Below are 229,416 nucleotides of genomic sequence, written 5' to 3'. Positions count from 1 at the left end.
AGGCCGCGCGCATGCGCACCCAGGACGTTCATGACGTCATCAAGACGGATGAATGCAAGGGCCTGCAGATCGTCGAAGAGCAGACCGCCAACTGGGATCGTACCCAGGGCGCCGACCTGATGACCAACTGGCTCTCCAGCGGCATCGAATTCGACGCCGTGATCTCCAACAATGACGAAATGGCGATCGGTGCCATCCAGGCACTGAAGGCTGCCGGCAAGGACATGACCAAGGTCGTCATTGGCGGCGTCGACGCAACGCAGGACGCGCTTGCCGCCATGCAGGCGGGTGACCTCGACGTCACCGTCTTCCAGGACGCCGCCGGCCAGGGCAAGGGCGCGCTCGACACGGCGCTGAAGATCGCCAAGGGCGAAAAGACCGAGAAGAAGGTCTATATTCCCTTCCAGCTCGTCACGCCTACCAACGTCAAGGACTTCGTCACGAAGAACTGAGGCGAAGCGCCAGGGATGCGGGCTTTGCCCGCATCCTTTTCGCCTGTCCGTATCCGGAGGAGATGATATGGCCGTCAGCCCGACAACCATGGCCGCCGTGCGCGCGAGCGGGGCAGTTCCGAATGCGGAATATCTGTTGAGCGCCGAAGGCGTTCGCAAGGAATTTCCAGGCGTCGTCGCGCTTGACGACGTGCAGTTCCGGCTGAAGCGCGCCTCCGTGCATGCGCTGATGGGCGAAAACGGCGCCGGCAAATCGACGCTGATGAAGATCCTCGCCGGCATCTACACACCCGACAAGGGCGATATCCGCCTGAAGGGTGTCGAGGTCCGGCTGAAATCTCCGCTCGATGCGCTGGAGAACGGCATTGCCATGATCCATCAGGAGCTGAACCTGATGCCGTTCATGACGGTCGCGGAAAATATATGGATTCGCCGCGAACCCAAGAACCGCTTCGGTTTCGTCGATCACGGCGTGATGCATCGCATGACCGAGGAACTGTTTGCCCGGCTCAATATCGCGATCGATCCCGATATCGAGGTTCGCCACCTCTCGGTCGCCAACCGGCAGATGGTCGAAATTGCCAAGGCGGTTTCCTACAATTCCGACGTCCTCATCATGGACGAGCCGACATCGGCGCTGACGGAGCGCGAGGTCGAACATCTTTTCCGCATCATCCGCGATCTCAGATCCCAGGGCATCGGCATCGTTTACATCACTCACAAGATGAACGAGCTCTTCGAGATCGCCGACGAGTTCTCCGTCTTCCGCGATGGCCGCTATATCGGCACGCATGCTTCGACCGAGGTCACCCGCGACGACATCATCCGCATGATGGTCGGGCGCGAGATCACCCAGATGTTTCCGAAAGAAGAGGTGCCGATCGGCGAGGTTGTCCTTTCGGTCAAGGATCTCTGCCTCAAAGGAGTCTTCCGCGACGTTTCCTTCGATGTGAGGGCCGGCGAGATTCTCGGCGTGGCCGGCCTCGTCGGCTCCGGGCGTTCGAATGTCGCCGAAACGCTTTTCGGGGTGACGCCGGCAAGCTCCGGCGCGGTCGAACTCTTTGGCAAGCCGGTGACGATCACCTCGCCGACCGAGGCCATCCGCCATCAGATGGCCTTCTTGACCGAGGACCGGAAAGACACAGGCTGCCTTCTGATCCTCGATATTCTCGAAAACATGCAGATCGCCGTGCTGCAGGACAGATATGTCAAGGGCGGCTTCGTTCAGCAGGGCGCGATCGAGGCGACCTGCGAAGACATGGCGAAGAGGCTACGCGTGAAAACGCCGAACCTTTACGAGCGCGTGGAAAATCTTTCGGGCGGCAATCAGCAGAAGGTCTTGATCGGGCGCTGGCTGCTCACCCATCCGAAGATCCTGATCCTCGACGAGCCGACACGCGGCATCGATGTCGGCGCGAAAGCGGAAATTCACCGGCTGGTCACCGAAATGGCGCGAAACGGCGTGGCGATCATCATGATCTCGTCCGAAATGCCAGAGGTGCTCGGCATGAGCGACCGCATCATGGTCATGCATGAGGGGCGTGTGACCGGTTTCCTCAATCGCGACGAAGCAACGCAGATCAAGGTGATGGAGCTGGCTGCGCAGTGATGCGCCGCCTGCGATCACCCAAGGGAGGTTTGACATGAGTACCAAGGCAGCAGAGGGCACGGCTCCGCTCGCAACCCGGCCGAGACGGCGGCGCATGCCGCCGGAGCTCAGCATCTTCCTCGTGCTGGTCGGGATCGCGCTCATCTATGAGGTGCTCGGCTGGCTGTTCATCGGCCAGAGCTTCCTTCTGAATTCGCAGCGCCTGACGATCATGATCCTGCAGGTCTCCGTCATCGGCATCATCGCCGTCGGCGTGACACAGGTCATCATAACAGGCGGCATCGATCTTTCGTCCGGCTCGGTCGTCGGCATGACGGCGATGATTGCGACGAGCTTTGCCCAGTCCTCTACCTGGGGCCGTGCCGTTTTTCCCTCGCTGACCGATCTGCCGGCCCTTGTGCCGATCATGATCGGCCTGCTGATCGGGTCGGTCGCCGGCCTCATAAACGGCTCGCTCATCGCCTATACGAAGATCCCGCCGTTCATCGCGACGCTCGGCATGTTCGTCTCCGCGAGAGGCATTGCAAAGTGGTATACAAAGGGTCAGCCGGTTTCGGGCATCACCGAACAGTTCCATTTCATCGGAACTAAGGCATGGCCTGTTGTGGTCTTCCTGGTTGTCGCGCTGATTTTCCATATCGCGCTGCGCTACACACGCTATGGCAAGTTCACCTATGCGATCGGCGCGAACCCTCAAGCCGCGCGCGTGTCCGGCATCAATATCGAGGCGCATCTCGTCAAGGTCTATGTAATAGCCGGATTGCTGGCCGGTCTTGCCGGCATCGTCACGGCGGCGCGCGCGGAAACCGCGCAAGCCAGCATGGGCGTCGGATATGAACTCGATGCGATCGCGGCGACGGTCATCGGCGGCACGTCGCTTACCGGCGGCGTCGGGCGCATCACCGGCACGGTCATCGGCACCATCATCCTCGGTGTCATGACGTCGGGCTTCACCTTCCTCAGAATCGACGCCTACTACCAGGAAATCGTGAAGGGCGTCATCATCGTCGCGGCCGTGGTCATCGACGTCTACAGGCAGAAGAAGCGCCGCAAGCACTGATCTCAGGCAGTGCGAGCCGATCATTTCGCGGGGGCTTCGGCCCCCGTTTCGATTTGCAGCGAAGCTCTTGAAGTCGACGATAAATTTTTAAAAAAGGTATGGCGAATCCCGTCAGCTTTTCTATTCTGCCACGTCATACGCCCGCCTCGGGCAGCGCAGGAAGACAGATGCAATTCGTATTCGACGGTCACAACGACGTTCTCCTTCGACTCTGGACACATGCAAGGGACGGCAGCGATCCGATCGCTGAATTCAAAGACGGCACGACGGTCGGCCATATCGATGCGCACCGGGCGAGGGAAGGCGGTCTCTCGGGCGGCCTCTGCGCCATCTACATTCCTTCCGGCGATCTCGTTTTCGCCGACCCGGATGCGGAAGGCCGCTACGTGACGCCGATGGCAGCACCACTCGATCCGCTGCCTTCACTTGCCGTCGCCAATGAAATGGCGGCGATCGCGCTGCGGCTCGACCAGGCGGGCGCCTGGCGGCTCTGCCGGACGGTCAAGGATATCCGCAGCGCCATGGCGGACGACATTTTCGCCGCCGTCATGCATATGGAAGGTTGCGAGGCGATCGGCGCCGACCTTTCGGCGCTCGAGGTGTTCTACGCGGCGGGGCTTCGCTCGCTCGGGCCGGTCTGGAGCCGGCACAATGTCTTCGGCTACGGCGTGCCCTTCGCCTTCCCGATGTCGCCGGATACCGCACCCGGTCTTACCGATGCCGGTTTCGCGCTGGTGAGGGAGTGCAATCGCCTCGGCATCCTGATCGATCTTGCCCATATCACCGAGAAGGGGTTCTGGGATGTGGCGAAGACGACGGACCAGCCGCTGGTCGCAAGCCACTCCAACGCCCATGCGCTGACCCCGGTCGCGCGCAACCTGACGGACAAGCAGCTCGATGCGATCCGCGAAAGCCGCGGGCTCGTCGGCATCAATTATGCAACCGCCATGCTGCGCGCCGACGGCCGCTCGGACAGCGACACGCCGCTTGCAGACATGATCCGCCATATCGACTATCTCGTGAACCGCATCGGAATCGACTGCGTCGCCCTCGGTTCGGACTTCGACGGCGCCACAATTCCTGAGGAAATCGGTGATGCGGCCGGCAATCAGAGGCTGATTGCCGCTCTCAGGGAGGCTGGTTATGGTGAAGCCGACCTCACGAAACTTGCCCGTGAAAATTGGCTTCGTATTCTGGCACAAGCCTGGCGGGAGGGGCGAGCCTAAAGCGCCGCGTCTCCCACTGGACACCCGAAGAATGCACAATAGTTATAAGGGCATGACCCGACCAAACGCTTTCGCAATCAAATCAAAAAAGGGAACAGACCATGATGATCGCCAAGCTCAGCCATAATTTCCGCCTGCTTTCCGCTGGAGCAGCACTTTCGCTCCTGATGATGGCGGCGCCCTGCGCCTTCGCCGAGACACCCAAGGATACGCTGGTCGAGGGCTTTGCCATCGACGATATCATCACGATGGACCCGGGCGAGGCTTTCGAGCTTTCGACCGCCGAGGTCACATCCAACAGCTACAGCCTTCTCGTTCGCCTCGACATCAACGATACATCAAAGGTGAAGGGCGATCTCGCCGACAGCTGGACCGTTTCCGATGACGGCCTGACCTATACGTTCAAGCTGAAATCAGGGATGAAATTCGCCTCCGGAAACCCGATCACCGCCGAAGACGTCGCCTGGTCGTTCGAGCGCGCTGTCAAGCTCGACAAGAGCCCGGCTTTCATCCTGACCCAGTTCGGCCTGACCGGCGACAATGTCACGGAAAAGGCCAAGGCGACCGATGCCAACACCTTTGTCTTCACTGTTGATAAGCCCTATGCGCCGAGCTTCGTGCTGAACTGCCTGACGGCGACGGTCGCTTCCGTCGTCGACAAGAAGCTGGTGCTGGACCACGTGAAGGCGGTGACGCCGGATGCTGAGCATAAATACGACAATGATTTCGGCAATGAATGGCTGAAGACCGGCTATGCCGGCTCCGGCGCCTTCAAGCTGCGCGAATGGCGGGCCAACGAAGTCGTCGTGCTGGAGCGCAACGACAATTATTACGGCGACAAGCCGAAGCTCAACCGCGTGATCTACCGCTACATGAAAGAAAGCTCGGCGCAGCGACTGGCGCTCGAAGCCGGCGATATCGACATCGCCCGCAACCTGGAGCCAGGCGACATCGACGCCATTTCCAAGAATGCCGATCTGGCGACGACAAGCGCGCCCAAGGGCACGATCTACTACGTCAGCTTGAACAACAAGAACGAGAACCTGAAGAAGCCCGAGGTCCAGGAAGCCTTCAAGTACCTGGTCGACTACGATGCGATCGGTGCGACCCTGATCAAGGGGATCGGCGAAATCCACCAGACCTTCCTGCCGAAGGGCCAGCTCGGCGCGCTCGACGAAAATCCCTATAAGCTCGACGTCGCCAAGGCCAAGGAACTGCTCGCCAAGGCGGGCGTGCCCAACGGTTTCTCGATCACGATGGATGTGCGCAACACGCAGCCGGTGACGGGTATCGCCGAATCCATGCAGCAGACGCTGGCGCAGGCCGGCGTGAAGATGGAAATCATTCCGGGCGACGGCAAGCAGACGCTGACCAAGTACCGCGCCCGCACCCATGACATGTATATCGGCCAGTGGGGCTCGGACTATTTCGACCCGAATTCCAACGCCGATACCTTCACCGGCAATCCGGACAATTCCGATGCAGGCACGGTGAAGACGCTCGCATGGCGCAATACGTGGGAGGCGCCTGATCTCGACAAGCAAGCCAAGGCCGCGCTTCTGGAACGTGACGCCGGCAAGCGCGCCGCCATGTATCAGGATATCCAGAAGAAATATCTGGCAAACAGCCCCTTCGTCTTCATCTTCCAGCAGACCGAGGTGGCCGGCTACCGCAAGAACGTAACGGACTTCAAGCTGGGTCCGAGCTTCGATACCAATTTCGTCGGTCCGATCGCCAAGTAATAATCCGGCAGGATCGAACGGCTTGAGTTCCCTGGAAACAACACAGGAGGCGCGGCCCCGAAAGGGCCGTGCCGGCGCCTTCGCAAAGGCGCTGGGGCGGTTCGTGTTTGCCGCCGTCACGACCTATTTCGGCCTGTTGGCCGTTACCTTCTTCATCGGCCGTGTCGTGCCGATCGATCCCGTGCTCGCCATTCTCGGCGATCGCGCGCCAGCGCATGTCGTCGAGCGCGTACGACGCGAGATGGGCTTCGACCTGCCGCTCTATCAGCAGTTTTATATCTATATCAAAGGCATCCTGTCGGGCGATTTCGGCAATTCGGTGCTGACGACCAATCCTGTCATGGTCGATATCCGCCGTGCATTCCCGGCAACCGTCGAGCTTGCGACACTCGGAACGCTGATTGGCGCTCTCGTCGGCGTGCCGCTCGGCGTTCTTGCCGCGGTGCGCCGCGGCAGCATCGCCGACCAAATCGTGCGCGTCGTCGGCCTCATCGGTTATTCGGTACCGATCTTCTGGCTGGCGTTGATCTCGCTCGTCATTTTCTATGCGCAACTGCGCTGGGTGGCCTTCCCGGGCCGCATCGACATCGTTTTCGAATATACGTTCACGCCGATAACAGGCTTCTATCTGCTCGACAGCGCCTGGCAGGGGCAATGGGATGTCTTTTACGACGTCTTCCGCCACATCATCCTGCCGGCATCCCTGCTCGGCTATTTCTCGCTTGCCTATATCAGCCGGATGACGCGCAGCTTCATGCTGAACGAGCTTTCGCAGGAATATATCGTCGCCGCTCGCGCCAAGGGGCTTTCGGAAACGCGGGTGATCTGGGGTCACGCGTTGCGCAATGCGGCCGTGCCGCTCGTCACCGTCATCGCGCTTTCCTATGCCGGCCTGCTCGAAGGCTCGGTCCTCACCGAGACCGTGTTTTCCTGGCCGGGCATCGGGCTCTACATCACCAATTCGCTGCAGAATGCCGATATGAACGCCGTGCTCGGCGGCACGATCGTCATCGGCACGGTTTTCATCGGCATCAACCTACTGTCCGATCTTCTTTACCGGACGCTCGACCCGAGGACGCGAAACCGATGACGGTCCCTGCCAGCCCATCTCCTGCGATGAGCCGCCGTGAATGGCTGCTTTCCGATCGGCCGCAATCGCGCATGCAGGCCCGCCTCGGCCGCGCCTACGTCACCTGGCGGCAGTTCACGGCAAACAGGCTCGCCGTCGTCGGCCTGCTGGTCATCGTAGCGCTGTTTCTGGTCGCGGCTTTCGCCGGTCTCATCGCCACGCACGATCCCGTCGTCGGCGATCTGCGCAATGCGCGCCTGCTGCCGCCCGGAACGGCGGGCTACCTGCTCGGGACGGATGACCAGGGCCGCGATATCTATTCGCGGCTGGTCTATGGGTCGCGGCTGACGCTGCTCGTCGTCGGGCTTGTCGCCATCATCTCTGCGCCGATCGGGCTGATCGTCGGCACGGTCTCGGGTTATGCCGGCGGCTGGGTGGATGCGACGCTGATGCGTATCACCGATATTTTCCTCGCTTTTCCGAAGCTGGTGCTGGCGCTTGCCTTCGTCGCCGCACTGGGACCGGGCATCCAGAACGCGATCATCGCCATCGCCATCACCTCCTGGCCGCCCTATGCGCGCATCGCGCGCGCCGAGACGCTGACGGTCCGGCGTTCCGACTACATCTCGGCGGTGAAGCTGATGGGCGCCTCGCCGCTGCGCATCATCGTGCGCCACGTCATGCCGCTCTGCATTTCCTCGCTGATCGTGCGCGTGACACTCGACATGGCGGGCATTATCCTGACGGCGGCCGGCCTCGGCTTCCTTGGCCTCGGCGCGCAGCCGCCGCTGCCGGAATGGGGCGCGATGATCGCGTCGGGCCGGCGTTTTATCCTCGATCAATGGTGGGTTGCGGCCATGCCCGGCATCGCCATCCTCATCGTCAGCCTCGGCTTCAATCTGCTCGGCGACGGCCTGCGCGACGCGCTCGACCCGAAAGAGAGCGGCCAATGACGACACTTCTGACGGTCGACAAACTCAAGGTCAGCTACCCCACGCGCACCGGCGTGATCGAGGCGGTGCGCGGCGTTTCCTTCACACTCGGCAAGGAAAGGCTCGGCATCGTCGGCGAATCCGGTTCCGGCAAGTCGCAGACCGGCCGGGCCATCATGGGGCTGACGCCGAAACACGGCATCGTCACGGCCGACAGGCTCGATTTCAGCGGTATCGATCTCCTCAAGGCTTCGGCCGGGCAAAGGCGCAGCCTGCGCGGCAAGCGCATCGCCATGATCCTGCAGGATCCGAAATATTCGCTCGACCCGGTCATGACGATCGGACGGCAGATCTGCGAAACGCTACGTACGCATGAGAAGATCGGCAAGGCGGAGGCGCGCGATCGGGCGCTCGCCATGCTCGAAGCCGTGCAGATCCGCGACCCGAAGCGAGTCTTCGACCTGCATCCGCATGAGGTCTCGGGCGGTATGGGGCAGCGCGCCATGATCGCCATGATGCTGGTTGCCGGACCCGAACTGCTGATTGCCGACGAGCCGACCTCGGCGCTCGACGTGACCGTGCAGCTTGATGTCCTGAGGATCATGGACAGGCTGGTCTCCGAGCGCGGCATGGGGCTGATCTTCGTCTCTCACGATCTGAGGCTGGTCTCCTCCTTCTGTGACCGTGTCATCGTCATGTATGCCGGAAAGATCGTCGAAGAGCTTGCGGCCGCCGATCTCAAACAGGCGCAGCATCCCTATACGAAAGGGTTGCTGAACTGCATGCCCGAGGTCGGCGTAAGCCGCCACCCGCTGCCGGTGCTCGACCGCAGGCCGGAGTGGGCGGCATGAACGCAGCTCTCGCAATCGATAGACTGAGTGTCGTCTACGATCAGTTTCACGCGCTGAAGGATGTCGACATTGCCGTCGAAAGCGGCGAATCCTTTGGTCTGGTCGGCGAGTCCGGCTCGGGCAAGTCGACCTTGCTGCGCGCCGTTGCCGGACTTGCGCCGGTGAGCGGCGGAACGATCCATATCGAGGGCGAAGCGCTGAAAGGTACGAAGCGCAGCAAAGCTTTCTATCGCTGCGTGCAAATGGTCTTCCAGGACCCCTATGGCTCCCTGCATCCGCGTCAGACAATCGACCGGCTTCTGCTCGAACCGCTTGCCATTCATGGCATTGGCGACGGCGAAAGGCGCATCGCGCGCGCCCTTGACGAAGTCGGCCTCGGCAATGGTTTCCGTTTTCGTTATCCGCACCAGCTGTCCGGCGGCCAGCGGCAGCGCGTGGCGATCGCAAGGGCGTTGATCGTCGAACCGTCGATCCTGCTGCTCGATGAGCCGACATCGGCGCTCGACGCCTCGGTGCAGGCGGAAGTGTTGAACCTGCTCGAACAGATCCGGCGCGACCGCAAACTCACCTTCGTGATGGTGAGTCACGATCTCGGCGTCATCACCCATATGTGCGAGCGGCTCGCGGTGATGCGCAACGGCGCCGTCGTCGAGCGGCTGAGCTCGGAAGAGCTGGCGAAAGGCGCGGTGCAGCAGGATTATACGAGAAATTTGATGATCGCCAGCAAGGGTTTCGTCAAAGCCTGAAAGGCAATCTTTTCAAGCCATTGAAAAGAAAAGGACGGCGCCAGAATTAAGGATAATGCTTCCCTAAAAGACGACCATTCAACTAGACTATTGACAGTTGCCCCGGTTCTGTCATGATCCTGTTAACGATTGTTAGCTTTCGTGATCGATGGAGGTTGAGGCATGTTCTTTCTCGGTGGGATGACCATGGGTTACCTCGATCCTCCTGTCAAAGCCGAGCGCAGGGAACAGGCTTCAGTATCCCTTCCCGCGGAAAAGGACCGCAGGCTGATCGACACCGCTGCTAATCCGCCCCAGAACGAGAGTGTCGTCGAACGCTCGTTGATCTGGGCATGGCGCACGCTCTGCTAAAAGGGCTGGTTGAATTTTCTCTTTCGTTCGCTCTGGACGGAAATTTATCTCTACCTACTTGATAGAGAAAATAATTATAACGTGAGCCGCACAACCGGCCGCAGGAAACAACGGAGGCAACATATGGCAGAACTGGGTATTTCGCATACTCACGTGAACCACTATGGTTCCGTATCGAACAAGAAGCCGCTCTCCTCACGGAACAGGCTTCAGACGGTGCTGCATGGAGCAATCTTCACGGCAGCATTCCTGTTCGTCGTCGCCATGGTTTGCGGCGTCGTCGGTTAATCCGGCGGGCGATAAAAGTCGGTAGGCGCCGGGCCTGTGGCGTTTTCCGCTTTTTGAATTCCGGAACATCTCATTTGTCTCTGCATTCTCCTGACATCAGTCAGCCAAAGGAGAATGGTCATGAGAGGCATTCTATTATGGTTGATCGGCATCCCGATCCCGGTCATCATTCTTCTTTATCTTTTTCACGCCATTTAAAGCGCGCCGTATCGACGTCTGCTCGTACGGCGTGCTTCCGCGTCGTTGCCTTCGCTATTTCTTCATCTCCGCGCTCCGGCCTGCCTGCCGGGCTACGGTTTCCTGCCTCTTGACTTGAATTGTCGCGATGGTGTCCAAGTTTCGACACGGCTTTCGCGGAGAGGATATCGATGATCTCCATCACCCGTCTGGCCGTGCCCTGAACCGGGGGCTTAACCCTTTTGCATTGCTTGCGGAGCTCCGTTCACTCCTGCTTCATCGATCTTTGAAGAATCAAGCCCCGTTCATGTAGCAGTCATGATAAGCAGTGCAAAAGGCTGAGCAAAACAGCCATAACTTTGTTTGGATCCAGAACCGAACCCATGTCCATTGCCAATCTTTCTCCGAGCCTTCCACGCGAACCCGAGATGAAGCAGATCGATCACAACGATTCGATCCGCTCGACATACCTTTCCATCGAGGACATCAAGGCGATGGGCGATGCGGTCGCCCGCAACGGCGTCGATAAGCTGCCGGCCTTCACCTCGTTCGACTTCTTCGCGCGTCACAAGGAAAACGAGAAGGAAATCCTGCGCGTCTACCGCACCACGGCGACGGACGTCGAAGCCGGCGAGACCATCACGCCGGCGGCGGAATGGCTGCTCGACAATCACTATATCGTCGAAGAGGCGATCCAGGAGGTGCGGCGCGACTTTCCCCGCCGCTTCTACCGCGAATTGCCGACCATGCCCGTCGGCGGCGTCGAGGTGCCGCGCACTCTCGTTCTTGCCTGGCTCTACGTCGCCCACACCCACAGCACGATCTCGCAGGAGAGCCTGACGGCGCTGGTCGACGGCTTTCAGGCCAACGAGACGCTCAGGATCGGCGAACTCTGGGCGTTGCCCTCGCTCGTGCGCTACGTGCTCGTGGAGAACCTTCGCCGCATTTCGAGCCGCGTCGAAGCCAGCCGCCGCCTGCGCCGCCGCGCCAACGAGGCGGCCGACGAGCTGGTGCGTCTGTCCGATCCGGCGAAAGCCGCCGCCTATCTGAAGACGCTGGAGCCGCTTGCCGAGGACAATACATTCTCGACGCAATTCCTCTATCGCCTGCGCGACGGCTCGCAGACCTCGAGCCTGGCGATCACTTGGCTCGACGAGCGGCTGGAGGAACTCGGCCGCAATACGGAAGAGGCGACGACGGCCGAACACAGCCGCCTCTCTTCCGGCAACGTGACGATGGGCAACATCATCCGCAGCCTTCGCGAGATCGACGATACCGAATGGTCGGTCTGGGTCGAGCAGGTGAGCCATGTCGACAAGCTGCTCTGGGAGCATTCGGACTACGGCATTCTCGATTCCGGCTCGCGCAACAAATACCGCAAGCAGATCGAAAAGCTCGCCAAGCGTTCGCCGCTGACGGAAATGGAAATTGCTCAGCTGGCGCTCGACATGACCGACGCCGCCAAGGCCTCGGGCGAGCCGCAGCCGCATGAACCGAACGTGGGCGGATTCCTGTCCGGCGCGCAACGGCCGAAGCTCGAGGCGCGGGCGAGCTATCGCCCGACGATCACCCAGCATTTCGTGCGCGCCGTGCGCCGGTTCAACTGGCTGTCGATCGCCGTGCCCGTCATGCTGCTGACGATCCTCGCCATGGCGATCGTCGGCAAGTTCATGGCGAATGCCGGCATGGGCCCGATCGAAATCGCCGTACTGCTGATCATGTTCTCGCTGCCGGCCTCGGAAGGCGCAACAGGTCTCTTCAACACCGTGCTGTCCTTCTTCGTGACGCCGGCCCGCCTCGTCGGTTACGAGTTCAAGGAAGGCATTCCGGAGGATGCGCGCACACTGCTCGTCGTGCCCTGCCTGATCTCGAACCGCGACAGCGTCGACGACCAGGTACGCAATCTCGAGGTTCACTATCTCGCCAATCCGCGCGGCGAAATCTACTTCGCATTGCTCAGCGATTGGCCGGACAGCGATGCCGAGGAAACGCCCGCCGACCTCGAAGTTCTCGACTATGCCCGGCGCGAAATCGCCAATCTTTCCGCCCGCTATGCCTATGACGGCAAGACGCGCTTCTACCTGCTGCATCGCCGCCGCCTCTACAATCCCTCTGAAGGCGTTTGGATGGGCTGGGAGCGCAAGCGCGGCAAGCTGCACGAGCTGAACATGCTGCTCCGCGGCGATCGCGACACGACCTATCTGCCGGGCGCCAACGCCGTGCCGGCCAACGTGCAATATGTCATGACGCTCGACGCCGATACGCGCCTGATGCGTGACGCCGTCACCAAGCTCGTCGGCAAGCTCTATCATCCTATCAATCGCCCGGTTATCAATCCGAAAACCGGCCGCGTCGAAAGCGGCTACGGCGTCTTGCAGCCGCGCGTCACCCCATCGCTGACGACGGGCAAGGATGCCTCGGTCTTCCAGCGCGTCTTTTCGATCAACCGCGGCCTCGATCCTTACGTCTTCACCGTGTCCGACGTCTATCAGGATCTCGCCGGCGAGGGCACCTTCACCGGCAAGGGCCTCTATCATGTCGATGCATTCGAAGCGTCGCTGAAGGGCCGGATTGAGGAGAACTCGGTTCTCAGCCACGATCTTCTCGAAGGCTCGATGGCGCGCTGCGCGCTCGTCACCGACCTCGAGCTGGTTGAGGATTTCCCGATCCGCTACGAGGTGGAAACCTCGCGCCAGCATCGCTGGGCGCGCGGCGACTGGCAGCTTCTGCCTTATATGTTCAATCCGAAATACGGCGTGACCGCGCTCGGCCGCTGGAAGATGTTCGACAATCTGCGCCGTTCGCTGACGCCGATCGCCTGGTTCTTCGCCTCGGTTCTCGGCTGGTATTTCATGGGTCCGCTCGGCGCGCTCATCTGGCAGATTCTCCTGATCTTCTGCCTTTTCGTCGCGCCGACGCTGTCGCTCATCAACGGCATCATCCCGCGCACCAGCGATATCGTCGCCCGTGCCCATCTCTATACGGTCTGGTCCGATATTACGGCTGCCAATGCGCAGGTCGCGCTACGCATCGTTTTCATCGCCGACTCTGCCTGCATGATGGCGGATGCGATCGGCCGTTCGCTCTACCGCCTGTTGGTCAGCCGCAAGCTGATGCTGCAATGGCGCACCGCCGCCAGCGTTCAAGCCGGCCGCCAGGGAACGCTGATCTCTTATTACAAGGCGATGTGGCATGCGCCGGTGCTGGCGCTGCTGGCGCTCGGTTTCGCAGCCCTTCCCGGCGGCAGCGCCTTCTTCGTCGGCATTCCCTTCGCGTTGCTGTGGATCCTGTCGCCTGTCGTCGCCTGGTATGTCAGCCAGTCGGCGGAGACCGAGGACCGGCTGGAAGTGGCCGATTCCGTGTCGAGCGAGCTGCGCAAGATCGCCCGGCGCACCTGGCGTTATTTCGAGACCTTCACGACGGCGGAGCAGAACTACCTGCCGCCGGACAATATCCAGGAAACGCCGCATGTCATCGTTGCGGCGCGCACTTCGCCGACCAATATCGGCGTCTATCTGCTTTCCGTCGTCTCCGGCCGGCATTTCGGCTGGTTCTCCTTCGAAGAGACGCTCGAGCGTCTGGAACAGACGATCGCGACGATCGACAGAATGGAGAAGTTCCGCGGCCATCTCTTTAACTGGTATCACACCGATACGCTGCAGACGCTTGGGCCGCGTTATGTCTCGGCCGTCGACAGCGGCAATCTCGCCGGTCACCTGATCGCCATTTCGTCGGCCTGCCGCAACTGGGCCGAGGCGCCGTCTGCCCATATGCAGGGCAATCTCGACGGCGTCGGCGACACGGCCGGCATTCTCGGTGAAGTGCTGGCGGACCTGCCTGACGACCGCAAGACCGTGCGTCCGCTGCGCCGCCGGCTTGAAGAGCGAATCGTCGGTTTCCAGAATGCGCTTGCCGCGGTCAAGCGCGAGCACGAATTCGCCTCGATCCGGATCATCAACCTCGCCGTTCTCGCGCGCGACATCGAGAAGCTCGCGGCCAATCTGGACCATGAGGTCAAGTCGAAGCAGAGCGAAGAGGTGACGCTGTGGGCGGCATCGCTGGTGAAGGTCTGCGAGGCGCATATATCAGACAGCACCTTCGACCTTTCCAACATCGACGCGCTTCGCCCGCGCCTGGTGGCATTGCGCGACAAGGCCCGCGATCTCGCCTTTTCGATGGATTTCGGCTTCCTGTTCCGGCCGGAGCGACGCCTGCTGTCGATCGGCTATCGCGTCGAAAGCGGCGAACTCGACCAAGCCTGCTACGATCTTCTCGCATCGGAATGCCGCCTGACCAGCCTCTTCGGCATCGCCAAGGGCGACTTGCCGACGGAGCACTGGTATCGCCTCGGCCGCCAGGTCGTGCCTGTGGGATCGCGCGGTGCGCTGGTTTCGTGGTCCGGCTCGATGTTCGAATATCTGATGCCGCCGCTCGTCATGCAGGAGCGCGGTGGGGGTATCCTCAACCAGACCAACAATCTGGTCGTCATCGAGCAGATGAACTACGCCCGCAAGCTCGGCATCCCGTGGGGCATTTCGGAAGCGGCCTTCAATGCCCGCGACCATAACCTCAACTATCAATACACGAATTTCGGCGTACCGACGCTGGGCCTGAAGCGTGGCCTCGGCCACAATGCCGTCATTGCACCCTATGCATCGCTGCTGGCCAGCCAGTACGACCCGCCGGGTGCGCTCGAAAACCTGCAGAGGCTGCGCAAGGTCGGCGCGCTCGGCAAATTCGGCTTCCACGACGCCGTCGACTTCACGCCGACGCGCGTGCCGGAAGGCAAGAAATGCGCGGTGGTCTACAATTATTATGCCCACCATCACGGCATGTCGATTGCAGCCGTCGCCAACGTCGCCTTCAACGGCCATCTGCGCGAGCTCTTCCACTCCGATCCGGTCATCGAGGCGGCCGAGCTGCTGCTGCAGGAAAAGGCGCCGCGCGACATTCCCGTCATGAGCGGCAAGCATGAATCAGATACGCCCGCCAGCATTCAGGACGATCTGCTGCGACCGGAGCTTCGCAAGATCAGCGATCCGGCGTCACGCGACCGCGAACTCGTATTCCTGTCGAACGGCCACTATTCGCTGATGTTGACGGCGACAGGCGCCGGCTATTCCCGCTGGAACGGCCTTTCCGTTTCCCGCTGGAAAGCCGATCCGACGGAAGACCGTTGGGGCAGCTTCATCTTCCTGCGCGATACCGCCACCAATGAATGGTGGTCGACGACTTATGAGCCGAAGGGTGTCGAAGGCGAAAAGATCAAGGTCGAATTCGCCGACGAGAAGGCGCAGTTCACCAAGACAGTCGGGGACCTCACGAGCGAGGTGGAGTGCATCATCGCGACCGAGCATGATGCCGAGGCCCGCCGCGTCACCCTGCTCAACATGGGCACGGAAGATCGCTTCATCGAAGTCACCTCCTACCTCGAACCTGTCATCACCTCTGATGACACCGACAACGCGCATCCGGCATTCGCCCGGATGTTCGTCAAGACCGAGATCGGCAAGCGTGGCGATGTGATCCGGGCGGAACGCAACAAGCGTGATCCGAACGAGCCGAATATCAGCATCGCGCATCTGATCGTCGACAATGCCGGCGACACCCGCCACACCGAATTCGAGACCGACCGTCGCAAGTTCATCGGCCGCGGCCGCAGCCTTGCCGATGCCGCCGCTTTCGATCCGGGCGCAACACTTTCCGGCAGCGACGGTTTCGTGCTCGATCCCGTCATGTCGCTGCGTCGCACCGTGCGTGTGCCGGCCGGCAAGAAGGTCAGCGTGTTCTTCTGGACGATCGCGGCGCCGACCCGCGACGAGGTCGACAAGGCGGTCAACCGCTATCGTCATCCCGACGCCTTCAACCACGAGCTCGTCCAGGCTTGGACGCGCACGCAGGTGCAGATGCGCCACGTCGGCGTCACCTCGCAGCAGGCGGCCGCCTTCCAGCATCTCGGTCGTTACCTCGTCTACCCCGACATGCAGCTGCGCAGCGATCAGGTGACCGTCGAGGCCGGGCTGCAGTCGCAATCGGCGCTATGGCCCCTGGCGATCTCCGGCGACTTCCCGATCTTCACGCTGCGCATCAACGACGACATGGATCTCGAGATCGCCCGCGAGGCACTGCTGGCGCAGGAATATCTGCGCTCACGCGGCGTCACCGCCGATCTCGTCATCATGAACGAACGCGCCTCTTCCTATGCGCAGGACATGCAGCACGCGCTCGACGCCATGTGCGAAAACGTGCGCCGCATGGGCCAGGCCGACGGCCTGCGCCAGCATATCTTCGCTGTCCGCAAGGACCTGATGGAGGAAGCCACCTATCACGCGCTGATCGCGGCTTCCCGCGTCACCCTGCATGCGAAGAACGGCAAGGTGGTGGACCAGATCAACCGCGCCGTTGCGCTCTTTGCACCCTCCAAGGAGGAGTTGCAGGAGATGGAACGGGCCGAGCGCAACAAGGTCCCCGTCAAGCGCGTCGCGCCGGTGCCGCCGCCCGTCGTGCCCGCCGTCGTCATCGAGGAGGAAGGCGATCTCGATTTCTGGAACGGCATCGGCGGCTTTGCCCGCGACGGGCGCGAATATGTCGTGCGCCTGCCCGGCGGCCATGCAACGCCGCAGCCCTGGATCAACGTCATCGCCAACGACAAGTTCGGCTTCCATGTGTCGGCGGAAGGTGCTGGCTTTACCTGGAGCGCCAACTCGCGCGACTACCAGCTGACCTCCTGGTCGAACGACGCAGTGGTCAACCGTTCGGGTGAAGCGTTCTATCTCGCCGATCTCGACAGCAGCGCCGCGATGACGCCGTTCGCGGCACTTTCCCGCCGGCCGGACATCCGTTTCGAAGCCCGCCACGGGCTCGGCTATTCCGTCTTCTCCAGTGTCCAGAACGATATCGCACTGGAACTGACGCAGACGATCGCCCGCGAGAAGCCGGTGAAGCTGCAGCGCCTGCGCCTGCGCAACACCGGCTCGACCGGCCGCAGGCTGCGCCTCTACGGTTATGTCGAATGGATCCTCGGCAACAATCCGGGACGCACGGCATCCTTCATCCTGTCGAAGCATGACGAGGAGACGGGGGCGCTGTTTGCCACTAATCCCTACAGCATCGACTATTCCAACCGCACCGCCTTCTTCGCGGCGAGCGAGACGCTTTCGAGCTTCTCGGCAAGCCGGCGCGAATTCATCGGCAAGGCGGGGACGATCCATGCGCCGCAGGCCGTTATCTCTTCGGCCGTCCTCTCGGGCTCGACGGAACTGGACGGCGATCCGGCCGCGGCTCTGGCGATCGACATCGAGCTCGCTGCCGGCGAGGAGCGCGACTTCACCTTCTTCCTTGGCGATACCCGAACGGAAGAGGAAGCGCGCGCCGTCATCGCCGATATACGCGGTGCTTCGTTCGACGATGCCGTCGAGGCGAACCGCGCCTTCTGGCAGGACTTCACCGGCAGGCTTCAGATTTCGACGCCGGACCGCGGGATGAACAATCTCGTCAACACCTGGCTGCCCTATCAGAGCCTTGGCTGCCGCATCATGGCCCGTACCGCATTCTATCAGGCAAGCGGTGCCTTCGGCTTCCGCGACCAGCTGCAGGATACGCTGGCCTTCGTGCTGCACGAGCCTTCGATCGCCCGCCGGCAGATTCTGAATGCCGCCTCGCGCCAATTCCGCGAGGGCGACGTGCAGCATTGGTGGCTGCCGGGAACGGGTGCGGGCGTCCGCACGATGATCTCGGACGACGTCGTCTGGCTGAGCTATGCAATTCATCACTATTGCAGCGTCACCGGCGACAAGAGCGTGCTCGACGAGGAGCTTGCCTTCCTGGAAGGCCCGGCCCTTCTCGAAGGCCAGCACGATTCTTTCTACAAGCCGGAGATTTCCGAGGATAAGGCGAGCGTCTACGAACACGCGGCGCTGGCACTCGATCTCGCCATTGCCCGCAAGGGGAAGAACGGCCTGCCGCTCTTCCTCGGAGGCGACTGGAACGACGGCATGAACCGTGTCGGCATCGGCGGGCGTGGCACCAGCGTCTGGCTCGGCTGGTTCCTGGCCGGCGCATTGCGCTCCTTCATTCCTTATGCCGAAGAGCGCGGCGACACGGCGCGCGCGGAGCGCTGGTCGGCGCATCTCGGCGAATTGAAAAAGGCGCTCGAAACTGCGGCCTGGGATGGCAGCTACTATCGCCGCGGCACGTTCGACGACGGGACGCTGCTCGGCTCCAAGGAAAGCCCGGAATGCCGGATCGATTCGATCGCGCAGTCCTGGAGCGTACTGTCCGGCGAAGGTGATCCCACCCGGGCGGTCAAGGCGATGGATGCCGTGCTCGATCAGCTGGTCGACGAGGATGCCCGCATCATCCGGCTGTTCACCCCGCCCTTCGTCAATTCCGCCAGGGACCCCGGCTATATCAAGGCCTATCCGCCGGGTGTGCGCGAGAACGGTGGGCAATATACCCATGCCTCGACCTGGGTGGTGATGGCGCTGGCGGAGCTGAAGCGCGGTGACGACGCCTTCCGCTGCTTCCAGATCCTCAACCCGATCACCCATGCGCTCGACAAGGTTTCGGCGGAGCAATACCGCGTCGAACCCTATGTCGTGGCGGCCGACGTCTACGGGCATGATCCCTATACGTCGCGCGGCGGCTGGACCTGGTACACCGGCTCCGCCGGTTGGCTTTACCGCGCCGCCGTCGAAGGCATTCTCGGTATCCGCCTGAAGGCAGGCCGGCTTTACGTGCAGCCGTCGCTTCCTTCCGAATGGGACGGATTTGCGGCAGAGGTGGAGCAGGGCGGCGGTAAATACCGCATTTCGGTCTCAAAAGCGTCCAATGCCAGCGGCTACACTTTGTCGATCAACGGCAGCGAAGTCACCGATCCCGAAGAGGGATATCCGCTCGGATAACAGCGTTCTCCACGCTGAAAAACACGGCGACTCGCGACGGCCAAAAGGGAACCCTTTTGGCCGTCGTCGCGTTTGCAAATCGGATGATAAGGAGAGACCCATGGCAAGCACGCCGACCGAAGCCGTCGTCACTGGGCGCAGTTCCCTATCCGCAGCTGCACCGGCACGTGACACAAGGCTAGATGTCTTGCGTGGCCTGGCTCTGATCATGATCTTCATCAATCATGTTCCCGGGCAGATCTTCGAATATGCGACGACGAAGAATTTCGGCTTTTCCGATGCGGCCGAGGCCTTCGTGCTGATATCGGGCATTGCCGTCGGTCTGGCTTACGGCTCGCGTTTCGAGACGGGTAATCGGCTCAGAATGGCGATCAAGGCGGCAAGGCGCGCCTTCACGCTTTATCTCGCCCATATGATCACGACCTTCATGACGTTGGCGCTTTTCATCTCTGGCGCCTGGCTGTTCCACCGGCCGGGGCTGCTCGTCGAAATCAATATCCTGGCGGTTCTGATGAACCTGAAGGAAGGCATCCCGGCGCTGCTGCTGCTCGGCCACCAGATCGGCTACAACAATATCCTGCCGATGTACGGCGCGCTGATGCTGATGGCACCGGTCATCCTGCTCCTGAACGAGCGAAGCCCGCTTCTGGCGCTCGCCGTGTCGGCCACGGTGTGGCTGCTTGCCGGCATCTATCAGGTGGCCCCGCACAACATGCTGATCGAAGGCTACTGGTTCCTCAACCCGCTCTCCTGGCAGTTCCTGTTTTCGATTGGCATCGTCTCGATCCTGCATATCAGGCGCGGTGGCACGATCCCGCGCCATCCTATGCTGTTTGCCGCCGCTGCCTGTTATGTCGCCCTGTCCTTCGTCTGGGTGACGGGCCAGCTCTGGATTTTCGGCAACTCGCTGGCGGCACTTGGCCTGCCGACTGTCGTTACCGGCTTCGACAAGACGTTCCTTTCGCTGCCGCGGCTGCTGCATGTGCTGGCGCTGACTTATCTCGTGATCAGCATTCCGGCGTTCTCGCGTTTCCTGCGCCGCCCGGCGAATAATCCGCTGACGATCCTCGGCCGCCATTCGCTGAACATCTTCGTCGCCGGCACGATCCTCGCCATGATCGGCCAAGTGGTGCTCTACATCACCAACAAGGATCCGCTGGTCGGCCCGCTCTTCGTCATCGTCGGGATCGCGACCCAATTCGCCTATGCCTATTATCTCGAGCGCAAGCGCCGGCAGGGCAAGGTCAAGGCAAGACTCGTCACCGAGGCCGCGACGATTGCCGTTCCCGTCCGCATCGGTGGATCGGCAAACTATCGCCGGAACGAGCGGAAATAGAGATTGGATTTATGTGAAATGACAGAGCCGGTGGCTGGTGCCCGCCGGCTCAATTTTTATGGGCAACAATGTTCACCAGCTTGCCGAACGGATCGCGCACGTAAAACCGCCTGACATCCCAGGGTTCGTCGGCCGGGCCATATACGATCGGAAAGCCGGCGGCCGACATTGCCTTGAAAGCGGAATCGAGATCGTCGACCTCGATAGAGAGGTCAGGCACCTCCGTTCCGGAGCCGCCTTCGCTGGCGATGCTCACCTGAACGTTCATGGGCCTGGCGGCGCCGAACGTCGCGATCCAGCCATGGTCCATCATGAGGTCGAGGCCGAGAATCTCCTGATAGAAGCGCCGGGCCGGCGTGATGTCGGGCGCCGCGATATTGGCGACGATGCGCAGGACCTTCATGGGGCTTCTCCCGGATGTGCAGTGGCAAGGGGAAAATAGGAAAGATCCGTGGGGTGATCAATCAGCGCGGCTTAGATCGCAGACGTTGCCGGGTGGAGCAGCGGGGGCGGCGCGGCAAGACGACTAAGGTTGGCAATGGCCAAGGAAAGGCCACGGGAGTACCACACGGTAAGGCGGCCTCGCGGCAAACAAAAAGGCCGGAAGGATTGCTCCTTCCGGCCTTTGTCGTAAAACTCGAACCGATCAGGCGGCTTCGGTCGCGTGAGCCTTGCGGACCTCTTCGTCCGTCAGGATGCCGCTGGCGCGCAGCAGGGCGGCGAAGCGGCCGTTGCTGTGGCTGAGATCGTCGAAGGTGCCTTGCTCGACGACACGGCCGTCATCCAGGAAGAGCACCATATCGGCTTCGCGGACCGTCGACAGGCGGTGGGCGATGATGAAGGTGGTGCGGTTCTGGCGCAGGTTGTCGATCGCGGCCTTGACGCGGGCCTCGGTCTCGACGTCAAGCGCCGACGTCGCCTCGTCGAGCACCAGGATCGGCGCGTCCTTGAGGATCGCGCGGGCGATCGCGATGCGCTGGCGCTCGCCGCCGGAGAGCTTGTTGCCACGCTCGCCGACATGCGTGTCGTAACGATCCTCGCGGGTCTCGATGAAGTCTGCGGCAGCGGCAGCTTCCGCCGCACGACGCATATCCTCTTCGCTTGCACCCTCGCGACCGAGGCGGATATTGTCGCTGATCGAACGGTTCAGCAGGCCCGCATCCTGGAAGACGGTGGCGATGTGGCGACGCAGCGACTTGCGTGTCACCTTGGTGATGTCGTTGCCGTCGACGAGGATCTGGCCGCTCTGAGGATCGTAGACCCGCTGCAGCAGGTTGACGAGCGTCGTCTTGCCGGCGCCGGTCGGGCCAACGATCGCAACCGTCTGGCCTGCCTTGACCGAGAAGGAGACGCCATGCAGGCCCTGCGCGCTGTTGCCGAAGCCGAAGGATACGTCGCGGAATTCGACCGCACCCTTGACGTCCTTGATCTCGCCATTGCCGGCCGGCTCTTCGCGTTCACGCACCGAGTCTTCCAGCGTGTAGAAGTCCTGGAGCTTGGAGCGGGCCTCGAACGTCTGCGTCGCGAATTGGCGCATCAGGTCGAGACGGGCGATCAGCAGGTTGGCGAAGCCGATGAAGGCGATGACGTCGCCGACGCGCAGCTGGCCGGACTGGACGAGCATAGTGCCGATAATCAGGACCACCATCATTGCGATGGTCGAGGCCATGCGGTTCAGCGCGCTGGCGATTGCCCACCAGTCGAGCACCGGATACTGCGCTTCGAGCAGGCGGTCGGCGAAAGATTTCAGTGCCTTGGTCTCAGCCTCGATACGGTTGTAGCTGTGCAGCACGGAAACGTTGCTGATCGAGTCGCTCACATGCGAGAAGACCGTATGGTAATGGTTCTCGACCGAAGCCTGGCCGTCCTTGGTCCGGCTCATGACGACGCGGCCGATCAGCCAGTAGGCGATGCCGAGAACAATCAGCACGGCCGAGAGGCGCAGGTCCATCGACATCGCGGTCGGGATCAGAAGGAGAAGCGCGATCACCGTCGACAGATGGTTGCGCATGAACTCGAGCCAGAGGCCGAAAAGCGTCTCGCAAGCACGTAGCAGCGTGTGCAGCGCGTTTGATGTGCCGCGCTGATGGTGCCAGGCGAGCGGCATGGAAATGATGCGGCCGAAGGCTTCCGTCAGCAGCGTCGCGCGCCTGCCATGGGCAAGCCTGTCGGCCTCGCGGGCCACCAGGACGAAGGCAACGGTGTTGAACACGGCAAAGCCTGCCCACATGAAGAGAATGGGCTTGACCTCACCCTTGCCCGAGATCGCATCGATGATGCGACCGAACAGGATCGGCTCCGCAATGGTGATCACCGCAAGGACGATGTTTGCGAGAACCACGAGGGATACGCGGAGCTTATAGGCGCCAAGATAGCGCAGAGCCCTTGCATAGACCTTTAAAAGCGACACGTCTAACCTCTTGTGCATCTGCGAATAACGGGATCGTGCGATGCTACAAAAGGTTACCTGAACCGGCGATTAACGGAGCATTCAGGGTTCCCCCGCGCGTGGATTAACACAAACGTACTATCGCAGGGTGCGACGAGATGACCATGGCGGGGAAATTGCCGCTTAGGTATATGTCGCGACAATTTGCACTTGCATTTTAATCAATGTTTAGCACAGCATTAAATTAGAGACTGCATTTTATTGAAGAAGACCGTTTCGCGACCAATATGGAAAGCCGCCGACGGCCTCGATGCGGACATCGGGTCCGGGCAAGGGGCAATTTTTGTGAATATTAATTCGTTAATTCAATTGCTTGTCATTCTGGAGGAGTGCTCGAAACCCGAGGCCCTCGTCGGCGAGCTGGAGCAGGTTATCGTTCGATGCGGCTTCGAATATTACAGTCTGTCTCGCCATTCGCAGCAGAATCTGGAACCCTGGGCCGGCGCGCTTGCCGGCCGCTGGCCGGAACAATGGCCGCAGATATATGCCGCGAAAAAATATCTCCTGGTCGATCCGATGGTCCGCTATCTCACCCATGCGCAGCGGCCGTTCCGCTGGCGGGAGAGCATGGCGGCGTTTCGCAAGGATGCGCATGAGCGACGCATGGAGCAAATGTTGGTCGATGCCTTCGGTCATGGGCTGGAGGACGGCTATATTTTTCCGATCCATGGGCGCAACGGCATTCTTGGCGGCCTCAGCATAAGCGGCAAACCGGTAGAGCTGTCGCCGGTGGAGATTGCGCTGTTCGAGGCTGTGGCGCGCAAGGCCTTCTGGCGGCTGCTCGATCTGAAGGGTGAGGCGCAGGCGCTGGAAACCGTACTGCCGGCCGAAACGCCACTGACGCGGCGCGAGATGGAAATCCTGCGTCATCTCGCCGAAGGCATGACCTCGATGGAGATCAGCAAGATGCTGAAGATCTCGAACCATACCGTCGATTGGTATATGAATGGACTGCAGGACAAGCTGAAAGCCAAAAACAGGCAGCAGGCGGTGGCGCTCGCCTTTCGCCACGGTTTGATAAGCTAGGTTTCCCTTTCACTCCTGTCGCCAAAGCCGGAGGAACCTTCCTGCCGGCATGTGTTGGCATGGCGAGAAAGTGCATTTCGCAGTCGCAAGAGAAATTGAACTTCTCGTGACAAGAAGTTAAGAATTTTCTTCGCGGGTGCAGCATGCCCGTGTCTGACCGACGGAGGAGACCGTTTTGCCCATATCCAAGATACTCGTTGCCAATCGCTCCGAAATAGCCATCCGCGTCTTCCGCGCGGCCAACGAGCTTGGAATAAAAACGGTGGCGATCTGGGCGGAGGAAGACAAGCTCGCGCTGCACCGCTTCAAGGCGGACGAGAGCTATCAGGTCGGCCGCGGCCCGCATCTGGCGCGTGATCTCGGGCCGATCGAAAGCTACCTGTCGATCGACGAGGTGATCCGTGTCGCCAAGCTTTCCGGCGCCGATGCCATTCATCCCGGCTACGGCCTGCTGTCGGAAAGCCCCGAATTCGTCGACGCCTGCGACAAGGCCGGCATCATCTTCATCGGCCCGAAGGGCGATACGATGCGTCAGCTCGGCAACAAGGTTGCGGCGCGCAATCTGGCGATCTCGGTCGGCGTGCCCGTCGTGCCGGCGACGGAGCCGCTGCCGGACGATATGGCCGAAGTGGCGAAGATGGCAGAAGAGATCGGTTATCCCGTCATGCTGAAGGCTTCCTGGGGCGGCGGCGGGCGCGGCATGCGCGCGATCCGCGATCCGAAGGATCTCGCCCGCGAGGTGACCGAGGCCAAGCGTGAGGCGATGGCCGCCTTCGGCAAGGACGAGGTTTATCTCGAAAAGCTCGTCGAGCGCGCTCGCCATGTCGAAAGCCAGATCCTTGGCGACACTCACGGCAATGTCGTGCATCTCTTCGAGCGCGACTGCTCCATCCAGCGTCGCAACCAGAAGGTCGTCGAGCGCGCGCCGGCACCGTATCTCTCGGAAGCGCAGCGCCAGGAGCTGGCCGCCTATTCGCTGAAGATCGCGGGGGCGACCAACTATATCGGCGCCGGAACCGTCGAATATCTGATGGATGCCGATACCGGCAAATTCTATTTCATCGAGGTCAATCCGCGCATCCAGGTCGAGCATACCGTGACCGAAGTCGTCACCGGCATCGACATCGTCAAGGCGCAGATCCACATTCTCGACGGCTACGCCATCGGCATGCCGGAATCGGGCGTCCCGAAGCAGGAAGACATCCGCCTCAACGGCCATGCCCTGCAGTGCCGCATCACCACCGAGGATCCGGAGCATAACTTCATTCCGGACTACGGCCGCATCACCGCCTATCGCTCGGCATCCGGCTTCGGCATCCGTCTCGACGGCGGGACCTCCTATTCCGGCGCCATCATCACCCGCTACTATGATCCGCTGCTCGTCAAGGTGACGGCCTGGGCGCCGAATCCGTCCGAAGCGATCAGCCGCATGGACCGGGCGCTGCGCGAATTCCGTATCCGTGGCGTCGCCACCAACCTGACCTTTCTGGAAGCGATCATCGGTCACGCCAAGTTCCGGGACAACAGCTATACGACCCGCTTCATCGACACGACGCCGGAGCTCTTCCAGCAGGTCAAGCGCCAGGACCGCGCCACCAAGCTGCTCACCTATCTCGCCGACGTCACCGTCAACGGCCATCCCGAAGCCAAGGATCGGCCGCGGCCGCTTGAGAATGCTGCCCAGCCGGTGGTGCCCTATACCAACGGCAACACCGTGAAGGACGGCACCAAGCAGCTTCTCGACTCGCTCGGCCCGAAGAAATTCGGCGAATGGATGCGCAACGAGAAGCGCGTGCTGCTGACCGACACGACGATGCGCGACGGCCACCAGTCGCTGCTCGCCACCCGCATGCGTACCTATGACATCGCCCGCATCGCCGGCACTTATGCGCATGCGCTGCCGAACCTGCTGTCGCTCGAATGCTGGGGGGGCGCCACCTTCGACGTCTCGATGCGCTTCCTGACGGAAGATCCGTGGGAGCGGCTGGCGCTGATCCGCGAGGGGGCGCCGAACCTTCTCTTACAGATGCTGCTGCGCGGCGCCAACGGCGTCGGCTACACCAACTATCCCGATAATGTCGTCAAATATTTCGTCCGCCAGGCCGCCAAGGGCGGTATCGATCTCTTCCGCGTCTTCGACTGCCTGAACTGGGTCGAGAACATGCGGGTGTCGATGGATGCGATTGCCGAGGAAAACAAGCTCTGCGAGGCGGCGATCTGCTATACCGGCGACATCCTGAACTCGGCGCGCCCGAAGTACGATCTCAAGTACTATACCGACCTCGCCGTCGAGCTGGAAAAGGCCGGTGCGCATATCATCGCGCTGAAAGACATGGCCGGCCTCCTGAAGCCGGCGGCGGCGAAGGTTCTGTTCAAGGCGCTGCGCGAGGCGACCGGCCTGCCGATCCATTTCCACACGCATGATACCTCGGGCATTGCAGCGGCGACCGTTCTTGCCGCGGTCGAAGCCGGTGTCGACGCCGTCGATGCGGCAATGGATGCGCTTTCCGGCAACACCTCGCAGCCCTGTCTCGGCTCGATCGTCGAGGCGCTTGCAGGGTCCGAGCGCGATCCCGGCCTCGATCCGGAATGGATCCGCCGCATCTCCTTTTACTGGGAAGCGGTGCGAAACCAGTATGCCGCCTTTGAAAGCGACCTCAAGGGTCCGGCATCGGAAGTCTATCTCCATGAAATGCCCGGCGGCCAGTTCACCAACCTGAAGGAACAGGCCCGTTCGCTCGGCCTCGAGACCCGCTGGCATCGGGTGGCGCAGGCCTACGCCGACGCCAACCAGATGTTCGGCGACATCGTCAAGGTGACGCCGTCCTCCAAGGTCGTCGGCGACATGGCGCTGATGATGGTCAGCCAGGACCTGACGGTCGCCGATGTCGTCAGCCCGGACCGCGAAGTCTCCTTCCCGGAATCGGTGGTCTCGATGCTGAAGGGCGACCTCGGCCAACCGCCGTCGGGATGGCCGGAAGCGCTGCAGAAGAAGGCGCTGAAGGGCGAGAAACCCTATACGGTGCGTCCCGGCTCGCTGCTCAAGGAAGCCGATCTCGATGCCGAGCGTAAAGTCATCGAGACCAAGCTCGAGCGCGGGGTCAGCGACTTCGAATTCGCTTCCTACCTCATGTATCCGAAGGTCTTCACCGACTTTGCGCTCGCCTCCGATACATACGGCCCGGTCTCGGTGCTGCCGACGCCGGCCTATTTCTACGGGCTTGGGGATGGCGAGGAACTGTTTGCCGATATCGAAAAGGGCAAGACACTCGTCATCGTCAACCAGGCGATGAGTGCCACCGACAGCCAGGGCATGGTGACCATCTTCTTCGAGCTCAACGGCCAGCCGCGCCGCATCAAGGTGCCGGATCGGGCCCATGGGGCGACCGGTGCTGCCGTCCGCCGCAAGGCTGAAGTCGGCAATGCCGCCCATGTCGGCGCGCCGATGCCCGGCGTCATCAGCCGTGTCTTCGTCTCGCCCGGTCAGGTCGTCAATGCCGGCGACGTGCTCGTCTCCATCGAGGCGATGAAAATGGAAACCGCGATCCATGCCGAAAAGGATGGGACGATCGCCGAAGTGCTGGTCAAAGCCGGCGACCAGATCGACGCCAAGGACCTGCTGGTGGTTTACGGCGGATGAGCGAAGGGCACGAAAGGTTTCGTCCGCCCGTCCTTGCTAGGTCGGGCTGATCACCCGATTGTGTAGAGCTGGGCTGTTAAAAGGCCGGTTTTTTCGAAGCTAGCGGCCTCCTCGCCTTGCCCGGTGGGGAGGCTTTTTCGTAGACTTGCGCGCCCGCCCTCCTAAGATCAATCAGGAAACGATTTCATGAGCAAATTGAAGATCGCCGTCATTGTCGGCAGCACTCGTATTGGCCGTTTCGCCGAACATCCGGCAAAATGGATTTCCGAGCTCGTCGGCCAACGCTCCGATCTCGAAGTCGAGGTTCTCGACCTTCTCGATTATCCCATGCATTTCTTTGGCGAAGCACGCGCCACCACGGCGGAAAGCGACACCGCCGAGCGCTGGAAGAAGAAGCTGCGCGAATTTGACGGCTTCATATTCACCGTCGCCGAGTACAATCATGCGCCGACGGCGGTTCTGAAGAACGCCATCGATCTCGGCGAATTCATCCAGAAGCCGGTCGCTTTCGTCGGCTATGGCGGCGTCGGCGGTGCACGTGCCGTCGAGCAGCTTCGCCTGATCTTCGTGGAAATGGGCGCCGCTTCGGTGAAGACGGGCGTGCACATCGCCTTCAGCGAATATCTGAGCGTGCTCAAGGAAGGCAAGAGCCTTGGCGATTACCCGCACCTCAACGAGGCGGCGAAGAATCAGCTCGATCAGCTCATCTGGTGGGGCAATGCGCTGAAGGCAGCGCGCTCGGTCGTCACTTCGGCCTGAACAGGCCGCGCAGAAGCGGCCAAATAACGCTTAAAGTGTCTCACGTGAATCGCGATTCACGTGAGACAATTCAGATATCGTAAGTATGGGCGGCGTTGATCGTCGAGATGAAACGCTTGGTGCGTTCACGCTCCGGCGCGCTGAAAATCGCTCTGGCGCTGCCTGTTTCCACCACGCTGCCGGCTTCCAGAAAAACGACGTCATTGGCGATCTTGGAGGCGAGGCGGAGATCGTGGGTCGCCATGACCATCGTCGTGCCCTCGCGGGCAAGCTGGCCCAGCACATCGACCACTTCCGCCGAAAGTTCCGGATCGAGCGCCGAGGTCGGTTCGTCGCAGAGCAGCACGCGCGGTGAAGGCGCAAGCGCCCGGGCGATCGCCACGCGCTGCTGCTGGCCTCCCGAAAGTGTCGCCGGCCAGGCATCGGTCTTGTGCGCCATGCCGACCTTGGTCAGCAGCTCGGTAGCGCGCTGGCGTGCCCTTTCCTGCGGCCACTTCAAGACCGTCACCAACCCTTCCATGACGTTCTCGATCGCCGTCTGATGCGGGAAGAGCTGGAAGTTCTGGAAGACCATGCCGGTCTGGCGGCGGATCTTCTGGATCGCTGGCCAACCCGTTCGTTTGCCTGGCGCGAAGGAGAGCGTCTCCTCTCCGAGACGGATCGTGCCTGATGTCGGAATTTCAAGCAGGTTGATGCAGCGCAGCAGCGTGCTCTTGCCGCCGCCGGACGGGCCAACCAGGGCGGTGACGCTGCCTTCCGGAATACGGATGCTGATATCCTTCAGGATAACGGCATCGCCGAAGCGCTTTTCGATGTTGGAAAGCTCGATCATGCATTTGCCTCCAGCATGCCGCCATAACGCGCGAAACGCCGTTCCAGCCGCACCTGCAACTGCGAGAGGACGGAGCTGAGGACGAGATAGATCAGCGCTGCCTCGATATAAAGGATGAGCGGCTCATAGGTGGTGGCGACGATGCGCTGTGCGGCCTGGAAAAGTTCCGGCACGGTGATGGCGGCTGCAAGCGACGTATCCTTCACAAGCGAGATGAAGGTGTTCGATAGAGGTGGCACCGCGACGCGGCCGGCCTGCGGCAGGATCGTCCGGCTCATCGCCTGGCGCCAGCTCATGCCGATCGAATAGGCGGCCTCCCATTGGCCCTTGGGCACCGAGGAGATAACGGCACGGATGATCTCGGAGCTATAGGCGCCGATATTCAATGTAAAGCCGATGAGAGCGGCCGGAAAAGCGTCGAGCAGGATGCCGATGCTCGGCAGGCCGTAGAAGATCACGAAGAGCTGGACGAGCAGCGGCGTGCCGCGGATGACCCAGACATAGAAGCGGGCGATGGCCGCAACGGGAGCCGGACCGAAAAGGCGGGCGATCGCGGTGATCAGGCCGAGAGCCAGGCCGAAGATGAAGGACAGCAGGGTGAGGGGGATCGTGAAGATCAGGCCCGCCCAGAGGAGCGAGGGAAGTGATTCCGCCATCAGTTGGAGCCAGTGCGCCACAGGTATTCTCTCTCGTGGGGTTGAGCAGGGATATCTCGAAATACCCCTCCCCAACCCCCTCCCCACAAGGGGGAGGGACTTAATCTAGTCGCTCGCTTGGCACGAAATAGCAACCGAGCTGCAGGCCGCGGCGATTTTTTTGAAATGAGGCGGTCCGCCGCCTAAGCCCCTCCCCCTTGTGGGGAGGGTTGGGGAGGGGCCTTTTCTCTTAGCGGGACTTACTTCGAAACGTCCTGACCGAAATACTTATCGGCGATCTTCTTGTAAGTGCCGTCGGCCTTGATGTCGGCGAGCGCCTTGTTGATTGCTTCAAGCAGCTCCGGCTCACTCTTGCGGATGATGACGCCGGAGTAATCGGCATTTTCCTGCTCGGCGGCGATCTTCACCGGTGCGTCCGGCTTGTGCTTCTTGAAATCGAGGAAGGAGAGGCTGTCGTTGATCGTCGCATCGGCGCGCTTGGTGAGCACGAGCTGGATCGACTGGTCGAAACCGTCAGTGCCGACGAGTTCGGCACCGGATTCGGTTGCGATCTTACCGAAGTTGCTGGTCAGCGACTGGGCAGCCTTCTTGCCCTTGAGGTCGGCGAAGGTCTTGATGCTGTCGTCGCCCTCGCGAATGATCAGCACGGCCTTGGAAGCGATATAGGGTTCGGAGAAATCATATTTCTGCTTGCGCGCTTCGGTGATGCCGACCTGGTTGATAACCGTGTCGTAGCGCTTGGCGTCGAGACCGGCGATCAGGCCGTCCCACTTGCCTTCGACGAATTCGGCCTTGACGCCGAGCTTGGCGGCGATCGCTTCGCCGATCTCGACGTCGAAGCCGACGAGCTTGCCGCTTTCGTCATGATAGGTGAAAGGCGCATAGGTGCCTTCGGTGCCGATCTTGAAGACACCGGCCGATTTGATGGCGGCGAGGTTTTCGCCGGCATGGGCGGGCAGGAGGGCGGCAGCCTGAATGAGAGCGGCGGCGGCGACGGTTTTCAACCAGTTCATTGTTCTGTCCATCCTTGGGAGGTTGTGATCGGATGAGCGATACTTTGCAGAAAACTAGGGCGCCGGAAGCGTAGAAAACTGCGAATAAAAGCAGCAACTGCAAATATTTTTCTCAAGCGTCCGCTTGAATCATCAATTCCACGGAAAACGGGTGTCAAGCCGCAGCGCGGCGGCGCAGCCTTTCGCTGACGATGATGATCAATCCGGCGCCGAGGATCAAGCACGCACCGGCGAAGACGTTCGAGCCGGGGATATCCGTCCAGATCAGATAGCCGAGGATGAAGGCCCAGCCCAAAGAGGTATATTCGAACGGCGCAAGCACGGAGACGGGCGCCCGGCGCATGCCCTCGAAGAGAGCGAACTGGGCCGAGCCGGCAACGACGCCGGTGGCAATGAGAAGCGCCAGTTGTGTCATGTCGGGCGTTTGCCAGGTGTAAAGAACGGCAACGCCAGTCATCACAAGGAAAAAGACGTTGGAAACGGTCAGCTGGACGATGGTCTTCTCGTGCAGCGAGGTCTTGCGCAGCAGCACCATGGCCGAGGCCCAGAGAACGGCTGCCTGCAGCGCGAGATAGACCGGCCAGGAAATGGTGAGACCGATCGGATTGCAGGCGATGAGTACGCCGACAAAACCGACGCCAACGGCCAGCCAGCGCGCCGGCGTGACCTCCTCCTTCAGGATGAACCACGCAAGCAGGGTGCCGACAACGGGTGCTGCGTAATAAAGCGTCGTCACCTCGGCAAGCTGCAGGTGGCTCGCGGCGGAATAATAGGAAAGCCAGGCGGAGAGTAGAAGGACGCTACGGGCAATCATCGGCTTAATGATCGGCGACGTCATCGTCTGACGGACGAGCTTGGCGCGACCATAGGCGAGACAACCGAGCAGGATTGTCAGGCTACGGAAAAACAAGATCTGCCAGACTGGGATGCTGACCACCAGGATCTTGATGATGGCGTCATGAAAGGTGAACGCCATATAGGCGAGGCTCGTGAGCAGGATGCCCAGGCTGACGGAGTTTTTCACGGGAAGCACCAGGTGGCGGGTATGCTGGCGGGAATCGGGAATGGCTGAATCGATATTCCTGCCCTTCGGGACGGTCAATAGGCGGTTTCGCCAAGTAGTGGAGCTTTGTTTCATTACGTCAGAAAACGTGTGACCGTGCATGTTGCCTGCACGGTCATAAGCGTTTATGCACGTTTCTAACGTTTCACATATTGATCCGGTAGGAACATGCAGGATTTTCTGTTGCGAGAGCGTCAAGGCGTCATTGCCGAGCGGTTACGGCTGAACGGCCGCGTGCTGGCTGCGGAACTTGCGCTCGAATTCGGCGTCTCTGAAGATACGGTGCGGCGCGATCTGCGCGAGATGGCGGCGGCGGGGCTGTGCGAACGGGTCTATGGCGGCGCCCTGCCGGTTTCTCCGGCGCATGGAAGTCTGACGCAGCGCGTGGGGTTTGCCGCCGACCGCAAGCAGGCCCTGGCGCGCGCTGCGGCAAAGCAGATCGCTGCCGGTTCGTGCGTGTTCTTCGATGCCGGCAGCACCAATCTGGCGATCGCCAATGCCTTGCCGGCCGAACTCGAACTGACGGCTGCGACCAATGCGCCGGTGATTGCCGCAGCACTCATCGACAAGCCTGCTGTCAACGTCATCCTGATCGGCGGCATGGTGGACCGGCAGACGGGCGGCTCGCTCGGCGCCAAGGCCTTGCGGGATATGGAGCAGATTTCGCCCGATCTCTGCATTCTCGGCGCCTGCGGCGTCGATCTCGAGGCCGGCATCACTGTGTTCGGCTTCGAGGATGCGGAACTCAAGCGGTTTGCCACATCAAGGAGCAAGAAGGTGTTGGTCGCCGCAACCTCGGAGAAATTCGGCACGGCTGCCCCCCATAGCATCCTGCCGGTTTCCCATTGCGAATGCCTGGTCGTCGAGCACGATGCCGATCCGGCCATTCTCGACCGTTACCGCGAGCGCGGATGCAGGACCGTTATCGCCGAGAAAATGAACTGAGGCGTCGTCATAGAGTTTAGGGAAACCGGGCGCGAGCAAGCCCGGCAATGAGGAAAGACCGGAAAATGGATAGTCATGTAAGTGCGCCGGGGGTCCGGAGCGGCTTCGTTACCAAGAGCAGGGCGGCGGTTTCCCTGCTCTTTCTGATGAACGGCTTTGTCGTTGGCTGCTGGGCCCCGAAGATCCCGGATTTTGCCGAGCGTCTGGCACTGAGCAAGTTCGAACTGGGGCTGATGATCCTCGTCTTCGGCGTCGGCTCGCTGGTCATGATGCCGATTGCCGGCGCGCAGATCGCCAAACATGGCTCGCGCGTCGTCGTTCAGGCCCTGGCTGTTTGCGTGCTGCCGCTGCTGCTGGCATTGACGCTCGCGCCAAATGTGATCACCGGGGCAATCTCGCTCTTCCTGTTTGGCGGCTTCATCGGCGCAATGGATGTGGCGATGAATGCCAATGCGGTGTCGGTCGAGAAATCCATGCGTCGTGCAATCATGTCGTCCTGCCACGCTTTCTGGAGCCTGGGCGGACTGATAGGTTCGGGTCTCGGCGGCATCGTGATTTCCAAGCTCGGCATTCTCGGCCATGCCGAACTGGCGACGATGCTGGCGGCGATCTTCCTGGCCGTTGCATGGCCGATGATCCTTGCCGATCCCCCGCATCCCGACACCAAGAAGGAAAAGACAAGATTGCCGATGGTGCCGCTGCCTTGGCTGCTCGGTTTGATGGCCCTGTTCTCCATGGTGCCTGAGGGTGCGGTTCTGGACTGGGGCGCTCTCTATCTCCGCCAGGAAATGGATGCGTCCGTGGCCCTTTCCGGTCTTGGCTTCGCAGCCTTTTCGGCGACGATGGCAATCATGCGCTTTGCCGGCGACCTGGTGCGCGACCGTCTAGGCGGCGTCAAAACGCTGCGGATCTGCACTTTGTTTGCCATCGTCGGCATGCTGCTTGCAGGCTTGGCGCCCGATGCCGAGATCGCCATTCTGGGCTTTGCCTTTTGCGGCATCGGCATTTCCAACATGGTGCCGATCGCCTTTTCGGCGGCGGGCAATATTCCCGGCCTCAAGCCCGGCATCGGTATCTCGGTCGTCACGACCATGGGTTATTCTGGCATGCTGGTCGCGCCGTCGGTGATCGGCTTCGTCGCCGAGCATGTCGGCTTTGCGGTCGTCTTCATGGCGCTGCCGGTGCTGCTGCTGGTCGTTCTGGCGTTTTCCAGGCTGGCCCATTATGCCGATGGGGTCTCCGGAGGCGGTCACTGAGCCGCCCCAAACAAAAGTGATATGGTGGGCGGTTGACAAGAAAGCGGTCATGATCCACCTGAAAGGCACTATTTTTAGGGGTGCAAGAACTGTTCATGTCTTCAGCCGCCGATTTTGATCCGAAACCGCGCCGCGCTTCTGTCGCCGTCGATGTCGGCGGCGTCATCGTCGGCGGGGGCGCGCCGATTGTCGTGCAATCCATGACGAATACGGACACCGCCGATATCGATTCGACCGTCGCGCAGGTCGCGGCTCTCCACCGGGCGGGCTCGGAGCTGGTGCGTATCACCGTCGATCGCGACGAGAGTGCCGCCGCCGTCCCGAAGATCCGCGAGCGGCTGCTGCGGCTCGGCATGGATGTGCCGCTGATCGGCGACTTCCACTATATCGGCCACAAGCTGCTGGCCGATCATCCGGCCTGCGCCGAGGCTCTGGCAAAATACCGGATCAATCCCGGTAATGTCGGCTTCAAGGACAAGAAGGACAAGCAGTTCGCCGAGATCATCGAAATGGCGATCCGCTACGACAAGCCGGTGCGCATCGGCGTCAACTGGGGCTCGCTCGACCAGGATCTCTTGACGGCGCTGATGGACCAGAATGCCGAAGCCGGTTCGCCGCTTTCGGCAAGGCAGGTGACGCGCGAGGCGATCGTGCAGTCGGCGCTGCTTTCGGCGGCCCTTGCAGAGGAGATCGGCCTGCCGCGCAACCGCATCATCCTGTCCACCAAGGTCAGCCAGGTGCAGGATCTGATCGCCGTCAACTCCATGCTCGCCGAGCGTTCGAACCATGCGCTGCATCTCGGCCTGACCGAGGCCGGCATGGGCACCAAGGGCATCGTCGCTTCGTCAGCTGCCATGGGCTTCGTGCTGCAGCACGGCATCGGCGATACGATCCGCGTGTCGCTGACGCCCGAGCCGAATGGCGACCGCACGCGCGAAGTCCAGGTAGCGCAGGAAATCCTGCAGGTCATGGGTTTCCGTCAGTTCGTGCCTGTTGTTGCCGCCTGTCCCGGCTGCGGGCGCACGACCTCGACGGTATTCCAGGAACTGGCCCAGAACATCCAGAACGATATTCGCAAGAACATGCCGGTCTGGCGCGAGAAATATCCCGGCGTCGAGGCGCTGAACGTCGCCGTGATGGGCTGCATCGTCAACGGGCCGGGCGAGAGCAAACATGCCGATATCGGCATTTCGCTTCCCGGCACCGGCGAGACGCCGGCCGCGCCGGTTTTCATCGACGGCAAGAAGGCGCTGACGCTGCGCGGTCCCAATATCGCTTCCGATTTCGAAGCGCTTGTGGTCGATTATATCGAGAAGCGCTTCGGCCGGAAGACGGCGGCGGAATGAAGGTTCGCGAATTCGGATGAGCCGCTACTGGTCTGATATCGTCAGCAAGCTTCGGCCCTATGTCGCGGGGGAGCAGCCGCGTATCACGGGCCTCGTCAAGCTCAATACCAACGAGAATCCCTACGGGCCGTCCCCAAGGGCGCTTGAGGCGATCAGGCAAGCGACGGACGACCGTCTGCGACTTTATCCCGATCCTGCCGGCACGGAGTTACGCGAAGCGATCGCGGCCCGTTTCAGCCTGACGACGGAAGAAGTGTTCGTCGGCAACGGTTCCGACGAGGTTCTCGCGCATACGTTTCAGGCGCTATTGAAACACGATCTTCCGCTTCTCTATCCCGACGTGACCTACAGCTTCTATCCGACATATAGCCTACTATATGGCGTCGAAGCGGTCGAGATACCGGTCGATGACAGCTTCCAGATCCGGCTCTCGGATTACGACAGACCGTGCGGCGCGATCATCATTCCCAATCCGAATGCGCCGACGGGTATCGGCCTGCCGCTCGCCGGGATCGAGGGGCTTCTTGCCGCTCATCCGGATGCGGTCGTGGTGGTAGACGAGGCCTATGTCGATTTCGGCGGCGAAAGCGCCGTGCGGCTCATTTCCAAGTATCCCAACCTGCTTGTCATCCAGACCTTGTCGAAGTCCCGCTCGTTTGCCGGTCTGCGCGTCGGCTTTGCAATGGGGCATCGGGATCTGATCGAGGCGTTGGTGCGCGTCAAGGACAGCTTCAATTCCTATCCGCTCGATCGCCTGGCGCAGGTCGCCGCGACGGCGGCGATCAAAGACGAGGCGTGGTTCGAGGCGTGCCGGGGGAAAATCATCGCCACCCGGGAAAATCTCGTTCGAGAGCTTCAGGCGCTGGGTTTCGAGGTGCTGCCGTCCCAGGCGAATTTTGTTTTCGCAAGGCACGAAAGCCGGCCTGGTGCTGCACTTCAAGCCGCTCTGCGGGAGCGTGGCGTGCTCGTCCGGCATTTCGCCAAGCCGCGTATTTCGGACTTCCTGCGTATCAGCATCGGCACGGACGAGGAATGCGCCCACCTGATTTCCGCTCTCAAGGAAATACTGTCAGCCTGACCGGTCGGCTCAGCTCTTCCGGTCGGCGATGAAATGCGCCGCAGCGGTAAGGATCGAGGCGCGGGCGCCGTAGGGGGCAAGCAGCGCTTCGGCATCACGGACATGCTGGCGAAGCTGGCTTTCCGCCCATTCCATGCCGTGGAGTGCTACGAGCGTTCCCTTGCCGCGGCCCGCATCCTTGCCGGTCGCCTTACCCATGGTCTCGGCATCCGAGGTCAGGTCGAGAATGTCGTCGGCGAGCTGGAAGGCAAGGCCGATCTTTTCGCCGAAAGCGCGCAAGCGGCGGCGATCGTCAGCCGGGCTTCCGGCGATGATGGCGCCGGCCTCACAGGCGAAGCGGATCAGCGCGCCGGTTTTCATCGCTTGCAGGCGGATGATGCCAGCCTCGTCGGGGGCCTCTCTTTCGGCCGCCAGATCGAGCGCCTGGCCGCCGGCCATGCCGCCGAGGCCGGCGGCGCGGGCGAGCGCTAATACCAGAGAGACCTTGCCCGTGTCGGGAAGGGACGTTTCCGGTGCGGCGATGATGTCGAAGGCATAGGTCAGCAGGCTGTCGCCTGCGAGGATCGCTGTAGCTTCGTCGAACTTGACGTGCACCGTCGGTTTGCCGCGGCGCAGGTCGTCATCGTCCATGGCCGGCAGATCGTCGTGCACGAGGGAATAGCAGTGGACGCATTCGAGCGCGGCGCCGACGCGAAGGGCCGCCTGCCGGTTGCCGCCAAGAAGGTCCGCACTTTCGGCGACCAGGAACGGGCGCAGCCGTTTGCCGCCGTTCAGCACGGCATAATGCATGGCGCTGCGCAGGGTCTCAGGTCTGGCGATTTCATCGGAAAGGGCGTCCGGTGAAAGCAATGCCTCGAGCAGCGCCTCGATCTCGCGGGCGTTGTTTTTCAGCCTCGTTTCGAAAGTATCCCGGTTCGCGTCCATGGCCGCTGTTTGGCATGAGGCACGGGGGCTTGCAACGGAATTGTCGATGACTGCCGCAAGATTTCCCATGTGCTCTGGCATAAGCGCTGCGCAGGCGTTATGAGAACGACAGGAGCGAAATCGGGCTGGGGACATTGGATATAGCGCCGGAGAGAGAGGAGAGCGTCGAGACGCCGGCCCGTCGGCAATGGTTCGGAGACCGCCGTGTATTGAAACGCATCGTTCTTGCCGTGCTGGCGCTATTGATCCTTCCCTACGCGCTGATCTTTTTCTACGTGCTACCCTTCATCCATCCTGTCTCGACGCTGATGCTGCGCGATCTCGTGCTACTGCGCGGTTATGACCGCCGATGGGTGTCGCTCGACGAGATTGCGCCGGTTCTGGTGCAATCGGTGATGATGTCAGAGGACGGGCAATATTGCTTCCACGGCGGCGTCGACTGGGGCGAGATGCGCATGCTGGTCGAGGACACGCTGAGGGGCAAGGCGACGCGTGGCGGCAGCACGATCCCGATGCAGACGGCGAAGAACCTCTTCCTCTGGAACAGCCGATCCTTCGTGCGCAAGGCGCTGGAGCTGCCGCTCGCGGTCAGTACGGATTTCGTGCTGTCAAAACAACGGCTGATGGAAATCTATCTCAACATCGCCGAATGGGGGCCCGGGATCTACGGCGTCGAGGCGGCGGCCCAGTATCATTTCAAGGTGCCGGCCTCGAAACTGACGCGGCGCCAGGCGTCGCTGCTTGCCGTCTCGCTTCCGAACCCCTTCGATCGAAATGCCGGCAAGCCCGGCCGCAGGCTCAGGACGCTCGCCTCCGTCATCGAACGTCGGGCGCAGGGTTCGGGCGAATACATCAAATGCATCTATAAGTGAGATCAGAACTTCTCGTTGGAAGGATCGACCGTCATCTGACATTCTTGGTTTTGCAATATGGGCCTGTGCAGTCCCACCACAACCTTTGAGTCGCCATGACCATCATCACTTTTTCCCCCGAACTTCTCCTTTATTCAAAAAGCCATAATCCCAATCCGCCCACGCATCTCGGCAGCCGCTATCGCGAGGTCGGCGGCTTTCTGCCGGAAGCCGGCAACACCATCGTCTGTCACCTTGTGAAGGGGTCGCCCACGCAGATGGCGCTGATCGAGGCGCGGGAGAAATATCTGGCGATGGCCGAGGCCCCGCAGTTCCTTTTCACGCCGGTCTCGAGCCTTCACATGACGCTTTTCGAAGGCATTATCGAGTCCCGGCGCCGGCGGGGTTACTGGCCGGACGATATTCCCCTCGATGCGCCGATCGACGACATGACCGAACTCCTGGCGGCACGGCTCGAAGGTTTCTCGACGGCCGAGTCCTTCAAGGTCACTGTCGTCGAAGCCCGTCCGTCAGGACTGGTCGTCGACGGAGCGACGGAGAAGGACCGCAAGATCATGCACGCGTGGCGCGACGCATTTGCCGATCTTCTCGGCTATCGCCAGCCGAATCATGCGGACTACCAGTTTCATGTCACCTTCGCATATCCGGTCGAGCGGCTGGAGGACGAAGCCTTGCCGCGCTGGCAGGCGATGCTCGACGAGGTGACGGCGGATATTCGCCGCAAGGCTCCGGTTTTCGAGCTTACGCCGCCGGCATTCTGCGCGTTCGAGGACATGAATCATTTCCGCGAACTGCTGATTTTCGATTTCGATGCCTGAACGGGAGATGCCCATGGATAAACCGACGCTCTACATCGGCAACAAGAACTATTCCTCCTGGTCGTTCCGGCCCTGGATGGCACTGACGGCCGCCAGCGTCGATTTCGGGGAGGTCGTGATCCCCTTCGATTATCCGGGCGGCAATCCTCATATCAAGGCCATATCGCCGCCCGGCCGTGTGCCGGTTCTGCAGCACGGCGCGTTGAAGATCTGGGAATCGCTGGCGATCATCGAATATGTTGCCGAGCTTTATCCGGAGGCTGGCCTTCTGCCAGCCGATCGCGGCGCGCGGGCGCTCGCCCGGTCCGTTTCGATGGAAATGCTGTCAAGCTTCCAGGCTTTGCGCGGCGCCTGCCCGATGAATATTCGCCGGCCGAAAGGCAAGATCGCGCTGCCGGATGGGGTCGAAGCCGATATCAGCCGCATCGAAATCATCTGGCGCGACCTTCTGCAGAAATCCGGCGGGCCGTTTCTCTTTGGGGGTTTCAGTGGCGCGGATGCGATGTTTGCGCCTGTCGTCAGTCGGTTCGATGTCTACGATCTCGTCAGCGGCAGCGATACGCTCGCCTATATGGCGACGATGAAGGCGCATGCGGCCTGGCGGAAATGGGAAGAGGCAGCGCGCGCGGAGCCCTGGATATTGGATGACTACGAGGTCTGAGGCTCGAATCGCCGGCTTCGCAAAAAATACGCATGGGGACTGGTCAAGCCCGCGCCTTGCATGTATAAGCGCGCAAAATTTCCGAAATCGCGACATGTCCGTTTCGGCCGCCAGTCTGGCCGTGGGAATGTTTTGCCCGCAAGTGGAGTAAGAAAAATGGCTGTACCGAAGAGAAAAACGAGCCCGTCCAAGCGCGGCATGCGCCGTTCGGCTGATGCGCTGAAGGCTCCGACCTATGTCGAAGACAAGAACTCCGGCGAACTGCGCCGCCCGCATCATATCGATCTGAAGACTGGCATGTATCGCGGCCGTCAGGTTCTGACGCCGAAGGAAAGCGCATAATTTTCTGATCCGGCTCGTCCGATCGAAAATTTCAAGGCCGGCGTCACGCCGGCCTTTTGCGTTTCGGCAATATAGTATTTGCAATGGCTTGATGTAGGGCGACGGTTTGCGGCAGTATTCTCTTCGCGCCAGGAGATTTGCCGATGATAGCCGCCATGCCGCTGATGATTATTCCATTTATTCTTTACAACCTGGCGATGTTTGGCCTGATGGGCGACGGCGGCATTGCTGCGCTGCATCATGATGTCATCGTACTGTCGATGCTCTCGGGTGCGATCTGGAGCATGGCGCTCGGCGATCTCTTCATCGTCATAGCGCTTGTGGTGCTGTTCTTCGAAATATTGAAGGCAACCAGGACCGGTCCCGGCAATCTGATCAATCACATCTTGTCGATGCTGGTGTTCATTGCCTTCCTGGTCGAGTTTCTGCTCGTCCAGGATGCGGCGACCCAGGTATTCTTCATTTTGCTGACGATCGCTCTAATCGATGTGATTGGCGGGTTTGCCGTTTCGATCCGAAGCGCCGGGCGGGATGTCTCGATCGGATTATAGGTTGTCGAGCTTGTTCTGAAGCGCGCGCAGCTGTTCCTTCAGCTCGTCGATATCCTTGGCCTCGGCCTTGCGGCTTTCCTTGGCGGGCGGCGTCATGAAGGGCGAAAACATCTGCATTGCCTGCTGAAACAGCTCGGTGTTTCGGCGAACCTGATCTTCCACCATCTGCATCGGCAATTGCAGGTTCTTGCCGAGCGGCGTTTCGCCGAAGGCACGGTTCACCTGTTCGCGCATCTGCGACTGCTGTTCAGTGAAGGCGCGCATCGAATGTTCGAGGAAGCTCGGCACGACCATCTGCATCTGGTCGCCGTAATAGGTGATGAGCTGGCGCAGGAAGGAGATCGGAAGCAGCGTGTTGCCGGTCTTCGATTCCTGTTCGAAGATGATCTGGGTCAGCACCGAATGGGTAATATCATCTCCGCTTTTTGCATCCTGGACGATAAAATCTTCGCCCTTCTTCACCATCTCCGCCAGATCTTCCAGCGTCACATAGGTGCTGGTGCCTGTGTTGTACAGGCGGCGATTGGCGTACTTCTTGATAACTATCTGACCCTCATTCTTCGCCATATCAGTCTCCTGGACCCCCGTCTGATTTATGGATGTTCCTCCACCTGAGACTGTAAACGCAAAAGAAGGCCGGTGACAATCTCTTTGTGCGATGCGGCAAACCTTTAGCAGAGCAGATGAATCGGCTTTGGCGGCCGCCGGCGAAAAATGACGGCCGCCGGTCTTCGCGTTTGACTTGTGGTGAAAGCTTTGCCAGTTTCCACTTATGTAAGTGAGACGAAAAACGAGGAGCGTCCCCATGAGCAATTCATCCATCGTCATCGCTAGCGCAGGGCGAACCGCCGTCGGTTCGTTCAACGGCGCATTCGGAACCGTACCCGCCCACGAACTCGGGGCGGCCGTCATCAAGGGGGTGCTTGCTCGCGCCGGCGTCGATGCCGGCGAGGTGGACGAGGTGATCCTCGGCCAGGTGCTTGCCGCAGGCGAAGGCCAGAACCCGGCTCGTCAGGCCGCGATCAAGGCCGGCATCCCTAAGGAAGCGACCGCCTGGGGTGTCAACCAGCTCTGCGGCTCTGGCCTGCGCGCCGTCGCACTCGGCATGCAGCAGATCGCCACCGGCGATGCCAACATCATCGTGGCCGGCGGCCAGGAATCCATGTCGATGGCGCCGCATGCCGCGCATTTGCGCGGCGGCACGAAGATGGGCGACATGAAGATGATCGACACGATGATCAAGGACGGCCTGACCGACGCCTTCCACGGCTACCATATGGGCATTACCGCCGAGAATGTCGCGCGTCAGTGGCAGCTTTCGCGCGACGACCAGGATCAGTTCGCCGTCGCCTCGCAGAACAAGGCGGAAGCCGCGCAGAAGGCAGGCCGCTTCGCTGACGAAATCATTCCTTACGTCATCCAGACTCGCAAGGGCGACGTGACCGTCGATGCAGACGAATATATCCGCCATGGCGCCACGCTGGAGGCGATGGGCAAGCTGCGCCCGGCCTTCGACAAGGAAGGCACGGTCACGGCCGCAAATGCGTCGGGCCTCAACGACGGCGCTGCCGCGGCGGTACTGATGAGCGAAGCGGAAGCGGCGCGCCGCGGCATCCAGCCGCTTGCCCGCATCGTGTCCTGGGCAACCGCCGGCGTCGACCCGTCGATCATGGGCACCGGCCCGATCCCGGCTTCGCGCAAGGCGCTCGAAAAGGCCGGCTGGTCGGTCGGCGATCTCGATCTCGTCGAAGCCAATGAAGCCTTCGCGGCGCAGGCCTGCGCCGTCACCAAGGATCTCGGATGGGATCCTTCGATCGTCAATGTCAACGGCGGGGCGATCGCGATCGGCCACCCGATCGGTGCCTCCGGCGCCCGCATTCTCAACACGCTGCTGTTCGAAATGAAGCGCCGCGGCGCCAAGAAGGGCCTTGCCACGCTTTGCATCGGCGGCGGCATGGGCGTCGCCATGTGCTTCGAAGCACTTTAAATAGCATACGATCCGAGTTTGATTAAAAGCCCTGCCAGGTGGCGGGGCGAAAAACAAAAGGGGAGCGGAACATGAGCAGAGTGGCTTTGGTCACCGGGGGTACACGCGGCATCGGCGCAGCCATATCCGTGGCGCTGAAAAACGCCGGATACAAGGTTGCGGCCAACTATGCCGGCAACGACGAGAAGGCCAAAGCCTTCCACGACGCCACCGGTGTTGCCGTGTTCAAATGGGATGTTTCAGACTACGCCGCCTGCGGCGAAGGGATTGCCAGGATCGAAAGCGAGATCGGGCCTGTCGAAATTCTCGTCAACAATGCCGGCATCACCCGCGATGCGATGTTCCACAAGATGTCGCCGCAGCAGTGGCACGAGGTGATCAACACCAACCTCACCGGCCTGTTCAACATGACGCATCAGGTCTGGACCGGCATGCGCGACCGCAGCTTCGGCCGTATCGTCAATATCTCGTCCATCAACGGCCAGAAGGGCCAGATGGGCCAGGTGAACTATTCCGCGGCCAAGGCTGGCGATCTCGGTTTCACCAAGGCGCTGGCCCAGGAAGGCGCGGCAAAAAATATCACCGTCAACGCCATCTGCCCCGGCTATATCGGAACGGAAATGGTTCTTGCCGTGCCGGAAAAAGTGCTGAACGAACGCATCATCCCGCAAATCCCGGTCGGCCGTCTTGGCGAGCCGGAAGAGATCGCGCGTTGCGTCGCCTTCCTCGTCTCCGACGATGCGGGCTTCATCACGGGTTCGACGCTGTCAGCCAATGGCGGGCAATTCTTCGCCTAGCGCGACGAAAATTCCATCAGCTTGAAAGCGTTAGCGTCTCCTGCCGGAGGCGCTATTGCCTGTTTATAGGCGCATCGGGTTTCGTCAGCAGCGAGACTCCTGAGTGGGATTGTGACGCCTGTTCTCCGGCAAATCAGTTGCGGCGCGCGGCGGAGCGATGCTGTCGTGCGGGAACCCTGACCGGCACTTTCTGCGGCGAACGATCTTTACCGCGAAGAGCCGAGATTGCCGTTGTCAGGAAAGCCGACGCGATGAGAACGGCGACGGCGGAATTCAGAAAAATCTGGACCATGGAAGCGTTCCTTTCAGTTGCGCGGGCGTGGCAGATGGCTGCCTTTGCGCTCGTGAAGGAATATGTGCCCGCAGGATGGCCGGCGGTAGATTTGACTTTCACGACCAATCGTCAACGCGACGTTGACAGCGGCGGCAAAGAAAAACGGGCGCCGAAGCGCCCGTTGGGAGTCCGATATGTGTCTTGCCGATCAGCAGCGAGCTTCGTAACGGCGGCCGTAGCGGTCACGATAGATGCAGTAGCCGCGGCGCTCGACCGAATGGCCGATGAGAGCGCCGGTCAGGCCGCCTGCAACGGCGCCGACGGCGGCACCACCCCAGCTGTTGGTGACAACGCCGCCGATGACCGCGCCGGTGCCGGCGCCGATCGCCGTGCCTTGCTCGGTCGCCGTGCAGGATGCCAGAGCGCCGACGAGTGCGCCAATCAGTATAATCTTCTTCATCATGTCGTAACTCCCCAGGTTTGGTGGCCTTTAAATGCGGCCCATAAGTACAAGGATAATGATAATGACGAGAACTAGCCCCAAACCGCCGGAAGGTCCATAGCCCCAGCCGCGGCTGTAGCCCCAATTCGGCAAGGCTCCGATGAGGAGCAGAATGAGAATAACCAGAAGTATCGTGCCAAGCATGGTATGTTCCCTTCATTTCATCCGCATTTTCGATGGACAAGAAACACGCATTGGCGATTTTTGTTCCCGGTTCAGCGCTCGAAATGTGGCGCGACTTTGGCTCGATCATTTCCTAAAATTGTTCGTATGGTTAAAAAGACGTTTAAATACAATATGTTGCGGTGAACAAAGCGGGAAAGTCACGATGTCGCCGATTCGTCAGCGATCCGTTCCGCTTTTGATCGATGCGCTCGCTATTGCCACTTCGACTTAACGCCTTCTGAATCCGGCTCTCCAAAGATTAATGCAGAGGCGGGGATGAGGAACCGGGAGATCCGCCGGCGATCCGCATCTAGCGCCTGCTACCAGCTCCGCTACCAGATGTGGTTGTGAACGAAAGGCGAAAACGGCGCGGTCAGCGATTCGTCTCCGATTCGTTCCGGCTTTGGTCGAGAGGTTAATTTCGGGCGCAATTCTCGATTGCCGGGGATCCGCCTGAGATCGTTGATCGCGACGGCGAAATCGTGAAGCAGCGAAAGTCCAGCGATTCAGCATCTAGTGGGAAAAAGTGATTCAAAATCAATACTTAGCCGTGAACAAAAGCTGAATCAGCTGGAGTCAGCGATTCGTCGCTGATTCGTTCTCACGCTGTTCCGAATCACCCAAGCTGATGTTCCTCAGGACTCGCAAAGGTCGTAATCCCGGTCGCATTTTTGAAATCTTCCCTTGCGTTTGCGGCGGCGGCTGTCCATGTGTTCTGTGCTTCAATCTGGGGGAGCGAGATTTTCCTGGGCCGTCGGCCCGTTTGCATGGATCCATGACTCTGACTTCGCAGCCGATGATTCTGAGCGGGCGTGGTGTGACCGCGGTGCTCGGACCGACCAATACCGGCAAGACCCATTATGCCATCGAGCGCATGGTCGCGCACGGGACCGGCGTGATCGGCCTGCCGCTCCGGCTCCTGGCGCGCGAGGTCTATACGCGGGTGGTCGAGAAGGTCGGTGCGCAGAACGTGGCCCTCGTCACCGGCGAGGAAAAAATCTCGCCGCCCAATGCGCGCTTTTCCGTCTGCACGGTCGAAGCGATGCCGCGTGAGACCAAGGCGGCGTTCGTCGCGATTGATGAGGTGCAGCTCGCCGGCGATCTCGAGCGAGGCCATATCTTCACCGACCGCATCCTGCATCTTCGCGGCCGTGATGAAACGCTGCTGCTCGGTGCTGCGACGATGCGGCCCATCCTACAGCAGCTCCTGCCCGGCATCACTGTCGTCGAGCGGCCGCGGCTTTCGCATCTTTTCTACGGCGGACAGAAGAAGATCACCCGGCTGCCGCAGCGCTCGGCCATCGTCGCCTTCTCGGCCGACGAGGTTTATGCCATCGCCGAACTCATCCGCCGTCAGCGCGGTGGCGCGGCGGTCGTGCTGGGCGCGCTCAGCCCTCGCACCCGCAATTCGCAGGTGGCGCTTTATCAGGCGGGCGACGTCGAATATCTGGTGGCGACCGATGCGATCGGCATGGGCCTCAACCTCGATGTCGATCACGTCGCCTTCGCCCAGGACCGGAAATTCGACGGCTACCAGTTCCGCAATCTCAATCCCGCCGAACTCGGCCAGATCGCCGGGCGCGCCGGTCGGCACGTGCGGGACGGGACGTTCGGGGTCACCGGCCAGGTCTCGCCTTTCGACGAGGAACTGGTGCAGCGCATCGAGGGGCACGAATTCGACAACGTCAAGGTTCTGCAGTGGCGCACGACCGAGATGGACTTTTCCTCGATCCAGTCGCTGCGCGCCAGCCTCGAAGCCGGGCCGCGCGTGCCGGGTCTGACGCGGGCGCTGCCGGCCGTCGACCAGCAGGCGCTGGAGCAGCTTTCTCGCTATCCCGAAATCATCGATCTTGCCGACAGGCCCGAACGCGTCGAAAAACTCTGGGAGGCTTGTGCGCTTCCCGACTACCGGCGTATTACCCCGGCACAACATGCCGATCTTATTTCGGCCCTCTTTTCCGATCTCGTGCGCTATGGCACGGTGAACGAACAGTTCCTCGCGGAGCAGGTTCATCGCTCCGATCGAACGGATGGGGAAATTGACACGCTTTCGGCGCGAATCGCGCAGATAAGGACCTGGACCTACGTTTCGAATCGACCCGGCTGGCTGGCCGATCCGACACATTGGCAGGAAAAGACGCGGGAAATCGAAGATCGATTGTCCGATGCGTTACATGAGAGGTTGACGAAACGCTTTGTTGATCGCAGGACATCTGTGCTCATGAAGCGCCTGAGAGAGAATGCGATGCTGGAAGCTGAAATCAGTGTGAATGGCGATGTCTTCGTTGAAGGACATCATGTAGGGCAGTTGAGCGGATTCCGTTTCACGCCGGTGGCGGGAACGGACGGACCGGATGCCAAGGCGGTTCAGGCTGCGTCGCAGAAGGCGCTCGCGCTCGAGTTCGAAGCCCGGGCGGCCCGGCTGCATGCCGCCGGCAATAGCGATCTGGCGATCGGTTCGGACGGGCTGATCCGCTGGCTCGGAGACCCGGTGGCGCGGCTGTCGGGCAGCGATCACATCATGCGCCCGCGCGTGATCCTTCTGGCCGACGAACAGTTGACGGGCAACGCCCGCGATCACGTCGCCGCCCGCATCGAGCGCTTCGTCAATCACCATATCAGCACGGTGCTGAAGCCGCTCGACGATCTGTCGCGCGCCGAAGATCTGCAGGGTCTTGCCAAGGGGCTGGCCTTCCAGCTCGTGGAAAATCTCGGCGTGCTCTTCCGCCGCGACGTGACCGAGGAAGTGAAGTCGCTGGATCAGGAGGCGCGCGCCTCCATGCGCCGTTACGGCGTGCGGTTCGGCGCCTACCATATCTTCGTTCCAGCGCTGCTGAAGCCGGCCCCCGCCGAGCTCATCACGCTGCTCTGGGCGCTGAAGAATGACGGCCTCGACAAGCCCGGCTACGGCGATCTCATTCCCGTGCTTGCCGCCGGTCGCACCTCCGTCGTCACCGATCCGAGCTTCGAGCGGATGTTCTACAAGCTTGCCGGCTTCCGCTTCCTCGGCAAGCGCGCCGTGCGCATCGACATTCTGGAACGGCTTGCCGACATCATCCGTCCGCTGCTGCAGTGGAAGCCCGGCCAGAACAACCGTCCGGAGGGCGCCTATGACGGCCGCCGCTTCACGACGACGACGGCAATGCTGTCGATCCTTGGCGCGACGCTCGAGGACATGGAAGAAATCCTCAAAGGCCTCGGCTATCGCGCCGATGCCGTGAAGGCGGAAGAGGCATCGGCCCATCTTGCGACGCAGGATGCGGCCTCCGCTCCTGCCGCCTCCCCGGATACGGCTGTGGAAGAAACGGCAGACACGGCCGATCACGACGATGCCGACGCAGCAGCCGAAGAGACCGCTGCCGAGGCGCCCGTTGCCGAAACGGCCCCGACAGAACCTCAGGCCGAGGTGGCGGAGACATCCGCTCCGGCGGAAGCTTCCGCTCCTGCAGAAGCGGTATCGGCTCCTGGGGAAACCGGCGAGCCGGTTGAGCCGAAGCCCGTTCTTCTCTGGCGTCTCGGTGGACGCAACGATAACCAGCGCCAGGCGCGTGGCGGTCATGGCGAGCGCCGTGGCGGCCAGGAGCGCGGTCAGAACCAGCAGGAACGCGGCGAGCGGAATCGCCGCCCGGGTGGTGGCGACAACAATCGCGGCGGTGACGGTCGTGATAACAATCGCAATAACCGCAAGGACGGCGACGGCCGCGACGGCGGCAGGCCGCAGCAGGCGAGGGGCGATCGCAACAACCAATCGCGTGGCGACCAGCCGCGCGGTGACCGGCAGGACCGTGGCGACCGCAAGGATCGCGGCGAGCGCAACGATCGTAACGACCGCAACAACAATCGCGGCTCGCAGCCGCTGCGCTTCGAGGCCAAGCCGCCGCGCAAGGAGAAGCCGATCGATCCGGATTCACCTTTCGCCAAGCTCGCGGCTCTCAAGGAGCAGATGAAGAAGTAATCATGAGCGGGGAGACACAGCCGACCAGCGGTTCGCGCCAGCGTATCGACAAATGGCTGTTCTTCACGCGCATGGTGAAATCGCGCTCGCTGGCGCAGAGCCATGTTCAGTCCGGCCATGTCCGCATCAACGGCGAGCGTTGCAGCCAGCCGAGCCAGATGGTCAAGCCGGGTGATCGCGTCGAGCTGACACTGGAGCGGCGCGACGTCGTGCTCGTCGTGCGTCTGACCGGCGAGCGGCGCGGGCCCTACGAGGAAGCGCGTCTGCTCTACGAGGACCTGTCCCCGCCGCCGGATGAGGCAAAACGTCTCACGCCCTACGAGCAGGCGATCCGGGCGGCCGGTTCGGGCCGTCCGACGAAAAAGGAACGGCGCGCAATCGACAAGCTGATGTCGGACGAGGATTAGAAAACTCTGCCCGCGGCAGCGGCTTTTGCAGATCGTTTATCCTTGAAATCCGGCGCCAAAGCCGATACGTCACTGACAACCTGCCGGAAGCGTGCTTGCCTCCTCAAGCCTGTCCACGCTTTTCCTCCGGCACGGGGATAGGCGCGACGTTCCAGGTTGCCCGGCCCCATCCGCATGGAATCCTGGAGTTCTTCATGACCTATGTCGTGACCGACAATTGCATTAAGTGCAAATACACCGATTGCGTGGAAGTCTGCCCCGTCGACTGCTTCTATGAAGGCGAGAATTTCCTCGTCATCCATCCCGACGAATGCATCGATTGCGGTGTGTGCGAGCCTGAATGTCCCGCCGAGGCCATCAAGCCCGATACCGAGCCGGGCCTCGATAAATGGCTGAAGATCAACACCGAATATGCCGCCATCTGGCCCAATATCACGGTCAAGAAAGATCCGTTGCCGGAGGCCAAGGAGATGGATGGCGAGACCGGAAAATTCGAGAAATATTTCTCGGAAAAGCCCGGCTCCGGCGATTGAGGCCGCCGCCGCATTCGTCGCCAGAATTTGGGCTGCAATGCGATGAAACGTTTTAAATCTGCGCGTGGCATATGGGTGACTTGTGTTGCCCGCATGACTCAAGCGAAGCAAATTATTGATTTCCTCATATTTTTATGGTAGGTTTCGTCCACTGTTCCATTTGTGGCATGACGCATGCCCAAAACCATCACGAAAGCAAAACCAATCCGCCCCACGGTTTCCGTGACATATCAACGCCTTGAGCGTCGCATCCCAAGATGGCGCGCAAGACATAGTTGCTTTTGCGTGATGGGACCAGAGTGAAGTCACCCGACGGATATACCCGTCTCACCCGGGCCTGACTGACCCGGCTCCGGCCGCCGCCGGAAGCGTAACAGGGAGTTTTTGAATAGAATGACGACTCAGCAGAAAAAGCCTTCTACAGCACGCCACGGCTTCAAGACCGGTGAATCGATCGTCTACCCCGCTCACGGCGTCGGTACCATCACCGCTATCGAAGAGCAAGAAGTCGCCGGCATGAAGCTCGAACTTTTCGTTATCGATTTCGAGAAGGACAAGATGCGCCTGAAGGTTCCGGTCGCCAAGGCCATGAGCATCGGCATGCGCAAGCTTTCGGAAACGGATTTCGTCGAGCGTGCTTTGAAGGTCGTGCAGGGCAAGGCACGCGTCAAGCGCACCATGTGGTCCCGTCGCGCCCAGGAATATGATGCCAAGATCAATTCCGGCGATCTGATTTCCATCGCTGAGGTCGTGCGCGATCTCTATCGTGCCGAAAACCAGCCCGAACAGTCCTATTCCGAGCGTCAGCTTTATGAAGCCGCGCTCGATCGCATGGCGCGCGAAATCGCCGCCGTCAACAAGATGTCGGAAACCGAAGCTGTCCGCCTCGTCGAGACCAATCTCAACAAGGGTCCGAAGCGCGGCAAGGCGATCGAAGAAGACGATTCGCAGGACGAAGCCGCATAAGGCGACCCCTGTTTTCCCGATCAAAAAACCCGGCCACTGTGCCGGGTTTTTTATTGGAACTTTTTCCCGGCTGCCGCGTTAACACACGTAATTGCGGACTGCGCGCCGGGCCATGACCTCGTCGGGCGAACCGCCATTCCTTCAATGTTCGATGAGGAGCGGATTATGCCTTTTCAGTCTCGCCTGTGCGGCAGCGTGAAAAAACAGATCCAGCTCAGCCGTCTTAACGGCACGTGATGAGAGATAGGGCCTCCCCCTGAAAAGTCCAGGGGCGGGGGCCTTTATGCATTCAGAACCCCATTCGGTCCGGACAGCGATGTTCCGGAATGCGCGTTTTATTGTCCATTTAGGGCGAGAGGCCTGTTTCAGGAGATCGAAATGAAGAACATGTCTGCAGATCGGCGCATGATCAAAATCGCGATGGCCGCCCCCTATCTCGCCCGTCAGGAAGAACACGATCTTGCCACCCGCTGGAAGGATCACGATGACCGCGGCGCACGCAACCAGATCGCCATGGCCCATATGCGCCTCGTCATCTCCATGGCCGGCAAGTTCCGCAATTTCGGACTGCCGATGAGCGATCTCGTGCAGGAGGGCTATGTCGGCCTGCTGGAGGCTGCCGCCCGTTTCGAGCCGGAACGCGACGTGCGCTTTTCGACCTATGCAAGCTGGTGGATCAGGGCCTCGATCCAGGATTATATCCTGCGCAACTGGTCGATCGTGCGCGGCGGGACGAGTTCGGCGCAGAAGGCGCTGTTCTTCAACCTGCGCCGCCTGCGCGCCAAGCTCGCCAAGGGCGATACGCAGCTGACGCTGCAATCCATCCATCAGGAGATCGCAGCCGCCTTGGGCGTCAGCCTCGCCGATGTCCAGACCATGGATGCGCGGCTTTCCGGCAACGATGCCTCGCTGCAGGCGCCCTCTGTCTCGGGTGACGCCGAGAGTGCGGAGAAGATGGATTTTCTCGTCAGCGACGATCCTCTGCCGGACGAGCAGGTTTCCAATATGATTGACGGCGAGCGCCGCCGGGTCTGGCTAGCCTCGGCGCTGAAACATCTCAACGAGCGCGAAATGAAGATCATCAGCGCCCGGCGGCTGGCGGAAGATGGCGCTACGCTCGAAGAGCTCGGCGCCGATCTTGGCATTTCCAAGGAGCGCGTGCGCCAGATCGAAAGCCGGGCGATGGAGAAGCTTCGCAGCGCGCTCGTCAGCGCCGATCCGCACATGGCGGCCTACGCCTGAACCGCATTCCCCTCCAGCAGCACAGACTAGGCCCGGCGCGAGCCGGGCATTTTTATTCGGCGATGATCTTGACGCGGTCGCCTGGCGAAACGGCCGCACCCGTCGGCAGGGCATTGATGAGCTTGAAGAGATCGAGCTTGCGGTCGGTGCCCATCATGCGGGCGGCGAGCGTCGAGATGTTCTCGCCCGGCCGGACGGTGACGACGCGAATGCGTAGCGGCTTCAGGGAGGCCGCTTCCGCGGGCGTCATGCGCCGGAAACTCGTGCGCAAGACTTCGGCTGTCGGCTCCAGCGCATCGCTGCCCTTCGGCACGGCGGTGAGGAACCTGAAGATCTGCGAATTGTTGCGGATGACGGTGACGTCGAAATCCCAGCGGTCGGCGCTGGCGCGCGCTGTGGCCGCTTCCATGCCGTTGATGGTGATCGGCTGGATGGTCGATGGGTCGAGGCCGGTCACCCAGCCGCTGGAGATGTAATTGGTGAGGCTCTGGTTCTGATTATCGGCGACACCGTCGAAGCGGACGGCGATGTCATTCGGGCCGGTCGCCATCACGGCTTCGACCTTATTGTCGATCTTGAAGTCGGGCGGGACGTCGAAGCGGATGCCAAGGCCACCATGCAGGAAGGTTTGGCCGCGCACATAGCCTTCCTCCGGGCTGTCGCCGTAAAGCAGGCCGTCTATGCCGTCGAGATAGTAATCGCGGCCCTTGTCGCCGACCGCCCCTTCCTGGCCGAAAGCGCGGGCATGGGCGCGGGCAAGGTCGATACGCTGGGCGGAATTTGGATGGCTCGACAGGAAGTCGAGGCTCTGGTCGGCTTCCGGGTCGACCGACATGAAGCGGCTGTAGGCAGCCATGGAGTCGAGGAAACGGGCTGCGGCATAAGGGTCGTAGCCGGCTTCGCCGAGCATGCGCACACCGATCACGTCGGCTTGCAGCTCCTGCTGGCGGGAGAAGGCGGCGAGCCGGAGTTTGCCGCGGGCAAGCGCCTGCTTGCCGGCGATGTCGCTGGAGAGGACCTCGGCGACGACGCGGCTGGCAATGACCTCAGCCTCCTCGCGCTTCTGCCGTTCGATGCCGTGGTTTGCGGTGACGTGGCCCATCTCGTGCGACAGCACGGCGGCAACTTCCGAAGCGTCGTTGGCAAGGGCGAGCAGGCCGCGGGTGACGTACAGATAGCCGCCCGGCAACGCGAAAGCGTTGATCGCCGGCGAGTTCAGAATGGTGATGCGATAGGACTGGCTCGGATTTTCCGACACCGCCGTCAGCGCGCCGGCGATGCGGGCGACGAGACGCTCGGTCTTGGCATCCTTGTATTCGCCGCCATAGCTTGCGACGATGCGCGGATGCTCGCGGGCGCCCATCGCCGCGCGGGGATCATTCTTTTGTACCTCGTCGACGATCTGCGGATTGGAGGAGGGCGAGACTGTCGGCTGATAGGATTGCTCGATCAGCGGCTGGCAGCCGTTCAACCCGACGGCAATGGCCGAAAGCAGCATCAGGCGCCGCATGAAGCGGAGCGGCGCGGAGATGGCATCACTGGAAAGCGCGGGCGATTTCCACGTCGTCAAGCTATCCAGTCTGGTTCTCCGCTTCATGTCGCTGCTTTGCCGGTTTGCTGCAGGTTCGGACCGGCCGTGGCAAGGGGGATTCAACAGGTGCGCACCCCTGATCTCGCACTGCACATACGACCGATACAAGTCTTTGCTGTAGCTGATTTCCGCATCGGTTGCATAGCGAGACTCTGCTTAAATGTGGCGCCGTTGCATTTTGGCAAGCCTCAGGGATTGAAGCTTCCTTTCGCTCGGATGAAATTATGGCGAAAATTCCGTCACAAAGCCTAGATTCGTCTGCAGTGCGGAAAAAGAACGGTTCGATTGAGACAACCGGGTCGGCGGCGGCAGTGTCGCGAGAAAATTGCAACTGCTGATAGTTAATCGACAAAATGGACGCTTACTGGAAGCGATCTGCGGGCGATCCGCGTTATTCCGCAGCCTCCGCCGCCGGCTTTTGCACCATCTTCGTCTCGCCGGCACGCGGCAGCTGCACAGGCTTCAGCATGAAGGCGGCCGTCAGTCCGATCAGCGCAATGGCGCAGGAGGTCATGAAAAGCGGCGAGAAGGCGGCGGTATAAATATCGGCGACGGCTTGGCGGCTCGCTTCGGGAAGGGCGGCCATCATCTTGGGCGTCAGCTGCTCGATATCGGCGACGCCGGGAATGGACACGCCGACCTTGCCGAGCCCGGAGGCGATGATGGCGCCATAGATGGATATGGCGATCGACGCGCCTCCCATGCGTGATAGGGTCACCGAGCCGGTGGCCGCGCCGACGTCGCGGGCGGGTGCGGCGTTCTGCACGCCGATGACGGGAACCTGCTGCGCAAGACCGATGCCGATGCCGTGCAGCATCATGATCGCGCCGATGAAGGCGATCGGCGTTCCCGCGTGGATCTGCGACATCAGCGCAAAGGCAACTGCGCTGCAGCTGAGGCTTGCGATGGCGAAGGGCTTGTAGCGCCCTGTCTTCGAGATGATGCGGCCTGCCGATAGCGACCCGCAGACGAGGCCGCCGGTGAGCAGGATGAAAAGAAGGCCGGCGGCGGATGGCGAAAGGCCGGTCGTGGTCTGCAGGAAGAGGGCGAGATAGTTGACCATGCCGATGGCGATGGCGCCGCCCATGATCGAGATCACAAGCAGCAGGCTGAAGGTCGAATTGCGGAAGAGCTGCAGGGGAACGATCGGCTCCGGTGCCCGGCGCTCTGTGAATACCCAGGCGATGGCGCAAACGACGCCGAAAGCGACGATGCCGATACTCTCAGGCGAGATCAACGAGCCGAACAATTCGCTGCTGTCGGTGGCAAGCACGATGCTGGTCGTCGTCAGCGCCAGCAGGAGCGCGCCGGCATAATCGATCTTGGGACGGCGATGCGGCTTGCGGTAAGGCAGCATGAAGGCAAGGCCAGTGAGCACGATGAAGCCGATCGGCACGTTGACCAGGAAGATCGAACGCCAACCGAAGAGATCGCTCATCGTGCCGCCGAGCACGGGGCCGATCGCGCCCGAGGCCATCAGCACGAGGCTGGAATAGCTTTGATAGCGCGCCCGCTCGCGTGGTTCGAACAGATCGGCGTTGACCGCGAAGATCGATACCATGATGCCGCCGCCGCCGAGGCCCTGGAGCACGCGGGCGGCGATCAGCGTGTTCATCGAGATCGCAAGGCCGCAGACCGTCGAGCCGACCGTGAAGATCGCAATCGCCGTCATCATCACATATTTGCGGCCGAAGAGGTCACCGAGCTTGCCGTAAACGGGCATGACGGCGCTGAGAGACAGGAGGTAAGCCGAGCCGATCCAACCGAAGCGCTCGAGATGGCCGAATTCGCCGACGATGGTCGGCAGCGCTGTGGAAACGATCTGATTGTCCAGCGTCGCCATGAACATGGCGGTCATCAGAAAGCAGAAGAGAATGAGCCGGCGACGAGGATCCGTCACGAGCGGCGCAGGCGCAAGTTGCATGTCCATGGAGCATCATTCCGGTTGGATGGGCTTTTATGTGCTGTCAGCATATAATTGTCAATGGCACATGAATGACACCAGCATATTCAATTTCCGATCCTGCTCTGTTATGGTTCCTTCATGAATGAAGCGATGACCAAAACCCTGTCGAACAACCCTGTCGATCCGGACGGCGAAAGCGTGCCGCGCATTGGCCGAAGCATGGGGCGCATGCGGCTGATGACCGGCCGGCGGCTGATTGGGCGGCTGGCGATCCAGAGTGCTGCCCCGGGCCTCGAGCTTTCGCATCTCGACGTGCTTGATGCCGTGCGCAGGGCCCAGCCGGCCGGTGAGGTTACGGTCGGCATGATTGCGGAGATGCTGCGCATCGATCCGTCGCGGGCAAGCCGGGTGGTGGCCGAGATGGTCGGGCGCAACGTGCTGCGCCGCGAGGCCTCGCAGGCCGATGCGCGGCGGATCGTCGTTGTCATAACCAAGGCCGGCCAGGCCCTGCTCGCCGACATCCTCGCGCAGAAACTGGCTATTATTTCGGAGATCGTCTCCGACTGGCCGGAGCAGGATGTCGAGCGTTTTGCAGCGCTTTTCGAGCGTTTCATCGGCGGCTACGAGGCGATCTTCCTGTCGCGCGACAAGGATACGCCGGGCTGAGGGGAGTCGGGCCATCCCTGGGCCCCTTCCCCTCGACCCCCCGTTTGCGCTAAGGGCAATGCCCATGAGCCAATCCACCTTCACCATCCTGCTCGGCGGCGAACTCAGCCTCACGGAACGGCTGCGCCGCGCCATCGGCGACAGCCGTTTCATTGCGGCCGACGGCGGCATGCGGCATGCGGCGGCACTCGGCGTTACGCCGGAGCTCTGGGTTGGCGATTTCGATTCGACGCCGGCCGATCTCGAAGGCGCATTTCCCCATGTGCAGAAACAGCCTTATCCCGCGGCGAAGGCAGCGACGGACGGTGAAATCGCCGTATCGGAAGCGATCGCCCGCGGGGCGCGGCGACTGATCCTGGCCGGCGCGCTTGGTGGCGAACGCTCCGACCACGCGCTTCAGCATCTGCTGTCGGCCGTCAATCTGGCCGAAGATGGCTTCGACGTGCTCCTGACCTCGGGCAAGGAAGAGGCCGTGCCGCTGATTGCCGGCACGATCGAACTGGACCTTCCCAAGGGCAGTTTGTTTTCCATACCGGGATTCAGCGAACTGACGGGGCTTTCCATCGAGAATGCGCGCTATCCCTTGGTGGATTTTCATCTGCCTTTCGGTTCGTCGCGCACCATTTCCAACGTCGCGGAAGGCAAGGTTCGCTTTTCGCTTGGCAGTGGCCGGGCGATCGTGCTTGCCCGGCCCTATGATCTTTCCGGAGTCTGATTTTTGGCCCCTCCCATTCTGAAACTCGATGATATTGTCCTGAGCTTCGGCGGCGCGCCGCTTCTGGCCGGCGCGGCCCTTCAGGTCGAACCCGGCGACAAGATCTGTCTCGTCGGGCGCAATGGCTCCGGAAAATCGACGCTTTTGAAGATCGCCGCCGGCCTGGTCGAGGCGCAGTCCGGCGAGGTCTTCCGCCATCCGTCCTCGACGGTGCGTTATCTCGAACAGGCGCCGGATTTTGCCGGTTTCAGCACGGTTCAGGCCTATGCCGAAGCCGGGCTTGGACCTGGTGACGACCCCTATCGGGTTACCTATCTTCTGTCCCATCTCGGCCTGACCGGCGAGGAAGATCCGAAGACCCTTTCCGGCGGTGAATCGCGTCGGGCCGCTCTTGCGCGCGTGCTGGCACCGGAACCCGACATTCTCCTGCTCGACGAACCGACCAACCATCTCGACCTTCCCACAATCGAATGGCTGGAAGGCGAGTTGCAGAAGACGCGCAGCGCGCTGGTGCTGATTTCGCACGACCGGCGTTTTCTCGAAAAGGTCTCGACGGCAACGGTCTGGCTCGATCGCGGCGCCTCGCGCCGGCTCGACAGGGGCTTTGGGCATTTCGAAGCCTGGCGTGACCAGGTGCTGGAGGCCGAGGAACTGGAGCAGCACAAGCTCGGCAAGGCGATCGAGCGCGAAGAACATTGGCTGCGCTACGGCGTCACCGCACGGCGCAAGCGAAACATGCGCCGCCTCGGCGAATTGCAGACGATGCGCTCACAATATCGCGGCCATAAAGGCCCGCAGGGTACGGTGCAAGCGACGGTTTCGGATGCGCAGGAATCCGGCAAGCTGGTGATCGAGGCTGAGAAGATCACCAAGAGTTTCGGCGACCGGCCGATCGTCACGCCCTTCTCGATCCGGGTGCATCGCGGCGATTGCATCGGTCTCGTCGGGCCGAACGGCGCCGGCAAGACGACGCTTCTGAAGATGCTGACCGGCCAGCTTTCCCCCGACAGCGGCACAGTGAAGCTCGGCACCAATCTGGAGATCGCCACGCTCGACCAGAAGCGCGAGGACCTCGACCCCGAGGATACGCTCGCCAACTATCTCACGGACGGCCGCGGCGAAAACCTGCTCGTCAACGGCGAGCAGCGCCATGTCACCGGCTACATGAAGGAATTCCTGTTCCAGCCGGAACAGGCGCGCACGCCGATCAGGAGCCTTTCGGGCGGCGAGCGCGCCCGGCTGATGCTGGCGCGCATCCTTTCGCGCCCGGCAAATCTCCTGATCCTCGATGAACCCACCAACGATCTCGATATCGAGACGCTCGACCTCCTGCAGGAAATCGTCGCCGGCTTTCCCGGCACGGTCATCCTGGTCAGCCATGATCGCGATTTCCTCGACCGCACCGTGACCTCGACGATCGCGCCCGCCGTGCCGGATGCGCCCGACGGCCGATGGATCGAATATGCCGGCGGCTACACGGATATGTTGGCGCAGCGCAAAGGCGCGCTCGAAGAGCGCAGGAAGGCCGAGAAGGCGGCGGAGAAGCCGAAGGCGCAGGAGGCAGCGCCTCAATCCGCAAACTCGAAGGGCAAGCTCTCCTTCAAGCAGAAATTCGCGCTTGATAATCTGCCGAAGGAGATGGCCAAGGCCGAAGCCGAGATCGCCAAGCGCGAGCAGGTGATGGCCGACCCCAATCTTTTCACGCGCGACGCTGCGGCCTTCAACCGGCTTGCCGCCGAGATGGAGAAGCTGCGCACTGGCCTGACAAAGATGGAAGAGGAGTGGCTGGAGCTCGAAATGCTACGGGAGGAGCTGGAAGGCTAAGCTTTCCCTGGCGACTCACTTTTCCTTGATTCGTCAGCCCGTCGTCGCCCCGGCATAAGGTTCCGTCCCGGGGCCGGGGGATATCGACGATCGCAATGGCGACAAGGAAACTCACATGTCTAGCAAGCTTCGTTCCGGAATTTTTGCAGCACTTGCCGCCGGCGGCCTTGTCGCACTTGCCTTGTCGCAGGTGGCGCTGGCACAGGATGCCCAACGCGTTCGTGTTCGCGGCACTGTCGAAAGCCTGAGTGGCGACAAGCTAGTGGTCAAGATGCGTGAAGGCGGCGACGCGGCGATCACGCTGAAAGCCGGCTGGAAAGTCGGCGGCATCACCAAGGCCTCGGTCGAAGATATCAAGCCCGGCGATTTCGTCGGAGTCGCCTCGCTCCCGAAAGGCAGCGGCCCGGACGGGGCGATCGAGGTGCTGATCTTCCCGGCGTCGATGAAAGGGACGGGCGAGGGCAATCGTCCCTGGGATGCGCAGCCGAACAGTCAGATGACCAACGCGACCGTCAGCAATGCTGTCAAATCGGTCGACGGCCACACGATCACGCTGACCTATCAGGGCAAGGAAAAGACCATTACGATTGCCGACGGCACGCCGATCGTGACCCTGGCGCCTGCGACCAAGGACGACCTGAAGACCGGTGCCGGCGTCATCGTCACCGGCGAGGAGGCGGCGGACGGCACCATCTCGGCGAGCCAGGTGGCAGTCGGCCTCAATGGCATCACGCCGCCGATGTGATGCAGGCTTAGAGCGCCGGCGCGGGCACGGTAGCTGCGCCCGCACTGGCGCTGGCGCCGGTTTGGACGACTGGCGGTTGTTCCTCGGGTTTTGACGGAAGCGCCTGCAGGTGCAGGACGCGCGGGTGCAGCACTTCGAGATAGGCTTCGGAACGGCCGATATAGATCATGCCGGCTTCAGGCATTGAGGTCAGCAGTTTGGCAAGCGTTTCCTGCCATTCCGGTTCCATGCCTTCAAGCACTTCGTCGAAGACGATCCAACGCGGGCGCGCCAGAAGCAGGCGGGCGAAGCCGATCGCCTTCTGTTGGTCGCCGTCGAGCAGCTTGTCCCAGCGGGCGCGGGTATCGAGCCTTGCAATCAGCGAATGCAGGCCGGCCTTTTCGAGCGCTGCCTCAACGGCCGCCTTCTCATAGGTATCAGCACTTTCGGGGAAGGCCAGCGCCTCGCGCAGCGTGCCGCCGGGAACATAGGCGATCTGGGGAACGAAGAGCATGTCGTCGATCGGCGGCAGGCCCATCGTACCGCTGCCGCACGGCCAGAGGCCAGCCATCGCCTGGAACAGCAGCTTGCGGTTGACGCTGTGATCGCCGTTGATCATGATTTTCTCGCCGGCCTTGATCACGACATCGGTTTCGCGCAGGCGGAACCCGCCGCATTCATCGATTTCTTCACCGATCTTGGCGTTGATCACCACATCCTTCAGCGTCAGCGTATCGGGTGCGGTGTTTTCATAGGCGATGCTATCCTTCAGGTCGTAGTCCTCGTCCATGTCGAGCAGCGCCTGGCGGAAATCGGTGACGCGCATCAGCGTGGCGCGCCATTCGGCGATCGGGCCGAAATTGGCGACGTACCAGCGCAGCGCCGTGTTGACCTGGTTGAAGGCGCCGACCGACATCATCAGCTGGCCGAGGGTAAGGCCGCCGGAGAAATAGGCGGGTGCGGCGACGATGATCGGGATGACGATCACCAGCCAGCCGTAGCCGGCCGAAACCCAGGTGAGATTGGTATTGGCCATGGCGAGGCGCTTGACGACCCTCAGCACCGAGCTGATGTCGGTATTGATGCGTCGGCGCTCGTTCTCCTCACCGCGGGCAACGGTGATCGCCGGCATGTTCTCGTTGGCGTGCATCAGCGTGAAGCGAAGCTCGGCCTCTTTCGAGAAGCGGTCGGCATTGAGCTTGACCAGCTTCCGGCCGACGACCTGGCTTAGCACCGAGGCTGAAGCGGCATAGAAAATCGCCGCCCAGACCATATAGCCCGGAATGGAGAAGCTATGGCCGCTGATGCGGAAGACGAAGCCGCTCGACAGTTCCCATAGCACGCCGATGAAGCTCACCAGAAGGATGGTCGACTGTAGGAGACCGAGGACGAGCCCCGTCGTGCTTTCGGCAAGGTTGCGGGAATCCTCATGCAGGCGCTGGTCAGGATTGACACCGATCAGGCCGCTGGAGGCAAGGCGCAGCGCACGCTTACGCTTCAGCCATTGGTCGACCAGATCGCGCGACAGGCCTTCGCGCATATAGAGCGCGGTCATTTGGTTCAGCCAGGCCTGCATCACGTTGAGCAGCAGCAGCGTGCCGGCAATCATCGCGAAGATTTCGAGCTGGTGGAAGAATTCACCGAGGTCGCGACGCTCCAGCGAATCGTAGAAGGGGGCGTTCCATTCGTTGAGGATGACCTGACCATAGGCCGTCGCCAGGATGACGAGGATCAGCACGGTCGCCAGGAACAGCACCTTGCCACGCACTGCTGAATTCCAGAATGCCGAGAACATCACCCCGAGGCGATATGTCAGGCTGAAATCATACCCTACCCTATCTTGCCTCCGGATTCCGGGCCTCCCCTCGATCTTATTTGCCATCATGCTTTTCCAACATCGCCCATACTGTCATTATTAACATGGTGGCGTTACCGGTCTATCAACAGATTCTATCAGTCATTAAACTGTGATGAGCCTTGCATGGGCGGCTCCTGCATGCTTTCGCAGTTGATTCGTGTTCGGACTGGGGCTAATTAATGCACTCCGTGGTGATTTGGCCGGCCGGCTTGCAGCCACGTTAAAGAAGTCGCTAAAGGGCCGCGTGCGGACCGGTAGCGATTTTTTGTCGCCGCCGGTTTTTTGTTTTTGATCGAGTGACCGCAATGCCCATCAAGATCCCCGATACGCTGCCCGCCTTCGAGACCCTGGTTCAGGAAGGCGTGCGGGTGATGACCGAGACGATGGCGATCCGTCAGGATATAAGACCGTTGCAGATCGGGCTGCTCAACCTGATGCCGAACAAGATCAAGACCGAAGTGCAGATGGCCCGCCTTGTCGGCGCCTCACCGCTGCAGGTGGAACTGTCGCTCATCCGCATCGGCGGCCACAAGGCGAAGAACACCTCCGAAGATCATCTGCTTGCCTTCTACCAGACCTGGGAAGAGGTCAAGCAACGCAAATTCGATGGATTCATCATCACAGGGGCGCCCATCGAACTTCTGCCCTATGAGGATGTCACCTATTGGGCGGAGATGCGGGAGATTCTCGACTGGACGGAGACGAACGTCCATTCGACGATGAACGTCTGCTGGGGTGCGATGGCGGCGATCTACCACTTCCATGGCGTTCCGAAATACGAGTTGAAGGAGAAGGCTTTCGGCGTTTATCGCCACCGGAACCTGAAGCCTTCCTCGATCTATCTCAACGGCTTTTCCGACAATTTCGAGGTGCCGGTGTCGCGCTGGACCGAGGTGCGCCGCGCCGATATCGAGAAGTCGGAAAGCCTTGAGATCCTGATGGAATCAAGCGAGATGGGCGTCTGCCTGGTACACGAGAAGAGGGGTCGGCGGCTCTACATGTTCAACCATGTGGAATATGACTCTACCTCGCTTTCCGACGAGTATTTCCGCGACGTCGATGCCGGCGTGCCGATCAAGATGCCACACAATTATTTCCCGCATAACGATCCGGCGATTGCGCCGCAGAACCGCTGGCGCAGCCACGCGCATCTGCTGTTCGGCAACTGGATCAACGAAATCTACCAGACGACGCCCTATGACGTCGAAGAGATCGGTATGGACCTCTGAGCCGCGTTTCTTTCTGCTTCGACCGGTTGCGGTTTGGAGCAAATGCGGGCAGGTTCCGGTCCGGAACCCTATAGCGCCGCGCGTCTTTATCGAACGCGCAAAGAATGGACGGTCGATCATGTCGGATAAGTTGGAGCGGGAAGTTTTCGGGCAGACGAAGGCAGGCGAGACCGTCTATCGCGCCGTCATCAAGGGTGGTGGGCTGACGGCCAAGATCATCAGCTGGGGCGCGGTGATCCAGGACCTGCGCCTCGAGGGACATGATGCGCCGCTGCAGCTCGGCTTCGAGGATTTCGACAGCTACCCCCTTTATTCGGCCTATTTCGGCGCGACGCCCGGCCGCTGCGCCAACCGCGTCGGCGGCGGCAGGTTTACGCTCGACGGCAAGGATTATCAGCTCGAGCCGAACGAAAACGGCGTCACGCACCTGCATGGCGGCAGCGACAATATCGCCAAGCGCAACTGGACGATCGTCGAACACGACGTCGACCGCCTGGTGATGAAAATCGTCGATCCCGACGGCCGCGCCGGCTATCCCGGCAATTGCACCATCCAGGCGACGTTCTGGGTGCACGGCAACGGCGAACTGTCGATCACCTATGAATCGACCAGCGACCAGCCGACGCTCGCCAATGTCTGCCAGCACGCCTATTTCAATCTCGATGGCCGCGAAGACGCGCTTGGCCACGACATCATGATTGCCGCGGATCACTATCTGCCGACCGACGAGAGGCAGGTGCCGACCGGCGAGATCCGTCCCGTCGACGGGACGGAATTCGATTTCCGCGAGATGGCGCCGATGAAGCGTTTTGCCGGCAGCGAACAGGTGTTCTACGACCATAATTTCTGCCTGTCCCGTGAACGCGCCGCCAAGCGCAGCGTCGCGCTCGCCCGCAGCCTGCATTCCGGCGTATCGCTCGAAGTGCGCAGCACGGAACCGGGCGTGCAGTTTTATGCCGGCTTCAAGCTCAATACAGGAGCTCCCGGTCTCGGCGGGCGCAAATACGGCCCGTTCGCCGGCTTCTGCCTGGAGACTCAGGTCTGGCCGGATGCCATCAATCATGAAGGCTTTCCGAATGCGGTCCTGCGCCCCGGCGAGGTGCTGCGCCAGGAGACGGATTATATCTTCACCAAGAGCTGAGCTTCTAAAGCGCGTCGCGATCTTTCAGATTCGCTCCTCGCGCTTTAGGTCTTTACGCATCTCGTGATCGCAAAACCACCGCACACTTTTGCGCGACCTGCTCTAGGACGCACGGCTGTCAAATTGGTTCGCTATGAACCTCCCTGGTTGCGACCCGGGAGGTTTTTTCTTGTCTCTTGTCGATTCTGGCTTGTCGATTGGTTCTAAATAGGTTCTATTGTATGCCCATGGATAGAACCAGTCTGATAGCGGAGTTGAACAGGCGCGGCCTGCGCGGCGAGGCGCTGGCCGGACCGCTCTACAAGCGGCTGGCGCAGGCGCTGACGAGCCTCATCCAGGAAGGTCTGTTGAAGCCCGGCACGGCCTTGCCGGGCGAGCGTGATCTTGCCGAGGCTCTGCAGCTCGGTCGCGTGACCGTGCGCACCGCCTATCGCGACTTAATGACATCCGGCGCGCTGGAATCTCGCCACGGAAGCGGTACTTTCGTATCGAGCAAGGTGGAGCGCATGGAACAACCGCTCTGGCGGCTTTCCTCCTTCTCTGCCGACATGCGTTCGCGCGGGCGTCTACCGGCCGCGCGGATATTGTCGCGGGAGGTCAACACTCCGTCGCCGGAGGAGTCCTTTCTGCTCGGCCTCGGCAGTGACGAGCCCGTGCTGAGGCTCGACCGGCTGCGTCTTGCCGACGGCTTGCCGCTGGCGATCGAGCGGGCCGTGGTGCCGGTCAAGTTCCTGGGCGACGATGCCGGCGGCGAGGGATCGCTCTACGATGCGCTGACGGCCAGCGGCCACAGGCCCGTGCGCGCATTGCAGCGGCTGACGGCGGTGACGCTCGATGCATCCTATGCCGCGATGCTGAACGTCAAATCGGGCGCGCCGGCGCTTTTGATCGAACGTGTCTCGCGCCTGGAAGACCAGCGCGTCGTCGAATACACCCGCTCGCACTATCGCGGCGATGCCTATGATTTCGTTGCCGAATTGAGAATCGGAGATGACCTATGAGTGAGAACCAGTCGCTGATGCTGCAGGAAGCAGGCCAGTCGCCGGAGGTGGTGGCCACGCTTCTTGAAAAGGAAAAACCGGTCTTTGCAGAGATCGCCCGGCTGTTTTCGTCCGCCCGCCCGAGCGTGGTGACGACGGCGGCGCGCGGCTCCTCGGACCACGCCGCAACCTTCTTCAAATATCTCTTCGAGATCACCTGCGGCGTTCCGGTCGCATCGGTCGGTCCGTCGATCGCTTCCGTTTACGGCGCTGCCCTACACCTCAAGGGCGGCGTGCATTTCACCGTTTCGCAGTCGGGTGCGAGCCCTGATATCGTGGCGCTGCAGGAGGCGGCGAAGAAGGGCGGGGCAACGACCATCGCCGTCGTCAACGTGACCGACAGCCCGCTAGCAAAACAGGCCGACATCGTTCTCGGCCTCAATGCCGGCGCGGAAAAGAGCGTCGCTGCGACGAAATCCTTCATCGCCTCCGTCGCCGCCCTTTCAGGCGTGACGGCCGCGGTCGGCGGCGCGTCTGACCTGCAGGCAGCGCTCGAAAAACTACCGGGGGCGCTTTCGGCGACCGCCGGGATCGATACGGCGGCGGCCGGAGAAGTGCTCTTCCATGCGACCTCGCTCTATACGGCCGGTCGCGGCCCGGCCTTTGCGATCGCGCTCGAAGCGGCGCTGAAGGCCAAGGAAACCTCTGGCCTACATGCGGAAGCCTTCTCGCTGGCGGAACTGATGCATGGCCCGATGCGCCTGGTGCAGCCGGGCTTTCCGATCGTCGCCTTCGCGCCTGACGATGCGGCTTTCGCCAATAACGGCCAGGCGCTGGAGCGTCTGCAGAAGCTCGGCGCCACGACCGTCGGCTTCTCGACACAGCCGCTCTCGGGCATCAATCTGCGCGTGCCGACAACGGGCAACGGCCTAATCGATCCGCTGGTGTCGCTGCTTGTCTACTACCGGCTGATCGAATCGGTGACGCGCCGCAAGGGCTTCGACCCCGATCGGCCTGCGAACCTGCTCAAGGTGACGGAGACGGTCTGATGGGGCGCAAGATCTTCGTCGGCGCCCGCATCTTTGACGGCGAGCGCTTCCATGACGACAAGGCACTCGTCGTTGCCGACGGCCGTGTCGAAGCGATTGTCGCGAGGAACGGCCTGCCGGACGGCGAGACGATAACGCTTGCAGGCGGGGTCTTGTCGGCCGGCTTCATCGATGCGCAGGTCAATGGCGGCGGCGGCCGGATGCTGAACGACGAGCCTTCCGTTGCGTCGATGGACATGATCGCCGGGGGGCATCGCCCCTATGGCACGACGTCGCTGCTGCCGACGCTGATTACCGATACCGCTGAGGCATCTGCCGCCGCCATCGAAGCGGCGAAGGAGGCTGTCAAAGGGAACCGCGGCGTCGCCGGCCTGCATCTCGAAGGCCCGCATCTGGCGCCTGCTCGCAAGGGCGCGCATCTGGCCGAGCTAATGCGGCCGGTGGAGGACCGTGACGTCAAGGCCTTCATCCGGGCGCGCGAGGCGATCGGAACGCTGCTTGTCACCATGGCTGCCGAGCAGGTGACGGTCGCCCAAGTGCGCGAGCTTGCGGAAGCCGGCGTCACTGTCAGCATCGGCCATTCCGATTGTTCGAGCGAGGCGGCCGAAGAACGTTTCGATGCCGGCGCGCGTGGCGTCACACATCTCTTCAACGCCATGAGCCAGATGGGGCATCGCGCGCCCGGCCTGGTCGGAGCGGCGATCGATCATCCCGCCACCTGGTGCGGCATCATAGCCGACGGCCATCACGTCGATCCGAAGGCCTTGCGCACGGCGCTGCGGGCAAAGCGCGGCGAAGGCAAGTTGTTCTTCGTCACGGATGCGATGTCGCTGGTCGGCTCTGAGAAGGATTCGTTCACGCTGAACGGACGCACGGTCCGGCGTGAACGGGGCGGCTTCTGCTCGAAGCTCGTGCTTTCCGACGGGACGCTCGCCGGCTCCGACGTCGACATGATCTCGACGATCCGTTACGGCGTCACCTATCTCGACCTGACGCTCGCAGAGGCTTTGCGCATGGCGACCCTTTATCCCGCGCGTTTCCTGAGGCTTGCCGATCGCGGCCATCTCTCGCCGGGCGCGCGCGCCGATCTCGTACATCTGACCGATGCGCTTACCGTCACCGCCACCTGGCTTGCCGGCGAGGCAGCCTGAACGCAAGGAGAAGCGGGATGACCGACATTACCGATGCCTATTTCTCCAACCTGATCGGACGGCTGGAAACACTGAAGCAGGCGCTTGCCGAGCCGATGGCAAAAGCGGCTGATGTCATCCTCGATGCCGCCCGCGACGACAAGCGCGTCTATGTGTTCGGCACCGGCCATTCGCACATGCTGGCGGAAGAGGTGCACTACCGCGCTGGCGGGCTCGCCTTCACCGTGCCGGTGCTCGTCGGCTCCGCCATGCTGCACGAGGGCGCCGTGATCAGCTCGGTCTATGAGCGCACGCAGGGCCTGGTGCGGCCGATGCTGGAGCGTTACGGCATGCAGCCGGGCGACGTCATCATCATCGCCTCCAATTCAGGCGTGAACGCCGCGCCGATCGAGGCCGCCGACTATGCCCGCGAAATCGGCGCAAAGGTGATCGCCATCACGTCGATCGCCTATTCCTCGGCGATCGCCAATGGCCGACGGCGCCTCGCCGACGTGGCCGATGTGGTGCTCGACAACGGGCTGCCGCCGGGAGATGCGGTCGTCGATCTCGAAGGCACGGGGCTTCGGGTCGGGCCGGTCTCGACAGCGGTCGGGGTGACGGTCATCAACGCGATCTTCGCCGAGGTCGCTTCGGAGCTTTCGAAATCCGGCGATGCGCCTGTTTATCTCAGCGCGAACATGCCGGGGGCTGCCGAGATCAATCAGAAGCTCGTCAGGAAATACCGGCCGCGCAACCCGCATCTCTGATGGTCGAAGCGGCGTCGCAAGCGCAGTTCCGAATGTCATGGCACGCTCCTGATGCGATCAACCGGCAAGAATGGAGCTGACCATGCGAGCCGTCCGTGGTGCCAGCGTCAAACCGATATGCCCGTGTCCAAAAGCAAACACGACATCCCTTCCTCCTCTTGAGGGCCGGATGACAGGAACGGAATCGGGCATGGAAGGGCGAAGGCCCATCCAGCTCCGGCTTGGTTCGCCAAGCGTCGGGAAAACCTTGCGGGCGTTTGCCAACAGCACTTCGAGGCGTCTCGGGTTCGACGGCGCGGTGATGCCTCCGAGTTCCACAGTACCGGCCACGCGCAAGCGGCCGCGCATCGGGCAAAAGTAAAATCCATGATGGGTCGGGCATACCGGTCGTTCCACCGGCAATGTCTCCATATCGAACTCGTGATGATAACCCCGCTCGGTATCTAGGGGGATCCGCTCTCCGAGCTGTAGAGCCAGGGCTCGGGAATGGGCGCCGGCAGCGATGACAACCGCTCGAGCATCAATGCTGTGGGCTGAAGCGATCATCCTCACTCCATTGCGCTCCCGCGAAATAGCCGTCACGGAGTCTTTGACGAACTCGACGCCCGCCTGTCTGGCGGCGGCTTCCATCACGCTCATCACCTGGCCGGGATCGGTGAAGTTTATCGCTTTCGGAAAGAAAAGCCCCCCGCCATCGACCCGCGGCAGCCGAGGCTCCAGGTTTTGCACCTCGTCGGGGGTGAGAAGCTGCTGCGCGATCCCGTAGTTTCGGCGAAGTTCGACATCCGAAGCCGCTGCCTTGAAGGCCTCGGGCGTCTTATAGAGGTAGAGGCATCCTTTTGCGCTTAAAAGATCGGACGCACCGATTTCCGCAGCGAGTTCGAGCCATTCCGATGACGCGTCAGACAGAAGGTCGGCGATGCGGCTCGCATTGTCTCTGTATCTGTGAGGAAGGGATTGGTAAGCAAAACGCATCAGCCACGGAAACAATGTCGGCAATGCCGCCTTGCGGATGGATAGCGGGCTGTCGGCATTGAGCAGCAGCGAGGCCAGGCTTTTAAGGACAGCGGGCGTGCCGACGGGAATGATTGCATAATCGGCGATCGTTCCGGCATTGCCGTAAGATGCGCCCGAACCGGGTTTGTTCGGTTCGATCAGTAAGACGTCGCGACCGTCGGCACGCAGCCGCAGAGCGGTTGCCACGCCGATCACGCCGCCGCCGATGACGGCGATATCTGTTGTGAGCTTGTCCATCAAATATGTATTTGCCTTAGAGAAATGAGGCCTGGATGCCCGATCGGACTCTACCTCGGCGTCCTGGCCAACATGGCGGCGCCACGCGCCACCGGCCGGTTCGGTTTAGTCGGGGTTAGCCTGGCGAAGCGTAGCGCGCGACGTAGGCAGCCGTGCGTGGTTCCGTTGGGCGGTCAAGCACATCTCCTGCAGTTCCCTGCTCGATGATAACTCCACCGTCGATGAAAACGACCCAGTCCGACACTTCCTTCGCAAAGGGCAGTTCATGGGTGACCAGGATCATCGTCATGCCGTCGGCGGCAAGCTCCCGCATGACGCGGAGGACCTCGCCGGTCGATTCAGGATCGAGCGCCGATGTCGGCTCGTCGAACAGCAACACCGTTGGTTCCAGCGCCAGGGCGCGTGCGATCGCCACACGCTGCTGCTCGCCGCCCGACATCTGTTCCGGATAAGCCGTCGCCCGTTTGGCAAGGCCCACTCTCGTCAGGAGTTTCACGGCCCGTTCCACGGCCTCTTTCTCGCCGATCCCGGCGGCGTGCATCTGAGCAAGAACGACGTTCTCGACAGCCGTCAGGTGCGGGAACAGATTGAAACGCTGAAACACCATGCCGACACGCTGCCGAAGCTTTGCGAGGTTGCGGCAGGTCACTTGGCCGTTGGCGAAGATCGTCTCATCGCCGACAGTGATCGTTCCCTCATCGGGACGTTCAAGCAGATTGACGCAGCGCATGAGGGTGGTCTTTCCTCCGCCGCTCTGGCCAATGATACTTACGATTTTGCCGGCGGGAACCTCGAGATCGACGCGGTCGAGCACCAGGCGCCCATCGAAAGACTTGCGCAATCCGCTAATTTGGACGGCGGGGCGACCAATCGGCTGATTTGACACCAAGGCGGTTTTGGCAGGAGTGGTCGTCATGGGTCAGACTCTCCCCTCGGCGAGATAGGTTCTGGCTAATTTGAGCCGTCGCCTTCTGGCCAATGACAATGGCACGCCGGCATGGATCTTGCGCTCCAGCAGAAGCAGGCATTGCGACACCGGATAGCAGATGGCGAAATAGACCGCGGAGATCACCAGATACACTTCAAGCGCCCGGAATGTTTCCGAGGCTATCAACTGTGCTTGCGTCATCAGCTCGGCAGCGGAGATCGTCACAAGCAGCGAGGTTGATTTGATCAAGTCGACGAACATCGTGTTCGTGCCGGGAAGCGCCAGCCGAACCGCCTGCGGCAGGACGACATGGCTGAACGTCTTGCCGCGCCCTAGCCCGAGAGCTTGAGACGCCTCTTGCTGGCCTTGGTGTACGCCGGCGATCGCTGCCCGAAAGATCTCGGACAGATAAGCGGCGTAGAAGAGCACCAAGCTCAACACTCCGGCCTCGAAGACCTCCAGCCTGATGCCTACGGAAGGCAGGCCGAAGTAGGTGAGGAAAATGATCGCCAGAAGCGGTACGTTTTTAAAGAGTTCGGTGTAGAAGGCCGCAGGGACACGGACCAGGCGCAGCCGGTTGAGCCTCATCAGCGCAAGGGCAAGACCAAGGATCGTCGCGCCGATGAAGCTGGCCACGGTGTAGCCGAGGGTCCTGAGCAGACCCACGGCAATGTTTCCGACGTAGTCATTCCAGGGAACCTGGAAAATATCGGTGAAGGATGACAACGCCGTCATGCTTCGATCTCACTTCTCGATGGAGGGCGGGTTCCAGTCGGCGGGACGGTCAACGCCGCGTCGCTGTGCCGCCATTTCGGGCGATGGAACCAGGAACTGCTTGGGATCACCGCCCCATTTCGTGATCAACGCTGCAAGGGATCCGTCCTTGTACATGGCGTCGATCTGATCGGACACAGCCTTGGCCAGCTTCGGCGACTGCTTGGGAAGGTAGAATCCGGTCATGTAGGCCTGAAAATACTTGTAATCGGGGTGCGCGGTCACCTGTTCGTTTGTCGGCGGCTTCAGATATTCGATGCGTACCTTCATGTCGGGGCGCTGCTGTTGTTGATAGGTGATCAGCAGCGGATCGAGGAAGCCGACGTCCAGACGCCCGGAAGAAATATCCTGGAACACACCCTCGGCGCTCGGGAAGGTATGGGGTGACGCGTTAGGGACCTGTGCGATCGATTTCGCCCAGACATACCCCGTCACAGTGCCGAGATTCTTGCCTTCCAAGCTCGCAACATCCGGAAAGCTCGTCGTGCCGCTCACCGCCATGGCCGGCGGCGAATAATACGGAGGATCCGTAAACAGGCCGACCTTCTGGCGTGCATCGGACCATGCAATTCCGCCAATGGTTATGTCAGCCCGCTGCGTCTGCACGGAAGCCAGCATGCCTGGAAAGTCGGTGACGTTGATTTCCATCTTGAGGCCGAGCTTATCAGCGACGGCTGTGAGGATATCGCTGTCGAGGCCGACGAGCTTTCCGTCCTTGACCGCGGTATAGGGCATGTAAGGCTCGACCGTAACGACGAGCGTGCCCGGCTTCATCAGCTCCAGATCGTCGGCATTGGCCGCGGACGGCACGGCCGTCGCCAATAACCCCAAACTCAGGATTGCCAAGGCAACGAACCCATTTGCCTGCGCTTTTTTCGTCAATTCAGCATGTTTCATTTGAACCCCTCTTTGTGGTTATATATTGCTGATATATTGAGAATATGCAGACATGATATGAAGTCAAGCAGATTCGTTGAGCGCCTTTTTTCTAGGCGGAATAGCGTTTAGCCATGCGGTAACGGACAGAGAGAGGAACGCGCTGAATATGTTCGAAGTGGATTACGAAGCGGTGGAGTCAACGCTGGCGGAGCGGACATACATTCGGCTGCGCGACGATATCATTACGACATTGCTTCCGCCGGGCACGCTTTTGCGGGAAGCCGAGATCATGAAACGCATGGAAGTCGGGCGTACGCCGGTCCGGGAGGCGATTCAGCGTCTGCAGTATGATGGTTTCGTTGTCGTCAGCGCGCGGCGCGGCACATTTGTCAGTAAGATCGATATCAATGATCTTACGGCGGTCTACGAAGCACGGGCACGGATCGAGTCTTGGGCAACCCGACTGGCTGCGGAAAGGCTGCGCGAGTTCGAGCGGCAAGAAGCACGGCAACTGATCGATGAACTCAAGCAAACAACCGGTCCGATGGCGCTGGATGATATCCTTGCTCTAGATCGCCGAGTTCACCGCTTCATTTACAGGGTGGCGAAAAACCCTTTCCTGTCTGCTACGCTGGATCACTACCACAATCTGTCGCTGAGAATTCTGTACGTCGCCATGAAACGGTTTCCGACCTTGGTGCCGCGCCTCGAGGACGTCTTGCATGACCAGGTCCTCATGCTTGAGGCGGTATGTAAAGGCGACGGAGATGAGGCTGAAAAGATCGCGATGGCTCACGTCATGAGCTTCGAGAGCGAAGTCCGAAAAGTTATCTGACTTCGGATCAAGGAATGGGGGCAGGCAAACTGCCGTAAGAAATCCGGACCAAGCGACAGTTTTGCGATCGGGCTGCAAGTAGATCCGGCATCAATACCCGGATTCTGCATTTCAGTTGGAGGCCGGCGCGAGCCGGCCTCATGAATGGATCGAGACCAGGATCAGTCCTTGGCGCGCTCGACGTAGGAATTGTCTTCGGTCGCGATAACGACGCGGGTGCCGGCATCGATATGCGGCGGAACCGAGGTGCGGATGCCGTTGGAGAGCATGGCCGGCTTGTAGGAAGAGGATGCCGTCTGGCCCTTGACGACCGGTTCGGTCTCGACGATCTCGAGGGTAACGTGGCGCGGCAGTTCGAGTGCCAGCGGAATGCCTTCATGAATCGACAGAATGCAGGTCATGCCTTCCTGGAGGTAGGCCTTCTGGTCGCCCATGGTTTCCTGGCTGACGACCACCTGATCGTAATTCGCAGGGTTCATGAAGTGGAAGCCTTCGCCGTCTTCATAGAGGTATTGGAAGTTGACGTCTTCGACGAAGGCGCGCTCGACCTGTTCGGTGGTGCGCCAGCGCTCGGATACCTTCACGCCGTCGACGATGCGACGCATGTCGACCTGGGTGACCGGCGTGCCCTTGCCCGGATGAAAGTTCTGGGCAGTGAGAACGACGTAGAGCTTGCCGTCCACGTCGAGAACGTTGCCCTTGCGGACCGAAGAGGCGATGACCTTGACCATAAGACTTCCTTGTAACTCGGCTTTCGGCGTCGTAGATGACTGTCGAGACGCCCCGAAGACGCAAATATTTTTCTTTGGGGGCGCAACTAACCTAAAATCCGGGAAATAGCCACCCCCATACCGGCTTCTCCGGTGAAGAAAGCTTGGAATGAATTCTTCGGCCAAAGCGTCCCCTTGGTGGACCCAGTCCGTGCATGCCGATCGCCGCCCGTTCCTGATCGGGCGTAATAGGATTCAGGCGGCGTTGCGCGGGTTTTTCGCGCGCGAGGATTTCATCGAGGTCGATACGGCGGTGCTGCAGATCTCCCCCGGCAACGAGGCGCATCTGCATGCGTTCGGAACGGAAGCGGTGACGACGGACGGGCAGACGGCGCCGTTCTACCTCCACACCTCGCCGGAATTCGCCTGCAAGAAGCTGCTGGCGGCGGGCGAGGAACGCATTTCCTGTTTTGCCCATGTCTATCGCAACCGGGAGCGCGGGCCGCTGCATCATCCCGAGTTCACCATGCTCGAATGGTATCGGGCCGGCGAAAGCTATGAGAGCCTGATGATGGATTGCGTGCGCATTCTGGCGCTGGCGGCCGAAACGGTGAAAACGCCGAAGCTCACCTATCGCGGCGCTGAAAGTGATCCTTTTGCCGGGCCGGAGCGGATCAGTGTTGCCGAAGCCTTCGAGCGGCATGCCGGCATCGATCTTCTCGCTTCGGTCGCCGCCGACGGTTCGACCGAGCGCGAGCAGCTGGCGGCCGAACTCCGGCGCGTCGGAATGCGGGTCGCCGAGGACGATGGCTGGGCCGATCTCTTCAGCCGGGTGCTGGTCGAAAAGGTCGAGCCGCATCTCGGCTTCGGCCGCATCACCATTCTCGACGAATATCCGGTTTCGGAGGCGGCCCTTGCGCGTCCGTCGGCGCGCGACCCCAGGGTTGCCGAGCGTTTCGAGCTTTATGCCTGCGGCGTCGAGCTTGCCAATGGTTTCGGCGAGCTCACCAACGCCGTTGAACAGCGCCGCCGCTTCGAGATCGAGATGGCCGAGAAGGCGCGTGTCTATGGCGAAACCTATCCGATCGACGAGGATTTCCTCGCCGCGCTGTCGCTGATGCCCGAGGCAAGTGGCATCGCGCTCGGCTTCGACCGGCTTGTGATGTTGGCGACAGGGGCATCGCGGATCGACCAGGTGCTGTGGGCGCCGGTTGCGGAGTACGGAAGATGAATGTCGTCAAACCGCTCAAGAGCGTCGACGATCTCGTGAAGGCGGGGCTTGCCGCGCCTGCCGACCGCGCGGGGCTCGAAGGGGTGGCGGCGCGTTACGCGATTGCGTTGACGCCTGCCGTTACCAGGCTGATCGATCGGGCCGATCCCAGCGACCCGATTGCACGGCAATTCGTGCCCGACGCCGCCGAACTCATCGTCGCGCCCGAAGAGCGTGCCGATCCGATTGGCGATCATGCGCATAGCCCTGTCGAGGGCATCGTGCACCGTTATCCCGACCGCGTGCTGCTCAAAGCCGTGCATGTCTGCCCGGTCTATTGCCGCTTCTGCTTCCGGCGCGAAATGGTCGGGCCGCAGGGCCTCGGCACGCTCGATGCGGCGGCGATGGAGGCAGCTTTCGATTATATCGGAAGCCACCGGGAGATCTGGGAGGTCATTCTGACCGGCGGCGATCCGCTGGTGCTTTCGCCGCGCCGGCTCCGCGAGATCATGGAAGCGCTCGCAGGGATTGCGCATGTGAAGATCGTGCGTTTCCATACGCGCGTTCCCGTCGTCGACCCCGAGAAGATCGATGACGCGCTGATCGCGGCACTGAAGGCGAGCGGCAAGACTGTCTATGTCGCCCTACACGCCAACCATGCCAGGGAACTGACGGCGGAAGCGCGGGCGGCCTGTGCTCGCCTCATCGATGCCGGCATTGCCATGGTCAGCCAGTCGGTGCTGCTCAAGGGCGTCAACGACGATCCCGATGTTCTTGCCGAGCTGATGAAAGCTTTTGTCGAGATCCGCGTCAAACCATATTACCTCCATCATCCCGATCTCGCGCCCGGCACCAGTCATTTCAGATTGACGATCGAGGAGGGGCAGAGGATCGTCGCGGCGCTGCGCGGGCGGATTTCCGGCCTCTGCCAGCCGACTTATATTCTCGACATCCCGGGCGGTCACGGCAAGGCCGTCGTCAGCGGAAGCACTGTTCGGACGACGGGCGACGGCTGTTATTCCGTCTCGGATTACCGCGGCGGCGAGCATTCCTATCCGCCGGCTGAATGACCCGAAGTGGCACTTTTGCGTATCATTTCTGTACTCGCCATGTCGCAAGCCGCGTCGGGCATTTCCACTGAATTGATCTTAGCTCATTGATGTAAAATGAATATTCGTTCCTTCGCCGGAAGGATCGCTAAAATCCTAACTATGAGGAACAATCATCTTTAACCCAATAAATTAGCGGAATGTTCTGTTTTCCGCACTAAAAGAACGCTCATGACAAGGCGATGAACGCCGGTTCGGGATCATGAGTATCTTGGAGTGATGGGATGAATACGACAATCCGCGACCTCGTAGCCAAATTCGGCAAGCTTCCTGTAGCAATCGACCAGGTCGCCGACGACGCCGATCTTTATGCGGCGGGTCTGACGTCCTTTGCCTCGGTGCAGCTGATGCTCGGCATCGAAGAGGCCTTCGACATCGAATTCCCCGACAATCTGCTGAATCGCAAGTCCTTCGCGAGCATCTCGGCCATCGCCAAGACGGTCGATATCATCCAGGACAGCCGGAAGGTCGCCTGATGAACTTCCCCGTCAAGATCATAGAGGACGGTCTTGTCGCAAGGGTCGCCCGCGTTGCCGAAGTCGCGGCTAAACACGCCGATGCCGTCGATATCGAAGGCCGCTTTCCCAGGGAAGCCGTGGATGCGATGAAGGCCGAAAGGCTGCTCGGCATCCAGGTGCCGCGCCATCTCGGCGGTGAATCGGCCTCGATCACCGAAATCGCCGAACTGTGCTCGATGCTCGGCCAGGCCTGTGCGGCCAGCGCCATGGTCTTCGCCATGCACCATATCAAGCTGTCGAGCCTCGTCGAACACGGCGCCGACAGCGAATGGCACTGCAGCTTCATGCATGCCATTGCCGCCGACCAGCTGTTGATCGCCTCTGCCACCACCGAAGGCGGCATCGGTGGCAACCTGCGCAACAGCATTTGTGCGATCGAGGTCGTCGGCGATAGCTGCCGCCTCGAAAAAGATGCGACCGTCATTTCCTACGGCTCGCATGCCGACGCCATCCTCATCACTTCGCGCAGCCACACGCAGGCAGCCTCGTCCGATCAGGTGCTGACGGCCTTCCTCAAGGACCAGTACACGCTCGAGAAGACGCATGCCTGGAACACGCTCGGTATGCGCGGGACCTGTTCCGACGGCTTCCTCTTCAAGGGCGAAGCGCCGGCGCAGCAGATCCTGCCGAAACCGTTCGCTGAGATCGCCGCGCAATCCATGCTCGCTTCCTCGCATCTGCTCTGGAGCGGCGTCTGGTACGGTATCGCGGTCGACGCCGTTGCACGCGCCCAGGCCTTCGTGCGCGCCGCTGCCCGCAAGGCGCCGGATGCCCAGCCGCCTGGCGCGTTGCGCCTCGCCGAGGTCTCGAACCTGCTGCAGATGGTGAAATCCAATGTCGTTGCTGGCCTCAAGGCCTATGAGCACGCCAAATCAGATCAGGACAGATTGTCCTCTATGGGCTTTGCGGTGGCGATGAACAACGTCAAGATCGCCTCTTCCGAGACGATCCTGGAGATCGTCAATCACGCGATGCTGATCTGCGGCATCATGGGCTACAAGAACGGCACGCCCTTCAGCCTCGGACGCCATCTGCGCGACGCCCATTCCGCACAGCTCATGATCTCGAATGACCGCATCCTCGGCAACACGTCGAGCATGCTTCTCGTCCACAAGCAGGACACTAGCCTACTGGGGTGACAGTCATGGATATGCAGACCTCGTTTCTGGACCGGCTCTTCGAGTCCGGCCTGCTGATCGATACCGGCGTTGATGGTCTCTATGGCCGCAGCGGCCAGTTTGAAGATGTCATCACCGCCTTCGAACGCCTGATCGATACATTCGGCGGCGCCGACGGCGCCGAGGCGATGCGTTTCCCGCCCGGCATGAACCGCGCACTCTTCGAAAAGAGCGGCTACATGAAGAGCTTCCCGCAGCTTGCCGGCACGGTGCACAGTTTCTGCGGCAGCGATCTCGACCATATGAGCCTGTTGCAATGCATGGAAGTCGGCGACGACTGGACCAAGGACCAGAAGGCCACCGACATCGTGCTGACGCCGGCTGCCTGCTATCCGCTCTATCCGACGGTCGCCAAGCGCGGCAACCTGCCGAAAACGGGCGGCCTCTTCGATCTGCAGTCCTATTGCTTCCGCCATGAGCCTTCGAAGGACCCTGCCCGTCAGCAGCTATTTCGCATGCGCGAATACGTCTGCATGGGAACGGAGCAGCACGTCACCGATTTTCGCCAGAAATGGATGGACCGCGGCGTCGAGATGATGAAGCAGGTCGGCCTCGATGTGACCATCGATGTTGCCAACGACCCGTTCTTCGGCCGTGCGGGGAAGATGATGGTCAACAATCAGCGTGACCAGAACCTGAAGTTCGAATTGCTGATCCCGATCACGTCGACCGCCAATCCGACGGCCTGCATGAGCTTCAATTACCATCAGGATTCTTTCGGCCTGAAGTGGGGTCTCAATCTCGAAGACGGCAGCGTCGCGCACACCGCCTGCGTCGGCTTCGGCCTGGAGCGCATCGCGCTCGCCCTCTTCCATCATCACGGCCTCGACGTAAAGCAATGGCCGGCCAGCGTCCGGAAAACGCTATGGGGCTGATGAGCTCGATGGCGTCGGTCTTCCCGGCGATCAGCCCGGAAACTTACCGGCAGCACGCGCTGCATGCCGGCGAGCGCGCTTGGCCTGAGACCAACTGTTATGTCGATCTTTGGATCGAGGTGTTGAACACATGGGGCGTCGCACCCGAGGCGATGCTGGGTTTTACCCTGGCGCAGGATTTTGAGGGTGATCAATTCACCTTCTTCAAGGTACCGCTCGAAGATCTCGAAGCGCTCTACGGCATCCGCGCGACCGAACTTGCGATCTATGACCGCGTCGAACGGCATGTCGAAGTGCAGATTGCGCGCGGGCGTCTCTGCCTGGTCGAGATGGATTCCTTCTACATGCCGGATACGCGTGGCACCGCCTATCGGCAGGAGCACGGCAAGACGACGGTTGCGATCAACCGGCTTGACGTTGTGGCAAAGCGCGTCGAATATTTTCACAATGCCGGCTATTTCCACCTCGAAGGGGAGGATTTCGACGGGCTGTTCCAGCAGCAGCTGACGGAGAACGACCCGCCGTTCCTGCCCTATGCGGAATTCGCACGATTTCCGGAAAAACCCGCCGCCGAAGCGCATCTGCGTGCAACCGCACGGCGGCTTGCGGGTTTTCACTTCACCAGGCGTCCCCGCGAAAACCCGATCCGTGCCTTTGCCGGCGTCTTTCCGCGGCAGGTGGAAGCCGTGGCCGATCGGCCGTTCGGTTTCTTCCACAAATATGCCTTCAACACGCTTCGGCAGGTCGGCGCCAATTTCGAGCTGGCGGCCGATCACCTGGTCTGGCTCTCGCCAGACTTCGCGGCGGCCGCCGAGCATGCCCGGCGCATTTCCGATGCGGCAAAGTCCGTGCAGTTCCAGCTTGCCCGCGCAGTTGCCCGCAGGAAGTTCGAGCCGTTGCAGGCGGCACTTGATCCGGCCGCCGATGCATGGGATTCCATGATGGCATCGCTTGCGGAGCGAATCTGAGGCCGGAGATCTGACCATGCGGGGGCGTTTGGCAAGCATCGGAGCCTGGGAAAGCGTGCTTTCCGAAGGTTGGAACTTGATCCTGACGGAGCCGGGTGCTTGCGCCGTGCCGCACGACATTCACCTTTCCGCGCAGTTCATACCCGCGCCCGTTCCCGGTACCGTGGCCGCCGCGCTCGAAAAGGCCGGGCTCTTCGACCGGGAAAATCCCGAACCGCTGAATACAAAGGACGCCTGGTATCTCTGCCGGCTTTTCGATGCGGAACCCGGCGACGCGATCCTGCGTTTCGGAGGGCTGGCCACGATTTGCCATGTCTTCCTCAACGGCCATGAAATCCTCTTTTCCGAAAGCATGTTCACGGCGCATGAAATCCCGGTCACGCTTTCAGGCGGCGACGAACTGGCGCTCTGCTTCCGGGCGCTCGGTCCCCGCCTGTCGGAACCTGGTCCGCGGGCGCGCTGGCGGCCGCAGATGATCACGCCGGCGGGCCTGAAGAATTTCCGCGCAACGCTGCTCGGCCATATGCCGGGCTGGTGCCCCGAGATCCATGCCGTCGGGCCATGGCGGCCGATTTCGCTGGTGCGGCGCGATCTCGTCTCGATCGACAATGTCTCCGTTCGCTCCGTGCTGGAGGAGAGCGGGGTCGGCCGTCTCAGCGTCTCCCTGCACAACAATGCCGCCGACCCGGCAATGCTGCTGCGCTGCGGCGGCATGGAACAGCCCTTCGAGAAGATTGGCGACGGCCATTACTCGGCTATCCTCAAGCTTTCCGACATCGAACCCTGGTGGCCGCATACGCATGGGGCTCCTCGTCTTTACGATCTGACGCTGGTTTCCGACGGGGTGGAATATCCGCTCGGCAGGACCGGCTTTCGGCGCATCGAAGTGGAGCGCGGCGCCGATGGCGATGATTTCGCGCTGCTCATCAACGGTGAGCGCATTTTCTGCCGTGGGGCGGTGTGGACGACGGCCGATATCGCGCGGCTTCCCGGCGCGCGTGCGGATTACGAGCCGTTCCTGCTGCTTGCCGCCCAGGCCGGCATGAACATGATCCGTATCGGCGGCACCATGGCCTATGAGACTCCGGATTTCTTCGCGCTCTGCGACGAACTCGGGCTGATGGTGTGGCAGGATTTCATGTTCGCCAATTTCGACTATCCGCGCAGCGACAAGGCTTTTCTCGGCCACGTTCATGCCGAGGTCGAGGAATTTCTGCACGGCGTCCAGGGATCCCCTTCTCTTGCCGTGCTCTGCGGCGGCAGCGAGATCCATCAGCAGGCGGCAATGCTCGGCCTGCCCACGGAATTCTGGAGCGGACCGGTCACCGACGAAATCATCCCGGCCATCGCAGCGCGCATGCGTCCCGACGTGCCTTACGTCCCAAACTCGCCCTATGGCGGGACGATCCCCTTTTCGCCGAATGCAGGCGTTGCCCATTACTACGGGGTGGGCGCCTATATGCGACCGATTGCCGATGCGCGCCGCGCCGATGTGCGTTTCGCCTCCGAAAGCCTCGCCTTCGCGCATGTGCCGCAGCAAAGGACGCTGCACCGCCATCTCGACGTGCCCGCCGTCCACAGTCCGCTCTGGAAGGTGCGCGTGCCTCGCGACCGCGGCGCGTCCTGGGATTTCGAGGACGTTCGCGATTTCTACCTGGAGCTTCTCTACGGTTTCGATCCGGCCCGGTTGCGCCGCGAAGATCCAGACCGCTATCTCGATCTTTCACGCGCCGTCACCGGCGAGGTGATCGAGGAAACTTTTGCGGAATGGCGGCGCAAGGGTTCCGCCTGTAACGGCGCCCTCGTCTGGACGCTGCAGGACCTGCTGCCCGGTCCAGGCTGGGGTGTGATCGATTCCACCGGCGAGCCGAAGCCCGTCTGGTATGCGATGCGCCGTGCATTCCGGCCGGTGCAGATGGTCCTCACCGACGAGGGAACCAACGGCCTCGACGTGCATGTCGTCAACGAGACGGATACCGCGCTCGACGTCGAACTCGAAGTAGCCTGCCTGCGTGACGGAAAGCAGCAGGTCGTCAGTGGCAGCACGGCCTTCAAGCTGGAGGCAAGGAGCGCGGAGCGTTTCGCCTCCACCGCGCTGTTCGGCGCCTTCTTCGATACGACCTATGCCTTCCGTTTCGGCCCGCCGTCGCATGATGCAAGTGTTGCGCGCTTGCGCTCGCTCACCGACGGCGCCGTTCTCGCCGAAAGTTTCCACTTTCCCTGCGGGCGAGGCAAAGCGCTCCATGACGCAAGCATCGAAGCATCGCTCGGCAAGGACGGCGACGATTGGGTCGTCGATCTCAGGACTGACCGCCTGGCGCAATCGGTGCATCTCGACGTTGAAGGTTACCGGGCCGACGACGACTGGTTCCATCTTGCCCCCGGCGCATTGCGGCGCGTGAAGCTCTCGGCGCGGTCCGGCACGCAAAGCGATGTTCTGCCTACGGGCGAAATTAGAAGTCTAGGCAGTTCGCGTCGCGTCGCGCTCCAGGGCTGACGTCTGGCGCGCCAGGAATACTACCGATCCATTGAGAAAGATCGTGATTTGAGAACGACATACCGCTTTTTGCGTGCCCATGTCCTGCAGCGGCTGATTCCGCGGTCGCGAATTGCCTTCAATCCGCGCAAGCCGGTGGAGATCGTCGGTTATCTCTCGATGGCCGCCGGCGTCGGCGAATCGGCCAGGCTCTGCGCCGACGCGCTCTCCGAGGCGGGGCGGGCGATTTCGCTCTCCGACGTCAGCACGCATCCGGATGAGAAATCCGTTGCCGGCTGGGCGCCGCCGCGTCTTTCCACCAAGCCGGCGGGGAGCCGGATCTGGCATCTCAATCCGCCGATGCTGCCGCGCGCCATTTCGAAAAAGGGTGTCGCGAATTTCACCCGCGCCTTCAACATCGGCTATTTCGCCTGGGAACTGGAACTCGTCCCGGCGGAATGGCGCAATGGGTTGCGTTACATGAATGCGATCCTCGTTCCGTCGGAATTCACCCGGCGGGCGATTGCGCCGCTGACCAACGCGCCTGTCATCGTGGTTCCGCATCCTGTCACCGAAAAGCCGGCGAGCGAAGGCATGCGCAAGAAGTTCGGCATCGAGAAGGACGCCTTTCTCGTCAGCTTCATCTTCAGCGCCGGCTCCTCGATCAACCGGAAGAATCCACAGGCCGTCATCGAGGCCTTCAGAATATTCAGCGCCGAATGTCCGAGCGCCTTCCTGTTGATGAAAGCCAACGGCAATGTGAGCAAGGATGGAGGCCTGCGCAAACTGGTCGCTTCGGTCGCGGGCGATAGCCGGATCAGGATCGTCACCGACTATCTGTCGAGTGCCGAGGTCAACGGCCTCATCCGCTCTTCCGATGCCTATCTTTCGCTGCATCGCTCGGAAGGTTTCGGACTGACGGTTGCCGAGGCGATCATGCAGCGCACACCCGTCATTTCCACGGGCTGGTCGGGCACAGTGGATTTCTGCGACCCCGAGAATAGCTGGCTCGTTGCTTCTCCTCTCATTCCCGTCGTCGATACCCATCCCGAATTTGCCGGGCTGCCGGGTGCGGTCTGGGCGAACCCGTCTCCAGAGGTCGCCGCCGCGCACCTCAGCGATATCTTCCGTGCACCCGAGCGTGCGCGAGAGAAGGCCGGGAGGGCGCGGGAGTTCCTGCTGCGCTACCTCGCCGAGCACAATTACGAAAAGGCGTTTCAGACGTTGGCGGCGATGCAGGCGAGCTAAGATGAGGTCGCCACTCCGCTTTATTTTAACATTTTCACATTAGAGATGGCGGGTAGCCGGCTGTAAGCCGATCCTGGCGGATGGACAGATGTCGAAGGGTATTATCGCAAATTCGGTGATGAACGCGGCAGCGGGAATGCTGCTCTTGCTGACGGGTTTCGTCTCGTCGATTGTAACTGCGCGTCTCCTCGGGCCGGAAGCCAACGGCATCGTCGCCTTTTCGCTGTGGCTGGTGGTCACGGGCGCGTCGATTGCCGAACTCGGCTCCAGCATCACGCTATTGAAGACCCTGCCGCAGCTTGCTGCGGAAGGCTACGACGCGCGCCGCCGGCGCGGTTTTGCCGCGATCCTCGTCAGCTTCATGATGTTTTCGACCGTCGTGCTGCTGGCGCTCTACGCGCTGTTTTTCCTGAGCTCGGAAGAGATGCACTGGGCGGAAACCGCGCCCTCCGTCGCCCTGGTCACGGGCGTTCTGTTTTTCATCCAGGCGATCGGATCCTTCGTCAAATTCTACCTGATCGGCGAAAAGAAGCTCGGCGCCTTCTTCAAGCTGACGCTCGCCGTCTCGGTCATACAGCTTGCCGGCGTCGCCGGCGGCGCCCTCCTTTATGGCGTCGAAGGCGTTCTCGTCGGTTATGCGCTGGGGCAACTCGTGCTGTTCGTCGCCACGCTGCCGATCCTTCTTGCCCGGCGCGACTGGTGCGGGGTCTCGCTGAAATATCTCGCCTCCTCCTCCGTCATCCTGTCTATCCAGTTCATCATCGATTCGATCTTTCTCAACCGCCTCGAGTTGCTCTTCCTGCAACAGTTCTGGTCGGTGGAAATGGTCGGCTACTATGCCGTCGGCCTGTCGATCGCCAATATCGCCCTTCAACTGCCTATCCAGATGACCGGCAGCCTGTTGCCCTATTATTCCGAGCGCCGGCACAGCAGCGATGATGCGACGTTGCCGGTCGAGGTCTTCGCCGCCGTCACCCGCAGCATGGCCTATATCGTGCTGCCGATGAGCCTCGGTCTAGCCGCGATCTCCAGCGAACTGGTGTACGTGGTGTTCGGTGAAGCCTTCCGCCGCAGCGGCACGGTGGTCGCATTGCTTGCGTTGGTCGCGCCCGCCTACACTTTCATGCAGATCCTCAGCCTCTATCTCCTGTCGATGGACAAGGCTCGCTCCCGCCTGAACATCAGTGTGATAGGTGGCCTCCTCATGGTAGTGGGTTGTTTACTGATCGTACCTAGGCTTGCAGCCGAGGGAGCCGCACTCGTGCGCATTCTCGTGTTCGTTGCAATGTCGGTGATGATGATCAGACAGACAGGATTCGGATCCCAGCTCTCAGGTCTCTACGCAAGTCTGACGAAGGTGACGCTCGCTTCCGTGCTGTGCGCCTGCGCGGCGATTTCCTCTCTGGAATTCGTCCATGGGCCGATCGGTCTCGTTTCGGCGATCATCGCCGGCACATTCGCCCATTTCGCCGCACTCCGGGTGCTGCGCGCAGTCCCCGCCGAGGATGTCGAGGTCATGCGCTCGATGGTCGAAAAGATGCCGTCGGCGCTGCAGCGACCGGCCAATCATGTTATCGGCTTCATCGCGCCACGGCGTCCCGGAGATCCCGATCGCGCCAAGGTCGCGCCAGGCGAGCTCTCGCTGGAACCGGCCGAAGGTGCGGGCCGGCGTGCTGCGCTGCCCGTCGTCTTCGACGGCACGATAGGGCTGTTCATGCCTGAAAAGCCGCAGGTGAAAAAGCGTTCGGCCGCCGTGCTTTTCGTCAGCCCCTGGGGTTTTGAAGAAATGTGCAGCCGCAAGTTTTTCCGCGTCGCGGCCGAGCATTTCTCGGATATCGGCGTGCCGACCCTGCGCTTCGACTATCGCGGCACTGGCGATGCGCTCGATTTCGGTGCGCTGCCGGCAAGGCTTGAAACCTGGGAAAATTCGATCCGTGCGGCTGCCGCCGAGCTGAAGTCTCTCTCCGGCTGCGACCGTATCATCCTCGTCGCCCAGGGCCTCGGCGCGACCCTTGCCCAGCGCATCGGCTCCTCGATCGATGGCATCGACAACCTCGTCATGCTGGCGCCGGTGCTGAGCGGCCGGGCCTATCTGCGTGAACTCAACATGTGGTCCAAGATCATCGATGCCGATCTCGGCCTCGGCAAGGAGCATGTGCAGACCGCAAAGGTGCAGATCGCCGGCCTCGTCATGCCCGACGAGATCGCCGCCGAACTCGGCAAGCTCAACATCGCCTCGCCGCAGGGGCTTGCAGCGTCCCGCTACCTCATTCTCGAACGTCCTGTCAGGGCCGAGGAAACCGGCTTTTCCGATGCGCTGAAGGCGCTCGGCGCCGAGGTCGAGCAGAAGGCCTTCGAAGGTTACGACGAACTCGTTACCAATCCGCTCTTTGCCAAGACGCCGATGGCCGTCGTGGAATTCTTGACGAAATGGCTGGAGACGGCGACGACGGAGACTTCCGCCGCTCATTCGCCGGCGACGATCGAGAGCTCGCCGCTTTCAGGCGATGGTTTTGCGGAAACGCCGGTTCGCTTCGGAAGCCATGACCACTTGGTCGGCGTCGTCAGCCGGCCGCTCGGGGAAGTCAAGGGCAATGCCGTGCTCTTCCTGTCGACGGCCTACGACCGCCATGCCGGGTGGGGACGGACGACGGTTGATATGGCGCGCGAGCTTGCGCGCCGGGGCGTCGTTTCTCTGCGCTTCGATTCAGCCAATGTCGGGGACAGTCCGCCGCGGCCGGATGCGCCGGAACAGGTGCTTTATTCCAGCACGCAGACCGCGGATGCGGTCGCCGCGCTCGATCTGCTCGAAAGCGTCGTCGCGGGTCCCGTCATGGTGGCCGGCCGATGCAGCGGCGGTTATCTCGCCTTCCGCGCCGGCGTCGCCGACGAGCGGCTGAAGGCCGTCGTCTCGATCAATCCCTTCGTCTACTACTGGGATCCGAAGATACCGGTGCGCAAGGAGCATGTCGTCGCGGTGCCCCGCAGCCTCGACGATTACGGGCAGCGCCTGGCGCGGCTCGATACGCTGAAAAGGCTCATCAGCGGCCAGGTGGATGTGGTGTCGGCGCTGCAGAATATCGTCATCGCCGGCGGCCGGCGACTATCGCCCTTCATCGCGCCGTTGCTCGAGCTGCTTCCGGACCGCCGTCAAATCGCCCGCGAGGTCCGGCATTCCTTCGCGCTGTTCGGCAAACGCAAGGTGCCGCTGACGCTGATCTACAGCGAGGGCGACGTCGGTCTCGATCATGTCTACTTCCACTTCGGCCCGCGCGGCGCCAAGCTTTCCCGCTATCCGAACGTGCGCCTCCTGATGCTGCCGGATGCCGACCACAATCTGACGCCGCCGCAATCGCGCAAATTCGTGCTCGACGAGATCATCCGTCTCGCGAGAGCGTGAGCAGCTTTTTCAGGCGGGTGGGATCAGAGACTTTCGGCGGCGGCGATATCAAGCGATCTGTAGAGATCGATATAGCGCCCTGCGACGATATCCCAGGAATAGCCGCGGGCGGCGTCGAGAAGCTCCGCACGAACGGCGTCCGGTTGACGTGCAAGGCCGTCATATGCTGATTCCGTTGCAGCGGCAGCGGCTTCGGGATTGTTGAAGTCGGCGAGCCCGATGACGGGATGGCGGCCGGCAAGCGTCTGAAATGCATCGTTGGCGTTCAGCACCGGCAAGAGGCCGGCGCTCATAGCCTCCAGCGCCACCAGCCCGAAACCTTCATATTCCGAGGCGGAGGCGAAGAGCGAGGCCTCGGCGATGATGCGGCGGATGGTATCGTTGTCAGGCGACACGTGCAGGGTAACGCGGCCGGTCAAGCTCCGGTTTTCGATCTCGCTTTCGACATCCGTCCGGTTGAGGTCTGATTCGGCGCCGACGATGTCGAGATGCCATTCCGGGTCGCGCGTCTTCAACACGGCCATCGCATCGAGCAGGTGGTCGAGCCGTTTGTTCACCGAGAAACGGCCGATCGTGACGACACGGCGTTTTGCGCGGCGCGAAGCGGTATTGGCGAACTTGCCGATATCGGCGCCGTTTTCGATCAGGACGCTTTCGGGCACGATCTCGGAAAACTGCTTGAGGTCGGAGGCGCTGCAGCAGACGACGCGCCGGTAGGCCATCGCCGAGGCGCGGGTCAGCGTGCGGAACCAGATCTTCTTGATCGCGGCGAATTTCCTGGTGTGAAAGAAGCCGCCATGGGTGGTGACGATCATCGGCTTGCCGTGCAGCAGCCGGCCCCAGGCGAGCGCGTCGAAGAAGAAGTCGATGGCGTGGACATGCAGCAGATCGGCATCGCCGAGATGGCGGAAAACCTGAGGGGCGAAGGGATAACGGCTGCTGCCCGACCAGGGAATCCGTACCACCTCGATGCCGTCGATATTTTCGCGAGGCGGCAGCTTGTCCTCAGGCGCGGTGAAAAGCGAATCGAGCGTGACGACGCGCACACGATAGCCGCGGCGCACGGTCTGGCGGCCGAGATTGGCGACCACGTCTTCCAAACCGCCGCGATTGGGCAGGAACTGGCGCACGACGTGAACGATCAGCGGCGCCGCTTCCGACTGCGGCTTGTCGCGCACTCTGTCTGCCTCGACGATCACCATTTTCCACCTATCGCTGCGTAGGCCGCCCTTGTTGATGCGGAGACTCTTATAGCAGCGACCAGATATCCCTGGCGTTAAGGCGCGCTTTAAGCGACTTCCAGCGAGGGTTAATCTTCGCGAAAAGGTTAATCGTGTCTGACGGGCTCAGAACATCTCCGTTTTTCTACGAATCAGGAAAATGCTCTGTCTTTTTGTTTTCACGCAATTCCCGGCAAAAGCGCTTCGCGCTTTGCCTGGCAAAACCGCTGCACAGTTTTGCTGGAATTGCTTTAGAACGCCTTGAAAGTCAGCGTCGTCAGCGAGCGGACGATACCCGGGATATTGGCGATGTTGTCGTTGATGAACTTGCCGATATCCTGGCCTTCCTCGATGTAGACCTTCATGAGCAGGTCGTAGTCGCCGCTTGTGGAATAGAGCTCCGAGACCAGTTCGGTCTGGTAGATGGCGTCGGCGACCTCATAGGTCTTGCCGGGTGCGCATTGGAGCTGGACGAAGATCGGCTTCATGGGAATTTCCTGCGAACGTTTGGTTTGCTGATATAATGGTCGAAAGCGCCACGCCGATGCAAGCCGTTCGTCACGCAGTTGGGTTGGCCGCCGCTTCCGCGACGATCCAGTCGCGAAAGGCGGCGAGCGGCGCGTAGTCGGCGCGTTCGGGCGGAAAGGCGAGGTAATAACGCTCGCGGCTTTCCATTTCCCGATCGATGGCGGCGACGAGATCGCCGCGCCCGAGGTCTTCCTGCATCAGGAATGTCGGCAGCAGCGCGACGCCGAGCCCGGCGATCGCGGCTTGGGCGGCCGTGGCGAACTGGTCGAAGAGCATGCCGTGCACGCTTTCGAAGGCAACGCCGTTGCTGGCGAACCATTGCTCCCAGGCATCAGGGCGCGTCGTCAGGTGCAGAAGCGGAACAGTGAGCAGATCTTCCGGTTCCGAGATCGCGTATCGCTCGAGAAAATCGGGGCTGCAGGCCGGCACCGTGCGCTCCGACATGAGAAAAGCGAGTTCGGCGCCTGGCCAGTGCGGATGGCCGAAATGGATGGCGGCGTCGATCGAATCAAGGCGGAAATCGAAGGGCGAGAGCCGGGTTACGAGATTGATGGTGACACCGGGATTGGCGGCGAGGAAGCGGCCGAGGCGCGGTGCCAGCCAGCGGGTGCCGAAGGTCGGCAGGATGGCGAGATTGAGCGTTCCGCCATGCGGATTGGCGCGCAGGTTCAAGGAGGCGCTCGATATGCGCCGCAGCGCCTCGCGGATCTCGCGGGCATAGCTGTCGCCGGCGAGCGTCAGCCGCATGGTCTGGCGTTCGCGCAGGAAGAGTTCGACGCCCAGTTGTTCTTCCAGCGCGCTTACCTGCCGGCTGACGGCGCTCTGTGTCAGGTCGAGTTCGCGCGCCGCCGCGGTGACGCTGCCGGTGCGGGCAACCGCCTCGAAGGCGGCGAGATGCGAAATCGATGGCAAGAAGCGCCTTGACGTGCTCATGGTCATTCCGTTTCAGAATGAGCTATTTCCAAAATGTCGATATTTCCACCTTTGTGGTGCTTGTAAAGAGTTTCATCCTGCAAAAACGGAATGAGCCGGAGTTCCAGATGCCGCAAGCCCTCGTTTCCACCGATCACATCCGCTGGCTCTTTACTGAAGCAATGTCGCAGATGTACCGGGCGGAGGTGCCGCAATACGGCACGCTGATCGAGCTGGTGGCGGAGGTGAATGCCGGCTGCCTCGAAAAGGACCCAGAGCTGCGCGAGCGCCTGGCCAGCGCCGGCGAGCTGGAACGGATCGACGTCGAACGCCACGGCGCCATCCGGCTCGGCACGGCAGAGGAACTTTTCACCATCCGGCGGCTCTTCGCCGTGATGGGCATGCAGGCGGTCGGCTATTACGATCTGTCAGTCGCCGGCGTGCCCGTTCATTCCACCTGTTTCCGGCCGATCGATGAAGCGGCCCTCAACGTCAATCCGTTCCGGGTCTTCACCTCGCTGCTGCGGCTGGAGCTGATCGAGGATGAAGGGCTGCGTGCCGAGGCGCAAACCATTCTGGCAGCGCGCCACATCTATACGCCGCGCGCCATCGCGCTGATCGAGCGTCATGAGCAGAATGGCGGCCTGACGGAGGCGGAAGCGGCAGAATTCGTCGCCGAGGCGCTTGAAACCTTCCGCTGGCACGGCGAGGCGACGGTCAGCGCCGAAACCTACCAGCGCCTGCATGACGCGCATCGCCTGATCGCCGACGTCGTCAGCTTCAAGGGACCCCATATCAACCATCTGACGCCGCGCACGCTCGATATCGACGCGGTCCAGGCCCGCATGCCGGAACGCGGCATCACGCCGAAGGCGGTCATCGAAGGGCCGCCGCGCCGTAACTGCGATATCCTGCTGCGGCAGACGAGCTTCAAGGCGCTGGAAGAGGCGATCGCCTTCTCTGGTGAAGAGGGTGCGGCCAGAGGAACGCACACCGCCCGCTTCGGCGAGATCGAGCAGCGCGGCGTGGCGCTGACGGCGAAGGGGCGGGCGCTCTACGACCGGCTGCTGGCTTCGGCTCGCGGCGAGGTGCAGGTCGGCGCCGGCGGCGCCAAGGCCGGCGCCTACGACCAGGAACTCGCCGAGCGCTTCAAAGCGCTGCCGGACAACTGGGAAGAACTGCGCAGGCAGGAGCTTGCCTTCTTCCGCTACAGCGCGACGCCTGCGGGTCTTGCCGCCGCGGTCGGCGGCGTGCTGCCACGCGATCCGGAGGCGCTGATTGCCAGGGGCTATCTTGCCTTCGCGCCTCTTGTCTACGAAGATTTCCTGCCGGTCAGCGCGGCTGGCATCTTCCAGTCGAACCTCGGCACCGACCAGCAGCAGAACTATGCGACGCGCTCGAACCGCGATGCCTTCGAGGCAGCACTCGGCGCTGCCGTTGAGGACGAACTGGCGCTCTACGCCGAACGTCAGGCCGCCTCGTTGGATGCGGCGATCGAAGCGCTCGGTCTTGCGGGGCTGCAGCTGAAGACCGTTGCTTGAAATGATGCTTTCGTAAACGAGGTGCATTAGAGTACCCGCGATTTCGACTCCAATCGGACTGAGCCATGCTGAATGATCCGCGCTCCCACGGCCTCTGGGAAAAGACCGCAGCCGAACCGCCGGCAACCTCGCCCCTCAAAGGCGCGGTATCGGCCGACGTCGTCATCGTCGGCGGCGGTTACACTGGCCTGTCTGCCGGCCTGCATCTTGCCGAAGCCGGGTCGAAGGTGGTGCTGCTGGAGGCAAAGGAGATCGGCTTCGGCGGCTCGGGGCGCAATGTCGGCCTGATCAATGCCGGCATGTGGGTGATGCCAAACGACCTGCCCGGCGTGCTCGGCTCAGTGCATGGCGAGCGCCTGCTCGATTTGCTCGGCAATGCCCCGAAGCTCGTCATGGAGCTGATCGATAGGCATGCGATTGCATGCGAACTCGAGCGGAACGGCACGCTCCATTGTGCCGTCGGTCCCGACGGGCTGAAGGAGATCGAGCAGCGTGTGGCGCAATGGACGGCGCGCGGCGCGCCCGTGAGACTGCTCGACGCGGCGGAGACCGCCAAGCGCATCGGCAGCGATGCCTATGCCGGCTCGCTGCTCGACATGCGCGCCGGAACACTGCAGCCGCTTGCCTATGTGCGCGGCCTTGCTCATGCCGCCGTCAAGGCTGGCACTGCCATTCATACGTCGAGCCCCGTTACCGCGACGGAGCGCAACGGCAGCCGCTGGAGAGTGAAGACCGAAAGCGGTGAAGTCAGCGCCGACTGGATCATCGTTGCGACGGATGCCTACAGCACCGGCCCCTTCGAGCAGGTGCGCAACGAGCAGATCTATCTGCCCTATTTCAATTTCGCCACCGTGCCGCTCGGCCACAATCTGCGGCAGTCGATCCTGCCCGGGCGGGAGGGCGTATGGGATACGAAGGACATCCTCTCCTCCTTCCGCATGGACCAGGCCGGCCGTCTCGTTTTCGGCAGCGTCGGGGCGCTGCGCAATACCGGACTTGCCGTGCACAAGGGCTGGGCCAAGCGCGCGCTGAAGCGGCTTTTCCCCGTCATCGGCGATGTCGAATTCGAATGCGAATGGTATGGCCAGATCGGCATGACCGACAATGCGCTGCCGCGCTTCCATAAATTCGCGCAAAATGTCATCGGCTTTTCCGGTTACAATGGCCGCGGCATTGCACCCGGCACGGTCTTCGGCCGGACGCTGGCGGACCATATTCTCGGCCGGCTTTTGGAAGCCGATCTGCCGCTGCCGTTGACGGCGCCCACTGAGCCGAGCTTCCGGGCGCTCAAGGAAATATGGTACGAAGCCGGCGCTCAAGTCGCCCACTTCGCCGACGCCCGCTTCTGAGAACCGGTAAACGCTTCTGGGAAGCGAAACTCGCTTCTGGAATAATAAGATTGGAAACACGACAATGACCATCGCCGTCCTCGATCTCGCCACCGAAACCGCCAAGCTGCTTGCCGAGCTCGGCGTCGATGCCGGCCGCTATCACGGCGGCACACTTTCCGTCACTTCGCCTGTTACCGGCAAGGAAATCGGCAAACTCCGGGAACATTCCGTCTCCGAGACGAAGGCGGCGATCGAAGAGGCGCACAAGGCCTTCCTCGAATGGCGTTCCGTTCCGGCCCCGAAGCGCGGCGAACTGATCCGTCTGCTCGGCGAGGAATTACGCACCGCAAAGGCAGCACTCGGCCGCCTCGTCTCGATCGAAGTCGGCAAGATCACCTCCGAGGGACTCGGCGAGGTGCAGGAGATGATCGACATCTGCGATTTCGCCGTCGGCCTTTCCCGCCAGCTCTACGGCCTGACGATCGCCACCGAGCGCTCGGAGCACCGAATGATGGAAAGCTGGCATCCGCTCGGCGTGGTCGGCATCATTTCCGCCTTCAACTTCCCGGTCGCCGTCTGGTCCTGGAATGCGGCGCTCGCGATCGTCTGCGGCAATTCCACCGTCTGGAAGCCCTCGGAAAAGACACCGCTGACGGCGCTTGCCGTGCAGGCGCTGTTCGAGAAGGCGCTGAAGCGTTTCGTTGCCGAGGGCGGCACGGCGCCGGCCAATCTGTCGACGTTGATCATCGGCGGCCGCGATGTCGGCGAAGTGCTGGTCGACCATCCTAAGATCCCGCTCGTTTCCGCTACGGGCTCGACGGCCATGGGCCGCGCGGTCGGCCCGCGCCTGTCGCAGCGTTTTGCCCGCGCCATTCTCGAACTCGGCGGCAACAATGCCGCGATCGTCTGCCCGAGCGCCGATCTCGACCTGACGCTGCGCGGCGTCGCCTTCTCCGCCATGGGCACGGCCGGCCAGCGCTGCACGACGCTGCGCCGTCTCTTCGTGCATGAAAGCGTCTATGACCAGCTGGTGCCGCGCCTGCAGAAGGCCTACGGCTCCGTCACCATCGGCAACCCGCTCGAAACCGGCACGCTTGTGGGACCGCTGATCGACGGTCAGGCTTTCGAGAAGATGCAGGCGGCGCTCGGCGAGGCGAAAACGGCCGGCGGCACGGTGACAGGCGGCGAGCGCGTCGGCAATGGTTTGACGGATGCTTTCTACGTTCGCCCCGCGCTCGTCGAAATGCCTGATCAGACCGGTCCGGTCGAGCACGAGACCTTCGCGCCGATCCTTTATGTGATGAAATACAGCGATTTCAATGCGGTGCTCGCCTTGCACAATGCCGTGCCGCAGGGACTGTCGTCGTCGATCTTCACCAACGATATGCGTGAGGCTGAGACCTTCGTCTCGGCCCGCGGCTCGGATTGCGGCATCGCCAACGTCAACCTCGGTCCCTCGGGCGCCGAGATCGGCGGCGCCTTCGGCGGCGAGAAGGAGACGGGCGGCGGCCGTGAATCCGGATCTGATGCCTGGAAGGCCTATATGCGCCGCTCCACCAACACGATCAATTACGGCAGCACCCTGCCGCTCGCGCAGGGCGTCAAGTTCGACGTGGAATAGGCTGATGCGGCAGGGAAGGCGGCGCATGCGGAGCGCCGCCTTTCGGGCCGAATTGCATCTTATTCCCTTTTAATATGAAATATCTGGTCAAGTTATTGTGATGCCTTTTTTGTGAAGGCGAAACTTGAAATCGCTAGTCAAGAAAAATATACGCCTTCCATCACTCCCGGTGGAGCCCGGGTGACTCGTCATGGAGGCCGTTATGAATATTGCTCTTAATCGTTTTTCACACGTGCTTGCGCTTGCCGCTTCGCTTCTCTCCGCCACTGCTCTCGCAGGCAGCGCCAATGCGCAAGAGACCGAAGGCCTGGTCGTCTACAATGCCCAGCACGAAAGCCTGGGCCGGGAATGGATCGACGCCTTCACCAAGGAGACCGGCATCAAGGTCACCATGCGCCAGGGCGGCGACATGCAATTCGCCAACCAGCTCATCCAGGAAGGCGACGCTTCTCCGGCCGATGTGTTCCTGACCGAGAATTCGCCTGCCATGACGCTGGTCGATGGCGCGGGCCTCTTTGCACCGGTCGAAAAGGAAACGCTGGATCAGGTTCCGGAGCAGTATCGCCCGGCTGACGGCATGTGGACCGGCATTGCCGCCCGTACCACGGTTTTCGCCTATGACAAGACGAAGCTCACCGAGGACAAGCTGCCGAAGTCGATGCTCGACCTCCAGGACACGGCCTGGAAGGGCCGCTGGGGCGCGGCGCCCGCCGGCGCCGACTTCCAGGCCATCGTCGCGGCCCTGCTGCAGCTGAAGGGCGAAGACGCCACCAAGGCATGGCTGAAAGGCCTCAAGGACAACGCCACGCCCTACAAGGGCAACAGCGTTGCGATGAAGGCGGTCAACGCCGGCGAAGTCGAAGGCGCGATCATCTATCACTACTACTGGTTCGGCGATCAGGCCAAAACCGGCGAGAACAGCAAGAATGTCGGCCTGCATTACTTCAAGAACCAGGATCCGGGCGCCTTCGTCAGCGTTTCGGGTGGTGGCATCCTGAAGTCCACGCAGCATAAGAAGGAAGCCCAGGCTTTCCTGAAGTTCATCACCGGCAAGAAAGGCCAGGCGATTCTCAAGGACGGCACGTCCTATGAATATGCCATCGGCAAGGATGCACCCTCCAACGACAAGCTCACCCCGCTTGCCGATCTCAACGCACCGAAGGTCGAAGCATCGACCCTCGACAGCAAGAAGGTCGTGGAGCTGATGACGGCCGCGGGTCTCATTTAAGTTTTCCGCATGTCGTAGCCGCAAATCCGCTGCACACTTTTGCGCGACATGCTTTGACTTTCTGCCGCAGGCTTCATCTGGCCAAAACTATTGCTTTTGGCTCAAGAAAACCTTAGGGCATGACGAAATCCGGCAACCACCCCTTTAAAGGCGGTTGCCTTCCTTTTTCAGCGTGTGAAGGCATCGGCCTTGCTGCAGGACAACAGATTGCTCGCATCCGGCAACGAGGCGCCGGTGGCGCAGAGGGCCGTGCGAATGGTTTTGCCGCGCGGGCGCATCCCGCATGCTTCCGTGATGCTTCTCGCGACCGTCGTCGCGATCTTCAGTCTCGTGCCGCTCGGCTTCATCGGCTGGATAACCTATGATGTCGGCTGGGAAACGGTGAAGACGCTGGTCTTCCGGCCGCGCGTCGGCGAACTCCTCGTCAATACGCTTCTTTTGGAATCGATCACCATTCCGCTGTCGATCGCGCTTGCCGTAACGCTCGCATGGCTGACCGAGCGGACCGACATTCCTTTTCCGCGGCTCTGGGCCTGGCTTGCGATCGCTCCGCTCGCCGTGCCCGCCTTCGTGCACAGCTATGCCTGGGTCAGCCTCATTCCCGGCATGCGCGGCCTGCAGAGCGGCGTCTTCGTCTCGGTGGTCGCCTATTATCCGTTCCTCTATTTGCCGGTCGCCGCCGCGCTGCGTCGTCTCGATCCCGCCATCGAGGATGCAGCATCTTCGCTCGGCCTCAATCCCTGGCGCGTCTTCTTCCGTGCCGTGCTGCCGCAACTGAGATTTGCCATCTGCGGCGGCTCGCTGCTGATCGCGCTGCATCTTCTGTCTGAATACGGTCTGTTCGTGATGATTAGGTTCGATACCTTCGCAACGGCGATCGTCGACCAGTTCCAGTCCTCCTACAACAGTCCGGCCTCCAACATGCTCGGCGGCGTACTCGTCGCCTGCTGCCTGTTCCTGCTCGGCCTGGAAGTGCTGCTGCGCGGCAACGAACGCTATGCCCGCGTCGGCTCGGGCTCGCCGCGTCCGGCCGACCGCCGGCGGCTCGGCTGGTTCGTTGTGCCGGCCGTGTTGCTGCCCGTCATGCTCGCGGTGCTGACACTCGGCGTGCCCCTGGTGACGCTCGGCCGCTGGCTTTATCTCGGCGGCGCCGATATCTGGCGCATCGAAGTCGGCAACGCTTTCCTGCAGACGATCGTGCTTGCCGTCATCGGCGGCGTGCTGGCGACGGTTGCCGCAGCACCGATGGCCTGGCTCTCGGTGCGCGCGCCCGGCCGTTTCCAGCGCGTACTCGAAGCCTGTCATTATTATGTCGGCTCGCTGCCGGGTGTCGTCGTGGCGCTGGCGCTGGTGACGATTACCGTGCGTCTCGTGCTGCCGCTCTACCAGACCTTCGCAACGCTGCTCGTCGCCTATTTGCTGCTTTTCCTGCCACGTGCCATGGTCGGGCTGCGCGCCAGCATCGCCCAGGCGCCGGTGGAGCTGGAACGCGCTGCAATGGGCCTGGGCCGTACGCCGGGCCAGGCGGTGCGGCAGATCACCATGCGGCTTGCCGCCCCCGGAGCGGCCGCCAGCGTCGCGCTCGCCGCACTCGGCATCACCAACGAACTCACGGCGACGCTGATGCTTTCGCCCAACGGCGTCGATACGCTGGCGACAAAATTCTGGTCGCTGACGAGCGAGATCGACTATGTCTCGGCTGCCCCTTACGCCTTCATGATGATCGTGCTGTCGCTGCCGCTCACCCTGACGCTCTATACCCAATCGAAACGGACTGCCGGCCAATGACGCTGCTTACGATCGAAAACATCAGCAAGCGTTATGGCCCGGTTCAGGCGCTGAAGGATATCTCGCTCGAAGTGCAGGCAGGCAGCCGCACCGCCGTCGTCGGCCCTTCCGGTTCGGGCAAGACGACGCTGCTGCGCATCATTGCCGGCTTCGAGCAGCCCGATGCCGGCCGGGTGACGCTGGATGGCGGCGTGCTTGCCGACGGTGCGGCAGTGGTGCCGGCCCACAAGCGCGGCATCGGCATCGTTTCGCAGGACGGCGCGCTGTTCCCGCATCTGAGTGTTGCCGAGAATATCGGCTTTGGCTTCGAGCGTGGGGCGACGGATCGCGAGAAGCGCATCGTCGAGCTGCTCGATATGGTCGAGCTCGATCGCGGCATGCTTGTCCGGCGTCCGCATCAGCTTTCCGGCGGCCAGCAGCAGCGTGTGGCGTTGGCCAGAGCGCTCGGCCGCAAGCCGCGGCTGATGCTGCTCGATGAACCTTTCTCGGCCCTCGATACGGGCCTGCGCGAAAACATGCGCAAGGCGGTTGCGCGCGTGCTGCAGACGGCCGGCATCACCGCTATCCTCGTCACGCATGATCAGGAAGAGGCGCTGAGCTTCGCCGATCAGGTCGCGGTCTTGCGGGAGGGGCGGCTGATCCAGGCCGGATCGCCGCAATCATTGTATCTCCATCCCAAGGATCGCGAGACGGCGCTGTTCCTCGGCGATGCCGTTCTGCTTCCGGCCATCATCCGCAACGGCCTGGCCGATTGCGCTCTCGGTCGCGTTCCCATCGAGGGTAGCCGTCAGGGCAAGGCGGAGATCATGCTGCGGCCCGAGCAGATCCGCGTCGTTGCCGATGATAGCGATCGCAGCTACGGCGGACGTGTCGTCGAAGTGGAATTCGGCGGTGCGGTCTGCACCGTCGCCGTCTCGCTCGACGGCGTCGCCCTGCCGCCGATCCGGATCAAGACTTCGAGCGTCGCGCTTCCGGCGCGCGGCGATCTCGTCCGCCTCGATATTGCCGGAAAGGCGCACGTTTTCGAGACCTGAGCGTAAAACCCGCGCGTCCTAGCCGAACTTGCGCACCACTTCTTCCGGCTCGATGCCTTCTAGCCAGCCGCCGGTAAAGCCGGCGCGCTCGAGCCCCAGGCGGATGGTTGGCGATTGCCGCATCAGTTTCCAGATGAAATCTGAGCGTTCGTTCTCGACGGTCATGACGACGAGGCCCTGGTCGATGCCGACGGTGCGGTCGTCGACCCAGCCTTCCGGGCGTTTCGTCTGTACGGTCGGATTGAAGCCGCCGGGGAAGCCACCTTCCAAGAGCAGGTTTGGGTAGCTGGTCAGAAGGGCCTTGGTGCCGTCGAGAGCCGCTTGCTTGTCGTAAGGCAGGCAGGCGAGTGCCGCCCAGGGTGCGATCGTGCCGTCATCGGGCCCAAGCGGCGCGCCGCGCGCGGCGTAGCCCAGAACCTTCGGCTGGCGCCCGCCGCGCATGCGTCGCGTCGGCGGCGGGCCGTCGCAGGCGGTGAAGCCCCAGATATTCCTGTTGTAGCCGACGAACTGGCCGGGATTGCGCTCGGCATAATCGCGCTGGAGGTTAATGACGACCTGGGTGTTGCGGAAATAGTCCCAGTTCCGCTCCGCCATCGGCTTGTCCTGAATACCGCGGAAATCGATCCAGGCATGCGAGAAAAGATGGATGAAGAGCGGACCCGCATAGAGATAGGGCTGTTCGCCAAACATCATCCAGGAATAGCTCGAGGTGAAGGCGTCATAGCACGACTGCGGGATCGGGTGCGTCGGCGAGGCGAGCGCCAGCGCATAGAGGATGATCGCCTCGTCGAAGCCGTGATAACGCCAGCGCAGGAAGCCGGAGGAGGGCTTCCAGCCCATGGAGATGGTGTCGCCCTTGTTTAGCGCCCAGCGCCAGTCGACGCGCTCGTAGATGAAGGTCGCAAGTTCGCGGATCTCTGTTTCCGTCTCGTCGTCCTCGCGGTTGAAATATTGCGCCGATGTCAGGACGCCGGCGAGAAGCAGCGCCGTGTCGATGGTCGAAAGCTCGCTGTTCCAGGCGCGATGGCCGGTATCCATATGCAGGAAATGATAGAAGAAGCCGCGATGCCCGGTCGCGTGGCGTTCCTCGCCCTGGCGCGCCTCGGCGAAGAAGCGCAACGTATTGACCGTGCGTTCGGCTGCTTCCGCTCGGCTGATCCAGGAACGCTCGACGCCGACGGGATAGGATGAAAGCGCGAAGCCGACGGCCGCGATGCTCGCTGGCACGCCGCCGATCGAGGTATCGGCCACCAGGCCATTTTCGGGATTGGAATATTTCAGGAAGTACTTGAACGCTGAATGCTGCAATCTGTCGACGAGCGCGGCATCAATGTCTTCAATCCGTTGCAGCATAGGCTCCTACCCAACTGTTGCATCGCCCCATGCTTCAACATGGGGGACGTCCCCCGGCAAATCAAACCTTTTTGATTCGCAAGGATAAGAGAACACGAAAGCGGCCGGGGTGGCGTTAACAATTATCAGTAAAATAGTATCTAGGATAAGTCATATAAGCGGTGCAGCAAAAACGATCAGCCGCGCCTTTTCGAAGCAGCTTATTTCCCGCAATACTTGCCTTGCCACGCGTTCCTCGGAGTGGGCTTACGCGCGGGCCAGCCGGATCTCACGCCCCTACCGAGCGTGCTGAGAAGAAAACCTGCGGCGCGAAGGCGAAATCCTTGTCGAAGGGATAGGTCGGGTGCTGCTTGCGCAGCCGCGGCAGGCGTTCGACGAACTGGTCGACCACGCCCGGCGACAGCGCCATCAGGTTCGGATTGGCGATTGGCGCCAGTTCCGGCGAGAGATAACCCGATTTGACGACGATGATTTTCGCCCGGTGCGGATCGAGGCCGAGGCGGGTGAAATCGACAATGTTGTGATAGGGCCGGCGCTTCGCGGAGAGCACGAGATCGATGCCGCCGATCGAAACGACCGCCTGGCGATCGGAGGGATCTGATGTCTCATGCAGGAATTTGACGGAGAAGCGGTCCGTGACCGGCTTGCTGCCCTTGATATCGAGCGAGGCGCCGACGCTGAGGGTGAGTTCTGCGCCCACTCCTGCGGCATAACACGTCTCCGCCGCCGCCTTGTCGGCAATGCCGGCGAAGACGACGCCGCTGGCATTTCTGGCGATCAGTTCGGCCAAGACGTCGGCCCGGTCGCCGACACCGCCGCCGGTGGGGTTATCGCCGGATTCGGCGAGCACCACGGGTGCCGTCGGGCTTGCCATTGCTCTGGCGACACATTCCTCGATCGAGCCGATCTCGCAGCCGAAGACGAAGTCTCCACGCGCATCCCAATAGGCCCGGGCAAGACGCTTTGCCTCGCGCTCCAGCACGGCGCGGTCGGTGCCGGTCATGATGGCGGCGGCCGTGGCGCGCGGTTCGTCGGCCCAGACGTAACCGACCATCAGGGAAGCATCCCAGACGCCCTCGATCGCATCGATCTCGGGCAGCATGTCATAAAGGCCCTTGGCCGGCTCATCGACGGTGCTGGTGCGCTCACCGGGCAGCACGACCGGGATCGGCGCCCAGAGAACGACCGGCCTCACGCCTGTTTTCAAGCTCTTCACCAGCATGAAAACGGAACGGCGCATCGTCTCCTCGACATCGATGTGCGGCGCGGTGCGATAGGTCGAATAGATGTCGAGCGCGTCGATGATGCGCTGCGTGACGTTGCCGTGCAGATCGTAGCTTGCCGAAACCGTGCAATCCTCGCCGACAAGCGCGCGGGCGGCGGTGATCCAGTCGCCTTCGGCATCTTCCATGCCCTCGACATACATGGCGCCGTGCATGGCGAGATAGAGGCCGTCGAGAGGCAGCATCGGCTTCAGCCGCTCGAGGAATTCATTCTTGAAGGTTTCGTAGGTGGCGCGCGAAACCGGGCCGCCGGCAATGGCGCGGGCATGGATCGTCGGCAGGAATTCGGCGTCGTAATCCTTGAGGAAGGCGAAGTAGGGCGATTCCAGCAGCGCCGCGCCCCGTATCACGCGAAAATCCTTCTCCTCGTTCAGGACGGGATTGTATGTGCTGCATTCGATATGAATGCCACCGACGGCGATGCGCATGAAGAGCCTCAAATGATGTTGGGAGCAATCAGGACATTAGGAGTGGTGTCGTCGGCTCTGACTTTCGGAGCCAATGCGGCCGACAGGAATTTAGGGGCCATCTGACACCAAGCGCGCGCCGGCTGCAAGCGGCGTATGCACATCGTCCTCGATACGTCCGCGCCTCGCGGTGGCCGGGAACGGTTGCCGATGAGGTCACGTTCCGTCTTGGGCCGGTTTCGTGGCTGAAAAGCTACGCTCACCCGTTCATGCGTCGCTCTCCCTCGTGGATTTTTCACGCTATAATTCATTCCAAAGACACGGCGGGGGGCGAATATGAGCAAACAGCAAATTCCGCTCAAGGTGACGGCGACACGGCTTGTCCGCGCGGTCAGACTCTTCATGACATCCGATGTCGGCGGACGGGCCGCGTTCCTTCTCACCTCCCTGATCGCCCTTTTTGGCGGCGTTAGTGCACTGAATGTGGTCAACAGCTTCGTCGGCCGACATTTCATGACTGCCATCGCTGAAAGGCAAACGGCCGAATTCATCCGCCAGGCGATCCTCTACTCCGGCGCTTTTGCCGCCTCGACGATCGTCTCGGTGATCGCGCGCTTCGCCGAAGAGCGGCTGGCTTTGCTTTGGCGAGAATTCCTCACCCGTCGCGCCATCGGCCTCTATATGAGCGGCGGTGCTTTCTACCGGCTCGGCGTTCAGGGCACACTTTCTTTCCCCGATCAGCGGATCGCCGAGGATATAAAGGCATTCGCGACGACGACGCTCTCGTTCCTGCTCATGCTGCTCAGCAGCCTGTTGACGGTTTTCACTTTTTCGAGCGTGTTATGGCTGATCAGCCCGCTTCTTTTCTTTACCGCTGTCGTCTACGCTGCCTTCGGATCGTTTATGACGATCGTCCTGGGGCGGCCTTTGATCAAGCTGAATTATAACCAGCTCGACAATGAAGCGGCCTTCCGCTCCGGGCTGATCAGTGTCCGAGAAAACGCGGAATCGATTATGATCGAGGGCACGGAGCAGCGCCATGCCAACCGATTATCGAGGCAGTTCGACGATCTCGCCGCGAACTTCAGGCGGATAATCTCCATCAATCGCAACGTCGGGTTCTTCACCACCGGCTACAACTGGATGATACAGATCCTGCCTGTTGTCATCATCGCGCCTGCTTTCATGCGGGGCGACATGGAATTCGGCGTGATCACGCAATCGGCGGCAGCCTTTGCGATGCTCGTTGGTGCGTTTTCCTTCATTGTCGCACAATTCAACTCGATCTCGAGCTTCGCGGCCGTCGTAGCGCGCATCAGTTCGCTCATTGAGGCGATCGAAAGCGCGCATGGCGCGCCGGATACGCGCTTCGAACGCATCGAGGCCGAAGGTATTTTCGCTTACGAACGCCTGACGCTGACATCGCCGAGCGGCGAGGTATTGCTGAAGGAATTGTCGGTCCTTATCCCGGCCGATAGACGTGTGGTCGTAACCGGAGCGGGTGACGCCGCAGGCGCCGCCTTGTTCCGGGCCACAGCGGGACTAGATATGTCGGGGATAGGACGCATCGTCACCCCATCTCATCAGCAGGTGCGGTTTCTCGGTCAGCGAACCTATTCGGGTCCGGGAACCCTGCGTCAGATCCTGGCGCCATCAAAGCCTTCGGCCGAGACAACGGATGCTGAAATCTTCGCTTTGCTGAAGAATGTCGGGCTCGCCCGCGATCTCATGCCTGGCGACCTCGACAGCGAACAGGACTGGTCTAGCCTGCTGTCGCCGCGCGAACAACAGCTCGTCGCCCTTGCGAGCGCGCTGATAGCCGCTCCGTCATACATTGTTCTGGAAAAAGCCGATGCCATCTTCGGGCACGAGCATCTTGCCGGAATTCTTAAGCTATTTGTGGATCGAAGGATCGCCTGCATCAATTTCGCCGAACCGGGTGCGCCGCGTTCAGCCTATGATGCCGTTCTCGAATATGGTCCTGACGGTTCCTGGACGTGGGTCGATCAAAACACTAGAGGTGAAGATGAAGACCGGCCTCTTTGACGGCTTCCTCGAATGCCATCCGCGCGACATAGGTCGGAGCCCAGCCTCGAACGACGTCCTGACAGCTCTCCACGGCATGCCGGTAGGCTCGTTCCGGTCGCGGCCAGTTATCGTGCAGCTTTGCAAGCGCATCCTCCGCGGTGGCGATGAACTCCACAGCGCCATGGTTGCCGGTGCGCAACAGCACGCATACGGGGACCGGGCGATACTTTATCCATGATCCACTCGTCAGTTGTCGGCTGCCGGCTCAAAGCCCGCCGAATCTGACCCCTCAGCGACACCTTGCTATTGGCGCCATCCTCACAACCAGCCGTCTGAAAAACCCGCTCGCCTCAAACCGACCACCACCGGCTCGCACCGACGCATAATGTTCCACAGCAGGCCGGTTCGATAATTTTCGATCATCAGGACGACGGGACCCTGGTCGATGCCGAAATGATAAGGGCTGACCCACCATTCGTCGTTCCTGTCGTTCATCGTATATGTCCGGTTGAACGATGGCCTGAACCCGTAAAGCCGGGTCATGCCAAGTTTCATGCGGGCAAAATTCCTGACGGTCGGGATGACGATTTCGGGCGCAAATGGCAGCGAGGCAACCACTGCCCAGGGAGATACTGTTCCGTCATCCGGCCCATAGGGTGCGCCGCGCGCGATATAGTCGAAGAATTCCCTGTCGATGCCGTCTAAGTTTCTCTTCGTCCAACCGGGGCCATCGCTTGCCGTGAACCCCCAGCAATGTTCGCCATAACCTGCAAAGCCCAGCGGATTGCGGATGGCGTATTCCTGCTGAACGAAGGTGGCATGCCGGCTGTTCTGGAAATAATCACTGCCATGCTCGCGCATGAACTGGTCGCGAATGTCGCGAAAGTCGATCCACATATGTGAAAGCTGATGCGTGAAGAGCGGGCCGGAATAGAGCAGTTCGCGGCCGAAGATATTCCTCCATTCGTAGCTCTGCGTATAGGCCGCGTAGCTTTCCGGTGGCAGGGGGTGGCTCGGTGAGCCGAGACCGAGAATGTAAAGCAGCAGACCTTCGTCATAGCCTCGCCAGCGATAGGGGATGAAGCCGTTTTCCGGTCGCCAGCCGTGGGTGAGTGTCGCCCCGTGGTCGCAAGCCCAGTTCCAGTCCGCTCGCTCGTAGAGCGATGTGGCAAGGGTCCGAACCTTCGCCTCGTCCTCGGTGTCTGCATCGAAATAGGTTGCGACAGTCAGAGCGCCGGCGAACAGGAAAGCCGAGTCGATCGTCGACAGTTCGCACTGCCAGACCCTTCGTCCCGTCTCGATATCCAGGAAATGATAGAAGAAGCCCTTGTAGCCGGAGGCGTCCGGTTCCGGTCCCTGATGGCAAGACATCAGGAATTCTAGCCGGCGTCGGGCGATCTTGGCAGCAAACTCCCGAATGACGATGCCGCGTTCCACCACGACAGGAATGGTGGCAAGCGCCATCCCGACGGCAGCGATACTCGCCGGTGCGCCTGCCTGGGTCTTGTCGCGGACCAATCCGTTGTCCGGATTGGTGCATTGCAGATAATAGAGCAAGGTCGTGAACTGAAGGCGACCGAGATCCTCTTCCGTCGGTATCCGGTTCAGTTCGGGATCGGTTGACGGCAACTCCGGCATGACTGGCTAACCCCGAGAAGATGAGATGATTTCGTGGAGTATCCGGAGCCGGCTCTGGTCGGACACAGCGCGCTCTTGCGCGATGCGGCCGACGCATGAGCAGCAGCGGCGTCTCCGGTATTGCCAGTCGACCCGACCATCGGGCCGACCCCACCATCGAAATGGGCATCAGCCCGTCGCCGCCTAGGCATTGTCTCCCTCTGTGGAGGTCGCCGCCTTCCCCTTCGCGGTGCTCTTGACGCCCCATGTCCAGCCACTGATCTCAGGCATGTCATCACCATGCGCCTCGATATATTGCCGGTGCTCGATCAGCTTGCCGCGAACCGCCTGCTTGAAATAGGCCGCGCGCGCGCCAAGCTGCGGCAGCCGATCGATGACGTCTTCGACAAGATGAAAGCGATCGAGCTGGTTCAGAACGACCATGTCGAACGGCGTCGTCGTCGTTCCCTCCTCCTTATATCCTCTGACATGCAGGTTCTTGTGGTTGGTTCGCCGGTAGGTCAGCCGGTGGATCAGCCAGGGATATCCGTGGAAGGCGAAGATGATCGGCTTGTCCTTCGTGAAGAGCGCATCGAAGTCGGGATCTGAAAGCCCATGGGGATGTTCGCTCGAGGGCTGCAGCTTCATCAGATTGACGACGTTGATGACCCGTACCTTCACCTGGGGAAGGTGCTCGCGGATCAGCTGGACGGCGGCGAGTGTCTCCAGAGTCGGCACGTCGCCGCAGCAGGCCATGACCACATCCGGCTCCGCATCCCGGTCATTGCTGGCCCATTGCCAAATTCCGAGGCCTTCGGCGCAGTGTTTTATGGCCTCATCCATCGTGAGCCATTGCGGAGCGGGCTGCTTGCCTGCCACCACCACGTTCACATAGTTGCGGCTGCGCAGGCAATGATCGGTAACGGATAGCAGCGTGTTGGCGTCCGGCGGAAGATAGACGCGGATGACCTCGGCCTTCTTGTTGATCACGTGGTCGATGAAACCCGGATCCTGATGAGAAAAGCCGTTGTGATCTTGCCTCCAGACATGCGAGCTGAGGAAGTAGTTGAGCGACGCGATCGGCCGCCGCCAGGGGATGTGATTGCACACCTTCAGCCATTTGGCATGCTGGTTGAACATCGAGTCGATGATGTGAATGAAGGCCTCATAGCAGGAGAAGAAGCCGTGACGGCCGGTCAACAGATAGCCTTCAAGCCAGCCTTGGCATTGATGCTCGCTTAGGACCTCCATGATGCGACCGTCGGGCGACAGGTGATCGTCCTCGGGATAGATCTCGGCCATGTAGCAGCGATCCGTCACCTCAAGCACGTCCTGCCAGCGATTGGAGTTGTTCTCGTCGGGACTGAACAGCCGGAAGTTCTTGCTGTTGAGGTTGAGCTTCATCACGTCACGCAGGAACTTGCCCATGACGCGAGCCGATTCGGTGGCCACCGATCCGGGCTTAGGCACGGAGACGGCATAATCGCGGAAATCCGGCATCTTCAGATCGCGCAGCAACAGGCCGCCGTTTGCGTGCGGATTGTCGCTCATGCGGCGATGCCCCGTCGGCGCCAGCGACGCGAGCTCGGCGCGCAGCTTCCCGTCACCGTCGAAAAGCTCCTGGGGTTTGTAGGTGTTCATCCAGTGCTGAAGAACCTTGATATGTTCCGGCTTGTCCATGTCGCCCATCGGCACCTGGTGCGAGCGCCAATAGTCCTCGCATTTCTTGCCGTCGATCTCGGCCGGGCAGGTCCAGCCCTTCGGCGTGCGGAAGACGATCATCGGCCATGCCGGGCGGCTGACATTTCCCTTGCTTCGAGCGTCCGTCCAGATCCTCTTGATCGTTGAGACGGCGGTGTCCATGGCGGCGGCGAGCTGCTGCTGCACCTGATCAGGCTCGTGGCCTTCCACGAAAAGCGGCGCGTATCCCATTCCCTCGAAGAATTTCACCAATTCCTCTTTGGGAATACGGGCGAGGAAACAGGGATTGGCGATCTTATAGCCGTTGAGGTGCAGGATCGGCAGAACGCAGCCGTCACGGGCAGGATTGAGAAATTTGTTTCCGTGCCATCCCGTCGCGAGCGGCCCGGTTTCGGCTTCGCCGTCGCCGACGATGCAGGTGACGATCAGATCGGGATTGTCGAAGGCCGCGCCATAGGCGTGGCTGAGGGCATAGCCGAGTTCGCCACCTTCATGGATGCTGCCGGGCGTTTCAGGCGCAACATGGCTCGGGATGCCGCCGGGAAAGCTGAACTGCTTGAAGAGCCGTTTCATGCCCTCCTCGTCCTGGCCGATATTCGGATAGACTTCGCTGTATGTTCCCTCGAGATAGGCATGTGCAACAAGCGACGGGCCGCCGTGGCCGGGGCCGATCACATAGATCATGTTGAGATCGTCCCGCTTGATCACCCGGTTGAGGTGCACATAGAGCATGTTCAGGCCGGGCGAGGTTCCCCAGTGGCCGAGCAGCCGTGGCTTGATGTGCTCCCGAGCCAAGGGCTTTTTCAGGAGTGGATTGTCGAGCAGATAGATCTGCCCGACCGACAGATAGTTCGATGCCCGCCAGTAGGCGTCCATCAGGCGAAGTTCCTCGGCGGAAAGCGTCGTCTTGGCACGTGATGCTACCGAGGCTGTTTTGTTCATCACTGCCGTTTCAGCTGAAGCCATCTCAGTCTCTCCATCAAAATGACAATTGTGGAAGCTCGCCGGTTCGGTTTCGCCAGGGCCGGCGCCGCTCATGTCGACGCTGCGGTGCTATTGGGGGGAGATTCCGGGAAGTGCTCCACCACCCCGCGAACGCCGTTGACTCCCTCCGCCAGAACGCGTGCGGCCCGGCGGCGGGCAGGCGTCTCGACCTTGCCCCAAAAATGCACGATCCCTTCGCTGACCGTGACTGTCACATCCAACCCTTCCAGACCGGTGTTTTCACCGAGCCGGATCAGAATGCTGCGCCGAATGGCTTCGTCGCCGGATGCCGTGTCGTCTGGTTTTGCCGAGTAGATGACCTGCAGGAGATCGGCGCGGCTGACGATACCAATGAGTTTGCCGTCCCGCAGAACGGGAATGCGCTTGATGCCACGGTCCTGCATCAGCCCGGCGACACGGGAAAGAGGTGCATCCTCGTCGATGGTAACAGGATCGGACGTCATCACGTCGCCCACCCTCCACGCACACCGCTTTACAAAAGCGTTCGCCCTTTCATCAGGCCCAAGCCCCATGTCCGCCTTCAGGACAAATGCCCCGCTCGACAGTTCCGTTCGACGGATCAGATCGCCTTCGCTGATGACGCCCAGCAAACGACCACCATCGTCGACGACAGGGATGCCGCTGACGTGTTGATCGGACATCAGCCTGGCTGCATGCCGAACGCCATTGTCAGGTGATAATGTGACGACCGTCGTCGCCATGACATCTTTGACGAGCATGTCGATCCAACTCCAGTCACGTCTCCTCAAGGTTCCATCGCCCCAAGGTTCGAGAGGTTATTGTCGGCACCTAGTGCCTTCCGACAAAACTCCAAGAGCCTAGTCGGTTACCAGCCCGTTTTGCATTGAGCAGGATCAATCGGGCGCGGCAAATTTGCTGTGATAAAGGCGACAGGAGACGGAATGAAAGAGCTGGAGCGCCACGGCTTCAAGCGCTGGCTTATTTTATTTTGAAGATATCCGTGATGCCGATTCGCCGCAGCTTGTGGCGACGCCAAACGCGTGCATGAGGACTTAATGTCCCTGGCACGCCTAGCGCATTGATTTTCTGAATGCCCGACCTGAGACATAGGTGACGTTTTGTACCGGAGACATGGGTAACACTTTTCGGTTTTGGCGGGAGGTGTTGATGCCGTGGAAAGAGACTTCGGTGATGGAGGAACGTCTACGTTTTGTCGCCCGGCTGCTTGAGGGCGAAGGCATGAGCGATGTGTGCCGGGAGTTCGGCATCTCGCGCAAGACCGGTTACAAGATCTTCAACCGCTACAAGGATGATGGCCTGGAGGCGCTGACGGATCGGTCTCGCCGGCCGGTGCGTTACGCCAATCAACTGCCTGAGCCGGTCGAGGCGATGATCATCTCGTGCAAGAAGAACAAGCCGCATTGGGGTGCCAGGAAGATCAGAGAACTGCTGGTCAAGCGCCTGGCCGGCGATGTGCGCATTCCCGCCAAGAGCACGGTGCACGCGGTGCTCGACCGGCACGGGCTGGTCGCTCATGCCCGCAGGCGACACCGCTTTCGGGCTGAGGGAACGGCCCTATCGCAAGCATTGCTGCCGAACGATCTGTGGTGTGCCGACTTCAAGGGCGAGTTCAAGCTCGGTGACGGCCGATACTGTTACCCGCTGACGGTCACCGACCAGATGTCACGCTTCCTGCTCGCCTGCGAGGCCTTCGAATCGACAAAGGAGGTGGGTGTGTTCGAGGCGTTCCGCCGATTGTTTGCCGAACGCGGTCTGCCGGATGCCATCCGCAGCGACAACGGCCTGCCATTCGCCAGTCCCAACGGCCTCTACAATCTGTCGAAGCTGTCGGTCTGGTGGCTGCGGCTCGGCATCGGCCTCGAGCGCATCAGGCCGGGCCATCCGCAAGAGAATGGCCGGCATGAGCGCATGCACCTGACGCTGAAGAAAGAGGCGACGCGTCCACCCGGCAAAAATATCCTACAGCAGCAGGCCCGCTTCGATGCATTCGTCAGCGAATTCAATACCGAACGGCCGCATGAAGCCCTGGCGATGAAGGTGCCGGTCGATCTCTACACGCCATCGGCGCGCCGATATAACGGGCTACCGGAGATCGATTATCCGTTCCACGACCGTGACGCACTGGTGACCAATTGCGGCCGCATCTGCATGCACCGCAAGAAGATCAATATCTCCACCGTGCTGGCCGGACAGAAACTCGGCATCAAGGAAGTCGACGACGGTATTTGGCTCGTCAGCTTCATGCACTATGATCTCGGATATATCGACCTGGAGCAGAGGACCTTACAAACCATCGACAACCCGTTCGGCACGAGGTTGTCACCCATGTCTTAGGTACGATCTGTTACCTATGTCTCCGGGCTGGACAGAAGAAAACTGGAGCGGGCGAAGGGATTCGAACCCTCGACCCCAACCTTGGCAAGGTTGTGCTCTACCCCTGAGCTACACCCGCTCAATCCGCATCGGTCCGGGGTAGTCGTTGGACCGTGGGCGCCGCCTCGTGGCGACGGGCGCTATATGGCCTAACGGATTTTCAAATGCAACAGGGAAATGACGAAGAGGCGAAGAAAAAATTTTGGCGTGTGCGCGAGCGGGCCGGAAAGGCCGCAAATGCAGGGGTAAAGCGTCGGTGGCGAAGATTGCCAAACGATGTGGACGGACTTAATCAGGACGCCTCGACCTTTCCTTATCACATCCAATGGATTGCCCGATGTCAGAAAAGACCCCGAAGACAAGAGACGAACTGTTCACCTTCCTCGACGGGCTCGGCATCCCTCATAAGACGGTCGATCATGCGCCTGTTTTCACCGTGGCCGAATCGGTTGCGCTGCGTGACGAGATCCCCGGCGGCCATACCAAGAACCTCTTCATCAAAGATAAGAAGGACCGGTATTTCCTGCTGACGGTGGAGGAAAATGCCGAGGTCGACCTCAAGCAGGTGCATAATTTGATCGGCGGGTCCGGCCGGGTCTCTTTCGGCAGGGCTGAGAAGCTGATGGAATATCTCGGCGTCGTGCCGGGTGCGGTCACTGCCTTCGGTGCGATCAACGATACCGCTGGGAATGTCACCTTCGTGCTCGATGCCGATCTGATGCGCGAGGAGATCGTCAACTGCCACCCGCTCTCCAACGACGCGACGACGTCGATTGCGAGCGGCGACCTTGTTCGTTTCATGGAAGCGACGGGACACAAGCCGCTTGTCTTGAAAGTGACGTCCTGACATACGATTTTAGCGCTTAAGCGCGTCGCGGTCTTTTGGATCGGCTTGCCGTGCTTTAGCCTCTGGTTTTGCGCATGTCTTGATCGCAAAATCGCCACACAGTTTTGCGCGACGTGCTTTAGCAAAGATGCCGGCAGGATCGGCGCGGCGGGAGATACCTATGAGCGGCAGCAACAATCCCTATAACGGTTCCTTCGGGAATCAGATGTCGGCGACGGCAAGCTTCGGCGGCGCATCGGAACCCGCGGCTGCGTCCGGCAGCTACATCAAGGACACGACGACCGCGAATTTCGGCAAGGACGTCATCGAGGATTCGCGCAACCAGCCGGTGCTGGTCGATTTCTGGGCGCCCTGGTGCGGCCCGTGCAAACAGCTGACGCCGGTATTGGAAAAGGTGGTCAACGAAGCCAAGGGCCGCGTCAGGCTGGTCAAGATGAACATCGACGACCATCCCTCGATCGCCGGCCAGCTCGGCATCCAGTCCATCCCCGCCGTCATCGCCTTCGTCAACGGTCGCCCGGCGGACGGCTTCATGGGCGCGGTGCCGGAAAGCCAGGTCCGCCAGTTCATCGACCGCATCGCCGGCCCCGCCGGCGCCGATGAGGTGGCCGAGATCGAAGCGGTGCTTGCGGAAGCGTCGGAGCTGCTCGCCGCCGGCAACGTCAATGAGGCGGCGCAGCTTTATGCCGCCGTCATGCAGGCCGCTCCCGAGAACGCCAAGGCGCTTGCCGGAATGGCCGAATGCATGATCGCCGCAAACCAGCATCAGCGGGCGCGCGAAGTCCTGACGGACCTGCCGGAAGAGGTGGCCAAGGACGCCGGCATTCAGGCGGTGCTGAAGAAGCTCGATCAGATCGAAGAGGCCCGCAAGCTCGGCGACCCCGTCGCTCTCGAGCGTGAGCTGGCGGCAAACCCCGACAATCACGAGGCGCGGCTGAAGCTCGCCAAGATCCTCAATGTCGAAGGCCGGCGCGACGAAGCGGCAGAACACCTGCTTCAGATCATGCGCAAGGACCGCGCCTTCGACGATGACGGCGCGCGGCGCCAGCTTCTGCAGTTTTTCGAGGTCTGGGGCTTCAAGGATCCGGCGACCGTTGCCGCCCGTCGCAAGCTTTCGGCGATGCTGTTCTCTTAAGATTAGCAGATCGGCCCTTGCGTTTTTGGACGGGGGCACCACATTCTCGTCAGACGGGCATGCCCGTTACAAGAATGCGGGACGGTTTCATGCAAGTCGGGAATGCCAGATACCTGAAGCCGGGCGATCTGCCTGATGCGATCGCCGTCTTCCCCCTGACCGGTGCCCTTCTCCTGCCGGCCGGGCAGCTTCCTCTCAACATTTTCGAGCCGCGTTATCTCGCGATGCTCGATGCAGCGCTTGCCGGAAACCGGCTGATCGGCATGGTGCAGCCGGCGCTTGGCGAACATGAGGACAAAGGCGGCGAGCATAGCCTTGCCGCCGTCGGCTGCCTTGGCCGCATAACATCCTTCGCAGAGACGGGTGACGGGCGTTATATCGTGTCGCTGACCGGCGTCTGCCGCTTCCGGCTGCTGGAGGAGAAAGCGACCGGCGATCCCTTCCGCACTTTCCGCATCGCCCCCTTCATCGCTGATCTCTCGGCCGAAAACGAGGAGGAGGCCGTCGATCGCGCAGCACTTCTGACCGCCTTCAAGGCCTATCTCGACGCCAACAAGCTGGAGGCCGACTGGGAGAGCGTCGAGCGGGCGAGCAATCTGACGCTCGTCAATTCGCTCGCCATGATGTCGCCCTTTGGGCCGGCGGAAAAACAGGCACTGCTCGAGGCGCCCGACCTGAAGACGCGGGCGGAGACGCTGATCGCCATTACCGAAATCGTTCTGGCGCGTGTCTTCGGTGACTCCGACACGGTTCTGCAGTAGACTTCGGCCATGGACGAAAAACTCAGCCGCGTCGATCCGAAACTGCTTGAACTTCTGGTCTGCCCGCTCTCCAAGGGGCGGCTTTCCTATGATCGCGAGCACAACGAACTCGTTTCGGAAAAGGCTCAGCTTGCCTATCCGATCCGCGACGGCATTCCGATCATGCTGGTGTCCGAGGCCCGCCGTCTCGACGAATAGCTCGTTTCTTCAGGCCTGCTTCAAATCGTCTGGCCGGCCAGCAGGCGCGGATTGTCCTTTGCCGTCGTTCCCGCCGCCTGGCCGATGAAAAAGGATTTGAGGCGCGGCAGGCGATCGACGAGGCCGAGGCCGACGTCGCGGGCGATGCGGATCGGCGTCGCGTCGTTGGAGAAGAGGCGGTTCAGCACGTCTGTTGTCACACCCATGCGGAAGGTGTCGAAGCGCCGCCAGGTCTGGTAGCGCTCGAGAATGTTGATCGAGCCGATGTCGAGGCCGAGGCGGTCTGCCTCCACGACGGTTTCGGCGAGTGCCGCCACATCCTTGAAGCCGAGATTGAGGCCCTGTCCGGAAATCGGGTGAATGCCGTGGGCGGCGTCGCCGGCAAGCGCGAAACGCGGCGCGACGAAGGAGCGCGCGAGCGTCAGGCCGAGGGGAAAGGCGCGCTTGTCGCCGACGACCTTCAGCGCGCCGAGCTTGTGGCCGAAGCGGCGTTCCAGCTCCTCTTCGAAGACCAGGTCGTCGGCGGCGACCAGCCGGTCGGCGTCATGCGTCAGCTCGGTCCAGACGAGGGAGGAGCGGTTGTTCCTGAGCGGCAGGATGGCGAAGGGGCCGGCCGGCAGGAAGTGTTCCTCGGCGCAGCCCTCATGCGGCCGCTCGTGTTCGACGGTCGCGACGATGCCGGACTGGCCGTAGTCCCAGGTGACGGTCCTGATGCCGGCGAGATCACGCAGCTTCGAGCGAACGCCGTCGCAGGCGACCAGCAGCCGGGCTTCCAGCGCGCTGCCGTCCGAAAGCGTTACCGTGACATGGCTGTCTTGCGTCTTCAGTTCCGTTGCGCTGAGCCCGTGGCGAATCTCGATGCCGAGGCGCTGGCAGAGACCGCGCAGTGCCGCCACCATGGCGACGTTCGGGATCATGTGAGCGAAAGGCCGGCCTTCCTCCACTGCGCCGTCGAAGGTGAGGAAAACAGGGCGCACCGGGTCGGAGGTCCTGGAGTCGGTGACGACCATCTTGGTGATCGGCTGGGCTTCGGGCTCAATCTCGTTCCAAATGCCGAAGACTTCGAGCATTTTCGAGGCGGCCGCGATGATGGCGGAAGCCCGCGTATCGCCCTTCCAGACATGCTCGGGGGCTGCTTCGACGACCGCGACATCGAGATGCGGCGCGGCCTGCTTGACCGCGACAGCGGCGGAAAGGCCGACATAACCTCCGCCTACAACCAGCATGTCCAGCATCGCGCCGCTCCCGTACCTTGTACCTCTGATGTGATCTATATAGATCATCGCAATCTCACTTCCTACCACTGGGAGACGCACAAAATGACGCGCGAGACATCAGGGCCTTCGGCGATGGAGACGCTGCTTTCGACGCTCGATCTGGAGCCGATCGAGGTCGATATCTTTCGCGGCCGCAGCCCGCAGGTTGGCTGGCAGCGGGTTTTCGGCGGCCAGGTGATCGGCCAGGCGCTGATGGCGGCGCAACGCACGGTCGAGGGCGAGCGTTTTGTGCATTCGCTGCATGCCTATTTCATGCGCCCCGGCGACCCCTCGGTGCCGATCATCTACCAGGTGGAGCGCATCCGCGACGGATCGAGCTTCAACACCCGGCGCGTCGTGGCTATACAGCACGGGAGGGCGATCTTTGCACTATCGGCGTCCTTCCAAGGCGAGGAGCCCGGCTTCGACCACCAGATCGCCATGCCCGAGGTGTCGGCGCCGGAGGCGCTGCTCGGCGAGCAGCAGATCAAGGAGCAATATCTGGCGCATGCGCCCGAAGCGATCCGGAAATACTGGGAGCGCGAGCGGCCGATTGAGATCCGTCCCGTTTCGCTGACGCATTATTTTTCCGATAAGAAGCTCGATCCCAGGCAGGACGTCTGGGTGCGCGCCACCGGCCCTGTTCCCGACGACCGGCTCTACCAGGCGGCGGTTCTTGCCTATCTCTCCGATATGACACTGCTCGATACCGCTCTCTATGCTCATGGCACGTCCATCTTCGACCAGAGCCTGCAGGTGGCGAGCCTCGATCATTCCATGTGGTTTCACAGGCCATGCAAGCTCGACGATTGGCTGCTCTACACACAGGACAGCCCCTCGGCTTCGGGCGCCCGCGGATTGACCCGGGGCAGCCTGTTTACGCGATCGGGCGAGCTGGTCGCCTCCGTCGCACAGGAGGGTTTGATTCGGAAAAAGGCAAATGAATAAATAATGTGCATCTCTACAAATTTGCGCATTATTTGTGCGCTTATTGGCCGATCATTTGCCTCATTATTGGCGCTCTCAATTATAGTATTTATTTTTCAATAACTTACGTGGCTCTTCGAATCTGGCACGCCCTTTGAATGTCTATCGCCGGTCGCTGTTCAGGAACGTCAGCGGCAAGGAGAGTCGGCTCCGCGCCGAGGATAACGAAGGATGGGAAACCAGATGAAAATTGTGATGGCTATTATCAAGCCGTTCAAGCTCGATGAGGTCCGCGAAGCCCTTACGGCGATCGGCATTCAGGGCCTGACCGTGACCGAAGTGAAGGGCTACGGCCGCCAGAAGGGTCATACTGAAATTTACCGCGGCACCGAATATGCGGTCAGCTTCCTGCCGAAGCTCAAGATCGAAATCGCGGTTGCATCGGAACTCGTCGACAGAGCCGTCGAAGCCATCGCAGCGTCGGCCAAGACCGGCCAGATCGGTGACGGCAAGATTTTCGTCTATTCGATCGACCATGCCGTGCGTATCCGTACGGGCGAAACCGATTCAGAAGCGCTGTAAAGAGCGGCAGAGCAAGGAGCTTTATTCCATGTCAATTTCGAAGTTTTCCTCCACCTTTGCGCTGGCTTGCGCAGCAACGGCTGCGCTTCTCGCGCCGGCCGTGGCTTTCGCGCAGGAAGCGGCACCGGCCGCTGCCGCCGCCGCTGCCCCCGCCTTCACCATGGACAAGGGTGACAATACCTGGATGCTCGTCTCCTCGGCGCTCGTCCTTCTGATGACGATCCCGGGTCTTGCGCTTTTCTACGGCGGTCTCGTTCGCGCCAAGAACATGCTCTCCGTGCTGATGCAGGTCTTCATGATCACCGCCGTCGTGGCACTGCTCTGGGTGACCTACGGCTATTCGCTCGCCTTCACCGACGGCGGCTCGCTGAACAGCTTCGTCGGCGGCTTCTCGAAGGCGTTCCTCGCCGGCGTCAACACCACGTCGCTCGCCGAAACCTTCACGAAGGGCGTCGCCATTCCCGAATACACCTTCGTCGTCTTCCAGATGACGTTTGCCTGCATCACGCCCGGCCTCATCGTCGGCGCATTCGCCGAGCGCATCAAGTTCTCGGCCGTCATGCTCTTCGTCGTGCTCTGGGTCACCTTCATCTACTTCCCGATGGCCCACATGGTCTGGTTCTGGGGCGGCCCGAGCTCCTACACCTCGCCGGCCGGCCTGATCTACTCCTTCGGCGCAATCGACTTTGCCGGCGGCACGGTCGTTCACATCAATGCCGGTATTGCAGGCCTCGTCGGTGCTATCATGCTCGGCAAGCGCACCGGTTATAAGAAGGAGATCATGGCGCCGCACTCGATGACGCTCACCATGGTCGGCGCATCACTGCTCTGGGTCGGCTGGTTCGGCTTCAACGCCGGCTCCAACCTCGAAGCCAATGCCTATGCATCGCTTGCCATGATCAATACCTTCGTTGCGACGGCCGCTGCCGCCGTATCCTGGTGCATCGTTGAAAGCCTCGCGCGCGGCAAGGCTTCCATGCTCGGTGGCGCTTCCGGCGCCGTTGCCGGTCTCGTTGCCATCACTCCGGCAGCAGGCTTTGCCGGCCCGATGGGCTCGATCGTTCTCGGCCTTATCGTCTCGCCGGTCTGCTACTTCTTCGTTGACGTCGTGAAGAACAAGTTCAACTACGATGACAGCCTTGACGTCTTCGGTGTGCACTGCATCGGCGGTATCCTCGGCGCTCTCGGCACCGGTATCCTCGTCAACCCGGCTCTTGGCGGCGCCGGCATCGTCGACTACTCGACGGCCGATTTCGCTGCGACCTATGCCGGCACGGCAACTCAGGTCCTGGCCCAGGCCAAGGGCGTGCTGACGACGCTGCTGTGGTCGGGCATCGGCTCGGCGATCCTCTACAAGATCGTCGACGTCGTCATCGGCCTGCGCGTCAGCGTCGAAGCCGAGCGCGAAGGTCTCGACCTGTCGACCCACGGCGAAGCCGCTTACCATTCCTAATATCGGCTTGCGGCGCTCGGGCATCGGGCGCCGCTTCACGGCCCGTCGCGGCCTATCTCGAGCGTTTCCGAGTTAGACCCGGAAAAGCTCAGCCATAGACCGCATTTGGCCCGGACCTCCAAGGTTCGGGCCTTTTTCATTTTACCACGCTCAAGGAATGCGCATCCCGGCATGCATGGTTAACATCGCTTTAACCCGGCTCTGGTTAGGTGGAGCGGACGCATTTTGGCATGGCGAGGCTTCGGTGATTCGTCTGCCCAGGCATTGGACGGGTTAGACACATGGCAAGAAGCACGTCGCCGGCAATGGATGGCCGTCCGGATCGGTTCTCCTTCTCGGCATTTATGCTGCGGCAGGTCCAGGCGCTTATCGGCTTTGCGGTCTTTCTGCTGCTGGCGCTCGGCGTGGCGGCTCTCGCGACATGGAATGTCGCCGATCCGAGCTATTCCTATGCCACGGCCAACCTGCCGACGAATGTCCTCGGCTACAGCGGTGCCGCCTTCGCCGATATCGTCATGCAGTTCCTGGGGTTGGCTAGCGTTGTTTCGATGCTGCCGATCGTCGCCTGGGCGCTGGCGCTGATCTCCGGCCGCCGCTTCAGCCGCATTCCTGCCCGCGCCGCTGCATGGCTTGCCGGTACGGTGCTTTCTTCCGCCGTCATCGGCTGTTTTCCGCCGCCGCTCACCTGGCCGATCCCGAACGGCATCGGCGGCGTCGTCGGTGACATGATCCTGCGTTTTCCCGCGCTCTTCGTCGGCGCCTATCCCACGGGCACCTTTGCGATGGTCGTCGGCTGCATCTTTTCCCTGCCGACCGCGTGGATGATGCTGTTCGCGTCGGGCATTGTTGGCCATAGCGATGCCGACGACGAGATCGAAGAGGATTACGTCAACACGACAAGCAGGGCCCGTGTCGTCGGAGACGAGGATGAAGAAGACGAGTCGCGCTGGGTTGCCTGGAGCGGCGCCGTTACCCATGCCTGGTACATGAGCCAGGGGCGGCTCCGCCGGCTCTTCGGAATGGGACCGCGCAAGCGCCGCCAGGGCGATTTCGAATCGCCCTATGATTTCAACGATGACGAGTTCGGCACGCTGAACGAACCGGTGCGCGCCAAGGCCCCGACAGCCCGGGGCGAGCGCATGGAACCGTCGATGGAGTCGCGCGCGGCTTCGCCGCGGCGCATCGTCGCCGCGCCGTCACTTTCCATCGATGACGAAGATGATGACGACGATCTGCCCTTCGATGCCGATATGCCGCCGCGCCCGGCCGATATCCTACCCGACGACGATGATGACGGCTGGATGATCCGCGCGCCGGCAAAGGCCGCCGGCAAGCCGGAACCGCGCGTTGTTCCCGCCGCTGCGCGTCCAAAACCCAGCCCCCGAATCGAGCGGGAGGCGCAAGGCTCGTTCATCCGTCCCGAAGGTTTCCAGCTCCCTTCCATGCACCTGCTCGCCGAGCCGAAGAACGTCGTGCGCGATTCCACGCTGTCGGCTGATGCGCTGGAGCAGAATGCCCGCATGCTCGAAGGCGTGCTCGAGGATTTCGGCGTCAAGGGCGAGATCATCCATGTCCGCCCCGGTCCTGTCGTCACCCTCTACGAGCTGGAGCCGGCGCCCGGCATCAAATCGTCGCGCGTCATCGGCCTTGCCGATGATATCGCTCGTTCGATGAGCGCGATCGCCGCCCGTGTCGCCGTCGTTCCCGGCCGCAACGCGATCGGCATCGAATTGCCGAACCAGACGCGCGAGACGGTCTACCTCCGCGAGCTCATCGCCTCCCGGGATTTCGAGGGCAGCAAGGCGAAGCTCGCCATGGCGCTCGGCAAGACGATCGGCGGCGAGGCCGTCATCGCCGATCTCGCCAAGATGCCGCATCTGCTCGTTGCCGGCACCACCGGCTCGGGCAAATCGGTCGCCATCAACACGATGATCCTGTCGCTGCTCTACCGCATGACGCCGGAACAGTGCCGGCTGATCATGATCGATCCGAAGATGCTCGAACTCTCCGTTTATGACGGCATTCCGCATCTGCTTTCGCCTGTCGTCACCGATCCGAAGAAGGCCGTCGTCGCGCTCAAATGGACCGTCCGCGAGATGGAAGAGCGCTACAAGAAGATGTCGAAGATCGGCGTGCGCAATATCGACGGTTTCAACACCCGCGTTGAACAGGCCTTGTCGAAGGGCGAGGTGATCTCGCGCACGGTGCAGACCGGCTTCGACCGCCATACCGGCGAGGCGATGTACGAAACCGAAGAATTCGATCTGAGGCCGATGCCCTACATCGTCGTCATCATCGACGAGATGGCCGATCTGATGATGGTCGCCGGCAAGGATATCGAAGGCGCCGTGCAGCGTCTGGCGCAGATGGCGCGCGCGGCCGGCATCCACGTGATCATGGCTACACAGCGCCCGTCCGTCGACGTCATCACCGGCACGATCAAGGCGAACTTCCCGACCCGCATCTCCTTCCAGGTGACCTCGAAGATCGACAGCCGCACGATCCTCGGCGAACAGGGCGCCGAACAGCTGCTCGGCATGGGCGACATGCTCTACATGGCCGGCGGCGGGCGCATCCAGCGCGTGCACGGCCCGTTCGTCTCCGACGTCGAGGTGGAAGAGATCGTCTCTTACCTCAAGACGCAGGGCTCGCCGCAATATCTCGACGCGATCACCGCCGATGACGACGAAGACGGCGACTATGGCGGCGGTGGTGGCGGCCCGGCCGGCACGTCGAACCTTTCGGATTCGGAAGATCCCTACGACCAGGCCGTCGCCGTCGTGCTGCGTGACGGCAAGGCTTCGACCTCCTATGTGCAGCGCCGGCTCGGTATCGGTTACAACCGTGCCGCCTCGCTGATCGAGCGCATGGAGAAAGAAGGAATCATCGGGCCGGCCAACCATGCCGGGAAACGCGAAATCCTCGTTCCGACCGAAGACGACATCCTCGACCGCTGAAATTATCGCCATATATTTTCCATGCGGCCGGTTTTGCGGAAAGCTGGCAGCATAGGCGCCGCAGCCTCTCACGCGGCTGACCGCAGCGCCTTGAAGACGCCGCCATTTGGCGGCATGCAGATCGCATAAAGGAGATTTAGATGAGCAACTCCGATTCCTTCCTCTCCGGCCTGACAGTGACGCGCCGTGAACTTCTGGGCGCCCTCACTGTTGCCGCGGTGTCGAGCGCTGTTCCTCTGGGCGCCTTCGCGCAAGCGGCAGCGCCGGCCTCCGGCACCGCCCAGGCGATCGCCGACCATTTTTCCGGCGTAACGACGATGCAGGGGGAATTCGTGCAGTTCGGCCCGCGCGGCGAGCAGACCGGCGGCAAGTTCTTCATCCAGCGTCCCGGCAAGCTGCGCTTCAACTATGACGACCCGTCGCCGATGCGGGTGATCGCCGACGGCAAGAATGTCGCGATCGGCAATACCAAGCTCAAAACCTGGGATCTCTATCCGCTCTCCAAGACGCCGCTCAGTCTGCTGCTGGCGCAACGCATTGATTTGTCGGCCGGCATGGTGAAGGGCGTGAAGGAGGAATCGGACCTGACGACGATCGCGCTCGGCAACAATACAGTGTTCGGAAATTCGACCATCACCATGATGTTCGACCCGAAGACCTACGACCTGCGCCAGTGGACGATTACCGACAATCAGGGCAAGGATACGTCGGTGATGATCTTCAACGTCAAGACGGGTGTGCAGTTCGACGACCGCGTCTTTCGGGTCCCTTACGAGAGCATCCAGGGCACGCCTCAGTCGCGCGACTGAGACCTTTTCGGTTGATCGCCCGCATGCTTTCGCATGCGGGCAGTTCCATCGTGTCCGCCTTTGTTTTAAAGCCCTTTTTATGAAAGCGCGTCGCGTCGAGCCACAGTTCTGTGGTTCGGCTGGATTGCGGGCTTGACGCGAGAGGGTATGGGGCATGGGCTTTTCGATCACCACCTGGAACATCAACTCGGTCAGGCTGCGGATGCCGATCGTCGAACAGTTCATTCTCAAGCACAGGCCCGATATTCTCTGCCTGCAGGAAACCAAGGTGCCGAACGAGCTGTTTCCGGCCGCACCCCTCAGGGCGATGGGCTATGATCACATCATCATCCACGGCCAGAAGGGCTATCACGGCGTAGCGATCGCTTCGCGCATTCCGCTGACGGAGGATCACCGGCAGGATTATTGCGGCGTCGGCGATGCCCGCCACATCTCGGCGATCTTCGAGCGCGGCAATCGCCGCGTCCGCCTGCACAATTTCTATGTCCCGGCCGGCGGCGACGAGCCGGACCGTACGATCAATCCGAAATTCGGCCACAAGCTCGATTTCATCGAGGAGATGAAGCAGCTGAAGGCCAATGGGGAGACCAACACTTCCGCCATCCTCGTCGGCGATTTGAACATCGCGCCGCTGGAGCACGACGTCTGGTCGCACAAGCAGCTCCTGAAGATCGTCAGCCACACGCCGGTTGAAACCGATGGGCTGCTCGACGTGATGAAGCGCGGCGGCTGGCTCGACCTCATGCGCCATCACGTGCCGGCTAGCGAGAAGCTCTATACCTGGTGGAGCTACCGCGCCAAGGACTGGGAAACGGCCGATCGCGGCCGCCGCCTCGACCATATCTGGTCGTCCTCCGATCTCGGGCCGCATCTCAAGCGGATCGAGATCCTCAAGGAGGCACGCGGCTGGGATCGTCCTTCGGACCATGTGCCGGTGACGGCGCATTTTGATCTCTAATGCAGTGGATTCTCCAGGAGTTTGAAGACACCCATAAGCTAGCCGAGGCGCTCGACCGGCTCGGTATCCCCTATACGTGGCACAAGGTCGTCCCGTTCGTCGGCGAGCTTATTCCGAAGCCCGTTGTCACCGATCCGGGCTCCGTGGTCCTGTTCGGCTCCTACACGTTGTGGAGAAATGCCGAGGCGAACGGCTACTGGCCGGGTGTGTTCAAGCTGCGTCCCTTCGTTCAGGAACGGGCGTGGCATCCTTACCTGCTCAATGGAGCTGATGCATTGTTTTTGGCCCTCTGCGACATCCCGGAGCGCCTGCCTGATGATGGGAGGGATTGGTTCCTGCGCCCCGTCGACGACAGCAAGGAAGAACCCGGCGACGTCAAATCGACCGGCGAGATCATTCGCATGGCGGAAAGAGTTCTCGCGCTCGACGAAGATGAAATTCCAACGGGATCGCTACGCCATGACACGCTTCTTATGCTCACCAAGCCCGTTCGCATCATGCGTGAATGGCGTCTCTGGGCCGTCAACGGGCGGATCGTCACCCATTCGCTCTACAAGGACGGGTCGCGTGTCATTCATCGCCACGAGATCGACGACGATGCGCTGGAGTTCGGGCAGCGCATGGTGGACTTCAATCCCGGTTATTCGCCGGCTTATGTGATCGATGTCTGTCGCACCGAAGAGGGGCTGAAGCTGCTCGAGACAAACTGTCTCAACGCCGCCGGCTTCTATGCCGCAGATCTTGTAAAGCTTGCCGCAGCGATCGATGGTCTGGCACGCGACTGAGGTTCCAACACGATAGGATTCAGCTGAAGCGGTGGAACTGGCTCGCGGCCTTTGCCGCGAGTTCGGCAATGTTGTCGCGGATGCGGTTCTGGATCAGGCGGGCCGCGTCAGGATATTCCTCCAGCAGCCGATGGAAGAGGGCGCGGGTGATGCGGAGGATACCGGTATCCTCACGCGCGATCGCGGTGAACTTGCGTTCCACCAGCGTCACCAGCGCGAGCTCTGATATCAACGTTCCAGGGCCTGCTATGGCTTCGGCTCTTTGCATACCGTCGCTGCCTGTCGTGCTCAGCTCCAGGCTGCCGCTGACGACGACATAGGCGCTTTCGGCCGGCGAGCCCTGGCGGAACAGCATCTGCCCGGCGGCGATCATGCGCCGGTCGGCGCCGAAGGCGATCAGCCGCAGCTGATCCTCGCTCATATCCTTGAACAGCGGAAGCTGCGAAAGCAGATGAATGTCGTCGGTCAGCGCCATGTGGGCTTTTCGCCTTAGAGCAATTCCAGCAAAGGTGCCTAGCGGTTTTGCCAGGCAAAGCGTGAAACGCTTTTTCCGGGAATTGCGTGAAAACAAAGAGATAAAGCATTTCCGTGATTCGGAGAAAACGGAAATGCTCTAGGGTATGATCTTGTAGCCGCCATTTTCCGTCACTAGGATCTCGGCGTTGGAGGGGTCACGCTCGATCTTCTGGCGCAGCCGGTAGACATGGGTTTCCAGCGTGTGCGTCGTCACGCCGGAATTATAACCCCAGACCTCTTCGAGAAGCACGTCGCGGGTGACGACCTTCTGTTCGGCGCGGTAGAGATAGCGAATGATCGCCGCTTCCTTTTCCGTCAGGCGGATCTTCTGGCCGTTGTCGGTGGTGAGCAGCTTCTGGCTCGGCTTGAAGAGATAGGGGCCGACGGTGAAGGTCGCGTCCTCGCTCTGCTCGTGCTGGCGCAGCTGCACACGGATGCGCGCAAGCAGAACGGCGAAGCGGAAGGGTTTGGTGACATAGTCGTTGGCGCCGGCTTCGAGGCCGAGGATCGTGTCCGAATCGGTGTCGTGGCCGGTCAGCATGATGATCGGCGCCTTGAAGCCGCCCTTACGCAAGAGCTTCACCGCTTCGCGGCCGTCCATGTCGGGCAGGCCGACATCCATGATCAGCAGGTCGATCGGCGTCGAGCGGGCGGTCGCAACACCCTTGCCGGCGTTGGCTTCCTGCAGAACCGTGAATTCCTCATAAAGCGACAATTGCTCCGTCAGCGTCTGGCGAAGATCCTCGTCGTCATCCACCAGAAGAATGGTGCGTGCGGTCATGCCGTTGTGTCCTCAAGTTGGTCCTCTAGTCCTACGCCAAATTCCGTGTTTGGCAAGGATCGGCCGGCGGGGCTGTTGCCGGGCAGGTTTTCATATGATTTCAATTAAACTCCCAAGCAATGCAAGACATGCGAGAAAAATGGAAAAAGCAAGGCGGGGCCGAGAGATGAAGCCGTCCACGGTCGTGGTGCGCTCGGCACCGGGAAGCAAGAGCCGCGCGATTGTCCGGCTCGGCGCGATCACCGTACCGGCGGCGATCGGCCGGGCCGGCCGCACCATACTGAAACGCGAGGGCGACGGCGCCACGCCGATTGCATCGATGAAGCTGATATCGGGTTTCCGGCGCGGTGAGCGGAACGGCCGGCTTGCCACGCCGCTTGACCTTCGCCGCATTCGTCCCGACATGCTCTGGTGCGATCAGCCGGGCAGTGCCAACTACAACCGCCTCGTCAGGGCGCCGTTTGGCGCAAGCCACGAGGAGATGCAGCGCAGCGACACGCTTTACGATGTCTGCCTTGTCATGGATTGGAACATCTCCTCGCGGGCGCGCCATCGCGGCTCGGCGATCTTCTTCCACCTCATCCGGCCGGGCTACGAGCCGACCGCGGGCTGTGTGGCGGTGAACCTCCGCGACATGCGCCGCCTTCTTCCCCATCTTCGAAAGGGAACGATTGTCCGAGTGCTCTGATTGTTTTGTGGGAGGGCCGCCTATATGTTTCGGTGACCGAACGCTCAGGCTGAAATGCGTTCCGGGACGTCCGCGGACATGTGGGCGCAATCCATGCCTCGTCCAATTCTTCAAACTCCCGGAGATATATTGTGACCGCTCAACCCATCATTACTTTCCATGACGGACATTCCATTCCCCAGGTCGGTCTCGGCGTCTGGCAGACGCCGCAGGACATCGCTGCTCCGACGGTGCGCGCCGCCATTGCCGCCGGCTATCGCCATATCGATACGGCTTCCGGCTACGACAACGAAGAGGGTGTCGGCGAAGGCATCCGCTCTTCCGGCCTCGACCGCAAGGATATCTTCGTCACCACCAAGCTCAGGAACACCGACCAGGGCTACGACAATACGCTGCGCGCCTTCGACGGCAGCCTGAAGAAGCTCGGTTCCGACTATGTCGACCTCTATCTCGTTCATTGGCCATCGCCGCATCGCGGCCTTTATACCGAAACCTGGAAGGCTTTCGTGCGCATCCGGGAAGAGGGCCGGGCTCGTTCGATCGGCGTGTCGAATTTCTATCCCGAACATCTGGAGCGCATCATCGGCGAAACGGGCGTCGTTCCGGTCATCAACCAGATCGAACTGCATCCGGATTTCCAGCAGAAGGCGGCACAGGAGGTTCACAAAAAGCTTAATATCGCAACTGAATCCTGGAGCCCGCTTGGCCAGGGCAAGTTCATCTCGAACCCCGTCATCGGCGAGATCGCCAGGAAACATGGGAAAACGCCGGCTCAGGTGATCATCCGCTGGCATATCGACACCGGCCTCGTCGTCATCCCGAAATCGGTCACGCCGTCACGCATCGAGGAGAACCTCCAGGTTTTCGGCTTCAAGCTCGATACCGATGATATGGCTGCGATCGCCAAGCTCGACAGCGCCGGAGCCCGCATGGGACCGGATCCGATGACGGCGGCCTTCTGAGCGTTCCCGAGCGTATCAGCGGCCGCCGCGGAAGGAGAGATCAACCGTGGCGGCCGCCGCTTGACGGAGGCATGTCGCCTTCACGTCAATAACTGCATCCCGATCCGTTGGTCGGCGCAAAGCCGTAGCTGCAGGTATTGCTCAGGCGCTGTGGCCGCTCGATCGAGCTGGTATAGCCGTCGAAGGCGCGTGCGGGATACCAATAGCCGTTAGAACTCTTGCGATAGCCGGCCCGGGCACTGCTGTAGCCGCGGTATCCGTTGAGAGATGGTATCTTGTTCTGCGCGACTTGTTGCAACAGGCCCGACGAGGCCATGACCGGCGGTATCGCCGGGTGGATCGGCGCGGCGGCGACGGAGTCGATCCATGCCAGCGATGCAAATGTGATCAGGCTCGCTCGCAGTAAACTCGGTACTATTTTCTGCCTCATGGCGATTTCCCCGATGGCGCGGTGTCGCCGAACCTGAACGGTGCCTGTCACGTATCGCGCCGGATATCGATGAGGCCACAGGCATTTCACGATGTCGATTGCCCGAAAGGATGAAATCCGCAGTGCGGGCCACGCACAAACGGGTTCACCCGCTGTCGAGTGCGAGGCTAAAGATGCCGCGAAAAGCGAAGACGCCCGACGCGTTCCGGACGCATCGGGCGGCTTTTATGCTCATCCGTCGGACGGATCAGATCAATTCCATTCGCGGATATCGACGAAGTGGCCGGCAATCGCGGCTGCGGCGGCCATGGCCGGCGAGACGAGATGGGTGCGGCCCTTGAAGCCCTGACGGCCCTCGAAATTGCGGTTCGAGGTCGAGGCGCAGCGCTCGCCCGGCTTCAGGCGGTCGTCGTTCATGGCAAGGCACATCGAGCAGCCCGGCTCGCGCCAGTCGAAGCCGGCGGCCTTGAAGATCTTGTCGAGGCCTTCGGCTTCCGCCTGTTCCTTGACGAGGCCGGAACCTGGAACGATCATGGCATTGACGGTCGAGGCGACGGTCTTGCCCTCGACAACCTTGGCGACGGCGCGCAGGTCCTCGATGCGGCCATTGGTGCAGGAGCCGATGAAGACACGGTCGACAGCGATGTCGGTCATCGGCGTGCCCGGCTTCAGGCCCATATAGTCGAGCGCACGCCACTTGGAGGCGCGCTTCGTCTCGTCCTGGATTTCATCCGGATTCGGCACGATGCCCTGAACGGAGACGACGTCCTCGGGCGAGGAGCCCCAGGAGACGATCGGCGGCAGTTCGGCGGCGTTCAGCTTGACGACGCGGTCGAAATGAGCGCCCTCGTCGGACTTCAGCGTGCTCCAGTAGGCGATCGCCTGTTCCAGCGCTTCGCCCTTCGGCGCACGCGGCTTGCCCTTGATATATTCGAAAGTGATTTCGTCAGGGGCGATCAGGCCGGCGCGAGCGCCGCCTTCGATCGACATGTTGCAGATCGTCATGCGGCCTTCCATCGACAGCGCGCGGATCGCTTCGCCGGCATATTCGATGACATAGCCGGTACCGCCTGCGGTGCCGATCTCGCCGATGATGGCAAGAACGATATCCTTGGCGGTGACGCCTGCCGGCAGCTGGCCGTCGACCTGCACCAGCATGTTCTTGGCCTTCTTCTGGATCAGCGTCTGGGTGGCGAGAACGTGCTCGACCTCGGACGTGCCGATGCCGTGGGCGAGAGAGCCGAAGGCACCGTGTGTGGAGGTGTGGCTGTCGCCGCAGACGATCGTCATGCCCGGCAGGGTGAAGCCCTGTTCCGGCCCGATGATATGGACGATGCCCTGGCGCTTGTCGTTCTCGGAATAATATTCGACGTTGAACTCAGCGGCGTTCTTGGCGAGCTGCTCGACCTGAATGCGGCTTTCCTCGTTCTTGATGCCGAGATGGCGGTCGGCCGAGGTCGGAACGTTATGGTCGACGACGGCGAGCGTCTTTTCCGGCGCGCGGACCTTGCGGCCGGACATGCGCAGGCCTTCGAAGGCCTGCGGCGAGGTGACTTCGTGGACCAGGTGGCGGTCGATGTAGAGAAGACAGGTTCCATCTGCCTGTTCGTCGACCAGATGATCGTCCCAGATCTTGTCGTAGAGGGTACGCGGTGCGCTCATGGCGTTAAGTCCGTTTTTGGAAGCTTTGGAAAATCGGAAAAAGCGGATCAGGCTCCGCCGGCCGTCATTCGATCAACGAAGTCGGCTGTTGAGCGCACCGGACACGCATGCAAAGAACCGCGCCGGCAGGCGGTAATGATCCTGCAGCACGAAAATATGCGCGCCAATGCAACTGAACTTGGATTCCATGGCGCTGGATATAGCGATTTTTGATCGAAACGGCAATTCGAATCGTGAGGCGCGTCCTTTGTGCGTCGGAAATGGACGCAGGCGCTTAGCGCCGCGGCATTTGCTTCATCTTCTTCTCGATCCGCCGCAGCGCCAACGACAGGCCGATCGTCAGGATAAGGTAGATATAGGTGACGATCGAATAGGTCTCGAAGAAGCGGAAGGAGCCGGAGGCATAGACCTTGCCCATCTGCGTAATGTCGGCGACGCCGAGAACGGAGACGAGTGACGAATCCTTCACCATCGAGACGAAGTCGTTGGAGAGCGGTGGGAAAATGACCCGGATTGCCTGCGGAAAGACGACGAGCCGGAAGCGGCGGTAACGCGAGAGACCGAGCGATTTGGCGGCCTCGATCTGGCCGAGATCGACCGACTGAAAACCGGCGCGGAAGATTTCGGCAATGAAGGAGGAATAGCCGATCATCAGCGCGACGATGGCGCGCCACATCAGCGACAGATCGCGCACGAGGATCGGCTCGGCGATACCTGATTTCACCAACGGCGTGATGATGAAGTTATAGGCCGCAACGAAACCAGGCGCGCCGACGAAGGCGATGTAGAAGAGCAACACGAGGATCGGGATGCCACGGATGATCTCGATGTAGAAGCGGGCAATCTGGCGCAGCACGATGCTGTCGGCCAGCCCAAGCAGCGCGATACCGAGACCAAGCACCGTTGCCAGCACAAAGGCGACGAGCGTCACGAACACGGTAATGCCGGCGCCGTTCACGACGGTCCGGAAGACCTGCGCATAAATGTCGTTGGTGATAATGACGACGGCGAGAATGATGCCGATCAGGACAAGGACGACCAGCCACCAGGGACGATCGTCCTTCTCGTGTCGCGGGGATGGTTGTAGCGCCATCTGCGATCGCTCGGGGGATTATTCGCCCATCTTGTAGTCGAGGAACCACTTCTTGTTCAGCGCATCGAAGGTGCCGTCGGCCTTCAGCGCTGCGACGGCGGCATTGACGGGGGCGACGAGATCGGAACCCTTCGGGAAGATGAAGCCGAAATCCTCGGTGCCGAGCGGTCCGCCGACGACCTTCAGGGCGCCGTTCGAAGAATCGACATAGCCCTTGGCAGCGACGCTGTCTGTCAGCACGAGATCGACGTCGCCTGTTTTCAGGGCCTGCACGGTGGCGCCGAAGGTTTCGAAAAGCTTGATGCGCGGGTTCTGTTCATTGCCATCGAGGATTTCATAGACGGCGGTGTAGAAAGGCGAGGTTCCGGGCTGGGCGCCGATCAGGCCGTCCTTAAAGCCGCCGAAGGACTTGGCGTCGGTGAAGCGTTTCTCGTCGCCGCGCACCAGCATGAATTGCTGCGAGCGCATATAGGGATCGGAGAAGTCCACCTTCTGCTTGCGGTCTTCCTTGATGGTGATGCCGGTCATGCCGATGTTGTACTGGCCGTCGGACACCGCCTGGATCATCGCGTCCCAGCTGGTGTTCTGGTATTCGACCTTGAAGTTCAGCCGCTTCGCGATCTCATTCATCGCATCATATTCCCAGCCGATCGCCTTTCCGGATTTGGGGTCGACGAATTGCAGCGGGGGATAGGCGTTCTCGGTGACGACGACGACGCCCTTACCACCGAGATCCGGCAGTTCGGCAGCCGGTGCGGCCAGGGGCAGAAGAGCAAGGGCGGCGAAGCTCGCAAGAACGGTACGACGAAACAGCATGGGACGGCTCCAGAAATTGAACGCGAAAATTGTCACGGAAGATGGGTGTGAGGCAAGGCCGCCGGCTACGTGGACGCGTAAAAAATAGAAAAGGCGATCCGAAGACCGCCTTTCCAGAAACAGAATTTTGCGCAGATCTTATTCTGCGGCCTTGTCGGCCTCGGCTGCAGCTGCTGCTTCGGCAGCGGCCTTGGCTTCCGCAGCTTCTGCTGCTGCCTTTTCGGCGGCGAGCGCCTGGGCGGCTGCGACCTTCTCGGCTTCGATGCGTGCCTTTTCCTCGGCAACGGCGGCGCGCTCGGCGTCGTTGAGCTTGCGGGCGCGGACGCCGGTGTCTTCAACGATACGAGCGGACTTGCCGCGACGGTCGCGGAGGTAATAGAGCTTGGCGCGACGGACCTTACCGCGGCGAACGACGTCAACGCTTTCGATCATCGGCGAGTAAACCGGGAATACGCGCTCGACGCCTTCGCCGTAAGAGATCTTGCGGACCGTGAAGTTTTCCTGCAGGCCGCCGCCGGAGCGGGCGATGCAGACGCCTTCATAGGCCTGAACGCGGGTACGGTTGCCTTCCGTGACCTTCACGTTGACGCGGACGGTGTCGCCCGGGGAGAATTCGGGGAGGGTGCGCTTGGCTTCGATCTTGGCGGCCTGTTCGGCCTCAAGCTGCTGAATGATGTTCATCGTCTTAACCTTTGGTTCTTCTGAAACAGCCAGAGCGCTCACACTGTCCTTCGGTCGATGCCTCCGGAGTTTGCCCTTGCGGACGGGAGCGGGTTCGCCATTCTTTGTTTGCTGGCAGACGGGGCTAACCCCATTTCCGCGTGCGCCAATACACCAAAGGCCAGGGCTTGTCATCCCTTGCACGACACTTTTGTGAAAAGGCCGGCGAAATCAGCCGTTTTTCTCGGCTTTAGCGCTATCGAGCAGGTCCGGCCGCCGTTCCCGCGTCAGTCGCACCGCTTCCTGGTGCCGCCATTTCTCGATGGCGCCGTGATTGCCCGACGTCAGGATTGACGGGATTTCCCGGCCTTCCCACTCTTGCGGCCTCGTATAATGGGGATGTTCCAGCAGCCCGCCTTCGAAGCTTTCGTGCAGGCCGGAAAGATCGTTGCCCATAACACCAGGCAGGATGCGTATGATCGCGTCGAGCAGGATCAATGCCGCAGGTTCGCCGCCCGACAGCACGTAGTCGCCGATCGACACCTCTTCCAGTCCGCGTGCCTCGATTACCCGCTGGTCGACGCCCTCGAAACGGCCGCAAACGATGATGACGCCTTCGCCTGCCGCAAGTTCGCGCACGCGCTCCTGCGTCAACGGCCGGCCGCGCGGGCTCATCAGCAGCCGCGGACGGGCATCATTTTCCGAGGCGCTGTCGATCGCGCGGGCGAGAATGTCTGGTTTCAGCACCATGCCCGCTCCGCCGCCGGCCGGCGTATCGTCGACGGTGCGGTGCTTGTCGGTTGCGAAATCGCGGATCTGAACCGCGTCCAGCGACCATTGCCTGCGTTCCATCGCCTTGCCGGCGAGCGAGAAGCCCAGATGTCCCGGAAACATCTCCGGATAGAGTGTCAGTACGCTCGCCCGGAAAGCCATGGCGTCACTTCTTCTTTTTCGCCTTGTCCGGCGTGAATTTTGGAGACTCGGGATCATCGACCAATCCCGCCGCAAGCGGGTCGATCAGCAGCGTGCCGGCTTCGAGGTCGATCTCCAGCACCGAGGCTTCCGAGAAGGGGATCAGCACCGGGCGCTTGCCCGGGCCTTTGAGCTCCAGGAGATCGCCGGCGCCGAAATCGAAAACGCCGGTAACCGTACCGTAGCTGACGCCCTTGTCGTCGCGCGCTTCCAGCCCTTCAAGATCGGCATAGTAGAACTCGTCGTCCTCCAATTCCTCGTCCGGCAGGTTCTCGCGCTCGATATAGAGTTCCAGCCCATTCAGCGCTTCGGCGGCATTGCGGTCGTTGATGCCGCGGAAGCGGACGACGACCATATTTTTCATCTCGCGGATCTCAAGGACTTCGAAGCTGCGTCCATCCATGCTGTGCAGCTTGCCGTAGTCGCCGAGCGCGGTCGGATCTGCCGTATAGGCCTTGGCGCGCACTTCACCACGCAGGCCCTGCGCGCCGCCGATCGTCGCCATCAGAACGGGGTTTTCAAGCTTTGTCATGGGGTCCTTCATGTGAAGCCGGGAGACAGGATTCTCATAAACGAAGTGCGGAGGATTGGAAACGAAAACGGGCGGCATGTCGCCATGCCGCCCGTTCGATCGAGGGAATGTCCCGATTATTCCGCTGCGTCCGTAGCAGCAGCGGCGTCGGCGGCCTTCTGAGCCTTTTCGGCGGCGCGTTCCTGAGCGCGCTTGCCCGGCTTTGCCTTGATCGGGTTGTTCTTGGCTTCGCGCTTGGCAACGCCGGCTTCATCGAGGAAGCGCAGAACGCGATCGGTCGGCTGGGCGCCGTTGTCCAGCCAGTGCTTGATACGCTCGGCGTTCAGCTGAACGCGCTTCTCGTCGTCCTTGGCGAGCATCGGGTTCCAGGAGCCGAGGTTTTCGAGGAAACGGCCGTCACGCGGGCTGCGCGCATCGGCGAGAACGACGTGGTAGTACGGGCGCTTCTTGGAGCCACCGCGGGCGAGACGAATTTTCAGTGCCATGTTCTTTACTCCTTAGGCTTTTCTTGACCGCTTCGTAAGGCGGTAGGGTTATCGGGCTGCGGCGTTCTGTTCAGCGTGGTCCGCAGCGATCTGCTCATGATGCCGGATGACTTCCTTGATGACGAAGTTCAGGAACTTCTCGGCGAAATCCGGGTCCAGATGCGCATCTTCGGCAAGCTGACGAAGACGAGCGATCTGGTATTCCTCGCGCGCCGGATCGGCCGGCGGCAACTTATACTTAGCCTTCAGCACGCCGACCTCTTTGGTGCAGCGGAAGCGTTCGGCCAGAATGTGGACGAGCGCCGCATCGATATTGTCGATCGACTGGCGGTAGCTCGAAAGCTGTGCTTTGACGTCTGGATCAATCATGGGGCAGGCGATCCTTTCACTTCTTCTTGGGCAATCCGGGCAGGCCCGGGAAACCACCACCGAGGCCCGGCAGCTTCGCGCCGCCAAGACCGGGCAATCCGCCCGGCAAGCCTCCGCCTAGACCGGGCATACCCCCACCCGGTTTTCCCAAACCCGCGGCTTCCGCCTGCTTCTGCAGCGCTTCAAGCTGCTTCGGGTCGATATTCGAGAGATCAGGCATGCCGCCCATGCCGCCGAGGCCCCCCAGCCCCATCTTGCCGGCGAGGCCGCCCATCATCTGCTTCATCAGGCCGCCTTTGCCTTTGCCACCCATCATCTTCATCATGTCGGCCATCTGCCGATGCATCTTCAGAAGCTTGTTGATGGCGGCCGCATCCGTGCCGGCCCCGGCGGCGATGCGCTTCTTGCGTGAGTGCTTGAGCAGGTCGGGATTGGCGCGCTCGGCCTTGGTCATCGACTGGATGATGGCGATCTGGCGGCCGAAAAGCTTGTCGTCGAGGCCGGCAGCGGCCATCTTGTCCTTCATACCGGCCATGCCGGGCATCATGCCTATGATGCCGCCCATGCCGCCCATCTTCTGCATCTGGCGCAGCTGATCGGCGAGGTCGTTCAGGTCGAACTTGCCCTTGGCCATCTTGGCGGCCATGGCGGCCGCCTTCTCGGCGTCGATGTTCTCCGCCGCGCGCTCGACGAGCGAGACGATATCGCCCATGCCGAGGATGCGGTCGGCGATGCGGCGGGGATGGAATTCCTCCAGCTCGCTCATCTTCTCGCCGACACCGATCAGCTTGATCGGCTTGCCGGTGACGGCGCGCATCGAAAGAGCAGCACCACCACGGCCGTCGCCGTCCATGCGGGTCAGCACGAGACCGGTGATGCCGACGCGTTCGTCGAAGTTGCGGGCGAGATTGACGGCGTCCTGACCGGTCAAGCTATCGGCGACCAGCAGGATTTCATGCGGGTTCGAGCGCTTCTTGATGTCGGCCATCTCGACCATCAAGGGCTCGTCGATATGGGTGCGGCCGGCGGTGTCGAGGATAACGACGTCGTGGCCACCGAGCTTTGCCGCCTGCACGGCGCGGGAGGCGATATCGGTCGGAGACTGGCCTGCGATGATCGGAAGCGTGTCGATATTGGCCTGGGCGCCGAGCTGGCGAAGCTGTTCCTGCGCGGCCGGACGACGCGTGTCGAGCGATGCCATCAGCACCTTCTTCTTCTCGCGCGTTGTCAGCCGGTTGGCGATCTTGGCCGTGGTCGTCGTCTTACCGGAGCCCTGCAGACCGACCATCATGACGACCACAGGGGCCGGCGCATGCAGATCGATGCCCACACCTTCGCCGCCCAGCATCTCGATCAACTCGTCGTGGACGATCTTGACGACCATCTGGCCGGGCTTGATCGACTTCAGGATCTCGGCGCCGACGGCCTTTTCACGCACTCGGTCAGTGAAGGAGCGCACGACGTCGAGCGCGACATCGGCTTCCAGCAACGCACGACGAACCTCGCGCAGCGCTGCGGAAACATCGGCTTCCGAAAGCGCGCCACGGCCTGTCAGTCCATTCAGAATGGATCCAAGACGGTCCTGGAGGTTTTCAAACATCGGCTCTTCCTTGATACGTTTCGGGCGGGTTCGATATGCCCGGAAACGTCGTGCTTTTCCTTGACGAAAACAAGACGCAAAGCCAAAAAGCACCCGAGGGCGCATCGCGCTGTCGGGTGTTGACCTCCGGGATCTCGATGTCCCGGTCGGCGGCTCGGAGTCATGCGGCTCGTCGCGGATTGGGCGCGATAAACAGGAAAGTGCGGGGAAAGTCAAGGCGAATGCGTGGAATGACCGCGTGGCGGGCTTTTCACAACCCGTGCGGCATGGCGGCACGCGGTCAAAATTCCGGCCGACAGTCCAAATTCGCTATACAGCCCAGTTGCAAAATATTCCGCTTATGATTCTATTTTCTACTTAAGTGCGTTCTGTAAAATGATTCGTAAATATCCTTGATGCCGGATGATCCGGCGGAGATATCGAATGATAAGTCCCGATATTGAGAGTTGGGCGCTGGCACGGGCCCATCATATTGTCCTGAACGAAGGCCTGAACCTTGCGAAGGCGGCACAGGATCTGGACCGCAAGCGGTCCCGCTCGCTGGTCTACGAACTTCGAAAGGTCATTACTGCGGCAATCGTCGAAGCGCATGCGGCATCCTTTGAAGCCGATGGGGCGCAGCGGTAAAATCCGGGCCGCCTTAAAGAGGTCGGCCGGCTGCAATGCCTGCGCCGCGCCCACCCACTGGTAATTCCTTCGCGTTTCCGCCATATACAGCGGAAAGACGGACGGAATGATACCCATGAGCGCAACGGTCGAATTCGCAAGGATGAACGGGCTTGGCAACAAGATCCTGGTCGTCGACATGCGCGGGCGGCCGGACAAGGTGACGCCTGCGGCGGCGATCGCGCTCAATGCCGATCCCCATACCGAGTTCGACCAGATCATGGCTATCCATGATCCGAAGGCCGAAGGCACCGATGCCTTCATTGATATCCTGAATTCCGACGGCTCGAAGGCGCAGGCCTGTGGAAACGGCACGCGCTGCGTCGTGCAGGCGCTTGCGGCCGAAACCGGCAAGAAGGCCTTCACCTTTCAGACGGTCGCCGGCATCCTCAACGCCGTCGAGCACGAGGACGGGACGATTTCCGTCGATATGGGCCGCCCGGTCTTCGATTGGAACAAGATCCCGCTGGCGGAAGAATTCCACGATACGAGCCGCATCGAATTGCAGATCGGCCCGATCGACGATCCGGTGCTGCATTCGCCTTCCGCCATGTCGATGGGCAATCCGCATGCGATCTTCTGGGTGGACAAGGACGTGATGTCCTATGATCTCGCCCGTTTCGGGCCGCTGCTGGAAAACCATCCGATGTTTCCCGAGCGCGCCAATATCACACTGGCGCAGGTGACATCGCCGACTTCAGTGACGACGCGCACCTGGGAGCGCGGCGCCGGGTTGACGCTCGCTTGCGGTTCGGCCGCCTGCTCTGCCGCCGTCAGCGCGGCGCGCACCGGGCGCACCGGCCGCAAGGTGTCGATCAACGTTGCAAGCGCCAGGCCGCCGGCGACGCTTTCCATCGAGTGGCGCGAGCGTGACGATCACGTCATCATGACCGGCCCAGCCGAATGGGAGTGGTCCGGCCGGGTCGATCCTTCGACTGGTCTCTGGTCGCGCGACGATAGCCGGGAGGCCGGGGCGCAGTGAGCGGTATCGAGGTCATTACCTTCGGCTGCCGCCTCAACACATATGAATCCGAAGTGATGAAGGCGCAGGCCGAGAAGGCCGGGCTCAACAATGCCATTCTGGTCAACACCTGTGCCGTTACCGGCGAGGCCGTGCGCCAGGCCCGCCAGGCGATCCGCCGTGCGCGGCGCGACAATCCGCATGCCCGCATCATCGTCACCGGCTGCGCCGCGCAGACGGAAAAAGAAACCTTTGCCGAAATGGTCGAAGTCGATGCGGTGCTCGGCAATGAGGAGAAACTCGCGAGCGCCTCCTATCGCAGCCTGCCGGATTTCGGCGTTTCGGCCGAAGAGAAGCTCCGCGTCAACGATATCATGAGTGTCAAGGCGACGGCGCCGCAGATGGTCAGGCATATCGACGGCCATGTGCGCGCCTTCATCCAGGTGCAGAACGGCTGTGACCACCGCTGCACCTTCTGCATCATTCCCTATGGCCGCGGCAACTCCCGCTCCGTCCCGATGGGCGCCGTGGTCGACCAGGCGCGTAAGCTCGTCGACAGCGGTTATCGCGAAATCGTGCTGACCGGGGTCGACGCCACCAGCTACGGCGCCGATCTGCCCGGTGCGCCGACGCTCGGACTTCTGGCGAAGACGCTGCTGAAGCAGCTCCCCGATATCCGGCGGCTCAGGCTTTCCTCGATCGACAGCATCGAGGCCGACGCCCATCTGATGGACCTCATCGCCGACGAGCCTCGCTTCATGCCGCATCTGCATCTGTCGCTGCAGCATGGCGACGACATGATCCTGAAGCGAATGAAGCGCCGGCACTCACGCGCCGATGCGCTGCGTTTCATCGAGGATGCGCGCCGTCTTCGTCCCGAAATGAGCTTCGGCGCCGATATGATCGCCGGTTTCCCCACAGAAACCGAAGAGATGTTCGCCAATACAATACGGTTGGCTGAAGAGGCTGGCATCGCGCATCTGCACGTTTTCCCCTACAGCCCGCGTCCCGGCACGCCGGCAGCCCGCATGCCGCAGCTCGACCGGTCGCTCGTTAAGGATCGCGCCGCACGGCTGCGCGCCACTGGACATAGGCTGCATCAATCCCATCTCGATGGCATGGTCGGAACCCGGCAGTGGCTGCTTGTCGAAAACAACGGCCTGGCGCATACGGAAAACTTCACGCTGGTCGCAGCCGCCGGCCTTCGTCCCGGCGAACTTGTACCGGCCACGATCACTGGCCACAATGGCAAGCATCTCGACATGCAATTGACGGCCGCAGCGGCCTGACTTTCACGGAATCCCCATGGCGCTCAGTTTCATCAAAAAGGTCTTCACCTTCGGCAAGCCGGCTGAGGAGCCCGTGCGTGACGCCGTGGAAAGGGAGCTCGAGCCGCGCTCGCGCGATGAGGATCTGCCGGTTGCGGATGATCCTGTTCTTCCCGAGGAAATGGACACGGCCGGCGGGCCGGCGGCGGATATTGATGACGCGTCAGTAGAGCCGGAGCCTGCCGAGGCTGAAACCGAAGTGCTGCCGCCGGCCGACCATCTGGGCGACATGGGCGTCGTGCCGTTGTCGCTGCTGGAGGCCGAGGCGGAAGCGGAGGAAGGCACCCCCCTGCCCTGCCGGGCATCCCCCCCACAGGTGGGGGGACTAAGCGCGCGGAAGCCGATCGCCCGACAATCGATGACGAAGATCACCCCGGTGCCTCGCAGGATTCAGTAGATGCGACGCAAGACATCGCCGCGAGTTTCCCCCCACCTGTGGGGGGGATGCCCGGCAGGGTAGGGGGGAGGCTGCGGACGGCGACACCTCGGCCGAAACTCCTTTGCCATCATCGGAGCCGATGGAATCGGCGCCTGTCGTTGAACCGGCTCTGCCCAAAGGCTTCGCCACCGGTCCCAGGATACTCGAACCGGAGCCGGTTGCGCCGCAGCCGAAGCTCAGCTGGTTCCAGCGCCTGCGCAACGGTCTTGCGCGCACCTCCTCGCAGCTCACCAGCCAGATCAGCGCGCTCTTCACCAAGCGCAAGCTCGACGACGAGACGCTGCAGGATCTCGAAGATTTGCTGATCCAGGCCGACCTCGGCGTCGAGACGGCGCTGCGCGTCACCGACACGCTCGCTTCGGAGCGCTACGGCAAGGATGTCACCGGCGAGGATGTCAGCCGGATCATGGCGTCCGAGATCGCCAAGGTTCTGAAGCCGGTCGCCAAGCCGCTGCAGCTCGACCTGTCGCACAAGCCGCATGTCATCCTCGTTGTCGGCGTCAATGGCACAGGCAAGACGACGACGATCGGCAAGCTTGCGGCGAAGCTCTCGGGCGCCGGGCTGAAGGTGATGCTCGCCGCCGGCGATACGTTCCGCGCGGCGGCGATCGAGCAACTGAAGATCTGGGCCGAGCGGACCAATTCCGAATTCATCGGCACCAAGCTCGGTGCCGATGCCGCCGGCCTTGCTTATGACGCTTTCGAACAGGCGAAGGCAAAAAAATGCGACGTGCTGATCGTCGATACGGCCGGCCGCCTGCAGAACAAGGCTGAGTTGATGGCCGAACTCGAGAAGATCGTGCGCGTGCTCGGCAAGCTCGATCCCGACGCGCCGCACACCGTGCTGCAGACACTCGACGCGACGACCGGGCAGAACGCGCTGAGCCAGGTCGAGATCTTCCGCAATGTCGCCGGCGTCAACGGACTGATCATGACCAAGCTCGACGGCACGGCGCGAGGCGGCATTCTCGTTGCGATCTCCGCCAAGCACAAGCTGCCGGTCTATTTCATCGGTATCGGCGAGGGTGTGGACGATCTGGAGCCGTTCGAGGCCGAGGATTTCGCCCATGCCATTGCCGGTCTTGGGCAATGATGTCACAGATATGCCGCCGAAGGCGTGCAGGGCACGGCTAAGCAGGTTCCAGGAAAGACAGGTTTGAAGAAAGCATGAGCACCGAAAGCGATATCACGCCGAGCGCGGCCGACCGGCATCATCCGATGCTAAAACTGGCGCTGGAACTCGGGCCGCTGCTGATCTTCTTCTTTGCCAATCTGCGCGGCCAATGGCTGGTCGAGAAGTTTCCGGCTTTGTCGGAGCTTGGCGGCCCCCTGTTCGTCGCAACCGCGCTCTTCATGGGGGCGACGGTCATTTCGCTGATCGTTTCAAAGATCGTGCTCGGCCATCTGCCGATCATGCCCTTTGTATCAGGCATCGTCGTCGTCATCTTCGGCTCGCTGTCGATCTGGCTGCAGAACGAGACCTTCATCAAGATGAAGCCGACCATCGTTAACGCGCTCTTCGGGGTCGCCCTGCTCGGGGGGCTCGCCTTCGGCCGGTCGCTGCTCGGCTATGTTTTCAACGCCGCCTTCCAGCTCGACGCCGAGGGCTGGCGCAAACTCACTATCCGCTGGGGCATCTTCTTCCTCTTCCTTGCGGTGCTCAACGAGGTCGTCTGGCGCAATTTCTCTGATGATACCTGGGTCGCCTTCAAGGTCTGGGGCACGATGCCGATCACTATCATCTTCACGCTGGCGCAGATGCCGCTGGTGCTGAAGCATAGCCTCAACCCGGAAACGGACGGCGAAAAGTGAGCGCTGCGGACGCCGAATACCGGGTAAGGCACCAGTCCTTCTGGTTTGTCGCCTGCCTTATGGTTCTCATCGTCCAGATCGTCGCCGAATATCTGATGGGCCGCCTGCCGATCTGCGCCTGCGGCTATGTCAAGCTGTGGGAGGGCGGGGTCAATACCAGCGGCAATTCGCAGCATTTGTCGGATTGGTATACGCCGTCGCACATCAACCACGGCTTCCTCTTCTATGGGCTCAGCCATCTGCTTCTGCGCCGCAAGCCGCTGATGGCGCGTCTGCTCCTGGCGCTCGTCATCGAGTCCGGCTGGGAACTGCTGGAAAACTCCCCTCTCATCATCGACCGCTACCGCACGGCGACGATCGCGCTCGACTATTACGGCGACAGCATCCTGAATTCGGCGATGGACACCGTCTTCATGTGCATCGGCTTTTTCTTCGCATCGCGCGCGCCGGTGGCGCTGACAGTTGCGATCGCCATATTCTTCGAGATTTTCACGGGTTATATGATCCGCGATAATCTGACGCTCAACGTGCTGATGCTGATCTGGCCGGTTGAGGCGATCAAGGTCTGGCAGGGCGGAGTTTAATCCGCATTTGGCGAGAAGACCCCTCCCCAACCCCCCTCCCCACAAGGGGGAGGGCTTGAGTGCCGCGCCCGACGTTTTCCACTTCACCGATTCATCCGCAGAAAGGTTGCTGCTTGGCACCATACAGTGCGCCAAGTTAGTCCCTCCTCCTTGTGGGGAGGGGTTGGGGAGGGGTTTTCTTGGAGAAGCTCTTACGAGGCCGGCTTCCCCAGCGCCTTTTCCATCGCCGGGTATAGCCCTTCCTTCAGGCTGGCATCGTCGAAGGGGCCAACGCGCTTGTAGAGGATCGTGCCGTCGGGGGCGACGAGGTAGCTTTCCGGAATGCCGTAGACGCCCCAGTCGATCGCCGCCTTGCCGTTCGGATCGATGCCGATGGCGTGGTACGGGTTGCCGAGTTCGCCGAGGAAACGCAGCGCGTTCTCGTTCTGGTCCTTGTAGTTGATGGCGACGATGTTCAGCCGTCCGTCCTTCGCGAGTTCCTTCAAAACAGGATGCTCGTCGCGGCAGGGGACGCACCAGGAGGCGAAGACGTTGACGAGGGTGAGCTTGCCCTTGATCGCGGCATCGGTCAGCGCCGGCAGGTTCGCACCGTCGAGCGGCGGAAGGGCAAGCGCCGGCGCCTTGGTGCCGATCAGGGCGGAGGGGATTTCAGTGATGTTCTTGCCGTGAAAATCCTGGTCGTAGAGCATCTTTGCGGCCGTCGCCGCGATGCCGCCGAAGACGATGAGCGGCAGCAGCGCCAGCGCATAGCTGCCAAATCCACGCGGCCTGGCGGTCTCGGTTTCTGACGTTTCGCTCATTCGCCATCCCTTGCGCGCGCCGACCGGCGGCGGATGCCTGCGGCTTCTAGGCTCGCGAGTTCCCTGCGGCGCGCACGGCCGTCAGCCCAGGTCCATAGGATGACCGCGGCAGTCACGAAGGCAGCGAAGCCATAAGATGCGTAAACATAAAAGCTATGCGTCACGGCCTATTCCTCCCGGCTCGCCGTGCGGGCGGCGAGGCGACGCTGCGCGGCGATGCGGCGACGCCAGATCTCGTTCCTCATCGCCATAATATGCAGCGTGAAAAAGAGCAGGGTGAAGGCGATCGCCATGACGAAGAGCGGGCGCAGGAATTCCGGATCGATCGCCGGGCCATCGAGGCGCAGCACGCTTGCCGATTGATGGAGCGTGTTCCACCACTCGACCGAAAACTTGATGATCGGGATGTTGACGAAACCGACGAGGATGAGCACGGCGGAAACGCGCGCGGCCTTCGATGGATCGTCGATGGCGCGGGTCAGCGCAATCAGGCCGAGATACATCAGGAAGAGAACGAAGACGGAGGTCAGGCGCGCATCCCAGACCCACCAGGTGCCCCACATCGGCTTGCCCCAGAGCGAGCCGGTGACGAGCGCTAGCAGGGTAAAGGCGGCACCGAGCGGGGCCGCGGCCTTGGCCGATACATCGGCGAGCGGATGGCGCCAGACCAACGTGCCGATCGCAGAGACGCTCATGATCGTGTAGCACATCATCGAAAGCCAGGCCGATGGCACGTGGATATACATGATGCGCACGGTCTCGCCCTGCTGGTAATCGCCTTCGGTCGAGAAGCTCAGATAGAGGCCGATGGCAAAACAGAGGGCGGTGACGCCGGCCATCCAGGGAATGACGCGCGCCGCCAGCGCCAGAAACCGCGTCGGGTTGGCGAGGTCGCTGAATTTACTGATGGCAAGGTTCGTTTCGCTCATGTCCGCTTCCTTACCTTGATCCGGCTTTTCCCGCAATCGAATGGCCCATCAATCCGCCGTGTTTCGCAGCGCAAGGGCGGCCGCCGCCGGGCCGATGACTGCGAAGAAGAGCGTGAGCGCGATGAGGATGAGGAAGGGCGGCAGGAACGGTGCGGGATCCTCGACCGCGGCATAGGTAGCGCTGACGCCGAAGATCAGCACGGGAATCGTCAGCGGCAGCACGAGGATCGAGACCAGCAGGCCGCCGCGGGGAAGCGCTACGGCGACGGCAGCGCCGACGGCGCCGATGAAGGTGATGGCGGGTGAGCCGACGAAGAGCGTCAGCATGGTCGCGCCGATCGCCGTCTCGTCCATGTTCATGAACAGGCCGAGCAGCGGCGAGGCGATGACCAGCGGCAGGCTGGTGGCCGTCCAGTGAGCGAAGCATTTGACGAGCACGGTGAGGACCAGCGGCGTTTCCTGCATCAGCATCAGGTCGAGCGAGCCGTCGTCGCGCTCGGCCTGGAACAGACGGTCGAGGCCAAGAAGGGCGGCGAGCAGCGCGCCGATCCAGACGATGGCCGGGCCGATACGCGAAAGCAGTTTGAGATCGGGGCCGACGCCGAAGGGGATAACGGCAACGATCGTGAGGAAGAACAATACGCCGATCAGAGCGCCACCGCCGGCACGGATCGAGAGTTTGAGGTCGCGGAGAAAGAGGGCGGTCATGCGGGGCGGCTCTCTGCATGTGCGGTGGACGGGGCACCCCCCTCTGCCCTGCCGGGCATCTCCCCCACAAGGGGGGAGATCAGCTGGGGGCGCCCTCTTGCCCCAATCAAACGCCGCAGATGGCTGCAGCCGCTCGGGGCACGATCAAGATTTCGCAAAGCCGGTGCATCTTGCCGATCTCCCCCCTTGTGGGGGAGATGCCCGGCAGGGCAGAGGGGGGTAGCGACACTGCAAACCATCATCCCCACACCCCATGATCCACGCCGGCAAAGCCCGTCATCTTCAATTCCTGCACATTCGCCAGTTCCAGCGGCTGGTGCGTCGCCGCGAGCACGATGCCGCCTTCTGCCAGGTGTGTTTCGATCAATCCCGCAAGCAGCTGGTCGGCGCTCGCATCCAGTGCCGCTGTGGGTTCGTCGAGGATCCAGACGGGGCGGTGGGCGACCAGCAGTTTGGCGAAGGCGAAGCGGCGCTGCTGTCCGGCGGAGAGATAGCCGAAGGGAAGATGGGTGATTCCCGAGAGGCCGACGGCTTCGGCTGCGTCCTCGATGGGAAGACCCGCGGCGTCCGGGTTGCCGAGAAAGGATCGCCAAAAATCCAGATTCTCTACAACCGTAAGTTCACTCTTCATCGCATTTCGATGGCCGAGGTAGTGGCTGACCTCGCCGGGATGCCGGCCTTGCGTGCTCCCTTCTTCGCGTAAGATGACAGTGCCTTTTTCCTGCTTCAGGAGGCCGGCCACGACACGCAGCAAGGTGGACTTTCCCGATCCATTTCTGCCCGTGAGGACAAGGGCTTCACCGGCCGCCAAGTGAAAGGAAATATTAGCGAAAATTAAATCCTCACCGCGCCTTGCAGCCAGATTTTCGGCGGTGAGATGCATGCGTCGGCTCTTTCTTCTTTTCGGCTTCCGGAGGGCTCAAAAAATCTCGGATTTTGACCGTGTTCGGGTATGGCAAGTTTTTAGGAAATTATCTATAAGACCTGCAACCACGCCAGCGGTCGGCGTGAATTTCATCCTTGCGCCGAACTTGGAGCGTCTGCTCCACGTGCGGACAGCGGAAATGGCCGTACCCGCATCCTGATGTGCATTAAGTGCATAGGCGTTCGCACGACTGTGTTGGCTATCAGAACGGGGTCTCTCGTGTCTAAATCTCTTGACAGTTTCAATTGTCGTTCCACGCTTTCCGTGAACGGGAAGGACTATGTCTATTACAGCCTGCCCAAGGCTGAGGCAAACGGTCTGGCCGGCGTATCGAAGCTTCCCTATTCGATGAAGGTGCTGCTCGAAAACCTGCTGCGCTTCGAAGACGGACAGTCGGTCACCAAGGAGCACATCCTGGCCGTTGCGGAATGGCTGAACAATAAGGGTGCGGTCGAAAACGAAATCGCCTATCGCCCGGCGCGCGTGCTGATGCAGGACTTCACCGGCGTTCCTGCCGTCGTCGATCTTGCCGCGATGCGCGACGCGATGGTGTCGCTCGGCGGCGATCCCGAGAAGATCAACCCGCTCGTTCCCGTCGACCTCGTCATCGACCACTCCGTCATCGTCGATGAATTCGGCACGCCGCAGGCTTTCGCCAAGAACGTCGAGCTCGAATATCAGCGCAACGGCGAGCGCTACCGTTTCCTGAAGTGGGGCCAGCAGGCTTTCAAGAATTTCCGCGTCGTGCCTCCCGGCACCGGCATCTGTCACCAGGTTAACCTCGAATATCTCGGCCAGACCGTCTGGACCAAGGACGAGGACGGCGAGACGATCGCTTATCCGGACACCTGCGTCGGCACAGACAGCCACACGACCATGATCAACGGCCTCGGTGTTCTCGGCTGGGGCGTCGGCGGTATCGAAGCTGAGGCCGCCATGCTCGGCCAGCCGGTTTCGATGCTTCTGCCCGAAGTCATCGGCTTCAAGCTGACGGGCAAGCTGAAGGAAGGCGTGACCGCGACCGATCTCGTTCTGACCGTCGTGCAGATGCTGCGCAAGAAGGGCGTCGTTTCCAAGTTCGTCGAATTCTTCGGTCCGGGCATGGACAACATGCCGCTCGCCGACCGCGCGACGATCGGCAATATGGGTCCGGAATACGGCGCGACCTGCGGCTTCTTCCCAGTTGACGGCGAAACCATCAACTACCTCACCATGTCCGGCCGCACGCATGACCGGATCGCGCTCGTCGAAGCCTATTCGAAGGCACAGGGCATGTGGCGCGAAGGTGATGGTTCGGACCTCGTTTTCACCGACACGCTGGAACTCGACCTCGGCGACGTCGTTCCGTCGATGGCCGGCCCGAAGCGCCCGGAAGGCCGCATCGCACTCGAAAACATCGCTTCCGGCTTCGCCGGCTCGATGGAAGCCGACTACAAGAAGCCCGGCCAGCTTTCCAACCGCTATGCGGTCGAAGGCACGGATTTCGATCTCGGCCATGGCGATGTCGCGATTGCCGCCATCACCTCCTGCACCAACACCTCCAACCCTTCGGTTCTGATCGCTGCCGGCCTTCTCGCCCGCAACGCCGTCGCCAAGGGCCTAAAGACCAAGCCGTGGGTCAAGACCTCGCTGGCGCCGGGATCGCAGGTGGTCGGCGAATATCTCGCCAAATCAGGCCTCCAGGCCGACCTCGACAAGCTTGGCTTCAACCTCGTCGGCTTCGGTTGCACGACCTGCATCGGCAACTCCGGCCCGCTGCCGGCGCCGATCTCCAAGACGATCAACGACAAGGGCCTCATCGTTTCCGGCGTGCTCTCGGGCAACCGCAACTTCGAAGGCCGTATTTCTCCCGACGTCCAGGCGAACTATCTTGCCTCGCCGCCGCTCGTTGTCGCCTACGCGCTCGCCGGCACGGTGCAGAAGGACCTGACCAAGGAGCCGATCGGCGAAGATCAGAACGGCAACCCCGTCTACCTGAAGGACATCTGGCCGACCTCGCACGAGGTGCAGGAATTCATCCAGAAATACGTCACCCGCGAGCTCTACGAAACCAAGTATGCCGACGTCTTCAAAGGCGATGAGAACTGGCAGGCGGTCAATGTTCCGGCCGGTCAGACCTATGCCTGGGACGATCAGTCGACCTACGTCCAGAACCCGCCCTATTTCGTCGGCATGGGCAAGAAGGGCTCGGGCGTTGCAGACATCAAGGGTGCTCGCGTCCTCGGCCTGTTCGGCGACAAGATCACCACCGACCATATTTCTCCGGCCGGTTCGATCAAGGCGGCATCGCCCGCCGGCGCCTACCTCATTGGTCACGACGTTGCCGTTGCGGACTTCAACCAGTACGGCACGCGCCGCGGCAATCATGAAGTGATGATGCGCGGCACATTCGCCAATATCCGCATCCGCAACCATATGCTCGGCCCGAACGGCAAGGAAGGTGGCTACACCATTCACTATCCGTCGAAGGAAGAGACCTCGATCTACGACGCCGCCATGCAGTACAAGGCCGAAAGCGTGCCGCTCGTCATCTTCGCCGGTGTCGAATATGGCAACGGCTCTTCGCGCGACTGGGCTGCCAAGGGCACCAACCTGCTCGGCGTCAAGGCGGTGATCGCCCAGTCCTTCGAGCGTATCCATCGCTCGAACCTGGTCGGCATGGGCGTCATCCCCTTCGTCTTCGAAGAGGGCACGACCTGGCAGAGCCTCGGCCTCAAGGGCGACGAACTCGTTACCATCGAGGGGCTCGACAAGATCAAGCCGCGCGAGAGGAAGATCGCCAAGATCACCTATGGCGACGGCTCCGTGAAGGAAGTTCCGCTGCTGTCGCGTGTCGATACGCTCGACGAGGTGATCTACCTCAACAATGGCGGCATCCTGCAGACGGTTCTGCGCGATCTCGCTGCCTGATTTTTAAGAAACGTGACTGATAATGGGCCGCCGGAAAGCAGTTTCCGGCGGCTTTTCTTTGCGGCGAGTGTATTCGGCCGGGTTCACGATGATTTGTTTTACCCGGGTTCCGGCCAGGCTACGTCTCACCCGTTCGTGACTTTTCGTTTGGACCCGGAAGGATTATTCGTACGTTCATATCTCAGAGCCTCCGGTTCAAACACGCTGTCGGCGCTGAAAAAGAGGTGCAGGTGAATGTCCCCCCGTTTTGTGATTCCGCTGATCGCCGGCATTGTTCTCGCAGGCCCGCTGCAGGCCGAAGACGGCACGCCGAAAGGTGTCGTCGAGCTCTTCACGGCGCAGGGCTGCTCCTCCTGTCCTCCGGCTGACGCCGCCTTCCGCAAGCTAGTGAGCCAGGGCGATGTCATCGCGCTCGCCTATCATGTCGATTACTGGAATTATCTCGGCTGGGCCGATACGCTGAGCTCCAAGGAAAATACCGAGCGGCAGTACGGCTATGCCAGGACGATGGGCCGCAGCAATGTCTATACGCCGCAGGCGATCGTCAACGGACGCGGCCATCTGGCGGGCTCCGATCTCAGCGGGATCAACAGCAAGATCGATACCTACAGCAGCGAAGGCAACGGGCTGACTATTCCCATCAGCGCATCGATGCGCGGCGACGAGCTGGAGATCAAGATCGGCGCGGGGCAGGGCAAGGCCAATGTCGTGATGGTCTATTTCGACAAGGAAAAGACGATCGATGTCGAAAAGGGCGAAAACAGCGGTAAGAAGATTTCCTATCTGCACAGTGTCACGAATGTCGAAACGGTCGGCATGTGGGACGGCAAGGCGACCAATCTGACGCTGCCGGCGAGCGTCCTGCAGCGGCCGCAGCTCGAGGGCTGCGCGATTCTGCTTCAGTCGGCGACCGCAGACGGCGATCCGGCGGCGATTCTCGGCGCGACTGTGGTGATGGCTGGAAAAAATATATGAGATTTCATCCGGTTACGGATGAAATGCCGGGCGGCCCGGCCGAGCGTATTCGGGGCTGGGGTTAAGGTCGATACGCTCCGCCGGGCCCTTTGGCGCGCTGGCGCCAAACCGGGATGCATAATTCTCCTGCAAATGAGGCGCTGTTTTGACTGAAATGCGGCACGGGAGGAGAAAGCGTCGTTCCTCCCCAGCGCATTGAACACGTGGCTGCGGTGCGGCCGAATGTGACGGGCGGCGCTCTTGCAATTTATGGCGGCTCGGGCACACTGTCACTCTCCTGTCACAAGCGGAGGCCTTGGGAGACTGATGACAGATCAGCCGGATTTGCGACACGGCGAAAGCCGCTCCGTCGACAATAGTTCCTCAGTCGTCGTCGATCTCAGGGAATACAAGCAACGCAAGGACCCGGTTCCGGTGACCTTCCATCGGCGCGAGCTGGACGCAATCCTCTGGATCTACGGCCGCATGGTTGGCGAGGGCGAGTGGCGCGACTATGCCATCGATCACCTGAAGGACAAGGCGGTCTTCTCAGTCTTCAAGCGCTCCGGCGAGATGCCGCTCTTTCGTATCGAGAAGAACCCGAAACTCGCGGCCAAGCAGGGCGCCTATTCCGTCATCAACGTCAACGGCATGATCCTGAAGCGCGGGCACGAGCTGAACCAGGTCCTCAAGGTGTTCGACAAGGTTCTCAAGCTGGTGGACAAATAGGTCCTGTCAGCCCGCAAACAGCGTGCCGGGATAGGCTGACGGATCAGGGTCCGTCGCCATACCCTCGCCGAGGGCGCGCTGCATGAGCATCGTGTCGAGCCAGCGGCCGTGCTTATAGCCTGTGCCCTTCATCAGGCCGACCTCCACAAAGCCTGCCTTGAGATGAAGCGCGATCGAGGCGGGGCTTGCGCCGCCGATAACGGCCACCATCTGACGAAAACCGAGGGCGGTGCAGCGGTCGATCAGCGCGGCCATCAATGCTTTGCCGATGCCCCTGCCACGTGCTTCGGGGGCTAGGTAGATGGAATCCTCGACCATCCAGCGATAGGCCGGACGGGTGCGGAAGGGCGAGGCATAGGCGTAGCCGAGGAGGGTTCCGTCAGTATCGGCTGCGGCGATATAGGGATATTGCTGGCCGACGATCGCTAAAAAACGCTGCATCATTTCCGCCTCCGAAGGCGGCGTGATCTCGTAGCTCGACGTGCCGTTCAGGACGGATTCACGATAGATATCGGTGATGGCGGGGATATCGGCTTGCGTGGCGTCGCGCAGGAGGAAGGACATTTCGGCGGCTGATCCATCGGGAGGAGAAGGCTTTTCTAAAACCATTCCTTCGAAATCCGCGCAATAAAAAAGGCGGCCGAAGCCGCCTTTTCGATTTAAGCGTGCCTGCTTATCTGCGGTTGCCCATGAACTGCAGCAGGAACATGAAGAGGTTGATGAAGTCGAGATAGAGCGTCAGGGCACCCATGATGGCCTTGCGGCCGGCCATAGCGACGTCATCGGCTTCATAATAGAGCTCCTTGATCCGCTGCGTGTCGTAGGCGGTCAGCGCTGCGAAGATCAGAACGCCTGCTACCGAGATCGCGAAGTGCAGGGCCGATGAAGCCAGGAAGATGTTGACGATCGAAGCGATGATCACGCCGAACAGACCCATGATCATGAACGAACCCATCCCCGACAGGTCGCGCTTCGTCGTGTAGCCGTAAAGCGACAGCGCGCCGAAGGAGGCGGCAGTCACGAAGAAGGTCTGGACGACACTCTGACCGGTATAGACCAGGAAAATCGACGAGAGCGACAGGCCCATCAGCGCGGCATAGATCCAGAAGGTCGTCTGGGCGGCGGATACGCTCATGCGGCTGATGCGGAAGCTCAGGAAGAAGACGACCGCAAGGGGCGCAAGCATGACGATCCAGCGCAACTGCGACCGGAACAGAAGCTCGCCGAACTGGGTGAGCTGATTGTCCTGAACAGCGAAGTTGAATGTGAGATATGCGGCTACACCGGTGATCGCCAGACCCAGCGCCATCAGGTTGTAGACCTTGAGCATATATGCGCGCAGGCCTTGATCAATCATCTCGCCGGTCTGAGCGCGGCTTTGATAGTTACGAAGATCAGCCATAGTTTCCTCTTACAAGCTCCGATGGAAGTACGGTGTCGGGTTCTCGACCCGGGCGCCGCTGCGGAGCTCCAGCATGCCTGCCGACAATATGAGGCTTTCGCCGATTGCAAACAAGGGGTTTGCCAAGGCCTGGCCGGTTAAATCGCCGTAAGGTGAAGGCATTTTGGAGGTGCTATTGGCTCAAAGCTCGCGCAGGACAGGTGCTGCCTTTTGCCCAAGGATGCGCCAGGTGCCGATCAGGCCGATGCCGACGGTGAGCACGAGTGCGGTCACGAGCGTCAACCCTGCCACATCGGGCAGGAAGGCGGAGGGCAGGCGCATGATGCGGGCGACGATGAACCAGGCGGCAACGGCGCCGGCCATCAGCGCAAAGATCGCGGTTGCAAGTCCGAGGATCAGATATTCGTAGCTGAAGGCGCGGATCAGCATGGCGCGGGTGGCGCCGAGCGTCTTCAGCACCACCGCATCATGCGTGCGCGCCCGGTTTCCGGCTGCAAGCGCGCCGGCAAGGACGAGGATCGAGGCGACGAGGGCGACGGAGGCTGCGGCGCGGATCGCCGTTGCAAGCTCTGCGACCAGCTGGTTGACGATATCGATCGCGTCCTTGACGCGGACGCTGGTGATCGTCGGATAGGTGTTGGTGACGGATTTCAGGATCGCCGCGTCCTCCGCCGGTGTCGAGAAGGGATCGGTCAGCGTTGCCAGCCAGGCGTGCGGGGCGCCGCGGAAGGTGTTCGGCGAGAAGACCATGACGAAATTGATCGACAGCGATTCCCACTCGACGCGGCGCAGATTGGCGATCTTGGCTGTGATGTTGCGGCCGAGCACGTTGACGGTCACGGTATCGCCGATCTTGAGGCCGAGTTCCTGCGCCTCCTGCGAGGAGAAGGAGACCAGCGGCTCGCCGCTGTAATCCTTGTCCCACCAATTGCCCTCGGTAAGGGCGGCGTTTTCCGGCAAGGTATCGGAATAGGTGATACCGCGATCGCCGTTCAGCACCCAGCGACCGGCGGCCGGCACGTTCCTCTTGGCGACGTCCTCTCCGTTGAAGGCGATGATCCGGCCGCGCAGCATCGGCACTTCCATCAGCTTGCCCTTCGGTGCCTGCGCCTGGACAAGACTCCGGAAAGCGTCGACCTCGGCGCTCTGGATATCGACGAAGAAGAAGTTCGGAGCGCCCTCGTTCATGCGGCCGGTCAGTTGCTGGCGCAGGTTTCCGTCGATCAGGGTCAGCGTCACCAGCAATGCCAGGCCCAGGCCAAGCGAGAGCACGACCGACGGCGTCAGCGCGCCGGGGCGGTGGATGTTGCCGATCGCAAGCCTGAGCGCCGGCGAGTTGACGCGCGGGCTGCGGCGCGCGAGCCAGGCGATCGCTGCTGCGACGAGCCGCAGGACGACGAAGGCGAAGACGATCGCACCGACGAAGACGACGGCGATGAAGCGGTCATAGGCAGTGAGGACGGCAAGGCCGGCAAGGGCCGCCATGAAGATGGCGGCGAGCAGGATATAGGGCCAGGAGGGCAGGTGGCGGGCCTCGAAGCCCTGCTCGCGGAAGAGCGCCGTCGCCGGCACTTCGCGGGCATGGCCGAGTGGCAGGATGGCGAAGGCAAGCGTCGTCAGGACGCCGAAGAGTGTCGCGAGCAGCAGGGCGCCGGGATAAAGGGTCGGCGTCGTGGAGACCGGCAGGAACTGGGCCAGGAACTGCGCAGCGAATATTGGCGACAGGGCGCCGATGACAAGGCCGATCGCAATGCCGCCGAGCGCAATCATGGCGATCTGGAAGAGATAGATCAGGACGACGGTGGCGGCCGGTGCGCCAAGGCATTTGAAGGTGGCGATGGTGGTGCGCTTTGAATCGAGAAAAGCGCGCACGGCATTGGCGACGCCGACGCCGCCGACGATCAGCGCGGTCAAGCCGACCAGCGTCAGGAACTGCGAGAAGCGGGTGATGTTTTCGGTGAGCGAGGGTGCGGCGCGGTCGCTGGTGCGGATCGCCCAGCCGGCGGAGGGGAATTCCTTGGTGGCGCGCGCCTGAATGCCCGACATCGCGCCCTTGTTTTCCAGCCGGATCTTGTAGGCATGCTCGACCAGACTTCCCGTCTGGATCAGTCCCGAGGCTTCGAGCGCCTTGCGGCTGACGAGCAGACGCGGCGCAAAACCGAAGCCTTCCGACAGTGCGTCCGGCTCGGTCTTCACCGTGCCAGTGATGCTGAGCTTGACGTTGCCGAGCAGCAACTCGTCGCCGACCGAAAGCCCGAGCCGGTCGAGAAGCAGAGGGGCTGCTACAGCGCCGTAGGTGCCGCCTTCGCCTGAAAGCAGTGCCGCAAGCGGATAATCCGGCTCGGCTGCGAATTTGCCGTAAAGCGGATAGGCGTCGTCGACCGCCTTGACCTCGACCAGCGCCTGGTCGGAACCGTCAGGCTTGCGTGCCATCGAGCGCAGGCCGGTCGAAACCGAGACGGTGCCGAGGCTTTGGAGGAAACTCATTTCCTGCGGCGTGGCTTCGCGATTGTTGAGCTCGAAGCGAACGTCGCCGGCCAGCAGCTCCTGGCCCTGCGAGGCGATCGTGTCGGTGATCGACTGAGAAACCGAATTGACGGCGGCGATCGCGCCGGTGCCGAGCGCGATGCAGGCAAGGAAGATGTAGAACCCGCGAATGCCGCCGCGCAGCTCGCGAAGCGCCAGGCGAAAAGCGAGCGAAACGCGCGGCGTGACGATCCTCATGCGAAAACCGCCTCGCTGTGGCGGGCGGCACTATCGCCTTCGATCCTGCCGGAGCGGACACTGATCTGGCGCGAGCAGCGGTTTGCAAGCGAGATGTCATGGGTGACGAGAAGCAGGGTCATGCCGCGCTCGGCCTGCTTGGCAAACAGGAGATCGGCGATCTGGCGGCCGGTCTCGGTATCGAGATTGCCGGTGGGCTCGTCGGCGATCAGCAGGGCGGGCGAGGGGGCGAGCGCTCTTGCGATCGCCACGCGCTGCTGCTCGCCGCCGGAAAGCTGGCCGGGATAGTGGTTTAGTCGCTCGCCGAGGCCGACGGAATTCAGCTCGCGATGGGCGATATCGAAGGCGTTGCGGACATTGGCGAGCTCCAGCGGCACGGCGACGTTTTCCAGCGCCGTCATGTTGGCGATCAGATGGAAGGACTGGAAGACGATGCCGATGTTGCGGCCGCGGAAATCGGCGACCTGATCCTCGCTGAGGCTGTGAAGCGGCGTGTCGTTGATGTTGATCTCGCCGCTGTCGAGCTTTTCCAGCCCGGCAAGCACCATCAGCAGCGTGGATTTGCCCGAACCGGAAGGGCCGACGATGCCGACGGATTCACCGGCGGCGATGTCGAGATCGATACCCTTCAGCACATGGACGGAGGCGGCGGCACTGCCAAGGGTCAGATCGGCGCCCTTCAACTCGATGATGGTTTTTGCCAACAGAAATCGCCCTATATAAGTCCTTAACGGAATGGCCGCATGACGGCACCTCGCCAATCTAGGGAAAGCAGGATGAGATTTAAAGTTGCCGCCCTTCAATTCACCGTCATTGCCGTCTCGCTGATACTTGCGGCTGGAGCGAATGCACGGACGATCAATCTGGTCGGATTTGGGGACAGCCTGATGGCGGGCTATCAGCTGCCGCCCGGCGACGGCTTTCCGGAAAAGTTGCAGGCGGCCCTGAAGGCGAAGGGGCTTGACGTCGCGATCGCCAATGCCGGTGTTTCGGGCGACACGACGACAGGAGGCCTTGCCCGCATCGATTGGTCTGTTCCCGACGGCACTGATGGCGTTATCCTGGAACTCGGCGCCAACGATGCATTGCGCGGCATCCCTCCCGAAGAGAGCGAAAAGAATCTCGACCAGATGATTACTCGGCTAAAGGAACGAGGGGTTGCCGTGCTGCTCGTCGGCATGATGGCGCCGCCGAACATGGGGGCGGACTATGCTGCGCGTTTCAATCCGATCTACCGGGAACTTTCGGAAAAACATGGGGTCCCGCTCTATGCCTTCTTCCTCGACGGTGTGGCGCTGGATGCGGGGCTAAAACTCGAGGACGGAATGCATCCGAACGCTAGAGGCGTCGAAGTCATGGTCGGGAAGATCGAAGCCGATGTCACAAATTTCATCGGGACGATTTCTACTGTGAAGAAATAGGGGCTTGCGCGGTCGTTGATTGCGTGATTCCGTGTGAGCACCTGCAAAAGATTCGGGGAGTGCTCGTTATGCCGAGACTGTTTACCGCCCTCGAAATTCCGCGCAATGCGGCAATGAGCCTTTCATTGCTGCGCGGTGGCCTCCCCGGAGCACGATGGATCGATGTGGAGAATTACCACATCACCCTGCGCTTCATCGGTGATGTCGATGGCCGGACGGCCGATGAAATCGTTGAACGCCTCGACCGGATCGACCGGCCGGAATTCCAGTTCCGGCTCGAAGGTATCGGTTCCTTCGGTTCGAAGAAACCGCATTCGGTCTGGGCCGGCGTCTCGCAATCGCCGGAAATGTATGCCCTCCAGGCCGAAATCGAGCGCATCTGCCAGCGCATCGGCCTACCGCCGGATCCTCGCAAATTCATGCCGCATGTAACGCTGGCACGGCTCAAATCCTCGCGCCTCGACGACGTCGTGCAATATTTGTCAGGACGCGGCAATTTCCACACCGCGACTTTCACGGCGCCGCGTTTCGTGCTGCTCTCGTCGCGCGAATCGGTTGGCGGTGGGCCTTACCTCACCGAGGAAGTATTTCCACTGCACGAAGCGCGCTCGACGCCCAGCGTTTCAAGCAGATTGCTGCAGCCGGTCAAGAGCCTGGTATAGACCAGCTCGAAACCGTCTTGGCCGCCGTAATAGGGATCGGGGATATCTTCTCCGGTTCCAAGGGCGGTATCGCCGAAGAGACGGATATTTGCCTCGGGCGGCGCGATGCTGCCAAGCGCCGCCACGTTGGCGCGGTCCATCGCCAGTATCAGATCAAAATCCTTGAAATCCGTCGGACGGATGCGGCGGGCACGCTGCCCGGATATATCGACGCCATGACTTTTGGCGACGGCGATCGAACGCTGGTCGGGCGGATCGCCTTCATGCCAGCCGCCGGTGCCGGCGGAATCGATCGTAAAATGGCCGGCAAGGCTCGCCTGCGCGACGAGATGGCCAAAAATTCCTTCCGCGAGCGGAGAACGGCATATATTGCCCATGCAAACGAACAGGATGCTGATGCGTTTCATCGGTAGATCCGTCGGATAGATAGGAGGAACATGGCATGAAATGGGAAAGACTGGAACGGGCAGCGGCCGAGGCTGAACTGACCAAACTTGCGGGCTGGACGCTCAACGATGGAGCCTCCGCGATATCGAAGACCTTCAAGTTTTCCAATTTCATCGAGGCTTTCGGCTTCATGACGGAAGCAGCGATTACGGCTGAAAAGCTCAACCACCATCCCGAATGGTTCAATGTCTATTCCAAGGTGGAGGTGACGCTGAACACGCATGATGCCGGCGGACTGACGGAGCTGGATTTCAAGCTCGCCAGGGCGATGGAAAAGGCGGCGGCGCGACGCGCCGCTTGAAAGCGGGGCCGATTGAAAGCCGAGACGCCATCACCATATGTTCGCATGGACGAAAGGATAGAGGGATGGACGACGTCAAATTCGGGGAAATCCTGTTGCCGGGCGACGAGGACACACAGAGCCGCCGGGAAAAGACCGTGCGGCAGAAATTCTGGCCGACCTTCCGGCGGGCTGTACGGCAGATTCCGTTTTCCCGTGATGTTGTCGCTGGTTTCTACTGTGCGCTCGATCCGCTGACGCCGACCAAGGTACGTGGTGTGCTGCTCGCGGCGCTCGCCTATTTCGTCATGCCGATCGACATGATCCCCGACGTTTTCGCCGTCATCGGTTTTTCCGACGACATTGCCGTGCTCTCGGCCGCCTTCGCCATGGTGCGCGGCCATATTCGGCCGATCCACTATGAGGCGGCTGACCGGGTTCTCGCCGATGGGCCGGAAGAGACGATGAGAACGATCTAAAGCGCGCTGCGCTCTAGATCCCTGGTTTTGCGCATGTCGTTTTCCAAAAACCGCTGCACAGTTTTGGGCGGCGTGCTTTAGGCGATCTCCTGCTCCAGCACTTTCCGGAGTTTGCCGAAGGCAAGCCGGATGCGCGATTTCACCGTGCCGAGCGGCAGCCCGGTCGCCTCGGCGATCTCCGAATGCGATTGACCGAGGAAGAAGGCGGCGCGGAGCATGTCGCGCTGTTCTTCCGGCAGCTGGCCGACGGCAGCGCGTATCTTGGCGTCCCGGTCGTCGTTGGCGATCATTTCATCCGCGCCGATCTCGGCCGGCGGTTGCAGGGCCGGGTCGGTTTCGTCGAAGGTGTGGGTGTTGGTGCGGCGCTGCAGGTCGATCCGGCGGTTGCGGGCGATGCGGAAAAGCCAGGTCGAAAGCGAAGATCGCGTGGCATCGTAGAGAGCGGCCTTGTGCCAAAGCACGATCATGATCTCCTGTACCAGTTCCTCGGCCTCGGCGTTCGTCATTTTCTGGCGCAGCAGCCAGGCCTTCAGGCGCGGCGCGAAATAATCGAACAGGATGGAAAAGGCCTGCTGGTCGCGATCCCTGGCGACGGCCTCCGCGAGGGCAGCGAAACGCTGTCTTTCCTCGGCATCCATGTCCTCTCACGAGCCCCCTGCGGCGAAAATTTCGTCCCGGATTTCCAAGTCTTAATGAGGTACACGGAATTGGGAAAGGTCAAACTCTTGCCTGAATCTTTGTGTCTTAAATTCAGCCGAACGGACGGTCGGTGCCATCGCGACAAGATGGCACGACAGATCCCGTCGAAGGGGCCAAAATTGACACCCGAGTTGAAATGACACAGGCAGATACAAATCGCAGCTATTGTTGACCATTTGGTAACCTGAATTAAGTCAAAATAAAGCAGATCGTGATTATGCGCTGCCCGCTATGATCGCTTCGGGCCTTGAATCGCAAGAACCGGCAGGAATCCATGTTTGTAAAAAGTATCGTATCAGCTCTCGCACTCACCCTTGCTATGACAGGAGTGGCGGCAGCGCAGCAGCCTGCGACCGCAGCCGCGCCGACTCGTATTCAGCAGTTCCAGGCCTGGGGCGCCTATTCCTACAAGTCGGGCAACAGCACCGTCTGCTACGTCCTGTCCGTACCGACGGCAAAACAGCCGGCAAGCGTCGACCACGGCGATAATTTCTTCATCGTCTCGCAGCGCCCCGGCCAGAACATCTCGTATGAGCCGCAGGCGATGATGGGCTATACGGTGAAGGAAAATTCGAAGATCAACGTCGTCATCGATAACAAGACCTTCGTGATGTTCACCAAGGACAAGGCTGGCTGGGTCGAGAACGCCGCCCAGGAACCGGCCCTCGTCGCGGCGATGAAAACGGGTCATTCGATGACGGTGAATGCGGTTTCGCGCAAGGGCACCGGCACCTCCTACAGCTATTCGCTCTCGGGTATCTCCGCCGCGCTGAAACAGATCGAAACCTGCAAATAAGCAGGATTTCGTCGATAGAGTTCAAAAGGCCGGCCTTGCGCCGGCCTTCGTTATTTCCATCTATAGTGACGCGCGGCCAAAATGATGCTAAAGGCCGCGCAAACAGCGGACAGATCGCGATATCGCTCGCCGTCCGCCATCAATTTCTGCCAATGTGCCGTCATGTGTTCGCAAGTCTTCCGGCTTATCCCGGTAAGACCCTGAGCTTGCAGAGCGGTCACATGTTCGACTTCGGGATGAAAAAGACCATGTCCGTCATGGATGCGTTTGATGTTACCAAGCCTCAGGCCGCGAGTGTTTCTGCCGGCGTCGAGAAACCGTCTCTGATCGGCATGTCCCGCGAAGAAATGGGAGCAGCGCTTCGTGACAAGGGCGTCGCCGAGAAGCAGATCAAGATGCGCGTCTCCCAGCTCTGGAACTGGATCTATGTGCGCGGGGTTTCCGACTTCGATCACATGACGAATGTGGCCAAGGACATGCGCGAGATGCTGAAGCAGCATTTCACCATCGCGCGTCCTGAAATCGTCGAGGAGCAGGTCTCCAATGATGGCACACGCAAATGGCTGCTGCGCTTTCCCCCGCGGGGCGCCGGGCGTCCTGTCGAGATCGAGGCTGTCTACATTCCAGAAGAGGGCCGCGGCACGCTCTGCATTTCCAGCCAGGTCGGCTGCACGCTCACCTGTTCCTTCTGTCATACCGGGACACAGCGTCTGGTGCGCAACCTGACGGCGGAGGAAATTCTGTCGCAGTTGTTGCTCGCCCGCGACCGGCTTGGGGACTTCCCGGACCGAGAAGCGCCGCAGGGTACGATCATGCCTGCGGAAGGACGCAAGGTCAGCAATATCGTCATGATGGGCATGGGCGAGCCGCTCTATAACTTCGATGCCGTCAAGCAGGCATTGCTGATTGCCACAGATGGTGACGGCCTGTCGCTGTCCAAGCGCCGCGTGACGCTTTCCACCTCGGGCGTGGTGCCGGAGATCTTCCGCACCGGCGAGGAAATCGGCGTGATGCTGGCGATCTCGCTGCATGCGGTGCGCGATGACCTGCGCGATATCCTGGTGCCGATCAACAAGAAATATCCGCTGAAGGAACTGATCGAGGCGTGCAAGGCCTATCCCGGCCTGTCTAACGCGCGGCGCATCACCTTCGAATATGTGATGCTGAAAGACGTCAACGACAGCCTGGAGGACGCCAAGGGGCTGATCAAGCTCCTGAAGGGCGTGCCGGCCAAGATCAACCTCATCCCCTTCAATCCCTGGCCCGGCACCAATTACCAGTGTTCCGACTGGGAACAGATCGAGAAGTTCGCCGATTTCATCAATTCGGCCGGCTACGCCTCGCCGATCCGCACGCCGCGCGGCCGCGATATTCTGGCCGCCTGCGGCCAGCTGAAATCGGAATCCGAACGCATGCGCAAGACCGAGCGTCTGGCCTTCGAGGCGATGATGATCGCCAATCACGGCGCCGACGACTGATCAGCAAGTTTGATCCTCGCTACAATTCTCCTGCATTGATTTAAGCATGCGCTTTTCCTAATAGTGCGGCCAAAATCAATCAGGAGGATACAAATGCGCCCGATTCTGCTCGCTCTTGCCGCCACTTTGGCCCTTTCCCTACCTGCAAAGGCTGACAACGTGACCGTTGCCGTGACGGCGATCGTCGAGCATCCGGCGCTGGATGCGGCCCGCAAGGGCGTTCTCGATGTGCTGACGGCGGCCGGCTACAAGGAAGGCGAGAACCTGAAATTCGTGTTCGAATCGGCGCAGGGCAATCCGGCGACGGCAGCTCAGATCGCCCGCAAGTTCGCCGGCGACGAGCCCAATGTCATCGTCCCGATCTCCACGCCTTCGGCCCAGGCCGTCGTTTCCGCGACGCGCGACATTCCCGTCGTCTTCACGGCCGTCTCCGATCCGCTCGGCGCCCAGCTCGTCAAAAACATGGACAAACCAGGCGGCAATGTCACCGGCCTTTCCGACATGTCGCCGGTCGCCGAGCACCTGGCGCTGATCAAGGAAATCCTGCCAAAGGTGAAAACGATCGGCTATCTCTACAACTCAGGTGAGGCGAACTCGGTTTCGCTGCTCGCGGTGCTGAAGGCCGAAGCCGAAAAGGCAGGCCTGACCGTGGTCGAATCGGCAGCAACGAAATCGGCCGAGGTTCAGGGTGCTGCGCGCGCCCTGGTCGGCCGCGCCGATGCGATTTACATTCCGACCGACAACACGATTATCTCCGCGCTCGAAGGCGCCGTCGCGGTTGCCGAAGAGAGCAAGCTGCCGCTCTTCACCGCCGATACGGATTCGGTTTCGCGCGGTTCGATCGCTGCCCTCGGCTTCAACTATTACGATGTCGGCAAGCAGACCGGCGAAATCGTCGTGCGCGTGCTGAAGGGCGAGAACCCCGGCGATATCGCAGTCAAGACTGCCGCCGGAAGCGACCTCGTGGTCAATAAGGCCGCTGCGGCCAAGATGGGCGTCACCCTACCTGAAAGCGTGCTGTCGCGCGCCAACAAGGTCATCGAATAATCCGTAGTTCCATCGGCCTGTTCACATTCAGCCGCTCTCGTTTGCACGGGGGCGGCTGAAGTATTACAAGGCTGCGGTTTCGCGACGGGCGGAACGGAAACAAAAAGGGGCTGAAAGCCTTGAGCCAAATCGCATTCTGGGGGGCCGTCGAGCTCGGCTTGGTCTATTCCTTCGTCGCTCTCGGCGTCTATCTCGCCTTCCGCGTCCTCGATTTTCCTGATCTGACGGTGGACGGCTCCTTTCCGCTCGGTGCGGCGGTAACCGCGGTGCTGATCATTGCCGGCGTCAATGCATGGCTTGCGGCGCTGATCGCCATGGCGGCGGGTGCCGGTGCAGGCATGGTGACGGCGCTGCTCAATGTGCGCTTCAAGATCCTCAACCTGCTCGCCTCGATCCTGACGATGATCGCGCTCTTTTCCGTCAACCTGAGGGTGATGGGCAAACCCAACGTCGCGCTCATCAATGCCGATACGATGATCAGCCCGTTCTTCGGCCACGGGCTTCGCGATTTCTACGTGCGGCCGCTCTTCGTTGGCGTGCTTGTGGTCGTTGCCCTCATCCTGGTCTGGCGCTTTCTCGAAAGCGATGCCGGGCTTGCCATGCGGGCGACCGGCGCCAATGCCAGAATGGCGCGTGCGCAAGGCGTCGACACCAGCCGGCAGATCTACCTCGGCATGGCGATTTCCAACGCGCTGGTGGCGCTCGGCGGCGCATTGTTTGCCCAGACGAACGGCTTTGCCGACGTCACCTCGGGCGTCGGTACGATCGTCGTGGGGCTTGCCGCCGTCATCATCGGCGAGACGCTGCTGGGGCGCCGGGGGCTGCTGATGGCGTTGATCGGCTGCGTACTCGGCTCGATCGTCTATCGCATCGCCATCCAACTGGCGCTTTCGAGTGACGTCATCGGCTTGCAGGCCTCCGACCTCAATTTCGTCACGGCGGTGCTGGTGACCGTGGCACTCATTCTTCCCCGTCTTCGCCGAGGTGCCGCATCATGATCAGCGTCAAGGACATCAAGGTCGTTTTCGGGCGCGGCACGCCGCTGCAGAAGCAGGCGCTGAACGGCGTCAGCCTGACCATCGAGCAAGGCTCCTTTGTCACCGTCATCGGCTCGAACGGCGCGGGCAAATCGACATTGCTCGGCGTACTCGCCGGCGACGTCATTCCGAGCGAAGGGCAGGTGCTGATCGGCAAGAACGACGTCACGCGCAAATCGACGGCGGCGCGCGCCGGTCTGGTGGCGCGTGTGTTCCAGGATCCGCTGACGGGAAGCTGCGGCTCGTTGTCGATCGAGGAAAACCTCGCTCTGGCTGCGCGGCGCGGCGAAAGGCGAGGGCTTGCGCCGGCGCTCGGTGGTGTCAGACGCGACGACTTCAGGGGGCGGATTGCCGAGCTCAATCTCGGGCTGGAAAACCGGCTGAAGGACCGCATGGATCTGCTTTCGGGCGGGCAGCGGCAGGCCGTTTCCCTTGTCATGGCAACGCTTGCCGGATCGGAAGTTCTGCTGCTCGACGAACATACGGCGGCGCTCGATCCTGGGATGGCCGAGTTCGTGATGAACCTTACGCAGAAGATCGTCGCCGAGCGCAAGCTGACGACGATGATGGTGACGCACTCCATGCGTCAGGCGCTGGATTACGGCCACCGCACGATCATGCTGCATGGCGGCGAGATCGTCCTCGACGTGGCAGGCGATAACAGAAAGAACCTGCAGGTCGAGGATCTGATCGCCATGTTCCGCAAGATGCGCGGCCAGACGCTGGATGACGATGCTTTGCTGATTGGCTGAGCCAACAGCGAGCTGATCTGCTTACGCCGACAGCGTGCTGACTGGCTACCCACCGATCACCGGCTATGCCGACCGCGGGCTATTTTGCCTGGGTGAGCAGGATCTTGGCTGCGAAGATCGAGAAGACGCCGGCGAAGGTATAGTCCATGCCGCGCAGCACCTTCTTATTGCTCTGCAGCCAGGAAGTGAGCCAGTCGGCGGCAAAGATCACGCTGGCATTGACGGGCATGCCGATCAGTATGAAGCAAAGCCCAAGGAAAAGCAGCTTCTGCGTGACGGCGGGATCGCCGGCGCTGACGAATTGCGGCAGAAAGGTCATGAAGAAGATGATGACCTTCGGGTTTAGAAGGTTGACCCAGAAGCCGGAGGAGATGTTGGCAAGCGCGGTGCCCTTCTGCCCCTCGACCTTGGCGACGGTGAGCTTCGAGCCGAAGCGGATCGCCTGCACAGCCAGCCAGAACAGATAGGCCGCGCCGCCGGTCTTCAGCATCAGGAAGGCGGTCGGCGAAGCGGTGATCAGCGCCGAAATGCCAAAGGCGACCAGCATGGTGTGGACGACGATGCCAAGACTGGTGCCGACGACGACGAAGAGGGCAGCCTTCTTGCCCTGGGCCAGCGCACGGCTGATCGACAGCGTCATGTCGGGCCCCGGGGTCGCCGCGAGCAGGAGCGTCGCTGCGGCAAAGGCGAGGAGGGTCGGCAGGCTGGGCAGGAAATCCATGGGCATACTCTGAAAGCCGGAAAGACCTGACGATCTCTTACCCGGCTTTCAGTAAATTACCAATCAAACCTGCTCATGCGTGTCGCATTAAACTTGATTCATGCGACGCGCATTCGCCGCTTGTTTTATGCATGTCGTTATCTCGGAACCGCTGCACACTTCCGAGCGACAGGCATTACCGCTGATCACTTCTGTTCCAGGAAGGCCTTGAACTTATCGGCATAGTCCTTGTGCCAGCGTGACAGCGGCGGACGGTTTTCGATGATGTCGCCGGCAGCCCAGGCCATGCGGCGCTCGTCGACCGGGCGGGCAACGTCGTTGTCGGGGCAGAGAATGTAGAAATCGCCGCGTTCGAGGCTTTCGACCATGAAGTCGATGGTCTGCTCCGGCGTCCAGGCACCAGCCGGCTTATCCGCGCGGTCGCCCTTGGTGAGGCCGGTGAAGACGAAGCCTGGGATGAGGAGATGCGCCGAGATCTTCGCGCCTTCGGTGTTGCGCAGCTCGTGCTCCAACGCCTCGGTAAACACCTTCACACCTGCCTTGGAGATGTTGTAGGCGGGATTGCCGGGCGGCGTGGTGATGCCCTGCTTGGAGCCGGTATTGATGATGAGGCCGGGCTCGCCGTGCGACAGCATCTTCGGGCCGAAGGTGCGCGTGCCGTTGATGACGCCCATCAGGTTGACGGCGAAGATATGGTCCCAGTTCGCCTGCGGGCTGAAGATCGAGGTTTCCGGGCCGATGCCGGCATTGTTCATCAGCACATGCACGCGGCCGAAACGCTGAATGACGGCCCGCTCGAGCGCCTCCAGCGAGTCCCTGCTGGCGACATCGGTCTCGACCGCCATCACATCTTCCTCGCCGGCAATCGCCTTGAGCTCGTCGGCGGCCGCTGCCAGCCGATCGCCGCCGAGGTCGGCGATGACGACGCTCATGCCGGCCTTGGCAAAGTGTTTTGCAGCGGCAAAGCCGATGCCGGAAGCGCCGCCGGTGATCACGGCAACATTGGACTTCTTGAAAATGTCTTGAATATTCGTCACGGGGAACTCCTCCTCGACCATCGTCCGGACGATGGCGAATATGGGCTCCGCTTTTGCCCTGTCAAATGCTATCGCGCCGGTGGCCTCGCACTTGCCCTTGCGTCACGCGCCAATCTCGCTAAAAGTGCCGCGACACCGGGTTTTTGCCGGGCTTTATGTAACGGACCTCATCACCATGGCATCATACAAAGACGTGAAGAAAGTCGTGCTCGCCTATTCCGGCGGCCTCGACACCTCGATCATCCTGAAGTGGCTGCAGGCGGAACTCGGCGCAGAAGTCGTCACCTTCACCGCCGATCTAGGTCAGGGCGAAGAGCTGGAGCCGGCGCGCAAGAAGGCCGAGATGCTCGGCATCAAGGAGATCTATATCGAGGACGTGCGCGAGGAATTCGTGCGCGATTTCGTCTTCCCGATGTTCCGCGCCAATGCCGTCTATGAAGGCGTCTATCTGCTCGGCACCTCGATCGCCCGTCCGCTGATTTCCAAGCACCTAATCGATATCGCCCGCAAGACGGGCGCGGATGCGATTGCCCATGGCGCGACCGGCAAGGGCAACGATCAGGTCCGTTTCGAGCTTTCCGCCTATGCCCTGAACCCCGATATCAAGATCATCGCGCCGTGGCGTGATTGGTCCTTCAAGAGCCGCACCGACCTGCTCGCCTTCGCCGAGCAGCATCAGATCCCGGTTGCCAAGGACAAAAAGGGCGAGGCTCCTTTCTCCGTCGACGCCAACCTGCTGCACTCCTCTTCCGAGGGCAAGGTTCTGGAAGATCCGGCGCAGGAAGCGCCTGAGTATGTGCATATGCGCACGATCTCGCCTGAAGCGGCCCCCGATAAGGCGACGACAATCAAGGTCGGCTTCCGCAAGGGCGATGCTGTGTCGATCAACGGTGTCGAAATGTCTCCGGCGACGCTGCTCGCAACGCTCAACAATTACGGCCGCGACAACGGCATCGGCCGCCTCGACCTCGTCGAGAACCGCTTTGTCGGCATGAAGTCGCGCGGCGTCTACGAGACACCAGGCGGAACAATCCTGCTTTCGGCGCATCGCGCCATCGAATCGATCACGCTCGACCGTGGTGCCGCCCATCTCAAGGATGAGATCATGCCGCGTTACGCCGAGCTGATCTATTACGGCTTCTGGTTCTCGCCAGAGCGCGAGATGCTGCAGGCGCTGATCGACAAGAGCCAGGAACATGTCGAAGGCGAGGTGACGCTGAAGCTCTACAAGGGCAATGTCATGGTCATCGGCCGCGAAAGCGAAAAGTCGCTCTATTCCGACAAGCTCGTCACTTTCGAGGACGATCAGGGCGCCTACGACCAGAAGGATGCGGCCGGCTTCATCAAGCTCAACGCGCTGCGCCTGCGCACGCTCGGCAAGCGGAACCTCGCGAAGTAATCTTGCTTCGCCCTTGAACGGATATGAGCCCGCCGGCATTTGTGCCGTGCGGGCTTTTTCGTGGGCTGAGAATGTCAGCATAAATTCAGCGCCGGCGCTGGCTGCCCAGGTCGGCCGACGCCGAAGAACGGATGCAGCTTAGGACAGGGCGAAGATTCTTACCTCTCTCCCGATGCCCTGAAGCTCTTCCATTCGGGAGGCCGATGAAATGCCGCTGTCGCGCAGGATATCTGAAACTCGGGCGTCCCCGACAATCGCTTCCGTCGTCATGATCACATTCGGATCGGCAAGGCCCTGGACGCGGGAGGCGATGTTGACGGTCTGGCCGAAGTAGTCTTGCCGGTCGTTCAGGTTGACCGCCAGGCATGGCCCCTCATGAATGCCGATCTTCAGGAGAAGGTCGTCGCTGCCGTGTTCGGTATTCAATCGGAGCATCGCCTGGCGCATCCGCAGCGCCGCCGCTACCGCGCGGTCCGGACTCGGAAAGGTCGCCATGACCGCATCGCCGATAGTTTTGACGACCGCTCCGGCCTCTGTCGCGACAATTTCATGAAGAACCCTGAAATGCGCTCTCACCAGATCGAAAGCGGCAAGGTCTCCGACGCGCTCGTAAAGAGCCGTCGAACCGCGCAGGTCAGTGAAGAGGAACGTCAGGCTTGTGATCTTGAGGCGTTGATCGACGTCGAGAGTGTCGGTCCGGTAGATATCCCGGAAGCTCTGGTTCGTCAGCAGACGCTTGGCTGTCAGAAAAGGCCGCCTGCGGCCGAGCAGATCATGCAGCTCATCTCCTGCGATACAGACGTTCGGCACCACTCTGCGATCGGTGTGGTTTTCGAGGGTGAGCCGTAGCAGGCCGGGGCGCAGCGTCAGCGTTTCGTTCAGCGCATGCGCGCGACTGATGACCATCGAGAGGTTCTGGCGCTCGCTGGTCGGCTCGCCTTTCACGTCGATGAATTGTGCCGAGTGTGTTACCGCATCGAAGATGATGACGAATTGCGCCGGCAGTTGCAGTGAGACGAAAGCCTTCTCGCCCGGAGCCAGTTCGATCATCTCCAGCATAATGCGTTCGAATTTCGCTTCCAGATCCTCCGGCAAGTCGACACCGGAGCTGAAAAAGATCTGACGATAATACTCAGGCGGAGACAATCGATCGGGGTCATGGGCGGCAATCCTGCGCACGCGCGGACTGACCGTGAAGGTCACCTCGACCATCTCGTCGAGGGTCGGCTCGTATCCGGCCGCGCAGAGCGCGCAATGGTAAGTGTCCTGGACGACCCCTTTGAGGGTTGCGCCGCTGTCGAGGACGCCGCCGCATCCTGGGCAGAGGACATTCCACGTCATCTCGAACGCGCCTATGCGCGCGGCATGGAGAAACGCTGCGATCGTTTTCTCTTCGTCGAGGTGGTGCTTAGCTGCAAAGGCGAGCGCATTGATGCGATTGAGATCGCGATCCAAGCCATGCATGACCACGTTCTCGATGCATTCAACCGTCCGCGGGTCGGCCGCTTGTCGTAATGTGGCAAAAAGCACGTCCACTTCGCTCATCAGACAAATCTCTGTGCGCAGAACCTACGGCAAGCGACGCCGTTAATGCATGATAACATGGGAGTTTCCCAATAGAAATCTATAGGCGCCGATAGTGTTCGCTTCCCGATCCGCCTGGATTGTCCACATGCGCTGCATCCGATGATATCTTCGCGAAGCGCCGCCGGTGGTCATTGCGACCTGGCCCCGCTTTTCGTGGCGGCGCAACCACCCTTGACGGATGCCCGCGATCTCTTACTCTGTCACGATCATCCTCGGAGCATCTCCATGACGCAGTCTCTGCTCTTCGGCGCCTTCCTGGCGGCGCTTTTCTATGTGCTCATCCCTGGACCGGCTTTCCTGCAGCTGCTCGGCATCGGCGCCGGGCAGGGGCGCAAGGCTGGCGCCTTCTTCATGATGGGGCATCTGGTCGGAGATATCATCTGGTCGTCGCTGGCGCTGATCGCGATCGTTGGGGCCAAGACGATCGGAACCTTCGTCTTCGACCTGCTCGGCCTTGCATGCGGCTTCTATCTTGCCTGGATCGGCTGGAGCGCCGTCAATGCCAAGCCGAAAGCGGAGGGGCAGGGCCTTGTCATGGTCGAGCGACCGTTTCGCCGCGGGCTGATTTTCGGCGTCACCAATCCGAAGGGTTATCCGGTGGCTCTCGCCACCTTCACGGCGCTGGTTGCGGGCTCAGCCGGCGCGCTCGATTTCGAGGCCTTGCCGGTGCTTCTCGGTGTATCCTTCGTGGGTTTCGTAACCGCCGATATCATCCTGATCGGCATCATCGGCGCTGGCGCGGTCCGCCGTTTCTATCGCGCGCATGAGCGGCTGATCGTGCGTTGCTCCGGCGTGCTCTTCATGGGATTTGCCGCCCAGGCGCTATGGCACGCGACCCCCGGTCTTCTTGGTTGGCGCAGGGCCTGACCACTCACCCATCCAGGAAGTTGACGATCGATTTCAGCGTCTGAACTTCATCCGGATCGCCGATCGACATGGCGACCTGCAGCTGGTTCTTGTAATAGTCGAGGAAATTGAAACTCGTGCCGTCGGTGACGCTGGAGAGATCGATGACGTTGCCGAGCGGATCGATCGCGTGCATCGGCAGCGGCTCGGAGATGGCGGCGTATGTGTTCTGATCGATCAGGCCGCTATCGAAGCTCTGGCGCGCGTAATTTCGCAATTCTCCGGGACTGACCGCGGTAAAATCGAGCCCGTCATCAAGGTTGTCTTCAATCTGGAACGAGACCGGGGCCGGAGCTCTGGTCTCGATTTCAATATGAGAGGTCTTCGAACTTTTTGCGTTATTAGGATTGTTTTTAAATAGCAAACTCTGAGAAGACCGCACAGAAAAAATTTCCATGGCGCATGTCCCCTTACAAGAAGAACAGCGGGAAATTAGCTCTCGCGCCTGATTCGGGTCAATCGTTAACAAATGGTTAATTTTGGTGCGTCAAATTTTGTCCACCAGATTTTCGGCCTGTCCACCGGATTTAGCCGCGCCCATCAGTTTCGCGGACGAGGCAAAAGGGCTTGCCGGCGACATACCAATTCCGCGGCCGCTCTCCTATATTGACCGTCCGTTCGCATGCCAAAAAGGATTCTCCGATGCCCTCTTCCCATGATTTCAATCCGGCTGTCGTCAACTGGGATGGCCTTCACGGCCTGCCGCGTTTCGATGCCTTGAACGACGGCGATTTTGCCGCCGCCTTCGAGGCGGCGCTGGCCGAGCATGAAAGGGAGATCGACGAGATCGCCGGAAACGGCGATGCGCCGACATTCGAGAATACGGTCGTGGCGCTGGAGATCGCGGGCGATGCGCTGTCGCGGGTCTCGGCGCTGTTCTGGAACAGAGCGGGTGCCCATACCAACGATGTCATCCAGGCGCTGGAGCGGGAGATCTCGCCGAAGATGTCGCGCCACTATTCGAAGATCGGCATGAACGCCGCGCTTTTCTCCCGCATAGATACGCTCTGGGAGAAACGCGAGAGCCTCGGCCTGACGCTCGAACAGACGCGCGTGTTGGAACGCCACTGGAAAGGCTTCGTCAAGTCGGGCGCCAAGCTCGAGAAGGCCGAGCAGGAACAGCTTGCCGCGATCAACGAAAAGCTGGCCGGGCTCGGCACGCAGTTTGGCCAGAACGTGCTGGCCGACGAGACGGCCTGGGCACTCACGCTTACCGAGGGCGCCGAACTCGACGGGCTGCCGGAATTTCTGCGCGACGCAATGGCGGCGGCGGCGCGCGAACGCGGCGAAGAGGGCAAATATGCGGTGACGCTGTCGCGCTCGATCATCGAGCCGTTCCTCACCTTTTCGGAACGCCGGGACCTGCGCGAACAGGCTTTCAAGGCGTGGGCGGCGCGTGGTGCAAACGACGGGGAGACGGACAACCGTGCCGTCATCAAGGAAACGCTGGCGCTACGCCATGAGGTGGCGAGGCTGCTCGGCTACGGCAATTTCGCCGAACTGAAGCTCGACAACACGATGGCCAAGACGGCCGATGCGGTGAACGACCTGCTCAAGGCCGTCTGGGCACGGGCAGTGAAACGCGCCGGCGAGGAAGAGATCGACATCGCGGCGCTGATCACCGAGGAAGGCCGGAACCACGAGGTGATGCCTTGGGACTGGCGGCACTACGCCGAAAAGATCCGGGCGCGGAAGTTCGATTTCTCCGAGGCCGAGCTCAAGCCCTATCTGCAGCTGGAGAAGATCATCGACGCCTGCTTCGACGTGGCCGGCCGGCTGTTCGGCATTCGCGCGGTCGAGAAGAAGGACGTGCCGGCCTATCACCCGGATGTCAGGGTCTTCGAAATCAGGGATCGCGACAACAGGTTGGTCGCCCTTTTCCTCGGCGACTATTTCGCCCGCAGTTCGAAACGCTCCGGCGCCTGGATGAGTTCGCTGCAATCGCAGCACAAGCTGGAGCTCAAGAATGGGCGCCACGGCGAATTGCCGATCATCTACAATGTCTGCAATTTCGCGAAGCCCGCTGAAGGCAAGCCGGCGCTGCTGTCGCTCGACGATGCCCGCACGCTGTTCCACGAATTCGGCCACGCGCTGCACGGCATGCTTTCCGATGTCACCTACCCCTCAGTGTCCGGCACCGGCGTTTCGCGCGATTTCGTGGAGCTGCCCTCGCAGCTCTACGAGCACTGGCTCACGGTTCCTGCCATCCTCAAGCAATATGCCGTGCACTTCGAAACCGGCGAGCCGATGCCGCAGGTTCTGCTCGACAAGGTGCTGGCAGCCCGCACCTTCAACGCCGGCTTCAATACCGTCGAATTCACTTCCTCGGCGTTGGTAGATATGGCGTTTCACACGCGTGACACCGTCGAGGATCCGATGGCGGTGCAGGCCGAGGTGCTGGCCGAGATCGGCATGCCGAAATCGATCGTCATGCGCCATGCCACACCGCACTTCCAGCATATTTTCTCCGGCGGCTATTCGGCCGGCTATTACTCTTACATGTGGTCGGAGGTGCTCGATGCCGATGCCTTCGCCGCTTTCGAGGAGACCGGAGACGCCTTCAACGGCGAGATGGCAAAGAAACTCAAGGAAAACATCTATTCCAGCGGCGGTTCCGTCGATCCCGAGGACGCCTACAAGGGCTTCCGCGGCAAGCTGCCGAGCCCGGATGCGATGCTGGTGAAGAAGGGGCTTGCGACCTTCGAGGAATTGACAGGCAGCGACGCTTAAGACAGTTTGATGACACGGAGCAAAGCGGTATGGTGGCAACCATGCCGCAGCTTTCGCGTGCCACCCCCTTTCGCAATCGCGAAAAAACCGGTATGAGCGCGCCAAACGTAAATGGCGCGTCCACTTGGCGTAGCGCCCCAGCCTCAGAGATTATGACATATGGCACTTCGCAACATCGCGATCATCGCGCACGTTGACCATGGCAAAACGACCCTCGTTGACGAGCTCCTGAAACAGTCCGGTTCGTTCCGCGAGAACCAGCGCGTTGCGGAACGCGTGATGGACTCGAACGACCTCGAAAAGGAACGCGGCATTACCATTCTCGCCAAGGCGACCTCGGTGGAATGGAAGGGTGTCCGTATCAACATCGTCGACACCCCCGGCCACGCCGACTTCGGCGGTGAAGTCGAGCGTATTCTGTCGATGGTGGATGGCGCGATCGTTCTCGTCGATGCCTCCGAAGGTCCGATGCCGCAGACCAAGTTCGTGGTCGGCAAGGCTCTGAAGGTCGGCCTTCGTCCGATCGTCGCGATCAACAAGATCGACCGTCCGGACGGCCGCCACGAAGAAGTCATCAACGAAGTCTTCGACCTTTTTGCAAATCTCGACGCGACCGACGAGCAGCTCGACTTCCCGATCCTCTACGGTTCCGGCCGTGACGGCTGGATGAACGTCAATCCGGAAGGCCCGAAGGATCAGGGTCTTGCACCGCTTCTCGACCTGGTGCTCAAGCATGTTCCGGAGCCGACCGTCGAAGAAGGCCCGTTCCGTATGATCGGTACGATCCTCGAAGCCAATCCCTTCCTCGGCCGTATCATCACCGGCCGCATCGCATCGGGCTCGATCAAGCCGAACCAGGCCGTCAAGGTTCTCGGCCAGGATGGCAAGCTGATCGAAACCGGCCGCATCTCCAAGATCCTCGCCTTCCGCGGCATCGAGCGCACGGCGATCGAAGAAGCACATGCGGGCGACATCGTCGCGATCGCCGGCCTCTCCAAGGGGACCGTCGCCGATACCTTCTGCGATCCGGCCGTCTCGGAGGCCATGAAAGCGCAGCCGATCGATCCGCCGACGGTCACCATGTCCTTTATCGTCAACGACAGCCCGCTGGCGGGCACCGAAGGCGACAAGGTGACGAGCCGTGTCATCCGCGACCGTCTCTTCAAGGAAGCTGAGGGCAACGTCGCCCTGAAGATCGAAGAAGCCGAAGGCAAGGATTCGTTCTACGTCTCCGGCCGCGGCGAACTTCAGCTCGCCGTTCTCATCGAAACCATGCGTCGCGAAGGCTTCGAGCTTGCCGTGTCGCGTCCGCGCGTCGTCATGCACAAGGATGAAAGCGGCCAGCTTCTGGAGCCGATCGAGGAAGTCGTCGTCGACGTCGACGAAGAACATTCCGGTGTCGTCGTGCAGAAGATGTCTGAGCGCAAGGCCGAAATGGTCGAGCTGCGTCCGTCGGGCGGCAATCGTCTTCGCCTGCGTTTCTACGCTCCGACCCGGGGCCTGATCGGTTACCAGTCGGAGCTGCTGACGGATACGCGTGGCACGGCGATCATGAACCGCCTGTTCCACGACTACCAGCCCTACAAGGGTGTGATCGGTGGCCGCGTCAATGGCGTGCTGCTCGCCAATGCTTCCGGCGAAGCCGTCGCCTATGCGATGTTCAACCTGGAAGATCGCGGCCCGATGATCATCGAGCCGGGCGAAAAGGTCTATGCCGGCATGATCATCGGCATCCATTCGCGCGACAACGACCTTGAAGTGAACGTCCTGAAGGGCAAGCAGCTCACCAACATCCGCGCCGCCGGCAAGGACGAAGCGGTGAAGCTGACGCCGCCGATTCGCATGACGCTTGATCGTGCGCTCTCCTGGATCCAGGACGACGAACTGATGGAAGTGACGCCGAAGAATATTCGCCTGCGCAAGATGTATCTTGACGCCAACGACCGCAAGCGCTTCGAAAAGTCGAAGGCTGCTCTCTAAAAACCTCAAGATATCCGTTTGAAACCCCGGCCTTCGTGCCGGGGTTTTTTATTGTGCGCTGCGTCGATTCCAGCTTGTGACAATCGTTAAAAAAGCGTTAAATTTTGATCGTCGTCCACATGTTAAGTCTGTGGGCAATCGACCGGAATGCGTCATTGCATATGGTTAATTGTCCCTGGCAGGACCAGAGTAAACGTTATGAAGACGTTGTCGATCGATGTCCGGCGGGCTGAGCCGCACGATGCCCGAGCCATTTCGGAAACGCACAGGCTCGCCTGGCAGCACACCTATGCAGGCATCATTCCGCACCGCGCGCTGACGCAGATGATCGAGCGGCGTGGCGAAAACTGGTGGCGCAAGGCGACGCGCGGACCTGCGACGCTGCTGGTACTCGACGTTGCGGGAACAGTCGCCGGCTACGCGACGCTTGGCCTGAACCGCGCCCGCGCCCTGCCGCAGGAAGGCGAAATCTACGAACTCTACCTTCGCCCTGAATATCAGGGCATCGGGCTCGGCAGGATGCTGTTCGGCGAGGCGCGCCGTCTCCTAAAGTCGCTCGGCTGCAACGGACTGGTCGTCTGGTGCCTCGAGGAAAACGAGACCGCCAGCCGGTTTTACCGCAGTCACGGCGGCATCGATTTCTGTGAAGGCATGGAGAACTTCGACCATAGGCAGTTGAAGAAGATCGGTTTCATCTGGAACTGACCGGTTCGGCCGGTAGTCGCCTATCACCTGTTCGTTGTGACGTCATTGTACCGGTGCCATCACGCATTGGTGATCTCAAATGTTGCGTCGCGACATGAAACTGATTATCTGGCTGCGAGTAATCTAACCCCGCAGGAGTTTCCTATGCGCATTGACGCCGTTTCCATCGGTAAGAATCCCCCTGAAGACGTCAACGTTATCGTCGAGGTTCCGGTCGGCGGTCATCCGATCAAGTACGAGATGGACAAGGAAGCCGGTACGCTGGTGGTCGATCGTTTCCTCTATACGCCGATGACGTATCCCGGCAATTACGGTTTCGTGCCGCATACGCTGTCGGAAGACGGCGATCCGATAGACGTTCTGATTGCGAGCACTCGCCCGCTCGTTCCGGGCTGCGTCATCAATGTGCGCCCGATCGGCGTCCTGAAGATGGAAGATAATTCCGGCAAGGACGAGAAGATCATCGCCGTGCCGTCGCCGAAGCTGACGCTGCGCTATGAGAAGGTGAAGGATTACACCGATCTTCCGGAAATCACACTGAAGCAGATCGAGCATTTCTTCGAGCACTACAAGGATCTGGAACCCGGCAAGTGGGTGAAGATCTTCGGCTGGGGCGATTCCAAGGAAGCCGGCCAGCTCATCCTCGAAGCCGTCGAGCGCGCCAAGAAGGCGAAGGCCTGACCGTTCAGCTGAGAAACGCTTCGAGCTTTCTTGCCAAATCCTCCGGGTCGCCGTCGATCCGGAGGATTTTTTTGCGTGCCGTCTCGCCGGAAATAAGGCTGATGGAAGATTTGGGAATGCCGAGACATTTCGATATCAGGACGATTAGAGCCTTATTGGCCTTGCCCTTCTCCGGCACTGATGTGACGCGCGCCTTCAGATGGGTCTCGCCCTTGCCATCCGCTTCGATATCGTCGATCGCATCACGCCCGCCATTCGGTGTCAGCCGAACGGCAAGGCGCAGGTGATCGCCGAAAGACCTCCAGGGAGGGTTCAAGAGACCAGCGAGAAGATGAAAGGCTCGATCGGATTGTTGAGGATCAACTGTATGAAGGCGATGATCAGCAGCAGGATGATCGGCGAGATGTCGATGCCGCCCAGATTGGGCATAAAGCGGCGTATCGGCCGGAGCGCAGGCTCGGTCGCGTTGTAGAAGAACATACCCAGCTGGTTCACAAACTGGTTGTGCGAATTGATGACGTTGAATGCGTAAAGCCACGAGAAAATGGCGCTGGCAATGATCACGTACCAATAAATGTTCAAAGCCATGTGGATGATTATAAATATGGCTTGAAAAATTCCTGCCATTACCGTCTCCAGTTCGTTGTTGACAGATATGTAGACATTGGCGATTAAACGAGCAAGAGCCGTGTGGAAACGCATGGTAAATCATGTTTAACGGGCGGCTTCGCAGGCAATTCCGCGCCCGTCTTCTCGGAAAACAGTCATGTCGTTTTCGCCCACCGGAGACCGATTTGCCGCGTTCCGGCATTCGTCCTACACCCGCTTCTTCTTCGCGCGTTTCCTGCTGTCCTTCTCTCAGCAGATCGTCAGCGTCGCCGTCGGCTGGCAGATGTACGATCAGACGGGCAAGGCGATCTATCTCGGCCTGATCGGCCTGGTGCAGTTCTTGCCGTCGCTGCTGCTCATCCTCGTCACCGGCTCGGTGGCCGATCGGCATAATCGCCGGGCAATCGCGGCACTCTGCTCGCTGGTGAGCGCGCTCTGCACGCTGGCGCTGCTTGTTATGACGGCGACGGGCACCTTCGCGCCGTGGCCTGTTTTTGCGGTGCTTCTGATCTTCGGCATCGAACGGGCATTCATGTCGCCGGCGGTGCAGTCTCTCGCACCCAATCTCGTGCCGGAGCACGCTCTTTCCAATGCGATCGCCTGGAATTCGTCGTCCTGGCAGCTCGCCGCGATCACCGGACCGGTGCTCGGCGGTCTGCTCTACGGCATCAGCGCGGCGACGGCCTATACGGTGGCAGTGATCTTTTCCGTCCTCGGCGCGGCTCTTCTCTACATGATCCCGAAGCCGGAACAGAAGACGACGGGTGAGACCAAGAGCTGGGCGATGATCCTCGGCGGCTTCAGTTTCATCCGCGCGGAAAGGGTGGTGCTCGGCGCGATCTCGCTCGATCTCTTCGCCGTGTTGCTCGGCGGCGCGACCGCCCTGATGCCGATCTTCGCCCGCGACATCCTGACGCTCGGCCCCTGGGGGCTCGGATTGCTGCGTGCCGCGCCAGGGCTTGGAGCGATCGTCATGGCGATCTTCCTCGCTGCCTATCCGCTGAAGCACCGCGCAGGCCTCTACATGTTCATCGGCGTCGCGCTGTTCGGCGTCGGGACCATTATCTTCGGTGTCTCGACCAATACCGAGGTCTCGATTGCGGCACTCGCCTTGATGGGAGCAGCCGACATGGTGTCGGTCTATGTGCGCGAGAGCCTGATCGCACTCTGGACGCCGGACGAGCTACGCGGCCGTGTCAACGCGGTCAACATGGTCTTCGTCGGCGCTTCGAACGAGCTCGGGGAATTCAGGGCGGGTACGATGGCATCGATCTTCGGCGCGGTACCCGCGGTCGTCATCGGCGGGATCGGAACGCTGGTGGTCGCGGCGATCTGGGCCTCAAGTTTCCCGAAACTGCGCGCAATCGATACGCTCGATGCGCCCAGCGCACAAGCGTGACGGCCGCTGACAGACCTATGCGGGAAGGGTAACCGGGGAGGCCGCCTTCGCCGTCTTGCCTTCGAAGACGATGTCGAGGAATTCGGTCAGCCAGGCTTTCAACGGCGCGTCGAACAGCATGCGGCCTTCGAGATGTTCGCGGCCCTGCTGGGCGTTCGGCAGAATGAAGCGGTGGGCGCCGTGCACGACCCAACGATGCATCATCGCCCGAGTGAGTTCGGCATGGAATTGCAGGCCCCATGCGTTGCCGTCATAGCGGAAGGCCTGGTTCGGATAGGTATCGCCTTCGGCCAGCAGATCGGCGCCGTGCGGCAGCTCGAAGCCTTCCCGATGGAAGTGATAGACCATCTTCGGCCAGTGCATCAGCAGGCGACCACGTTCCGTCGGCCGTAACGGATACCAGCCGATTTCCGTCGACCCGTCGGCATTCGACTGCACCTTGCCGCCGAGATGATGGACCAGCATCTGCGCGCCGAGGCAGATGCCGAGATAGGGGCGTTTCTCCCGGAGTGGAATTTCGATCCAGTCGATCTCCTTCTTGATGAAGTCATCGGGATCGTTGGCGCTCATCGGCCCGCCGAAAACGACGGCGCCGGCATGATCTTCGAGCGTCGTCGGAAGCGGTTCGCCAAGAACCGGTCGACGGATATCCAGGTGGTAGCCCTTTTCGACGAGCAACTGGCCGACACGGCCGGGGCTCGACCGCTCCTGGTGCAGGACGATGAGGATCGGGCGCCTGTCGCGGTTTAGTTCGTGCTCAGTCGCTGTCATCTTGCACAACCTGGACATCGGTGACCCTGGCGGCTGCCTCCTGCCGTTTCTGGATGCGCTCGCGTGAGGAAACGCCGAGCAGGTCGGCGATGCGCCAGATCACGTGGTCTTCCATTTCGCTGCGCTCACCATCGGCATAGACGATGTCCCAGAGGATGCCGATCAGCTCGAGCCGCTGCTCGGTATTGAGATGGCGTTTCAGGTCGGAGGTGAACCGATAATAATCGACCGCGGAGCTTTCTGCCTCGAGGCCTGCGGCTATCAGGGCATCGAGCTGTTTGCCGTCGAGCGCATATTGCTCCTTTAAGAGTTTGCGCAGCCGCTTCTTTTCGCTGGCCTTGATCTGGCCGTCGGCCTCCATGACCTGCATGCAGAGCGCCGCCACCGCGATGCGCGGATCATCCGGGGCGAAAGCTTTCCGGGAGTGATCGGCGGTAAGCTTCTGGAAGAATGCCTGAAAGCGTTCGAACATGCAGTTTTCATTCCATTTCAGAAAAGGCGGAGCCGCGTCTTGGGTCCCGGTTCCGCCCTGGGATCGCGAACGCCGGGATCATCAGGGAGTCCGCCGAAGAAAGGCCTTCCCTCGTTTGCTGCGGGCGCCCGATCACTCACGGGTTCAGGTTTTGATTTTGCCGGCGCCGGTGCTGGCGCCGGGCGCACGGCCTCGGCAATGGTCGCCGCGCGTTCGAGTTCGATGATGCGATGATCGTTGACCGGGCTTTCGGGCCTGACATCGCGCAGCGGCGGCAGCGTTTTCAGGGCGGTTTCGATCGAGGCCGGCTGTGAACCCTCTTCGACCGGACCTTCGATCTGGCCGAAGGGCGCCTTCCATTCGAAGGCGTCGAGGCGGCCGGTCACGGGTGATACCGGCAGCCATTTGTCCGATACGAAACCATCCGCCACCCAGGCCGGATCGCGCGGCGCCTTGAGCGCCTGGGCGAGCCAATGGCGCACACGGCCCTGGTCGCCGGTTTCGGCTTCCTCGATGTCGGCAAGCAGCAGGAAGGCGGCCTCGCGCGGCTCGATGCGAGCCGCGGCCTCCGCCTTGGCGCGGGCCTTGGCGAATTCCTGCGCATCCAGTGCTGCCTGTGCGACGACGAGAAGGGATTCGACGTTGTTCGGACGCATTCCTTCCAGTCGCTCGGCGCGCTTCAGCCGGTCAAGCGTGGAATCGCCGCTGCGGGCCCTGACATAGACGCGGCCGATTTCGGGATGAGGTTCCGCTTTCCAAGCCTGTTCGAGGATCGAGGCGGCCTTGCGCAGGCCGCCTTCGCGGAAGAGAGCCTTTGCGGCAATGAGGGCGGCCGGAATGAAATCGGCGGCCAGCTTCAGCGCCTGCAAGGCATCGTCGCGAGCACCGGCCGGGTCGCCCTCCAGTTTTTCGCCGGCGCGCGCGGTCAGGAGGACGGCGTGCAGGCGGTTGGCTTCGGCCTTTTCGACGACGCGGGCAGCCTTCTGCTGTTCGAGCAGGCGGATGGCATCGTCCCAGCGGCCGGCCTGGCTGCGATATTCGAGCGTCGCTTGCGCGGCCCAAGGCAGGTAAGGCGCATTGTCAGCAGCCTTTTCGGCATATTGACGGGCGGCTTCGTTGGCCCCGAGGCGGCGGGCTTCCAGATAGAGGCCGCGCAGACCGAGTTCGCGCGTCTCGGGATCATTGGCCATGGCCTCGAATTTGGCGCGCGCCTCGTCATGGCGCCCTTCGATCAGGGCGGCCTGGGCCTCGAGCAGGTTGATCAAAGGCTCCTGATCGGCGCGAATGAGGCCGCGCGAGCGGGCGGCCATCTTGCGGGCGAGCAAGGCATTGCCGGCGCCGGCGGCAATCAGGCCAGTCGACAGCGCCTGGTAGCCGCGATCGCGCTTGCGGGCGCGGAAATAGCGGGTCACCGAATGCGGCGAGGTCCAGATCAGCCGGACGAACCACCAGGCGATCATCACGGCGGCGATAAGAGCGATGATCGCGCTCACCGCGACGATCAGCTTTGTCTGATAGATCTGGCCTTCCCAGATCAGCGACAGGTCGCCGGGACGATCGGCAAACCAGGAGAAGCCATAGGCGAGAAGCAGGACGAGGACGGCGAAGACGACAAGCCTGATCATGGTCTCACCCCTCCTTGCCGGTGCCGGTGACCGCTTTCGACAGCGCCCCACCGACCAGTTCCTCGACGCGAATGCGCGCCTCCAGCGACTGCTTGAAGGCTGATGACGCCTGCTTGCCGGGAGCGGGCAGATTGTTCCATTCGGAGGAAGCGCCGGGCAGATCGCCGTTCTTCACCTTGTCCTCCATGCGCGCAGCAATCGCTTCGACGCTCTCGCCCTCGATATTGCCGACGGGACGGACCGTTACCAGCGATTTCGCGCTTGCCATCAGTCGGTCCGACCAGCTCTGGTTCGGGTCCGGCTGGTTGACGGCTTCGACGATCGCAGTCGCAACGTCGGGAACCTCGCGCACCAGCTCGGCTCGCGAGGGAATGCCGGTTTCGGCAAAGGAGCGCAGGTCGGCGACAGCCGGATCGTCGGGCGCGACGCCGGCGAAAGTATCGAGTTCGGCAAGGAAGGGGCCGCCGCGATCGATCGCTGCCTTGAGGGCGGCTGCCGCGATCGCCTTGGCGACGGCGACGTCCTCGCGCGGTTCGTTGAGTTTCTTTTCGGCTTCGGCGAGGCGCTTGGCGATATCTGTGTCGCTGGTCGTCTGCTGCTCGGAGGACTGGGCGAGCGTAGAGCGCAGCTGATCGACCTGGCCACTCAGCTCCGCAATCTTCTGGTTGAGCGCCTCGACATTTGCCGAATCGGCCGGTGCGCCTGATGCGGCAGCGCCTGCAGATGCCTCCAGCGCGGCGATACGCTTTTCAAGCGCGGCATCGCCGCCGCTCGCCGGCTTGGCGGCAAGGTTGGCGACGGTCTGTTTCAGCCCGTCGATCTCGCCGGAAAGGTCGGCGATCTCAGGCGAGGACCGCTGTTGTGAGGAGGAACCCGGAAGGTAACCGGCATATTGAATCGCGCCCGCGCCGATCAGGGCAACGAGACCGCCGAAGATGCCGGCGGCGATGAGACCCGATGTGCCGGCGCCGCGCGGCGCGGATTGTTCAGGAGGAGGCGTGAAGCAAGGCTCAGGGGCTGCCGGCTCTTCCAGCCTGTCTTCCGCAGACTCGCTTTCAGGCTCTGCATGCGATGCGGCGTCCGTTCCGGAGGGCGCCGCGACATCGGTGTCGGTGCTGTCGTCGTCGCCGGCCTCATGAGTTACCGGCTTTTGGGTATCGGCTGCAGAGGCGAAATCCTGTGAATCGAGGTCGATCGTGACCGGTTCGTCGGCGCTCTTGGAATGGCGTGGCGGGTTTCCCGATACCATGAGGTCCTCTTTATCCTGCATTGCAACGAAACTAGACAGTGATGCCAATTAAGGGAAGAGGTTAGATCAAATTTGGGCGGCCAGAGCATTCAAAGCAGCGACAAAAGACTTTTCTCATCCGGCATCGGTGAGATCGTTACATTTTTTTTCAGGGCCGCCGGAACGGCTTGCGCCACCGCCTCGCTGAGGCAGAGAATGCGGATTTCGCCCCGTTCCGATAGGGTCGCCCGGAGATCCGGCAGGTGAAAGAAATCGTCGGCCGTCTGCCTGGAATATAAGAGGATGGTGTCAGGCCAGCCGTCCGAGAAAAGCGCTTCGATTTCGGCCGGGGCGGGCGCGACCGGCTGCATGCGATAACATTCGGCGACCGAGAAGCGGATGCCGAGTTCGCGCAATCTTGCTTCGAATGTTTCGGCCCGCGGCAGGCCGGCAAGGTAGAGCAACCCGTCCGCTCCCTGGGCCGCGACGAGATCGGCGAGGTCGCCGCCGTTGCCCAAGGATGAGGAGATGGATCGGAAGCCGATGCTCTCCGCTTCCTTCGCCGTCGCCTCGCCGACCGCAAAAAGTGGGCGGCCGAGATAGGGGCGAAGTTCGTCGCAGAGGGCGGCAACGACCCGGATCGCTTCGGCGCTGGTTACGGCGATCGGACCGCTGGTGGCTGCCAGCGCGCGGGCGGCTTCGGCGCTATCGTGCAGCGGCCGGCGCAGGGGCATGAGCAGGGGCTCGTGGCCCATATCGCGCAGACGTTGTGCGGTTCTTGTCGCCGAATGCGCGGGGCGGGTGACGAGCACGCGCATCGCTGCCTCAGCGCCAGTCGTCGAAGAAGGCGCTGCCGGCCCTTGCGCGCACGTCCTGGCCCGCGCGGGTGCCGAGGGCTGCCGCATCGCGACGGTGGCCGTCGGTCGTCACCGCATGCTGGCTGCGGCCGTCAGGGGTGATGATGAGGCCGGAAAACCGGATCAGATCGCCTTCGCAGACGGCGTAACCCCCAATCGGTGTACGGCAGGAGCCGTCGAGAGCGGCGAGGAAGGCGCGTTCGCAGGAAACGGTGTCATAGGTTGGCGCGTCGTTGATCGGGGCCAGAAGATCATCAATCCCCGTGTCTCCGATACGGCTTTCGATGCAGATCGCCCCCTGGGCCGGTGCCGGCGGGAAAGTGTCGGGATCGAGGATATCGGTAATCACCTCGACCTTGCCGAGGCGCTTCAGGCCGGCAAGCGCCAGCAGGGTTGCGTCCACCTGGCCCTCTTCGAGTTTGCGCAGGCGTGTTTCGACCGCGCCGCGGAAAGTAATGACGTTGATATCCGGCCGCATGCGGCGGATCAGTGCCTGGCGGCGCAGCGACGAGGAGCCGACGGTCGCACCATGCGGCAGGTCGATCAGCTTGGGCGCGGTACGGCCGATGACGGCGTCGCGGATGTCTTCGCGCGGCAGATAAGCGGAGAGATAAAGCCCATCGGGCAGGTTCGTCGGCATGTCCTTGGTGGAGTGCACGGCGAAATCCAGCTCGCCGGATGTAAGCCGCTGTTCGAGTTCCTCTGTGAAGAGGCCTTTGCCGCCGATCTCGGCGAGCGACCGGTCGGTGATGCGGTCGCCCTTGGTCGTCAGCACGACGATTTCGAACATTTCCTCGGGCAGATTGTGCGCCGCCATCAGCCTGTCGCGCGCCTCATGCGCCTGGGCAAGCGCCAGCGGGCTGCCTCGCGTGCCGATCCGGAAAGGTTTTGTTTGCATCAGCTCTGTTCCGTTGTTACCGGAGTTCTCGTAAACGGGTTTCCGTACCATCGCAATCAACGAACAGGCTTCATGGTTCCCTTTCTGCGCATTCTCGGCATCGAAACAAGCTGCGACGAGACCGCCGCGGCCGTCGTCGAGCGCGATGCGGAGGGGCATGCCAAGGTGCTGTCCGACGTGGTGCTTTCCCAGCTCGACGAGCATAGCGCCTATGGTGGCGTGGTGCCGGAGATCGCCGCGCGCGCCCATGTCGAGGCGCTGGACGAGCTGATCGAGGAGGCGCTGACGCGCGCCAATGTGTCGCTTGATGATGTCGACGCTATCGCCGCCACTTCGGGGCCGGGGCTGATCGGCGGGCTCCTCGTCGGGTTGATGACCGGCAAGGCGATTGCCAGAGCCGCCGGCAAGCCACTTTACGCGGTCAACCATCTCGAAGGCCATGCGCTGACGGCGCGGCTGACGGATGGGCTTACCTTTCCCTATTTGATGCTGCTCGTTTCGGGCGGCCATACCCAGCTCATCCTGGTGCGCGGCGTTGGAGAATATGAGCGCTGGGGCACGACGATCGACGATGCGCTCGGCGAGGCCTTCGACAAGACGGCAAAGCTGCTCGGCCTGCCATACCCCGGCGGCCCGGCCGTGGAGCGGATGGCGCGGGGCGGCAACCCCGACCGTTTCGATTTCCCGCGGCCGCTCGTCGGCGAGGCGCGGCTCGACTTTTCCTTCTCCGGCCTGAAAACGGCGGTGCGGCAGGCCGCACAGGAGATCGCGCCGCTCAGCGATCAGGATGTTGCCGATATCTGCGCCTCGTTCCAGAAGGCGATCTCGCGCACGCTGAAGGACCGTATCGGCCGTGGGCTGCAGCGGTTCAAAACGGAATTTCCTGTGACCGACGATAAGCCGGCGCTCGTCGTTGCCGGCGGTGTCGCCGCCAATCTCGAACTGCGTGGCACGCTGCAGGCGCTCTGCGACAAGAACGGTTTCCGCTTCATCGCGCCGCCGCTCAGCCTCTGCACGGACAATGCGGTGATGATCGCCTGGGCGGGGTTGGAGCGGATGGCGACGGGCGTTCAGCCTGACACGCTCGACGTGCAGCCACGCTCGCGCTGGCCGCTCGATTCCAAGGCGCAAACGCTGATCGGTTTCGGAAAGAGAGGAGCCAAGGCATGAGCGAAAACATCGCCGTCGTTGGATCGGGCGCTTTCGGGACCGCGCTCGCCGCCGTTATCGCTCTTGCCGGACGAAGTGCGGTGACCCTCGTCGGGCGCGATCCGTCGCTGATTGCGGATCTGAAAGCCGAGCGGCTGCATGATGCGGTGCTGCCTGGTATTCCGCTGCCGGAATCGCTAAAATTTTCCGCCGAGGCGGACGCGATCACCGCCGCTTCGATCGTGCTCTTTGCCATGCCGTCGCAGGCGCAGGCCGATGCGGCGCGCCAATACGGCCCCTATCTCTCCAGAGATGCCGTCGTCGTCACCTGCGCCAAAGGCATCGAGCGGGCGACGGGCAATCTTTTGACGGATATGCTGGAGCGGGAACTGCCGGACCATCCGGTTGCCGTGCTTTCCGGTCCGGGTTTTGCCGCCGATATCGCCAAAGGCCTGCCGACGGCGATGGCGATCGCGGCGGCTGATATGGAGACCGCGGAGCGGCTCGCCCAGGCGATATCAGGCCGGACCTTCCGGCTCTACGCCTCCGACGACCGTATCGGCGTGCAGCTCGGCGGCGCTCTCAAGAACGTGCTGGCAATCGCCTGCGGCATCGTCGAAGGCGGGGGCATCGGCGATTCCGCGCGTGCGGCGCTGATCGCGCGCGGGCTTGCGGAAATGTCGCGTTTCGTCGTCGCCAAGGGCGGGAAAGCGGATACGGTGCGCGGGCTTTCCGGCCTCGGCGATCTGGTGTTAACGGGAACGAGCCACCAATCGCGAAACCTGCGTTTCGGCATCGCGCTCGGACGCGGCGAAAAGGTCGATCCGCTCCAGGGCGCATTGGTGGAAGGCGCGCTCGCCGCCTCTGTTGCCTCGCGGCTGGCGGCGGAGCTTGCGATCAGCATGCCGATCACCGAGGCCGTTTCCGCGATCATCGACGGCAGCCTCGACATATCGGATGCCATCGAGCAGCTGATGACGCGACCAATCACCACCGAATAGGAGAACAGACATGCTTTTCGCCCTTCTCTGCAAGGACAAGCCTGAGCATCTGAATGTGCGCATGGAGACGCGGCCGACGCATCTCGATTATCTCAACGGGCTGAATGCCGAGGGCACGCTGAAGATTGCCGGGCCGTTTCTCGATGACGAGGGCAAGGCCTGCGGCAGCCTGATCGTCGTCGAAGCGGAATCGAAAGAGGCCGCGCGTGCGCTTGCCGATGCTGATCCCTATGCCAAGGCCGGATTGTTCGAAAGCGTCGAGGTAAAGGCCTTCAACTGGGTATTCAACAAGCCGGAGGCGTAAACATGGCGCATTGGCTCTATAAGTCCGAGCCCGCTTCCTGGTCGTGGGAGCAGCAGAAGGCCGCCGGCGAAAAGGGTACGGAATGGACCGGCGTGCGCAACTATCTGGCGCGCAACAACATGCGGGCGATGCAGATCGGCGACAAGGGCTTCTTCTACCACTCCAATGACGGGTTGGAGATCGTCGGTATCGTCGAGGTCTGCGCGCTGTCGCATCCCGATTCCACCGCCAAGGGCGACCCGAAGTGGGATTGCGTTGATATCCGCGCCGTCATGGATATTCCGAAGCCGGTGACGCTGAAGGACGTCAAGGCGAGCGAGAAGCTTGCCAAGATGTCGCTCGTCACCTCAATGCGGCTTTCGGTGCAGCCGGTGACGGAGGAAGAATGGGCTGAAGTCTGCCGCATGGGCGGGCTGGACAATCCGCCGCGTTGAAAACCGATCCCGAAGCCTTCATCCGCGCCAATGCCAGCCTGATGGCGCCGCCGCACGTGCCGGAGATTTCGCTGCATCTGGCAAGCGAGGCGCATGAGCTCTGGCTGAAGACGGAAGAGGAGCTGGAAGCGATTAGTCTGCCGCCGCCCTTCTGGGCTTTCGCCTGGGCGGGTGGGCAGGGGCTGGCGCGCTATATTCTCGATCATCCGGAAACGGTGCGCGGCAAACGCGTGCTGGATTTCGCCAGCGGTTCCGGCCTTGTCGGCATTGCAGCTGTCATGGCCGGTGCCCGCGAGGTGACGGCAGCCGATATCGATCCCTGGGCGGAAACGGCGATCCGGCTGAATGCCGGGATCAACAGCGTTTCGCTCGGATTTACCGGCGCCGATCTCATCGGACGGGATGTCGATACGGATATCGTGCTTGCCGGCGATGTCTTCTACGACCGCGCTTTCGCCGATGCGCTCGTTCCGTGGTTTGCGCGGCTTTCGGCGGAGGGCAAAACTATTCTCGTCGGCGATCCCGGGCGGAGCTACCTGCCTCGGGAACGGCTGGAATTCCGCGCGGTCTACCAGGTGCCGGTGACGCGGGCGCTGGAGGATAGCGAAATCAAGAAAACGACGGTCTGGCGCTTCGGCTTCTAGGGCCGGATGACGCAGACATTGGCTTCGTAAGTGCAAGGGTCGTCCTGGACGGCGACGTCGATGACCTTCGCCTTCGGCGCCATCGGCTCGGGCCGCGCTTCGGGATAGTAGCCGTAGCCATTGCCGCCGACATAGGTTCCGCCATCGACCTGATAGACGTAGGAGGAGCCGGAATAGGTTCCGCCGCCATCCCAACCCGAGGCCTGGGGTGCGAGGAAGACCAGATTGCTGTAGGCGACGCGATTTGTTGCCGGCGACGAAAACTGCGTCAGCATCGGCATCCTGTTCCTGCCTCGGTGACTGTAAATGTTGTCGAAGCGCAGGCCGCGGTTGCGCCAGCTCAAGCGCTCGCCGAGAAGCAACCCGTTGTGGAAACCGTGGCGATGGCCGGGAAAGCGATGATCATAGCCGCGCTCGCCTGCAGACGCGGGGAGCGCGGCAAGTGCTGCGAGAGCAAGCAGGGTGACTGCAGACAGACTGCGAAACATGGGATACCGGCCTTCGGAATTCCGATCGTTAACAAATCGTTAACGGCAGATTGCGCCAAAAGCGGCAGCTTGTCCATTCGCGCGGGACGATCGGCATAAATATTGAGCGCAAAAGGCCAGTTTGGTTGGCCCGCAAACTTCCCGGTAATCCGAATCGATTAAATTAAATGCAGACAGCGATTGTGCTTGTCGTCTGCCTTTCCGGTGAGTAAACGTCGCAATTGATGCAACGCACACAGAGAATTTTGTCATTCGTGTGGTTGACTGAGCATGCTCCGAAATCCGGGAGCGCAGAGAAGCCGCCGCGAGGTTCTGATGGCGAACGTGACAAATAATCGGCCCCTGTCGCCGCATTTGCAAATTTACAAACCTATTCCCACCATGGTCATGTCCATCGTCCACCGCATCACCGGCGGCGCGCTGTATGTGGGCACGCTGCTGGTCGCCTGGTGGCTGATCGCGGCGGCAAGCGGCCAGGGTTCCTATGATTGGGCCAACTGGGTGTTCGGCAGCCTTATCGGCAAGCTTGTGCTCCTCGGCTATACCTGGGCATTGCTGCACCATATGCTCGGCGGTTTCCGTCATCTGATGTGGGACCTTGGCCACGGCTTCGAGAAGGAATTTTCGACCAAGCTCGCCATCGCCAATATCGTCGGTTCGCTCTGTCTGACCGTTCTGGTCTGGGTGATCGGCTTCCTCATTCGCTTCTGAAGGTCGTCTCATGGATATGCGCACCCCCCTCGGCAAGGTTCGCGGGCTCGGCTCCGCCAAGGATGGCACGGATCATTTCTGGCGCCAGCGGCTGACGGCCGTCGCCAACATTCCGCTCATCCTCTTCTTCGTCATCTTCATGATCACCTATGCGGGCGCGCCCTATGCTGATGTGGTTCGCGCACTGTCGAACCCCTTCGTCGCCGTCGTCATGGGGCTGATGGTGATATCAGGCGTGATCCACATGAAGCTCGGCATGCAGGCCATCATCGAGGATTACGCGCACGGCGAGTTCGGCAAGATCGCCCTGCTGATGCTGAACACGTTCTTTGCGATCCTGATCGCCGGCCTCTGTCTCTTCGCCATTCTGAAAATCGCATTCGTAGGATAAGCTCGACATGGCACCGACCTCCCCCGCCCAGAATGGCAAGGCCTACAAATATGTCGATCATTCCTATGACGTGATCGTCGTCGGCGCCGGCGGCGCCGGACTGCGCGCCACGCTCGGCATGGCCGAGCAGGGTTTCCGCACGGCCTGCATCACCAAGGTTTTCCCGACCCGCTCGCATACGGTCGCAGCCCAGGGCGGCATTGCCGCTTCGCTGCAGAATATGACGCCCGACAGCTGGCAATGGCACCTCTACGACACCGTCAAGGGCTCGGACTGGCTCGGCGACGTCGACGCCATGCAATATCTCGCCATGGAAGCGCCGAAGGCCGTCTATGAGCTCGAGCATTACGGCGTGCCGTTCTCGCGCAACGAGGAAGGCAAGATCTACCAGCGACCGTTCGGCGGCCATATGCAGAATTATGGCGAAGGCCCGCCGGTGCAGCGTACCTGCGCCGTCGCCGACCGCACCGGCCACGCGATCCTGCACACGCTCTACGGCCAATCGCTTCGCAACAACGCCGAATTCTTCGTCGAATATTTCGCCCTCGACCTGATCATGTCGGAAGACGGCAGCCGCTGCACCGGCGTCGTCGCCTGGTGTCTTGATGACGGCTCGATCCATCGCTTCGCCGCCAAGATGGTGGTGCTGGCGACCGGCGGCTACGGCCGCGCCTATTTCTCCGCGACCTCGGCCCATACCTGCACCGGCGACGGCGGCGGCATGGTGGCGCGCGCCGGCCTGCCGTTGCAGGACATGGAGTTCGTGCAGTTCCACCCCACAGGCATCTACGGTTCGGGATGTCTGATCACCGAGGGCGCACGCGGCGAGGGCGGCTATCTCGTCAATGCCGAAGGCGAGCGCTTTATGGAGCGCTATGCGCCTTCGGCCAAGGACCTCGCCTCGCGCGATGTCGTCTCGCGCTGCATGACGCTTGAAATCCGCGAAGGCCGCGGCGTCGGCAAGAACAAGGATCACATCTTCCTGCATCTCGACCATCTCGACCCGGCCGTGCTGCACGAGCGGCTGCCGGGCATTTCCGAGAGCGCCAAGATCTTTGCCGGCGTCGACGTCACCCGCGAGCCGATCCCGGTCCTGCCGACCGTCCACTACAATATGGGCGGCATTCCCACCAACTATTGGGGCGAAGTGCTGAACGCCGACAGCGCCAATCCGGAACGGATCATCCCGGGCCTGATGGCGGTCGGTGAAGCCGGCTGCGCCTCGGTGCACGGTGCCAACCGTCTCGGCTCGAACTCGCTGATCGACCTTGTCGTCTTCGGCCGCGCCGCTGCGATCCGCGCAGGCGAAGTCATCGACCGCGCAGCGCCGGTTCCGGCGTTGAACGTTGCCGCCTGCGACAAGATCATGGATCGTTTCGACGGTCTGCGTCATGCCAGCGGGGGCACGCCGACGGCGGTACTGCGCGAAAAAATGCAGCGTGCCATGCAGGAAGACGCGGCCGTCTTCCGCACGCAGGAATCGCTGGAATCCGGTTGCCGGCGCATTTCGGCGATCTGGCAGGAAATGCGCGACATCAAGGTCACCGACCGTTCGATGGTCTGGAACTCGGACCTGGTCGAGACGCTGGAGCTACAGAACCTGATGGCCAATGCCATCACGACGATCTACGGTGCCGAGGCCCGCAAGGAAAGCCGCGGCTCGCATGCCCGCGAAGACTTCACCTCCGGCCCCTTCGGCGGCCGCGACGACGTCAACTGGCGCAAGCACACGCTTGCCTGGGTGAACGAGGCAGGCGACGTGAAACTGGAATACCGGCCTGTTCATACCGACTTGATTGCCGAAGGCATCGATCCGCACAAGATCGAGCCCAAAGCCCGCGTCTACTGATCTCAAGAGGAACCTGGCATGGTTGAACTCGCCCTCCCCAAGAATTCTCAGATGCGCGAAGGCAAGGTCTGGCCGAAGCCGGCGGGTGCCAAGAACACCCGTGAGTTCCGCGTCTACCGCTGGAGCCCTGACGATGGTCAGAACCCGTCGATCGACACTTTCTACATCGATGTCGATGATTGCGGCCCGATGGTGCTCGACGGCTTGCTCTACATCAAGAACAAGATCGATCCGACGCTGACGCTGCGCCGCTCCTGTCGCGAAGGTATCTGCGGCTCCTGCGCGATGAACATCGACGGCACGAACACGCTTGCCTGCACCAAGGGCCTCGACGATATCAAGGGTGCGGTGAAGATCTATCCGCTGCCGCATCTGCCTGTCGTCAAGGATCTAGTTCCCGATCTCACCAACTTCTATGCCCAGCATCGTTCGATCGAGCCGTGGCTGAAGACGGTGTCGCCGGCGCCGGCCAAGGAATGGAAGCAGAGCCACGAGGATCGCCAGAAGCTCGACGGTCTCTATGAATGCATTCTCTGCGCCTGCTGCTCGACTTCCTGTCCGAGCTACTGGTGGAACGGCGACCGCTACCTCGGCCCGGCCGTCTTGCTGCAGGCCTATCGCTGGCTGATCGATTCCAGAGACGAAGCGACCGGCGAACGCCTCGACAATCTCGAGGATCCGTTCCGCCTCTATCGCTGCCACACGATCATGAACTGCGCGCAGACCTGCCCGAAGGGCCTCAACCCTGCTAAGGCGATCGCAGAAATCAAGAAGATGATGGTCGAACGCCGGGTCTGATCCACCCGCAAGACGATGGCGGAATAGGCGGCTTCGATCCCGAAGCCGTCAAAGAAATCAGGCCGCGGCGCGCCTCGGTGCGCGAGCAGGGTATTCGCGTCGAGCCGCTGCTATCCCTCCTGCAAAGTCGTTCACATACTATTCCAAGACGACACGAGACTTTGACTGGGATCCTGACAGAGATGGACGCGCGCAACACCTTGCTGACAAATTCTATGTGCAGGAAGTTCTGCAACGAGACAGTTGAACTGTATCGTTTTTCGGTTAGTGGTTGTCGCGGGCAATTTATGTCGCCTGACTTGATTAACCAAAGCGAATTACGATAATCGGACTTGTCTCACGCCCGTTTCTTTGCGGCGATAGCCGAATTCAGGAGTATGATGATGCAGTTGCGATATGCGATGACCGGTCTGGTGGTGACTCTCGCGCTAGCCGGTTGTGATCGGACGGCATACAATTACAACTCCAGCCCAAATTCGGTGCCGACGCCGCTGACGGCGCAGCCGGTTCCCTCCGTGCAGGGCGGGCAACTTCCGCCGCCGACCGGCAGCTCGCAGTTTCCGGCCGCGCCGACAGCGACGGCGCCGGTATCGGGTGCGCAGCCGGGCGCAATGGCCGCCAATGCGCTCGACGTCACCAAGGAATCGATGGTCGGAAGCTGGCGCGTCAACGGCAGCTGCGACATGTTCCTGACGCTCACGAATCTCGGCAGCGGTTCGCGCGGAGGCACGCGCGGCTGCGTCGGTGAGCTGACGGCGATGGGCTCCTGGGAGGTTGCCGGCAAGCAGGTGCTGCTCAAGGACCGCTCGGGCAACCAGATCGGCAGCGTCTTTAAGACGGCCGACAACCGTTTCGAGGGACAGACCAGCACCGGCCAGCAGATCAGCCTCAGCCGGTAAACCAGCCGGCGCGGTAAACGATCCCAGGCGGATATGCCCTCATGCAGCCAATGCCAGATTATGCGCTCAGCGTCTGCGAACAGCTCAAGTCGCTGACGATCTCAGGTGCGCTGCAGGTCGATTCCGCCCAGATGGATGTGGCGAAAAGTCTGGACCGGGTGCTTGCCGGGCTGAAGCAGCAACGGCCGGCGGCAAAATCGAGCGCGCTCGGCTGGCTGTTCGCTTCGAAGAAGAAGGCCGTGGGCGGCGTCAAGGGACTTTATATCCACGGCAGCGTCGGGCGCGGCAAGACCATGCTGATGGACATGTTCTTCTCGATGGCGCCATGCAGGAAGAAGCGGCGGGCGCATTTCCACGAATTCATGGCCGATGTGCACAACCGCATCGCGGCGCACAGGTTGAAGCTCAAGAACGGCGAGACCAAGCAGGCCGATCCGATGCCGCCGGTTGCCGCAGCGCTTTACGAGGAAGCGGAGCTGCTTTGCTTCGACGAGTTCACGGTCACCGACATTGCCGATGCGATGATCCTGTCGCGGCTGTTCTCCGAACTCTTCGCGCGGGGGTGCGTGCTGGTGGCGACCTCGAACGTCGAGCCGGACAATCTCTATAGGGACGGTCTCAATCGCGGCCTTTTCCTGCCCTTCGTCGCTCTGCTCAAGCAGCATGTCGATATCGTCACGCTGGATTCCCCCACCGACTACCGGATGGAGAAACTGAACAGCCAGCCGGTCTACCTGGTGCCGATCAGCGAACATAACGACATGGCGATGGAAGCCTCCTGGACGCAGGCACTGCACGGACGCAAAGCGCAGCCGCTTGAGATTCCGATGAAGGGGCGCTCGATTCATGTGCCGCTCGCCGCCGACCGCATGGCGCGGTTTTCTTTCGCCGATCTTTGCGACAAGCCGCTCGGGGCGACCGATTTTCTCGCGATCGCCAAACGCTTCGATACGGTCTTCCTTGATCACGTTCCTTTGCTCGGGCCGGAAAAACGGAACCAGATCAAGCGGTTCATCATTCTGGTCGATACGCTCTACGATCACGCCGTACGGCTTTATGTTTCCGCAGCGGCGATGCCGGAGGAATTGCTTGTCAATCGCCGGGGCACTGAGGGCTTCGAATTCGACCGCACCGCCTCGCGCTTATTTGAAATGCGCACCGCGGAATATCTTGCGCTGCACCATGAGAAGCATGCCGCCGAGTAACAATCTGATGACATAATATCTTACGTTTACGTAAGAATTTTAGTATCTAAACGATTGAAAACGCTGCATCAAAATTAATGGATTGCCATTTTTAGGCTTTGGGTCTATGCGATTGCGTCATTGGGCGGTGCCTTGGCGTCGTTCGACGAATTTGATCGCAAAGGAAACGGCGAAATGGCGCGTAACAAGATCGCACTCATTGGTTCTGGCATGATTGGTGGCACGCTGGCGCATCTCGCCGGCCTGAAGGAGCTGGGCGACATCGTCCTCTTCGACATCGCGGACGGCATTCCGCAGGGCAAGGGCCTCGACATCGCACAGTCCTCCCCGGTCGAAGGCTTCGACGCCAACCTGACCGGCGCCAGCGACTATTCCGCGATTGAAGGCGCCGACGTCTGCATCGTCACTGCCGGCGTTCCGCGCAAGCCGGGCATGAGCCGCGACGACCTCCTCGGCATCAATCTCAAGGTCATGGAACAGGTCGGCGCCGGCATCAAGAAATATGCCCCGAATGCGTTCGTCATCTGCATCACCAACCCGCTTGATGCCATGGTCTGGGCGCTGCAGAAGTTCTCCGGCCTTCCGGCCAACAAAGTCGTCGGCATGGCCGGCGTTCTCGACTCCTCGCGCTTCCGTCTCTTCCTTGCCAAGGAATTCAACGTCTCCGTCCAGGACGTGACCGCTTTCGTTCTCGGCGGCCACGGCGATACGATGGTGCCGCTTGCCCGCTACTCGACCGTCGGCGGCATTCCACTGACCGATCTCGTCACGATGGGCTGGGTCACCAAGGAGCGCCTCGAAGAGATCATCCAGCGCACCCGTGATGGCGGCGCCGAAATCGTCGGTCTGCTGAAGACCGGTTCGGCCTATTACGCTCCGGCTGCCTCGGCCATCGAAATGGCTGAAGCCTATCTCAAGGACAAGAAGCGCGTTCTGCCCTGCGCTGCCCACCTCACCGGCCAGTACGGCGTCAAGGACATGTATGTCGGCGTTCCCACCGTCATCGGCGCCGGCGGCGTCGAGCGCATCATCGAGATCGACCTCAACAAGACCGAGAAGGAAGCCTTCGACAAGTCCGTTGGCGCCGTTGCCGGTCTCTGCGAAGCCTGCATCAACATCGCGCCCGCTCTCAAGTAATCCGGTGCGCTGACGTTATCGAAATAGGGATAAACCCATGAACATTCATGAATATCAGGCCAAGGCTCTGCTGAAGGGCTATGGCGCGCCGGTCGCGCAGGGTGTGGCTATCCTCAAGGTCGAGGAAGCCGAGGCTGCCGCCAAGTCGCTTCCCGGCCCGCTTTACGTGGTCAAGAGCCAGATCCACGCCGGCGGCCGCGGCAAGGGCAAGTTCAAGGAACTCGGCCCCGATGCCAAGGGTGGCGTTCGCCTCGCCAAGTCGATCGACGAAGTGGTCGCCCATGCCAAGGAAATGCTTGGGCATACGCTGGTGACCGCGCAGACCGGCGAAGCCGGCAAGCAGGTCAACCGCCTTTATATCGAAGACGGCGCCGACATTGCCCGCGAACTTTATTGCTCGCTCCTGGTCGACCGCTCGGTCGGCAAGGTGGCCTTCGTCGTTTCGACTGAAGGTGGCATGGATATCGAAGCCGTCGCCCACGACACGCCTGAGAAGATCCACACGATCGCCATCGATCCGGAAGCCGGCGTCACGGCAGCCGACGTTGCCGCGATCTCCAAGGCTCTTCAGCTCGACGGCGCTGCCGCCGAAGATGCGAAGTCGCTTTTTCCGGCGCTCTACAAGGCCTTCAACGAGAAGGACATGGCGCTCCTCGAGGTCAATCCGCTGATCGTCATGAAGGATGGCCATCTCCGCGTCCTCGATGCCAAGATGTCCTTCGATGGCAACGCACTCTTCCGTCACGACGACGTCAGAGCGCTCCGCGACGAAACCGAAGAAGACGCCAAGGAAATCGAGGCTTCCAAGTGGGACCTCGCTTACGTCGCGCTCGACGGCAATATCGGCTGCATGGTCAACGGCGCAGGCCTTGCCATGGCGACGATGGACATCATCAAGCTCTACGGCAAAGAGCCGGCTAACTTCTGCGACGTCGGCGGTGGCGCCGGTAAGGAGAAGGTTGCTGCGGCCTTCAAGATCATCACCGCGGACCCCAAGGTCGAAGGCATTCTCGTCAACATCTTCGGCGGCATCATGAAGTGCGATGTCATCGCCGAGGGCGTCATTGCTGCGGTCAAGGAAGTCGGCCTCAAGGTTCCGCTCGTCGTGCGCCTCGAAGGCACCAATGTCGAGCTCGGCAAGAAGATCCTGAACGAGTCGGGCCTTGCGATCACGGCGGCCGATGATCTGGACGACGCGGCCAAGAAGATCGTCGCGGCGATCAACGGCTGAGGACGGTCATGGCTTTCCAGTCCACGCCATCGGCTGCTCATCTCCGCCTCAACGCCTTTGCCGGCGTCTGGGAAGGGGAGGAAGATGTTGCGGCATCGGCGTGGACCAGGGAAGGCAAGGCCAGCGCCGAGCTTTCGGGCGAGACGCTGTTCGGTGGATTTTTCCTCGAGCAGTGCTACCGCCAGATACGCGACGGCGAAGTCTCGTTCGAAGCCCGCAATGTTTTCGGCTTCGATGGTTCGGACCAGGCCTACAAGCTCTACCAGTTCGATACTGCGGGTTTTGCGCCGCCTTCGCCGGCTTCCGGCCAGTGGAACGGCAATGAACTCGTATTGATGAAGACCTCACCGCGCGGCAGACAGCGCACCGTATTCGCATTCGAAAATGAAGACTGCTACCGGATGGGCGTCAGCTTTTCGCCTGCAGGCAGCGATACTTGGCAGGAGGTCGTCAGCGGCACCTATCGTCGCGCGTCCCTCACGTCTTCCAACCTCTCCTAAACAAAGGCCTCGCATGTCCATTCTCGTCAACAAAGACACCAAGGTTCTCGTTCAGGGCCTGACCGGCAAGACCGGCACCTTCCACACCGAACAGGCGCTCGCTTATTACGGCACCCAGATGGTTGGCGGTATCCACCCGAAGAAGGGCGGTGAAACCTGGACCGGCGCGAAGGGCGAAAGCCTGCCGATCTTCGCAACCGTTGCCGAAGGCAAGGAAAAGACGGGCGCCGACGCAACCGTCATCTACGTTCCGCCGGCCGGTGCCGCCGATGCGATCATCGAAGCGATCGACGCCGAGATCCCGTTCATCACCTGCATCACCGAAGGCATCCCGGTCATGGACATGGTACGCGTCAAGGCTCGCCTCGACCGCTCCAAGTCGCGCCTGCTTGGGCCGAACTGCCCAGGCATCCTGACGCCTGAAGAATGCAAGATCGGCATCATGCCGGGCTCGATCTTCCGCAAGGGTTCGGTCGGCATCGTTTCCCGTTCGGGCACGCTGACCTACGAAGCCGTCTTCCAGACTTCCAACGAGGGCCTCGGCCAGACGACGGCCGTCGGCATCGGCGGCGACCCGGTCAAGGGCACCGAGTTCATCGACGTGCTCGAGATGTTCCTCGCCGACGAAGCCACGACTTCGATCATCATGATCGGCGAAATCGGCGGCTCGGCTGAAGAAGACGCGGCCCAGTTCCTGAAGGACGAAGCCAAGAAGGGCCGCAAGAAGCCGATGGCAGGCTTCATTGCCGGCCGCACGGCGCCGAAGGGCCGCACCATGGGCCATGCCGGTGCCGTGGTTTCAGGCGGCAAGGGCGATGCGGAATCGAAGATCGCGGCAATGGAATCGGCAGGCATCAAGGTGTCGCCGTCGCCGGCCCGCCTCGGCAAGACGCTGGTTGAAGTCCTCAAGGGCTGAAGCCACCCATAGACCGGGCGGAGGAACGGCATCTGCGCCTTCCGCCCGGCTCGCACACGAGACCAGCAGATGCGCCGCGGACAGGCGGCGATCGGAATGCGGCAGCCGGCGATCGATCCGGCAAAATCATCAAAGTCAGGAGGCGGACGGAAGCGTTCGCATATCACCATGGCACGGCAAGAAGCCAACGAGCAGTTTCAGATCACCTCGTTTCTGGATGGCGCCAACGCGGCCTATATCGAGCAGCTATATGCGCGCTACGAAGAGGATCCGGCGTCGGTGGACGATCAGTGGCGCACCTTCTTCAAGGCGCTGGAAGAGGATCCTGCCGATGTGAAGAAGGCGGCCAAGGGTGCTTCCTGGCGCAAGAAGAACTGGCCGCTGCAGGCAAGCGGTGATCTGGTGTCGGCTCTCGACGGCGACTGGGGCATCGTCGAGAAGGTCATCGAGACCAAGGTGAAGGCGAAGACCGCCGCTGAGGGCAAGCCCGCCGACAGCACCGACGTGCTGCAGGCGACGCGCGATTCCGTGCGCGCCATCATGATGATCCGCGCCTACCGCATGCGCGGCCACCTGCATGCCAAGCTCGATCCGCTCGGCATTGCCGCGGCCGTTGACGACTATCGCGAGCTGTCGCCGGAAAATTACGGCTTCACGGCCGCCGACTACGACCGCAAGATCTTCATCGACAACGTGCTCGGCCTGGAATACGCGACCATCCGCGAGATGATCGAGATTCTCGAGCGCACCTACTGCTCGACACTCGGCGTCGAATTCATGCATATCTCCAATCCTGAGGAGAAGGCATGGATTCAGGAACGCATCGAAGGTCCGGACAAGGGCGTGGCTTTCTCGGCCGAAGGCAAGAAGGCGATCCTTGCCAAGCTCGTCGAAGCCGAAGGTTACGAGCAGTTCCTCGACGTCAAGTTCAAGGGCACCAAGCGCTTCGGCCTCGACGGCGGTGAATCGCTGATCCCGGCTCTGGAGCAGATCCTGAAGCGCGGCGGCCATCTCGGCCTCAAGGAAGCCGTGTTCGGCATGGCCCATCGCGGCCGTCTGAACGTGCTTTCCCAGGTTATGGGCAAGCCGCACCGCGCCATCTTCCACGAATTCAAGGGCGGCTCTTACGCGCCTGACGAAGTCGAAGGTTCCGGCGATGTCAAATACCATCTCGGCGCCTCCTCCGACCGTGAGTTCGACGGCAACAAGGTGCACGTCTCGCTGACCGCGAACCCCTCGCATCTCGAAATCGTCGACCCCGTCGTCATGGGCAAGGCTCGCGCCAAGCAGGATATGAGCGCCACCGTCTGGGACGGCGACATCATTCCGCTTTCCGAACGCGCAAAGGTTCTGCCGCTCCTGATCCACGGCGACGCGGCTTTTGCCGGCCAGGGCGTCATTGCTGAAATCCTGGGTCTTTCCGGTCTGCGCGGCCACCGCGTCGCCGGTACGATGCACGTTATCATCAACAACCAGATTGGCTTCACCACGAACCCGGCCTTCTCGCGCTCGTCGCCCTACCCGTCCGACGTCGCCAAGATGATCGAAGCACCGATCCTGCACGTCAATGGCGACGATCCGGAAGCGGTCGTTTACGGCGCCAAGATCGCCACCGAATTCCGCATGAAGTTCCACAAGCCTGTGGTGCTCGACATGTTCTGCTACCGCCGCTACGGCCACAATGAAGGCGACGAACCGTCCTTCACGCAGCCGAAGATGTACAAGGTGATCCGCAGCCACAAGACGGTCCTGCAGCTCTATGCGGAACGTCTGGTCCGCGAAGGCCTGCTCACCGACGGCGAAGTCGAGAAGATGAAGGCCGACTGGCGCGCGCATCTCGAGCAGGAGTTCGAGGCCGGCCAGCACTACAAGCCTAATAAGGCCGACTGGCTTGACGGTGAATGGTCAGGCCTGCGCACGGCCGATAATGCCGACGAGCAGCGCCGCGGCAAGACCGCCATGCCGATGAAGACGCTGAAGGAGATCGGCCGGAAGCTCTCGGAGATCCCGGCTGGCTTCAATGCGCATCGCACGATCCAGCGCTTCATGGAAAACCGCGCTAACATGATAGCCACCGGCGAGGGCATCGACTGGGCGATGGGCGAAGCGCTTGCTTTCGGTTCGCTGGTCGTCGACGGCCATAAGATCCGCCTCTCCGGTCAGGATTGCGAACGCGGCACCTTCTCGCAGCGCCATTCGGTCCTCTACGATCAGGAGACCGAAGAGCGCTATATTCCGCTCGCCAATCTCGCGCCGACGCAGGCACGCTACGAAGTCATCAACTCGATGCTTTCGGAAGAGGCCGTTCTCGGTTTCGAATATGGCTATTCGCTTGCCCGGCCGAACGCGCTGACGCTTTGGGAAGCGCAGTTCGGCGACTTCGCCAACGGCGCGCAGGTGGTCTTCGACCAGTTCATCTCGTCGGGCGAACGCAAGTGGCTGCGCATGTCGGGCCTCGTCTGCCTGCTGCCACACGGCTATGAGGGCCAGGGTCCGGAACACTCTTCGGCTCGCCTGGAACGCTTCCTGCAGCTCTGTGCGGAAGATAACATGCAGGTCGCCAACGTCACGACGCCGGCTAACTACTTCCACATCCTGCGCCGGCAGCTGAAGCGCGACTTCCGCAAGCCGCTGATCCTGATGACGCCGAAGTCGCTGCTGCGCCACAAGCGGGCAGTGTCCACGCTTGCCGAACTGGCCGGCGAATCCGCCTTCCATCGCCTGCTCTGGGACGATGCGGAAGTGATCAAGGACGGTCCGATCAAGCTGCAGAAGGACAACAAGATCCGCCGTGTCGTCATGTGCTCCGGTAAGGTCTATTACGATCTTCTCGAAGAGCGTGAAAAGCGCGGCATCGACGACATCTATCTCCTGCGCGTCGAGCAGCTCTATCCGTTCCCGGCAAAGGCGCTCATTAACGAGCTGTCGCGCTTCCGCAATGCCGAGATGGTCTGGTGCCAGGAAGAGCCGAAGAACATGGGCGCCTGGTCGTTCATCGACCCGTTCCTTGAATGGGTGCTTGCCCATATCGATGCGAAATATCAGCGCGTCCGTTACACCGGCCGTCCTGCCGCCGCCTCGCCGGCCACCGGCCTGATGTCCAAGCATCTGTCGCAGCTTTCGGCATTCCTCGAGGATGCCCTGGGCGGTTAAACAAAGGAGGGCGCAATGGCTTATTTCTTCTTGAGACTGCTGCCGCCGCGCCCGACTTTCCCGCATGACGGGACCGGGGAGGAAATGGCGGCGATGAAACGCCATGCTGAATATTGGCACCGGCATGCCCTTGCGGGATCGGCAATCGTCGTCGGTCCCGTCTTCGAGGGTGAGGGCGCCTTCGGCATGGCGGTCGTCGAAGTCGAGGATCAAATGGCAGCACAAGCTCTTGTTGATGCCGACCCGATCATCACTTCCGGTTTCGGTTTCCGTTTCGATATTTTGCCGATGCCCTCGATCATTTTGCGGCCGCCCGCCGTCTGAAACGCATAAACGAACACACACGAAATCAGGATTTGAACAATGGCCACAGAAATCCGCGTTCCAACTCTCGGTGAATCCGTCAGCGAGGCAACCGTCGGCACCTGGTTCAAGAAGGTCGGCGACGCCATCAAGGCTGACGAGCCGATTCTGGAGCTTGAAACCGACAAGGTGACCATCGAAGTTCCCGCACCGACCTCCGGCACGCTTTCGGAAATCGTCGCCGCGGCCGGCGAGACCGTTGGTCTCGGTGCACTGCTCGGCCAGATCGCCGAAGGTGCTGGCGCCAGCGCAGCGCCTGCCGCTGCTGCTCCGGCCGCCGCCCCTGCTGCTCCGGCGCCTGCCGCTGCTGCGGCGTCGGCGAGCGCTTCCGTTTCCAGCATGCCGGCAGCACCGGCGGCTGCGAAGATGCTGGCTGAAAACAATCTTTCCGCCGACCAGGTCGACGGCAGCGGCAAGCGCGGCCAGGTGCTGAAGGGCGATGTCATCGCCGCCGTCGCCAAGGGCATTTCCGCTCCGGCCGCCGCACCCGCTGCAGCGCCCGTGGCTGCACGCGGCCCGTCGACGGTCGAGGACGCCTCGCGCGAAGAGCGCGTGAAGATGACGCGCCTGCGCCAGACAATCGCCAAGCGCCTGAAGGACGCGCAGAACACCGCTGCCATGCTGACCACCTATAACGAGGTGGACATGAAAGCGGTCATGGACCTGCGCAACAAGTACAAGGACGTCTTCGAGAAGAAGCATGGCGTCAAGCTCGGCTTCATGGGCTTCTTCACCAAGGCGGTGACGCATGCGCTGAAGGAGCTTCCGGCCGTCAATGCCGAGATCGACGGCACCGATATCATCTACAAGAACTACTGCCATATTGGCGTCGCCGTCGGCACCGACAAAGGTCTCGTGGTTCCGATCGTGCGCGATGCCGACCAGATGTCGATCGCCGAGATCGAAAAGGAAATCGGCCGCCTCGGCAAGGCAGCCCGTGACGGCCAGCTTTCGATGGCCGACATGCAGGGCGGCACCTTCACCATCTCGAATGGTGGCGTCTACGGTTCGCTCATGTCTTCGCCGATCCTCAACGCGCCGCAGTCCGGCATCCTCGGCATGCACAAGATCCAGGAGCGGCCGGTCGCTATCGGCGGCCAGGTGGTCATCCGCCCGATGATGTATCTGGCGCTTTCCTACGATCACCGCATCGTCGACGGCAAGGAAGCGGTTACCTTCCTCGTGCGCGTCAAGGAGAGCCTCGAAGATCCGGAACGCCTGGTTCTCGATCTCTAAGGAGCGCTTCGATGCGGAACGGGATCTTGCGAGCGGCGCGCCTCCTTCTTTGCGCTGCCGCCGCGCATGCTCCGGTCTCCGCATCGGTCGCTGGCTGGGATGTCGGCAAGGCCGGCAGCAATTTCGAGTTGGTGGCGCTCAGTGACGCCGAACTCTCAGGACGGTCGATCGGCGTAATCCATATGGGCAACGTCGAGCTGACTTCGGGTCGCATCGTTGCGGCTGATCCGCTCGCCCAGCCGGATCGGCCCGCGCTCACAAGGACGGTCGCGCCGGGCGAATATCCGGTCACGCTCTATCAGGCCTCCGGGCGCGTCGCCGCCGCCAGCATGCGCTTTGCCGAGGGCAAGCCGGATCACTGGGAGCTCGCCGTCGTTCCCGGGCAGGATCCGGCGACGCTGAAGGAGGGCGAGATCTTCGGTTATCCCGTCGATGCCGGCCTTGGCTGCTACATGGATGCCGACACGCTCGCGCTGATCGGCGAGCGTGAAGCGCAGGTCCAGGCGCAAAAACCTGACGCCGACATCAATTATTACGACGACGTGCTGGCTTCGGAACTCGATGCTACCAAGGGCCATTATGCGCTTCACCGGCCGGTCGCCGGCAAGAAGGGCAATGTCGCTGTCTTCTGGAGCGGCTGGGGTGACGGGTTCTATCCGGTCTTCTGGGGACTCGACAAGGACGGCCGGCCGCTGGTGTTGCTGACGGATTTCGGCGTGATCGGGAACGCCGACGGGCGGAGAAAGCCGACGGGACAATGAGCGCACGGATCGGCATCATGACGAGACGAAAAGGCGTGGCTGCAATCGCGGCCGCCGCGTTTTTCGCCGTGCCTGCCGCCACATCCGGCGCCGAGTGCAAGCAGGAACGAGCCGTCTACGTCGACCGCGACGGCGCTTATGAATTGCGCTTTGCACCGTTGAATTCTCCCTCGGCCGCCGCCAGCAACCAGTTCAAGATCAGCGCGCTCAAGACATCCGTCATCATGGAAGGCTATGTCATGCCATCGGAAGATCCGGTGCGCGCGATCGGCATTCTGATGTTCAATTGCCCGGAAGGCGACGCGACCGGCGCCGATCTCGACGCCTGCACGGTCTGGCAGGGCGCCGTCTTCGGCATGGATGCAAAGGGTGAGATCGATAATCTGCAGCCGGAAGGCGCGGAGGCGGCCGAAAAGCTCGTGCTTCCTGGCCTCGGCCCCGCCATCCGCGAATCGAGCGCCTGGGGCGAGGGCAAGGCTTCCGTGGCGCCCTGGGATGTGTTGACCTTCAAGGAGTGCGCGACATGAGTGATGCACCTGTTGTTCTCGTGACCGGCGGAAGCCGGGGCATTGGCGCCGCCGTCGCGCGGCTTGCCGCGCGTCAGGGCTGGCGCGTCGCGGTCAACTACGCTTCCAGCCGCGAGGCGGCAGAGGCCGTCGTCGCGGCGATCACCGAGGCCGGCGGTGAAGCGGTTGCGATCGAGGGCGACGTCGGCAAGGCCGCCGATATCGCCTCGATGTTTGGCGCCGTCGATCGTCATTTCGGCCGGCTGGACGGGCTCGTCAACAATGCCGGGGTCGTCGACTATCCGCAGCGGGTCGACGAGATGTCGGCGGAGCGGATCGAACGAATGCTGCGCATCAATGTGACCGGCTCAATCCTTTGTGCGGGAGAAGCCGTGCGACGCATGTCGAGCCGACATGGCGGACGGGGCGGCGCGATCGTCAATGTCTCTTCGATGGCGGCGGTTCTGGGTTCAGCGACGCAGTACGTCGACTATGCCGCCTCGAAGGCGGCTATCGATACGTTCACGATCGGGCTTGCGCGCGAGGTTGCTGCCGAGGGCATCCGCGTGAATGCCATCCGGCCCGGCATCATCGAAACCGAGCTGCATGCCTCAGGCGGGTTGCCGGACCGGGCGCGCGAGATGGCGTCATCGATCCCGATGCAGCGCGCGGGAACGGCCGAGGAGGTGGCGGACGCGATCCTCTATCTTCTGTCTTCTTCCGCCTCCTATGTCACGGGAACAATCCTCAACGTGAGCGGCGGCCGCTAGAGCGACAGGACGAAACACTGCATGCCATATATATTCGAATTTCTCGGCCTGATGGCCGTCTTCTCGATCTTCATCGTCGCGCCGGGCGCCGATTTCGCTGTCATTCTGCGCCAGAGTATCGTTCATGGGCGCCGTGCCGCCATCATGACCGGGCTCGGCATGGGCATCTCGCTGCTCTTCCATGTCAGCTACACGATCCTCGGTCTCGGCCTCATCGTGTCGCAATCGCTGATGCTGTTTGCGACGGTCAAATGGGCAGGTGTGGCCTATCTCATCTATCTCGGCATCAAGTCCTTCCGCGAGCCGGGCTTCAAGGTGCGGGAGATCGAGGTGACAGCCGAGGACCGCAAGCCGGTCTCGATGCTGAAATGCCTCGGCATGGGCTTCATCACCAATGCGCTGAACCCGAAGCCGGTGCTGTTCTTCCTGTCCTTGTTTTCGACGCTGGTGCATCACGATACGCCTGCGCTGATCCAGTTCTCCTACGGCATCGGCATGGCGACGGCGCTCGTCGCCTGGTTTGCCGGCGTCTCCTATTTCTTCACGGTCAAGGCGATCCGTGACCGCTTCATCGCCAGCGGCAAATGGTTCAACCGCATCACCGGAGCGGCACTTGTCGGCTTCGGCTTCCGCCTCGCGCTGGCGCGCGCGGCTGACTAAACGATAATCCAAAGGGAAAAAAGCAATGTCTTACGATGTGATCATTATCGGAACCGGCCCGGGCGGCTATGTCTGCGCCGTCAAAGCGGCCCAGCTCGGCCTCAAGGTTGCCGTCGTCGAAAAGCGCGCGACCTATGGCGGCACCTGCCTGAACGTCGGCTGCATTCCGTCGAAGGCACTGCTGCATGCTTCCGAAATGTTCCATCAGGCCGGTCACGGACTGGGCGCGCTCGGCATCGACGTGCCGGCGCCGACGCTCAACCTCGGTAACATGATGGCGCACAAGGATGCGACGGTGAAGTCGAATGTCGACGGCGTCGCCTTCCTCTTCAAGAAGAACAAGATCGATGCCATCAAGGGCACCGGCAGGATCGTCTCGGCCGGCAAGGTTTCCGTCACTGCCGAGGACGGCACGGTGCAGGAGATCGAGGGCAAGAATATCGTCATCGCCACCGGCTCCGACGTTGCCGGCATTCCCGGCGTGCAGGTCGAGATTGATGAGAAAACCATCATTTCCTCCACCGGCGGCATTGCTCTGGAGAAGGTGCCGGAGACGCTGATCGTCGTCGGCGGCGGCGTCATCGGCCTCGAACTCGGCTCGGTCTGGTCGCGCCTTGGCGCCAAGGTCACTGTCGTCGAATATCTCGACACCATTCTCGGCGGCATGGACGGCGAAGTCTCCAAGCAGTTCCAGCGCATGCTCGCCAAACAGGGCATCGATTTCAACCTTAGCGCCAAGGTCACCGGCGTCGAAAAGGGCGGCAGGGGCGCCAAGGTCACGTTCGAACCGGTCAAGGGCGGCGATAAGATGACGCTCGAAGCCGAGGTCGTGCTGATCGCCACCGGTCGCAAACCCTATACCGCCGGCCTCGGCCTCGAAGAAGCAGGTGTGGCGCTCGACAATCGCGGCCGCGTCGAGATCGACGGCCACTTCAAGACCAGTGTCGCCGGCATCTATGCGATCGGCGACGTGGTGAAGGGTCCGATGCTGGCGCACAAGGCGGAAGACGAGGGTGTGGCGCTTGCCGAAATCCTCGCAGGCCAGCACGGCCACGTCAATTACGAGGTCATTCCGAGCGTCGTCTATACGCAGCCGGAAATCGCCTCCGTCGGCAAGACCGAGGAAGAGCTGAAGGCGGCAGGCATCGCCTACAAGGCCGGCAAGTTCCCGTTCACGGCGAATGGCCGCGCCCGCGCGATGTTGGCGACCGACGGTTTCGTCAAGATTCTCGCCGACAAGGAAACCGACCGCGTGCTCGGCGGCCATATCGTTGGCTTCGGCGCCGGCGAGATGATCCACGAGATCGCCGTGCTGATGGAATTCGGTGGGTCGTCGGAGGATCTCGGCCGGACCTGCCACGCCCATCCGACGATGTCGGAAGCGGTCAAGGAGGCCGCGCTCGCAACCTTCTTCAAGCCGATCCATATGTAAGCTTACATCTTCGTAATGAAGCGCGCAGCCGCTTGCCGAGAGGTGAGCGGCTGTTTTAGTTGTCTGGTATCGCAGAGTTTGGGGGTATCCCACGGAGATCGGGAATGCAGCAGCCGTCCAACATGACTTACAGTGTCAGCCAGCGTTTCCTTCACTGGACGGTGGCGCTGCTGATCTTCTTCAATCTGCTGTTTCCCGACGGAATGAATATTTGGCACCGGCTCATTCGCAGGGGGGAGGTGCCGACGCCCGAGCAGATTTCGTCGGCGAATATCCATGCTTATGTCGGCATCGCCATCCTGGTCTTCGCCGTCCTCAGGCTCTGTCTGCGCTTCATCAACGGCGTTCCGCCCGAGGTCTCGGAGGAGCCAGCGATCTTCCGTCTTGCAGCCAAGCTTGCCCATGCAGGGCTTTATATCCTGATCTTCGCGATGCCTCTTACCGGCGTCGCCGCATATTACTTCGGCATCCATTCTGCCGGGTCGGTTCACGCAGACGTCCTGAAGGTCATTCTCTGGGCGCTGATCGCGGCCCATGTCGCCGGCGCTCTCCTCCATCACTTCTATTGGAAAAGCAACGTGCTGCGCCGCATGACGCTCGGCTGACCGCGGGTCGGCTCAGTTGACCGCGGTGACGGTAAAGCCCTGCTTGCGCAGCAGTTCGATGACGCCCTGCTCGCCGGGCAGGTGCAGAGCGCCTACGGCCATGAAGACGTTGCCGCTCTCAAGAATGGGTGCCGCACGCTCGGCCATCACCTTGTTGCGGTCGAGGATGACGCGCTGTTCGAAGGCGGCGTAGTCGCTGCTTTCGTCCTTCTCCTGCGGCGTCACGGTCTTCAGCATCGGCATGGTCATGCCGATATCGCCGGAGAGATAGAGATCGGTCATCGTTTCCACGACGTCGCTCATCTTGTCGCCGAGTTCCAGCGTCTCGATCAGCGATTTTACATGGAATTCCACCGGCAGGTCGGCCATGGCCTGGATCTGCTCGGCAAGCGTCTCCAGCCCCTTGACCTCCTTGCCTTCGGCAAGGGCGTCGGTGGCGATCTTCTGGTCGAGGAACTGCACGCCTTTGGCCTTGCGGGCGAGTTCGCATGCCGGCAGGGCGACGGCGCTTGATATCATCCAGGGCCGCATGCGGGAGACAGCGGCGAGCGGGATGCCGCGCTGCTTGAGGCCGGCTTCGAGGCGCTTGTAATCCTCGGGCGAGAGCAGCTTGTCGATCGTCGTGCCGTCGGTGAACATCGTCAGCTCCGGTCTTGCGAGCAGCGCTGCCGTCGCTTTGCGTTCGTCGAGGATCTCGTCGGATTCGATGATGATCGTGTTGGCGGCGTCATGGGCGGCCTGGGCGCGCGGCGGCAGGGCCAGCACGCGCGGGTCGGTGACATGCATGCTGCCGAGCAGCCACGACGGCTGAATTCCCGGCTTCTCGATCTTCCAGAAGATGCCCTTGCCGTTCGGCGTCGCGTCGGCTTCCTTCAGCGCCTCGGCGTAGCGGGCGGGGTCGTTCTGCTGCAGCTCGACCATTAGGTTACGGCCGGTGCAGGTCTCGTCGGCAGCCGTTGCCGGCCGTGCGGCCAGGAGCGCGACAAGCAGAGCTGCCAGTAACAGCATGTGAAAGGCCGCGATCAACCCGAGCAGCAGATTGCCCGGCGCTGCAAGCTGAAACGTTCGGCGGCCGATAGATGTCGTCATGATGGTATTCCCCACATGCCCTTGCGTGTCATGCTCTACGCGCGGCTTGCGCATATTCCTTTAAGAGAATGGGTTAACAAAAGTTTACGCGCGCGGATGCGCCCGATCATACACCTCGAGCAGCCGCGACGCATCGACGCCGGTATAGACCTGGGTTGTGGAAAGGCTCGCATGGCCGAGCAATTCCTGAATGGTGCGCAGATCGCCGCCGCCCGCAAGCAGGTGCGTGGCGAAGGAGTGGCGCAACGCATGGGGTGTCGCCGTCTCCGGCAGGCCGAAGGCGCTGCGCAGCTTCTGCATGGCGCGCTGGATGATCGCCGGCTGCAGCTTGCCGCCGCGAGCGCCGCGAAACAGCGGCTCGCCGCTTTCGAGATCGTAAGGGCAGAGCGCGCGATATTTCTCGACGGCATCGAAAACCACCGGTAGCAGCGGCACCAGCCGCGTCTTGTTGCCCTTGCCGGTGATACGCAGTGCCGTTGCGCCGCTTGGCAGATCGGCGGGGACGAGATCCAGGGCCTCGGAGATGCGCAGCCCACAGCCGTAGAGCAGCGTCATGACCGCCGCGTCGCGCGCGGCGATCCAGGGTTCGTCATGGAGTTGGGCCTCGTCGCTGACGACGGTGATCGCCTGCGTGTCCGATAGCGGTTTGGGCAGCGATTTCGGCTGCTTCGGCGAGCGTATCGCGCCAGCACCGGCGGCATTGACCAGTCCCTTCTTTTCAAGGTGGCGCAGCAGTGAGCGAAGACCGGCGAGATTGCGGCCGAGCGAACGGGCGCCGGAACCCTGCTTGCGGCGGGCCGCGAGGAATGCGCGGAAATCGGCCGGGCGCAATTCCCTGATATCGCCGAGCGTCGCCGGGCCGGCAAGATGGCCGGTCAGGAAGGTCAGGAACTGGCGAGTGTCGCGTTCGTAAGCGTCGAGCGTGTGCTCGGAAAGACGGCGCTCGCGGGCGAGGTTTTCGAGCCAAGCGGCCCGTTCCGCCATCAGGCTCGAGTCGGCGATGATCAAGAGTTCATTCACGTCACTGGCCTTGAATTTGCCTTCAAGTCCGCCAATTTGAAGCAGGAACGGTTATGGAATTGCTAATGCCCGCCGAGCCTTGTCATCCTTAGATCATATTGTACTGCGATAGCTTATTCCCCATAGACAGGATCTTTCATGGCACGGCGCGACTCCATGACGGCTTTCGGACAACTCGCGGAAGCGATTGTTCTCGTCTCACAGGGAAAGCCCGGTCATATCGTCGATACGCTGATTGCCGAACGCGGCCAGAGGATCGTGAGACATCCGCTCTGGCCTGTCATGCGACCGTTCCTCTACACGCTTCTGCGCTATAACAAGGCGATCGAATTCGCCAATGCCGTCGCCAAGATGCCAGGCTTCCAGTCGTTCGAATATCTGAGCGACGTGCTGAAGCTCGACATCAGCGTTGCCAATGGCGAACGCATTCCCGCTTCCGGCGGCTTCATCCTCGTTAGCAATCATCCCACAGGGATTGCCGATGGCGTCGCGGTGTTCGATCTCCTGAAATCGCGCCGGCCGGATATGATGTTCTTCGCCAATCGTGATGCGATCCGCGTCAATCCGCGCTTTGCCGAGATGATCATTCCTGTGGAATGGCGGGAGGAGCACAAGAGCAAGCTCAAGGCGCGCGAGACGCTGCACCTGACGAACCATGCGGTGAAGGAAGGCAAGGCGACGGTGCTCTTTCCCTCGGGCCGTATCGCCTACTGGGCGAACGGACGGCTGAACGAACGTCCCTGGAAAACCTCGGCTGTCGGGCTGGCGCGCAAATACAATCTGCCGATCCTGCCCGTGCACATGACGGCGCGCAATTCCGGCCTGTTCTATTGGCTGGCGAAATGGTCGACGGAACTTCGCGACATGACCGTTTTTCACGAGCTGCTGAACAAACGCGGCGACCGCTTCGATTTCGTCATCGGCAATCTCATTCCTGCCGAACATCTGGACGGCGACCTCAACGATGTGACGAAGGCGCTGGAGAAGCATACGGTGTACGATCTCGCAGCGGATGGCGATGCGACGTTCGCGCCGGTCGGCTTGCCAGTTGCAGCAGCGCAGGGTCGCGAGATTCCGGTTCCTGCGGTCTAGACAAGGCGGGATCGCCATGACGATCGACATCCGCATACATCGCGATCGGTTGCCTGCGGAGATTGCCGATCTCGCGAGCGAGGCGCGGCGGGAAGATTATCTTCATATCACCCGCCTCATCGACGAATGGGCGGTTGGTGCTGTCAGGTTCGAGCGCGATGGCGAAAGGCTGCTCGCCGCTTATGTCGGTGGAGCGCTCGCCGGGATCGGAGGCATGACCGTCGAAACAGCCATGCCGGGAGCGTTGCGGATGCGGCGGTTCTATATTCGTCGCCCAATGCGTCGGCGTGGCATCGGACGGATGCTTGTGCTAGCTCTGCTTGACCATGCACGGTCCTTCTGCTGCATCGTCACCGTTCATGCGGGAAACGATGGTGCGGCCAAATTCTGGGAATCGCTCGGATTTCAGCCTCGCGTGCAGGACGGCCATACTCATGTCTTTTATCTCGACGGTTCGGCCTCCGCTTGAAGTTGCTACACCATTATCGATCGTCCTCGGCAATCATGTTTGCCGCTTTTCCATCGCCGGCGCGGGTATCGCTTAACCGGTAAAGGAGTGGCGGCGGCGCGGAGATGACGGTTGATCTGTCAGAGCGAAGCGTCAGGCGCCGATCTCCTTGAGGCGGATGGCCTGGCGCGCCAACAGCCGCTCGACATCGGCAATATCCAGTGTGGAGAGTTTGGCGCCCGGCTTGCGCAGAGCGGCGGACTTGATGACGCCGCGCTTGGCAAGGACGTATTTGCGGCAGGCGAGGCCAATGCCTTGCTGCTGTTCGTAGCGGGCGAGCGGCAGATAGGCGTCGAAGATCTCATGGGCGCGATCGGAATTGCCGGCAGTGTGGGCTTTGACGACGCCGACCATCATCTCGGGGTAACAGAAGCCGGTCATGGCGCCGTCGGCGCCGCGTCCCATTTCTTCCGGTAGGAAAAGCCCGCCGTTGCCGCAGAGGATCGAGATGCGCCGCATGGCGCCGCTATCGCTGGCGGCGCGAAGGGCTGATATCTTCGCAAGACCCGGCCAATCCTCGTGCTTGAGCATAACGCAATTGGGCACCTCGTTGACGATGCGCTCGATGACCCTGGGCGCAATCGTGACGTTGGTGGTGAGCGGATAATCCTGCAGGACAAAGGGTGTTTCGCCCAATGCTTCGCCGACGGACTGGTAGAAGGCGAAGGCCTGGTCGTCGGTCTTGACGGTCCAGGGCGGCGCAACCATGACGCCGGCGGCACCCGCGCCCATGACGGCTTGGGCAAGTTCGCGCATCGGGGCAAGTCCCGGCGCCGACACGCCGACGACGACGGGAAGGCGGCCGTCGAGGCGCTTCAGCACTCGCTCGACCACGGTCCGCGATTCCTCCGCGGTCAGCTTCGGTGCTTCGCCCAGCTGACCGAGCACCGTCAGGCCGGTGACGCCGGCGCTCTCATAGAAATCGACCATGCTGTCGATGCTGGCGACATCGAGCGCGCCGTCGTCGGCAAAGGGTGTGACGGCGATCACATAAACACCCTTGGCATCTTCCGTCAGTCTGGCCATTCGTTCCTCTCCCATTCAGCGTCGAATAGAATTCTCAGCGAATGTATGCAGCCAATCACTCGCCCAGCAACCTTTTCCTATGGGCGCGCGCAATCTCGGCAAACCTTCGTCATCACCGTCTCCGCCCGATGCGCTGCTTTGTCTTTGCGGTTCCAATTCCTGCAATTTGCGGGCATGGTCTCGCGCGATGAGCACAGATTCGTCCGATCTCTTTGGCGCGCTTTTCGAGGCACCGCCCGCGAACCGAACGGTTCCGGTGCTGGTGCCAATGCCGGCGCCGAAACCCTATTCCTATTCGGTGCCTGATGGCATGGCGGTCGAGCCCGGCTCGGTCGTGCAGGTGCCGCTCGGGCCGCGGCAGGTGATCGGCGTCGTCTGGGACGGCGGCGAGGATGGCGTCGATCCGAAGAAGCTCCGGCCGATCAGCCATGTCTTCGACTGTCCGCCGCTCTCCAGGGAAATGCGGGATTTCATCGACTGGGTAGCGACCTACACGCTCTCCCCGCCCGGCCTCGTCGCCCGCATGGCGCTACGGGCGCCTAACGCCTTCGAGCCGGAACCGATGGTGGAGGGGCTGAAGCTCGTGGGCGGCGAGCCGGAGCGGATGACGCCGGCGCGTGCCCGGGTGCTAGATACGGCGTCTGACGGTTTTTCGTGGACGCGCAGTGGTCTGGCGCACGCGGCGGGTGTGTCGACGAGTGTCGTCGACGGGCTGATCACACTCGGCATCTTCGAGACGGTGTTCCTGCCGCCACCGCCTGTCGTCGCGATGCCGGATCCGGATTTTGCCGCCGCGCGTCTCGAAGGGCCTCAGAAAGAGGCGGCGGAGGAGATCGTCTCTGAGATCCGCAGGCAAGAATTCTCGGTGTCCTTGATCGACGGAGTGACGGGCTCTGGCAAGACGGAGGTTTATTTCGAGGCGATCGCCGAAACGCTGAAACGCGGCAAGCAGGTGCTGATCCTGCTGCCGGAGATCGCGCTTACGGCAAGTTTCCTGGAGCGTTTCCAGGATCGCTTCGGGGCGAAGCCTGCCGAATGGCACTCCGATCTCGCCTCGCGCATGCGTGAAAAGGTGTGGCGCCAGGCGGTGACCGGCGAAGTCAGGGTCGTGGCCGGCGCCCGCTCGGCACTGTTCCTGCCTTTCGAGGACCTTGGCCTCATCATCGTCGACGAGGAGCACGATCCCGCCTACAAGCAGGAGGATCGCGTCTTCTACAATGCCCGCGACATGGCTGTGGTGCGCGGCCGCATCGGCGATTTTCCTGTCATTCTGGTGTCGGCGACACCATCGGTCGAAAGCCAGGTCAACGGGCAGAGCGGGCGCTACAGTACGGTGCATCTGCCGACACGATTCGGCGACGCCGCGTTGCCGGACCTGCATCTCATCGATATGCGCAGGCACGCGCCGGAGCGGGGCGGCTTCCTGTCGCCGGTGCTGATCCGGGCGATCGGCAAGACGGTGGAAAGGCGCGAGCAGGCGCTGCTCTTCCTCAATCGGCGCGGTTATGCGCCGTTGACGCTCTGCCGTGTGTGCGGCCATCGCTTCCAATGCCCGCAATGTTCGAGCTGGCTGGTGGAGCATCGCTTCCGCAAGCAGCTGCAATGCCACCAATGCGGCCATGCCGAGCGCACGCCGGAGGCCTGCCCGGAATGCGGCACGCTCGACCATCTCGTTGCCTGCGGGCCGGGTGTCGAACGCATCGCCGAAGAGGTGGAGCGGCATTTCCCCGAGGCGCGGACGATCGTTCTCTCCTCAGATATCATGGGCGGGGTGAAGCGGCTGCGGCTGGAACTGGAAGCGATCGCCAAGGGCGAGGCCGATATCGTCATCGGCACGCAGCTCGTCGCCAAGGGGCACAATTTTCCGCTGATGACGCTGGTCGGCATCGTCGATGCCGATCTCGGCCTCGCCAACGGCGATCCGCGCGCGGCCGAGCGCACCTTCCAGCTTCTGTCGCAGGTGACGGGGCGCGCCGGACGCACCGGCCTCAAGAGCCATGGGCTGCTGCAGACCTACCAGCCGCAGCATCCGGTCATGCAGGCGATTGTATCAGGCGATTCTGGCGCCTTCTACGAGCGCGAGATCACCGAGCGCGAGCGCGCCGCCCTGCCGCCCTTCGGCAGGCTCGCCTCGATCATCGTTTCCGCCGAGACCCGCCACGATGCCGAAAACCATGCACGCGGCATGCGCAACGCGGCACCGCAGGTCTCCGGTATCTCAGTGCTCGGCCCGGCGGAAGCGCCGCTTGCGCTGGTGCGCGGCCGCCACCGCTTCCGTCTTCTGGTGCATGGACGGCGGAATTCGGACATGCAGGGGTTCCTGCGGGCGATGCTGTCGCAATCGCCGAAAGAGCGCGGATCGGTGCAGGTGCAGCTCGACATCGATCCGCAGAGTTTTCTGTAGCCGCTCGTCTGCTGCGGATTTTCTGGGGTCGCTTTTCTGGCCCGCCACCATTTCCTCCTTTTTCGGCCCATGCCATAAAACACCGATTCACAAGTGATTTGGGGCTGATGCATGGAGTTCTATTTTCCGACCGAGCTTGGCGAGCAGCTGGCGTTCTGCTCCGCAGCCTTCACGGCATTGGTGGGTTTCGTCATGATGTTTGCGCCGGGCCATGCCCTGCGTCTTCTCGGCCTTCAAGCGCGGGAAGGGCGGCCGGAAGGTTATGGCGAAGGGCGCTCAATGGGCGGGTTTTATCTCGGCTTCGGGCTGTCGGCGATCATGCTCGCTCAGAGCTGGATCTATATGGCGCTCGGCGCCTCCTTCGTGATGGCCGCCTTTGCCCGCATCATCTCGATTCTGTCCGATAAGGGGAGCAATCTCGTCAACTATTTACTTTTGGTTGTGCAGATTGCTTTGGCGGCATTGCCGCTGCTTTATGTTTTCGGCTTCATCCAGACGTAATTTTTACGGCCGGCGGCCGGCTTCTCATGCATGGCTGCAGGTCATTCCGCAATTTTGCGGACAGAAATTCATGTGAATGGCTTATTCGGGCATTACGCGTGTTGCGAGTCCGAACATCCTATGTTAGACGGACCCCGAATTTCGGAAGAAGCAAGAGGCTTCTCTTGTGATTTCTGGGGGAAATCAAAACGAATTCAAGATCATAGGTTCGGCGCCCGCCGAGAGCCGGATTTTGGGTTGAAATCAGGGAAATTTGTGCCAGTGGCAGACACGTCCCAGCTTACTTCTGGTGTTGCAGAGCGCTATGCCTCGTCGCTTTTCGAGCTGGCGCTCGAAGAGGGCGCAGTTGCTACCGTAACTGCAGATCTTGACCGTTTCCAGGCGATGCTGGATGAGAGCGACGATCTGAAGCGCTTCATCCTGAGCCCGGTTTTCTCCGCTGAGGACCAGCTGAAGGCCATCGTCGCCATCAGCGAAAAGGCTGGCATTTCGGGCTTCTTCGCCAATTTCCTGAAGGTCGTGGCGCGTAACCGCCGCCTGTTTGCCCTGCCGGGCATGATCAAGGCCTTCCGCATCATTGCTGCCAATCATCGCGGCGAAATTTCTGCCGAAGTCACTTCGGCCCATGCTCTCTCCGCAGAGCAGGAAAATGAATTGAAGGCGGCGCTGAAGGGCGTCACCGGCAAAGACGTGGCAATTGCTGTCACGGTTGATCCGTCAATTCTTGGTGGTCTGATCGTCAAGGTCGGGTCCCGTCAGATTGATACGTCTCTTCGTACCAAACTCTCTACCCTTAAGCTTGCATTGAAAGAGGTCGGCTGATGGATATCCGCGCCGCGGAAATTTCCGCAATTCTCAAAGACCAGATCAAAAATTTCGGCAAAGAGGCAGAAGTCTCGGAAGTCGGCCAGGTTCTCTCCGTCGGTGACGGTATCGCTCGTGTTTACGGTCTGGACAATGTTCAGGCTGGTGAAATGGTCGAGTTCCCCGGCGGCATCCGCGGCATGGCTCTGAACCTTGAATCCGACAACGTCGGTGTCGTTATTTTCGGCTCCGACCGCGACATCAAGGAAGGCGACACCGTCAAGCGGACCGGGGCCATCGTTGACGTTCCGGTCGGTCCGGAGCTGCTCGGCCGTGTCGTCGACGCTCTCGGCAACCCGATCGACGGCAAGGGCCCGATCAACGCGACCCGCCGTGCGCGCGTCGACGTCAAGGCTCCGGGCATCATTCCGCGCAAGTCGGTTCATGAGCCGATGTCGACCGGCCTCAAGGCCATCGACGCGCTCATCCCGGTCGGCCGCGGCCAGCGCGAGCTTGTCATTGGCGACCGCCAGACCGGCAAGACCGCGATCCTGCTCGACACCTTCCTGAACCAGAAGCCGATCCACGACAACGGCCCTGACAACGACAAGCTCTACTGCGTCTATGTCGCCGTCGGCCAGAAGCGCTCCACGGTTGCCCAGTTCGTCAAGGTCCTCGAAGAGCGCGGCGCCCTGAAATACTCGATCATCGTTGCTGCGACCGCTTCCGATCCGGCTCCGATGCAGTTCCTCGCTCCGTTCGCAGGCTGCGCAATGGGCGAATACTTCCGTGATAACGCCCAGCACGCCCTGATCGGCTATGACGACCTGTCCAAGCAGGCTGTCGCTTATCGTCAGATGTCGCTGCTGCTGCGTCGTCCGCCGGGCCGCGAAGCCTATCCGGGCGACGTTTTCTACCTGCACTCGCGTCTCCTCGAGCGCGCTGCAAAGATGAACGACGATAAGGGCGCTGGTTCGCTCACCGCTCTGCCGGTTATCGAAACCCAGGGCAACGACGTTTCGGCCTTCATCCCGACCAACGTGATCTCGATCACCGATGGCCAGATCTTCCTCGAAACCGACCTGTTCTACCAGGGCATCCGTCCGGCCGTTAACGTCGGTCTGTCGGTTTCCCGCGTCGGTTCTTCGGCTCAGATCAAGGCGATGAAGCAGGTTGCCGGCTCGATCAAGGGTGAACTCGCCCAGTATCGCGAAATGGCCGCCTTCGCCCAGTTCGGTTCGGACCTCGACGCTGCAACGCAGCGCCTGCTGAACCGCGGTGCACGCCTGACCGAACTCCTGAAGCAGCCGCAGTTCTCGCCGCTGAAGACGGAAGAGCAGGTCGCCGTGATCTTCGCCGGCGTCAATGGCTACCTCGACAAGCTGCCGGTCGCTCAGGTCGGCAAGTTCGAGCAGGGTCTGCTTTCGTACCTGCGTTCGGAAGGCTCGGCCATCCTCGACGCGATCCGCACGGAAAAGGCAATCAGCGACGATACCAGGGGCAAGCTCACTGCTGCTCTCGATAGCTTCGCCAAGTCTTTCCAGTAATCGGGCCTAGTTAGGACGGATAACGGATGCCTTCACTTAAGGATCTGAAAAACCGGATCGCCTCCGTCAAGGCGACGCAGAAGATCACCAAGGCGATGAAGATGGTCGCCGCGGCGAAGCTTCGGCGTGCGCAGGAGGCGGCCGAGGCAGCCCGGCCCTATTCGCAGCGCATGGGTGCGGTTCTGGCGAACATCGCCAAGGCCGTCACCGATGCGGACGGCGCGCCGGTCCTCATGACCGGTACGGGCAAGGACCAGGTTCATCTGCTCGTCGTCTGCACGGCCGAACGCGGTCTTTGCGGCGGCTTCAACTCGCAGATCGCCCGTTTCGCCCGCGACCATGTCCGCAAGCTGGTCGCCGAAGGCAAGACGGTGAAGATCTTCACCGTCGGCAAGAAGGGCTACGACATCCTGCGCCGCGAATATGCATCGATGATCGTCGAGCGCAAAGAGCTGCGTGAAGTCAAGAAGGTCGGTTTCGAGAATGCCGACCAGATCGGCAAGCGCATCATCGAGATGTTCGAAGCCGACGAGTTCGACGTCTGCACGCTGTTCTACTCCGAGTTCAAGTCGGTGATCAGCCAGGTCCCGACCGCTCTGCAGCTGATCCCGGCCAAGGCTCCGGAAGCCGTCGCCGAAGATGCAGAACATGCTGGCGCCGTCTACGAATACGAGCCGGATCCGGCGTCGATCCTCGACGATCTGATCCCGCGCAATATCTCGGTCCAGGTCTTCCGCGCTCTCCTCGAGAACGTCGCGGGCGAGATGGGCGCCAAGATGAGCGCGATGGACAATGCGACGCGCAATGCTGGTGAGATGATCAACAAGCTGACGCTGAGCTACAACCGTCAGCGTCAGGCTCAGATCACCAAGGAACTGATTGAAATCATTTCGGGCGCGGAAGCGCTCTGAGTTAGGGAAAGAGGGTAAGAAAATGGCTGAGGCAGCTACCCGCTCTGTCGGCAAAGTCACCCAGGTTATCGGCGCCGTCGTCGACGTTGCTTTCGAAGGCGAACTGCCGGCGATTTTGAACGCGCTCGAAACCGACAATAACGGCGTCCGCCTGGTTCTCGAAGTCGCTCAGCATCTGGGCGAAAACGAAGTCCGCACCATCGCGATGGACTCGAGCGAAGGTCTCGTTCGCGGCCAGAAGGTCGTCGATACCGGTGCTCCGATCTCGGTTCCGGTCGGCGATGAAACGCTCGGCCGCATCATGAACGTCATCGGCGAGCCGGTCGACGAAGCAGGCCCGCTTAACACCGCTCACAGGCGCGCCATCCACCAGGACGCTCCGGCTTACGTCGAGCAGTCCACGGAAGCGCAGATCCTCGTCACCGGCATCAAGGTCGTCGACCTTCTCGCTCCCTACGCAAAGGGCGGCAAGATCGGCCTGTTCGGCGGCGCCGGCGTCGGCAAGACCGTTCTCATCATGGAACTGATCAACAACGTCGCCAAGGCGCACGGTGGTTACTCGGTTTTCGCAGGCGTCGGTGAACGCACCCGCGAAGGCAATGACCTTTACCACGAAATGATCGAATCCGGCGTCAACAAGCATGGCGGCGGCGAAGGCTCCAAGGCTGCGCTTGTTTACGGCCAGATGAACGAACCGCCGGGCGCGCGCGCTCGTGTCGCTCTGACGGGTCTGACGGTTGCCGAACATTTCCGCGACCAGGGCCAGGACGTTCTGTTCTTCGTCGACAACATCTTCCGCTTCACGCAGGCAGGCTCGGAAGTGTCGGCTCTGCTCGGCCGTATTCCTTCGGCCGTGGGTTATCAGCCGACGCTCGCAACCGACATGGGCCAGATGCAGGAACGCATCACCACGACGACCACAGGCTCGATCACCTCGGTTCAGGCCATCTATGTTCCGGCCGACGACTTGACCGACCCGGCGCCGGCAACCTCGTTCGCCCACTTGGACGCAACGACGGTTCTGTCGCGTTCGATCGCTGAAAAGGGCATCTATCCGGCCGTCGACCCGCTCGACTCCACCTCGCGCATGCTCGACCCGCTGGTTGTCGGCGACGAGCACTACGAAATCGCCCGTAAGGTTCAGTCGACGCTGCAGCGCTACAAGGCTCTGCAGGACATCATCGCCATCCTCGGCATGGACGAACTGTCTGAAGAAGACAAGCTGTCGGTTGCCCGTGCCCGTAAGATCGAGCGCTTCCTGTCGCAGCCGTTCTTCGTCGCCGAAGTCTTCACCGGCTCGCCGGGCAAGCTGGTTGCTCTCGAAGACACGATCAAGGGCTTCAAGGGCCTCGTGAACGGCGAATACGACCACCTGCCGGAAGCTGCTTTCTACATGGTCGGTTCGATCGACGAAGCCATCGAGAAGGCCAAGAAGCTCGCTGCTGCTTGATGAGCGACGCTCAGGACGAGAGATTCTGCTGCGACTCCCTCAAGGGAGCCGTGGCAGAGCTTCCTGAACCGGCGGCGCCGACCATCTACCGGGCCGATAACGGCGTGCTGATGATGGTCGTCGGGCTGGTTCAGACCGAGGAAGGTCTCGGTTATCTCGACCAGGCGGTAATGCACTGCCCGTTCTGCGGGACCAAATTGCAAGATGCAAAAGCCTTAGCCGAGAAGGTAAGTCACTGATGGCTGACAATTTCAACTTTGAGCTCGTTTCGCCGGAGCGCCTGCTGCTGTCGGAAATGGTGACCGAGGTCGTCATTCCCGCCACCGAAGGCGAGATGACCGTTATGGCGCACCATGCCCCGACGATGACGACCATCAAGCCGGGCCTCGTCAGCGTTCGCTCCTCTTCCGGCTCGAAGCAGGACTACGTCGTGTTCGGCGGCTTTGCCGATATCCTGCCGACCGGCTGCACGCTGCTTGCCGAATCCGCCGTGCCAGTCGAAGAGCTCAACAAGGACGAACTCACTCGCCGCATCGAAGCTGCGAAGAGGGAACTTGAGGATGTCGTGCATCACGAGCACAAGTCCAAGCTTGAGCACTTCATCATGGAGATGACCCATCTGCAGGGCATGGTCGGTCAGGACTGATTGCGGCGACAGCCTCAATAAAAAGCGGCCTGAACGGCCGCTTTTTTTGTTTCTAGCTGCACTGCATGCATTCGGGAAATGATCCCGGCATATTATATATGGCTTGAAATGAAAAAACGGCCCGTCATGGCTGTTTGGTGCGCCGCGATTGCGGAGCGCCTCAGAAGCCGGTGCCGCCGCGCAGCTCGATGACCAGTGTATTGAGCAGAATCTTCATGTCGAGCAGCAGGCTGAAATTTCTGACGTAATAGATATCGCTGGCAATGCGGGCGCGGGCCTGCAATGGCCGCGCCGTCGGGCCGCGCCAGCCGCGCGTCTGGGCAAGACCGGTAATGCCGGGGCGCATGATGTGACGGCGATGGTAGTCCGGAACGAGCTCCTCGTAGAGCCGGCCGGCTGCCTGCATGTTGATGGCGTGGCAGCGCGGACCGACCAGCGACATGTCACCCTTAAGAACGTTCAGAAGCTGCGGCAATTCGTCGACATTGGTCTTGCGGAGCACGGCGCCGATGCCCGTCACCCGGCTGTCGCCCTTGATTGTCTGTTGAATGCCCGACGGATCGCAGGCTTCCGCGCGCATCGAGCGGAACTTGAAGACCGTAATCTTCCGGCCGTTCAGCCCCCAGCGGATCTGGCGGAAGAACACCGGGCCGCCATCGTCCAGTTTGATGAAAAGGGCGATTGCCAGAAAGAGCGGCGCCAGCACGATGAGAGCGCTGGCCGAACCGATAATGTCGATCAGCCGCTTGACGACTAACCGCAGGGCCATCTTTCTTTCCTCACCGGAAAAACTTTCCGGCTGGCGAATGTTGGAGTTCGCTACAACGAGTGCCTTGTTTTTGTTCTGACGTTGAGAGACATCGAAGCGCGAATTCCTCTTCGAAGTAAAAGCATTCATTACGCGAGGCCCACAAGTTTATGCATGACTCTGAATCGTATCGGGACAAATACATGCTCGAACACGATTTGTCATCGGTATACATAATAAATCAGTAACTATGAAGACGCCAAAATTGGGAGTATTTCCCGTTAACCTTAATGCCTCTAGTTGAGGCGTCGGGGAATTTATACTTTGAAAGGAGTAGCCCGATCGGGTGAGCGCCGCGTCAGTTGGTTGCCAAAACCGATCGCCGGCTTTTCCAGCAGGTAGTAGCTGAGGCTTGCGACGAGGAGGGTGAGTGCGACCGCAAGTCCGCAAGACTGGAGCCAGCCGGTGATGACATTTTCCGAGGAGACGCCGAACGAGCCTGGGTCAAGTCTCTGGATCGATATCAGGATGATCTCCTGCCAGATATAGATCCCGAAGGAGATCTTTGCGATGTAGCGGACCGGAGGATTGTCCAGTAGCCGGCCCAGGTGCCTGGAATGGCTGAGCGAAACGAGCGCTGTTGCCACTGCCAGCGGAAAGGCTGGAAAGCCATAGGGGATATCGAGCCAGCCGAAAGCTTCGGGGGTGCCGCCGGGCGATATGACGAGGCGATAGGCGCCGGCGGCGAGGGCTAGAACTGCTGCGGCATCGAACCAGGCGGATCGCCTTGGGCGCAGCATGATCTCGATGCCGGCGGCAAGCGCGCCGATCGCGAAGACAGCGAAGAAGCCGACCGGATTGAATCGCGGCATCCATTCCTTTGCTCCGCCCTGCAGGCCGTATTCCCAGCCGCGCCCGATGTCGTCGAGCGCAAAGAAGGACACGATCAACACATGGGCGAAGAGTATGCTGCCGATGACACAAAGCCAGGCGAAGCGGGCAAGCAACGGATGCCGCCTGAGCGCCGGCAGACGAAACAGCAGAAGAAAGCAGACCGGCAGCAGCACATAGCAGGTGACTTCGAAAGGAATGGACCAGAGCGGCCCGCCGACTTCAACGGGAAAAAGCGTGCGCCAATGCCACTGGCTCATGAACAGCAGTCCGGAGAGGTAGCGGAGCATAAGCTCGGGCGTCAGCGGCAAGCCGAGCAGCGTCAGGCTGAGGATGAAGCCGACGGTGGCGGCGAACCAGAAACCCGGAGCGATGCGCGCCGCCCGGCGGATCGTATAATGCCGGAGGCTCGGCATCTCTTCGCCGCCGTCGAGCGCTCGCCAGAAGGGATGGGCGAGAAGGAAACCGCTCAACACGAAGAAGATGGCGACGCCGAAATTGCCGAAGCGGACAATGTGCGCGGTTGGCGCCAGCTCGTCCGGGATCCTGCGCATATCCAACCGGAGCACGAGATGGTGGGCAAGCACCAGAAGACAGGCGGTCGCGCGTAGGAAGTCCGCTCCGGCCAGTCTCTTGTCTTGTTGCATCTTGCCTCCCCTTGCCCGCGCGATTTTGCCGCGTAAAACCGCAGCGGGCAAGGCTAAAGCGCGTCACGATCTTTCAGATTCGCTTGCGCGCTTTCGGTCTTTGCATTCCGCATGCCGTGACCGCAAACTGCTGCACGGTCTTGAGTGACATGCGTCAGGGCGAACTCAGCCGAGGAGTTCGTTGGTGTAGTAGGTGGAAAAGTCCGGCTTCTCCTTGAGCGTGGCGCCATTGGCATCGGCCAGGATGCCGTTCTCGACCATGAAACTGCCGAGGGCGGCGGCCTTTGCCGGATCAAGCGTGCCGATCACACCGGTTTCCGATTTGAGATAGTGACCGTCGATCAGTGCTTTCTGCGAGGCCTTCACCAGTGCCGTGTTCATCAATGCGCCGTTGCTTCCTGATATCAGCAGGTCGCAGGCTTCCTCAGGGTGGTCTACGGAGTAGGCATAGCCCTGGCGCGTCGCCTGGATGAAGGCGCGGGCGTTCTCCCGATTTGCGGAGAGATAGGCGTCGCTGGAGACGATGACGGTCGTCTGCTCGTCGGGAACGCCGTAGTCGGCATAGTGGAAGCGGGCAATCTTTCGATTTTCCAGTTCGGCGGCGACGCCTTCCCAAGTATAGATCTCCAGCGTGAAATCGATCGAGCCATTGTCCAGCGCCTCGTAAGCGGAAGTGCCGAGCGTCACCGTCTTAAACTCGCCCTTGCCGCCGTCGTTGCGGATCATCGAGGAGATCAGTGCGCTTTCCCAGGTCCCGCCAAAGCCGCCATAGGTCTTGCCGTCGAGATCCTTAGCGCTCTTGATGTCATCGCGCCCGCCCTTAAAGATTAGCCGTGCGGTTTCGGTCTGGACGATACCGTAGACCATTTTCACGTCGCCGCCGGCGGCGCGCTGCATGAGAGCCTCAATTTCGCTGGAGATGCCGAAGTCGGCGACGCTGTTGGATACCAGCGTTCCGGCGCTGGTATCGGCAAAGGGCAGAATCTGGACATCAAGGCCGGCGGCGGCATAGAAGCCCTTCGCTTGGGCCACATAGATGCCGATGTGATTGGTGTTGGGTGTCCAGTCGAGCGCGATGCGAACCTTCGCGGGTGCCGATTGGGCGAAGGCGGGGCGGCCGGCAAGGCTTGCCGCGATGGCGGCGAAGATCGTCTGACGGCGGGTAAGAAGCAGCATGGTGACCTCCTCAGGTCTCGTGAGGGTGAAGCAGGGTTTGCAGGATTTCAGTCTCGATCGCCTGAGCCGCCGGCGAGCCGAGATCGGCAATGGTTCTCGGACGGGGCAGGGGAACGCGGAATTCGCGGATGATGCGCGCCGGACGGGCGGAGAGCACATAGATCCGGTCGGAAAGAAACACGGCCTCGCGCACATCGTGGGTGATCAGCAGCGCCGTCCAGCGGTGTTCGGTCCACATGCCCTGCAGCCACTCCTGGATCTGCGTCCGCGTCAGCGCATCGAGCGCGCCGAAAGGCTCGTCGAGCAGCAGCATGTCCTGGCTCTGAATGACGGTGCGCAGGAGTGCCGCGCGCTGGCGCATGCCGCCTGACAGTTCGGAAGGGTAGTGGCGTTCGAAGCCAGCAAGGCCGAAACGTTCGAACAGGGGCGCGACGGTGGCGCGGGCCACCCGCCGGCTTATGCCCTTTACCTCCAGGCCGAGCGCTGCATTGTCGATGATACGCCGCCAGGGCATCAGCGCATCGCGCTGCGGCATGAAGGCGAAGGAATGCGGCGTCTGTTCCAGTGGCGTACCGTTGAAAAGCATCGTGCCGGAATCGGGCCGAAGCGCCTGTGTCAGCAATCGCAGCACCGTCGATTTTCCCGAGCCGGACGGGCCGACGATCGAAACGAACTCGCCGCTTGTAACACCGAGCGAAATATCGCCGAGAACCTTCATGCCGTCGAAGGATTTCGAGATGTTGCGCAGTTCCACCATTCCGTCGGTCATCGGCGGCCCTCCTTGGATGACTGCCAAGGCATGACGAGGCGCTGGACGATGAGCGTCAAGCCGAAAAGGCAGAGTGTCAACAGGGCGCTGACGACGACGGCTGCGAGCACGAGATCGGGACGGAAATTGTTCTTCGCGTTGAGAATATAGATGCCGAGGCCGCTTGCCGCTCCGGCATATTCGGCAAAGATCGCGCCGACGACGGCATAGGTGATCGAAATCCTGAGGCCAGCAAAAAAATAGGGTAGCGAGGAGGGGAGCCGGGCCAGGCAGAAGATCCGCCAGCGGCTCGCCTTCATCGAATTCAGCAGTTCGGCAATGTCGCGGTCGGTTGATTCATAGCCCTGCAGAAGGGCGACGAGCAGCGGGAAGAAGGTGACGAGCGCCACGAGCAGGACCTTCGGCAACAGGCCGAAACCGAACCAGAGGACGACGAGCGGGGCGATCGCCACCAGCGGCAAGGTCTGGCTGGCGATGAAGATCGGCAGCAATGCCCGGCGCATGAAGGGCACGAAATCCATGAGGATCGACGAGACGAAAGCGAAGGCAAGCGACAGGGCGAAGCCGCCGAGCGTGGCGCCGAGCGTCGGCCAGGTGTTGGCGATCAGCGTGTCGCGATTGAGCCAACCCTGGAGAAGGATGCGGGAAGGTGCCGGCAGGATGGCAGGCTTGATGCCGGAAAGAGCGACATAAAGCTCCCATGCCGCCAGAAAGGCGCAACCGGCCAGCAATGCGGGCATTCCCCGGTGCAGGGCGTTGCCGAGAGCGGAAAGGCGCGAATCCGATGGGTGCGACGATCTCATCAGCGTTCGGTTTCAGGCTTTCGTCGGGCCGTTGGCGAAGACGGCGCCGGCGTCGCCACCCAGCGTGGTGCAGAAATTCCTGGAGCGGTCAGAGGTGCCGGTACGTATAGCGGCAAAGAAGGGATCGAGCGCCTTTACGGCATCGAGGACGAAGCCGACGAAATTGCCGGACATCGGATAGAGTGACACTTGTGCGCCTGAAAACATGTGGACCTCGCTCCGCTGGCATTACCCAGATCAGCTTTGAAGGGTCCGGAAGCTCGTGCCTCGCATCTCAGCCCCGGCGACACGGAGCTCCCCTGTTAATCGGCCCGGAAATTATCACCGGGGTTTTCGTCCTGCAACCGCAAAATTGCGGACATGTCCGCATGGTGGGATGTGCTGAGAGATGGGAAAACACCCGGGCGGACGGCCTGCCCGGGTGCTCCCAGGGTTCCGTACCTGCCGGGAACGGAACCGGAGCCTTCCGCCTCAGGCGGCCATCTCAGCATCGAGACGATTGACGCGAGCAATGACGAGCGCAGGCCGTCCGGCCTCGCCGTCATCCAGACGTGTTTTCATGCGTCGCTCCTTCGCGCGATTGGGCTTTACGACTGATGGAGCAAGGCTTATAAAACCTCAACTAATATTGAGGTCAAGGGGCAATGGATAGGATTCCGACAACCGCGCTTGGCAAGCTCCTGACGGTCGGCGAAGTGGCGGAGCGTAGCGGCCTTGCCGTTTCGGCGCTGCATTTTTACGAAACCAAGGGGCTGATCTCCAGCATTCGCAGCCGCGGCAACCAGCGTCGTTACGGGCGTGACGTGCTTCGCCGGCTTGGCATCATCAAGGTGGCGCAGCGGGTCGGCATTCCGCTTTCGGAGATCCAGGCGGCGTTCGAATCCCTGCCGCAGGGACGCACGCCGACGGCTATCGACTGGCAGATCCTGTCGGGCCTTTGGAAGGACGATCTCGATGAGCGAATCAGGCAGCTTAGCCTGTTGCGCGACCGCCTGACCGGCTGCATCGGCTGTGGCTGCCTGTCGGTCGAGAGCTGTCCGCTGCGCAATCCCGGCGACCGGCTCGGCAAGGAAGGGCCGGGGGCGCGGCTCCTCCAGGCCGAAAGCTAGTCCGCCCGGGACGCAACTTCTCTCCGGAAAGACCAAATCTCTCGGGAAAGATCGATGCGCGCCTTCCTTTCGGTGGGCGTGCTCATATGTTAGGGCACATGACGCAACCGGCGGCCTGGTCCGCGAGGAGGACGGCTTCGTGTTCCACCCCAGACTGTTTGAAAATCGCAATGTCGTCGTGACCGGCGCCGGCCGCGGCATCGGCCTCGAAGTGGCCCGGCAATTTCTGGACTGCGGCGCGAAGGTGATCGTTCATACTGGGCGGAAGCCCGGTCGCGACCTGCCGGATTTCCTGCTGACGGCGGAATCGGAAAGACGGGCACTGCTGCTGCATGCCGATTTTTCCGCTCCGGGCGGGGCGGCCGGATTTGCGGAGGATGCTCTGGCTTTCTTCGACGAGCTGCATGTGCTCGTCAACAATGCCGGCACCATGCTAGGCCGTTTTCCTGCCGACGTGCTGACCGATGCGGATTACGAGGCGGTCGTGCGGCTCAATCAGACGTCGGTGGTGGCGCTGACGCGGGCATTGCTGCCGGCATTGAAGGCGGCTCAAGGGGCTGCCATCGTCAATACGGTTTCGATTTCGGCGCTGACCGGCGGCAGCCCGGGTTCTTCGATCTATTCGGCCTCGAAAGCTTTCGTCGCGACCTATTCCAAGGCACTTGCCCGCGAGCTTGCGCCGGACGCGATCCGCGTCAACTGCGTTTCGCCGGGAACGATCGAGACCGACTTCCATGAGCGTTATTCTTCCCGTGAGAAGCTGGAGCAGACCAGAAAATCGATCCCGCTGCAGCGGCTCGGCACGGCGGAAGATTGTGCGCCGGCTTATCTGTTCCTGGCCGCTCCTTCGCTTTCGGGATACATCACTGGCCAGGTGATCGAGATCAATGGCGGTCAGCTTATCTGCTGATTTGTTTGGACTTTTTTTGGCATTTCATCACTTTTGGCCAATTCGCTTCTGCGAATATGCTACTGTGCTGATCTACCTCATCGCCTCCCTTCCGAGATTTCGTATGCCGTTGCCTAAACCGGAGCCGGGGATGACCGGCCAGGACTTGCATAAGCTCGCTGAAAAAGCCCACGAAGCGAGTCATCTTCTGAAAGCGCTGGCGCATCAGACCAGACTTCTGATCCTCTGCATCTTGGCGAGTGAGGAGCGGACGGTAAGCGAAATCGAGAATATTCTGGGCATACAGCAGGCGATGGTCTCGCAGCAGCTTGCGCGTCTCAGGCTGGAAGGGCTGGTCAATACGCGCCGCGACGGCAGGCTGATCTATTACAGCATCGGCAACGTCAGCGTCCTTGCTTTTCTCGAATCGCTGTTCGATCTTTTTCCGGCTGCGGAAAACAGTTAGCACCCGCCCTTGCGGAGCGCGGCCGCTATGTCGAAGATAAGCTCTGACGCGAAATGTCGCGGGAGCCCGAATGATCGACAAGCTGGAATTCTTTATCGCCCTTGCCAATGAAAAGCATTTCGGCCGCGCCGCGGAGGAGTGCGGGATCTCGCAGCCGACGCTTTCGGCCGCCATCCGGCAACTCGAAGATCAGCTGGGCGTCATGCTGGTGCAGCGTGGTTCGAGGTTCCAGGGGCTGACACCGGAGGGGCAGCGGGTGCTCGAATGGGCCCGGCGCATCGTCGGCGACGCCCGCACCATGCGCGAGGAGATGCGCGCGGCGCGCCGAGGCCTTTCCGGCCACATCCGCCTCGCCGCAATTCCAACGGCGCTCGCCATGCTGTCGCGCATCACCACGCCCTTCCAGGAACGCCATCCCGGTGTCACCTTCTCGATCGTGTCGCGAAATTCGCTGCAGGTGCTGAGCATGCTCGAGAATCTCGAAATCGATGCCGGCATCACCTATCTCGAAAACGAGCCGCTCGGCCGCGTCACGACCGTTCCCCTCTATGCGGAGCGCTACCATCTGATTACGGCCGCGGGCAGCCCGCTCTCCGATCGCGACAATGTGACCTGGAAGGAGGTTGGCGATCTTCGGCTTTGTCTATTGACGGCCGACATGCAGAATCGCCGCATCATCAACCGCCACCTGACGGAGGCCGGCGCCGCTGTGCATCCGACGCTGGAATCCAATTCGATGATCGTGCTGTTCTCGCATGTCAGGACGGGGCGCTGGGCGAGTATTATGCCGCGCAACGTCGCCAAGTCCTTTGGATTTCCGGTGGAAATCCGCATGATCCCGATCGTCGAACCGGAGGCGCATCATCTGGTTGGTCTTGTCGCCTCCTATCGCGAACCTTTCACGCCGCTTGTGTCGGCGCTGCTGCACGAAGCGAGGGTGCTCGTACAGGACGAGGAACTTTGATAGAAAAAAACTATCGACCAACAGAACAGCTTTATTGATCGTCAGCGGCTTCCTTGCCATGCTTCGCCGAGGAATGCACTCGGCTGGGGAGGTCCGCCATTCCGCAACGAGCAAGCCGTCGGGAGGGCTGCCTTATGACCATTCATATCGCCGAAGGCGATATTGCAACGCGCACTCGTGCCATCGTGGCCGATTTGCGCTACCTCGAAGGGCCGCTGCTTCCGATTCTGCACGGAGTTCAAGAAGAATTCGGCTATGTGCCGCAGGAAGCCTTGCCTGTGATTGCAGAGGAGCTGAACCTCTCTCGCGCCGAGGTCCATGGCGTGATGACCTTCTATCACGATTATCGCGATCATCCCGCCGGGCGGCATGTGCTGAAGCTCTGTCGCGCCGAAGCCTGTCAGTCGATGGGCGGTGATGCGGTTGCCGAGCGCGTCAAGACGCTGCTCGGTATCGATTTTCATCAGACGACGCTCGACGGCAGCGTCACGCTGGAACCGGTCTATTGTCTCGGGCTTTGCGCCTGCGCCCCGTCGGCGATGCTGGACGGCGAGGTTTACGGCCGGGTGGACGATCAGGTTGCGGCAGAACTCGTCGCGGAGGTTCGCCGATGACAATCAAGATTTATGTTCCGCGCGACGCCGCTGCGCTGGCGCTCGGAGCCGAAAAGGTGGCAAAGGCGATTGCCCAGGAGATCGCCGCCCGCGGCTTCGATGCCGAGATCGTGCGCAACGGCTCGCGCGGAATGTTCTGGCTGGAACCGCTTGTTGAAGTCGAGGTTGCCGGCAAGCGCATCGGCTACGGCCCGGTGAAGGCGAAAGACGTGCCCGCCTTGTTCGACGCCGGGATGATGAGCGGCGGCGGCCATTCACTCTGTCTCGGGGAGGTTGAAGACCTCCCGTTCCTGAAGGAACAGACCCGCCTGACCTTCGCCCGCTGCGGCATCACCGATCCGCTTTCGCTCGTGGACTATGAAGCGCATGGCGGCCTTGCCGGCCTTCGCCGCGCCGTTTCGATGACGCCAGCCGAAGTCGTCAAGGAAGTCACCGATTCGGGCCTTCGCGGACGCGGCGGCGCGGGCTTCCCGACGGGCATCAAGTGGAAAACCGTTCTCGATGCCGCCGGGGACCGCAAATATATCGTCTGCAATGCCGATGAGGGCGACAGCGGCACCTTTGCCGACAGAATGATCATGGAAGGCGATCCCTTCGTGCTGATCGAGGGCATGGCGATCGCCGGGCTCGCGACCGGAGCGACCAAGGGCTTCGTCTATACACGTTCGGAATATCCGCATGCGATCGCGGCGATGACGGCGGCCATCGGCATCGCCCGGCAGGCCGGTATTCTCGGCCTCTCGGTGCTCGGCTCGGGCCGCGCCTTCGATATGGAGGTCCGCACCGGCGCCGGCGCCTATGTCTGCGGCGAGGAAACTGCCCTGCTGAACAGTCTCGAAGGCAAGCGCGGCATCGTGCGCGCCAAGCCGCCCTTGCCGGCGCATAAGGGGCTGTTTGACTGTCCGACCGTCATCAATAACGTGATCTCGCTCGCCTCCGTGCCCGTCATCATGGAAAAGGGCGCCGCCTTCTACCGCGATTTCGGCATGGGCCGCTCGCGCGGCACGATCCCGCTGCAGATTGCCGGCAATGTCCGGTACGGCGGGCTTTACGAGACGGCATTCGGTCTTTCGCTCGGCGATATCGTCGATCGGATTGGCGGCGGCACCGCGACGGGCCGGCCGGTCAAGGCCGTGCAGGTCGGCGGGCCGCTCGGCGCCTATTTCCCGCGGGCGCTGTTCGACACGCCTTTCGATTACGAAGCTTTCGCCGCCAAAGACGGGCTCATCGGTCATGCCGGCCTCGTCGTTTTTGACGATACGGCCGACATGCTGAAGCAGGCGCGTTTCGCCATGGAATTCTGCGCCGTCGAAAGCTGCGGCAAGTGCACGCCCTGCCGTATCGGATCGACGCGCGGGGTGGAGACGGTGGACAAGATTGCTCAAGGCATCGAGCCGGAGAAGAACCGGGTGCTGCTTGCCGATCTCTGCAACACGATGAAGTTCGGCTCGCTCTGCGCGCTGGGCGGTTTCACGCCCTATCCCGTCGTAAGCGCCATGACGCATTTTCCGGAGGATTTTTCTCCGGCGCCGATCGTGGAGGCCGCCGAATGACATCGTTCTGGCGTGACTTGCTCAATTCCATTTCCATACAGGAGGCCGACCATGTCTCTCATCCATGAAATCGACTACGGCACTCCCGCTTCGAAATCCGAGACCATGGTGACGCTCACCATCGACGGACAGCAGATCAGCGTGCCTGAGGGAACCTCCGTCATGCGCGCCTCGATGGAGGCGGGCATTGAGGTGCCGAAGCTCTGCGCCACCGATATGGTCGATGCCTTCGGTTCCTGCCGGCTTTGTCTCGTCGAGATCGAGGGCCGTGCCGGCACGCCTGCCTCCTGCACGACGCCAGTGGCGGCAAACATGGTGGTACACACGCAGACGGGGCGGCTCAAGGATATCCGCCGCGGCGTGATGGAGCTCTATATCTCCGACCATCCGCTCGACTGTCTTACCTGCGCTGCCAACGGCGATTGCCAATTGCAGGACATGGCGGGCGCCGTCGGCCTTCGCGACGTGCGCTACGGCTATGAGGGCGACAATCACGTCAAGGCCCGCAACAACGGCGACATCAATCTGAAATGGCTGCCGAAGGACGAGTCCAATCCCTATTTCACCTATGATCCTTCCAAGTGCATCGTCTGTTCGCTCTGCGTGCGCGCCTGCGAGGAAGTGCAGGGCACCTTCGCGCTGACGATCGAGGGGCGTGGTTTCGGCTCGCGCGTTTCATCGGGCATGCACGAGCAGTTCATCGATTCCGAATGCGTTTCCTGCGGCGCCTGCGTTCAGGCCTGTCCGACGGCGACACTGACGGAAAAGTCGGTCATCCAGATCGGCCAGCCGGAGCATTCGGCCGTCACCACCTGCGCCTATTGCGGCGTTGGCTGCTCCTTCAAGGCGGAAATGCGCGGCGAAGAACTGGTGCGCATGGTGCCGTGGAAGGACGGCCAGGCCAATCGCGGGCATTCCTGCGTCAAAGGCCGTTTCGCCTACGGTTATTCCACCCATAAGGACCGCATCCTCAATCCGATGATCCGCGAAAAGGTCAGCGATCCCTGGCGGGAGGTAAGCTGGGACGAAGCTTTCGCGCATGTGGCGTCGGAATTCCGCCGCATCCAGTATCAACACGGCCGCGAGGCGATCGGCGGCATCACCTCCTCACGCTGCACCAATGAAGAAACCTATCTGGTGCAGAAGCTGGTCCGTGCCGGTTTCGGCAACAACAACGTCGATACCTGCGCCCGGGTCTGCCATTCGCCGACCGGCTATGGCCTCGGCCAGGCGTTCGGCACGTCGGCGGGCACGCAGGATTTCGACAGCGTCGAACAGTCCGATGTCGTCGTCATCATCGGCGCCAATCCGACGGACGGACATCCGGTGTTCGGCTCGCGGCTGAAGAAGCGGCTGCGCCAGGGCGCCAAGCTCATCGTCATCGATCCGCGCCGCACCGACATCGTCCGCTCGCCGCATGTTGAGGCCTCCTACCACCTGCCTCTGAAGCCGGGGACCAATGTCGCCGTCATGACGGCGCTGGCACATGTGATCGTCACCGAAGGGCTTTACGACGAGAGGTTCATTCGCGAGCGCTGCGACTGGTCGGAGTTTGAAGACTGGGCGGCCTTCGTCGCTGAGCCGCAGCACAGCCCCGAGCAGACCGAGATGTTCACCGGCGTGCCGGCGGCGGATCTGCGCGGCGCGGCGAGGCTCTACGCCAAGGGTGGTAACGGCGCGATCTATTACGGCCTCGGGGTCACCGAACATAGCCAGGGCTCGACCACCGTCATGGCGATCGCCAACCTCGCGATGGCGACCGGCAATATCGGCCGCCCGGGTGTGGGCGTGAACCCGCTGCGTGGCCAGAACAACGTGCAGGGCTCCTGCGACATGGGCTCCTTCCCGCACGAGCTGCCGGGCTACCGGCACATTTCCGACGATGCGACGCGCGATATCTTCGAAAAGCTCTGGGGCGTGAAGCTCAACAACGAGCCGGGCCTGCGCATACCGAACATGCTGGATGCGGCGGTCGACGGCTCGTTCAAAGGCCTCTATATCCAGGGCGAGGATATTCTCCAGTCCGACCCCGATACCAAGCATGTCGCAGCCGGTCTTGCCGCCATGGAATGCGTCGTCGTGCAGGACCTCTTCCTGAACGAGACCGCCAATTACGCCCATGTCTTCCTGCCCGGCTCGACCTTCCTCGAGAAGGACGGCACCTTCACCAATGCGGAGCGGCGCATCAACCGCGTGCGCAAGGTGATGTCGCCGCGCAACGGCTATGGCGACTGGGAGGTGACGCAAAAGCTCGCCCAGGCGATGGGGCTCGACTGGAATTATGCGCATCCCTCCGAGATCATGGACGAGATTGCCGCGACGACGCCGAGTTTCGCGCTTGTTTCCTACGACTATCTCGAAAAAATGGGGTCGGTGCAGTGGCCCTGTAACGAAAAGAACCCGCTCGGCTCGCCGATCATGCATGTGAACGGCTTCGTGCGCGGGAAGGGCAAGTTCATCCGCACGGAATATGTGGCGACCGACGAGCGCACCGGCCCGCGCTTCCCGCTGCTGCTCACCACCGGGCGCATCCTCAGTCACTACAATGTCGGCGCGCAGACGCGACGGACCGAGAATGTCGCCTGGCATGCGGAAGACCGGCTGGAAATTCACGCGCATGATGCCGAGCAGCGCGGCATTCGAGACGGCGACTGGGTGAAGCTCGTCAGCCGCTCCGGCGACACCACGCTTCGGGCTCTGATTACCGATCGCGTTGCGCCCGGTGTCGTCTACACGACCTTCCATCATCCCGGCACGCAGGCGAACGTGATCACCACCGACTACTCCGACTGGGCGACGAATTGCCCTGAGTATAAAGTGACGGCGGTGCAAGTCTCGCCCTCCAACGGGCCGAGCGACTGGCAGCGCGAATATGACGAGCAGGCGCGGCAATCGCGTCGCATCGCCGGCAAGCTGGAAGCGGCGGAGTGACGATGCTGGGGCGGTCTGGCAGGGGAGAGCATGCATCATGACCTTCACGATCACCGCCCGTGCTGCCGAAACCGCCCGCCGCAATGGCATTGTGCAGGCCGGTTCGCGCATCGTGCCCGAGGAAGTGCCAATCGCCTTTTCCTATGGCGGCAGTACGCATGCGGTGATGATGGCAACGCCTGATGATCTCGAGGATTTTGCCGTCGGGTTTA

At 61.5% G+C, this 229,416-nt stretch carries 214 protein-coding genes, 1 tRNA gene, 1 pseudogene and 2 riboswitches (2 of these 218 cut by a window edge); of the genes and pseudogenes, 140 read left to right on the top strand and 76 right to left on the bottom strand.

The genetic code is table 11. The features are described from left to right. From NE852_RS21390 to NE852_RS21340, 11 genes are all read left to right on the top strand, one after another. Window positions 1-452, top strand: the final stretch of a protein-coding gene (locus tag NE852_RS21390) for a sugar ABC transporter substrate-binding protein (protein WP_008528565.1). The gene continues 478 nt to the left of window position 1, outside the view; 452 of the gene's 930 nt are visible here — the last part of the coding sequence; the start codon falls outside the window, past its left edge; it ends in the stop codon at window positions 450-452. 67 nt (window positions 453-519) lie between these two features. Next, the gene (locus NE852_RS21385; protein WP_008528564.1) at window positions 520-2,061 is read left to right on the top strand and encodes a sugar ABC transporter ATP-binding protein; all 1,542 of its coding nucleotides are present in this window, start codon (window positions 520-522) and stop codon (window positions 2,059-2,061) included. 34 nt (window positions 2,062-2,095) lie between these two features. Further along, entirely contained in the window at window positions 2,096-3,121 is a 1,026-nt protein-coding gene (locus NE852_RS21380; protein ID WP_008528563.1) for an ABC transporter permease, read from the top strand. Window positions 3,122-3,288: 167 nt separating this feature from the next. Next, on the top strand, window positions 3,289-4,347 hold the full coding sequence (locus tag NE852_RS21375; protein WP_008528562.1) for a dipeptidase: 1,059 nt from the start codon (window positions 3,289-3,291) through the stop codon (window positions 4,345-4,347). Window positions 4,348-4,448: 101 nt separating this feature from the next. Next, window positions 4,449-6,089: an ABC transporter substrate-binding protein gene (locus tag NE852_RS21370; RefSeq protein ID WP_037171938.1), complete on the top strand. Its 1,641-nt coding sequence runs from the start codon at window positions 4,449-4,451 to the stop codon at window positions 6,087-6,089. A gap of 22 nt (window positions 6,090-6,111) precedes the next feature. Continuing rightward, a complete protein-coding gene (locus NE852_RS21365) occupies window positions 6,112-7,179 on the top strand; it encodes an ABC transporter permease (RefSeq protein WP_008528560.1) in 1,068 nt (355 codons plus the stop codon). Then, window positions 7,176-8,111, top strand: a complete 936-nt coding sequence (locus NE852_RS21360; RefSeq protein WP_008528558.1) for an ABC transporter permease — start codon at window positions 7,176-7,178, stop codon at window positions 8,109-8,111. The genes NE852_RS21365 and NE852_RS21360 overlap by 4 nt, the downstream gene beginning before the upstream one ends. Then, window positions 8,108-8,941 (top strand): ABC transporter ATP-binding protein, encoded by an 834-nt coding sequence (locus NE852_RS21355; RefSeq protein WP_008528557.1) that lies wholly within the window; start codon window positions 8,108-8,110, stop codon window positions 8,939-8,941. The genes NE852_RS21360 and NE852_RS21355 overlap by 4 nt, the downstream gene beginning before the upstream one ends. Further along, window positions 8,938-9,687, top strand: coding sequence for an ABC transporter ATP-binding protein (locus NE852_RS21350; protein WP_008528555.1), 750 nt, complete (start codon window positions 8,938-8,940; stop codon window positions 9,685-9,687). Before NE852_RS21355 ends, NE852_RS21350 begins: the two co-directional genes overlap by 4 nt. Window positions 9,688-9,849: 162 nt before the next feature. After that, a complete protein-coding gene (locus NE852_RS21345) occupies window positions 9,850-10,038 on the top strand; it encodes a hypothetical protein (protein WP_008528554.1) in 189 nt (62 codons plus the stop codon). A gap of 123 nt (window positions 10,039-10,161) precedes the next feature. Beyond that, the gene (locus tag NE852_RS21340; RefSeq protein ID WP_008528553.1) at window positions 10,162-10,326 is read left to right on the top strand and encodes a hypothetical protein; all 165 of its coding nucleotides are present in this window, start codon (window positions 10,162-10,164) and stop codon (window positions 10,324-10,326) included. 166 nt (window positions 10,327-10,492) lie between these two features. On the opposite strand, the gene NE852_RS21335 is transcribed toward NE852_RS21340, so the two are convergent. Beyond that, window positions 10,493-10,705 carry a hypothetical protein gene (locus NE852_RS21335; RefSeq protein WP_128623555.1) on the bottom strand — a complete coding sequence of 71 codons (213 nt, stop codon included), beginning with the start codon at window positions 10,703-10,705 and terminating at the stop codon, window positions 10,493-10,495. A 181-nt stretch (window positions 10,706-10,886) separates the two neighbouring features. Between NE852_RS21335 and NE852_RS21330 the strand changes: the two genes are divergently transcribed. Continuing rightward, window positions 10,887-19,406 carry a GH36-type glycosyl hydrolase domain-containing protein gene (locus NE852_RS21330; RefSeq protein ID WP_258156066.1) on the top strand — a complete coding sequence of 2,840 codons (8,520 nt, stop codon included), beginning with the start codon at window positions 10,887-10,889 and terminating at the stop codon, window positions 19,404-19,406. A 100-nt stretch (window positions 19,407-19,506) separates the two neighbouring features. Further along, on the top strand, window positions 19,507-20,742 hold the full coding sequence (locus NE852_RS21325; protein ID WP_258156065.1) for an OpgC family protein: 1,236 nt from the start codon (window positions 19,507-19,509) through the stop codon (window positions 20,740-20,742). 49 nt (window positions 20,743-20,791) lie between these two features. Here NE852_RS21325 and NE852_RS21320 read toward each other — a convergent pair whose 3' ends face one another. Beyond that, window positions 20,792-21,145: a VOC family protein gene (locus NE852_RS21320; protein ID WP_008528544.1), complete on the bottom strand. Its 354-nt coding sequence runs from the start codon at window positions 21,143-21,145 to the stop codon at window positions 20,792-20,794. A 243-nt stretch (window positions 21,146-21,388) separates the two neighbouring features. Then, the gene (locus NE852_RS21315; RefSeq protein WP_008528520.1) at window positions 21,389-23,152 is read right to left on the bottom strand and encodes a glucan ABC transporter ATP-binding protein/ permease; all 1,764 of its coding nucleotides are present in this window, start codon (window positions 23,150-23,152) and stop codon (window positions 21,389-21,391) included. Between the two features lie 324 nt (window positions 23,153-23,476). Here NE852_RS21315 and NE852_RS21310 point away from each other — a divergent pair, with 324 nt between their 5' ends. The 3 genes from NE852_RS21310 to NE852_RS21300 all read left to right on the top strand — a co-directional run bounded on the left by NE852_RS21310 (window position 23,477) and on the right by NE852_RS21300 (window position 28,616). Next, window positions 23,477-24,217 (top strand): autoinducer binding domain-containing protein, encoded by a 741-nt coding sequence (locus NE852_RS21310; protein ID WP_008528518.1) that lies wholly within the window; start codon window positions 23,477-23,479, stop codon window positions 24,215-24,217. A 175-nt stretch (window positions 24,218-24,392) separates the two neighbouring features. Continuing rightward, a complete protein-coding gene (gene pyc / locus NE852_RS21305; RefSeq protein ID WP_258156064.1) occupies window positions 24,393-27,857 on the top strand; it encodes a pyruvate carboxylase in 3,465 nt (1,154 codons plus the stop codon). A 186-nt stretch (window positions 27,858-28,043) separates the two neighbouring features. Continuing rightward, entirely contained in the window at window positions 28,044-28,616 is a 573-nt protein-coding gene (locus NE852_RS21300) for an NADPH-dependent FMN reductase (RefSeq protein WP_008528499.1), read from the top strand. 70 nt (window positions 28,617-28,686) lie between these two features. On the opposite strand, the gene NE852_RS21295 is transcribed toward NE852_RS21300, so the two are convergent. The 4 genes from NE852_RS21295 to NE852_RS21280 form a co-directional block, all read right to left on the bottom strand. Further along, window positions 28,687-29,448 (bottom strand): amino acid ABC transporter ATP-binding protein, encoded by a 762-nt coding sequence (locus tag NE852_RS21295; protein ID WP_008528497.1) that lies wholly within the window; start codon window positions 29,446-29,448, stop codon window positions 28,687-28,689. Further along, the gene (locus NE852_RS21290) at window positions 29,445-30,125 is read right to left on the bottom strand and encodes an amino acid ABC transporter permease (RefSeq protein WP_008528496.1); all 681 of its coding nucleotides are present in this window, start codon (window positions 30,123-30,125) and stop codon (window positions 29,445-29,447) included. Before NE852_RS21290 ends, NE852_RS21295 begins: the two co-directional genes overlap by 4 nt. Before the next feature lie 218 nt (window positions 30,126-30,343). Beyond that, window positions 30,344-31,117, bottom strand: coding sequence for an amino acid ABC transporter substrate-binding protein (locus NE852_RS21285; RefSeq protein WP_008528493.1), 774 nt, complete (start codon window positions 31,115-31,117; stop codon window positions 30,344-30,346). Window positions 31,118-31,271: 154 nt separating this feature from the next. Further along, window positions 31,272-32,141, bottom strand: coding sequence for a DMT family transporter (locus NE852_RS21280; RefSeq protein WP_037171930.1), 870 nt, complete (start codon window positions 32,139-32,141; stop codon window positions 31,272-31,274). A 207-nt stretch (window positions 32,142-32,348) separates the two neighbouring features. Between NE852_RS21280 and NE852_RS21275 the strand changes: the two genes are divergently transcribed. The 4 genes from NE852_RS21275 (at window position 32,349) to hisC (ending at window position 36,805) form a co-directional block, all read left to right on the top strand. Continuing rightward, window positions 32,349-33,125 (top strand): DeoR/GlpR family DNA-binding transcription regulator, encoded by a 777-nt coding sequence (locus NE852_RS21275; RefSeq protein ID WP_258156063.1) that lies wholly within the window; start codon window positions 32,349-32,351, stop codon window positions 33,123-33,125. A 65-nt stretch (window positions 33,126-33,190) separates the two neighbouring features. Further along, entirely contained in the window at window positions 33,191-34,381 is a 1,191-nt protein-coding gene (locus NE852_RS21270) for an MFS transporter (protein WP_008528483.1), read from the top strand. 95 nt (window positions 34,382-34,476) lie between these two features. Continuing rightward, window positions 34,477-35,727 (top strand): flavodoxin-dependent (E)-4-hydroxy-3-methylbut-2-enyl-diphosphate synthase, encoded by a 1,251-nt coding sequence (gene ispG, locus NE852_RS21265; RefSeq protein ID WP_008528481.1) that lies wholly within the window; start codon window positions 34,477-34,479, stop codon window positions 35,725-35,727. Window positions 35,728-35,743: 16 nt separating this feature from the next. Further along, entirely contained in the window at window positions 35,744-36,805 is a 1,062-nt protein-coding gene (gene hisC, locus NE852_RS21260) for a histidinol-phosphate transaminase (RefSeq protein ID WP_008528480.1), read from the top strand. Window positions 36,806-36,814: 9 nt separating this feature from the next. Here hisC and NE852_RS21255 read toward each other — a convergent pair whose 3' ends face one another. Next, window positions 36,815-37,729, bottom strand: coding sequence for a polyprenyl synthetase family protein (locus NE852_RS21255; protein WP_008528479.1), 915 nt, complete (start codon window positions 37,727-37,729; stop codon window positions 36,815-36,817). A gap of 134 nt (window positions 37,730-37,863) precedes the next feature. On the opposite strand from NE852_RS21255, the gene mtgA reads away from it, so the two are divergent. The 5 genes from mtgA to NE852_RS21230 all read left to right on the top strand — a co-directional run bounded on the left by mtgA (window position 37,864) and on the right by NE852_RS21230 (window position 40,973). Continuing rightward, a complete protein-coding gene (mtgA, locus tag NE852_RS21250; RefSeq protein WP_037171925.1) occupies window positions 37,864-38,601 on the top strand; it encodes a monofunctional biosynthetic peptidoglycan transglycosylase in 738 nt (245 codons plus the stop codon). Window positions 38,602-38,696: 95 nt separating this feature from the next. Next, window positions 38,697-39,419: a DUF1868 domain-containing protein gene (locus NE852_RS21245; RefSeq protein ID WP_008528475.1), complete on the top strand. Its 723-nt coding sequence runs from the start codon at window positions 38,697-38,699 to the stop codon at window positions 39,417-39,419. A 13-nt stretch (window positions 39,420-39,432) separates the two neighbouring features. Further along, entirely contained in the window at window positions 39,433-40,080 is a 648-nt protein-coding gene (locus tag NE852_RS21240; protein WP_008528473.1) for a glutathione S-transferase family protein, read from the top strand. 156 nt (window positions 40,081-40,236) lie between these two features. After that, a complete protein-coding gene (gene rpmF / locus NE852_RS21235) occupies window positions 40,237-40,422 on the top strand; it encodes a 50S ribosomal protein L32 (protein ID WP_003543812.1) in 186 nt (61 codons plus the stop codon). A gap of 143 nt (window positions 40,423-40,565) precedes the next feature. Next, on the top strand, window positions 40,566-40,973 hold the full coding sequence (locus NE852_RS21230) for a hypothetical protein (protein ID WP_008528471.1): 408 nt from the start codon (window positions 40,566-40,568) through the stop codon (window positions 40,971-40,973). On the opposite strand, the gene phaR is transcribed toward NE852_RS21230, so the two are convergent. After that, entirely contained in the window at window positions 40,968-41,540 is a 573-nt protein-coding gene (phaR, locus tag NE852_RS21225; RefSeq protein ID WP_008528469.1) for a polyhydroxyalkanoate synthesis repressor PhaR, read from the bottom strand. The genes NE852_RS21230 and phaR overlap by 6 nt on opposite strands. A 238-nt stretch (window positions 41,541-41,778) precedes the next feature. On the opposite strand from phaR, the gene NE852_RS21220 reads away from it, so the two are divergent. Continuing rightward, on the top strand, window positions 41,779-42,960 hold the full coding sequence (locus NE852_RS21220; RefSeq protein WP_258156062.1) for an acetyl-CoA C-acetyltransferase: 1,182 nt from the start codon (window positions 41,779-41,781) through the stop codon (window positions 42,958-42,960). Window positions 42,961-43,031: 71 nt separating this feature from the next. Next, window positions 43,032-43,757 carry a beta-ketoacyl-ACP reductase gene (locus tag NE852_RS21215; RefSeq protein ID WP_008528452.1) on the top strand — a complete coding sequence of 242 codons (726 nt, stop codon included), beginning with the start codon at window positions 43,032-43,034 and terminating at the stop codon, window positions 43,755-43,757. Between the two features lie 133 nt (window positions 43,758-43,890). On the opposite strand, the gene NE852_RS21210 is transcribed toward NE852_RS21215, so the two are convergent. From NE852_RS21210 to NE852_RS21200, 3 genes are all read right to left on the bottom strand, one after another. Continuing rightward, the gene (locus tag NE852_RS21210) at window positions 43,891-44,049 is read right to left on the bottom strand and encodes a hypothetical protein (protein ID WP_008528449.1); all 159 of its coding nucleotides are present in this window, start codon (window positions 44,047-44,049) and stop codon (window positions 43,891-43,893) included. Window positions 44,050-44,239: 190 nt separating this feature from the next. Beyond that, entirely contained in the window at window positions 44,240-44,494 is a 255-nt protein-coding gene (locus tag NE852_RS21205; protein WP_037171920.1) for a YMGG-like glycine zipper-containing protein, read from the bottom strand. Window positions 44,495-44,521: 27 nt separating this feature from the next. Then, window positions 44,522-44,677, bottom strand: coding sequence for a DUF3309 family protein (locus tag NE852_RS21200; RefSeq protein ID WP_003543790.1), 156 nt, complete (start codon window positions 44,675-44,677; stop codon window positions 44,522-44,524). Between the two features lie 796 nt (window positions 44,678-45,473). Here NE852_RS21200 and NE852_RS21195 point away from each other — a divergent pair. From NE852_RS21195 to NE852_RS21175, 5 genes are all read left to right on the top strand, one after another. Next, window positions 45,474-48,653 (top strand): helicase-related protein, encoded by a 3,180-nt coding sequence (locus NE852_RS21195; protein ID WP_258156061.1) that lies wholly within the window; start codon window positions 45,474-45,476, stop codon window positions 48,651-48,653. Window positions 48,654-48,655: 2 nt separating this feature from the next. After that, on the top strand, window positions 48,656-49,060 hold the full coding sequence (locus NE852_RS21190; protein WP_258156060.1) for an RNA-binding S4 domain-containing protein: 405 nt from the start codon (window positions 48,656-48,658) through the stop codon (window positions 49,058-49,060). A 194-nt stretch (window positions 49,061-49,254) separates the two neighbouring features. Further along, on the top strand, window positions 49,255-49,593 hold the full coding sequence (gene fdxA / locus NE852_RS21185; protein WP_008528408.1) for a ferredoxin FdxA: 339 nt from the start codon (window positions 49,255-49,257) through the stop codon (window positions 49,591-49,593). A gap of 393 nt (window positions 49,594-49,986) precedes the next feature. Beyond that, a complete protein-coding gene (locus NE852_RS21180) occupies window positions 49,987-50,559 on the top strand; it encodes a CarD family transcriptional regulator (protein ID WP_003543775.1) in 573 nt (190 codons plus the stop codon). A gap of 378 nt (window positions 50,560-50,937) precedes the next feature. Continuing rightward, complete coding sequence (locus tag NE852_RS21175; protein ID WP_018244054.1) at window positions 50,938-51,801, top strand: RNA polymerase factor sigma-32; 864 nt, start codon at window positions 50,938-50,940, stop codon at window positions 51,799-51,801. Between the two features lie 52 nt (window positions 51,802-51,853). Here NE852_RS21175 and NE852_RS21170 read toward each other — a convergent pair whose 3' ends face one another. Then, window positions 51,854-53,398 (bottom strand): M48 family metalloprotease, encoded by a 1,545-nt coding sequence (locus NE852_RS21170; protein WP_037171903.1) that lies wholly within the window; start codon window positions 53,396-53,398, stop codon window positions 51,854-51,856. Between the two features lie 385 nt (window positions 53,399-53,783). Further along, complete coding sequence (locus tag NE852_RS21165; protein WP_258156057.1) at window positions 53,784-55,322, bottom strand: MDR family MFS transporter; 1,539 nt, start codon at window positions 55,320-55,322, stop codon at window positions 53,784-53,786. A gap of 114 nt (window positions 55,323-55,436) precedes the next feature. Here NE852_RS21165 and NE852_RS21160 point away from each other — a divergent pair, with 114 nt between their 5' ends. The 4 genes from NE852_RS21160 (at window position 55,437) to NE852_RS21145 (ending at window position 59,248) form a co-directional block, all read left to right on the top strand. Continuing rightward, window positions 55,437-55,964: a MarR family winged helix-turn-helix transcriptional regulator gene (locus NE852_RS21160; RefSeq protein ID WP_037171900.1), complete on the top strand. Its 528-nt coding sequence runs from the start codon at window positions 55,437-55,439 to the stop codon at window positions 55,962-55,964. A 58-nt stretch (window positions 55,965-56,022) separates the two neighbouring features. Continuing rightward, a complete protein-coding gene (locus NE852_RS21155; protein ID WP_205621950.1) occupies window positions 56,023-56,679 on the top strand; it encodes a thiamine diphosphokinase in 657 nt (218 codons plus the stop codon). Between the two features lie 3 nt (window positions 56,680-56,682). Continuing rightward, on the top strand, window positions 56,683-58,503 hold the full coding sequence (locus NE852_RS21150) for an ABC-F family ATP-binding cassette domain-containing protein (RefSeq protein WP_258156056.1): 1,821 nt from the start codon (window positions 56,683-56,685) through the stop codon (window positions 58,501-58,503). A 115-nt stretch (window positions 58,504-58,618) separates the two neighbouring features. After that, on the top strand, window positions 58,619-59,248 hold the full coding sequence (locus NE852_RS21145; RefSeq protein ID WP_008528369.1) for a hypothetical protein: 630 nt from the start codon (window positions 58,619-58,621) through the stop codon (window positions 59,246-59,248). Between the two features lie 7 nt (window positions 59,249-59,255). On the opposite strand, the gene NE852_RS21140 is transcribed toward NE852_RS21145, so the two are convergent. Further along, window positions 59,256-61,109: an ABC transporter ATP-binding protein/permease gene (locus NE852_RS21140; RefSeq protein WP_037171892.1), complete on the bottom strand. Its 1,854-nt coding sequence runs from the start codon at window positions 61,107-61,109 to the stop codon at window positions 59,256-59,258. Window positions 61,110-61,263: 154 nt separating this feature from the next. Then, window positions 61,264-61,341: riboswitch (SAM riboswitch) on the top strand. A gap of 49 nt (window positions 61,342-61,390) precedes the next feature. Here NE852_RS21140 and metA point away from each other — a divergent pair. From metA to NE852_RS21110, 6 genes are all read left to right on the top strand, one after another. Further along, complete coding sequence (gene metA / locus NE852_RS21135) at window positions 61,391-62,314, top strand: homoserine O-succinyltransferase (RefSeq protein ID WP_008528364.1); 924 nt, start codon at window positions 61,391-61,393, stop codon at window positions 62,312-62,314. 118 nt (window positions 62,315-62,432) lie between these two features. Continuing rightward, a complete protein-coding gene (locus NE852_RS21130; RefSeq protein ID WP_037171888.1) occupies window positions 62,433-63,455 on the top strand; it encodes an aldose epimerase family protein in 1,023 nt (340 codons plus the stop codon). A gap of 227 nt (window positions 63,456-63,682) precedes the next feature. Next, on the top strand, window positions 63,683-64,456 hold the full coding sequence (locus NE852_RS21125; protein WP_037171886.1) for a GntR family transcriptional regulator: 774 nt from the start codon (window positions 63,683-63,685) through the stop codon (window positions 64,454-64,456). After that, window positions 64,453-65,484, top strand: coding sequence for an SIS domain-containing protein (locus NE852_RS21120; protein ID WP_258156055.1), 1,032 nt, complete (start codon window positions 64,453-64,455; stop codon window positions 65,482-65,484). Before NE852_RS21125 ends, NE852_RS21120 begins: the two co-directional genes overlap by 4 nt. Then, window positions 65,484-66,635 (top strand): N-acetylglucosamine-6-phosphate deacetylase, encoded by a 1,152-nt coding sequence (gene nagA / locus NE852_RS21115; RefSeq protein ID WP_258156054.1) that lies wholly within the window; start codon window positions 65,484-65,486, stop codon window positions 66,633-66,635. The genes NE852_RS21120 and nagA overlap by 1 nt, the downstream gene beginning before the upstream one ends. 17 nt (window positions 66,636-66,652) lie before the next feature. Beyond that, window positions 66,653-67,381, top strand: coding sequence for an SIS domain-containing protein (locus NE852_RS21110; RefSeq protein WP_008528355.1), 729 nt, complete (start codon window positions 66,653-66,655; stop codon window positions 67,379-67,381). 57 nt (window positions 67,382-67,438) lie between these two features. Here the strand turns inward: NE852_RS21110 and NE852_RS21105 are convergent, their stop codons facing one another. The 4 genes from NE852_RS21105 to NE852_RS21090 form a co-directional block, all read right to left on the bottom strand. Beyond that, on the bottom strand, window positions 67,439-68,635 hold the full coding sequence (locus NE852_RS21105; protein WP_008528353.1) for an FAD-binding oxidoreductase: 1,197 nt from the start codon (window positions 68,633-68,635) through the stop codon (window positions 67,439-67,441). Between the two features lie 115 nt (window positions 68,636-68,750). Then, window positions 68,751-69,551: an amino acid ABC transporter ATP-binding protein gene (locus NE852_RS21100; RefSeq protein ID WP_008528351.1), complete on the bottom strand. Its 801-nt coding sequence runs from the start codon at window positions 69,549-69,551 to the stop codon at window positions 68,751-68,753. A 3-nt stretch (window positions 69,552-69,554) separates the two neighbouring features. After that, window positions 69,555-70,298 (bottom strand): amino acid ABC transporter permease, encoded by a 744-nt coding sequence (locus NE852_RS21095; RefSeq protein ID WP_008528349.1) that lies wholly within the window; start codon window positions 70,296-70,298, stop codon window positions 69,555-69,557. A gap of 9 nt (window positions 70,299-70,307) precedes the next feature. Continuing rightward, complete coding sequence (locus tag NE852_RS21090) at window positions 70,308-71,234, bottom strand: ABC transporter substrate-binding protein (RefSeq protein WP_008528346.1); 927 nt, start codon at window positions 71,232-71,234, stop codon at window positions 70,308-70,310. A 148-nt stretch (window positions 71,235-71,382) separates the two neighbouring features. Between NE852_RS21090 and NE852_RS21085 the strand changes: the two genes are divergently transcribed. After that, entirely contained in the window at window positions 71,383-72,051 is a 669-nt protein-coding gene (locus tag NE852_RS21085; RefSeq protein ID WP_258156053.1) for a GntR family transcriptional regulator, read from the top strand. Window positions 72,052-72,212: 161 nt separating this feature from the next. On the opposite strand, the gene efp is transcribed toward NE852_RS21085, so the two are convergent. Next, window positions 72,213-72,782 carry an elongation factor P gene (gene efp, locus NE852_RS21080; protein WP_008528334.1) on the bottom strand — a complete coding sequence of 190 codons (570 nt, stop codon included), beginning with the start codon at window positions 72,780-72,782 and terminating at the stop codon, window positions 72,213-72,215. Window positions 72,783-72,930: 148 nt separating this feature from the next. Between efp and epmA the strand changes: the two genes are divergently transcribed. The 9 genes from epmA (at window position 72,931) to NE852_RS21035 (ending at window position 85,743) form a co-directional block, all read left to right on the top strand. Beyond that, window positions 72,931-73,992, top strand: coding sequence for an EF-P lysine aminoacylase EpmA (gene epmA, locus NE852_RS21075; RefSeq protein WP_258156051.1), 1,062 nt, complete (start codon window positions 72,931-72,933; stop codon window positions 73,990-73,992). Next, entirely contained in the window at window positions 73,989-75,041 is a 1,053-nt protein-coding gene (locus NE852_RS21070; RefSeq protein WP_008528315.1) for a lysine-2,3-aminomutase-like protein, read from the top strand. The genes epmA and NE852_RS21070 overlap by 4 nt, the downstream gene beginning before the upstream one ends. Before the next feature lie 263 nt (window positions 75,042-75,304). Continuing rightward, window positions 75,305-75,556 (top strand): acyl carrier protein, encoded by a 252-nt coding sequence (locus NE852_RS21065; protein ID WP_008528313.1) that lies wholly within the window; start codon window positions 75,305-75,307, stop codon window positions 75,554-75,556. Beyond that, the gene (locus NE852_RS21060; protein WP_008528312.1) at window positions 75,556-76,737 is read left to right on the top strand and encodes an acyl-CoA dehydrogenase family protein; all 1,182 of its coding nucleotides are present in this window, start codon (window positions 75,556-75,558) and stop codon (window positions 76,735-76,737) included. Before NE852_RS21065 ends, NE852_RS21060 begins: the two co-directional genes overlap by 1 nt. Window positions 76,738-76,742: 5 nt before the next feature. Next, on the top strand, window positions 76,743-77,651 hold the full coding sequence (locus tag NE852_RS21055) for an amino acid--[acyl-carrier-protein] ligase (RefSeq protein WP_008528309.1): 909 nt from the start codon (window positions 76,743-76,745) through the stop codon (window positions 77,649-77,651). After that, window positions 77,642-78,619 carry a DUF1839 family protein gene (locus tag NE852_RS21050; protein ID WP_008528307.1) on the top strand — a complete coding sequence of 326 codons (978 nt, stop codon included), beginning with the start codon at window positions 77,642-77,644 and terminating at the stop codon, window positions 78,617-78,619. The genes NE852_RS21055 and NE852_RS21050 overlap by 10 nt, the downstream gene beginning before the upstream one ends. 16 nt (window positions 78,620-78,635) lie before the next feature. After that, window positions 78,636-81,116 (top strand): glycoside hydrolase family 2 protein, encoded by a 2,481-nt coding sequence (locus NE852_RS21045; RefSeq protein WP_258156049.1) that lies wholly within the window; start codon window positions 78,636-78,638, stop codon window positions 81,114-81,116. Window positions 81,117-81,164: 48 nt separating this feature from the next. Further along, window positions 81,165-82,343, top strand: a complete 1,179-nt coding sequence (locus NE852_RS21040; RefSeq protein ID WP_008528293.1) for a glycosyltransferase family 4 protein — start codon at window positions 81,165-81,167, stop codon at window positions 82,341-82,343. Window positions 82,344-82,431: 88 nt separating this feature from the next. After that, the gene (locus tag NE852_RS21035) at window positions 82,432-85,743 is read left to right on the top strand and encodes an alpha/beta fold hydrolase (RefSeq protein ID WP_008528291.1); all 3,312 of its coding nucleotides are present in this window, start codon (window positions 82,432-82,434) and stop codon (window positions 85,741-85,743) included. A 23-nt stretch (window positions 85,744-85,766) separates the two neighbouring features. On the opposite strand, the gene NE852_RS21030 is transcribed toward NE852_RS21035, so the two are convergent. From NE852_RS21030 to NE852_RS21020, 3 genes are all read right to left on the bottom strand, one after another. Next, window positions 85,767-86,945, bottom strand: a complete 1,179-nt coding sequence (locus NE852_RS21030; RefSeq protein ID WP_037171869.1) for a glycosyltransferase family 4 protein — start codon at window positions 86,943-86,945, stop codon at window positions 85,767-85,769. Between the two features lie 269 nt (window positions 86,946-87,214). Beyond that, window positions 87,215-87,451, bottom strand: coding sequence for an Lrp/AsnC ligand binding domain-containing protein (locus NE852_RS21025; RefSeq protein WP_008528286.1), 237 nt, complete (start codon window positions 87,449-87,451; stop codon window positions 87,215-87,217). Between the two features lie 70 nt (window positions 87,452-87,521). Continuing rightward, complete coding sequence (locus NE852_RS21020; protein WP_008528285.1) at window positions 87,522-88,430, bottom strand: LysR family transcriptional regulator; 909 nt, start codon at window positions 88,428-88,430, stop codon at window positions 87,522-87,524. A gap of 101 nt (window positions 88,431-88,531) precedes the next feature. Here NE852_RS21020 and NE852_RS21015 point away from each other — a divergent pair, with 101 nt between their 5' ends. From NE852_RS21015 to NE852_RS20990, 6 genes are all read left to right on the top strand, one after another. Continuing rightward, window positions 88,532-89,944: a VOC family protein gene (locus NE852_RS21015; protein WP_037171872.1), complete on the top strand. Its 1,413-nt coding sequence runs from the start codon at window positions 88,532-88,534 to the stop codon at window positions 89,942-89,944. A gap of 65 nt (window positions 89,945-90,009) precedes the next feature. Then, window positions 90,010-91,293: an FAD-binding oxidoreductase gene (locus NE852_RS21010; RefSeq protein WP_008528282.1), complete on the top strand. Its 1,284-nt coding sequence runs from the start codon at window positions 90,010-90,012 to the stop codon at window positions 91,291-91,293. Between the two features lie 64 nt (window positions 91,294-91,357). Then, a complete protein-coding gene (locus NE852_RS21005) occupies window positions 91,358-92,896 on the top strand; it encodes an aldehyde dehydrogenase family protein (RefSeq protein ID WP_258156048.1) in 1,539 nt (512 codons plus the stop codon). A gap of 202 nt (window positions 92,897-93,098) precedes the next feature. After that, on the top strand, window positions 93,099-94,124 hold the full coding sequence (locus tag NE852_RS21000; RefSeq protein WP_008528278.1) for an iron ABC transporter substrate-binding protein: 1,026 nt from the start codon (window positions 93,099-93,101) through the stop codon (window positions 94,122-94,124). 207 nt (window positions 94,125-94,331) lie between these two features. Further along, entirely contained in the window at window positions 94,332-95,912 is a 1,581-nt protein-coding gene (locus tag NE852_RS20995; RefSeq protein ID WP_258156718.1) for an iron ABC transporter permease, read from the top strand. Next, a complete protein-coding gene (locus tag NE852_RS20990) occupies window positions 95,909-96,946 on the top strand; it encodes an ABC transporter ATP-binding protein (protein ID WP_008528269.1) in 1,038 nt (345 codons plus the stop codon). Before NE852_RS20995 ends, NE852_RS20990 begins: the two co-directional genes overlap by 4 nt. Before the next feature lie 18 nt (window positions 96,947-96,964). Here NE852_RS20990 and NE852_RS20985 read toward each other — a convergent pair whose 3' ends face one another. After that, entirely contained in the window at window positions 96,965-98,299 is a 1,335-nt protein-coding gene (locus tag NE852_RS20985) for a glucoamylase family protein (RefSeq protein ID WP_008528267.1), read from the bottom strand. A 268-nt stretch (window positions 98,300-98,567) separates the two neighbouring features. Then, window positions 98,568-100,010, bottom strand: coding sequence for a M81 family metallopeptidase (locus NE852_RS20980; protein WP_008528264.1), 1,443 nt, complete (start codon window positions 100,008-100,010; stop codon window positions 98,568-98,570). Between the two features lie 315 nt (window positions 100,011-100,325). On the opposite strand from NE852_RS20980, the gene NE852_RS20975 reads away from it, so the two are divergent. After that, window positions 100,326-102,035, top strand: coding sequence for an ABC transporter ATP-binding protein/permease (locus NE852_RS20975; protein ID WP_008528262.1), 1,710 nt, complete (start codon window positions 100,326-100,328; stop codon window positions 102,033-102,035). On the opposite strand, the gene NE852_RS20970 is transcribed toward NE852_RS20975, so the two are convergent. From NE852_RS20970 to NE852_RS20955, 4 genes are all read right to left on the bottom strand, one after another. Beyond that, the gene (locus tag NE852_RS20970) at window positions 102,004-102,192 is read right to left on the bottom strand and encodes a DUF982 domain-containing protein (RefSeq protein ID WP_245270571.1); all 189 of its coding nucleotides are present in this window, start codon (window positions 102,190-102,192) and stop codon (window positions 102,004-102,006) included. The genes NE852_RS20975 and NE852_RS20970 overlap by 32 nt on opposite strands. Before the next feature lie 143 nt (window positions 102,193-102,335). Beyond that, on the bottom strand, window positions 102,336-103,655 hold the full coding sequence (locus tag NE852_RS20965) for a glucoamylase family protein (RefSeq protein ID WP_008528258.1): 1,320 nt from the start codon (window positions 103,653-103,655) through the stop codon (window positions 102,336-102,338). Between the two features lie 183 nt (window positions 103,656-103,838). Further along, window positions 103,839-106,301, bottom strand: coding sequence for a phosphoketolase (locus tag NE852_RS20960; protein WP_258156047.1), 2,463 nt, complete (start codon window positions 106,299-106,301; stop codon window positions 103,839-103,841). Between the two features lie 68 nt (window positions 106,302-106,369). Next, the gene (locus tag NE852_RS20955) at window positions 106,370-107,059 is read right to left on the bottom strand and encodes a CBS domain-containing protein (RefSeq protein WP_008528240.1); all 690 of its coding nucleotides are present in this window, start codon (window positions 107,057-107,059) and stop codon (window positions 106,370-106,372) included. Between the two features lie 409 nt (window positions 107,060-107,468). On the opposite strand from NE852_RS20955, the gene NE852_RS20950 reads away from it, so the two are divergent. After that, complete coding sequence (locus tag NE852_RS20950; protein ID WP_037175932.1) at window positions 107,469-108,656, top strand: helix-turn-helix domain-containing protein; 1,188 nt, start codon at window positions 107,469-107,471, stop codon at window positions 108,654-108,656. 43 nt (window positions 108,657-108,699) lie between these two features. Here the strand turns inward: NE852_RS20950 and NE852_RS20945 are convergent. Continuing rightward, window positions 108,700-108,774: transfer RNA gene (locus NE852_RS20945), tRNA-Gly, on the bottom strand. 258 nt (window positions 108,775-109,032) lie between these two features. Between NE852_RS20945 and NE852_RS20940 the strand changes: the two genes are divergently transcribed. From NE852_RS20940 to NE852_RS20925, 4 genes are all read left to right on the top strand, one after another. Further along, complete coding sequence (locus tag NE852_RS20940) at window positions 109,033-109,542, top strand: prolyl-tRNA synthetase associated domain-containing protein (RefSeq protein ID WP_008528229.1); 510 nt, start codon at window positions 109,033-109,035, stop codon at window positions 109,540-109,542. A gap of 160 nt (window positions 109,543-109,702) precedes the next feature. Next, window positions 109,703-110,677 (top strand): thioredoxin, encoded by a 975-nt coding sequence (gene trxA, locus NE852_RS20935; RefSeq protein WP_258156046.1) that lies wholly within the window; start codon window positions 109,703-109,705, stop codon window positions 110,675-110,677. 74 nt (window positions 110,678-110,751) lie between these two features. Then, window positions 110,752-111,438: an LON peptidase substrate-binding domain-containing protein gene (locus NE852_RS20930; RefSeq protein WP_183736742.1), complete on the top strand. Its 687-nt coding sequence runs from the start codon at window positions 110,752-110,754 to the stop codon at window positions 111,436-111,438. A gap of 9 nt (window positions 111,439-111,447) precedes the next feature. Further along, on the top strand, window positions 111,448-111,636 hold the full coding sequence (locus NE852_RS20925) for a Trm112 family protein (RefSeq protein WP_003567459.1): 189 nt from the start codon (window positions 111,448-111,450) through the stop codon (window positions 111,634-111,636). A 20-nt stretch (window positions 111,637-111,656) separates the two neighbouring features. Here the strand turns inward: NE852_RS20925 and NE852_RS20920 are convergent, their stop codons facing one another. Further along, window positions 111,657-112,871 carry a ubiquinone biosynthesis hydroxylase gene (locus NE852_RS20920; protein WP_258156045.1) on the bottom strand — a complete coding sequence of 405 codons (1,215 nt, stop codon included), beginning with the start codon at window positions 112,869-112,871 and terminating at the stop codon, window positions 111,657-111,659. An 84-nt stretch (window positions 112,872-112,955) separates the two neighbouring features. Here NE852_RS20920 and tesB point away from each other — a divergent pair, with 84 nt between their 5' ends. From tesB to NE852_RS20885, 7 genes are all read left to right on the top strand, one after another. Then, a complete protein-coding gene (tesB, locus tag NE852_RS20915) occupies window positions 112,956-113,840 on the top strand; it encodes an acyl-CoA thioesterase II (protein ID WP_008528206.1) in 885 nt (294 codons plus the stop codon). A gap of 210 nt (window positions 113,841-114,050) precedes the next feature. Beyond that, window positions 114,051-114,401: a P-II family nitrogen regulator gene (locus NE852_RS20910; RefSeq protein ID WP_003543684.1), complete on the top strand. Its 351-nt coding sequence runs from the start codon at window positions 114,051-114,053 to the stop codon at window positions 114,399-114,401. Between the two features lie 28 nt (window positions 114,402-114,429). Further along, window positions 114,430-115,854 carry an ammonium transporter gene (locus NE852_RS20905; RefSeq protein WP_008528202.1) on the top strand — a complete coding sequence of 475 codons (1,425 nt, stop codon included), beginning with the start codon at window positions 114,430-114,432 and terminating at the stop codon, window positions 115,852-115,854. A 281-nt stretch (window positions 115,855-116,135) separates the two neighbouring features. Continuing rightward, entirely contained in the window at window positions 116,136-118,811 is a 2,676-nt protein-coding gene (locus NE852_RS20900; RefSeq protein WP_258156042.1) for a DNA translocase FtsK, read from the top strand. Between the two features lie 140 nt (window positions 118,812-118,951). Then, a complete protein-coding gene (locus NE852_RS20895; RefSeq protein ID WP_008528190.1) occupies window positions 118,952-119,620 on the top strand; it encodes an outer membrane lipoprotein carrier protein LolA in 669 nt (222 codons plus the stop codon). 154 nt (window positions 119,621-119,774) lie between these two features. Then, window positions 119,775-120,578 (top strand): exodeoxyribonuclease III, encoded by an 804-nt coding sequence (locus tag NE852_RS20890; RefSeq protein ID WP_008528189.1) that lies wholly within the window; start codon window positions 119,775-119,777, stop codon window positions 120,576-120,578. After that, the gene (locus NE852_RS20885; protein WP_008528188.1) at window positions 120,578-121,363 is read left to right on the top strand and encodes an ATP-grasp domain-containing protein; all 786 of its coding nucleotides are present in this window, start codon (window positions 120,578-120,580) and stop codon (window positions 121,361-121,363) included. The genes NE852_RS20890 and NE852_RS20885 overlap by 1 nt, the downstream gene beginning before the upstream one ends. A gap of 19 nt (window positions 121,364-121,382) precedes the next feature. Here NE852_RS20885 and NE852_RS20880 read toward each other — a convergent pair whose 3' ends face one another. Both NE852_RS20880 and NE852_RS20875 read right to left on the bottom strand, forming a co-directional pair. Then, window positions 121,383-121,838 (bottom strand): cyclic nucleotide-binding domain-containing protein, encoded by a 456-nt coding sequence (locus tag NE852_RS20880; RefSeq protein ID WP_258156041.1) that lies wholly within the window; start codon window positions 121,836-121,838, stop codon window positions 121,383-121,385. A gap of 138 nt (window positions 121,839-121,976) precedes the next feature. Then, window positions 121,977-122,660, bottom strand: coding sequence for a response regulator transcription factor (locus NE852_RS20875; protein ID WP_088683801.1), 684 nt, complete (start codon window positions 122,658-122,660; stop codon window positions 121,977-121,979). Window positions 122,661-122,826: 166 nt separating this feature from the next. On the opposite strand from NE852_RS20875, the gene NE852_RS20870 reads away from it, so the two are divergent. Both NE852_RS20870 and NE852_RS20865 read left to right on the top strand, forming a co-directional pair. Further along, complete coding sequence (locus tag NE852_RS20870) at window positions 122,827-123,348, top strand: L,D-transpeptidase (RefSeq protein ID WP_008528173.1); 522 nt, start codon at window positions 122,827-122,829, stop codon at window positions 123,346-123,348. A 131-nt stretch (window positions 123,349-123,479) separates the two neighbouring features. Continuing rightward, a complete protein-coding gene (locus tag NE852_RS20865; protein WP_258156039.1) occupies window positions 123,480-124,310 on the top strand; it encodes an aldo/keto reductase in 831 nt (276 codons plus the stop codon). A gap of 85 nt (window positions 124,311-124,395) precedes the next feature. On the opposite strand, the gene NE852_RS20860 is transcribed toward NE852_RS20865, so the two are convergent. The 10 genes from NE852_RS20860 to ffh all read right to left on the bottom strand — a co-directional run bounded on the left by NE852_RS20860 (window position 124,396) and on the right by ffh (window position 132,929). Further along, on the bottom strand, window positions 124,396-124,740 hold the full coding sequence (locus NE852_RS20860) for a hypothetical protein (protein WP_008536697.1): 345 nt from the start codon (window positions 124,738-124,740) through the stop codon (window positions 124,396-124,398). 252 nt (window positions 124,741-124,992) lie between these two features. Next, complete coding sequence (gene leuC, locus NE852_RS20855; RefSeq protein ID WP_258156037.1) at window positions 124,993-126,402, bottom strand: 3-isopropylmalate dehydratase large subunit; 1,410 nt, start codon at window positions 126,400-126,402, stop codon at window positions 124,993-124,995. Between the two features lie 274 nt (window positions 126,403-126,676). Then, complete coding sequence (locus tag NE852_RS20850) at window positions 126,677-127,495, bottom strand: amino acid ABC transporter permease (RefSeq protein WP_008528157.1); 819 nt, start codon at window positions 127,493-127,495, stop codon at window positions 126,677-126,679. A gap of 18 nt (window positions 127,496-127,513) precedes the next feature. Further along, window positions 127,514-128,311 carry a transporter substrate-binding domain-containing protein gene (locus NE852_RS20845; RefSeq protein ID WP_008528155.1) on the bottom strand — a complete coding sequence of 266 codons (798 nt, stop codon included), beginning with the start codon at window positions 128,309-128,311 and terminating at the stop codon, window positions 127,514-127,516. A 138-nt stretch (window positions 128,312-128,449) separates the two neighbouring features. After that, window positions 128,450-128,992 carry a 50S ribosomal protein L19 gene (gene rplS, locus NE852_RS20840; RefSeq protein WP_258156036.1) on the bottom strand — a complete coding sequence of 181 codons (543 nt, stop codon included), beginning with the start codon at window positions 128,990-128,992 and terminating at the stop codon, window positions 128,450-128,452. 210 nt (window positions 128,993-129,202) lie between these two features. Next, window positions 129,203-129,904, bottom strand: coding sequence for a tRNA (guanosine(37)-N1)-methyltransferase TrmD (gene trmD, locus NE852_RS20835; RefSeq protein ID WP_008528152.1), 702 nt, complete (start codon window positions 129,902-129,904; stop codon window positions 129,203-129,205). A 4-nt stretch (window positions 129,905-129,908) separates the two neighbouring features. Beyond that, complete coding sequence (rimM, locus tag NE852_RS20830) at window positions 129,909-130,475, bottom strand: ribosome maturation factor RimM (RefSeq protein WP_037171820.1); 567 nt, start codon at window positions 130,473-130,475, stop codon at window positions 129,909-129,911. Window positions 130,476-130,591: 116 nt separating this feature from the next. Then, window positions 130,592-130,960: a 30S ribosomal protein S16 gene (gene rpsP, locus NE852_RS20825; protein ID WP_008528150.1), complete on the bottom strand. Its 369-nt coding sequence runs from the start codon at window positions 130,958-130,960 to the stop codon at window positions 130,592-130,594. A 48-nt stretch (window positions 130,961-131,008) separates the two neighbouring features. Then, complete coding sequence (locus NE852_RS20820; RefSeq protein WP_258156034.1) at window positions 131,009-131,329, bottom strand: chorismate mutase; 321 nt, start codon at window positions 131,327-131,329, stop codon at window positions 131,009-131,011. Window positions 131,330-131,345: 16 nt separating this feature from the next. Further along, the gene (gene ffh, locus NE852_RS20815) at window positions 131,346-132,929 is read right to left on the bottom strand and encodes a signal recognition particle protein (RefSeq protein WP_008528147.1); all 1,584 of its coding nucleotides are present in this window, start codon (window positions 132,927-132,929) and stop codon (window positions 131,346-131,348) included. A gap of 402 nt (window positions 132,930-133,331) precedes the next feature. Here ffh and NE852_RS20810 point away from each other — a divergent pair, with 402 nt between their 5' ends. The 6 genes and pseudogenes from NE852_RS20810 to NE852_RS20785 all read left to right on the top strand — a co-directional run bounded on the left by NE852_RS20810 (window position 133,332) and on the right by NE852_RS20785 (window position 138,719). Further along, window positions 133,332-133,556, top strand: coding sequence for a hypothetical protein (locus NE852_RS20810; protein ID WP_205621947.1), 225 nt, complete (start codon window positions 133,332-133,334; stop codon window positions 133,554-133,556). 115 nt (window positions 133,557-133,671) lie between these two features. Further along, window positions 133,672-134,577 (top strand): diaminopimelate epimerase, encoded by a 906-nt coding sequence (gene dapF, locus NE852_RS20805; protein WP_008528145.1) that lies wholly within the window; start codon window positions 133,672-133,674, stop codon window positions 134,575-134,577. Beyond that, on the top strand, window positions 134,574-135,845 hold the full coding sequence (gene mtaB / locus NE852_RS20800) for a tRNA (N(6)-L-threonylcarbamoyladenosine(37)-C(2))-methylthiotransferase MtaB (RefSeq protein ID WP_258156032.1): 1,272 nt from the start codon (window positions 134,574-134,576) through the stop codon (window positions 135,843-135,845). Before dapF ends, mtaB begins: the two co-directional genes overlap by 4 nt. A 16-nt stretch (window positions 135,846-135,861) precedes the next feature. Further along, window positions 135,862-137,416, top strand: a pseudogene (ftsY, locus tag NE852_RS20795) (signal recognition particle-docking protein FtsY). A 74-nt stretch (window positions 137,417-137,490) separates the two neighbouring features. After that, window positions 137,491-138,135, top strand: coding sequence for a septation protein A (locus tag NE852_RS20790; protein ID WP_008528141.1), 645 nt, complete (start codon window positions 137,491-137,493; stop codon window positions 138,133-138,135). After that, window positions 138,132-138,719 (top strand): DUF2585 domain-containing protein, encoded by a 588-nt coding sequence (locus NE852_RS20785; protein ID WP_008528139.1) that lies wholly within the window; start codon window positions 138,132-138,134, stop codon window positions 138,717-138,719. The genes NE852_RS20790 and NE852_RS20785 overlap by 4 nt, the downstream gene beginning before the upstream one ends. 191 nt (window positions 138,720-138,910) lie before the next feature. Here the strand turns inward: NE852_RS20785 and NE852_RS20780 are convergent, their stop codons facing one another. The 5 genes from NE852_RS20780 to ccmA all read right to left on the bottom strand — a co-directional run bounded on the left by NE852_RS20780 (window position 138,911) and on the right by ccmA (window position 142,039). Beyond that, window positions 138,911-139,519: a DsbE family thiol:disulfide interchange protein gene (locus NE852_RS20780; protein WP_008537114.1), complete on the bottom strand. Its 609-nt coding sequence runs from the start codon at window positions 139,517-139,519 to the stop codon at window positions 138,911-138,913. Beyond that, window positions 139,516-139,683 carry a heme exporter protein CcmD gene (gene ccmD, locus NE852_RS20775; protein ID WP_258156031.1) on the bottom strand — a complete coding sequence of 56 codons (168 nt, stop codon included), beginning with the start codon at window positions 139,681-139,683 and terminating at the stop codon, window positions 139,516-139,518. Before ccmD ends, NE852_RS20780 begins: the two co-directional genes overlap by 4 nt. A 3-nt stretch (window positions 139,684-139,686) precedes the next feature. Beyond that, window positions 139,687-140,448, bottom strand: coding sequence for a heme ABC transporter permease (locus tag NE852_RS20770; RefSeq protein WP_258156030.1), 762 nt, complete (start codon window positions 140,446-140,448; stop codon window positions 139,687-139,689). A 48-nt stretch (window positions 140,449-140,496) separates the two neighbouring features. Continuing rightward, window positions 140,497-141,156: a heme exporter protein CcmB gene (ccmB, locus tag NE852_RS20765; protein WP_008528128.1), complete on the bottom strand. Its 660-nt coding sequence runs from the start codon at window positions 141,154-141,156 to the stop codon at window positions 140,497-140,499. Between the two features lie 238 nt (window positions 141,157-141,394). Beyond that, the gene (gene ccmA, locus NE852_RS20760; protein ID WP_008528126.1) at window positions 141,395-142,039 is read right to left on the bottom strand and encodes a heme ABC exporter ATP-binding protein CcmA; all 645 of its coding nucleotides are present in this window, start codon (window positions 142,037-142,039) and stop codon (window positions 141,395-141,397) included. A 261-nt stretch (window positions 142,040-142,300) separates the two neighbouring features. On the opposite strand from ccmA, the gene acnA reads away from it, so the two are divergent. The 3 genes from acnA to NE852_RS20745 all read left to right on the top strand — a co-directional run bounded on the left by acnA (window position 142,301) and on the right by NE852_RS20745 (window position 146,674). Continuing rightward, window positions 142,301-144,991, top strand: a complete 2,691-nt coding sequence (acnA, locus tag NE852_RS20755) for an aconitate hydratase AcnA (protein WP_008528124.1) — start codon at window positions 142,301-142,303, stop codon at window positions 144,989-144,991. A 234-nt stretch (window positions 144,992-145,225) separates the two neighbouring features. After that, window positions 145,226-145,966: a thioredoxin family protein gene (locus tag NE852_RS20750; protein ID WP_008528123.1), complete on the top strand. Its 741-nt coding sequence runs from the start codon at window positions 145,226-145,228 to the stop codon at window positions 145,964-145,966. Between the two features lie 306 nt (window positions 145,967-146,272). Next, on the top strand, window positions 146,273-146,674 hold the full coding sequence (locus tag NE852_RS20745; protein ID WP_008528121.1) for a DUF2794 domain-containing protein: 402 nt from the start codon (window positions 146,273-146,275) through the stop codon (window positions 146,672-146,674). Window positions 146,675-146,680: 6 nt separating this feature from the next. On the opposite strand, the gene NE852_RS20740 is transcribed toward NE852_RS20745, so the two are convergent. The 4 genes from NE852_RS20740 to NE852_RS20725 form a co-directional block, all read right to left on the bottom strand. Then, window positions 146,681-147,238, bottom strand: a complete 558-nt coding sequence (locus tag NE852_RS20740) for a GNAT family N-acetyltransferase (RefSeq protein ID WP_008528120.1) — start codon at window positions 147,236-147,238, stop codon at window positions 146,681-146,683. Between the two features lie 109 nt (window positions 147,239-147,347). Then, window positions 147,348-148,076: a Bax inhibitor-1/YccA family protein gene (locus NE852_RS20735; RefSeq protein ID WP_008528117.1), complete on the bottom strand. Its 729-nt coding sequence runs from the start codon at window positions 148,074-148,076 to the stop codon at window positions 147,348-147,350. A 180-nt stretch (window positions 148,077-148,256) separates the two neighbouring features. Beyond that, the gene (locus tag NE852_RS20730) at window positions 148,257-150,800 is read right to left on the bottom strand and encodes an ABC transporter permease (RefSeq protein ID WP_008528115.1); all 2,544 of its coding nucleotides are present in this window, start codon (window positions 150,798-150,800) and stop codon (window positions 148,257-148,259) included. After that, complete coding sequence (locus NE852_RS20725; protein WP_008528113.1) at window positions 150,797-151,504, bottom strand: ABC transporter ATP-binding protein; 708 nt, start codon at window positions 151,502-151,504, stop codon at window positions 150,797-150,799. The genes NE852_RS20730 and NE852_RS20725 overlap by 4 nt, the downstream gene beginning before the upstream one ends. A gap of 72 nt (window positions 151,505-151,576) precedes the next feature. Between NE852_RS20725 and NE852_RS20720 the strand changes: the two genes are divergently transcribed. Further along, window positions 151,577-152,221, top strand: coding sequence for an arylesterase (locus tag NE852_RS20720; protein ID WP_008528112.1), 645 nt, complete (start codon window positions 151,577-151,579; stop codon window positions 152,219-152,221). Between the two features lie 68 nt (window positions 152,222-152,289). Then, window positions 152,290-152,883, top strand: coding sequence for an RNA 2',3'-cyclic phosphodiesterase (gene thpR, locus NE852_RS20715; RefSeq protein WP_008528110.1), 594 nt, complete (start codon window positions 152,290-152,292; stop codon window positions 152,881-152,883). Here the strand turns inward: thpR and NE852_RS20710 are convergent. Beyond that, entirely contained in the window at window positions 152,790-153,290 is a 501-nt protein-coding gene (locus NE852_RS20710; RefSeq protein ID WP_128623549.1) for a low molecular weight protein-tyrosine-phosphatase, read from the bottom strand. The genes thpR and NE852_RS20710 overlap by 94 nt on opposite strands. A 35-nt stretch (window positions 153,291-153,325) precedes the next feature. Between NE852_RS20710 and NE852_RS20705 the strand changes: the two genes are divergently transcribed. Together NE852_RS20705 and NE852_RS20700 are read left to right on the top strand one after the other, a co-directional pair. Continuing rightward, on the top strand, window positions 153,326-153,631 hold the full coding sequence (locus NE852_RS20705; RefSeq protein ID WP_008528108.1) for a 4a-hydroxytetrahydrobiopterin dehydratase: 306 nt from the start codon (window positions 153,326-153,328) through the stop codon (window positions 153,629-153,631). A 65-nt stretch (window positions 153,632-153,696) separates the two neighbouring features. Next, a complete protein-coding gene (locus NE852_RS20700) occupies window positions 153,697-154,089 on the top strand; it encodes a YkvA family protein (protein ID WP_008528107.1) in 393 nt (130 codons plus the stop codon). A gap of 77 nt (window positions 154,090-154,166) precedes the next feature. Here NE852_RS20700 and NE852_RS20695 read toward each other — a convergent pair whose 3' ends face one another. Next, complete coding sequence (locus NE852_RS20695) at window positions 154,167-154,727, bottom strand: sigma-70 family RNA polymerase sigma factor (protein ID WP_008528106.1); 561 nt, start codon at window positions 154,725-154,727, stop codon at window positions 154,167-154,169. Between the two features lie 335 nt (window positions 154,728-155,062). On the opposite strand from NE852_RS20695, the gene NE852_RS20690 reads away from it, so the two are divergent. The 5 genes from NE852_RS20690 to NE852_RS20670 all read left to right on the top strand — a co-directional run bounded on the left by NE852_RS20690 (window position 155,063) and on the right by NE852_RS20670 (window position 159,898). Beyond that, window positions 155,063-155,584 carry an invasion associated locus B family protein gene (locus tag NE852_RS20690; protein ID WP_037171803.1) on the top strand — a complete coding sequence of 174 codons (522 nt, stop codon included), beginning with the start codon at window positions 155,063-155,065 and terminating at the stop codon, window positions 155,582-155,584. Between the two features lie 248 nt (window positions 155,585-155,832). Then, window positions 155,833-157,062 (top strand): 23S rRNA (adenine(2503)-C(2))-methyltransferase RlmN, encoded by a 1,230-nt coding sequence (gene rlmN, locus NE852_RS20685; protein ID WP_008528104.1) that lies wholly within the window; start codon window positions 155,833-155,835, stop codon window positions 157,060-157,062. Window positions 157,063-157,155: 93 nt separating this feature from the next. After that, window positions 157,156-158,109 (top strand): ABC transporter substrate-binding protein, encoded by a 954-nt coding sequence (locus tag NE852_RS20680; RefSeq protein ID WP_008528103.1) that lies wholly within the window; start codon window positions 157,156-157,158, stop codon window positions 158,107-158,109. 119 nt (window positions 158,110-158,228) lie between these two features. Continuing rightward, window positions 158,229-159,107, top strand: coding sequence for an ABC transporter permease (locus NE852_RS20675; protein WP_008528102.1), 879 nt, complete (start codon window positions 158,229-158,231; stop codon window positions 159,105-159,107). After that, window positions 159,104-159,898 carry an ABC transporter ATP-binding protein gene (locus tag NE852_RS20670; RefSeq protein ID WP_008528100.1) on the top strand — a complete coding sequence of 265 codons (795 nt, stop codon included), beginning with the start codon at window positions 159,104-159,106 and terminating at the stop codon, window positions 159,896-159,898. Before NE852_RS20675 ends, NE852_RS20670 begins: the two co-directional genes overlap by 4 nt. 79 nt (window positions 159,899-159,977) lie before the next feature. Here NE852_RS20670 and NE852_RS20665 read toward each other — a convergent pair whose 3' ends face one another. Beyond that, window positions 159,978-160,619: a LysE family translocator gene (locus NE852_RS20665; protein ID WP_008528099.1), complete on the bottom strand. Its 642-nt coding sequence runs from the start codon at window positions 160,617-160,619 to the stop codon at window positions 159,978-159,980. 185 nt (window positions 160,620-160,804) lie between these two features. Further along, complete coding sequence (locus tag NE852_RS20660; protein WP_008528098.1) at window positions 160,805-161,656, bottom strand: SDR family NAD(P)-dependent oxidoreductase; 852 nt, start codon at window positions 161,654-161,656, stop codon at window positions 160,805-160,807. Between the two features lie 175 nt (window positions 161,657-161,831). Here NE852_RS20660 and NE852_RS20655 point away from each other — a divergent pair, with 175 nt between their 5' ends. Further along, a complete protein-coding gene (locus NE852_RS20655) occupies window positions 161,832-163,055 on the top strand; it encodes an argininosuccinate synthase (protein WP_008528097.1) in 1,224 nt (407 codons plus the stop codon). 138 nt (window positions 163,056-163,193) lie between these two features. Here NE852_RS20655 and NE852_RS20650 read toward each other — a convergent pair whose 3' ends face one another. Continuing rightward, the gene (locus NE852_RS20650) at window positions 163,194-164,600 is read right to left on the bottom strand and encodes an adenylate/guanylate cyclase domain-containing protein (protein WP_008528096.1); all 1,407 of its coding nucleotides are present in this window, start codon (window positions 164,598-164,600) and stop codon (window positions 163,194-163,196) included. Between the two features lie 267 nt (window positions 164,601-164,867). Between NE852_RS20650 and NE852_RS20645 the strand changes: the two genes are divergently transcribed. Then, window positions 164,868-165,509, top strand: coding sequence for a LysE family translocator (locus NE852_RS20645; RefSeq protein WP_008528094.1), 642 nt, complete (start codon window positions 164,868-164,870; stop codon window positions 165,507-165,509). A gap of 4 nt (window positions 165,510-165,513) precedes the next feature. Here the strand turns inward: NE852_RS20645 and NE852_RS20640 are convergent, their stop codons facing one another. Further along, window positions 165,514-165,945 carry a hypothetical protein gene (locus tag NE852_RS20640; protein ID WP_258156717.1) on the bottom strand — a complete coding sequence of 144 codons (432 nt, stop codon included), beginning with the start codon at window positions 165,943-165,945 and terminating at the stop codon, window positions 165,514-165,516. Window positions 165,946-166,190: 245 nt separating this feature from the next. Here NE852_RS20640 and NE852_RS20635 point away from each other — a divergent pair, with 245 nt between their 5' ends. The 4 genes from NE852_RS20635 to ppa all read left to right on the top strand — a co-directional run bounded on the left by NE852_RS20635 (window position 166,191) and on the right by ppa (window position 171,644). Then, window positions 166,191-168,278: a M3 family metallopeptidase gene (locus tag NE852_RS20635; RefSeq protein WP_008528091.1), complete on the top strand. Its 2,088-nt coding sequence runs from the start codon at window positions 166,191-166,193 to the stop codon at window positions 168,276-168,278. A 159-nt stretch (window positions 168,279-168,437) separates the two neighbouring features. Further along, window positions 168,438-170,258 (top strand): translational GTPase TypA, encoded by a 1,821-nt coding sequence (typA, locus tag NE852_RS20630; RefSeq protein WP_007814503.1) that lies wholly within the window; start codon window positions 168,438-168,440, stop codon window positions 170,256-170,258. 198 nt (window positions 170,259-170,456) lie between these two features. Further along, the gene (locus tag NE852_RS20625; protein WP_008528086.1) at window positions 170,457-170,963 is read left to right on the top strand and encodes a GNAT family N-acetyltransferase; all 507 of its coding nucleotides are present in this window, start codon (window positions 170,457-170,459) and stop codon (window positions 170,961-170,963) included. A 144-nt stretch (window positions 170,964-171,107) separates the two neighbouring features. Continuing rightward, entirely contained in the window at window positions 171,108-171,644 is a 537-nt protein-coding gene (ppa, locus tag NE852_RS20620) for an inorganic diphosphatase (RefSeq protein ID WP_008528085.1), read from the top strand. Between the two features lie 4 nt (window positions 171,645-171,648). Here ppa and NE852_RS20615 read toward each other — a convergent pair whose 3' ends face one another. After that, the gene (locus tag NE852_RS20615) at window positions 171,649-171,960 is read right to left on the bottom strand and encodes a DUF167 domain-containing protein (protein WP_008528084.1); all 312 of its coding nucleotides are present in this window, start codon (window positions 171,958-171,960) and stop codon (window positions 171,649-171,651) included. Further along, window positions 171,957-172,346, bottom strand: coding sequence for a YggT family protein (locus NE852_RS20610; protein WP_037171795.1), 390 nt, complete (start codon window positions 172,344-172,346; stop codon window positions 171,957-171,959). The genes NE852_RS20615 and NE852_RS20610 overlap by 4 nt, the downstream gene beginning before the upstream one ends. 64 nt (window positions 172,347-172,410) lie before the next feature. Here NE852_RS20610 and NE852_RS20605 point away from each other — a divergent pair, with 64 nt between their 5' ends. After that, entirely contained in the window at window positions 172,411-173,652 is a 1,242-nt protein-coding gene (locus tag NE852_RS20605; RefSeq protein ID WP_008528080.1) for an MFS transporter, read from the top strand. Window positions 173,653-173,667: 15 nt separating this feature from the next. On the opposite strand, the gene NE852_RS20600 is transcribed toward NE852_RS20605, so the two are convergent. The 6 genes from NE852_RS20600 to hemC form a co-directional block, all read right to left on the bottom strand. Further along, window positions 173,668-174,441 carry a glutamine amidotransferase gene (locus NE852_RS20600; protein ID WP_258156026.1) on the bottom strand — a complete coding sequence of 258 codons (774 nt, stop codon included), beginning with the start codon at window positions 174,439-174,441 and terminating at the stop codon, window positions 173,668-173,670. After that, window positions 174,410-174,895, bottom strand: coding sequence for a TerB family tellurite resistance protein (locus tag NE852_RS20595; protein ID WP_008528067.1), 486 nt, complete (start codon window positions 174,893-174,895; stop codon window positions 174,410-174,412). Before NE852_RS20595 ends, NE852_RS20600 begins: the two co-directional genes overlap by 32 nt. A 17-nt stretch (window positions 174,896-174,912) precedes the next feature. Further along, window positions 174,913-176,520 (bottom strand): heme biosynthesis protein HemY, encoded by a 1,608-nt coding sequence (locus NE852_RS20590; RefSeq protein ID WP_258156025.1) that lies wholly within the window; start codon window positions 176,518-176,520, stop codon window positions 174,913-174,915. A gap of 4 nt (window positions 176,521-176,524) precedes the next feature. Next, window positions 176,525-177,790, bottom strand: a complete 1,266-nt coding sequence (locus NE852_RS20585) for a COG4223 family protein (protein WP_205621946.1) — start codon at window positions 177,788-177,790, stop codon at window positions 176,525-176,527. 68 nt (window positions 177,791-177,858) lie between these two features. Next, window positions 177,859-178,566: a uroporphyrinogen-III synthase gene (locus NE852_RS20580; protein WP_258156023.1), complete on the bottom strand. Its 708-nt coding sequence runs from the start codon at window positions 178,564-178,566 to the stop codon at window positions 177,859-177,861. A 7-nt stretch (window positions 178,567-178,573) separates the two neighbouring features. Further along, window positions 178,574-179,503 carry a hydroxymethylbilane synthase gene (gene hemC, locus NE852_RS20575; RefSeq protein WP_008528063.1) on the bottom strand — a complete coding sequence of 310 codons (930 nt, stop codon included), beginning with the start codon at window positions 179,501-179,503 and terminating at the stop codon, window positions 178,574-178,576. 72 nt (window positions 179,504-179,575) lie between these two features. Here hemC and tsaD point away from each other — a divergent pair, with 72 nt between their 5' ends. The 5 genes from tsaD to NE852_RS20550 are packed head-to-tail and all read left to right on the top strand — an operon-like array spanning window position 179,576 to window position 183,035. Beyond that, on the top strand, window positions 179,576-180,673 hold the full coding sequence (gene tsaD, locus NE852_RS20570) for a tRNA (adenosine(37)-N6)-threonylcarbamoyltransferase complex transferase subunit TsaD (RefSeq protein WP_258156022.1): 1,098 nt from the start codon (window positions 179,576-179,578) through the stop codon (window positions 180,671-180,673). Then, window positions 180,670-181,653 (top strand): NAD(P)H-dependent glycerol-3-phosphate dehydrogenase, encoded by a 984-nt coding sequence (locus tag NE852_RS20565; protein ID WP_008528044.1) that lies wholly within the window; start codon window positions 180,670-180,672, stop codon window positions 181,651-181,653. Before tsaD ends, NE852_RS20565 begins: the two co-directional genes overlap by 4 nt. Window positions 181,654-181,663: 10 nt before the next feature. Then, window positions 181,664-181,957: a YciI-like protein gene (locus tag NE852_RS20560; RefSeq protein ID WP_008528043.1), complete on the top strand. Its 294-nt coding sequence runs from the start codon at window positions 181,664-181,666 to the stop codon at window positions 181,955-181,957. 2 nt (window positions 181,958-181,959) lie between these two features. Further along, the gene (locus NE852_RS20555) at window positions 181,960-182,391 is read left to right on the top strand and encodes an EVE domain-containing protein (RefSeq protein ID WP_008528042.1); all 432 of its coding nucleotides are present in this window, start codon (window positions 181,960-181,962) and stop codon (window positions 182,389-182,391) included. Next, on the top strand, window positions 182,388-183,035 hold the full coding sequence (locus tag NE852_RS20550) for a methyltransferase (RefSeq protein WP_008528041.1): 648 nt from the start codon (window positions 182,388-182,390) through the stop codon (window positions 183,033-183,035). The genes NE852_RS20555 and NE852_RS20550 overlap by 4 nt, the downstream gene beginning before the upstream one ends. On the opposite strand, the gene NE852_RS20545 is transcribed toward NE852_RS20550, so the two are convergent. Continuing rightward, window positions 183,032-183,523, bottom strand: coding sequence for a hypothetical protein (locus NE852_RS20545; protein ID WP_008528040.1), 492 nt, complete (start codon window positions 183,521-183,523; stop codon window positions 183,032-183,034). The two genes, NE852_RS20550 and NE852_RS20545, sit on opposite strands and share 4 nt — an antisense overlap. Before the next feature lie 315 nt (window positions 183,524-183,838). Here NE852_RS20545 and sdhC point away from each other — a divergent pair, with 315 nt between their 5' ends. From sdhC to NE852_RS20450, 19 genes are all read left to right on the top strand, one after another. Continuing rightward, window positions 183,839-184,234, top strand: a complete 396-nt coding sequence (sdhC, locus tag NE852_RS20540) for a succinate dehydrogenase, cytochrome b556 subunit (protein ID WP_008528039.1) — start codon at window positions 183,839-183,841, stop codon at window positions 184,232-184,234. Between the two features lie 10 nt (window positions 184,235-184,244). Beyond that, window positions 184,245-184,625, top strand: coding sequence for a succinate dehydrogenase, hydrophobic membrane anchor protein (gene sdhD / locus NE852_RS20535; RefSeq protein ID WP_008528038.1), 381 nt, complete (start codon window positions 184,245-184,247; stop codon window positions 184,623-184,625). 7 nt (window positions 184,626-184,632) lie between these two features. Then, window positions 184,633-186,474 carry a succinate dehydrogenase flavoprotein subunit gene (gene sdhA / locus NE852_RS20530; RefSeq protein ID WP_008528036.1) on the top strand — a complete coding sequence of 614 codons (1,842 nt, stop codon included), beginning with the start codon at window positions 184,633-184,635 and terminating at the stop codon, window positions 186,472-186,474. Window positions 186,475-186,492: 18 nt separating this feature from the next. Next, window positions 186,493-187,272, top strand: a complete 780-nt coding sequence (locus NE852_RS20525) for a succinate dehydrogenase iron-sulfur subunit (protein WP_003567268.1) — start codon at window positions 186,493-186,495, stop codon at window positions 187,270-187,272. 383 nt (window positions 187,273-187,655) lie between these two features. Beyond that, window positions 187,656-188,171, top strand: a complete 516-nt coding sequence (locus tag NE852_RS20520) for a protease inhibitor Inh/omp19 family protein (protein WP_008528034.1) — start codon at window positions 187,656-187,658, stop codon at window positions 188,169-188,171. Between the two features lie 41 nt (window positions 188,172-188,212). Continuing rightward, window positions 188,213-189,376 carry a cell division protein ZapE gene (gene zapE / locus NE852_RS20515; protein WP_008528032.1) on the top strand — a complete coding sequence of 388 codons (1,164 nt, stop codon included), beginning with the start codon at window positions 188,213-188,215 and terminating at the stop codon, window positions 189,374-189,376. A 174-nt stretch (window positions 189,377-189,550) separates the two neighbouring features. After that, window positions 189,551-190,513: a malate dehydrogenase gene (mdh, locus tag NE852_RS20510; protein ID WP_008528030.1), complete on the top strand. Its 963-nt coding sequence runs from the start codon at window positions 189,551-189,553 to the stop codon at window positions 190,511-190,513. A gap of 37 nt (window positions 190,514-190,550) precedes the next feature. Further along, a complete protein-coding gene (gene sucC, locus NE852_RS20505; RefSeq protein WP_008528028.1) occupies window positions 190,551-191,744 on the top strand; it encodes an ADP-forming succinate--CoA ligase subunit beta in 1,194 nt (397 codons plus the stop codon). An 8-nt stretch (window positions 191,745-191,752) separates the two neighbouring features. Continuing rightward, the gene (locus tag NE852_RS20500) at window positions 191,753-192,244 is read left to right on the top strand and encodes a DUF1579 family protein (protein ID WP_008528024.1); all 492 of its coding nucleotides are present in this window, start codon (window positions 191,753-191,755) and stop codon (window positions 192,242-192,244) included. A gap of 13 nt (window positions 192,245-192,257) precedes the next feature. Beyond that, on the top strand, window positions 192,258-193,160 hold the full coding sequence (gene sucD / locus NE852_RS20495; protein WP_008528022.1) for a succinate--CoA ligase subunit alpha: 903 nt from the start codon (window positions 192,258-192,260) through the stop codon (window positions 193,158-193,160). A gap of 168 nt (window positions 193,161-193,328) precedes the next feature. Further along, entirely contained in the window at window positions 193,329-196,313 is a 2,985-nt protein-coding gene (locus NE852_RS20490) for a 2-oxoglutarate dehydrogenase E1 component (RefSeq protein WP_008528021.1), read from the top strand. Between the two features lie 15 nt (window positions 196,314-196,328). After that, a complete protein-coding gene (locus tag NE852_RS20485; RefSeq protein WP_008528019.1) occupies window positions 196,329-196,637 on the top strand; it encodes a YciI family protein in 309 nt (102 codons plus the stop codon). Window positions 196,638-196,676: 39 nt separating this feature from the next. Then, window positions 196,677-197,912, top strand: a complete 1,236-nt coding sequence (odhB, locus tag NE852_RS20480; RefSeq protein WP_008528017.1) for a 2-oxoglutarate dehydrogenase complex dihydrolipoyllysine-residue succinyltransferase — start codon at window positions 196,677-196,679, stop codon at window positions 197,910-197,912. Window positions 197,913-197,923: 11 nt separating this feature from the next. Then, window positions 197,924-198,673, top strand: a complete 750-nt coding sequence (locus NE852_RS20475) for a DUF4241 domain-containing protein (RefSeq protein ID WP_008528015.1) — start codon at window positions 197,924-197,926, stop codon at window positions 198,671-198,673. Then, window positions 198,670-199,200: a hypothetical protein gene (locus NE852_RS20470; protein ID WP_008528014.1), complete on the top strand. Its 531-nt coding sequence runs from the start codon at window positions 198,670-198,672 to the stop codon at window positions 199,198-199,200. Before NE852_RS20475 ends, NE852_RS20470 begins: the two co-directional genes overlap by 4 nt. Further along, window positions 199,197-199,949: an SDR family oxidoreductase gene (locus NE852_RS20465; protein ID WP_008528012.1), complete on the top strand. Its 753-nt coding sequence runs from the start codon at window positions 199,197-199,199 to the stop codon at window positions 199,947-199,949. Before NE852_RS20470 ends, NE852_RS20465 begins: the two co-directional genes overlap by 4 nt. A 21-nt stretch (window positions 199,950-199,970) precedes the next feature. Next, the gene (locus tag NE852_RS20460) at window positions 199,971-200,609 is read left to right on the top strand and encodes a LysE family translocator (protein WP_008528011.1); all 639 of its coding nucleotides are present in this window, start codon (window positions 199,971-199,973) and stop codon (window positions 200,607-200,609) included. 25 nt (window positions 200,610-200,634) lie between these two features. Continuing rightward, on the top strand, window positions 200,635-202,041 hold the full coding sequence (lpdA, locus tag NE852_RS20455; protein WP_008528010.1) for a dihydrolipoyl dehydrogenase: 1,407 nt from the start codon (window positions 200,635-200,637) through the stop codon (window positions 202,039-202,041). 104 nt (window positions 202,042-202,145) lie between these two features. After that, on the top strand, window positions 202,146-202,646 hold the full coding sequence (locus NE852_RS20450) for a cytochrome b (RefSeq protein WP_008528009.1): 501 nt from the start codon (window positions 202,146-202,148) through the stop codon (window positions 202,644-202,646). 12 nt (window positions 202,647-202,658) lie between these two features. On the opposite strand, the gene NE852_RS20445 is transcribed toward NE852_RS20450, so the two are convergent. Further along, on the bottom strand, window positions 202,659-203,735 hold the full coding sequence (locus tag NE852_RS20445; RefSeq protein WP_008528008.1) for a TraB/GumN family protein: 1,077 nt from the start codon (window positions 203,733-203,735) through the stop codon (window positions 202,659-202,661). Between the two features lie 84 nt (window positions 203,736-203,819). After that, window positions 203,820-204,755: a tyrosine recombinase XerC gene (locus NE852_RS20440; RefSeq protein ID WP_008528007.1), complete on the bottom strand. Its 936-nt coding sequence runs from the start codon at window positions 204,753-204,755 to the stop codon at window positions 203,820-203,822. A gap of 138 nt (window positions 204,756-204,893) precedes the next feature. On the opposite strand from NE852_RS20440, the gene NE852_RS20435 reads away from it, so the two are divergent. After that, window positions 204,894-205,847 carry a GNAT family N-acetyltransferase gene (locus tag NE852_RS20435; RefSeq protein WP_037171781.1) on the top strand — a complete coding sequence of 318 codons (954 nt, stop codon included), beginning with the start codon at window positions 204,894-204,896 and terminating at the stop codon, window positions 205,845-205,847. 16 nt (window positions 205,848-205,863) lie between these two features. Continuing rightward, complete coding sequence (locus tag NE852_RS20430; RefSeq protein WP_258156012.1) at window positions 205,864-206,316, top strand: GNAT family N-acetyltransferase; 453 nt, start codon at window positions 205,864-205,866, stop codon at window positions 206,314-206,316. Between the two features lie 132 nt (window positions 206,317-206,448). Here NE852_RS20430 and NE852_RS20425 read toward each other — a convergent pair whose 3' ends face one another. Next, window positions 206,449-207,381, bottom strand: a complete 933-nt coding sequence (locus NE852_RS20425) for a dihydrodipicolinate synthase family protein (RefSeq protein WP_008528000.1) — start codon at window positions 207,379-207,381, stop codon at window positions 206,449-206,451. Between the two features lie 187 nt (window positions 207,382-207,568). On the opposite strand from NE852_RS20425, the gene NE852_RS20420 reads away from it, so the two are divergent. The 8 genes from NE852_RS20420 to NE852_RS20385 all read left to right on the top strand — a co-directional run bounded on the left by NE852_RS20420 (window position 207,569) and on the right by NE852_RS20385 (window position 215,644). Then, window positions 207,569-209,785, top strand: a complete 2,217-nt coding sequence (locus NE852_RS20420) for a primosomal protein N' (RefSeq protein ID WP_258156011.1) — start codon at window positions 207,569-207,571, stop codon at window positions 209,783-209,785. Window positions 209,786-209,896: 111 nt separating this feature from the next. After that, a complete protein-coding gene (locus NE852_RS20415; RefSeq protein WP_008527990.1) occupies window positions 209,897-210,286 on the top strand; it encodes a hypothetical protein in 390 nt (129 codons plus the stop codon). A gap of 255 nt (window positions 210,287-210,541) precedes the next feature. Beyond that, on the top strand, window positions 210,542-211,108 hold the full coding sequence (locus tag NE852_RS20410; protein WP_088682125.1) for a F0F1 ATP synthase subunit delta: 567 nt from the start codon (window positions 210,542-210,544) through the stop codon (window positions 211,106-211,108). Next, entirely contained in the window at window positions 211,108-212,637 is a 1,530-nt protein-coding gene (atpA, locus tag NE852_RS20405) for a F0F1 ATP synthase subunit alpha (protein WP_008527976.1), read from the top strand. Before NE852_RS20410 ends, atpA begins: the two co-directional genes overlap by 1 nt. A gap of 26 nt (window positions 212,638-212,663) precedes the next feature. Beyond that, complete coding sequence (locus tag NE852_RS20400; RefSeq protein ID WP_008527974.1) at window positions 212,664-213,548, top strand: F0F1 ATP synthase subunit gamma; 885 nt, start codon at window positions 212,664-212,666, stop codon at window positions 213,546-213,548. Window positions 213,549-213,570: 22 nt separating this feature from the next. After that, window positions 213,571-214,998 (top strand): F0F1 ATP synthase subunit beta, encoded by a 1,428-nt coding sequence (gene atpD / locus NE852_RS20395; protein WP_008527971.1) that lies wholly within the window; start codon window positions 213,571-213,573, stop codon window positions 214,996-214,998. Continuing rightward, entirely contained in the window at window positions 214,998-215,237 is a 240-nt protein-coding gene (locus tag NE852_RS20390) for a hypothetical protein (protein WP_008527970.1), read from the top strand. Before atpD ends, NE852_RS20390 begins: the two co-directional genes overlap by 1 nt. Further along, window positions 215,237-215,644, top strand: a complete 408-nt coding sequence (locus NE852_RS20385) for a F0F1 ATP synthase subunit epsilon (protein ID WP_008527968.1) — start codon at window positions 215,237-215,239, stop codon at window positions 215,642-215,644. Before NE852_RS20390 ends, NE852_RS20385 begins: the two co-directional genes overlap by 1 nt. 160 nt (window positions 215,645-215,804) lie before the next feature. On the opposite strand, the gene NE852_RS20380 is transcribed toward NE852_RS20385, so the two are convergent. The 6 genes from NE852_RS20380 to NE852_RS32770 form a co-directional block, all read right to left on the bottom strand. After that, complete coding sequence (locus tag NE852_RS20380; protein WP_008527967.1) at window positions 215,805-216,542, bottom strand: sugar transferase; 738 nt, start codon at window positions 216,540-216,542, stop codon at window positions 215,805-215,807. Window positions 216,543-216,709: 167 nt separating this feature from the next. Beyond that, window positions 216,710-217,930, bottom strand: coding sequence for an acyltransferase (locus NE852_RS20375; protein WP_008527964.1), 1,221 nt, complete (start codon window positions 217,928-217,930; stop codon window positions 216,710-216,712). A 165-nt stretch (window positions 217,931-218,095) separates the two neighbouring features. After that, window positions 218,096-219,106 carry an ABC transporter substrate-binding protein gene (locus NE852_RS20370; protein WP_008527962.1) on the bottom strand — a complete coding sequence of 337 codons (1,011 nt, stop codon included), beginning with the start codon at window positions 219,104-219,106 and terminating at the stop codon, window positions 218,096-218,098. 10 nt (window positions 219,107-219,116) lie between these two features. Then, complete coding sequence (locus tag NE852_RS20365; protein WP_008527961.1) at window positions 219,117-219,875, bottom strand: ABC transporter ATP-binding protein; 759 nt, start codon at window positions 219,873-219,875, stop codon at window positions 219,117-219,119. Further along, window positions 219,872-220,678 (bottom strand): ABC transporter permease, encoded by an 807-nt coding sequence (locus NE852_RS20360; protein ID WP_008527957.1) that lies wholly within the window; start codon window positions 220,676-220,678, stop codon window positions 219,872-219,874. The genes NE852_RS20365 and NE852_RS20360 overlap by 4 nt, the downstream gene beginning before the upstream one ends. A gap of 12 nt (window positions 220,679-220,690) precedes the next feature. Further along, the gene (locus NE852_RS32770) at window positions 220,691-220,885 is read right to left on the bottom strand and encodes a YkoF family thiamine/hydroxymethylpyrimidine-binding protein (protein ID WP_008527954.1); all 195 of its coding nucleotides are present in this window, start codon (window positions 220,883-220,885) and stop codon (window positions 220,691-220,693) included. After that, window positions 220,876-220,989, bottom strand: a riboswitch (TPP riboswitch). (Overlaps the previous gene by 10 nt.) Window positions 220,990-221,322: 333 nt before the next feature. Between NE852_RS32770 and soxR the strand changes: the two genes are divergently transcribed. From soxR to fdhD, 8 genes are all read left to right on the top strand, one after another. Further along, window positions 221,323-221,787: a redox-sensitive transcriptional activator SoxR gene (soxR, locus tag NE852_RS20350; RefSeq protein WP_258156009.1), complete on the top strand. Its 465-nt coding sequence runs from the start codon at window positions 221,323-221,325 to the stop codon at window positions 221,785-221,787. Window positions 221,788-221,926: 139 nt separating this feature from the next. Further along, window positions 221,927-222,697: an SDR family NAD(P)-dependent oxidoreductase gene (locus tag NE852_RS20345; protein ID WP_258156008.1), complete on the top strand. Its 771-nt coding sequence runs from the start codon at window positions 221,927-221,929 to the stop codon at window positions 222,695-222,697. A 103-nt stretch (window positions 222,698-222,800) separates the two neighbouring features. Continuing rightward, a complete protein-coding gene (locus NE852_RS20340; RefSeq protein ID WP_008527944.1) occupies window positions 222,801-223,142 on the top strand; it encodes a helix-turn-helix transcriptional regulator in 342 nt (113 codons plus the stop codon). Between the two features lie 70 nt (window positions 223,143-223,212). After that, window positions 223,213-224,106, top strand: a complete 894-nt coding sequence (locus NE852_RS20335; protein ID WP_008527943.1) for a LysR family transcriptional regulator — start codon at window positions 223,213-223,215, stop codon at window positions 224,104-224,106. A gap of 134 nt (window positions 224,107-224,240) precedes the next feature. After that, entirely contained in the window at window positions 224,241-224,720 is a 480-nt protein-coding gene (locus NE852_RS20330) for a formate dehydrogenase subunit gamma (RefSeq protein ID WP_008527941.1), read from the top strand. Then, window positions 224,717-226,273, top strand: a complete 1,557-nt coding sequence (locus NE852_RS20325) for an NADH-quinone oxidoreductase subunit NuoF (RefSeq protein WP_258156007.1) — start codon at window positions 224,717-224,719, stop codon at window positions 226,271-226,273. Before NE852_RS20330 ends, NE852_RS20325 begins: the two co-directional genes overlap by 4 nt. A gap of 51 nt (window positions 226,274-226,324) precedes the next feature. After that, window positions 226,325-229,204, top strand: a complete 2,880-nt coding sequence (gene fdhF / locus NE852_RS20320) for a formate dehydrogenase subunit alpha (protein WP_258156006.1) — start codon at window positions 226,325-226,327, stop codon at window positions 229,202-229,204. Between the two features lie 37 nt (window positions 229,205-229,241). After that, window positions 229,242-229,416 carry the 5' portion of a formate dehydrogenase accessory sulfurtransferase FdhD gene (fdhD, locus tag NE852_RS20315; RefSeq protein WP_008527929.1) on the top strand. It continues 650 nt past the right edge of the window, so 175 of the gene's 825 nt are visible here — the first part of the coding sequence; its start codon is at window positions 229,242-229,244; its stop codon lies beyond the right edge, outside the window.

Origin of the sequence: Rhizobium sp. Pop5 (genome assembly GCF_024721175.1) — a bacterium.
GTDB lineage: Bacteria > Pseudomonadota > Alphaproteobacteria > Rhizobiales > Rhizobiaceae > Rhizobium.
This window is presented reverse-complemented; position numbering and strand designations above follow the sequence as displayed.

Bases quoted from the DNA above. Each gene is read 5' to 3' on its own strand.
- NE852_RS21060 (WP_008528312.1), top strand. From the start codon at position 75,556: ATGAACTTCCCCGTCAAGATCATAGAGGACGGTCTTGTCGCAAGGGTC.
- NE852_RS20845 (WP_008528155.1), bottom strand. From the start codon at position 128,311: ATGCTGTTTCGTCGTACCGTTCTTGCGAGCTTCGCCGCCCTTGCTCTT.
- NE852_RS20330 (WP_008527941.1), top strand. From the start codon at position 224,241: ATGACCATTCATATCGCCGAAGGCGATATTGCAACGCGCACTCGTGCC.
- thpR (WP_008528110.1), top strand. From the start codon at position 152,290: ATGCCGAGACTGTTTACCGCCCTCGAAATTCCGCGCAATGCGGCAATG.
- NE852_RS20360 (WP_008527957.1), bottom strand. From the start codon at position 220,678: ATGAGATCGTCGCACCCATCGGATTCGCGCCTTTCCGCTCTCGGCAAC.
- tsaD (WP_258156022.1), top strand. From the start codon at position 179,576: ATGGTTCCCTTTCTGCGCATTCTCGGCATCGAAACAAGCTGCGACGAG.
- NE852_RS21325 (WP_258156065.1), top strand. From the start codon at position 19,507: ATGGCAAGCACGCCGACCGAAGCCGTCGTCACTGGGCGCAGTTCCCTA.
- NE852_RS20895 (WP_008528190.1), top strand. From the start codon at position 118,952: ATGAGCAACTCCGATTCCTTCCTCTCCGGCCTGACAGTGACGCGCCGT.
- NE852_RS20340 (WP_008527944.1), top strand. From the start codon at position 222,801: ATGCCGTTGCCTAAACCGGAGCCGGGGATGACCGGCCAGGACTTGCAT.
- NE852_RS21065 (WP_008528313.1), top strand. From the start codon at position 75,305: ATGAATACGACAATCCGCGACCTCGTAGCCAAATTCGGCAAGCTTCCT.
- NE852_RS20565 (WP_008528044.1), top strand. From the start codon at position 180,670: ATGAGCGAAAACATCGCCGTCGTTGGATCGGGCGCTTTCGGGACCGCG.
- atpD (WP_008527971.1), top strand. From the start codon at position 213,571: ATGGCTGAGGCAGCTACCCGCTCTGTCGGCAAAGTCACCCAGGTTATC.
- sdhA (WP_008528036.1), top strand. From the start codon at position 184,633: ATGGCACCGACCTCCCCCGCCCAGAATGGCAAGGCCTACAAATATGTC.
- NE852_RS20940 (WP_008528229.1), top strand. From the start codon at position 109,033: ATGTCAGAAAAGACCCCGAAGACAAGAGACGAACTGTTCACCTTCCTC.
- NE852_RS20780 (WP_008537114.1), bottom strand. From the start codon at position 139,519: ATGAGCGAAACGTCAGAAACCGAGACCGCCAGGCCGCGTGGATTTGGC.
- NE852_RS20860 (WP_008536697.1), bottom strand. From the start codon at position 124,740: ATGAGGCAGAAAATAGTACCGAGTTTACTGCGAGCGAGCCTGATCACA.
- NE852_RS21055 (WP_008528309.1), top strand. From the start codon at position 76,743: ATGGATATGCAGACCTCGTTTCTGGACCGGCTCTTCGAGTCCGGCCTG.
- NE852_RS20975 (WP_008528262.1), top strand. From the start codon at position 100,326: ATGAGCAAACAGCAAATTCCGCTCAAGGTGACGGCGACACGGCTTGTC.
- NE852_RS21125 (WP_037171886.1), top strand. From the start codon at position 63,683: ATGGATAGAACCAGTCTGATAGCGGAGTTGAACAGGCGCGGCCTGCGC.
- NE852_RS20885 (WP_008528188.1), top strand. From the start codon at position 120,578: ATGCAGTGGATTCTCCAGGAGTTTGAAGACACCCATAAGCTAGCCGAG.
- NE852_RS20465 (WP_008528012.1), top strand. From the start codon at position 199,197: ATGAGTGATGCACCTGTTGTTCTCGTGACCGGCGGAAGCCGGGGCATT.
- NE852_RS20560 (WP_008528043.1), top strand. From the start codon at position 181,664: ATGCTTTTCGCCCTTCTCTGCAAGGACAAGCCTGAGCATCTGAATGTG.
- ccmA (WP_008528126.1), bottom strand. From the start codon at position 142,039: ATGCATCTCACCGCCGAAAATCTGGCTGCAAGGCGCGGTGAGGATTTA.
- NE852_RS21045 (WP_258156049.1), top strand. From the start codon at position 78,636: ATGCGGGGGCGTTTGGCAAGCATCGGAGCCTGGGAAAGCGTGCTTTCC.
- NE852_RS32770 (WP_008527954.1), bottom strand. From the start codon at position 220,885: ATGTTTTCAGGCGCACAAGTGTCACTCTATCCGATGTCCGGCAATTTC.
- rplS (WP_258156036.1), bottom strand. From the start codon at position 128,992: ATGAACATCATTCAGCAGCTTGAGGCCGAACAGGCCGCCAAGATCGAA.
- epmA (WP_258156051.1), top strand. From the start codon at position 72,931: ATGAATTCTTCGGCCAAAGCGTCCCCTTGGTGGACCCAGTCCGTGCAT.
- NE852_RS20380 (WP_008527967.1), bottom strand. From the start codon at position 216,542: ATGAATGCTTTTACTTCGAAGAGGAATTCGCGCTTCGATGTCTCTCAA.
- NE852_RS21190 (WP_258156060.1), top strand. From the start codon at position 48,656: ATGAGCGGGGAGACACAGCCGACCAGCGGTTCGCGCCAGCGTATCGAC.
- NE852_RS21015 (WP_037171872.1), top strand. From the start codon at position 88,532: ATGCCGCAAGCCCTCGTTTCCACCGATCACATCCGCTGGCTCTTTACT.
- NE852_RS20990 (WP_008528269.1), top strand. From the start codon at position 95,909: ATGACGCTGCTTACGATCGAAAACATCAGCAAGCGTTATGGCCCGGTT.
- NE852_RS21145 (WP_008528369.1), top strand. From the start codon at position 58,619: ATGTCTAGCAAGCTTCGTTCCGGAATTTTTGCAGCACTTGCCGCCGGC.
- NE852_RS21230 (WP_008528471.1), top strand. From the start codon at position 40,566: ATGATAGCCGCCATGCCGCTGATGATTATTCCATTTATTCTTTACAAC.
- NE852_RS20610 (WP_037171795.1), bottom strand. From the start codon at position 172,346: ATGCGTTTCCACACGGCTCTTGCTCGTTTAATCGCCAATGTCTACATA.
- NE852_RS20655 (WP_008528097.1), top strand. From the start codon at position 161,832: ATGGCATCATACAAAGACGTGAAGAAAGTCGTGCTCGCCTATTCCGGC.
- NE852_RS21335 (WP_128623555.1), bottom strand. From the start codon at position 10,705: ATGGAGATCATCGATATCCTCTCCGCGAAAGCCGTGTCGAAACTTGGA.
- NE852_RS20695 (WP_008528106.1), bottom strand. From the start codon at position 154,727: ATGGATGCCGAGGAAAGACAGCGTTTCGCTGCCCTCGCGGAGGCCGTC.
- NE852_RS20980 (WP_008528264.1), bottom strand. From the start codon at position 100,010: ATGCGCATCGCCGTCGGTGGCATTCATATCGAATGCAGCACATACAAT.
- NE852_RS20745 (WP_008528121.1), top strand. From the start codon at position 146,273: ATGACAGATCAGCCGGATTTGCGACACGGCGAAAGCCGCTCCGTCGAC.
- NE852_RS21330 (WP_258156066.1), top strand. From the start codon at position 10,887: ATGTCCATTGCCAATCTTTCTCCGAGCCTTCCACGCGAACCCGAGATG.
- zapE (WP_008528032.1), top strand. From the start codon at position 188,213: ATGCAGCCAATGCCAGATTATGCGCTCAGCGTCTGCGAACAGCTCAAG.
- NE852_RS21010 (WP_008528282.1), top strand. From the start codon at position 90,010: ATGCTGAATGATCCGCGCTCCCACGGCCTCTGGGAAAAGACCGCAGCC.
- NE852_RS21035 (WP_008528291.1), top strand. From the start codon at position 82,432: ATGTCGAAGGGTATTATCGCAAATTCGGTGATGAACGCGGCAGCGGGA.
- rlmN (WP_008528104.1), top strand. From the start codon at position 155,833: ATGTCCGTCATGGATGCGTTTGATGTTACCAAGCCTCAGGCCGCGAGT.
- NE852_RS20415 (WP_008527990.1), top strand. From the start codon at position 209,897: ATGGAGTTCTATTTTCCGACCGAGCTTGGCGAGCAGCTGGCGTTCTGC.
- ppa (WP_008528085.1), top strand. From the start codon at position 171,108: ATGCGCATTGACGCCGTTTCCATCGGTAAGAATCCCCCTGAAGACGTC.
- NE852_RS21200 (WP_003543790.1), bottom strand. From the start codon at position 44,677: ATGCTTGGCACGATACTTCTGGTTATTCTCATTCTGCTCCTCATCGGA.
- NE852_RS20490 (WP_008528021.1), top strand. From the start codon at position 193,329: ATGGCACGGCAAGAAGCCAACGAGCAGTTTCAGATCACCTCGTTTCTG.
- NE852_RS20750 (WP_008528123.1), top strand. From the start codon at position 145,226: ATGTCCCCCCGTTTTGTGATTCCGCTGATCGCCGGCATTGTTCTCGCA.
- NE852_RS20325 (WP_258156007.1), top strand. From the start codon at position 224,717: ATGACAATCAAGATTTATGTTCCGCGCGACGCCGCTGCGCTGGCGCTC.
- NE852_RS20375 (WP_008527964.1), bottom strand. From the start codon at position 217,930: ATGCAACAAGACAAGAGACTGGCCGGAGCGGACTTCCTACGCGCGACC.
- NE852_RS20385 (WP_008527968.1), top strand. From the start codon at position 215,237: ATGGCTGACAATTTCAACTTTGAGCTCGTTTCGCCGGAGCGCCTGCTG.
- NE852_RS21385 (WP_008528564.1), top strand. From the start codon at position 520: ATGGCCGTCAGCCCGACAACCATGGCCGCCGTGCGCGCGAGCGGGGCA.
- trmD (WP_008528152.1), bottom strand. From the start codon at position 129,904: ATGGCTTTCCGGGCGAGCGTACTGACACTCTATCCGGAGATGTTTCCG.
- NE852_RS20370 (WP_008527962.1), bottom strand. From the start codon at position 219,106: ATGCTGCTTCTTACCCGCCGTCAGACGATCTTCGCCGCCATCGCGGCA.
- metA (WP_008528364.1), top strand. From the start codon at position 61,391: ATGCCCATCAAGATCCCCGATACGCTGCCCGCCTTCGAGACCCTGGTT.
- NE852_RS20955 (WP_008528240.1), bottom strand. From the start codon at position 107,059: ATGCTCGTCAAAGATGTCATGGCGACGACGGTCGTCACATTATCACCT.
- lpdA (WP_008528010.1), top strand. From the start codon at position 200,635: ATGTCTTACGATGTGATCATTATCGGAACCGGCCCGGGCGGCTATGTC.
- NE852_RS21000 (WP_008528278.1), top strand. From the start codon at position 93,099: ATGAATATTGCTCTTAATCGTTTTTCACACGTGCTTGCGCTTGCCGCT.
- tesB (WP_008528206.1), top strand. From the start codon at position 112,956: ATGACGCGCGAGACATCAGGGCCTTCGGCGATGGAGACGCTGCTTTCG.
- fdhF (WP_258156006.1), top strand. From the start codon at position 226,325: ATGTCTCTCATCCATGAAATCGACTACGGCACTCCCGCTTCGAAATCC.
- NE852_RS20700 (WP_008528107.1), top strand. From the start codon at position 153,697: ATGGACGACGTCAAATTCGGGGAAATCCTGTTGCCGGGCGACGAGGAC.
- hisC (WP_008528480.1), top strand. From the start codon at position 35,744: ATGAGCCGCTACTGGTCTGATATCGTCAGCAAGCTTCGGCCCTATGTC.
- NE852_RS20900 (WP_258156042.1), top strand. From the start codon at position 116,136: ATGGCAAGAAGCACGTCGCCGGCAATGGATGGCCGTCCGGATCGGTTC.
- NE852_RS20730 (WP_008528115.1), bottom strand. From the start codon at position 150,800: ATGAGGATCGTCACGCCGCGCGTTTCGCTCGCTTTTCGCCTGGCGCTT.
- NE852_RS20475 (WP_008528015.1), top strand. From the start codon at position 197,924: ATGCGGAACGGGATCTTGCGAGCGGCGCGCCTCCTTCTTTGCGCTGCC.
- NE852_RS21050 (WP_008528307.1), top strand. From the start codon at position 77,642: ATGGGGCTGATGAGCTCGATGGCGTCGGTCTTCCCGGCGATCAGCCCG.
- NE852_RS20545 (WP_008528040.1), bottom strand. From the start codon at position 183,523: ATGTTTCGCAGTCTGTCTGCAGTCACCCTGCTTGCTCTCGCAGCACTT.
- sucC (WP_008528028.1), top strand. From the start codon at position 190,551: ATGAACATTCATGAATATCAGGCCAAGGCTCTGCTGAAGGGCTATGGC.
- sdhC (WP_008528039.1), top strand. From the start codon at position 183,839: ATGGCGAACGTGACAAATAATCGGCCCCTGTCGCCGCATTTGCAAATT.
- NE852_RS21360 (WP_008528558.1), top strand. From the start codon at position 7,176: ATGACGGTCCCTGCCAGCCCATCTCCTGCGATGAGCCGCCGTGAATGG.
- NE852_RS21160 (WP_037171900.1), top strand. From the start codon at position 55,437: ATGAATGAAGCGATGACCAAAACCCTGTCGAACAACCCTGTCGATCCG.
- NE852_RS20590 (WP_258156025.1), bottom strand. From the start codon at position 176,520: ATGATCAGGCTTGTCGTCTTCGCCGTCCTCGTCCTGCTTCTCGCCTAT.
- NE852_RS21215 (WP_008528452.1), top strand. From the start codon at position 43,032: ATGAGCAGAGTGGCTTTGGTCACCGGGGGTACACGCGGCATCGGCGCA.
- NE852_RS20525 (WP_003567268.1), top strand. From the start codon at position 186,493: ATGGTTGAACTCGCCCTCCCCAAGAATTCTCAGATGCGCGAAGGCAAG.
- NE852_RS20985 (WP_008528267.1), bottom strand. From the start codon at position 98,299: ATGCTGCAACGGATTGAAGACATTGATGCCGCGCTCGTCGACAGATTG.
- phaR (WP_008528469.1), bottom strand. From the start codon at position 41,540: ATGGCGAAGAATGAGGGTCAGATAGTTATCAAGAAGTACGCCAATCGC.
- NE852_RS20425 (WP_008528000.1), bottom strand. From the start codon at position 207,381: ATGGCCAGACTGACGGAAGATGCCAAGGGTGTTTATGTGATCGCCGTC.
- NE852_RS20430 (WP_258156012.1), top strand. From the start codon at position 205,864: ATGACGATCGACATCCGCATACATCGCGATCGGTTGCCTGCGGAGATT.
- NE852_RS21205 (WP_037171920.1), bottom strand. From the start codon at position 44,494: ATGATGAAGAAGATTATACTGATTGGCGCACTCGTCGGCGCTCTGGCA.
- NE852_RS20710 (WP_128623549.1), bottom strand. From the start codon at position 153,290: ATGAAACGCATCAGCATCCTGTTCGTTTGCATGGGCAATATATGCCGT.
- NE852_RS21100 (WP_008528351.1), bottom strand. From the start codon at position 69,551: ATGACGACCACTCCTGCCAAAACCGCCTTGGTGTCAAATCAGCCGATT.
- NE852_RS20650 (WP_008528096.1), bottom strand. From the start codon at position 164,600: ATGAGCGAAGTGGACGTGCTTTTTGCCACATTACGACAAGCGGCCGAC.
- NE852_RS20580 (WP_258156023.1), bottom strand. From the start codon at position 178,566: ATGCGCGTGCTCGTCACCCGCCCCGCGCATTCGGCGACAAGAACCGCA.
- NE852_RS21370 (WP_037171938.1), top strand. From the start codon at position 4,449: ATGATGATCGCCAAGCTCAGCCATAATTTCCGCCTGCTTTCCGCTGGA.
- NE852_RS20740 (WP_008528120.1), bottom strand. From the start codon at position 147,238: ATGTCCTTCCTCCTGCGCGACGCCACGCAAGCCGATATCCCCGCCATC.
- NE852_RS20445 (WP_008528008.1), bottom strand. From the start codon at position 203,735: ATGACGACATCTATCGGCCGCCGAACGTTTCAGCTTGCAGCGCCGGGC.
- NE852_RS21005 (WP_258156048.1), top strand. From the start codon at position 91,358: ATGACCATCGCCGTCCTCGATCTCGCCACCGAAACCGCCAAGCTGCTT.
- rpsP (WP_008528150.1), bottom strand. From the start codon at position 130,960: ATGGCACTGAAAATTCGTCTCGCCCGCGGTGGCTCCAAGAAGCGCCCG.
- NE852_RS21220 (WP_258156062.1), top strand. From the start codon at position 41,779: ATGAGCAATTCATCCATCGTCATCGCTAGCGCAGGGCGAACCGCCGTC.
- NE852_RS21155 (WP_205621950.1), top strand. From the start codon at position 56,023: ATGCCCATGAGCCAATCCACCTTCACCATCCTGCTCGGCGGCGAACTC.
- NE852_RS20905 (WP_008528202.1), top strand. From the start codon at position 114,430: ATGTCAATTTCGAAGTTTTCCTCCACCTTTGCGCTGGCTTGCGCAGCA.
- NE852_RS20585 (WP_205621946.1), bottom strand. From the start codon at position 177,790: ATGCAGGATAAAGAGGACCTCATGGTATCGGGAAACCCGCCACGCCAT.
- NE852_RS20930 (WP_183736742.1), top strand. From the start codon at position 110,752: ATGCGGGACGGTTTCATGCAAGTCGGGAATGCCAGATACCTGAAGCCG.
- NE852_RS21020 (WP_008528285.1), bottom strand. From the start codon at position 88,430: ATGACCATGAGCACGTCAAGGCGCTTCTTGCCATCGATTTCGCATCTC.
- NE852_RS20705 (WP_008528108.1), top strand. From the start codon at position 153,326: ATGAAATGGGAAAGACTGGAACGGGCAGCGGCCGAGGCTGAACTGACC.
- NE852_RS21245 (WP_008528475.1), top strand. From the start codon at position 38,697: ATGACCATCATCACTTTTTCCCCCGAACTTCTCCTTTATTCAAAAAGC.
- dapF (WP_008528145.1), top strand. From the start codon at position 133,672: ATGAGCGCAACGGTCGAATTCGCAAGGATGAACGGGCTTGGCAACAAG.
- NE852_RS21120 (WP_258156055.1), top strand. From the start codon at position 64,453: ATGAGTGAGAACCAGTCGCTGATGCTGCAGGAAGCAGGCCAGTCGCCG.
- NE852_RS21345 (WP_008528554.1), top strand. From the start codon at position 9,850: ATGTTCTTTCTCGGTGGGATGACCATGGGTTACCTCGATCCTCCTGTC.
- NE852_RS21300 (WP_008528499.1), top strand. From the start codon at position 28,044: ATGAGCAAATTGAAGATCGCCGTCATTGTCGGCAGCACTCGTATTGGC.
- atpA (WP_008527976.1), top strand. From the start codon at position 211,108: ATGGATATCCGCGCCGCGGAAATTTCCGCAATTCTCAAAGACCAGATC.
- nagA (WP_258156054.1), top strand. From the start codon at position 65,484: ATGGGGCGCAAGATCTTCGTCGGCGCCCGCATCTTTGACGGCGAGCGC.
- NE852_RS21180 (WP_003543775.1), top strand. From the start codon at position 49,987: ATGACGACTCAGCAGAAAAAGCCTTCTACAGCACGCCACGGCTTCAAG.
- NE852_RS20605 (WP_008528080.1), top strand. From the start codon at position 172,411: ATGTCGTTTTCGCCCACCGGAGACCGATTTGCCGCGTTCCGGCATTCG.
- NE852_RS20880 (WP_258156041.1), bottom strand. From the start codon at position 121,838: ATGGCGCTGACCGACGACATTCATCTGCTTTCGCAGCTTCCGCTGTTC.
- NE852_RS21105 (WP_008528353.1), bottom strand. From the start codon at position 68,635: ATGGACAAGCTCACAACAGATATCGCCGTCATCGGCGGCGGCGTGATC.
- NE852_RS20790 (WP_008528141.1), top strand. From the start codon at position 137,491: ATGAGCACCGAAAGCGATATCACGCCGAGCGCGGCCGACCGGCATCAT.
- NE852_RS21375 (WP_008528562.1), top strand. From the start codon at position 3,289: ATGCAATTCGTATTCGACGGTCACAACGACGTTCTCCTTCGACTCTGG.
- NE852_RS21130 (WP_037171888.1), top strand. From the start codon at position 62,433: ATGTCGGATAAGTTGGAGCGGGAAGTTTTCGGGCAGACGAAGGCAGGC.
- NE852_RS20365 (WP_008527961.1), bottom strand. From the start codon at position 219,875: ATGACCGACGGAATGGTGGAACTGCGCAACATCTCGAAATCCTTCGAC.
- NE852_RS21275 (WP_258156063.1), top strand. From the start codon at position 32,349: ATGCAGGATTTTCTGTTGCGAGAGCGTCAAGGCGTCATTGCCGAGCGG.
- NE852_RS20635 (WP_008528091.1), top strand. From the start codon at position 166,191: ATGCCCTCTTCCCATGATTTCAATCCGGCTGTCGTCAACTGGGATGGC.
- NE852_RS20520 (WP_008528034.1), top strand. From the start codon at position 187,656: ATGCAGTTGCGATATGCGATGACCGGTCTGGTGGTGACTCTCGCGCTA.
- NE852_RS21255 (WP_008528479.1), bottom strand. From the start codon at position 37,729: ATGGACGCGAACCGGGATACTTTCGAAACGAGGCTGAAAAACAACGCC.
- NE852_RS21030 (WP_037171869.1), bottom strand. From the start codon at position 86,945: ATGGTGATCGTCGAGGCAGACAGAGTGCGCGACAAGCCGCAGTCGGAA.
- NE852_RS20335 (WP_008527943.1), top strand. From the start codon at position 223,213: ATGATCGACAAGCTGGAATTCTTTATCGCCCTTGCCAATGAAAAGCAT.
- NE852_RS20870 (WP_008528173.1), top strand. From the start codon at position 122,827: ATGAAGCCGTCCACGGTCGTGGTGCGCTCGGCACCGGGAAGCAAGAGC.
- NE852_RS20600 (WP_258156026.1), bottom strand. From the start codon at position 174,441: ATGTCCAGGTTGTGCAAGATGACAGCGACTGAGCACGAACTAAACCGC.
- NE852_RS20810 (WP_205621947.1), top strand. From the start codon at position 133,332: ATGATCCGGCGGAGATATCGAATGATAAGTCCCGATATTGAGAGTTGG.
- NE852_RS20460 (WP_008528011.1), top strand. From the start codon at position 199,971: ATGCCATATATATTCGAATTTCTCGGCCTGATGGCCGTCTTCTCGATC.
- NE852_RS21355 (WP_008528557.1), top strand. From the start codon at position 8,108: ATGACGACACTTCTGACGGTCGACAAACTCAAGGTCAGCTACCCCACG.
- NE852_RS21240 (WP_008528473.1), top strand. From the start codon at position 39,433: ATGGATAAACCGACGCTCTACATCGGCAACAAGAACTATTCCTCCTGG.
- NE852_RS20640 (WP_258156717.1), bottom strand. From the start codon at position 165,945: ATGGAAATTTTTTCTGTGCGGTCTTCTCAGAGTTTGCTATTTAAAAAC.
- NE852_RS21175 (WP_018244054.1), top strand. From the start codon at position 50,938: ATGAAGAACATGTCTGCAGATCGGCGCATGATCAAAATCGCGATGGCC.
- NE852_RS21070 (WP_008528315.1), top strand. From the start codon at position 73,989: ATGAATGTCGTCAAACCGCTCAAGAGCGTCGACGATCTCGTGAAGGCG.
- NE852_RS21340 (WP_008528553.1), top strand. From the start codon at position 10,162: ATGGCAGAACTGGGTATTTCGCATACTCACGTGAACCACTATGGTTCC.
- NE852_RS20390 (WP_008527970.1), top strand. From the start codon at position 214,998: ATGAGCGACGCTCAGGACGAGAGATTCTGCTGCGACTCCCTCAAGGGA.
- hemC (WP_008528063.1), bottom strand. From the start codon at position 179,503: ATGCAAACAAAACCTTTCCGGATCGGCACGCGAGGCAGCCCGCTGGCG.
- fdxA (WP_008528408.1), top strand. From the start codon at position 49,255: ATGACCTATGTCGTGACCGACAATTGCATTAAGTGCAAATACACCGAT.
- NE852_RS21085 (WP_258156053.1), top strand. From the start codon at position 71,383: ATGTTCGAAGTGGATTACGAAGCGGTGGAGTCAACGCTGGCGGAGCGG.
- NE852_RS20670 (WP_008528100.1), top strand. From the start codon at position 159,104: ATGATCAGCGTCAAGGACATCAAGGTCGTTTTCGGGCGCGGCACGCCG.
- mdh (WP_008528030.1), top strand. From the start codon at position 189,551: ATGGCGCGTAACAAGATCGCACTCATTGGTTCTGGCATGATTGGTGGC.
- NE852_RS20735 (WP_008528117.1), bottom strand. From the start codon at position 148,076: ATGGCTGATCTTCGTAACTATCAAAGCCGCGCTCAGACCGGCGAGATG.
- NE852_RS21380 (WP_008528563.1), top strand. From the start codon at position 2,096: ATGAGTACCAAGGCAGCAGAGGGCACGGCTCCGCTCGCAACCCGGCCG.
- NE852_RS21350 (WP_008528555.1), top strand. From the start codon at position 8,938: ATGAACGCAGCTCTCGCAATCGATAGACTGAGTGTCGTCTACGATCAG.
- NE852_RS20485 (WP_008528019.1), top strand. From the start codon at position 196,329: ATGGCTTATTTCTTCTTGAGACTGCTGCCGCCGCGCCCGACTTTCCCG.
- NE852_RS20665 (WP_008528099.1), bottom strand. From the start codon at position 160,619: ATGGATTTCCTGCCCAGCCTGCCGACCCTCCTCGCCTTTGCCGCAGCG.
- NE852_RS21165 (WP_258156057.1), bottom strand. From the start codon at position 55,322: ATGGACATGCAACTTGCGCCTGCGCCGCTCGTGACGGATCCTCGTCGC.
- rimM (WP_037171820.1), bottom strand. From the start codon at position 130,475: ATGACAAAGCTTGAAAACCCCGTTCTGATGGCGACGATCGGCGGCGCG.
- soxR (WP_258156009.1), top strand. From the start codon at position 221,323: ATGGATAGGATTCCGACAACCGCGCTTGGCAAGCTCCTGACGGTCGGC.
- NE852_RS20555 (WP_008528042.1), top strand. From the start codon at position 181,960: ATGGCGCATTGGCTCTATAAGTCCGAGCCCGCTTCCTGGTCGTGGGAG.
- NE852_RS20960 (WP_258156047.1), bottom strand. From the start codon at position 106,301: ATGGCTTCAGCTGAAACGGCAGTGATGAACAAAACAGCCTCGGTAGCA.
- ffh (WP_008528147.1), bottom strand. From the start codon at position 132,929: ATGTTTGAAAACCTCCAGGACCGTCTTGGATCCATTCTGAATGGACTG.
- NE852_RS20420 (WP_258156011.1), top strand. From the start codon at position 207,569: ATGAGCACAGATTCGTCCGATCTCTTTGGCGCGCTTTTCGAGGCACCG.
- NE852_RS20595 (WP_008528067.1), bottom strand. From the start codon at position 174,895: ATGTTCGAACGCTTTCAGGCATTCTTCCAGAAGCTTACCGCCGATCAC.
- NE852_RS20720 (WP_008528112.1), top strand. From the start codon at position 151,577: ATGAGATTTAAAGTTGCCGCCCTTCAATTCACCGTCATTGCCGTCTCG.
- NE852_RS20450 (WP_008528009.1), top strand. From the start codon at position 202,146: ATGCAGCAGCCGTCCAACATGACTTACAGTGTCAGCCAGCGTTTCCTT.
- NE852_RS20470 (WP_008528014.1), top strand. From the start codon at position 198,670: ATGAGCGCACGGATCGGCATCATGACGAGACGAAAAGGCGTGGCTGCA.
- NE852_RS21095 (WP_008528349.1), bottom strand. From the start codon at position 70,298: ATGACGGCGTTGTCATCCTTCACCGATATTTTCCAGGTTCCCTGGAAT.
- NE852_RS20625 (WP_008528086.1), top strand. From the start codon at position 170,457: ATGAAGACGTTGTCGATCGATGTCCGGCGGGCTGAGCCGCACGATGCC.
- trxA (WP_258156046.1), top strand. From the start codon at position 109,703: ATGAGCGGCAGCAACAATCCCTATAACGGTTCCTTCGGGAATCAGATG.
- NE852_RS21140 (WP_037171892.1), bottom strand. From the start codon at position 61,109: ATGGCAAATAAGATCGAGGGGAGGCCCGGAATCCGGAGGCAAGATAGG.
- NE852_RS20680 (WP_008528103.1), top strand. From the start codon at position 157,156: ATGCGCCCGATTCTGCTCGCTCTTGCCGCCACTTTGGCCCTTTCCCTA.
- sdhD (WP_008528038.1), top strand. From the start codon at position 184,245: ATGGATATGCGCACCCCCCTCGGCAAGGTTCGCGGGCTCGGCTCCGCC.
- NE852_RS21110 (WP_008528355.1), top strand. From the start codon at position 66,653: ATGACCGACATTACCGATGCCTATTTCTCCAACCTGATCGGACGGCTG.
- NE852_RS21285 (WP_008528493.1), bottom strand. From the start codon at position 31,117: ATGAACTGGTTGAAAACCGTCGCCGCCGCCGCTCTCATTCAGGCTGCC.
- NE852_RS20645 (WP_008528094.1), top strand. From the start codon at position 164,868: ATGACGCAGTCTCTGCTCTTCGGCGCCTTCCTGGCGGCGCTTTTCTAT.
- NE852_RS21320 (WP_008528544.1), bottom strand. From the start codon at position 21,145: ATGAAGGTCCTGCGCATCGTCGCCAATATCGCGGCGCCCGACATCACG.
- NE852_RS21210 (WP_008528449.1), bottom strand. From the start codon at position 44,049: ATGGTCCAGATTTTTCTGAATTCCGCCGTCGCCGTTCTCATCGCGTCG.
- NE852_RS20435 (WP_037171781.1), top strand. From the start codon at position 204,894: ATGGCACGGCGCGACTCCATGACGGCTTTCGGACAACTCGCGGAAGCG.
- NE852_RS20850 (WP_008528157.1), bottom strand. From the start codon at position 127,495: ATGGCGCTACAACCATCCCCGCGACACGAGAAGGACGATCGTCCCTGG.
- NE852_RS21270 (WP_008528483.1), top strand. From the start codon at position 33,191: ATGGATAGTCATGTAAGTGCGCCGGGGGTCCGGAGCGGCTTCGTTACC.
- NE852_RS21170 (WP_037171903.1), bottom strand. From the start codon at position 53,398: ATGAAGCGGAGAACCAGACTGGATAGCTTGACGACGTGGAAATCGCCC.
- NE852_RS21090 (WP_008528346.1), bottom strand. From the start codon at position 71,234: ATGAAACATGCTGAATTGACGAAAAAAGCGCAGGCAAATGGGTTCGTT.
- leuC (WP_258156037.1), bottom strand. From the start codon at position 126,402: ATGAGCGCACCGCGTACCCTCTACGACAAGATCTGGGACGATCATCTG.
- NE852_RS20950 (WP_037175932.1), top strand. From the start codon at position 107,469: ATGCCGTGGAAAGAGACTTCGGTGATGGAGGAACGTCTACGTTTTGTC.
- NE852_RS20400 (WP_008527974.1), top strand. From the start codon at position 212,664: ATGCCTTCACTTAAGGATCTGAAAAACCGGATCGCCTCCGTCAAGGCG.
- ispG (WP_008528481.1), top strand. From the start codon at position 34,477: ATGTCTTCAGCCGCCGATTTTGATCCGAAACCGCGCCGCGCTTCTGTC.
- NE852_RS20690 (WP_037171803.1), top strand. From the start codon at position 155,063: ATGTTTGTAAAAAGTATCGTATCAGCTCTCGCACTCACCCTTGCTATG.
- NE852_RS20965 (WP_008528258.1), bottom strand. From the start codon at position 103,655: ATGCCGGAGTTGCCGTCAACCGATCCCGAACTGAACCGGATACCGACG.
- NE852_RS21195 (WP_258156061.1), top strand. From the start codon at position 45,474: ATGACTCTGACTTCGCAGCCGATGATTCTGAGCGGGCGTGGTGTGACC.
- NE852_RS21295 (WP_008528497.1), bottom strand. From the start codon at position 29,448: ATGATCGAGCTTTCCAACATCGAAAAGCGCTTCGGCGATGCCGTTATC.
- rpmF (WP_003543812.1), top strand. From the start codon at position 40,237: ATGGCTGTACCGAAGAGAAAAACGAGCCCGTCCAAGCGCGGCATGCGC.
- NE852_RS21025 (WP_008528286.1), bottom strand. From the start codon at position 87,451: ATGAAGCCGATCTTCGTCCAGCTCCAATGCGCACCCGGCAAGACCTAT.
- NE852_RS20820 (WP_258156034.1), bottom strand. From the start codon at position 131,329: ATGATTGATCCAGACGTCAAAGCACAGCTTTCGAGCTACCGCCAGTCG.
- odhB (WP_008528017.1), top strand. From the start codon at position 196,677: ATGGCCACAGAAATCCGCGTTCCAACTCTCGGTGAATCCGTCAGCGAG.
- NE852_RS20770 (WP_258156030.1), bottom strand. From the start codon at position 140,448: ATGAGCGAAACGAACCTTGCCATCAGTAAATTCAGCGACCTCGCCAAC.
- typA (WP_007814503.1), top strand. From the start codon at position 168,438: ATGGCACTTCGCAACATCGCGATCATCGCGCACGTTGACCATGGCAAA.
- ccmB (WP_008528128.1), bottom strand. From the start codon at position 141,156: ATGACCGCCCTCTTTCTCCGCGACCTCAAACTCTCGATCCGTGCCGGC.
- sucD (WP_008528022.1), top strand. From the start codon at position 192,258: ATGTCCATTCTCGTCAACAAAGACACCAAGGTTCTCGTTCAGGGCCTG.
- NE852_RS20890 (WP_008528189.1), top strand. From the start codon at position 119,775: ATGGGCTTTTCGATCACCACCTGGAACATCAACTCGGTCAGGCTGCGG.
- NE852_RS20920 (WP_258156045.1), bottom strand. From the start codon at position 112,871: ATGCTGGACATGCTGGTTGTAGGCGGAGGTTATGTCGGCCTTTCCGCC.
- NE852_RS20875 (WP_088683801.1), bottom strand. From the start codon at position 122,660: ATGACCGCACGCACCATTCTTCTGGTGGATGACGACGAGGATCTTCGC.
- efp (WP_008528334.1), bottom strand. From the start codon at position 72,782: ATGGTCAAGGTCATCGCCTCTTCGGTCCGCAAGGGCAACGTTCTCGAC.
- NE852_RS20500 (WP_008528024.1), top strand. From the start codon at position 191,753: ATGGCTTTCCAGTCCACGCCATCGGCTGCTCATCTCCGCCTCAACGCC.
- NE852_RS20910 (WP_003543684.1), top strand. From the start codon at position 114,051: ATGGGAAACCAGATGAAAATTGTGATGGCTATTATCAAGCCGTTCAAG.
- NE852_RS20925 (WP_003567459.1), top strand. From the start codon at position 111,448: ATGGACGAAAAACTCAGCCGCGTCGATCCGAAACTGCTTGAACTTCTG.